Consider the following 220831-nt stretch of genomic DNA (forward strand, 5'->3'; position numbering starts at 1 on the left):
GGCCGCGACGAGTTCGGCCTCGCCCCCGGCCGGGCGGCTCGCCGCCGCCCCCGTCTCGAGCCGCACCACCGCGACCGCGGGCGGCGCGGCCGGCGTCGCCGCGGGCGTCGGCACGCCATGGTCGAGGAACCAGCGCCATTTGCCGTCCGCGCCGCGCAGCCAGATCGTCAGGAAGCGGCCATGATGCGCCTCCTCCCCGCGCGTCATCCGATAGGGGCCGGTGGTGAAGCCGAGGTCGTTCGAGCGCGCCACGGCGGCGACCGCGGGCTCCCATTCGAGCCGGATGCCCGGCTCGTCGGTCTCGCTGGCGAGCTGCGCCAGCGCCGGGCGCGGATCGGGGCGCAGCAATATCCCCTCGGGGGCGACGTGGGCGCGAAAGCCGGGGCTGAGCCCCAGCCGCGCGACATCGGCGGCAAAGCCGCGCTCGGCGGCGACGAGGCTGGCCAGCGGGTCGTCGGCGGGGCCGGCCTGCCCGGCGGCGGCCGGAAGCGCGAGCCCGATCAACGGTGCGAGCCAGAGAGTCCGGACGATCCGGCGGCGGGCGGAAAAAGCGTGGGTCATCCGCCTATTGGGGGCCGACCCGCCACCGGCCCAATCGCGCTGCGACCGGTGAGGCGGACGCTGCGACCAAGCAACGAAGCGACGAAGCTAGAGCCGCAGCGCGCGGACGACCTGGTCCTGATAATTGGGCCCGACCTGCAGATTGGCGCCGTCGCTCAGCACCAGCCGCAGGCTGCCCTTGCCCGGCCGCTCGATCCCGGTCACCGCGCCGAGCCGGACCATGTGCGAGCGGTGGATGCGCACCATCACCTTGGGGTCGAGCCGGCGCTCGAGCTCGGTCATCTTGGCGCGCAATATGTAGCTCTTGATCGGCGTGTTGAGCAGCACATAGTCGCGCGCCGCCTCGATCCGGTCTATCGTCTCGACCGGCACGCGCACCGATCCCTGCCGGCACGGCACCCAGATGCCGTTGTCGAAGGCCTGGCCGGGCTCCGGCTCGCCTTCCTCGTCCCCGCGCAGCGCGGCGACCACCGCGTCGAGCTCGGCGGCGCGGCCGTCGGCGTCGAGCAGCTCGCGCCGCCGCCGGACGCGCTCGACTGCGATGCGCAGCCGGTCGAAGCTCACCGGCTTGAGCAGATAGTCGACCGCCTCGACCTCGAACGCCTCGATCGCGAAGCGATTGAACGCGGTGATGAACACGATCTCGGGCCGCTCGGGCGTCTGCGCGAGCGACTGCGCCAGCTCGATCCCCGAGAGCCCCGGCATCTGGACGTCGAGGAACACGAGGTCGGGCCGCAGCGCGACGATCTTCTCGCCCGCCTCGATCCCGTCGCTCGCCGTGCCGATCACCTCGATATCGGGGATCGTCGCCAGCGCCACCTGCATCCGCTCGATCGCGAGCGGTTCGTCGTCTACCAGCAATACTCGCATCATTCCGCCGCCTGTTGCATTCGTGCATAGCGCAACGGCAGTGCCAGCTGCACCGCGAAGCCGCGCCCTTTCGCCTGCGCCTCGACGCTCGCCTGCGCGCCGTAGAAGGCGGCGAGACGCTTGCGCACATTGTCCAGCCCCAATCCGGTCCCCGTCGCGGGGGCCAGCCCGACGCCCTGGCGCCCGCTGTCCTCGACGACGAGGCGCAACGTGCCCTGCGCGGCGCTCGCGCGCACCGACAGCAGCACCGGCTTGCGCGACGGCGCGACTGCATATTTGACCGAATTCTCGACCAGCGGCTGGAGCAGGAAGCTCGGCACCCACGCGCCGAGCAGCTCGGCGGGGCATTCGAACTCGGTCTTCAGCCGGTCGCCAAAGCGCACCGCCTCGATCTCGAGATAGGATTGGGTGTTGCCGAGCTCCTCATCGAGCATCACCTCGGCATCGGGGTCGGCCTCGAGCGAGAGCCGCAGGAACTCGGAGAGCTTCATCGTCATCCGCTCCGCCTCCTCGTTGCGGCGCGTGACGATCAGCGACGAGATCGCGTTGAGCGTGTTGAACAGGAAATGCGGATTGAGCTGGAAGCGCAGCGCCGCGAGCTGGGCCTGCTGGGTGGCGTGACGCGCCTCGACCAGCCGCCGCTCGCTCTCGCGCACCGTCATCTCGCTCAGCATCAGCCCCAGCGCGGTGGCGTAGAGCCCATAGATCAGCACGAACGGCATCAGCCCGCGATAGAAGATTTCGATCAGCGGTGTCGGCGGCAGGCGCAGCTCGACATTGATCGCGGCGATCGATTGCGCGTCGATGAAGCCGTGGAGCAGCGCGATGCCGATCGCCGCCACCGCCGCCACCGCGACCATCGCCTGGCGCGGCAGGCGGCGGCAGAGCCCGATCGCCGCTGCCAGCACCGCCGAGAACACCATGCCGAGCACGAAGGTCTCGATGAGCAGCCTCTTGTACGGCCACGGAAACACGGTTCCCGAGACGAGATCGCGCGCGCACCACAGCAGCAGCGCCACCGCCCAGAGCAAGACGGTGAGCAGGGCCGCGATCAGGAATTCGCGGCGCCGGAATTGTTCGGGGACGATGCTGCGCACGCGGTCACCCTAGCATGCGCGCCGATGCGCGCCGACCGTCTTCGTCGCACGCTGGTCGACTTTGGTCGCTGCGACCGTGATGCCGGTCGATTGGTCAGGCCATTTCCGCGCGCGGTTCAGACCGAGCCGATCTTGAGCCGCCGCGCCACGCTGTCGCGCCGCGCGTCGATCTCGCTGCGGGTCCGCTCGAGCGCCTCGAGCTCGGTCGCCTCGAGCAGATCGTCGACCACGCCGCGCAGATGCTTGCGCATCGCGCTGCGCGCCGCATGCGGATCGCGCGCCCTGAGCGCCGCGACGATCGGGCGATGCTCCTCGACGCGCGGGGTGATCCCGCCGCGCTTCGCCCGCGCGAACATGTTCGCGGCGAGCGGCGATCGGGTGCGCAGATCCCACAGATACTCGATCACGCTGCGCACCGCCTCGTTCCCGGTCGCGTCGGCGATGGCGAGGTGGAAGCGCCGGTCGGCGTCCATCACCGAAGGCTCGTTCGAATCGTCGGCGCCCATCTCGATCAGCAATTGGTCGATCTCGGCGAGCTGCTCGTCGCTGATCGATACCGCGGCGAGCGCCACCGCCTCGCCTTCGAACAGGATGCGCGCCTCGGTCAGGTCGAACGCGCCGACGTCGAAATTGAGCGAATCCTCGCGCTGCCCGCTGCCGTGCTCGCGCTTGGTGACGTAGAGCCCCGAGCCGTGCCGCGCCTCGATCCAGCCCTTCATCTCGAGCGCGATCATCGCCTCGCGGATCGTCGGCCGGCTGACCTTATATTCCTCGGCGAGGTCGCGCTCGCCCGGCAGGCGGGTCCCCGGAGACCAGCGCCCCGCCTCGATTGCCGCGGTGATCGACGCCGCCACGCGTTGATAGAGCTTGTTGCCCGTGATCTTCATAGCCGCCTCATTACAACACCGCAGGTTGACAGGATACCCGCCAAAAGCAGATATTGGCCTTACCACTTTGATAGGAATCCGCGCTCTTGTCTCGTATCATTTCCGCCCGCGTGATCGTCACCTGCCCCGGCCGCAACTTCGTCACGCTCAAGATCGAGACCGATGCGGGCGTCTACGGGATCGGCGACGCGACGCTGAACGGCCGCGAGCTGGCGGTGGCGAGCTATCTCGAGGATCATGTCATTCCCTGCCTGATCGGCCGCGATGCGCACGGCATCGAGGACATCTGGCAATATCTCTACAAGGGCGCCTATTGGCGCCGCGGGCCGGTGACGATGTCGGCGATCGCCGCGGTCGACATGGCCTTGTGGGACATCAAGGGCAAGATCGCCGGGCTGCCGGTCTATCAGCTGCTCGGCGGCGCGGCGCGCGAAGGCTGCATGGTCTATGGCCATGCCAATGGTAGCGATATCGCCGAGACGATCGAGCGCGCGCACGAATATCTCGAGCAAGGCTACAAGGCGGTGCGCCTCCAGTCGGGCGTGCCCGGCCTCGCCGCCACCTATGGCGTGTCGGGCGAGCGCTTCTATTACGAGCCCGCCAAGGGCTCGCTCCCCGACGAGACCCTGTGGTCGACTTCCAAATATATGCGCCACGTCCCCGAGCTGTTCGAAAAGGGCCGCGACGCGCTCGGCTGGGACATCCATCTGCTCCACGACGTCCATCACCGCCTCACCCCGATCGAGGCGGGGCGGCTCGGCAAGGATCTCGAGCCCTATCGGCTGTTCTGGCTCGAGGATGCGACGCCCGCGGAGAACCAGGCCGCCTTCCGCCTGATCCGCCAGCACACTACCACTCCGCTCGCGGTCGGCGAGATCTTCAATTCGATCTGGGACGCCAAGCAGCTGATCGAGGAGCAATTGATCGACTATATCCGCGCGACCGTGGTTCATGCCGGCGGGATCACCCATCTGCGCCGGATCGCGGGGCTCGCCGATCTTTATCAGGTCCGCACCGGCTGCCACGGCGCGACCGACCTGTCGCCGGTGAGCATGGCCGCGGCGCTCAACTTCGGGCTGTCGGTGCCCAATTTCGGCATCCAGGAATATATGCGCCACACCGCCGAGACCGACGCAGTCTTCCCGCACGCCTATTCGCTGTCGAACGGGCTGATGCATCCCGGCGACAAGCCCGGCCTCGGCGTCGACATCGACGAGGCGCTGGCGGCCAAATACGAATATAAGCGCGCCTATCTGCCGGTGAACCGGCTCGAAGACGGGACGATGTGGAACTGGTGAACTAGCCTTCACCTCAACCGTCACCCCGGCCTTGTGCCGGGGTCCACAGCGCCGATAGGGAAAGACAGGTGGGTCGAGCCATTCGCCCCGGCGGCACGGTGGATCCCGGAACAAGTCCGGGATGACGACGCGCGTTGACGAACGCTCGGCCTGCACCGTCCCGCGCGAAGACGGCTCCGCCGCGGTTTTCAACAGTAAATTTCCCATAAACCACGTATTTACGTGCTTCGGTATAACCCTGAGTTGCATGAAGGCCGCAGCCGACGCGGATCGGCCTTCACAGGGTTTGGGGGCATAATGCCGTTTGATACCGCACAGATCGCCCGTCTTGGTGGCACCTGGGGAGCGATGGGATCGCTCGTCGCCTCCGACGGCAGTGCGAACCATCCCTGGCTCGCGCGCCTTGCCGACAGTCTCGAGCCGCTGCGCGATCTCGCCGACGCGGCGCACTTCATCTGCGTGCTCCATGGCCGCCATCCCGGCGTGATCGACTATGCGCTCGATCATGCCCGCGTCTCGCTCGAGCGCGACTGGCTCGAAGCCGCCGCCAATGCCTTTTCGACCGAGCGCGCGCATCTCGTGCGCATCGTCGCTGCTGCCGGGCCGCTGCCCAGCACCCCCGGCCACGCCGAATCGGAAGCCGCCGCGCAGGCCCAGCGCCATGCGCTCGACATGCTCGCCCAGTCCGATCGCGCCGGCTGCGCCGCGGGCGCCGCGCTCGCGCTGGCGATCGATTGGGCAACGATCCGCGAAGTGCTCGACGCCGTCGCCATCCGGCTCGGCCTCGCCGTCCCCGCCTCGACCCTCCCGCTCGCCGAGGAGACGGTCAGCGTCGTCGACGCGCTCGCCCGCGAGCCCGCGATGGAGCGTGCGATGCTGTTCGGCGCGCAGCAGGTCTTCGCCCAGCATCGCGGCCTCTGGGATCTGCTCGAAGCCCGCGCCGGCGCCCGCGAACGGGTGTAAAGCCAAGCATTTACTGCTGTGCGTCATCCCCGCGAAAGCGGGGATGACGGAAGTGAGCGCAAGGACCTCCGCCCTCGCGCGAGGGGCCTTGCCTCTCCCCTCCTCCTCCTTCTATCCCCGCGCCATGCGCTTCGAAGGCACCCAAAGCTATGTCGCGACGGAGGACCTCAAGGTCGCCGTCAACGCGGCCGTCACGCTCCGCCGCCCGCTGCTCGTCAAGGGCGAGCCCGGCACCGGCAAGACCGTCCTCGCCTGTGAGATCGCCAAGGCTGTCGGCGCCCCGCTGATCGAGTGGAACGTCAAGTCGACCACCAAGGCGCAGCAAGGCCTGTACGAATATGACGCGGTGGCGCGGCTGCGCGACGGCCAGCTCGGCGACGAACGCGTCCACGACATCGCCAACTATATCCGCAAGGGCAAATTGTGGGAGGCGTTCACTGCCCCGCAGGTCCCGGTGCTGCTGATCGACGAGATCGACAAGGCCGATATCGAGTTCCCCAACGATCTCCTCCAGGAGCTCGATCGTATGGAATTCCATGTTTACGAGACGAAGGAGACGATCCGCGCCGCCGAGCGGCCGATCGTGGTGATCACCTCGAACAACGAGAAGGAGCTGCCCGACGCGTTCCTGCGCCGCTGCTTCTTCCACTATATCAAATTCCCCGATCGCGAGACGATGCAGGCGATCGTCGACGTCCATTTCCCGGGGATCCAGAAGATCCTCGTCTCGAAGGCGATGGACATCTTCTACGACATTCGCGAGGTCCCCGGGCTCAAGAAGAAGCCGTCGACCAGCGAGCTGCTCGACTGGCTCAAGCTGCTCCTCCACGAGGAGATGCCGCTCGACGTGCTCCAGTCGAAGGACCCGAGCAAGGCGATCCCGCCGCTCCACGGTGCGCTGCTCAAGAACGAGCAGGACGTGATGTTGTTCGAACGCCTTGCCTTCATGAGCCGGAGGCAGGGCAAATGAGCCGCTACACCGGACGCTGCGCCTGCGGCGCGGTCACCGCGACGATCATCGGCGAGGCGGCGACGGTGCGCCAATGCTGGTGCCGCCAGTGCCAGCAGGTCGCCGCGGGTTCGCCGACCACCAATGCGATCTTCGCCACCGACGCGGTCGCGTTGCAGGGCGCGCTCGCCAACACGACCTACATTGCGGCGAGCGGCAACACCCTCACCCAGAGCTTCTGCGGCAAATGCGGCACCCAAGTGATGGCGCAATCCTCGGCGCGCCCGCAGTTCCGCACGATCCGCCTCGGCTTTCTCGACGCGCCGCACGACCTCGCTCCCGAAGTCGCGATCTGGACCGAGGACGCGCCCGCCTGGGCGGTGATCGACCCCGCGCTCGAACGCTTCCCGCGGCAGCCGCCGCCGCCGGTTACCAAGGCCTGAGCTTGCACAAGCCGGCGTTCCGCGGCGCCACCCGCTTCGCCCGCGTCCGCGCGCAGCTCGAGGCGTTCTCGCCGCGGCCGGGCTGGCGCGCCTGGACCTATGAGTTCCTGCTGTTCGGCTTCAAACAGGGCTGGGCCTGCCTGTTCGGCGCGCTGCTCCTCGTGCTGCTGCTCGGCACCCATTATCTCTATCCGGCCGACGCGGCGCTCGCGCGCTACGACTTCCTCGTCCTCGGTGCGGTGGCGATCCAGATCGGCATGCTCGCCTTCCGGCTCGAGAATATCGAAGAGGCCAAGGTCATCTTCGCCTTCCACGTCGTCGGCACGGTGATGGAGCTGTTCAAGACCGCGCACGGCTCGTGGCTCTATCCCGAGCCGAGCCTGCTCCGCATCGGCGCGGTGCCGCTGTTCTCGGGCTTCATGTACGCCGCGGTGGGCAGCTATATCGCCCGCGTCTGGCGGATCTTCGCCTTCCGCTTCCCGGGCTATCCGCCGCGCTGGACGACCTGGGCGCTGGCTGCGGCGATCTATGTCAATTTCTTCGCGCACCATTGGCTGCCCGATATCCGGCTCGGGCTGTTCGCCGCGACCGGTCTGCTGTTCTGGCGCACGCGGGTCTGCTTCACCGTGTGGCGCGCGGAGCGCCGGATGCCGCTGCTGCTCGGCTGGTTCCTCGTCGCGCTGTTCATCTGGTTCGCCGAGAATATCGGCACCTTCTCCAAGGCGTGGATGTATCCGGGGCAGGAGGATGGCTGGGAGATGGTGTCCCCCGCCAAGCTCGGCGCCTGGTATCTGCTGATGATCATCTCGTTCGTGCTCGTCGAAGCCGTGCACGGCCGCCGCAAACAGGGTTAACGTTTTTTTAACCAGTGCCGGATACCAGGGCGTGGGGGGGTATCCTGTATCGGTGCCCGTGTATGCGTTTCCTCGCGTTTTTGACTGCGCTCGTTGCCGCCGCGCTCGCGGCCGTTCCCGCGCAGGCCCAGACCCAGGGTCAGGCCCAGGCGGCCGGGTCGCTTCTCGAATATGTCGGCCAATGCGTTCCGTTCGCCCGCGCGGCGTCGGGGATCCAGATCTATGGCGATGCGTGGACGTGGTGGGATCAGGCCGATGGCCGCTACCAGCGCGGATCGAAGCCGCGCGTCGGCGCCGTCCTCGCCTTCGCGAAGAGTGATCGGCTGCGGCTCGGCCATGTCGCGGTGGTCAGCCGCATCGTCGACAAGCGCGTGCTGATGATCACCCACGCCAATTGGTCGCGTCAGAACGGTGTGCGCGGCCATGCCGAGCAGGACGTCACTCTGTTCGACGTCTCGCAACGCGGTGACTGGAGCCTCGTCAAGGTCTGGTACCGCGACACCAACGGGCTCGGCAGCTCGATCTATCCCGCGCACGGCTTCATCTACGGCACGCCCGATCCCGCCGCCGGCAAGGCGGTGCGCCCCGCCCGCCCCGCCGCCGAGCTGACCAGCCGCCAGCCCGATTATGTCGGCTCGCTGATCGATGCCTATGTCCGCTGACTTGTGCGGCGCCCGGCACTGAAGCAATAGTGTCGCCATGCGGGGGGAGCGGGGCGTCGACAGGCGGATATGGTGGCTGCTCGGCGCGATCGTCGCGCTCGGGCTGGCGCTGCGCATCGCCGGGGCGCAGGGCGCGCTGTGGCTCGACGAGGCATGGTCGGCGAAGCAGGCGCACGATGCCGGCACCCCGCTCGGCGTGTTCCTCAACATCAATCACGACAACAACCATCACCTGAATTCGCTGTGGCTGCTCGCCGTCGGGTTCGACGCGCCGCCGATGCTCGCCCGCGCGCTGTCGATCGTCACCGGCACCGCTGCGATCCCCCTGGCCTGGGCGATCGGCGCGCGCCGCGGCGCCGCGCTCGGACTGATCACCGCATTGCTCTTCGCGATCTCGCCGGCGCTGGTGACCTTTGGCTCGGAGGCGCGCGGCTATGCCCCGATGACGCTGGCGCTGCTCGTCGCGATCCTGCTCACCGACCGCTGGCTCGCCGGCGAGGCCGAGCGCAGCCCCGCGCTCGCGCTGGCGATCACCTTCTTCCTCGGCGCCTTCGCCCAGCTCACCATGTTCTTCGCCTTTTGCGCGCTCGCCGGCTGGGTGTTCTTCGCGCTGTGGAAGCGCGACGGCCTGAAGCCGGCGCTGACGGGCAGCTTCCGGCTGTTCCTGCCCTCGGCGGTCGCGCTCGCGCTGGTCGTGGTGATCATCCTCGGCGCCGCCTATCTGCGCACCGGGTTCAAGTTCGGCCGCTACGATCCCTACAACACGCTCGAATTGCTCCACGGCGTCTCCGAGCTGGTCCAGTACGCGCTCGGCGTGCCGGTGGTCAGCATCTGGTGGTTCGCGCTGATCCCGGCGCTCGTCGTGCTCGCGCCCTCGGCCGGGGTCTCGCGCATCGCCTTTCACCGGCTCGCGATCCTCGCCTTCCCGCTCGGCCTCGCGCTGCTCCGTGCCGGCAATGTCGCGCACCCGCGCTACTATCTGCTCGTCGGCATCGCGCTGCTGATCCTGATCGCCGAGCTGATCTGGCTCGGCTGGCGTGCCGGCGGGTGGAAGCGCTGGCTCGCCGCCGCCGCGCTCGCCGGCATCACCCTCGCCGGCCTCGCCTGCGATGTCGATCTCGCGGTCAACCGCCGCGGCGATCCCGGCGCCGCGATCCGCGCGATGCAGGCGCGCGCGCCGCAGGGCACCCATCTGCTGCTCGATCGCGAGACCGGCATCGCCACCTTCGAGGCCGCCGCCGCCTCCGCCCATTATCCGCTCACCGTCCAGCTCGCGGATTGCGCCGCCGCGCGCTTCTTCCTCGCCGATCGCTTCCGCGGCGAGGAGCCCCCCGCGCGCATCGCTTTGTGCGGCGCGGCCTATGCCCCGATCGCCGCCGCCCGCGCGCGCGGCATGTCGGGCACCCACTGGACGCTGTACGAGCGCCAGCCCTAGAAGGGCGCCATGTTCTTCTCCTTCCTCGACGAGCTGCGCGCCGCGGGCATCCCGGCGAGCCTCAAGGAGCATCTCATCCTGCTCGAGGCGCTCGACCGCGACGTGATCGCGCGCACCCCCGAGGCTTTCTATTATCTCGCCCGCGCGACCTTCGTGAAGGACGAGGGCCTGCTCGATCGCTTCGACCAGGTCTTCGCCAAGGTGTTCAGAGGCATCGCGACGACCTACGGCGTCGCCCCCGCCGAGATTCCCGAAGATTGGCTCAAGGCGATCGCCGAGAAATTCCTCACCCCCGAAGAGATGGCCGCGATCGAATCATTGGGCTCGTGGGACGAGATCATGGAGACGCTCAAACAGCGCCTCGCCGAGCAGCACGAGCGCCATCAGGGCGGGAGCAAGTGGATCGGCACCGGCGGCACCTCGCCCTTCGGCAATTCGGGCTATAATCCCGAAGGCGTCCGCATCGGCGGCGAGAGCAAGCACGGCCGCGCGCTCAAGGTGTGGGACCAGCGCGCCTTCAAGAATCTCGACAACACGAAAGAGCTCGGCACCCGCAACATCAAGGTCGCGCTCCGCCGCCTGCGCCGCTTCGCCCGCGAAGGCGCCGCCGACGAGCTCGATATCGACGCGACGATCGACGGTACCGCGCGCCAGGGCTGGCTCGACGTCCGCATGCGCCCCGAGCGCCACAACGCCGTCAAACTGCTCCTCTTCCTCGACGTCGGCGGCTCGATGGATCCCTTCGTCAAGCTCTGCGAGGAGCTGTTCTCGGCGGCGACCGCCGAGTTCAAGAACATGGAGTTCTTCTATTTCCACAACTGCCCGTACGAAGGCGTGTGGAAGGACAATCGCCGCCGCTTCACCGAGCGCACCCCGACTTGGGACGTGCTCCACAAATATGGCCATGACTATAAGCTGATCTTCGTCGGCGATGCCTCGATGAGCGCGTACGAGATCAGCCATCCCGGCGGCTCGGTCGAGCATTTCAACGAGGAGCCGGGCGCGGTGTGGATGCAGCGGCTGGTCGATACCTATCCCGCCGCGGTGTGGCTCAATGTCCTGCCCGAGGCGCATTGGAGCTACACCCAGTCGGTCCAGCTGATCCGCGGCCTGATGCAGGATCGCATGTACCCGCTCACCCTGCCCGGCCTCGATGCCGCGATGCGCGAGCTCAGCCGCAAACGATAGGCGTGCGTTGTGCGCGCATTGCTAGCCCGTGCGCCTGCGAAGGCAGGAGCCCCGGGCTATGAAGGACTGTGCGCGCGACTCTGGGCTCCTGCTCTGGCAGGAGCCCGAAACGTCGAACGCTCAATTCACCCCGGCACGTTCCTTCGCGTCGTTCTGGATCTGCCGCGAGATCCGCCCCTTGGCGACGCGGCCCTTCATCATCGGGCTGGTGTGGTACAGCCCGCGCAGATAGGAGCGATCGACCGCGCTCAGCTGCGGCGGCAGGGTGTCGGTCGCGTCGAACAGCGTCAGGATCGTGTCCGCCGGCACGCCCTTGCGCGGCGGCAGCGCCCCCGCCAGCGCGCGCATCGCGACATAGTCCCCGAGCTGGTTGAGCGTCTTGCCGAGCGTCGCTTCGTGATCGAGCACGATCATCGAGCCGCTGATCGCCTGCTGCGTCGGCAGATAGAGGATCGACGCCGACTTCACCGTCATCGTCCCCCCCGTCGGCCGCTGCCCGTCCTCGTTGAGGATTTCGGTGGTATTCCACGCATGTACCGGCCCCTCGCGGAATGCGCGCTTCAGGTCGACATCGTCGACGCCCTCGAAGATCCGCGGCGTCTTGGCGCGCATCTGCTTGATCAGCGCGTCGCCGTCCTTCGCGAAGATCACCACCAGATTGCCGCGGCAATTCGCGTCGGCGAGCGGCGCGCCGACATCGCGCGCCACCGCGCGGATCCGCTTCGCGATGATGCGGGCATAATCGTCGGCGATGCCGATCACCGTGGGGCACACCGGCACCCGGAAGCGCGTCAGCTGGCCGTCGACGCCCGCGCTGATCTCGGCGACATAGCGCTGCGCCACCTTGGGCGGGATCTCGCGCTGGCCGGTGACGGTCACCTCGTCGTCGGGCGCCTGCTGCGCCGCTGCGCTCCCCGCCGCCAGCACCGAAGCCGCCGCCGCCAGCCAGAAACGCACCAACCCGCTACGCATCACCGTCACTCCCCTTGGGTGAGTGACGCATGTAACACACTCGGCGGTTTCCGCAAGCAGAACCGGGCTTTACAGCCGGTCGATCGCCCGATGCAGCCGGCGCAGCACCGCGCCGTCATGCGCCGGGCCGTTCACTGCCTCGCCGGCCAACGCCATCAGCCGGACCGCGCCGAAGCTCGCCGCGAGTCCTTTGAGCCGCAGCGCCGCGGCGGACCAGGCGTCGGGCGTCTCGGCCGATTTGAGCGCGCCCACCGAACGCTTCACGCTCTCGAGAAACGCCTCGCGCAGCTCGGCGATCAGCTGGGGCTCGTCGCCCACCGCCGCCGCCAGCGTCGCATCGATTGCACCCGGATCATATGCCATGCCTCCGCGCTAGCCGAACGGGGTTAACGGCTGGTTGCGGGCTGTTTGGCGAAATGTCCAAACATGGTACAGCTATGCCATGACTGGGGGAAACACCGCGCACATCGTCTCGGAGCCGTCGAGCGGCCACGAAGACCTCGTCCTCTCCGACACCGCGGCGCTTCCCGCGCCGCTCGAGGAACTCGGCCTCGACGAGGACGACGCGCATCACGGCACCGCCTGGGTCCTGCCCACGCTCGCCTGGCTCGCGGTCGCCGGCTGGTTCGTCGCCACGATCTGGCTCGCGCTTCCCACGCTTCAGCGCGGGATGGAGCCCGTCGCGCTGATCCAGCTGATCGCCGCGATCTGCGTGCCGCCTGCCCTTGTCGGGATCCTCTACCAGCTCGCGCTGCGCACGAGCCGCGCCGAGGCGCGCCGTTTCGGCGCCACCGCGCGCGCGATGCGCGCCGAAGCCGCCGCGCTCGAACGCGTGCTCGCGGCGATCTCGCAAAAGGTCGCCGAGAATCGCGCGACGCTGACCGAGCACACCACTGTGCTGACCACGCTCGGTGAGCGCGCCGCCGAGCGCGTCGAGGGCGCCGCCGGCATGGTCGAGCGTCAGGCGCAGCGCATGGACGGCGGCATCCGCACCTTCGGCGAGGCGATGGATCAGGCCGAGAAGCGCTTCGAGATCATCCTCACCACGCTGCCCAAGGCGCATGACGAGATGCAGGGCCTCGCCCAGCGCATCGACGGCGCCGGGCTGCTCGCCAGCCAACGCGCCGCCTCGCTCGACACCCAGATCACCGCGCTCGCCGAGCGCGGGCGCGAGGCCGATCAGATCGCCGGCGGCGCCGCCGAGCGCCTCGCCGCGCATATCGCGCGGATGGAAGCGACCAGCGAGACCGCGAGCAACCGGCTCGAGCAGGTCACCGAGCAGATGTCGGGCGCCGTCGATGCGGTGCTCGATCGCGCCGCCAATGCCGTCGACGAGGCGCGCAAGGGCATCGCCACCCAGGGCGAGGCGATCCTCGCGATGCTCGGCGCCAATCAGGCAGCGCTCGATCGCGCCGGCCGCGACAGCGCCGAAGCGCTCGGCGCGCGCATGGCGACGATCGAGGAAGCGATCGGCCGTGTCGGCGCCCGCCTCGCCGAGGAGCAGGGCCGCGGCGACGCGCTGTTCTCCGATCTGTCGGCAGGCGTCGATCGGCTCGACCGCGAGCTCCAGATCCTCCACGCCGCCGGCACCGATCGCGCCCAGTCGCTGGCCGCGTCGATCAGCGCGCTGCAGGGCTCGACCGACGCGATGTCCGAAGCGCTGCGCACCGGCGATCAGCTCGCGCGCAAGGTGATCGGCACGTCTGAGGACCTGCTCACCGCGCTCGACGCCTCGGCGCGCGAGATCGACGAGACCTTGCCCGAGGCGATTGCCCGGCTCGACGACCGGATCAATGCGAGCCGCAAGGTCGTCGCCGCGTCCAAGCCCGAGCTGCTCGCGCTGGTCACCGCCGCCGAGAGCACGCACGACGCGATCGAGGCGATCGCCGATGTCGTCTCGCAGCAGCGCGACACGCTCGCCAAGACTCAGGCCTCGCTGCTCGAGACGCTCGCCAGCGGCAGCGATCAGGCGGCTTCGCTCGGCGCGATCGTCGACGATACGATCAACACCACCCGGCGCTTCGCCGAGACCGCGGCGCCGCAGCTCGTCGACGCGCTGGTCAATGTCCGCGAGACCGCCAGCGCCGCCGCCGCGCATGCCCGCGAGGCAATGGCGACGATCGTGCCCGACGCTTCCGCAGCGCTCGAGGAAGCCAGCGGCGAGGCGCTCAAGCGCGCGGTCGACGGCACCGTCCGCCGCCAGATGGCGCAGCTCGTCGACACCACCGAGGCCGCGGTCACCGCCGCCGCGCGCGCGTCCGAGCGCCTCACCCAGCAGATGCTCGCGCTTGCCGATACCAGCTCGCGGCTCGAGGCGCGGATCGAGGAGGAGCGCGCCGATCGCGAACGTGCCGACAGCGACAATTTCGCGCGCCGCACCACCTTGCTGATCGAGGCGCTCAACTCGGCCTCGATCGACATCGCCAAGGCCTTCTCGGCCGAGGTCACCGACAGCGCCTGGGCGGCCTATCTGAAGGGGGATCGCGGCGTCTTCACCCGCCGCGCGGTGCGGCTGCTCGATTCGGGCGAGACCCGCGAGATCGCGCGCGTCTACGATTCCGATCCGGGCTTCCGCGATCTGGTCAATCGCTACATCCACGATTTCGAGGCGATGCTCCGCCACATCCTGTCGCTGCGCGATGGCTCGACACTCGGCGTGACCCTGCTCTCGTCGGACATGGGCAAGCTCTACGTCGCGCTCGCCCAGGCCATCGAGCGCCTGCGGACCTGAGCTCTTCCTGTCCCTCCCGGCTTGCAGGGAGGGGAGTCCAGGCGCTTCCAAAATAGGAAAAGCCCTGCCAGCCTCCCCGCTGCTCTTTGACAGCGTCGATATTGTCCTGCAGCGCGTAGGAAATTTAGTTTCACCGCCGCGCAACGGAAGAGTCGTTCTACTGCGACTCTTGCGACTCTAGACGTCCGAAATCCTACATTTCGGCCCGGGAATCGGCCGAAAAAATCCTACCGGTGCGCCCAGTCGAGCATGTCGGTGGTCACCCAGCCGAACACGTAATTGAGGTAGAACAGCACGAACAGCACGGTCGCGACGATCGTCGTGCGGATCATCACCTTGACCGCGCTGAAGCTGTGCGGCGCGCTCTCGGCCTGGCCGGGGACCAGCTCGACCCCGGCCTCGTGCGCGGTGCGCACCCCGAAGGGCAGCACGAGGAACACCGAAAAGGCCCAGAACAGGAAGTAGATCGCGAGCATCGACTGCCAGCGCATGGCTCAGAGCTCCACGATCAGCACGTCGACCACGGGCTTCTTGCCGGTGAAGCGCACCGCCACGCGGCGCACCGCGAGCCGCAGGCTCTCGCGCAGCGCCTCGAGGTTGCGGCCGTCCTTGCGGACCGCTTCGGCGGCGGCTTCGGCAGCTTCCTCGAGAAACGCGTCGCGATCCTCCTCGACCGGGACGCCCTGCACGCGGATCTGCGGCGCGCCCTTCAGCCGGCTGCCGTGGATCGCCACCGCGACCGAGATCTGGCCATAGAGCGCGAGCCGCCGGCGCTCGGTGATCGTCGCGCCGTCGGCGGGCAGGATCACGTCGCCGTCGAGCACCAGCCGGCCCGCCGGGGCGTGGCCGATCTGCTGCGGCTTGCCCGGCGCGAGCCGCCAGATGTCGCCATTGACCTGGTTGATCGCCTGCGGAACCCCCTGCGCCAGCGCGAAGCGCGCCTGCTCGTGCATGTGGCGGACCTCGCCATGGACGGGCAGGATGATCTCGGGCCGGATCCAGCGATACATCTCGGCGAGCTCGGGGCGGCCGGGGTGGCCCGAGACATGGACGAAGGCCTGGCGGTCGGTGATGATGTCGACGCCCTTGCCCGCCAGCGTGTTCATGATCCGCCCGATCGCGATCTCGTTGCCCGGGATCTGCCGCGACGAGAACACCACGGTGTCGCCGGCATGGAGCTTGAGGACATGGGTATCCTCGGCGATGCGGTTGAGCGCGGCGCGTGGCTCGCCCTGCCCGCCGGTCGCCACGATCATCACCTGGCTGGGCGGCAGGCTCATCGCGGTGTCGAAGTCGACCGTCTCGGGGAAGTCGCGCAGATAGCCGGTGGCCTTGGCGACGCGGATGATCCTGTCGAGCGAGCGTCCGGCGACGCAGAGCTTGCGTCCGGTATCCTCGGCGACCTCGCCCAGCGTCTGGAGCCGCGCCGCGTTCGACGCGAAGGTGGTGACGAGCACCCGCCCCTTGATCGCCGCGACGACTTCGTCGAGCCCCTTGCGGACATCCGCCTCCGAGCCTGAAGCCTCGGGGTTGAACACATTGGTCGAATCGCAGACCAGAGCGAGCACGCCCGCGTCGCCGATCGCGGTCAGCTCGGCGGCGGTCGATGCGCCGCCCAGCGCCGGCGAATCGTCGAGCTTCCAGTCGCCGGTGTGGAAGACCTTGCCGTACGGCGTCTCGATCAGGATCGCGTTGCCCTCGGGGATCGAGTGGGCGAGCGGGGTATAGGTCATCGTGAACGGGCCGACGCTGAACGGGCCGTCCTCCTTGACGACGTTGAGCTCGACCTTGTCGGTGATGCCCTCTTCCTCGAGCTTGCCGTAGATCAGCCCCGCGGTGAACGGCGTGGCATAGAGCGGCACGCCCAGGTCGGCGGCGAGATAGGGCAGCGCCCCGATATGGTCCTCATGGCCATGGGTGAGCACGATGCCGAGCAGGTCGTCGAGCCGCTCCTCGATGAACTGTAGATCGGGCAGGATCACGTCGACGCCGGGGTAATTGGCGTCGCCGAAGGTGATGCCGCAATCGACCATCAGCCATTTGCCCTGCGTGCCGTAGAGATTGACGTTCATGCCGATCTCGCCCGAGCCGCCAAGCGCGAGGAAGAGAAGTTCGTTACCTGGAGTCACTGAAATTCCTTGAATCGAGTCAACGGCTGCGTTCCCACAGCATCGCCAACCCCTGGATCGTCAAATCGGGCTCGACCATGTCGAACACGTCGGTCTGCTTCTCGAACAGGATCGCCAGCCCGCCGGTGGCGATCACCTTGAGCGGGCGGCCGACCTCGGCCTTGATCCGCGCGACCAGCCCTTCGATCATCGCGACATAGCCCCAATAGATGCCGATATGCATCTGGTCGACCGTATTGCGCCCGACCACGCTGTTGCTCTCGGGCGCGCTGATTGCGATCCGCGGCAGCTTGGCCGCCGCGGTCACCAGCGCGTCGAGCGACAGGTTGATTCCCGGCGCGATGATCCCGCCCTTATAGGCCCCCTGATAGTCGACCACCTCGAAGGTGGTCGCGGTGCCGAAGTCGATGATGATCAGATCGCCTTCGTGCCGGGCATGCGCCGCGATCATGTTGAGCGCGCGATCGGCGCCGAGGCTGCCCGGCTCCTCGACGTCGAGCGCGAAGCCCCACTCGGCCTTGCCCTGCCCGGCGATCACCGCCTCGGTCTTGAAATATTTGCTGCTCAGCACCTGCAGATTGTGCAGCGCCCGCGGCACCACGGTGCCGATGATCACCCCGGTCACCGCGGCGCGGTCATAGCCTTCGAGGCTGAGCAGCTGGCTCAGCCACACCGCATATTCGTCGGCGGTGCGACGCGGATCGGTGGCGATCCGCCAGCGCGCCCTGATCTCGCCGCCCTCGACGAGCGCGAAGACGACATTGGTGTTCCCGGCATCGATGGCGAGCAGCATGGGGTCTCTCTAGTCGGGCACGGCGTCGTTGGCGAGAGAGCGCGGTTGAGGAGATGTGAAGGGTTGCGCGGCATATCGGGCGCATGGCCTCGCCGAACGCGCTCTTTGCCACGCTCCGTCCCGGCGACGCGCCGCCGTGGCTGGCCGCGCTGCTGGGCAGCGCCCGCAGGTCGTCTCCCAATGGCGATTATTTCGAATGGGACGACAAGCAACTCTGGCTCGCCGCCAATGGCGACGTCGCCAATGGCGACGTCGCCAAAGCGGTTTGCACCGCCTCCTTCCCGCCCGACATCGCAATCGAAGGCCTGCATATCGGCATGCCGATCGCCGCCGCACGTGGCGCCCTGCCCGAGCTCCATTCGCCTGGAGCGGTCAATGCGAACCTCCTGCATGGCTGGATGCCGGCCGGGAGGCCATGGGGCCTGTTGCTGGAGGAACTCGAAGGCAAAATCCGGTCGATCAGCATGCTGGTGCGAGGCGCGCTCGACCGGCGATTGGAAGAGGTCGTGCGCGAGCGGAGCGATGCCGCACGAATCTGGGACGCGCCGCCTGCGGCAGATCGCTGGACGATGATCGACGACCCGGACGCGCTGCTCGAGGTATGGCTGGGCAGCCAGACGACGCGAGCGCCCTGGTCGAACACCCCCGCCGGCATCTACGCCGCCTATGCCGCGTGGCTGAAAGCCGCGACGCCCGACCAATGGCACAGCGCCGCACGGTTCCACAACTGGAGCTACAGCCTCGGGCCGCTGTTCTTCATCAGCCGCCACCCGGCGTGCGAGCTCGCGACGGCGCTGCACATCCTCTACGCCGCGGACCTTCGCTGGGTCGCCCGCTTCGGTTTCAATCCGGCTGCGGTTCCGACGCATAGCCATGCCACGCTCCGGCTGATCACCGGCATCTGTGATCGCATCAGGCGGGATTGCTACGCTCGATCTCTGGCCTTCGATCCCGCGCGGGATTTCGGGCGCAATGCGCCGCGCATCGATCTGGGGCCCGGCTTTCCGGCGCAGTTGGAGGGGCGCGAACCCCGGCCGGTACCGTTCGACGACGGATATCCGATCGCCGTGTGGGAGGCCGTCGGCGTCGTCTACACGCACTAGAGCAGGAAGACGTCCCCCGCGTGAATGACCCGGGTGGTGCTGTCGGCGAGGCGCAGGATGAGCGCGCCATGGCTGTCCAGCCCCTCGAACAGCCCGTCGATCGCGCTGCCGTCGCTCAGCCGCGCGGTCAGCGCCGTGCCGGCGGGATGCGCCTTGGCGAGCCAGCGCTCGCGCACCGGGGCGACGCCGTCGCGCCAGCGGGACAGCCAGCGGGCAAAGATCTCGGCGAGCGTCTCGGCGAAGACCTGCGGCTCCGGCGCTGGCGCATGCGCGGCGATGCTGGTGGCGGGGCGATCGAGATCAACCGGATGGTGCGAGAGATTGACTCCGAAGCCGATGATCACCGCATCGTCGACGCGTTCGAGCAGGATGCCCGAGAGCTTGGCGCCGTCGACCAGCAGGTCGTTGGGCCATTTGAGCATCGGCTGGACGCCGAACAGCGCCACCGCTTCCTCGAGCGCCACCGCCGCGACCAGCGCCAGCGTCGCCGGCGAAGGCTCGCCGGGGCGGGTGCGGACGAGCGTCGAGAGGTAGAGATTGCCGGCGGGCGAATCCCACGCCCTGCCCTGCCGCCCCTTGCCCGAGGTCTGGCGCTCGGCCCGCAGCCAAAGACCTTCGCTCGCGCCGCTTCGCGCGAGTTCAGCCACATCTGCATTGGTCGAGCCCGTCTCGGCGACGGTCCGGATCGTCGGGATCAGAACAGCGCCTTCGCGGCGGCCGCAGTGGCCAGCTCGAGCTGCCCGAGCAGCGGCCAGCCGAGCGGCGAGATCACCGCGGCGGCAACCACCAGCAGCACGCCCTCGACCGGATCGGTCTTGCCCGCAAGCGCATCCGACGGCTCGTCGAAATACATCGTCTTGACGATCTTCAGATAATAGAAGGCGCCGATCGTCGAGGCGGCGGCGGCCACTGCGGCGAACACCCACAGCCCGGCATGCACCGCCGCGACGAACACCTGCAGCTTGGCGAAGAAGCCGAGCAGCGGCGGGATGCCGGCGAGGCTGAGCATGAAGATCAGCATGGCGAGCGCGAGGCCCGGCCGCGTGCGCGACATGCCGGCCATGCTGGCGATGGTCTCGACCGGCTGGCCATCGGGGCCGCGCATCTGGAGCACGATCAGGAAGCTGCCGAGCGTCATGACGACGTAGATCGCCATGTAGTAGACCACGCTCGACACGCCCGCCTCGCCGCCGGCCGCAAGGCCGACCAGCGCGAAGCCGACATTCGCTATCGAAGAATAGGCGAGCAGCCGCTTGATGTTGGTCTGGCCGATCGCCGCGACCGAACCGAACACGATCGAGGCAAGGGCCGCGAAGATCACGATCTGGCGCCAGTCGTGGATCGCCGGGCCCATCGCCTCGATCGCGACGCGGGTGGCGAGGGCCACCGCCGCGACCTTGGGCGCCGAGGCGAAGAACGCCGTCACCGGGGTCGGCGCGCCTTCATAGACGTCCGGGGTCCACATGTGGAACGGCACCGCGCTCATCTTGAAGGCGAGGCCGGCGAAGACGAACACCAGCCCGAACATCAGCCCGATCGAACGTCCGCCGGCATAGGCCTCGGCGATGCCGTCGAACAGCGTCGTGCCCGAAAAGCCGTACACCAGGCTGATGCCGTAGAGCAGGATGCCGGAGGCGAGCGCGCCGAGGACGAAATACTTCAGGCCCGCTTCGGCCGAGCGCGTGTCGCGGCGCATGAAGCTCGCCAGCACGTACGAGGCGAGGCTCATCAGCTCGAGCCCGACATAGAGCGTCAGCAGATCACCCGCCGAGACCATCATCCCCATGCCCGCCGCCGAGAGCAGGATGAGAACCGGATATTCGGGGCGGAGGTCGTCGCCCGAGCTGGTCTGGAAGAAGCGCGGAGCGATCAGGATCGAGATCCCCGCGGCGAAGAAGATCAGCACCTTGGCGAAGGCGGCGAACATGTCGGGGCGATAGAGCCCGCCGAACGCCTCGCCGCCGGCCGAAGCCGGCCCGGCGAGCGCGATGCCCGCGCCGATCAGCACCGCGATCGAGGTCCAGCTCACCAGCCTGGTCGAAGCCTGGCCGCCCCATGCCGCGACGAGCATCAGCGCGATCGCGCCGACCGCCAGCACCAGCTCGGGCAGGCTCATCAGCAATTGAGTCGAATAATCCATCAGTGCGCACCCCCGTGCGCGGAGGCGGCAGCCGGAGCGCCGCTATGGTTGGTTGCGGAAGCCTCGCCAGCAGCCGCGCCATGGCCTTCGCCATGCGCCGGCGCCGCGGCGGGGTTACCGGGTGTGGGCCTGGAGTCGCCGGCCGGAGCGGCACGCGACACCCGCTCGACGAGGCGCGCGGTGTCGGCGCGCATCGGGGCGAGGAAGCTCTCGGGATAGACGCCCATCCACAGCACCGCCGCCGCGATCGGGCCGAGCAGCCACAGCTCGCGCATCGACAGATCGGGCATCGCGCGGACATCGTCCTTGGTCAGATCGCCCCAGACGACGCGGCGGAACAGCCACAGCATATAGGCGGCGCCGAGGATGATGCCGGTGGTGCCGATGAACGCGGTCAGCGTCGAGGCCTTGTAGGTGCCCGCGAGGCCGAGGAACTCGCCGACGAAGTTGCTCGTCCCCGGCAGGCCGACCGAGGCCATAGTGAAGAGCAGGAACAGCGTGGCATAGCGCGGCATGTTGATCGCGAGGCCGCCATAACGGTCGATCTCGCGAGTGTGGAGCCGGTCGTAGATCACGCCGACGCAAAGGAACAGCGCGCCCGAGACGAGGCCGTGGCCGAGCATCACCATCATCGCGCCGTCGATGCCCTGTTCGTTGAAGGCGAACAGGCCCATCGTCACGATCGCCATGTGCGCCACCGACGAATAGGCGATCAGCTTCTTCATGTCGGTCTGCACCAGCGCGACGAGCGAGGTGTAGACCACCGCGACGCACGACAATGCGAACACCAGCCACATGAACTGGGCCGAAGCCTCGGGGAACATCGGCAGGCTGAAGCGCAGGAAGCCGTATCCGCCGAGCTTGAGCAGCACGCCCGCCAGGATCACCGACCCCGCGGTCGGCGCCTGGACGTGCGCGTCGGGAAGCCAGGTGTGGACCGGCCACATCGGCATCTTGACCGCGAACGACGCGAAGAACGCCAGCCACAGCCAGGTCTGCCACTGCGCCGGGAAGTCGTGCGCCATCAGCGCCGGGATCGACGCGGTGCCGGCGTTGAGCAGCATCGCGATCATCGCGATCAGCATCAGCAGCGAGCCGAGCAGCGTGTAGAGGAAGAATTTGTACGACGCGTAGATGCGGTTCGCGCCGCCCCAGATGCCGATGATCAGGTACATCGGGATCAGCCCGCCTTCGAAGAAGACGTAGAAGAGCAGCAGATCCTGCGCGGCGAAGGTGCCGATCATCAGGATCAGCGTGAGCAGCATCGCCGCCATATATTCGGGGACGCGCTTCTCGATCGCGGTCCAGCTCGCGCCGATGCAGATCGGCATGAGGAAGACCGAGAGCATGATCAGCAGCAGCGCGAAGCCGTCGATGCCCAGCGCCCAGGCGAAGTCGACGCCGCCGATGCCGAACAGCCGGACATGCTCGACATATTGCCACTGGGCGGCGCCGGGGCTCGCGTCGAAATGGGCCCAGAGCCAGATGCCCAGCGCCAGATCGATCAGCGTCGCGCCGAGCGCGATCCAGCGGGCACCCTTCGCGCCTGCGAACAGGCAGGCGACCGCGGCGATCGCGGGTATCGCCAGCATGATGGAGAGGATCGGGAAGCCGCTCATCCTGCGATCACCCAGGTGAGCGCGGCGGTGAGACCGATCAGCATGATGAACGCATAGGTGTAGAGATATCCCGATTGCAGGCGCGCCGTGCCGACGCTGCCGAGCTGGACCAGACGGGCGATGCCGTTGGGGCCGAAGCGGTCGATGGTGCCTTCGTCACCCGCCTTCCAGAGCAGCCGGCCGATCGCGAATGCGGGGCGGACGAACAGGAAGTTGTAGAGCTCGTCGAAGTACCATTTGTTGAGCAGGAAGGTGTGGAGCACGCGGAAGTTGCTCGCGACCGCGGCGGCGAAGCCGGGCTTGCCGATATAGGCGTACCACGCGCTCCCCAGCCCGAGCAGCATCGCGACCGTCGCCGAGAGCTTCACCCAGGTCGGCACCCCGTGCATCGCGTGCATCAGATGCGCGTTGAACGCGATCGATCCGTTCCAGAAATGCGCGCCCTCCTCGGCTTCGATGAAGAAGCCATGGAAGACATAGCCCGCGGCGATCGCGCCCATCGACAGCAGCAGCAGCGGGACCAGCATCACCCACGGGCTCTCGTGCGGATGATAGCCCGCCGTGCCCTCGACGGCATGATCGTCGTGCCCGGCGTGGTGCGCGTCGGGCGCATGCCCGGCATCCTCGGCCGAGGGCTGATCGTCGTGATGCGCATCATGGCCATGGCCGTGCGCGTCGTGGACGGCGTGCTGGATATGCTCCGAGCCCGCCCAGCGCGGCTTGCCGTGGAAAGTGAGGAACACGACGCGCCAGCTGTAGAAGCTGGTGAGTAGCGCGACGAACACACCGACCCAGAAGGCGCTCGGCACGCCCGCGGCCCATGCCGCCTCGATGATCGCGTCCTTCGAGTGGAAGCCGGCGAAGCCGATCGCGGCGACGCCGTCGAACACGCCCGGAATGCCCACGCCGGTGATCGCGAGCGTGCCCGCCATCATCGTCCAATAGGTCAGCGGGATCTTCTTCCACAGGCCGCCATAGAAGCGCATGTCCTGCTCGTGGTGCATCGCATGGATCACCGAGCCGGCACCGAGGAACAGCAAAGCCTTGAAGAAGGCGTGCGTGAACAGGTGGAACATCGCCGCGCCGTAGGCGCCGACGCCCGCGGCGAAGAACATGTAGCCGAGCTGCGAGCAGGTCGAATAGGCGATGACGCGCTTGATGTCGGTCTGGACGAGGCCGACGGTGGCGGCGAACAGGCAGGTCGCAGCGCCGACGAAGGTCACCACGCCCATCGCCGTCGGGCTCATCTCGAACATCGGCGACATGCGGCAGACCATGAACACGCCGGCGGTGACCATCGTCGCGGCGTGGATCAGCGCCGACACCGGGGTCGGACCCTCCATCGCGTCGGGAAGCCAGGTGTGGAGCCCGAGCTGCGCCGACTTGCCCATCGCGCCAACGAACAGCAGCAGGCAGAGCAGGGTCAGCGTGTCGAAGCGATAGCCGAGAAAGCCGATCGTCGAGCCGGCCATGCCCGGCGCCGCGGCGAGGATCGTCGGGATGTCGACGGTGCCGAAGACGAGGAAGGTGCCGAAGATGCCCAGCATGAAGCCGAGATCGCCGACGCGGTTGACCACGAACGCCTTGATCGCCGCGGCGTTGGCGCTCGGCTTGCGGAACCAGAAGCCGATCAGCAGGTACGAGGCGAGACCGACGCCTTCCCAGCCGAAGAACATCTGGACGAGGTTGTTCGCGGTCACCAGCATCAGCATCGCGAAGGTGAACAGCGACAGATAGGCGAAGAAGCGCGGCTGATCCGGGTCCTCGCTCATATAGCCCCAGCTATAGAGGTGGACGAGCGCCGAGACGCTGGTGATCACCACGAGCATCACCGCGGTGAGCGCGTCGACGCGCAGCTCCCAGGTGAAGTGCATCGTGCCCGAGCTCACCCAGTGCAGCACCGGGGTGACCGTCGGCGCGATGCCGCCATGGAGATGTTCGAGGAAGATCGGCCACGACAGCGCGCAGGCGGCGATCAGCGCGCCCGTGGTCAGCAGCTTGGGCAGCACGCTGCCGAACGCCTTGTTCGACAGCCCCGCAATCGCGGCGGCGATCAGCGGCAGGAATACGATGAGGAGAATCGGCGACATCAGCCCTTCATCCGATTGACGTCGTCGACCGAGATCGTGCCCCGGCTACGGAAGTAGATGACGAGAATGGCGAGCCCGATCGCGGCCTCGCCGGCGGCGACGGTGAGCACGAACATCGCGAACACCTGCCCGACGAGATCGCCCAAAGCCGCCGAGAAGGCGACGAGGTTGAGGTTCACCGCGAGCAGGATGAGCTCGATCGCCATCAGGATGACGATCAGGTTCTTGCGGTTCATGAAGATGCCGAGCACGCCCAGCGTGAACAGGATCGCCGAGACGACCAGATAATGGGTGACGCCGATCACAGCTCGACCCCCTGCCCGACCGGCGGGTTCATGTTGCGGGTAGCGTCCTTGGCGCGGCGGTTGATCTGGCGGTTGATGTTCTGCGGGCGGACGTCGCTGCGCTGGCGCCAGGTCAGCACGATCGCGCCGATCATCGCGACGAGCAGCACAAGGCCCGCGCCTTCGAAGATGAACAGATAGCGCGTGTAGAGCAGCCGTCCGATCGCCTCGATATTGGGCACATCGGCCTCGATCGGCGCGATGCGGCGGCCGAGCGCGAGCCCGCCCGCGCTATAGGCGCCGATCGCGATGACGATCTCGGCGACCAGCGCGACGGCGAGCGCGAGGCCCACCGCGGCATAGCGCATTACTCCCGCACGCAGCTCGGCGAAGTCGATGTTGAGCATCATCACGACGAACAGGAAGAGCACCGCGACCGCGCCGACATAGACGATGACGAGCAGCATCGCGATGAACTCGGCGCCCGCGAGCACCATCAGCCCCGCCGCGTTGAAGAAGGCGAGGATCAGCCAGAGCACGCTGTGCACCGGGTTGCGCGAGATGATCGTGAACGCCCCGGAGAGGCACACGATCGTCGCGAACAGATAAAAGGCGATGAGCTGGATCATTATTTGCCCGTCACCCCCGCGAAAGCGGGGGTCCATCTCCCGTGCTGTCCCGCAACCGGCGCGTGCCGGAGTTGGGTCCCCGCTTTCGCGGGGATGACGGTTTGAAAGTGAATCATCGTGCGTCCCACTGTTGGCGCGCGCTTAACGGTACGGTGCATCGGCGGCAAGGTTCGCGGCGATCGCGCGCTCCCAGCGGTCGCCGTTGGCGAGCAGCTTGTCCTTGTCGTAGATCAGCTCCTCGCGGGTCTCGGTCGAGAATTCGAAGTTCGGCCCCTCGACGATCGCATCGACCGGGCACGCCTCCTGGCACAAGCCACAATAAATGCACTTGGTCATGTCGATGTCGTAGCGCGTGGTGCGGCGGCTGCCGTCGTCACGCGGCTCGGCCTCGATCGTGATCGCCAGCGCCGGGCACACCGCCTCGCACAGCTTGCACGCGATGCAACGCTCCTCGCCATTGGGATAGCGGCGCAGCGCATGCTCGCCGCGGAAGCGGGGCGAGATCGGATTCTTCTCGTAGGGGTAGTTGATCGTCGCCTTGGGCTTGAAGAAATACTTCAAGGTCAGCCAGTGCGCCTTGATGAACTCCCACAGCGTGTAGGAACGGACGAGTTGGGCGATGCTCATGCGGGAAATCCAACCCGGGCCCACATCAGGTAGCCCGAAACGAGGAACACGAAGATCAGCGACAGCGGCAGGAAGATCTTCCAGCCCAGCCGCATCAGCTGGTCGTAGCGATAGCGCGGAACCGTCGCCTTCACCCAGCTGAACACGAAGAAGAAGAACAGGATCTTGGCGAAAAGCCAGAGGATGCCGGGCACGAGGTACAAAGGCGCCCAGTCGATCGGGGGCAGATAGCCGCCCCAGAACAAGGTCGCGTTGAGCGCGCACATCAGCAGCACATTGGCATATTCGCCGAGCCAGTAGAGCGCGAAGCTCATCGACGAATATTCGGTCTGGTAGCCGGCGACGAGCTCCGACTCGGCCTCGGTCAAGTCGAACGGCGCGCGCTGGGTCTCGGCGAGCGACGAGATGAAGAACACCACCGCCATCGGGAACAGCAGCGGGTTGAAGCCATAGCCGTTGATCAGCCCGAAGATGTGCGCCTTCTGCCCCTCGACGATGCCGCCGAGATTGAACGTCCCGGCCCACAGCACCACCGCGATCAGCACGAAGCCGATCGAGACTTCGTAGCTCACCATCTGCGCCGCGGCGCGGATCGCCGAGTAGAACGGATATTTCGAGTTGGACGACCAGCCCGCGAGGATGATCCCGTAGACGCCGAGCGACGAGGCCGCGAGGATGTAGAGCAGCCCGACATTGATGTTCGAGAGCACCACGCCCGCCTGCCACGGCACCACCGCCCAGACGATCAGTGCCACCGTGAAGGTGATGATCGGCGCGATCAGGAACAGCGTCTTGTTGGCGCCCGACGGAATGATGGTTTCCTGGAGGAACACCTTCAGGCCGTCGGCGAAGCTCTGCAGCAGCCCGAGCGGGCCGACGACGTTGGGGCCGCGACGCAGCGCCATCGCCGCCCAGATCTTGCGATCGGCATAGATGATCATCGCCACCGCCAGCATCAGCGGCAATGCGATCACGAGAATCCCGACGATCGTGGCGACGAACCACGCCCAGCCGAACGGCAGGCCGATGGTGTTCTGGAAGAAGGCGGTCATGCGAAAATTTCCGTCATTCCATAAAAGCCATGATCAGCACCGCGACAATCAACACGACGATCGCGATCAGAACGCCCCAAGCCACCCGGCGCACGCGTCGCGACCGGCTGTCGGTGGCTACCTCGATCGCCGTGCCCACCGCTTCCACGACCAACTCGCCAATGCCGTCGACCATAGGTCACTCCGCCGCCTCCGCGAATTCCTCGCCGTGGAGCAGTTCGGCCGAGCAGCGCTGCATCGTCGGCGAAGCACGGCAGATCGCGTTGGTCAGATAGAAATCCTTGATCGGATAGGTCACTTCGCCCGAAGCGGCGGCCGACAGCGACGGCGCCTTCCACGCGAAGCTCACCAGACCCTCCTGCCCCAACTCGGGCACTTCCGCCGCCATCGCTGCGCGCAACTCGTCGAAGCTGTCGAACGGCAGCGTGCGGCCGAGCTTGTCGGACAGCGCGCGCAGGATCGACCAGTCCTCGCGCGCGTCGCCCGGTGCGAACACCGCACGCTCGGCGTGCTGGACGCGGCCCTCGAGGTTGACATAGGTGCCCGGCTTCTCGGCCCAGGTGGCGGCCGGCAGGATCACATCGGCATGATGCGCGCCCTTGTCGCCGTGATGGCCGATGAACACCTTGAAGCTGCCGTCGAAGCCCGCGAAATCGACTTCGTCGGCGCCGAGGAAGAAGGTCAGCTTCGGCTTGGCGGCGACGATGTCGGCGATGCCGCCCTTCTGCGCGAAGCCGAGCATCAGCGCGGCCATCCGCGCCGCGGCGATGTGGATCACGCCGAAGCCGTTCCACGCGCTGCCGTCGTCGAGCGTGCGGATCAGCTTCATCGGCTCGACCAGCGCCAGCGCCGCGCCGAAGCCCGCGCCGAGCGCGCCGGGGCCGACGATGACCAGCGGCTTCTTCGCGCCGTCGAACGCCTGCGCCACCTGATCGGGCAGCTTGCCGAGCAGCGACAGATCGTTGCCCAGCCATTCGAGCTTGTAGGTGAGATCGACCTCGGGCCCGATCGCGAAGACCTTGGCGCCCTTCTTGATCGCCTTGCGGACGCGCGTGTTGACCAGCGGCGCTTCCCAGCGGAGGTTCGAGCCGATCAACAGGATCGCATCGGCATCCTCGACGCCGGCGATGGTCGGGTTGAACGCCACCGCGCCGAGGCTCGACACGTCATAGTCCATGCCGGTCTGGCGGCTCTCGATCAGATCCGAGCCGAGGCCCTTGAGCAGCGCCTTGGCGGCGTACATCGTCTCGGCATCGAGCAGGTCGCCGGCAATCGCCGCGACGCTGGAGCCCGCATAGACCGCGGCGATCGCGTCGAACGCCTCGTCCCAGCTCGCCTCGACCAGCTTGCCGCCCTTGCGCACGAACGGACGGTCGAGCCGGCGACGGACGAGACCGTCGACATGGTAGCGGGTCTTGTCGTGCGCCCACTCCTCATTGACGTCTTCGTTGATCCGCGGAAGCACGCGCATCACCTGGCGGCCGCGGCTGTCGGCGCGGATATTGGTGCCGATCGCGTCCATCACGTCGATCGAGAGGTTGCGGCGCAGCTCCCACGGGCGATATTCGAACGCCACCGGCTTGTGGGTCAGCGCGCCGACCGGGCAGAGATCGACGGCATTGCCCGAGAGCTCGCTCTTGAACGCGGACTCGAGATAGGTGGTGATCTGCATGTTCTCGCCGCGATAGATCGCGCCGATATCCTCGACCCCGGCGACTTCCTCGCCGAAGCGGACGCAGCGGGTGCATTGGATGCAGCGGGTCATCACCGTCTTGATGATCGGACCCATATATTTCTCGGTCACCGCCCGCTTGTTCTCGGTGTAGCGGCTATGGCCCTTGCCATAGGCGACCGACTGGTCCTGCAGGTCGCATTCGCCGCCCTGATCGCAGATCGGGCAATCGAGCGGGTGGTTGATCAGCAGGAATTCCATCACGCCTTCGCGCGCGGCCTTCACCATCGGGCTGTCGGTGCGGATTTCCTGATTGTCGGCAGCAGGCAGCGCGCACGAAGCCTGGGGCTTGGGCGGCCCCGGCTTCACCTCGACGAGGCACATGCGGCAATTGCCGGCGATCGACAGCCGCTCGTGATAGCAGAAGCGCGGAATCTCCTTGCCCGCGGCCTCGCAGGCCTGAAGCACCGTGGCGCCCTGCGGCACCTCGACTTCGATTCCGTCTACTTTGACCTTGGGCATTGCGACTCAGCTTCCCGAAGCGGGTGTATGGGTGATGCGATAGGCCGCCAGCGCGATCTGCGCGCGCAGCCCGGGGCGATTGATGCGGACCTGCGTGCCCTTGGCGGTGCACTCGCCGAGGAACGGCGTGACGCTGCGCAGCGCCTCCGTCTCCTGCTCGGTGGTCGGTTCCGTTTTCAGCAGCGCGACGGTCGCTTCGGGCGCCTTGCGCACGATGCACATCCCCATCGCCTCGAGCTCGCCGCGCGCCGCGATCGGCGCAGCGCCTTCGTGCCATGCGAGCTTGCCGGCGAGACCGCGGCCTTCGTCGGCCATTAATGCCCCTTCGGCCAGTGCCCCCGCGAGCAGCACACCGCCTGCCCTGAGCGCACCGCTGGTAAGGCAATAGCCATGCCCGGTCGTCACGCGACGCAGCGCCTCGTTATACGCCGCCGTACGGATATCCAGCCCGAGCACCTTCTCGACGGCCGACGGCGTGCGCTTCGCAACGCACTTGCCGAAATTATGGACGACCTGCACCGCCAGCGGATCGAGCTTCTTCGGCGCCGCGTCCTGCGCGAGGACGGGCGATGCCAGCAGGCCAGCGACTATGGCTGCGCAAGCCTTCATTCCGCGGCCTCCTGCTTCCGGCTCACTGCCCAGCGAATATCCGAAAGCACCTGCACCACGCCACCAAACAGCGCGATCAGAATCGGCTGAAGCATGAGCGTCAGCGCCACCGAGCCGATCGCGCCTCCGGCGGCCAGACCCATCCGACCCAGAAACAACATGGGGCTGATCAAGGCGACAAACGAGATAACGGCCACGACATAAAAACCGATCGCGAGCCGGGAGATGGGAGGCTTCCCGCTCATTCCGCGGCCTCCTGCATCGGCGCGTCGCTGCTGCCGTTGCGCTCGTTGATGCGGCGCTCGAGCTCGGGGCGGAAATGGCGGATCAGGCCCTGGATCGGCCACGCCGCGGCGTCGCCGAGCGCGCAGATCGTGTGGCCTTCGACCTGCTTGGTGACCTGCTGGAGCGTGTCGATCTCGCTGATGTCGGCGTCGCCGGTGCGCAGCCGCTCCATCACCCGCCACATCCAGCCGGTGCCCTCGCGGCACGGGGTGCACTGGCCGCAGCTCTCATGCTTGTAGAAATAGCTGAGCCGGCTGATCGCGCGGACGACGTCGGTCGACTTGTCCATCACGATCACCGCCGCGGTGCCGAGGCCCGAGCCGACTCCGCGCAGCCCGTCGAAATCCATCGGGCAGTCCATGATCTGCGAAGCGGGGACGAGCGGCACCGAGGAGCCGCCCGGGATCACCGCGAGCAGATTGTCCCAGCCGCCGCGGATGCCGCCGCAATGCTTCTCGATCAGCTCGCGGAACGGGATGCTCATCGCCTCCTCGACCACGCAGGGCTTCTCGACATGGCCCGAGATCTGGAAGAGCTTGGTGCCCTTGTTGTTCTCGGCGCCGAAGCTGGCGAACCATTCGGGCGAGCGCCGCAGGATCGTCGGGACGACCGCGATCGACTCGACATTGTTCACCGTCGTCGGGCAGCCATAAAGGCCTGCGCCAGCCGGGAACGGCGGCTTGAGCCGCGGCTGGCCCTTCTTGCCCTCGAGGCTCTCGAGCATCGCGGTCTCTTCGCCGCAGATATAGGCGCCGGCGCCGCGATGGACGAAGACGTCGAAATCATAGCCCGAGCCGCAGGCGTTCTTGCCGAGCAGGCCCTTGTCATAGGCCTCGGCGACCGCCGCGAACAGCGTCTCGGCCTCGCGGATATATTCGCCGCGGATGTAGATGTACGCGGCGCGCGCGCGCATCGCATAGCCGGCGATCAGCGCGCCTTCGATCAGCTTGTGCGGATCGTGGCGGATGATCTCGCGGTCCTTGCACGAGCCGGGCTCGGACTCGTCGGCGTTGATCACGAGGAAGTTGGGCCGGTCGGGCCGCGGCTCCTTGGGCATGAACGACCATTTCGTGCCGGTCGGGAAGCCCGCGCCGCCGCGCCCGCGCAGGCCCGAGGCCTTGATGCGGTCGATGATCGTGTCCTGGCCGAGCGCCATCAGCGCCTTGGTATTGTCCCAGTCGCCGCGCTTGAGCGACGCCGACAGGTTCCACGGCTGGAAGCCGTAGACATTGGTGAAGATGCGATCCTTGTCCTGCAGCATCTCAGCGCCCCTGCCCGACGAGCTTCTGGATCACCATGAAGGCGACCGCGGCGAGCCCGACCAGAATGATGATCCCGAGCAGCTTGAAGGCGATCTTGAGCACCCAGCCGCCGACGACGATCGCGCCGATCACGGCGAGAACGACGAACAGGACGTTCTTGGTGTCCTGGCTCATGCCCATTCCCCGCGATAATCGTGGTTCTCGCCCACCATCGCCGTCAGCGTCGTCGGGCCGCCGACCGGCTCGACCGTGTGACGGCCCGGCTCCTGCGTGCCGGTCTTGGGGCTCTCGCCCCTGGCCAGCGCGTCGAGGATCGCGGTCGTGCGGTCATAGTCGAGGTCTTCGTAATTATCGTCGTTGATCTGCACCATCGGCGCCGACGAGCAATTGCCCATGCACTCGACCTCGGTGAGCGTGAACATGCCGTCCTCGGTGGTGTGGCCCTTCTTCAGCCCGCGCGCCTTGCACGCCGCCATCACGTCGTCCGATCCGCGCAGCATGCACGGCGTCGTGCCGCAGACCTGGACATGATAGCGGCCGACCGGGGCGAGATTGAACATCGTGTAGAAGGTCGCGACCTCGAACACGCGGATATACGGCATCTCGAGCGCGCGCGCGACGAACTCGATCACCGGCACCGGCAGCCAGCCCTGGGTATTGGTGTCGGCGCCGACCTGGCGCTGGGCGAGGTCGAGGAACGGGATCGTGCACGACATCTGCCGGCCCGCCGGATAGCGGCCGAGGATCTCGCGCGCCTTCTCGGCATTCTCGGCCGACCATGCGAACGCGCCCCAGCGCGCGCGGGTCTCGCCCTCGTCGGGGATTTGCGGCGTATCAGCCATCAGCGAATGAACTCCACCCGATCGACCTTGTCGTCGGAGAACGAATAAATGGACATGACCTCGAAGGGCTCGGCCTCGGGCGAGCGCGCGACCTTCTCGTGCAGGACGACGGTATCGCCGAGCGCATAGGAAGTGAGGATTTCCGCGCGATTCCCCGGAAAATCGGCGAACATCGCCTTGAGCCCCGAACGCACGCCTTCGCGCCCCTCGCGCAGCACCGCGCCGCGATAGGTCGCCTCGCAGGCGTCCTCGGTCATCAGCGCGACATAGCCGTCGGCATCCTGCGCATTGTAGCGCTCGATCATCGCATGCGCGGTGGCGATGCGATCCTTGGCGCTGGAGAGGAGGGGCACGTCAGCCATTAGTCGTCTGGGCCTCGGGAACGATAGTGTTGGAGGTATTCATCATCGGCGGCACTTCGGCGACCAGCGTTCGGACATGCGAAACCTTGTCGCCGGCAAAATCCAGGAAAGAGATATAGTAGAGCTGGCCCTTGTAGAGCCACTCGATGCGCACCTGCCCATCCTTCATGAGGAACGGGGTGTTGTGATCGCAATGTTCGCTGAATTGCTTCGCGAACGAGAGCGTTGTCGGATCGCAATCGCCCCCCATGCCCTTCGGGCAAAGTTCGGCACCGGCATCCGCGGTGAACATGGCGGTGAGCGCCGCCTCGTCTTTTGTATCATAGGCCTTAAGCAGCGCCGCTACCGGAGCCGCAAGCGTAGCTGGTAGCGGAGAGGCATCGGCCTTGGACGGCTTGAGACCGAAATGCGTCTTGCCGTCGGAGACGAAAACGACCGGGCCCATCACAATGCCGTCGAGGGGACCGCCATTGAACGTCGTGCCCTTGGTCTTGTCCTGCGCATGCGCCGCCACCGGCGCAGCGACGAGCGCAGCGGCCAGAAGCAACCGCGACATCACCGATCGCACTCCCCGAACACGATATCCATCGCGCCCAGAATGGCGGTGATGTCGGCGAGCATGTGCCCCTTGGACATGAAGTCCATCGCCTGGAGGTGGCTGAACGCGGTCGGGCGGACCTTGCAGCGATACGGCTTGTTGGTGCCGTCGCTCACCAGATAGACGCCGAACTCGCCCTTGGGGCTCTCGGTCGCGACGTAAACCTCGCCTGCGGGCACGTGATAGCCCTCGGTGAACAGCTTGAAGTGATGGATCAGCGCTTCCATCGATTGCTTCATCTCGCCGCGCTTGGGCGGCGCAACCTTGCGGTCGAGCGTCAGCACCGGCCCTTCGGGCATCTCGGCGAGGCACTGCTTCATGATCCGCGCCGACTGATAGACTTCCTCGACGCGCACCATGAAGCGATCATAGCAATCGCCACGCGTGCCGACCGGGATGTCGAACTCCATGCGGTCGTACACGTCATAGGGCTGCTGGCGGCGCAGATCCCATGGGATGCCCGCGGCGCGGATCATCGGGCCGGAGAAGCCCCATTTGATCGCATCGTCGCGGCTCACCACCGCGATGTCGACATTGCGCTGCTTGAAGATGCGGTTCTCGGCGACGAGGCTGATCGCATCGCCGAACAGCCGCGGCAGGCGCGTGTCGAGCCAGTCGGCGATGTCGGTGAGCAGCTTGAGCGGCACGTCCTGGCGGACGCCGCCGACGCGGAAATAGTTCGAGTGCATGCGCGCGCCCGAGGCACGCTCGAAGAAGTTGAGGCAATCCTCGCGCAGCTCGAACATCCACAGGTTCGGCGTCATCGCGCCGACGTCCATCACGTGGCTGCCGAGGTTCAGCATGTGATTGCAGATGCGAGTCAGCTCGGCGAAGAACACGCGCAGATACTGGCCGCGCAGCGGCACCTCGAGATCGAGCAGCTTCTCGACCGCGAGCACGAAGCTGTGCTCCATGCCCAGCGGCGAGCAATAGTCGAAGCGATCGAAATAGGGCAGCGCCTGGGTGTAGGTCTTGTACTCGATCAGCTTCTCGGTGCCGCGGTGGAGCAGCCCGACATGCGGATCGATGCGCTCGATGATCTCGCCGTCCAGCTCGGTGACGAGACGCAGCACGCCGTGCGCCGCAGGGTGCTGCGGGCCGAAATTGATCGTGTAGTTGGCGATCGCGACGTCGCCCACTTCGGGCTTGCCCGCGTCGGTGCGTCCTTCGATCTCGTCGAGATAGTCAGCCATTACGCTTCACCCTCCGGCGTCTTCTTGACGCGCGGTTTCCGCGGTTTCTTGACCACGTCGGGATCGGCCGGCGCCGGACCCGCCTCGGGTCCCGGCTTGCCCGCGCCGCTCTCGGCCGTGCTGTCGGTGGTCTTGGGCTTGCGCACCCGTGCCTTGGTCGCCTTCGCCGCCGGCGCGTCGGCCTTGACGATCGCGTCGGCGGTCAGCGGGGTCGGCGCGCCCTTCGCCTCGGGCTGCGACGCTACGGGAGCGGGCGCAGGCGCCGGAGCGGGTGCCGGAGTCGGAGCGGGCGGCGGAGGCGGCGCAGCCGCCTTCTCGTCGCCCGGCAGCACATAGGCCGCGCCTTCCCACGGGCTCAGGAAGTCGAAATTGCGGAAATCCTGCGCCAGCTTGACCGGCTCGTAGACGACGCGCTTCGACTCTTCCGAATAGCGCAGTTCGACATAGCCGGTCTGCGGGAAGTCTTTCCGAAGCGGGTGCCCGACGAAGCCATAGTCGGTGAGGATGCGGCGCAGGTCCGTATTCCCCTCGAACAGCACGCCGTACATGTCGTAGACTTCGCGCTCGAGCCAGCCGGCGACCGGCCAGATCCCCGTCACCGACGGCACCGGCTTTTCCTCGTCGGTGGTCACGCGGACGCGGATGCGGTGGTTCCGGGTGAACGAGAGCAGCTGGTAGACCACGTCGAACCGCTCGGGGCGCGACGGATAGTCGGCGCCGGCGATCTCGCTCAGCTGCTGATATTCGAGGCCCGGGGTATCGCGCAGCGCGATCATCGCCTCGATCAGCGACTCGCGCGCGACGGTCAGCGAGACCTCGCCGACAGCGTCCTTGCTCTCGACCAGCAGCGCGCCGAGCGCAGCCTGCGCAGCTTCGATCACGCCCTCGTTGGACGTGTAAGCAGGTGCGGGCGCCCTCACCGTTCGAGCGTCCCGATGCGACGGATCTTACGCTGGAGCTGCATCACGCCATAGAGCAGCGCCTCGGCGGTCGGCGGGCAGCCCGGGACATAGATGTCCACCGGCACGATCCGGTCGCAGCCGCGCACGACGCTGTAGCTGTAATGATAATAGCCGCCGCCATTCGCGCAGCTGCCCATCGAAATGACGTATTTCGGCTCGGACATCTGGTCGTAGACCCGGCGCAGCGCCGGCGCCATCTTGTTGCAGAGCGTGCCCGCGACGATCATCACGTCCGACTGGCGCGGAGACGCACGCGGCGCGGCGCCGAAGCGCTCCATGTCGTAGCGCGGCATGTTGACGTGGATCATCTCGACCGCGCAGCAGGCGAGTCCGAAGGTCATCCACCACAGCGAGCCGGTACGCGCCCACTGGAACAGCTCCTCGGTCGAGGTGACGAGGAAACCCTTGTCGCCGAGCTCGGCATTGATGTCGTCGAGGAACGCGACGTTGGGCAGCGTTCCGGGCGGCGGGGGGCTCAACTCTACTCCCACTCCAACGCACCTTTCTTCCAGGCGTAAACGAGGCCGAGCGCGAGCTCGGCGATGAAGATCATCATCGAGATCCAGGCGACCCAGCCGAGGTCGAACACGCTGACCGCCCAGGGATAGAGGAACGCCGCCTCGAGATCGAAGACGATGAACAGGATCGCGACGAGGTAGAAGCGCACGTCGAACTGGCTGCGCGAATCCTCGAACGCGGGGAAGCCGCACTCATATTCGGTGAGCTTCTCGGGCGTGGGCTGATGCGTGCCGGTGAGGCGGCCGACCAGCATCGGCAGAAACACGAAGGTGCCCGAGAGCGCCAGTGCCACGCCGAGGAACAGCAGGATCGGCAGATATTCGACTAGATCGACCAAGGTGCCTTCTCGCGGATGCGGAATTTGAGGGGCTTCTAGGACTGTGAACCGGGTGCGGCAAGGGGGCGAACCCGTGAGAATCACTCGCAATAAACAGGATTTGACGGGCAACGGCGCAAGCGTTTTCAAGGCGATGCGCTTCACACGCATCACACCGTCACCCCGGCTTCGGGCCGGGGTCCACCCCGCCGATAGCGAAGAACTTGAAGTTCAAGGGATTCGTTCGGCCGCACCGTGGACCCCGGCCCAGGGCCGGGGTGACGGAAGAGGACCGAAGGTCAACGCTTCACTTGTTGCGGAGCGCGCCGGCGACCAGCTTGTGCAGCTTCGAATGCAGCACGTCGTTCGCGGCGAGGAACTGGTTGCGCTCGCGCGGCATATCCTGCCCGCGGAAATCGGTGACGAAGCCGCCGGCTTCCTTGACCAGCAGCATCCCCGCCGCGACGTCCCACGGCTTGAGGTGCGATTCCCAATAGCCGTCGAACCGCCCCGCGGCGACCCAGGCGAGATCGAGCGCCGCCGCGCCGAGCCGGCGGATGCCGGCAACCTCGGGCGCCACCGCGCCGAAGATCCGGCTCCATTCGACGAAATCGCCATGGCCGAGGAACGGAATGCCCGTAGCGATCAGCGCGTCGGCGAGGTCACGCCGCGCCGAGACGCGCAGGCGCTGGCCCTGCAGCCACGCGCCCCTGCCCTTTTCGGCCCAGAAGCTCTCGTCGGTGAGCGGCTGATAGATATAGCCATGCGTCACCTCGGGCTTGCCCTGCGCGCCGTTGGGATCCTCGACTGCGATCGACATGCAGAAATGCGGGATGCCGTGGAGGAAGTTGCTGGTGCCGTCGAGCGGATCGATGATCCAGCGCGGCTTGCCCGGATCGCCCGCGATCTCGCCGCGCTCCTCGACGAGGAAGCCCCAATCGGGCCGCGCCTTTTGCAGTTCCTCGATCAGCGTGTCCTCGGCGCGCTTGTCGGCGAGGCTGACGAAGTCGGCCGGGCCCTTGCGGCTCACCTGGAGGTGCTGGACCTCGTTGAAGTCGCGCCGCAGCCGCGGCCCGGCCTTGCGGACGGCGCGCTCGATGACGGTGATGATGCCGGAATGGGAAACCAAGATACTGCTCCAAAACCCCTCTCCCAATGGGAGAGAGTCAGGGGGGCGGTCATGCTCCCGGCATGACCTGAATAACGCGGGGCGTTATTCACCCCGTAACTGGGCCCATCGCGTCAGCGATGGGAGGGTGCGGGTCGAGGGCAGTCCGATACCGCCCTCACCCAACCCTCTCCCACGGGGAGAGGGCTTTTAGTCCGCGCGGCGGACGTAGGTCTGTTCGTAAACATCGACGACGATGCGGGTTCCCGAGGCGATGTGCGGCGGGACCATCACGCGGACGCCGTTCTCGAGCAGCGCGGGCTTGTACGACGACGACGCCGTCTGGCCCTTCACCACTGCATCGGCCTCGACGATCGTGGCTTCGATCGTGTCGGGCAGCTGCACCGAGATCGCCTCTTCGTCGTAGAGCTCCATCACCACGTCCATGCCGTCCTGCAGGAACGCCGCGGCGTCGCCGAGCAGATCGCGCGGCAGCGTGGTCTGGTCATAGGTGTCCTTGTCCATGAACACGAGGTTCTCGCCCTCGGCGAACAGGAATTGGAAGTCCTTGGTGTCGAGGCGCACGCGCTCGACCGTCTCCGCCGAGCGGAAGCGGACATTGTTCTTGCGGCCGTCGCGCAGATTCTTGAGCTCGACCTGCATATAGGCACCACCCTTGCCCGGCTGGGTGTGCTGAATCTTCACGGCGCGCCAGATGCCGCCTTCATATTCGATGATGTTGCCGGGACGGATGTCCACGCCGCTGATCTTCATGGATCGAGACCTGTAAGCTGAGAAAGAGCGAAGGTCGCGCCTTTAGCGGCGCATCACGATTCCGGCAAGCGCTGCGCCGCCGCCACCGCCGCATCGATGCGCGCCGTCGCCTCTTCGTCCCACAAAGGCGGGTCTTCGGGCGTCGGCAGCCCCGGAAAGCTCGGCACGCCGGCGGGCACCTCGACCAGCGGATGCCGCGTCACCGTGAAGAAATGCGCGTCGGGCAGGATGCGCTCGTCGAGCGTGCCGCCACGGACGAAGCGGATCGCGTCGCCGAAATCGGGGTGCGTCCCCCACAGCCCCACGCCACAGCGCGGGCAGCGCGCGCTGCGCGTCGCGGGTTGGCTGCCCAGCTGCGAGACGAAGATCTCGGGCTCGCCATCGGTCAGCATCTCGACCCGGTCAGCCTCGATCATCGCGTTGATCGCAAAGGCCGATCCGGTCTCGCGCTGGCAGACGCGGCAATGGCAGCCGTTCACGAAGATCGGCGCCGACGTCATTCTAAAGCGAATATACCGGCAGTTGCAGCCGCCCTGCATCACGCACCTTTTCTGCACTGCCCCGCAGGCTAGGGAGTGGTCCGGCGGCCCGCAAGCAGCGGATAGGGATTCACCGGCTGGCCCTGCCACCAATTGTCGGCGGGCTGCATGTGCGACACCGCAAAGTGGAGATGATAATTGCCCGCGCCGGCATTGCCGGTGTCGCCGACAAAGCCGAGCAGTTCGCCGGCCTTGATTTCGATCCCCTCGACGATTCCCGGCGCATAGCGCTGGAGGTGCGCGTAATAATAGCTCCATTGCCGGTCCGGCGAGCGGACGTAGAGCGTGATCCCCCCGCCGCCATTGCTGTAGAACAGCTTCTCGATCGTTCCCGGCGCGGCGGCGATCACCGGCGTGCCGCCCGGCGCCATGATATCGGTCGCCTGATGCGCCCGTGCGCCGTTCGCGCGCGATTGTCCCCAGGTGTCGACGATCTGCGCGCGCTGCACGCCCTGCACCGGCACGAGCAGCAACCTATGCGTCCACGCGCCCGCCGGCGCCGCGGGCGCCGACGCGGTCGCCTGGACGGGCGCCGGCGCCACCGGCGCCGCGGGGTCGCCCGGCACGATGCGGATCATCGACGCCATCGCGGCCAACGCCAGAAGCAAGAGCAAGCCCACCCCCATGGTCAGCCGTCTTAGCATGGCATCACTCCTGGAACACGGCTTCGGCGCCCGGCTTGATCATCAGCGCCAGCCGCGCCGCGTCCCAATTGGTCAGCCGGATGCAGCCATGGCTCTGGGTCCGCCCGATCGTCTGCGGCTCGGGCGTGCCGTGGATGCCGTAATGCTCCTTGGAAAGATCGAGCCAGACCACGCCCACCGGCCCGTTGGGGCCCGGCGGCAGCATCGCCTTCTCGTCGTCCTTCTTGGCGTCCCAGAACAGGTCGGGGTTATAATGAAACTTCGGATTGGTATCTACGACGTTGATTTTCCACGTTCCGATCGGCAGCGGATCATGCTGGCTACCCATCGTCGCGCTGAACTGCGCGACCAACGTGTCGTTGGTGTCGAACACCTTGAGCACCTTCTCGGACTTGTCGACGACGATATGGTCGCCCGCCGGCTGGTGCGCGTCGACATTGAGGTCGGTCAGCGTCTGGCGCCATTCGGGTTTGAGATCGCCGGCGTAATCGCGCGAGCTCGGTACCACATTGGGAAAGACGAAGGTCGCGCCCGGCCGGATCGCGCCGCCGCCGGGGTTGAGCTCGACCAGCACCTCGGGCGTGGTGTGGAACATCTCGGCGAGCTTCTCGAGCGGCCGGGTATAGGCGAGCGCCGGCAGCTTCGCCTGATCCTCGGGATCCTTGGGCGTCGGATTGATGAAGGGGCCCTGCAGCATCGCCGGATCGAGCGTGACCCGCGTCACCGGCCGGCGCTCGCGATATTGATGGAGCGCCCCCAGCGTCGCGCGATCGAGCTTGCCACTGGTCGTCAGCCCCTGGCTTTGCTGGAATCCCTTGAGCGCCGCGGTCAGCGATTGCCCCTCGCGGCCATCGACGATCCCGGGCGCGAAGCCGAGCGAGTCGAGGATCACCTGCGCATGCATTATGGTATAGTCGACCGGCGGCTTGCCGCTCGGCGACTTCGCCTCGGGCTGCGCCGCGAGCGGAGCCATGGCGATCGCGGCAAGGCCAGCGGCAACGAGTAATTTTCTACGCAAAGACAGGCTCCTGACCAACATATGTCGGACCGGAGAACGAACGCGCGCCGGCTTGTTTCCGGAGACGCTGCGGCCGGCGCCCCGCCGATTGACCGTCATCCCCGCGAAACCGGGGATGACGAAGCGAGGGCGACGCAAGCCTGTCCTCAGCCCGCCAGCACCGCCTCGAACGCCTTTATCGCAGCGGCCTCGTCGCCGCCCCACACCGCGGCGGACACCGCGAGAAAGTCCGCCCCGGCATCGATCAACGGCCGCGCATTGGCCGGCGTGATTCCGCCGATCGCGACGCAGGGGATCTCGAACACCGTCGTCCACCAGCTCAGGATCGACGGCTCGGGGCGATGGCGCACTTCCTTGGTCGTCGTCGGATAGAAGCTGCCGAACGCGACATAGTCGGCGCCCGCCTCGCCCGCCTCCATCGCGAGGTGGCGGCTGTCATGGCAGGTCACGCCGATCTGCGCCGAGGGGCCGAGCACCGAGCGCGCCTCGCGCGGGTCGCCATCCTCCTGGCCGAGATGCACCCCGTCCGCCCCCAGCCGCTTGGCGAGGCTGATGCTGTCGTTGACGAGGAAGGCGACGTCGCGATCGGCGCAGATGCGCTGCAGCGGCTCGGCCAGCCGCGCCGCCTCGTGCTGGTCGACATCCTTGACGCGGAACTGGAACGCGGCGACCGGGCCGGCATCGAGCGCGCGGGCCAGCCGGTCGGCAAAGCCGCCGGTCACGTCGAGCGGCGAGATCAGATAGAGCTGGCACGCCGGCCGTCGATGGTCGCGCACGAATTGATCCGCAAAGCCCTCCAGCGCGTTGTCGGCGTCGAGGTCGTCTTCGGGATCGTGCATGGTCAACTCCGGGCTCGCGGAAATCCGCATCGGTTGTTCGGGCCGGGTCTAGCCCTATTGGCGTGGCCGCTTCTACCCCGCGAAGCCGGCGGTCAAGAACTGGTTCCGCGCCGCGCCGGACATTTCGATGGTGGCTGGCTCGGGCGCACGCGGCGCCGGACGATATTCGGGCGATCCGCCGCGTTCGGCATCGGCATGCGCTATAACGGAAAGAGATCAGGCGCCTCTTTGAAGGCAGCCGCCCGCGCGCGGCGCGGCAGATGCGGAGTTCGATTGCAAATGGCCAGTGGCAAGCCTCGTTTCGTGCAGCTCAAGTCGATCAACGGCGAGCCGATGCTCGTCAACCTCGCGCTGGTGCGCACGGTGACCACGATCAACCTCGCCGGCGACGATGTCGGCGTGATTTCGTTCGACAAGGAGCATGAAGTGGTGGTCGGCTCGACGGTGTCCGACGTCACCGCCGCGATGGCCGAGCGCGCGCTTCCCGTCGGCGACTGAGCCGGGCCGGCGTCAGCCGGTCACCAGCGCGATCAGGAATCCGTCCCACGGCTTGGCGCCGATGGTCTGCAGCGCCGTTGCCGAAAGCCGCGGCTCGGCGGCGACGGCGTCGTAGAGCGCGCGCGTTCCAATGATCCGCGGATCGTCGCTCGCCGGATCGAGCACCCCGCCCGCGCGCACGACATTGTCGACCACGATCACCGTTCCGGGCCGCGACAGAACGAGCGCGGCGCGCAGATAGGCGACATTGCCTTCCTTGTCGGCGTCGATGAACACGAGGTCGAACGGCGCCTGCGCCTCTTCTTGCAACGCCGCGAGGCTGTCCGCCGCTGGTCCGACGCGGATGGCGCAGCGGTCCGCCACCCCGGCGCGCGCGAGATTGGCCTCGGCCACCGTGGCATGGTGCGGCTCGAGTTCGAGCGTCACCAGCCGGCCCTCGGGCGGCAGCGCGCGGGCCAGCCAGATCGTCGAGTAGCCGCCGAGCGTGCCTATTTCGAGGATCCGCCGCGCCCCCGCGATCCGCGCCAGCAGGTGGAGCAGCTTGCCCTGGACCGGCGCAACGTCGATCGCCGGAAGCCCGCCCGCTTCGTTGGCGGCGAGCGCGGCGTCCAGCGCCGGATCGCTCTCCAGAAGCTTCGCCTCGATCCACGCGTCGACCGCGCCGGGATCGACGCCGTCAGCCATGCGCGACAAAGCTGCCCGCCACCGGGCGCGTCTCGACGCTGAGCTCGAACCCCGCGATCAGCGGGCGCCCCTTCGCGATCGCCGCGCGCACCGCGGGTAGCTGCAGCGACGCCTTGTGGCTCGATGCGTCGTCCCAGATTTCGGTGATCCAGATCGCGTCGGGATCCTTGGCGTCCTCGGCGATCAGATAGGCGCGGCAGCCCGGCATCGCGCCGGTGCCCGAGCTGAGGATCGCGATCAGCTCGGCGCGCTTGCCGGGCAGGGCTTTCATCTTGCCGATCATCCCGAACGGGACCGGATCTTCCATATCCCTGCCTTTCGCCAAGGCGCCGCCGCCCAGCATCGCGAGCGCGAGGCCCGCGAGCACCGGGCGACGCGCCGTCATTCCTCGCCCTTGTAGATGCGCACCAGCCTGTCGAGCATCGCCAGCGCGTCCTCGCGCTTGCGCTGGAAGGTGTTGCGCCCGATGATCGAGCCGTTGCCGCCGCCCGCGCGGATGTCGCGCGCGTCCTGATAGACCGCGTCCTCGCCCTTGGCCGCGCCGCCCGAGAAGACGACGATGCGGCGGCCGTTGAAGCAGCTCTGCACCACATGCTTCACGCGATCGGACTGCGCCGACCAATCGCTGCCCTCATAGGCCTTTTGCGCATCCTTCTGCTCGATATGCGCGCTCGGCAGCTTGACCTTGATGATGTGCGCGCCGAGCAGCCCCGCCATGTGCGCGGCATAGGCGCCGACGTCGAGCGCGAGCTCGCCGTCCTTCGAGAGCTTGCCGCCGCGCGGATAGGACCAGATCACCGTGGCGATGCCGACCGAGGCCGCCTCGGCGCGCATCTCCTTGATTTCCTCCATCATCCCGAACACGTCGTCGGCGCCCGGATAGATGGTGAAGCCGATCGCCGAGCAGCCGAGCCGCAGCGCGTCGTCGACGCCGCCGGTCACCGCCTGGTCGATCGAGGTAGCCCAGCTGTTCGACGAGTTGACCTTGAGGATGGTCGGGATCTGCCCGGCGAAAGTGTCGGCACCCGCCTCGATCATGCCGAGCGGCGCGGCATAGGCCGAGAGCCCGGCGTCGATCGCCAGCTGGAAATGATAATGGGGATCATAGGCGGCGGGATTGACCGCGAAGCTGCGCGCCGGGCCGTGCTCGAAGCCCTGGTCGACCGGCAGGATGATCAGCTTGCCGGTGCCGCCGAGCCGGCCCTGCATCAGGATCCGGGCAAGATTGGCCTTAACCCCGGGGTTGTCGGACTCGTAGTTCGCGAGAATGGCGCGGACTGCGGGCGTGATGCTCATGACTTCCCCTTGATTCGGTTCGCTCTGCCGCGGTCCCTATCGCACCGCATTAGGGGCGGAAACCGCTGACAACGCTGACCAAAGGGTCAAGGGTCGACAAAGAGCCAGAGCGCGACTGTCCGGCGACGAATCGCCGGGCGCGATGGCCTCAATGCACCGTCGCGAGCCGGGCGCGGCCGGGGGTGCCGGCCCGCGCCGTGCGGGCATCCTCGTCGAGCCGGAAGCGCGCCGCCTGCTCGACCAGCGCGGTCACTTCGTTGCTGAGCGTGCGCGACGCCGCCGAGGTCTGCTCGACCATCGCCGCATTCTGCTGGGTGGCCTGGTCCATCGTGCCGATCGCGCCGCTGATCTCGCTGACCGCCGCCGACTGCGCCGCATTGTCTGCCGCCATGCCGCCAACAAGGTCATGCACCTGCCCCACCCCGTCGCTGATCCCGGCCAGCGCACCGTCGACGCGCTCGACCGCGGCGACCGCGGCATGGATGTCGACCTGCGTCGCGGTGAGCTGGTCGCGCGCGCGGCCGGCCTCTTCCTCGGCGCGCATCGCCAGCGCGCTGACCAGATCGGCGACCACGGCGAAGCCGCGCCCCGCCTCGCCGGCACGCCCCGCCTCGACCGCGGCGTTCATCGCGAGCACCCGCGTCTGGAAGGCGATCTTGTCGAGCCCCTCGATCACATCGTCGATGCCGCGCGCGCTCTCGCTGACCCGCGTCATCGCCTGCACCGCCTCGTCGGTGACCGCACGCCCGCCATGCACCGCGCCCGCAGCCTCGCCGGCGCGCGCGACGGTCTGCGACGCCGCATCGGCGCTCGCCCGGATCCGTCCGTCGATCTGCGCGATCGCCGCGGTGGTCTCCTCGAGGCTGGCGGCGTTGCTCTGGGTGCGCCGCGCGAGATTTTCCGACGCCTGCGCGATCTCCGCCGAGCCGGTGCGGATCGTCTCGGCGCTCTCGCGCACCGAGCCGATCAGCCCGCGCAGCGCGCCGAGCGCATCGTTGAAGTTGCGCCGCACGGTCCCGTAGCTCTCGGGGAAGTCTTCGCCGATCGCCGCAGTCAGGTCGCCGGCCGAAAGCTTGCCGAGCCCGTCCGAAAGCGCGTCGACGACGAATTTCTGCTCGGCATCGGCCGCCGCCTTGGCGCGGTCGGCTGCCTCCTTGGCGACCGCCGCGTCGCGGAATATCAGCACCGCGCGTGCCATGTCGCCGAATTCGTCGCCGCGCGTCGTCTCGGGCACGTCGACGCGATTGTCGCCCCCGGCGAGCCGCTTCATCACGCCGGTGAGTGCCAGCACCGGCCGGCCGAGCAGCCCGCGGAGCAAGCCCCACAGCAGCAGCGCCACCGCGAACATCGCGATCGCGCCGACGATCACCGCCGATTCCTCCGATTTGCTCGCCCGGCGCATCTCGCTCAGGCTCGCCTGCACCGCGGCATATTTCTCCTTGCGCAGCGCCTCGGCCCCGTCCGTCATCGCCTCGACCGCGCGCGAGGCGCCGCTGCTGCCGGCGAGCGCGTGCGCGCGCGTCGCGTCGGCCTGCGACATGTGCCCGAGCATCGGATCGACGACGGTGCGACGCCATTCGGCGACCGCGGCCATGGTCTGGTCGAGCAATGCCCGATCCTCCGCCTCGTCGAGCAGCGGCCGCAACCTCGCCGCGGCGGCATCGAAGCGCTGCATGCTGTTCTCGAACGCGGCGACGTCCCCGGGCGCGTTGCTCACCGCATAGCCGCGCAGATCGGCGACCGCGGCGAGCAGCGCATTCTCGACCTCGGCGGACAGCGCCTGCTCGGCATCGACCTGGTCATTGACCTGGCTGAGCTGCACCACTTCCGACGACTGGAGATAGACGAACCCCAGCGTGGCGCCGGCGGCGAGCATGATCGCGCCGAACGCGGCGGCGAGCTTGCGGGAAATCGGGAGAGACTTGAGCATGGGCAGGTTCCGGAAAGTGCGGACGCGCTCCCCAACGCGTCGGCGATATCGGAATCATTATAGGCTGCCGTAGCGGCGCCCGGCATCGCCGGAGCGCAATAGCATCGCTTATCGGTCACGAATCTGCCGCCGGTCTGCCGCCGGCGAAAAAAGGGGAGCCGGTTTCCCGACTCCCCTCCGTTCCTTGCGCGCGCGGCTCGCGGCTGCCGGCTGACTATCGCTGCAGCGCGGCGACGCCCGGCAGCGCCTTGCCTTCCATCCATTCGAGAAACGCGCCGCCGGCGGTCGAGACGAAGCTGAAATCCCCGGCCACGCCTGCCTGGTTGAGCGCTGCGACGGTATCCCCGCCCCCGGCGACCGAAACCAGCGAACCCTCCTTGGTCAGCGCCGCGGCGGTCCGCGCGAGGCTGATCGTCGCGGTGTCGAACGGCGGCGTCTCGAACGCGCCGAGCGGGCCGTTCCACACCAACGTCCGGCAGGTCTTGAGCACATCGGCCAGCGCCTCGGTCGCCGCCGGGCCGACATCGAGGATCATCTCGTCTTCGGCGACTTCATGGACATTGACCGTCCGCACCGGCGGATTGGCCCGGAATTCCTTCGCGACCACCACGTCGTACGGCAGATGCACCGTGCAGTTCGCCTTGTCGGCCGCGTCGAGGATCTCCTCCGCGGTGCCGGTAAGGTCATGCTCGCACAGCGACTTGCCGACATTCACCCCGCGCGCGGCGAGGAAGGTGTTGGCCATACCGCCGCCGATGATCAGATGATCGACCTGCGCGACGAGGTGCTTGAGCACGTCGAGCTTGGTCGAGACCTTCGCGCCACCCACGACCGCCGCAACCGGATGCTCGGGATTGCCGAGCGCCTTGTCGAGCGCGTCGAGCTCGGCTTCCATCTGACGCCCCGCGAACGCCGGCAGCTTGTGCGCGAGGCCCTCGGTCGAGGCATGCGCGCGGTGCGCGGCGGAGAAGGCGTCGTTGACGTAGAGATCGCCGAGCGCGGCGAGCCGGTCGACGGTCTCGGGCGCGTTCTTCTCCTCGCCCGCGTCGAAGCGGGTATTCTCGAGGATGCCGACTTCGCCCTCGGCCATCGTCGCGATCACGCCCGCGGCGTCCTGATCGTCGATGAAACGCACCGGACGGCCGAGCACGGCCTCGAACGGCCGGGTGACCAGCGCGAGGCTCATCTCGGGGTTACGCTGCCCCTTGGGGCGCCCGAAATGCGCGAGGACGATCACCTTGGCACCCTTGTCGGCCAGCTCGGCGACGGTCTGCACCGCGGCGCGCAGCCGGGTGTCGTCGGTCACCGCGCCATCGGCCATCGGCACGTTGAGATCCTCGCGGACGAGCACCCGCTTGCCGGTGACCTCGCCCATATCGTCGAGCGTCCTGAAGTTGCGCGCCATATTCGTCTCCCGCCCGTGCTCCTGCGAAAGCAGGAGCCCAGGGTTACAAAGCACTGTCCCGCCTGGCTCTGGGCTCCCGCTTTCGCAGGAGCACAAAGCGGCAGATCAGCCCAGCTTCGCCATCGCGGTCGCGGTATCGACCATGCGGTTCGAGAAGCCCCATTCATTGTCGTACCAGCTGACCACGCGGACCAGCTTGCCGTCGATCACTGCGGTCTCGAGGCTGTCGACGGTCGACGAAGCCGGGGTGTGGACGATGTCGATCGAGACGAGCGGCTCGTCCGAATAGACCAGCACGCCCTTGAGCGGGCCGCTCTCCGACGCCGCCTTGAGGATCGCATTGATCTCGTCGCGGGTGGTGTCGCGCTTCGGGGTGAAGGTCAGATCGACGAGGCTGCCGTCCGGAACCGGAACGCGGATCGCCGAGCCGTCGAGCTTGCCCTTGAGCTCGGGCAGCACCTCGCCCACCGCGCGGGCAGCACCCGTGGTGGTCGGGATGATGTTCATCGCCGCGGCACGAGCGCGACGCAGGTCCGGGTGGATCTGGTCGAGGATCTTCTGGTCGTTGGTATAGGCGTGGACCGTGGTCATCAGCCCGCGCTCGATGCCGACGCTGTCGTTGAGCACCTTGGCCACCGGCGCGAGGCAGTTGGTGGTGCACGACGCGTTCGATACGATCGTGTGGCCGGCCTCGAGCTTGTCGTGGTTGACGCCATAGACGACGGTCAGATCGACATTCTTGCCCGGCGCCGAGATCAGCACCTTCTTCGCGCCGGCGTCGATGTGCTTCTGCGTATCGTCGCGGGTGGTGAAGAAGCCGGTGCACTCCAGCACCAGCTCGACGCCGTTGGCGGCGTGCGGCAGGTTGGCCGGGTCCTTCTCCTTGGTCACCTTGATGCGCTTGCCGTCGATGACGAGGTCGTCGCCCTCGGCGGTGACGGTGCCCGGATATTTGCCGTGGACGCTGTCACGCGAGAAGAGCCAGGCGTTCGACTTGGCGTCGGCGAGGTCGTTGATCGTCACCAGCTCGAGCCCGCTGTCGGGGCGCTCGAGGATCGCGCGCGCGACCAGGCGTCCGATGCGTCCGAAACCGTTGATCGCAACCTTCGTCATATCGCTACACTCCTGCTTCGATTTTTTTGAGCCGTTCGGCTCGCTATATGGGGGCTCAGCCGAGCGCTGCCACGATCTTCGGCGCGATCGCTGCGGCAGTCAGGCCGAAATATTCGTAGAGCGCCGGCGCGGGCCCGGAGGCACCGAACCGATCGATGCCGAAACGCAGCCCGCCAATCCCGGTATAGCGCTCCCAGCCCATCGTCGTGCCCGCCTCGATCGAGACACGGAGCACGTGATGCGGCAGCACCTCGTCGCGATATTCGGCAGTCTGCGCGTCGAACCGCTCCCAGCTCGGCATCGAGACGACATCGGCGCCGATGCCCTGCGCCTCGAGCGCGGCACGCACGGCGACCGCGATCTCGACTTCGGAGCCGGTGGCGATCAGCACCACCTTGCGCTCCGCCTCGGCAGCGAGCAGCCGGTAGGCGCCCTTGGCCGAGCGGTTCTCGCCGCCATCGGTGCGCAGCTGGGGCAGGTTCTGCCGCGAGAGCGCGAGCAGCGACGGGCCGTCGTTCTTTTCCAGCGCCAGCGCCCAGCATTCGGCGGTCTCGATCGTGTCGCACGGGCGATAGACGTCGAGATTGGGGATGAGGCGCAGGCTCATCACATGCTCGATCGGCTGGTGCGTCGGGCCGTCCTCGCCGAGACCGATCGAATCGTGCGTCATCACATAGGCGACGCGGGTCTGCTGGAGCGCCGAGAGGCGGATCGCGGCGCGGGCATAGTCCGAGAACACGAGGAAGGTGCCGCCATAGGGGATCACGCCCCCGTGCAGCGCCATGCCGTTCATCGCCGCGGCCATGCCGAACTCGCGGATGCCGTAATAGATGTAGCGGCCCTCATAGGTGCCCGCGGTGAGCGCCACGAGATTCCTGGTCAGCGTGTTGTTCGAGCCGGTCAGGTCGGCCGAGCCGCCGATCGTCTGGGGCAAGGCGGTGTTGATCGCCTCGAGCGCCATTTCCGAGGCCTTGCGCGTCGCGACATTTTGCGGGTTGGCGAGCAGCCCGTCGACATAGGGCTTGAGCCAGTCGCTCGAAGCGGTGTCGCGCGCCTCGAAAGCTGCACGATCGGAATGGCTTGCGAGGCGCTCCTGCCACTTGTTATGCGCTTCGGCGCCGCGCTTGCCGGTCTCGAGCCACGCCGCGCGGATGTCCTCGGGAACCTCGAACGGGCCGTGGTGCCAGCCCAAGGTCTCGCGCGCCGCGGCGACTTCGTCCTTGCCCAGCGCCGCGCCGTGGACCTTCGAGGTGCCCTGCTTGTTGGGCGCGCCCTTGCCGATGATCGTGCGGCAGCGGATCAGCGCGGGGCGATCCTCGTCGCGCGCTTCCTCGATCGCCGCGACGATGCTGTCCTCGTCATGCCCGTCGCATTCGGTGACGTACCAGCCGGTCGCCTCGTAGCGCGCGACGATGTCCTCGCTCGACGAAAGCGACACCGATCCGTCGATGGTGATCTTGTTGTCGTCCCACAGCACGATCAGCCGATCGAGCTTGAGGTGCCCCGCGAGGCCGATAGCCTCGTGGTTGATGCCTTCCATCAGGCAGCCGTCGCCGGCGATCACCCAGGTATGGTGGTCGACCAGATCGTTGCCGAACGTCGCGTTGAGGTGGCGCTCGGCGATTGCCATGCCCACCGCCATCGCGAGTCCCTGGCCGAGCGGCCCGGTAGTCGCCTCGACGCCGGCGAGCTCGAAATTCTCGGGATGGCCCGCGCACGGGCTGCCGATCTGGCGGAAGTTGCGGATGTCTTCGAGCGTCGGCCGGGCATAGCCGGTGAGATGCAGCAGCGAATAGATCAGCATCGATCCGTGCCCCGCGGAGAGCACGAAGCGATCGCGATCGGGCCAGCGCGGCGCGGCGGGATCGAACTTCAGATAGCGTTGGAAGAGCACCGTCGCGACGTCGGCCATGCCCATCGGCATGCCGGGATGCCCCGAATTGGCGGCCTCCACGGCGTCCATCGATAGCGCGCGGATCGCATTGGCGCGGTCGCTGAAGGAAACGGTCACCTGGACTCCCCTGCTGGTCGCGGACGCCTTTGGGACGCATGCGCCCGCACGTCAACCGCTGCGCCCGCCTGTTCGGCAAAGCCGTTGGCCGCTCTCGAAAAATCGATGGGCCGTTGGACGCAGGAGTCTTGCCGCGCCCGCCCGCTCTGCCTAATCGGGTGGGTTATGGCCGAAAGCTCCGCAGACCGTATCGAACAGGCGCTGGCCCGGATCGAGCGCGCCGCGGCCGCGCGCGCCTACACCACCGAGCGCCTCGCGCGCCGCCACGCCAAGCTGCGCGCGCGGATCGAGGAAGCGGTCGCGTCGCTCGACGTGCTGATCGCGCGCGAAACGGCGAGTACGGAATCCGAGTAATGGCCGATATCGACCTCAGCATCGCCGGCCGCAGCTATTCGATCGCCGCACGCGACGGCGACGAGCCGCATCTGCGCCATCTCGAAGCGATCCTGCAGCAGCACGCCCAGACCGCGCAGCGCGCCTCGGGCGGGCTCAACGCCGAGCGCACGCTCGTCTATCTCGCGCTGATCCTCGCCGACATGGTCGACGAAGTGCAGCGCAATCCGCCGCAGGGCGTCTCGCCGGTGCTGCTCGATCGCATCGCCGATCGGCTCGAGGCGGTGGCGGCGGCGCTCGAGGAAGACGCCGCGGAAGCCTGACCGAAGCGCGCGGTTGCGTCGGCGCGCCCGCGCCCCTACATGCATCCGCGGCGGGCACTGCCCGGTGCGAGCCTTGGCATTATCCCTGAGGCTATTCATCATCCATGGGGGCTGTCCCTGTGCAGATCCTGGTCTGTCGCATATGGTCCCCACCTGACGTAACGGGCGTCAGAGGATATTCTGGCAAACGGCCATGGCGGTCCCGCCACCGCATTCTTCCCGCATGATCATCGACAAGCCCGCGCTCCGCGCGAAGCTGCGCGCCGATCGCGACCTGTTCGCGGCGCAGTCCTCGACCGCGATCGTCGCGCCCGAAGCCTATGTCGAGCGCCTGAAGCCGGGGATGATCGTCGCGACCTATTGCGCGGTGGGCAGCGAGGCCGATCCGACCCAGCTCGCCGCTGCCGCCGCCGCGGCAGGATGCCGGCTCGCCCTCCCCTTCGTGGTCGACCGCGCCGCGCCGATCCGCTTCCTCGCCTGGGAGCTGGGCGCGCCGCTGGTGGCCGGCCCGTTCAGCCTGCGCCAGCCCGATCCGTCGAGCCCCGAGGTCGTTCCCGACGTGATCCTCACCCCGCTGGTCGGCTTCGATCGCCGCCTCGATCGCCTCGGCCAGGGCGCCGGCCATTACGACCGCGCCTTCGCGCGCTACGAATCGGCGTGGCGCGTCGGGGTGGCGTGGTCGGTGCAGGAGGTTCCTGCTATCCCCGCCGACATCTGGGACGTGCCGCTGCACGCGATCATCACCGAGGAGGGCATGTTGTGGCGCGAGGAGAAGTGAAGCCGAGCTGGCGCAAGCCCGTCGGCATGCTCGCGATCCTGTTGTTGATTCTGGTCTGGGTGGTGCTGGTCGCCAGCTTCTCGGCGCAGATCGGCGCGCTGCCGATCCTCGTCCAGGCGCTGCTCTACGTCACGCTGGGCATCGTCTGGATCACCCCGCTCAAGCCGTTGCTGCGCTGGATGGAGACGGGGCGCTGGCGCGCGCCGCAGCGCTGAGCGCGACGATCGATCACATCTTCCCGGGAACGGCATGGCGCGAGTGACGGGGCTCGAACCCGCGACCTCCGGCGTGACAGGCCGGCGCTCTAACCAACTGAGCTACACCCGCTTGATCCAGGCGGGGCGACGCATGCCGCATCTTGGAAACCGCTTCGGTCGACCACAGGAGACCCCCGAAAGGATCCCGCGTGGCGCGAGTGACGGGGCTCGAACCCGCGACCTCCGGCGTGACAGGCCGGCGCTCTAACCAACTGAGCTACACCCGCTCTCGAAGCGAGGAGGCGGCCACTAACCCCGGCTTTCGGGGGTGTCAACCGGATTGGTCGCGACTTTGTCGACGATGGGTGTGCGTCTCGCCGGGATGGCTCACCAGCGTGCCGTGCTCGAACAGGAATCCGGCGATGTCGGGCTTGCCCGCGGCGTTGAGCACGGTCTGGATGATGATCAGCAGCGGCACCGCGAGCAGCGCGCCCGGCGTGCCCCACACCCAGCCCCAGAAGCTCAGCGAGACGAGGATGAGAATCGGGCTGATCGTCAGCCGGTGCCCGACGACCAGCGGCGTGACGACATTGGCCTCGATCAGATGCGCGCCGATCATCAGCGCCGCGGGCAGCAGCGCCCACCAGATGTCGGCGAAACTCATCAGCCCGCCCACCGCGAGCAGCAACGCCGAGAGGACCGGGCCGATATAGGGGATGTAGTTGAGCAGGGTGACGATGCCGCCCCACATCAGCGGCGTCGGCATGCCGATCGCCCACAGCGCGCCGGCGACGATCGCGCCGAGCGTCACGTTGATCAGCGTGATCGTGCCCAGATAGGCCGAAGTGTCGTCGACCACGTCCTGGATCACCCGCGCGGTCGCCATCGCGCCGCCGAAGCTCGCGCGCCGGGTGATCGCGTTGCGGCGCAGCCGCGTCCAGCCCGAGAGGAAGAAATAGATCACGAGGATCGCGAAGAACATCTCGAGCAGCGCCGAAGGCGCCGAGGTGCTGAACAGGTCGAGCAGCGAGCGCGGCGGCGACACTGCGATCGTCTCGGGCTGGCGCACCGGCGCCGAGGCGAAGTTGTTGAGCGTCTTGTCGACGAAGCGCTCGAGCCGCGAATAGAAGCGGATCAGCGGCTCGAGATTGTGCTGGATCTTGGGAATGCTCTCGGGCAGCCGCTGCATCCATTGCCACGCCGGCACCACGATCGAGGCCAGCGCGATATTGGCGATGCTGAGGAACAGCAGCACGCAGACGAACGCCGCCAGCGGCGCCGGCATGCGGTGGCGCTCGAGCCATTCGAGCATCGGTACCAGCGCGATCGCGATCACCAGCGCCGCGGTGAGCGGCAGGAAGAAGGGTGAGCCTTCGCGCAGCGCGAACGGTATCGCGAAAAGCAGCCCGACGCCGATCATCAGCGCCAGCGCCGCCATCAGCCGGTCGCGCCGCAGCCCGCCGTCCTGCAGCGAGTCCGGCGCGAGGATGGGCTCGCGCGGCGCGGCCGGCGGAATGCCGCCGTCCTCGTCGCTGCCCCCGCCCATGGCCCGCACCTCGTCGTCCACCCTTCGTTCTCCTTCGTACCGCTTCTAGGAGGCGGCGCGGGCGGTAGCAACGCCGGTTGCGCGCGGCGCAATCCGCGGCCAGTCTGCCGCGATGGGCGAATTGCTACTGGTCCTCGACGAAGGCACCACCTCCACCCGCGCGATGCTGTTCGCGCCGTCGGGCGAATGCCTCGGCAGCCGGGCCGCCGAACTCACCCAAAGCTATCCCGGCCCCGGCCTTGTCGAGCACGACGCCGCCCAGATCTGGCAGCGCACGCTCGCCTGCGCCCGCGCGATGGTCGACAAGGCCGGCGGCGCCGATCGGATCGCGGCGATCGGCATCACCAACCAGCGCGAGACCATCGTCTTCTGGGACAAGATCACCGGCGAGCCGCTTGCCCCCGCGATCGTCTGGCAGGACCGGCGCAGCGCCGCCCTGTGCCGCCAATGGCGCGAGGCGGGCGAGGAGCCGGGGGTGCAGGCACGCACCGGCCTGCTGCTCGATCCCTATTTCTCGGGCACCAAGATCGCTTGGGCGATGGCCAACTGGCCGCAGCTCGCCGAGGCCGGCGACCGGCTCGCGATCGGCACGATCGAGAGCTGGCTGGTGTGGAAGCTCACCGCCGGCGAGGATCGGGGTGGCCTCCACATCACCGACGCGACCAACGCCTCGCGCACCCTGCTGATGGGCCTCGGCAGCGGCGGCTGGAGCGATGGGCTGCTCGACATGTTCTCGGCGCCGCGGAGCGCCCTGCCCGAGATCGTCGACTGCGCCGGGCGCTTCGGCACGACCCGCCTGTTCGGCGGCGAGATCCCGATCTGCGGCCTCGCGGGCGATCAACAGGCGGCGACGGTCGGCCAAGCCTGTTTCGCCAAGGGTGACACCAAGGCGACCTATGGCACAGGCGCCTTCGTCCTCACCAATGCCGGCACCGTCCCGCCCTCCTCGAAGCACCGCCTGCTCGCCACGGTGCTCTGGCAATTGGGCGGCCGCCGCACCTATGCGATCGAAGGCTCGGTGTTCGTCGCCGGCAGCCTGATTCAGTGGCTGCGCGATTCGGTCGGGCTGATCGACACCGCTCCCGAGACCGAGGCGCTCGCGCGCTCGGTGCCCGACAATGGCGGCGTCTACCTCGTCCCCGCGCTGTCGGGCCTCGGCGCGCCGTGGTGGGAGCCCGACGCCCGCGCCGCGCTCTCGGGTCTCAGCTTCGCCAGCACCCGCGCGCACATCGTCCGCGCCGCCCTCGAGGCGATGGCGCATCAGAGCCACGACCTCGAGACCGCGTTCGCCGCCGATGGTGCCGATTGGGCGCGGCTGCGCGTCGACGGCGGCATGGTGACCAACGACTGGATGGCGCAGGACCTCGCCGACATGCTCGCCCTCCCCGTCGACCGCCCCGATTTCGCCGAAACCACCGCGCTCGGCGCGGCGATGCTCGCGGGGGTGGGATGCGGGCTGTTCGGCGGGCTCGGGGAAGCCGCGGCGATGCGGGGTCCCGGCACAACCTTCGAGCCCAAACTCTCCGCCGGGGCGCGCCAGACCCGGCTTGCCGGCTGGACTCAAGCCGTCCAGAACATCGTCACCCCCGCGAAAGCGGGGGCCCATCTCCCGGACTAGCCGCAAGCATGGGCGGCTATGTCTATATCGTGACCAACCGCAAAAACGGCGCGCTCTACACTGGAGTCACTGCGGATATCGCACAGCGTACATGGCAACATCGCGAAGGCACCGGCAGCCGCTTCACCGCGAAACACAGGATCCTTCGTCTCGTCTACGTGGAGCGGCACGACGATATCGAGAATGCGATCATCCGCGAGAAGCGGATCAAGAAGTGGAATCGCGCCTGGAAAATCGCGCTCATCGAAAAGTCGAACCCCGAATGGCGCGATCTCTGGTTCGACCTCAACAAATAGTCATCAACCGTCATCCCGGCGAAAGCGGGGACCCATTTCCTGCGCTTTGCTTTCACACCCCCGCGATATTCGCGGCGACTGCAGGCGATGGGCCCCCGCTTTCGCGGGGGTGACGATAGAGCGGGCTAGGCCGCTGCCTCTCCCGCAAAGAGCCCACGCAGCTCGGTCTTCAATATCTTGCCCTGCGCGTTGCGCGGCAGCACGTCCTTGGCGAAGCGCACCTTCACCGGCACCTTGAACGCCGCGAGCCGCGCGCGCACCCAATCCTGCAGCTCGGCCTCGCTCGCGCTGGTTCCCGGTGCGAGATGGACCACCGCGACCGGCTCCTCGCCAAGGATCTTGTGCGGCATGCCGACCAGCGCGCAGTCGGTCACCGCCGGATGCGCGTAGAGCACGTCCTCGACTTCGCTCGAATAGATGTTCTCGCCGCCGCGGATGACGATGTCCTTGGCCCGGTCGACGATGTAGAGGAAGCCGTCCTCGTCGAGCCGCGCGAGATCGCCGGTGCGCACCCAGCCGTCGACAAAGGTCGCCGCGGTCGCCTCGGGCTTGTTCCAATAGCCCTTCACGATCATCGGCCCGCGCGCCCAGAGCTCGCCGACCTCGCCCACCGCCAATTCGCGATCACCTTCGACCGAGCGGATCTGCAGGTCCGCCGTGGCGACAGGGGGGCCCGCGCTGGTCGGCCGGCTCAGATAATCCTCGCCCGAATGCGTCGTCACCGTCGCGGTGGTCTCGGTCATCCCCCAGCCATTGCCCGGCAGCGCGCCGAACTCCTCGTAGATCCGCTTGACCAGCTCGGGCGCCGAGGGCGCGCCGCCATAGGAGATGTTCTCGAGGCTCGACAGGTCGTAGTTCGCCCGGGCCGGATGCTCGAGCAACTGCCACGCGATCGTCGGCACGCCGCCGGTGGCGTTGACCTTCTCGCGCTCGATGATCCCCATCGCCAGCTCGGGGTCCCATTTGCGCATGAAGATCAATGTCGATCCCGCCGCGACCGCGCCCATCATCGCCGCCGAGCAGGCGGTGACGTGGAACAGCGGGATGACGAGCAGCATCACCTTGGGGTCGGGCACCGCCGGCGGCACCTCGCCGCGCCGGAGCATCGTGCGCGCCGCGACATAGCCGCTCGACATGATGTTGGTGACGAAGTTGCGGTGGGTGCCCAGCGCGCCCTTGGGATTGCCGGTGGTGCCGCTGGTGTAGAAGATCGTCGCATCGTCGTCGGGCGCCACTTCGGCCTCGGGGAAACCGACATCGTCGAGCGCGCCCCATTCGTTGGGCGTTCCGATCAGCGATTCGAGCGCCAGCGCCGGCAGCTCGAGCGCACCCTTCGCGCGGCTCACGATCACCTGCGCGAGATCGGGCAGCTGATCATAGCATTGCTTGAGCCGCTCGTGACGCTCGCCGTCGACGATCAGCACCTTCGCGGCCGAATCCTTGAGCGCATATTCGAGCTCGCCGCCGGTCCACCACGCGTTGAGCGGCACCATGATCGCGCCGATGCTCACCCCGGCGAAGAAGATCGCCGGCCATTCGGGCAGGTTGCGCATCGCCAGCGCGACGCGGTCGCCCTTCTGCACCCCCATCTCGGTCAGCTGGCGCGCGATGTGCGCGGTCGCCCGGTAATTGGCCTCGAAGCTGACCCGCTCGTCCTCGTAGATCGTGAACAGCCGCGGCCCATAGGCGCGCACCATCTGCGCGAGCAACCGCAGCGACGGCGGCGCGTTCTTCCACACGCGCGTCGGCACCCCGCGAATGTCGACCGACTCCATCTCAAACTTCGCGCCCGGCGCGGTGAGCAGTGCCTTGGTCTGCTCCAGCGACATCCTGGGCCAGTCGGGGTCGAGCGGAACGATCGGATCGGGGACCAAGCAACACCTCTCGATATGATTTTCTGAACATTGGGTTTGGGCATAACAACCCAACCGAAAGCAACGTTAGTGTTGATTCGTGTCGCGCTCAAGGCAATAGGGGAAGCGCGTCGCGGATATGGCGCGGCCGACCGGATTCGAACGAGAGGTATGTAGCCCGAGATGCACATGACACGGTCCGGACGCTACGGATTCGACGCCTCGCGGCTCGCGCGGATCGATGCGTTCGTCAGCGAACGCTATCTCGACTCGGGCAAGCTTCCGCACGTCCAGCTGCTGATCGCCCGCGACGGCGAGATCGTCCATTTCTCGCATCAGGGCGCGGCCCGCGAGGGCGGCGCCCCGGTCGACGAGGGCACCTTGTTCCGCATCGCCTCGATGACCAAGCCGATCACCAGCCTCGCCTTCATGATGCTGGCCGAGGAGGCCAGGGTCTCGCTCGACACGCCCGTTCATCACGTGCTGCCCGAGCTCAAGGGGCTCGGCGTCTATGCCGGCGGCGGCGAGGGCGCGCCCTTCACGACCACGCCGACCGCCGAGCCGATGCGGATGGTCGACTTGCTCCGCCACACCTCGGGCCTGACCTACAGTTTCCAGAACCGCACCCCGGTCGATGCCGCCTATCGCGATTCGAAGATCGAGAACTGGCACGGCAATCTGACGCTCGACGAATTCATCGCCGCGCTCGGCAAGCTCCCGCTCGAATTCTCGCCGGGCACCGAATGGAATTATTCGGTGTCGACCGACGTGCTCGGCGCCGTGGTCGAGCGTGTCGCGGGCATGCCGCTCGAAAGCTTCTTCGCGACGCGCATCTTCGAGCCGCTCGGCATGGCCGACACCTTCTTTCAGGTGCCCGCCGATAAGCTCCACCGCCTGTCGGATTGCTGGGCGCTCGACGAGAAGACCGGCCAGCGCGTGCTGTACGATCGCGGCGAAGCCTCGGCCTGGTCGCTTTTCCCCAGGCTCGTCTCGGGCGGCGGCGGGCTCGTCTCGACCGCGCTCGACTATCACCGTTTCTGCAGCTTCTGCCTGAACGGCGGTGAGCTCGACGGCGTCCGCCTCGTCAGCCCCAAGACGATCGAATTGATGACGATGAACCACCTCCCCGGCGGTTCGGACCTCGCGACCATGTCGAAAGCGCTGTTCAGCGAGACCACCAATGCCGGCGTCGGCTTCGGGCTCGGCTTCGCGGTCACCACCGATGTCGCGCGCACGCTGATGCCCGGCTCGGTGGGCGAATATTATTGGGGCGGGATGTTCTCGACGGCGTTCTTCGTCGACCCGGTCGAGCGTATCCACATGGTGTTCATGACCCAGCTCACCCCCTCGATGCGCTACCCGATCCGCCGCGAGCTCAAGACGATGATCTATTCGGCTTTGACATGACCCCATCGTGCTCCCGCGAAAGCAGGAGCCCAGGGCCACAAGCGGCCCGGTCCTAAACCCTGGGCTCCTGCTTTCGCAGGAGCACTCGAACGGAGAATGAAATGACTTCCCCCATCACCACCAGCCGCCAGGGCGACGTCCTGATCCTCACCTCGGACAATCCGCCGGTGAATGCGCTCGGCGCCGCGGTCCGTCAGGGGCTGCAGGCCGGGATCGAGGAAGCGAAGAACGACGACAGCATCAAGGCCGTCGTCATCATCGCCGCGGGCAAGACCTTCTTCGCCGGCGCCGACATCACCGAATTCGGCAAGGCGATGCAGGAGCCGTCGCTGCCGGTGCTGGTCGATCAGATCGAGGCGCTCGACAAGCCGGTGATCGCCGCGGTCCACGGCACTGCATTGGGCGGCGGCTGCGAAGTCGCCCTCGCCTCGCACTATCGCATCGCCGTCCCTAGCGCGAAGTTCGGCCTGCCCGAAGTCAAGCTCGGCATCCTGCCCGGTGCCGGCGGCACCCAGCGCATGCCGCGCGTCGCGGGAGTCGAGACCGCGCTCGAGCTCGCCACCAAGGGCGATCCGATCTCGGCCGAGCAGGCCAAGGCGGCCGGCCTCGTCGATCGCCTCGCCAACGAAGGCAACCTTCTCGCCGACGCGGTGGCGTTCGCCAACGAAGTCATCGGCAAGCCCGTCTCGCGCTCCAGCGAGCGTCCCGTCACCGTCGATCCGGCGATCTTCGAGACGTTCCGCAAGGCCAACGCGAAGCGCTTCCGCGGCATGGACGCCCCCACCGCGATCGTCGACCTGATCGAGCAGACCGCCGGCAAGCCCTATGCCGAGGGCGTCCAGGCCGAGCGCATGGGCTTCATGAAGCTGATCATGGGCACCCAGTCCGCCGCGCTCCGCCACATCTTCTTCGCCGAGCGCAAGGCCGCGAAGATCGACGGCATCGCCGAGGACGTGCAGCTCCGCGACATCAAGCGCGTCGGCGTGATCGGCGCCGGCACGATGGGCGGCGGCATCTCGATGAACTTCCTCACCGCCGGCGTGCCGGTGACCATCGTCGAGATGGCGCAGGACGCGCTCGATCGCGGCACCGGCGTGATCCGCAAGAATTACGAGGCGACCGCCGCCAAGGGCCGGATGACCGCCGAGCAGGTCGAAGGCGCGATGGGGCTGCTCAAGGCCAGCCTCAATTTCGATGATCTCGCCGAGTGCGACCTGATCATCGAGGCGGTCTACGAGAATATGGACGTCAAGAAGGACATTTTCGGCAAGCTCGACAAGATCGCCAAGCCGGGCGCGATCCTCGCCTCGAACACCTCGTATCTGAACATCGACGAGATCGCCGCGGTCACCAGCCGCCCGCAGGACGTGCTCGGCCTGCATTTCTTCTCGCCGGCGAACGTGATGAAGCTGCTCGAGATCGTCCGCGGCGCCAAGACCGCCGACGACGTGCTCGCCACCGCGATGGCGGTCTCGAAGAAGATCAGGAAAGTCGCCGTGATCGCGGGCGTCTGCTACGGCTTCATCGGCAATCGCATGCTGATGCCGCGCCAGGTCGAGGCCAACAAGATGCTGCTCGAAGGCGCCACGCCCGAGCAGATCGACAAGGTCCATGTCGGCTTCGGCATGCCGATGGGCCCGTTCCAGATGGCCGACCTCGCCGGCGTCGACATCGGCTGGCACCGCGACCCCAACCGCATCGAGAACATCCGCGACGCGCTCGCCGCCGAAGGCCGCTGGGGCCAGAAGAAGAGCGCCGGCTTCTACGACTATGACGAGAAGCGCACGCCTTCGAACAGCCCGCGCGTCGCCGAGCTGATCGCGGAATGGCGAGGCAAGCTCAACGTTCCGCAGCACGAAGTGACCGAGGAGGAGATCGTCGTCCGCACGCTCTACACCATGGTCAACGAAGGCGCGCTGATCCTCGCCGAGGGCATGGCGCAGCGCGCGAGCGACATCGATGTCGTCTGGGTCTATGGCTATGGCTGGCCCCCGTACCGCGGCGGCCCGATGTTCTGGGCCGACACCGAGGGCCTCGCCAAGATCGTCGCCGGCCTCGAGAAATACGGCTTCGAAGTCGCCCCCTTGCTCCGCGAAAAGGCGGAAAAGGGCGAGAAGTTCAACAAGTGAAGTGACCCAAATCCTCCCCCGGAGGGGGAGGTGGCAGCCGAAGGCTGACGGAGGGGTAGCGCACCACAAGCGGCAAAGCCCGCGGAGACTACCCCTCCACCGCTTCGCGGTCCCCCTCCCCCTCCGGGGGAGGAATGGAGAGAAGAATGGCAGAGGATCTGGAAACCTTCCGCGCCGAGACCCGCGCATGGCTCGAAGCCAATTGCCCGGAGACCATGCGCACCCCGATGCGCGGCGAGAAGGACGCCACCTGGGGCGGCCGCAACCCGCAATTCGCGCATCCCGACCAGAAAATCTGGATGGACCGGATGGGCGCACGCGGCTGGACCGTGCCCGACTGGCCCGCAGCCTATGGCGGCGGTGGCCTCAGCCCGGCCGAGACCAAGATCCTCCGCGAGGAAATGGCGCGGCTCAAATGCCGCAACCCGCTCAACAGCTTCGGCATCTCGATGCTCGGGCCGGCCTTGCTGAAATACGGCACCGAAGCGCAGAAACTCGAGCATCTGCCCAGGATCGCCCGCGGCGAGATCCGCTGGTGCCAAGGCTATAGCGAGCCCAATGCCGGCTCCGACCTCGCCGGGCTCCAGACCAGCGCCGAGGATGCCGGCGACCATTATATCGTCAACGGCCAGAAGGTCTGGACGTCGTACGCCGACCAGGCCGACTGGATCTTCTGCCTCGTCCGCACCGACAAGACCAGCAAGCAGGGCGGGATCAGCTTCTTGCTGTTCGACATGGCCAGCGAGGGCGTCTCGACCAAACCAATCCTGCTGATCAGCGGCTATTCGCCCTTCTGCGAGACCTTTTTCGACAATGTGAAGGTCCCCAAGGCCAATCGCGTCCATGACGAGAACAAGGGCTGGGACGTCGCCAAGTACCTGCTCGGCCATGAGCGCGAGATGATCTCGGGCATGGGTCTCGGCGGCCCCGCTGGCGATCCGATGATCGACGCGGCGCGCAAGGGCGTCGATCCGATCCTCCGCGCCCAGATCGCCCTGTTCCAGGTGCGCTCGCAGGCGTTCAAGGCGATGTCCGAGCGCTTCATCGACGAATTGAAGGCCGGCCGCGCGCACCCCGCCCAGCCCTCAATGATGAAATATTACGGCACCGAACTGAACAAGGCCCGCCACGAGCTGACCATGGCCGCGGGCGGCTCGGACAGCCTCGAATGGGAAAGCGAGGCGTCGAACCACGGCGCCGCACCCCGCGCCTGGCTGCGCACCAAAGCCAATTCGATCGAAGGTGGCACGAGCGAGATCCAGCTTAACATCATCGCCAAGCGGATATTGGATTTGCCGAGCTGACATAAACCCTCTCCCGCTTTCGCGGGAGAGGAGCGAGACTTGGCAGCTTGCTGCCTAGTCGCAGCGGTGAGGGTCTTCTTCTTGCCCGCGCCAAAGAAGAAGGCCCTCACCCGACCTCTCCCGCGAAAGCGGGAGAGGGAGCAGAAGAGAGAAGAAGAAAATGCCCCTCTACCTCACCGACGAACAGCAGATGCTCCGCGACACCGCGAAGGACTTCGTCGCCGAGCACGCGCCCGTAAGCCACATGCGCGCCTTGCGCGATGCGAACGACGCCACCGGCTTCTCGCGCGATCTGTGGAAGCAGTTCGCCGAGCTCGGCCTAACCGGCATTCTGATCCCCGAGTCCGACAACGGCCTCGGCCTCGGCCATGTCGAGGCGGGCGTCGTGCTCGAGGAGATCGGCCGCAACCTCTCGCCCTCGCCCTTCCTCACCACCGCCGTCGCCGCGGTCGAGGCGCTCAAGGGCACGCCCCACGCCGCGCGCTGGTTCCCCGGCATTCTCGCCGGCGAGACCGTCGCCGCGCTCGCGATCGACGAACGCGCCAAGCATGACGGCCGCATCGAAATGAAGGCCGAGCGTTCGGGCAACGGCTTCCGCCTCACCGGCGCCAAGCAGTTCGTCACCCACGGCCATGTCGCCGATCTGCTCCTCGTCGCCGCCGCGACCGGGCACGGCACCACGCTCTTCGCCGTCCCCACCGACACCAAGGGCCTCACCGCCGATCCGCAGCGCCTCGCCGATGCCAGCCTCGCCGCGCGCATCACCTTCGACGGCGTCGAAGTCGATGCCGATGCGGTGGTCGGCGAAGTCGATCAGGCCCCCCTCGCCCGCCTGCTCGCCGCGGGCCGCACCGGCGCCTCGGCCGAATTGCTCGGCGTCGGCGGCGGCGCGATGGACATGACCGTGTCCTATCTCAAGGAGCGCAAGCAGTTCGGCGCGGTTATCGGCAGCTTCCAGGCCCTCCAGCACCGCGCCGCGCATCTCTACAGCGAGATGGAAGTCGCCCGCGCTGCCGTGCTCAAGGCGCAGCAACTGCTCGACGCGGGCGACGAGCGCGCCACCGACGCCGTCTCGGTCGCCAAGGCAATGACCAGCCTCGCCACTACGCTCGCGGTGCAGGAGGGCATCCAGATGCATGGCGGCATCGGGATGACCGACGAATATGATATCGGCTTCTACATGAAGCGCGCCCGAGTCCTCGCCGAGCTGTTCGGCGACAGTAATTTCCACGCCGATGCGCTGGCGCAGGCGGCGGGATATTGATGGCGTCCCTACATCTCGTGCCGTCACCCCCGCGAAAGCGGGGGCCCATCTCGTGCAGAAGCAACGAGATACAACAGCTGTTATGCACGTGGCACATTCCGGAGATGGGTCCCCGCCTTCGCGGGGATGACGGTTTGCGGGAAAATCATGCCTGAACCCACCCCAGCCGAGCTCGTAGCCCAGCTCACCACCCTCCTCGACGTCGAGGAGATCGACACCGACCTGTATCGCGGCCCCCGCCTCCCCGGCGGCGTCGGCCGCGTGTTCGGCGGGCAGGTCATCGCGCAGGCGCTCCAGGCCGCGCAGCGCTCGGTGGAAGGCGACAAGACCGCCCACTCGCTCCACGCCTATTTCATGCGCCCCGGCGACGAGAACCACCCGATCATCTTCCGCGTCGTCCGCGATTTCGAAGGCCGCAGCTTCGCCAATCGCCGCGTCATCGCGATGCAGAAGGGCCAGCCGATCCTCAACATGACGGCGAGCTTCCAGACGCCGTCCGAAGGCCTGCACCATCAGGACGCGATGCCCGACGTCCCCGATCCGGACTCGCTCAGGTCCGAACGCGAGCTGCGCGAGCAGATCCGCGATCAGGTTCCGGACAAGTTCCGCCGCTTCTTCCTGCGCGCCCGCCCGATCGAGATCCGCCCGGTCAATCCGCGCAACTGGTTCGCGCCGGACAAGATCGAGCCGCACCAGCACAGTTGGTTTCGCGTCATCGCGCCCTTGCCCGACGATCTCGCGCTCCACCGCGCGATGCTGGCCTATGCCAGCGACATGACCCTGCTCGGCACCTGCCTGCTCCCCCACGGCGTCAGCTGGATGACCGGCGACGTCCAGACCGCGAGCCTCGATCATGCGATCTGGCTGCACGAGCCGTTCCGCTTCGACGAATGGCTGCTCTACACCACCGACAGTCCATGGTCCGGGCATTCGCGCGGGTTCAATCGCGGCAAGATCTACGCGCGCGACGGCCGCCTCGTCGCCAGCGTAACCCAGGAAGGTCTGATCCGCTTGCGCAACGACCGCGAGTAGCGGCAAAGAGCGTCGCATGACGACGCGCAGCTTCCCCTATGTCACGCTCGACGTGTTCACCGACACCCGCTTCGGCGGCAATCCGCTCGCGGTGTTCACCGCCGCCGAGGGGCTGCGCGACGCCGAGATGCAGTCGCTCGCCGCCGAGATGAACTATAGCGAGACGACCTTCGTGCTGCCGCCCGCCGACCCGGCCAACACCGCGCGCGTCCGCATCTTCCATCGCACCGCCGAGATGCCCTTCGCCGGCCATCCCAATGTCGGCACCGGCTATGTCCTTGCCGGGCTGCGTCCCGAAGCCGGCGACGTGCTGCGCTTCGAGGAGATCGCCGGGCTCGTCGAGATCCGCATCGCGCGCGACGCCACAGGCAATGCCGTCGGCGCCGAGATCGACGCGCCGCAGCCGCTCACCGTCCTCGGCACACTGCCGGTGGCGGCGATCGCGCCATGCATCGGGCTCGTGCCCGCCGACCTCGTCACCACCACGCACATCCCGACCCGCGCCAGCGTCGGCGTCGATTTCACTCTCGTCGAAGTCACGCACGACGCGCTCGCCCGCGCGCTTCCCGATATCGCCACCTATCGCCGCGTCGCCGAGGCGCATCTCGGTGCGGGCGATCGGCTGTCGATCTTCCTCTATGCCCGCGACGGCAACAGCATCCGCGCGCGCATGTTCTCGCCGCTCTCGGGCACTTGGGAAGACCCGGCGACGGGCAGCGCCAACGCCACGCTCGCGGCCTTGCTGCTGTCGATCCTCGGCGGCGACGAAGCGCGTTTCGACGTTACCCAGGGAGTCGAGATGGGCCGGCCCAGCACGCTTCGCCTCCGGGCATGGCGCGCCGCGAACGGCATCCGCGCCAGCGTCGGCGGCAGCTGCGTCCCCGTGCTGCGCGGCGCGGCGACGCTCTAGCCGCCGCCCGCTTCCGCCAAATCGATTGCGCGATCCGCGCCGCGTCTGCATGCTCCGGCAGATATGCCGGCCCGGGCAAATGGAGGTGCGATGAACGTCTTTGTCAGCGTGGCGACCGGCCTCAGTCCCGAGCAGGAAGCGTTCGTCGATGCCGTGGAGAACCGGCTGCGCGCCATCGGTCTCGTGCCCTGCACGATCGGGCGGAACACCTTCAGCACCGAAGCGCCGCTTCAGGCCGTCGTCCATCTGATGAGGCGCTGCGCCGGCACCGTGGTGATCGCGCTCGAGCGCTATCGCTTCGACGCGGGGCTCGAGCGGCCGGGCTCGGCGAAGGAGAAGCCGCTGGGGCCGGTGCGCTTCCCGACCGCGTGGAACCAGATCGAGGCGGCGATGGCCTATAGCCGCCACCTGCCGCTCCTCGTGCTCGTCGACGAGAGCCTGCGTTGCGACGGTCTGCTCGAAAAGGGCAATGACTGGTATGTCCACGAGCTGGCGATCGATCCGGCGGAATTGAACGGCCCCGCGTTCGGCGGTCTGCTCAACGATTGGCGCGCGCGCCTCGTCGCGCAGCCGGAGCCGGCCGCCGCGGAGCCCGCAGCCGCGCTCGATCCCGCGAAGATGTCGGTCGGCCAGTTGATCGCGGCGCTCAAGCCCGCGCAGCTCTGGACCGCGCTCGTCACGCTCGGCGGCGCGCTGGCCGGCGCCTTCGCGCTCGGCATGAAGCTCGCCGGCTGACGCGCGCCGTCGCCGGCTGCGCTAATTGCCCTTGGGCCGCACCACCATGTTGTACGGCACGTAGAGGAACACCTCGGTCAGCCCGGCGCGCGACCATTCGACCGGGCGGTCGAGCCCCTTGATCTCGACGCCGTAATCGGGCCCGAGCCGCCCCGAGACCGCCTTGGCGTCCGCGGCGATGATGTCGAGTATCTCGCCGCGGAACTTGTCGGGGCCGACCAGCGATAGCGTGAGCTCGTCGCTGCCGCTGATCTCGGCGCGTCCCACCACGGGCACCGCCTTGACGAAGCGGCTGATCCGATCGCGGGCGACGGCGCCGTCGACGCCCGCCCCGATGCGCACCTTGGCGAGGAAGCTGGTGCGGTCCGTATCGGGGCGATTATCGGTGGTGAAGCCGAGGTTACGGTAGTTGGCGGCAGTCAGCGGCTCGACCACTTCGTCGCCCATCGCGAGCTCGACTCCGAACCGCGCCGCGACTTCGATCGCGCTCTTCACCATGGCGAGGATCTCGCCGCGCCGCTTTTCCTGATCGCGCGTGTCGCCGGTGACGGTCACGGGCAGGATCGCGAAATCGGCGGCGCGGCGCAGCCCGACCACGGGGCGGCTCTCGTCGAAGCCGTCGGTCTCGCGCCGCGCCCCGGTCACGACGACCTCGGCCTGGCTGAAATCCTGCGCCAGCGCCGGCGTCGGCAGCAGCGTCAGGCAGGCGAACAGGATCCGGCGCGGCATCGACATGGCATTCCCCCCAAGCGTTTCGACGGAAGGCTGTCGCGCAACCGGGCCCAAGTCAATCAGAAGGCGGGCTTGCCGAATTCCTGCCGCGTCACCGGATGGCTCGACGAGAGCCCGCCATCGACCACCCAGGCCTGGCCGTTGACATAGCTCGCCGCATCGCTGGCGAGGAACAGCGCCACCTGCGCGATCTCGTCGGGCACCCCGGCGCGGCGCAGCGGGTTGAGCTGGCCGAGCTTGTGCTCCTTGCCGACCTCGCGGGCATAATCGAACGCGCGCTGGGTCATCCCCGTCTCGATCAGCCCCGGGCAGATCGCGTTGACCCGCACGTTCGAGGTGGCGAGCTGCTGCGCGGCGCTCTGGACGAGATTGATCACTCCCGCCTTGCTCGCCGAATAGGCCGGCCCGCCCGCACCCGAGCGCAGCCCCGCAACGCTCGCGGTGCACAGGATCGCACCACCCCCGGTTTGCTTTGCGCGCTCGACGATCTTCGGCCCGGCATGCTTGATCGCCAGCGCCGGCCCGATCAGGTTGACCCGCAGCACTTCGGTCCACAGTTCGACGCTGCTGTCGAAGATCCCTGCCGCGCCGCCCGAGATTCCGGCATTGGCGAAGAATATGTCCACGCCGCCGAACGCTTCGCACGCCGTGGCAACAAGCGCTTCTACGTCGCTCTCCTTGCCGGCATCCATCGAAACCGCGATCGCATTGTCGAGTCCTTCGACGGTCGCGTAGACCTGCCCTGACATATCCGCCGCGACGACGCGCGCCCCCTCGGCGGCGAATGCCTGCGCCGTCGCGCGCCCGATCCCCGAGCCCGCGCCGGTGACGATGACGACCTTGTCCCTGAACCGCATGCCGCCTTCTCCCTATGCCCCGGCCTTCTCCGCGAACCCCCAGGCGGCGGCCGCCAGCCCCGGCAGCCGCTCCACCGTCTTCGCCGCCTCGGCGCTCGACGCGTTGCCGTCGATGATCCGCTTCTTGATCCCCTGCACGATGCCGGTGAGGCGGAACAGGTTGTACGCGAAATACCAGTTGAGATCGGGCACCCCGTCGCGCCCGGTCGCCGCGCAATAGCGCGCCACGACCGCCTCGATCGTCGGGATCCCGGTCTCGGGCCCGGTCAGCCCCTCCACCCCCGAACGCCCTTCGGGCGCGGTCACCCAGCTCATCAGGAAATAGGAGAAGTCGGCGAGCGGATCGCCGAGCGTCGACAGCTCCCAGTCGAGCACCGCGCGCACTTCCGGCGCCTCGGGCGCGAAGATCATGTTGTCGATGCGGAAATCGCCATGGACGATGCTGGTCCGCGTCTGCGCCGGCACGGTGCGCGGCAGCCATTCGATCAGCCGCTCGACCTCGGGCATGTCGTCGGTCTGGCTCATCCGATATTGCTTCGACCAGCGCGCCACCTGCCGCTCGAAATAATTGCCCGGCTTGCCGTAATCGCCGAGCCCGATCGCCGCGTAATCCACCGAATGCAGCGCCGCGAGCGTGTCGACGATCGCCTCGTACACCGCGGTTCGCCCGGCCGGCGCCATGTCCGGCAGCGCGCCGTCCCAGAAGGTCCGCCCCGCCACCATCTCCATCACGTAGAACGGCGCGCCGAGGACGTCGGGGTCCTCGCACAGCCCGAACGGCCGCGCGACCGGGAAGCCGGTGGGATGCAGCGCCGCGATCAGCCGATATTCGCGCTCGACCGCATGCGCCGAGGGCAGGATCGGGCCGAAGGGCTTGCGCCGCAGCACCCAGGCGCGGCCCCCCGCGTCGATCCGATAGGTCGGATTGCTCTGCCCGCCGGGGAATTTCGCCACCGTGAACGGCCCCGCGAAGCCGGCGACGTTCGCCGCCAGCCATTTCCCCAGCCGCGCTTCGTCGAGGTCGCTCATGCGAACTGGATCACCGAGCGCACGCTGTGCCCGTCGCGCAGCTTCGCCATCGCATCGTTGACGTCCTCGAGCCGGATCCGCTCGGCGACCATCGTGTCGAGATCGAGCAGCCCGTCGAGATACATCCGCACCAGCCGCGGCATGTCGATCGGGAAGCGCGTGCTCCCCAGCAGCGAGCCCTGGATCTTCCTGCCGGTGAGGAAGGTCGGCCCGGGCAGGCTGACATTGCCGCCCGGCGCGATCATCCCGAGGATCGTCGCGGTGCCCCCGCGGCGCAGGATGTTCCAGGCGAGCTCGGCGGTGTTAGGCCGGCCGACCGCCTCGATCGCGTAATGCACCCCGCCCTCGGTGCGCTTGAGCACGTCCTTGACGATCGTCGCCGATCCCGGGTCGAGCGTCTCGGTCGCGCCGAGCTTCATCGCCAGCTCGCGCTTCTCGGGCATCGGATCGATCGCGAGGATCTGCCCCGCGCCGGCGATCTTGGCAGCGTTGATCGCCGCGAGCCCGATCCCGCCCGCGCCGATCACCGCGACGCTCTCGCCGGCACGCACCCGGCTGTCGTTGAAGATCGCCCCCGCGCCGGTGATCACCGCGCAGCCGAGCAGCGCCGCGCGGTCGAGCGGCATCGCCTTGTCGATCGCGACACAGGCATTCTCATGCACCAGCATCAGCTCGGCAAAGGCGGAGAGGTTGAGGAAAGGCGCCAGCGGTGTGCCGTCGGCGAGCCGCAGCCGCGGCTCGGCATCCGCCGGGCGCCGCGTCGACGGATCGATGCACAGGGACGGCCGCCCGGTGACGCACATCTCGCACGATCCGCAGAACACCGTGAAGAAGGTGATGACGTGATCGCCGGGCTTCAAATGCGCGACATCCGAGCCCACCGCCTCGACGACGCCCGCCGCCTCGTGCCCCGGCACCGTCGGCATCGGATGCGGGAAGGCCCCGTCGACGAAATGCAGGTCCGAACGGCACACCCCGCACGCCACGGTGCGGATCAGCACCTCGCGCGGCCCGGGTTTGTCCACCCGCACCTCGGTGATCTCCAGCGGCTTGCCGGCTTCGAAAAGGACTGCTGCTTTCATCTCTGCTCCGTAGTCGCTTTTTTGTCGTCACCCCCGCGAAAGCGGGGGCCCATCTCCCGCAACATCCACAATCGCTCCGGTGCGTTTGCCGCTCATCCGGGAGATGGGTCCCCGCTTTCGCGGGGATGACGATTGTTTTGGTTCAGCGCGAAGCCCCGACATCGCCCGACGACAACCGGTCCACCTTCGCCGCGCCCCATTTCCCGAACTCCGCCCGCGCGATCGCGCGGTTGTGGACTTCGTCGGGACCATCGGCGAGCCGCAGCGTGCGGATCCCGGCCCAGTCGTGCGCCAGCCCGAAATCGCCCGAGACGCCCGCGCCGCCATGTGCCTGAATCGCGTCGTCGATGATCTGCAGCGCCATGGTCGGCGCCTGCACCTTGATCATCGCGATCTCGAGCTGCGCCGCCTTGTTGCCGGCCTTGTCCATCATGTCGGCGGCCTTGAGGCAGAGCAGCCGGGTCATCTCGATGTCGATCCGCGCGCGGGCGATGCGCTGCTCCCACACGCTGTGGTCGGACAGCCGCTTGCCGAACGCGACGCGGCTGACCAGCCGCTTCGCCATCGCCGCGATCGCCTCTTCGGCCACTCCGATCGTGCGCATGCAATGGTGGATCCGCCCCGGCCCCAGCCGGCCCTGCGCGATCTCGAATCCGCGCCCCTCGCCGAGGAGGACATTCTCCACCGGCACCCGGACATTTTCGAGTACCACTTCGCCGTGTCCGTGCGGCGCGTGATCATACCCGAAAACCGAAAGCATCCGTTCGATCGTCACGCCAGGCGCGTCGAGCGGCACCAGAATCTGGCTCTGCTGGGCATGGCGCGCGGCCTCGGGGCTGGTCTTTCCCATCACGATCGCGACCGCGCAGCGCGGATCGCCGACGCCCGACGACCACCATTTCCGCCCGTTGATCACATAATGATCGCCGTCGCGCTCCATCCGCGTCTCGATGTTGGTCGCGTCGGACGAGGCGACCGCCGGCTCGGTCATCAGGAATGCCGATCGGATCTCGCCTTCCATCAGCGGCCTGAGCCACTGGTCCTTCTGCGCGCGCGTGCCGTAGCGATGGAGCACTTCCATGTTGCCGGTGTCGGGCGCCGAGCAATTGAAGCATTCCGACGCCCAGCCGAGCCGCCCCATCTCCTCGGCGCACAGCGCATATTCGAGATTGCTGAGCTGCGTTCCCTCGAATTCGAAGCTGTCGTCGACATGGGCCTGGCCCGAATGCGGCGGCATGAAGAAGTTCCACAGCCCCGCGGCCTTCGCCCTCGCCTTCACCTCCTCGATCACCGGCAGCACCTTCCAGCGATCGCCCTCCTTCTGCTGGGCGCGATAATCGCCGTCGCGCGGGCGAATCTCGCTATCGATGAACGCCTTCACCCGGTCGCGAAACCAGGTCTCCCGCTCGCTCAGCGTGAAGTCCATCGCAGCTCCCTCCAGTCTCGTTGTCCAATCCTGCCTAGAACGTACCGGATATTCGGTAAAGGGGCTGGGCGTAGAGAAAAATCGGGACATGCATCTTCAAAAAACGCTTTGGCTGCGCCACGAATTCGCTAAGCTGAGTTGCAATGAATGCACCGGGGAACATCGAAGGCGGAGGCACCAAGCGCTTCCAGGCAAAGCGCGACGCGATCCTCGCCGCCGCGGCCGACGCGATCAACGAGCAGAGCGCGAAGGGCATGACCTTCGCCGACGTGGCGCGCCGCGTCGGGCTCAACACCACGTCGGTCACTTATTATTTCAAGCGCAAGGAAGATCTCGCCGCCGCCGCGTTCGAGCAGACGCTCGAACGGCTCGATGCGATGCTCGACGCCGCGCTCGAGGAGCCGACGCCCGAGGCGCGGGTGGCGCGCTATCTCAACATCAACATGGAGCGGCTCGCGCGCATCCGCCGCGGCGAGGAGCGCGATTTCGCGATCCTCTCCGATCTCCGCGCGATGGAGGAGCCGACCAAGAGCCAGCTGCTCGCCGGCTGGCGCAACGTGTTCCGCAAGACGCGCAACCTCTGGGGCGCCGGCGCCAACCGCGCCGAGACCGATTTGTTCGGCGCGCGCGCGCACGTGCTGCTCGAGAACACATTCTGGCTCACCGCCTGGCTGCCGCGCTACGAAGTCGACGAATATCCCCGCGTCGAGGCGCGGCTGATGGACGTGTTCCGCCTCGGCATCGCCGCACCGGGACAGGCGTGGACGCCCGAACTGCTCGATCTTGAGCATGAGGAGCCCGAGCCCGGCCGTGAAGCCTTCCTGCTCGCCGCGACGCGGCTGATCAACGAGCTCGGCTATCGCGGCGCCTCGGTCCAGCGCATCGCCTCCGAGCTCAACGTCACCAAGGGCAGCTTCTACCATCATCTCGACGCCAAGGACGAGCTGGTGATCGCCTGCTACAAGCGCAGCTTCGACATCATCGCCGACGCCCAGCGCCTCGCCGAGAGCCATGAGGGCAGCCATTGGGAGCGGCTCGAGAGCACCGTCGCGACCTTGCTCGACTATCAATTCTCCGAGCGCGGGCCGCTGCTGCGCACCACCGCGCTGTCGGGGCTCCCTCCGCGCGTGCGCACGACGATGATCGATCGCTCGAACCGCATCGCGCGGCGCTTCGCCGGCATGTTGTCCGACGGCATCGCCCAGGGCTCGATCCGCGCGATCGATCCGCTGGTCGCGAGCCAGGCGCTGATGGCGCTGCAGAACGCCGCGTTCGACATGCGCAAATGGGCGAGCACGATGCCGCGCGAAAAGGCCGTCGCCTTCTACGCCGCGACGCTCGCGTTCGGGCTGTTCGACGACCGGGTTCTGGCCGCGCAAGTCTCGGCAAGATAAGATAAATAGTCCAAAATGAAATGACTTTATAACCGGTCGGGCGACGCGGGTTCTTCTATATTGGGAGCAGTGCATTTCGCACATGGCTTTCATTTTGTCGGACATCCCATGACCTGGTTCATCAAGGACGCCCCCATCCGCCTCAAGCTGGTGATCGTGTTCAGCGTGATGTGCGGCCTGATCGCACTTCCCACCCTCGCCGCGCTCGTCGCGCCGGGCTACGCGCTCGCCGTCGGCGTCGTGGCGCTGCTTGCCGGCATGTTCTGCGGCGCGTGGTTCCGCAGCGCGATCGCGACGCCTTATGTCACCACCGTCGTCCGCATGGAGGCGCTGGCCGCCTGCGATCTCGAGAGCCCGATCGCGTTCACCGAGTACAAGGACTGCGTCGGCCGCATGACCAAGGCGATGCTCAGCTTCCGCGACGCGGCGCGCAAGGAGCTCGAGCTCAACGCCGAGGCGCGCAAGCATGCCGGTATCGTCCGCGGGATGACCGCCAATCTGCGCCGCCTCGCCGAGGGCGATCTCACCGCCGAGATCACCGAGGACTATCCCGGCGACTATGCCGAGCTGCGCAGCAACTTCAACGCGGCGCTGGTTTCGCTCCGCACGCTGATCGGCACCGTCAACGACAGCGCCGCGACGATCCGCACCGGCTCGGGCGAGATTGCCCAGGCGTCCGAGAATCTCGCGCGGCGCACCGAAGCCAATGCCGCCAGCCTCGAGCAGACCTCCGCCGCCGTCGCCCAGATGGACCAGCGGCTCAAGGTCACCGCAGAGGCTGCGGGGCGCACCGTTGCGCGTGCCGACGGCGCCATCGCCACCGTGTCGGGCGGCCGCACCATCACCGATGAGGCGGTGCAGGCGATGACCCGCGTGTCGGAGAGCGCCAAGGGCATCGACAGCGTGATCGAGGGGCTCGACAAGATCGCCTTCCAGACCCGCGTTCTCGCGATGAACGCCGCGGTCGAGGCCGGCCGCGCCGGCGAGGCGGGGCGCGGCTTCGCGGTCGTCGCCGATCTCGTCAGCGCGCTGGCGATGCGTGCCGAAGAGGAAGCCGGCCGGGCCCGCGATCAGCTCACCACGACGCAGACCGAGGTCGTCGCCGCGGTCGAGATGGTCCAGAAGGTCGATGGCGCGCTCGCCGACATCTCGAACGACGTCGCCGGGGTCCATGCGCTGCTCGGCCAGATGGCGTCGGACAATCAGGCCCAGTCGACTGCGATCTCCGAGATCAGCATCGCGATCGCGACGATGGATCAGTCAACCCAGCAGAACGCCGCGATGGTCGAGGAGACCTCGGCGGCGGCGCGCAATCTGAGCAGCGAAGTCGTGAGCCTCGCCGAGCAGGCCGCGCGCTTCACCGTCTCCGCCGGACGCTCCGCGCCCCGCCCGGCGCGCGCCGCGGCGCACGTCTACCACTAGGCACCACGCCGCCCGCGCTTCAGCGGGGTGGCGCCGAACGCGACGGAGGGGCCCGGCCACGAGCGATATCGCTCGCGGCCGGGCCCCTCCACCGGCTTCGCCGGCCTCCTCCCCCGCCGAGGCGCGGGAGGATTTAGCGCTCAATACCGCGTGCGCAGCGTCACGCCATAAGTGCGCGGCTCGGCGAGATAGGCCGAGAAGATCTGCCGCCCGCCCGGATATTGCGGATCGGTGAAGGGCGCCCCCACCGAGCCTTCCTGGAACGGCGAGTTGAACCCGACCTGGGTGTAGTTCTCGTTGAAGATGTTCTGCCCCCAGAACTCGATCGACCAGCGCTGATCGGGTCCGCGGATGCCGACGCGCGCGTTGAAGATCGCGTAGCTGTCCTGCTCCTTTTGCGGGAACAGATCGGAGCCGGTGTTGTAATCGTCGGTCAGGCGGCTGTCGAAATAGACCAGCCCGCTCATCCCCGAGCTGCCGATGTCCGGCGTCCACGCGAACGACGCGGTCGCGACGATCTCGGGCGCGTTCGACAGATTGTCGCCCGGCAGCTTGCGCAGCGCCTGGTCGAGCGGCGCGCCCGAGGCGTTGCCGACCAGCTGGTCACGATATTTGGTCTCGGCATAGGTCAGGCCCAGCCCGACGCGGATGTCGCGATGCGGCACCAGCGACGCCTCGAGCTCGACGCCCTGCGAGCGCACGCCATAGGTCACGTCCCCCGAACCGCAGGCCCCGGTGGTCGCCGCGGCGGCGTTGTAGTTCGCCGCGGTCGAGAACTTGCTCTGGTCGCGGTCGCCGCCGTTCAGGTTCGCCTTGCAGCCGTTGATGTTCTGCACGAGGAAGACCGTGCCGTTGAACGTGTTCAGCTGGAAATTGTCGAACTCCTGGCGGAACGCCGCGATGTTGAGGCTGAACGGCCCGGTCGAATATTTGAGGCCGAGCTCGAAGGCGTTGACGATCTCGGGATCGAACTGGAGGTTGCCGACCAGCGCCTGCGTCCCCGCCTGGCCGCCGAACGGCAGGATCGGGATCTTGAGCGCCGAACGGTCGAGGTTGAACCCGCCCGCCTTGTAGCCGCGCGAATAGCTGCCATAGAGCAGCAGATCGTCATTGGGCTTGTACGAGATCACCGCGGTGCCAGTGAATTCGTCTTCCTTGCGCTCGTCGTTGATCGAGACGCCGTTGAGCTCGGAGGTAGAATTGCCTTGGCACGAGAGGCCGAGGATGCCGTCGATCACCGCGGTCAGCGACGCGACCGGACGCAGCGGCAACAGGCTCTGCTGGTTGAGCACGCAGGCGGTGTTGTCGTTGCCGAAGGTGGCGTCGAACTTCTTGCGCTCGTTGGTGTAGCGCAGGCCCAGGGTCAGATCGAGGCCCTTGGCGACATGGACGATATTGTGGGTGAACAGCGCCCAGTTGCGGCTGTTCTGGTTGTAGCGGTCGAGCGTCGAGCCGCGATTGTTGATCGCGTCGAGCCCGTCGATCGCCGCATAGATCAGCGGCGTGGCCGCGCCGAACAGCGCCGGACGTGCCGCGAGGCAGCCCGCCGAGGCCGGCGAGTAGAGCGCGGCGAGGCCGCCGCCCGAGATCAGGCGACAGGTCGCGAACCGGCCATATTGGTTGCCGAAGCGGAGATTGTCGGTGACCGCGAGGTCCTCGTTGGCGTAATAGCCGCCGACCAGCCAGTCGAGCTTGTCGCCGAACGCGGTGCCCTGCAGCCGCAGCTCCTGGCTGAACGTCTTGAACCCGCGCGACGAATTGCCGTCGGCGGCGCGGTACAGGATGTCGACATAGCTATAGTCGGTGTCCGAGCCCTGATCGCTCGCATAGTCGCGATAGCCGGTGATCGAGGTGAGCTTGGCGCCGCCGAAGTCCCAGTCGATCTGCATCGACGCGCCCCAATCCTCGGTCGTGCCGAAATAGCTGCGCCCGGGGGTGACGTAGATGTCGCGGCTATAGCCTTCGGTGAAGGCGGCGGCCGGCTGGCCGAGGCCCTGCAGCACGCGGATGATGCTGTTCGAGGCGGAGTTGTTGAGATCGCCGATGAACGGGTTCATCTCGCGGTTGAGATAGGTCGCCGCGCAGCAATTCTCGTTGCGCTTGGTATAGTCGCCGATCAGCCGGATGGTCAGGTCGCTCGACGGCTCGAACAGCAGCTGTCCGCGCACGAAATAGCGGTTGCGGTCGTTGATGTCGCGATCGTTGACGACGTCCTGATAATAGCCGTCGCGGCGCACATAGACGCTGTCCACGCGCGCGGCGAGGCTGTCGCCCAGCGGCACGTTGATGAAGCCCGCGGCGCGGATCTGGTTGTAATTGCCATAAGTGAACTCGGCGCCGGCGCTGTAGTTCGGCCCGGGCGCCTTGCTGACAATGTTGATCATGCCCGCCGAGGCGTTGCGCCCGCCCAGCGTGCCCTGCGGCCCGCGCAGCACCTCGATCCGGTCGATCTCGCCGAGTTCGTTGAGGCCGATGCCCGAGCGCGAGCGATAGACGCCGTCGATGAACACCGCGACCGAGCTCTCGAGCCCGGGATTGTCGCCCACCGTGCCGATGCCGCGGATGCGCGCCGATCCGTTCGCCTCGCTGCCGGTCGACGAGACGAGCAGCGACGGCGCGACCTGGTTGAGCTGGCGGATGTCGTTGGCGCCCGATTGCTGGAGCGCCTCGGCGCTGATCGCCGAGACCGCGAGCGGCACGTCGGCGAGAACCTGCGCGCGGCCCTGCGCGGTGATGACGACTTCGTTGGCGCCGTCGCTCTCGGGCTCGGCGGTCTGGCCGGTGGTTTGCTGGCTGTCCTGCGCATAAGCGGGCGCCGCGAGCGCCATGATCATCGCCGGCGCTGCACAAGCCGACAGAAGGCGTAACCGCATCATCATCTCCTCTCCCACCACGGGCCGGAACACTTGGCGGTTCCATACCCTACCCTCGAATAACAGCCTTTTCCCTAGGGGCCGTCAAGCATAACAAACGTTGCAAAGCGGGACTGGACGCGATGTGTTGCCCGTTTGCACCAGTGCGCGGACGCGCGCGCGGCGGCAAACCGGCTTTCGGAAAGCCGGTGCGCGGGCGCCGCGGGCGCGTCGCTCAATAGCCGCCCAGCCGCGCGAAGCGGTCGCGATGCCACGCGGCATTGCCCCACATCGCCTCGAGCACGCGCGCGCGCTTGAGCGTGAAGCCGGCATCATGCTCGTCGGTCATGCCGATCCCGCCATGGAGCTGGATCATCTCGCGGCTGACGAGGTGGAGCGTCTCGCCGGCCACCGCCTTGGCGAGGCTGACGTCCTGCCGGACATCGGCCTTGCCCGAATCGATCGCCTCGAGCGCGTTTTCCACCACCGAGCGCATCAGCTCGAGCTCGGTGAACAGCTTCGCCATGCGGTGCTGCAGCGCCTGGAACGACGCGAGCACCTGCCCGAACTGGACGCGCGTCTTGAGATAGTCGTTGGTCTGCTCGAACGCCGCCTCGGCCATGCCGAGCATCTCGGCGCACAGCGCCGCCGCGGCACGGTCAGTCAGCTGGGTGAGCAGCTCGGGTCCGCCGCCTTCGAGCTTCGCCGCCGGCGCGCCGTCGAAGACGATCTCGGCATGGCTGCGCGCATCGGTGAGCCGGCGCGGGCTGCGCGTCACGCCTGCGTCGCCCGAGACCAGATAGAGCCCGTCGGTCGCCGCGACGACGAAGAGCTGGGCGCTGTCCCCCTCGGCGACGAATGCCTTGGTACCGCTGAGCCTGCCATTCTCGACGCGCGTCGCGATCCGCTCGGGCGCGAAGCGCGGACCTTCGTCGATCGCCAGCGTCGCGACGACCTCGCCCGCGGCGATCCGCGGCAGCCACGCCGCCTGCTGCGCTTCGGAGCCGCCGAGCAGCAGCGCGCTGGTTGCCGCCGCCGTCGCCGCGAGCGGCGTCGCGGTCAGGGTGCGCCCGAGCTGCTCGAGCACCAGTCCGAGCGAGACATAACCCATCCCCGCGCCGCCCTGCGCCTCGGGTATCAGGATCCCCGCCCAGCCCATCTCGGCCTGTGCCTGCCACGCGCCGGCGTCGTAAAATGCGGCCGGTGCCGCATCGCGCATTTTCCGAAAGGCGCTGACGGGCGATTCATTGTCCGCCCATTCGCGCGCCATGTCGCGCAGCATCGTCTGTTCTTCGCTCAGCACTGCCATTGATTTCCTCTCCGCGCAAATCCCTCTCCCGCCTTCGCGGGAGAGGCAGCGAGACTTGGCAGCTTGCTGCCTAGTCGCAGCGGTGAGGGCCTTCTTCTTCGGCGCGTCGAAAGAAGAAGGCCCTCACCCAACCCTCTCCCGCGAAAGCGGGAGAGAGCTAGATTATTGATGATCGAGCATCCCGAGGATGCGCTTGGCGATCACGTTGTTCTGGATCTCGCTCGATCCGCCATAGATCGACACCGCCTTGCCGAAGAGCCAGCTGCGCACGTCCTTGAGCGCCTCCTCCTCGAACCCCGCGCCTTCCCAGCCGAGCCCGGCCAGCCCGCGGATCTCGATCAACAGCTCGGAGCGCTCCTGCATGATCCGCGCGCCGACATTCTTCATGATCGAGGTCGCCGCCGAGGGCCCCTGGTTCGATTTGGCCTCGAGCGCGGCGCGGCGCAGCGTCAGCAGGAAGGCGCGCAAATCCATGTCGTGCCGCACGATCCGCCCGCGCAGATCGGGATCGGCGATCCGCCCCTCGGCATCCACCCCGACAAAGTGTTTCGCGAGCTGCCCGAGCGGCGCGCCGGCGAACATCCGCCCCGCGGTCGATCCGCCGCCCGACAGGCTCGATCGCTCGTGCTGGAGCAGCCGCTTGCCGATCGTCCAGCCCTGGCCTTCCTCGCCGACGCGATTGGCCTTGGGCACCTTCACATCGGTGAAGAAGGTCTCGCAGAATGGCGACGAGCCCGAGATCAGCCGGATCGGCTTCACCTCGACGCCCGGCGTGTCCATGTCGCAGAGCAGGAAGGTGATGCCTTCGTGCTTCTTCGTCTTGTCGGTGCGGACGAGCATGAAGCATTTGTCCGCCCATTGCCCGCCGCTGGTCCACGTCTTCTGGCCGTTGACCAGATAATGGTCACCCTTGTCCTCGGCGAAGCATTGCAGGCTGGCAAGGTCCGATCCCGCGCCCGGCTCCGAATAGCCCTGGCACCAGCGCACCGTCCCTTTGGCGATCGCCGGGATGTGCTCCTTCTTCTGCGCCTCGCTGCCATATTCGAGCAGGGTCGGCCCGAACATCATCACGCCCATCCCGCCGATCGGGTTCCACGCGCCGATCCGCGCCATCTCTTCCTGCAGCACGCGCGCCTCGGCGCGGCTCAGCCCGCCGCCGCCATATTCGCCCGGCCAGGTCGGCACCCCCCAGCCCTTGTCGCCGATCGCCCGTTGCCAGGCCTCCTCGTCGGGCGAGTTCGTGTGCGGCCCCTCGACCGCCGACATTGCATTGTCCTTGCCCTTCAGCGACGGCGGGAAATGCGCCGCCAGCCAGTCGCGCGCTTCGCTGCGGAACCTCGCCAGCGGGTCGGCCGGGGCATCGATCTCGGGTGCGGTCGCCATCATCCTCTCCATGCCGTGCTCGGCTAGATTCGAAAATGCGGTATGGTGACGCCCACGTCAAGCTCCGTCACTCCCGCCACCTTCGTCACTCCGCGAAAGCGGGGATGACGAAGGTGGAACACGGGGATGACGCGGGCGGGTGAAACCCGCTACAACCCGCCGCGAAAAGGGGCCCGGCATGACATTCCATCACCGCGCGGTACCGATCGTGCTCGCCGCCGTGCTGATCGATTCGATCGGTTTCGGCATCGTCATGCCGGTGCTTCCCCGCCTCGTCGTCGAGTTCGCCCATGTCGGGCTCGAGGACGCCGCGCGGATCGGCGGCTATATGCTCGCCGCCTATGCAGTGACCCAGTTCTTCGCGGGGCCGATCCTCGGCACGCTCGGCGACAGCTTCGGCCGGCGTCCGGTGCTGCTCTTCTCGATGCTCGCCTTTGCCGCCGACTATGCCTTCATGGCCGCCGCGCCGAGCATCGCCTGGCTCTTCGTCGGCCGGATGATCGCCGGAGTCGCCGGCGCTTCCTATGGTCCCGCCAACGCAGTCCTCGCCGATGTGACGCCGCCCGAGAAGCGCGGCGCCACCTTCGGACTGATGGGCGCGGCGTTCGGGATCGGCTTCATCCTTGGACCCGCGATGGGCGGATTGATCGCCGGCCTCGGCACCCGCGCGCCGTTCATCGCCGCCGCGGTGCTCGCCGGGCTCAATGCGCTGTGGATCCTCGCCGCGCTGCCCGAGACGATGCTGCCCGAGCGCCGCCGCGCGTTTCGCTGGGGCAATGCGCACGTCTTCGCCGCGTTCAAGCCGATCTTCCATGCCGGCAATGCCGGCTGGCTGCTGCTCGCCGCCTTTCTCTGGCAGTTCGGCCACATGGTCTATCCGGCGACCTGGGCCTTCTGGAGCGAGATCGCGCTCGGCTGGGACGAACGGGCGATCGGCTGGTCACTCGCCGCCTCGGGGCTGGCGATGGCGCTGGTCCAGACGCTCGTCACCGGCCGCGCGATCAAGCGCTGGGGCGAGGCGCGCACCGTGGTGCTCGGCATGCTCGCCGGCGCCTCGGTCTTCGTCTGCTACGTCTTCGTGCGCCAGGGCTGGATGGTCTATGCGCTGATCCCGATCGGCGCGTTCCAGGCGCTCGCCTGGCCCTCGATCAACGCTTTGCTCTCGCGGATGACCGACGCGCAACACCAGGGCGCGTTGCAGGGCGGCATGGCCAGCCTCAACAGCGTCGCGCTGATCCTCGCGCCGCTGGTGCTCAGCCAGTCGCTGGCCTTCGGCGCCGAGCGCGGCTTCCCCGCGGGTAATTTCGTGCTGGCGGCGGGCCTCGCGCTCACCGCCTTGCTGATCGTCGTTCTGCGCGTCGTTCCCCGGGTCCAGCCCGCGCCCGCCGCGCAACCCGCCACGCAGCCCGCCGCCGGCGATTAGCTCCGTTTCGAAGCCAATAGTCCGGCGCGCGGCTTGACCGCGTGGCGGCGCGCAGGGATCATTGCCCGGACCGGGAGGCGCCATGGCCGAGCATTGCGCGCAACGCAGATTCAACGATCGTCCCGTCTCGCGCGAAGCGGCGCCGCCGCGGACGGGCGTTCACGCCACCGCGCTCAACGCCGCGCCGCGCGTCGCGCAACTGCGCGAAGCCGCGTCGGCGCTCGCGCCGCGCGCCAATCGCACCGGGCTTCCCGATCGGCTCAAGCACGGCGTCGAGCGCCTGTCGGGCATGGCGATGGATCATGTCCGGGTGCATTATAACTCGCCCGAACCGGCCCAGCTGATGGCGCATGCCTATACCCAGGGCGCCGACATCCATGTCGGCCCCGGCCAGGAGGCGCATCTCGGGCACGAGGCGTGGCACGTCGTCCAGCAGGCCGAGGGGCGGGTCCCGCCGACGACGCAGCTCAAGGGCGTTGCGATCAACGATCAGCTCCCGCTCGAGGCCGAGGCGGACCGGATGGGCGCGCGGGCATGGGCGGCGGGCTCGGCGCCGCATGCCGCTGAATGCGGCTGCGCGGGCTGCCATGCCGCGCCGCTGGCCGCGGCGCCGGTCCAGCGCGTGGTGCAGCGCCTCTGCAACGCCGGGCATCCCTATCATCCGGACGGCCCCTGCCCCTTCGAGGCGATCGACACGCGCCCGCGGCGCCAGGGCGGCGGCAATTTCCGCTCGATCTACACCACCCCGCAGAGCGACGACACCGATCAGGCGCTCGCGCAGCATCAGTCGCAATTCCTGCTCGGCAGCAATTATCTGCCGCCGGTCGAGGTGCTCCACGCGCCCGCCACGCCGATGCCGCAACATGTCCCGCGGCGCGATCCGGCGCAGACCGGCACCGCGTTCCAGCTGGGCACCGGGCACGATAGCGCGCGCGAGCACATGGAATCACAGGGCTATGAGAGCGGGCCGCGGCGGCATCACCGCACGCATATCGGCGGATACGGCCAGCACGGTCCGATCGCCGACAATCCCGACAACATCGTCGCCGCGAGCGGCCCGATCAACGGCTTGATGACGACGGTCGATGGTCGCTATCCGCCGGGATATATCAACCTCAACGAAGCCGAGGTGCAGCCGGGGACGCGCGTGGCGCACCGCATCCATCAGGCGGTCGCGCATCCCGATGCCCCCAACACGCCGCTGTTCCGCCTGTCGCACGATGCGCAGCAGCCGCTGGTCACCGGCGGCCAATGGGACGCGCAGCAGCAATGGGCCCAGCAGCGCCTCACCGCCGAGAATCTCGAGAACCTGCATCTGCTCCAGAATCTCTCGCCGGGATCGTGGCCGACGATGGATCAGCTGCGCGACGAGGACGATAGCCGCCGCGTCGCCGAGGCACTCGACGCGATGCGGCGCTACCAGGGGCAGTAGCGCCCGCCTCGTGGATCCGCCTTGCTTTTTCGAAAAATGCGTATGGCATCCGCGCGGCGGGTCGCCTACCAAGCCGGCATGGGGGAACCGGACGCATCTGCGGCGACGATGTTGGCGAGCGATTTCGCGGCGCTGCCCGATCTGATCCGCGCGCACGGCCGCGAGCGCGGCGACAAGCCGGCGATCATCTTCGGCGAGCGGGTCGTGAGCTATGCCGTGCTCGACCGGCTCATGGACGACATCGCCTTTTCGCTGCAGCGCGACGGCGTCGAGCCGGGCGACGCGGTCGCGATCCTCGGGCCCAACATGCTCGAATATCTGCTCGTCTTCCTCGGCACGCTCCGCGCCGGCTGCGTCGCCGCGCCGCTCGCGCCCTCGGCCACACCCGAACAGCTCGCCGCGATGGTCGCCGACTGCGGCGCGCCAATCCTGTTCCACGATGCCGCGCACGCCATCGATGTGCCCGTCCGGAAGGTCTATCTCGAACATCTGCTCGACTGGATCGACGAAGGCGTGCCTGCGCCGGTGCGGATCGCTCCCGGGGACGCGTTCAACATCATCTATTCCTCGGGCACCACCGGCACGCCCAAGGGCATCGTCCAGCCGCACGCGATGCGCTGGGTGCATATCGGTCGCGCCCCCGGCGGGTTCGGCGAGGCGGTGACGATGGTCGCCACCCCGCTCTATTCGAACACCACGCTCGTCAGCGTCCTGCCCACGCTCGGCTGGGGCGGCACGGTGGTGCTGATGGCGAAGTTCGACGCGCGCGACTATCTCACCCTCGCCGAGAAGCATCGCGGCACCCTCACCATGCTGGTGCCTGTCCAATATCGCCGGATCATGGCCGATCCCGAGTTCGACCGCTTCGATCTCTCCAGCTTCACGCTCAAGACCTGCACCAGCGCGCCCTTCCCCGCCGCGCTCAAGGCCGACATCCTCGCGCGCTGGCCGGGGCTGCTCGTCGAATATTACGGCATGACCGAGGGCGGCGGCACCACGGCGCTGGTCTGCAACGCCCATCCCGACAAGCTGCACACCGTCGGCAAGCCGCTCGAGGGGCAGGACATCCGCCTGATCGACGACGACGGCCGCGAAGTGCCGCAGGGCGAGGTCGGCGAGGTCGTCGGCCGCTCGGGCGCGATGATGACCGGCTATCATGGCCGGCCCGATGCGACCGACGCCGCGACCTGGTACGACGAGGCCGGCAACCGCTTCATCCGCCACGGCGATATCGGCCGCTTCGACGAGGACGGTTTCCTCACCCTGCTCGATCGCAAGAAGGATCTGATCATCTCGGGCGGGTTCAACGTCTATCCCTCGGATCTCGAGGCGGTGCTCGTCACCCATCCCGATGTGGTGGAATGCAGCGTCGTCGGCATGCCCTCGGAGCAATGGGGCGAGACCCCGGTCGGCTTCTATGTCGGCGCCGGCGAACCCGCGGAAATCCTCGGCTGGTGCAACGCGAAGCTCGGCAAGACCCAGCGGCTCGCCGATCTCGTCCGCGTCGACGCGCTGCCGCGCAGCGCGATCGGCAAGGTGCTCAAGCGCGAGCTGCGCGACCGCTACTCCGCATGACTCCGATCGCCGACATCCTCGCCGCCGCCGCGCGCCACGAGGGCGGGTTCCGCACCGCGATCCCCGCCGACTGGATGCAGGGGCGCACCGCGTTCGGCGGCCTCTCCGCCGCGCTCGCGCTGCAGGCGGCGCTCGAGCATGAACCCGATCTCCCGCCGCTGCGCTCGGCGCAGATCGCGTTCATCGGCCCGCTCGCCGGCGCGGTCGAGGTGACGGCGACCAAGCTCCGTCGCGGCCGCAACGCCGCCTTCCTCCAGTCCGACCTCGTCTCCGAAGCCGGGCTCGGGCTGCGCGCCACCTTCGTGTTCATGGCCGAATTGCCCTCGACGATCGCGCATGACGAGGCGCCGCGCGCGCCGATCGCGCCGCCCGCGCCCGACGCCCAGCTCTACACCGGTCCCGAGACCTTCTTCACCGGCAACTTCAATTTCTGGGACCCCGGGGCCGCGCCCGGCCCCGCCGAGTGGCTGCGCTGGGCGCGGCTGCGCGCGCGCGACGGGCTCGATCCGATGGTCGAGCTGCTCGCGATCGGCGATGCGCTGCCCCCCGGCGCGTTCAAGCTCGCCGGCGAGCGCCAGACCCCGCTCAGCTCGCTCAACTGGCAGATCAACTTCCTCACCCCCGCGCCCGCGACCCGGGACGGCTGGTGGCTGCTCGCGGCGCAGGCCGACACCGCGCATCACGGCTATTCGAGCCAGCGCATGACGATCTGGAACGCCGCCGGCGATCCCGTGGCCGAAGCGATGCAGGGCGTCGCCATCTTTGGCTGAGCCCGGCCACGCGCACGTCGCCGTCTGCGGCTGACCACTCCTCCCGGGCGAGCGGAGGTTCACAAACCCCGGGCTCCGCGACAATTTGCGACAACTTGCCGCCCGAATGACAAAGCCCTGCGACAGCCGCGCCCCAAAAGGCAGTCCAGTCGCGGCGGAGGCCGCCCGCATGCTGGAGTAGTTTGCCATGAAGAAGACCCTCGCCGCCGCGCTGCTCGGCGCCACCCTGTTCGCCGGCACCGCGTTCGCCGCGCAGACCACGCCCGCCACCGCGCCGCAGGATCGCCCGATGCGCGGCGACCTGTTCGGCAAGGCCGATACCAACAATGACGGCGTCGTCACCAGGGCCGAGTTCCTCGCCGATGTCGACGCCCGCTTCGCCAGGCTCGATGCCAACAAGGACGGCAAGATCGACAAGGCCGAGCGCCCCGGCGGCGGCGAAGGCCGCGGCGGCCGGATGATGGGCCGCGCCGACACCGATGGCGACGGCGCGATCTCGCTCGCCGAGCAGCGTGCCCAGGCCGTCAAGCGCTTCGATCGCATCGACGCCAATAGCGACGGCAAGATCGACAAGGCCGAGAGCGACGCCATGCGCGAGCGCATCCGCGGCATGATGGAGCGTCGCGGCGGCGCCCCCGACGCCAACTAAGCCCCCCTCGCCGGGCGGCCCCCTCCTCTCGCCGCCCGGCACTTCTTTTCACCCGCGGAGTTGTTACGGTCGCATCATGTCCGATCTCCCCCATTTGCTTCTCGTCGACGACGAACGCTCGATCCGCGAGCCGCTCGCGCAGTACCTGACCAAACAGGGTTTCCGCGTGACGCAGGCCGGCGATGCGGAGGGCGCGCGCGCGCGGATGGCGGCCTATGCGATCGATCTCGTCATCCTCGACATCATGATGCCCGGCGAGGACGGGCTCAGCCTGTGCCGCCATATCCGCGAGACCAGCGAGACGCCGGTGATCCTGCTCACCGCGCGCAGCGAGGAGACCGACCGGATCGTCGGGCTCGAGATGGGCGCCGACGATTATGTCGTGAAGCCCTTCTCCCCGCGCGAGCTCGCGGCGCGCATCAAGGTGGTGCTGCGCCGGATGGCCGGCGGCGGCACCAAGCAGCACGCGCCCGAGACGGGCAGCTTCGCCTTTGCCGGCTGGGTGCTCAAGACCGGTGAGCGCGCGCTGGTCGATCGCGAGGGCGTGTCGGTCGCGCTGTCGACCGGCGAGTATAATCTCCTCCACGCGCTGGTCACGCGCCCGCGCCAGGTGCTCACCCGCGATCAGCTGCTCGATCTCACCCAGGGCCGCGAGGCCGCGGCGTTCGATCGCGCGATCGACAACCAGGTCAGCCGGCTGCGCAAGAAGATCGAGCCCGACGCGCGCAACCCCAGCCTGATCAAGACCGTGTGGGGCGGCGGCTACACCCTCGCCGCCGAAGTGACGCGGTTGTGAAGCGCCCCCTTCGTGCTCCCGTCCCTGCACGGAAGGGGAGAAAATGAGACGCTTCCTCCCCCGCTCGCTCGCCGGGCAGATGGCGCTGCTCATCGCCGTCGCGCTGTTCACCGCGCAGGCGATCAACTTCGCGATCGCGGTGCGCGATCGCGCCCAGTTCCGCCTCGCCCAGGCCACCCGCCCGGCGATCACCCGCATCGTCGACGCGCTCGAGCGCGAAAAGGCCGCCGGCCGGCCGCTCGCGCCCGATCGCGGCCGCGTGCGCCGGGTCGCGGCCGATCCGATCCCGCCCGGTCTCGAGCGGCGCGACGAGGTTGCCGAGGAACTGCGCGGCCAGCTCACCGAGCTCGGCATCGAGGTCGGCCGGATCGACACCGGCATCCGCGCGACCGTCGGCGACGAGAACCGCGGTCGCCGCCGCACCGGCACCATGCTCGTCATCGCGGTCGAGCAGCCCGGCAAGGGCTGGCTCACCGTCAACGCGCCCTGGGCGCGCGCCGATCGCCGGCTGATCGCCGCGCTGATCTTCCAGACGATCATCCTCTACGTCATCATCCTGCTGCCGGTGATGTGGATCGTCCGCCGCATCTCCAAGCCGCTGCGCTCGCTCGCCGGTGCCGCGCGCGATTTCCGCCCGGGCAACGGCGCGACTCCGCTCGAGGAGCGCGGCCCGAGCGACGTCCGCGCGGTGATCGCCGCCTACAACGCGCTCAGCCTGCGCGTGAACGCGATGCTCGACGAGAAGGATCGCATGCTCGGCGCGATCGGCCATGATCTGCGCACCCCGCTCGCCGCGCTGCGCGTCCGCATCGAATCGGTCGACGACGACGACGATCGCAACCGCATGGCCGATACGATCGACGAGATGAACCGCACGCTCGACGACATCCTCTCGCTCGCCCGACTCGGCCGCCCGAGCGAGCCGCCGACCGATGTCGATCTCTCGGCGCTGATCGACGCCGTGGTCGAGGATTTCCGCGATCTCGATCATCCGGTCGCGTTCGAGGAGGCCGAACGGCTCAAGATGCATCTGCGCCCCTCGCTGATGCGCCGCGCGGTGCGCAACCTGATCGAGAACGCGGTCAAATATGGCGGCGGCGCCGAGGTGAGCCTGCTCCCCGGCACGCGCCACGTCGCGATCGAGGTCGCCGATCGCGGCCCGGGCATCCCCGCGGACAAGCTTGCCGCCGTCTTCGCGCCGTTCACCCGGCTCGAGACCTCGCGCAATCGCGAGACCGGTGGCATCGGCCTCGGCCTCGCGCTCGCCCGCGCGATCGTCCAGGATGCCGGCGGCGACATCGCGCTCGCCAATCGCGACGGCGGCGGGCTCACCGCGACGATCACGCTGCCGCGCGGCTAGGAAATCTGCCGCGCCACGTCGGCGAGCAGGATGCGCGCCACCGGCCGATGCCGCTCGTCTTCGATGTCGAGGCTGCCGTGCAGTTCGATCGGCGGATGGCGGTGGCGCGTGTGGAGCATCGCCCGTGCGGCGGAGTGCGCCCCCGCGAGCGCCGCGCGGAGATCGGGAAAGTCGCCGCCCTGCTCTGCGTGCGCGACGGCGTTGCGGGTATTCAGTCGAAAGAAGAACTGCGGCATGCAGTGCGGAATGCGCGAGATTTCAGCCGGTTGCGCCGATTGATCCGGATCAGGACGATTCTTCGCCCGCCATCGTCATCCCCGCGAAAACGGGGACCCATCTCCCGGACGAGCCCCATGGTCGCGCCACCGTGCGGCACCGACAGGCAGGCGATGGCCCCGCTTTCACCGGGTGCCGGTCTGCCAAAACGAAAAACGCCGGCAGGGCACGAGCCCCACCGGCGCTGTCGATTTCGCGATCGCCACCCGTACCGGGCGGCGCGAAAATCAGCCGACGATTTCTTCCGGCTGGAAGAAATAGGCGATCTCGATCGCCGCATTCTCGTCCGAGTCCGAACCGTGCACCGAGTTCGCCTCGATCGATTCCGCCAGTTCCTTGCGGATCGTGCCGGCATCGGCATTGGCGGGGTTGGTGGCGCCCATGATGTCGCGGTTGCGCTGCATCGCGTTCTCGCCCTCGAGCACCTGCACGACGACCGGGCCCGAGATCATGAACTCGACCAGATCGTTGAAGAAGGGGCGCTCCTTGTGGACCGCGTAGAAGCCCTCGGCCTGCTCGCGGGTCATCTGGATGCGCTTCGAAGCGACGACGCGCAGGCCGCCATCCTCGAGCATCTTGGTGACCGCACCGGTCAGGTTGCGGCGGGTGGCATCGGGCTTGATGATCGAAAAGGTCCGGGTCGCGGCCATGGCCGTGCGGCTCCTGTAATTGAAGTTGTGGAAAGTCGCGGCTCCCTAGTCCGCGGGCGCGCCGGATGCAAGCGAGCGGGTCGGCGCCGGCATCGCCGCGCCGCGGGCGGCGCGGTTGTCGAGCTAGCGGGCAACCAGAAGCGGCACCGCGCCGCTCAGCGATCGCCGTTGATTCACATCGGTCAGCACGAGCGCGATACCCGGGATGTCGAAGCTGACCGAATAGCCATCCCGATCCTCGAATTTCGGCAGCGGCCGGAAGCGCGGAGGGAGCGTCCCGTCGAAGCGATACAGGCCGTCGATGCCCACCGCCCAGACGGCATCCGCCGCGCGGGCCAGCCCGAAAAAGGCGACCGTGCTCGCCGGCTCGCCATCGTCCAGCCTGCCATAGGGCGGCTGCGGCTCGAACGGCTTGAAATAGAGCCGTTGGACACGCCCGTTGCAGACAGTGACGACGCGACCGTGCGACATCATGTGAACAAGGCCGATCGCGGCCACGATGCACGATGCATCCCATGGCGCCGGGACGATGCCGTTCACCGGATCGCATGCGGCGTTCAGCGGCCCGCCGCATAGATCGCCGGATTGGTTGCTTTCGACCGGATCGACCCGACCATCGGCGCGGGAAATACGCGTCAACCCGCCACCCCACTCGCCCAGATTCTGGCCCAGCCAAACGGCGCCGGGCGTGGCCAGGGCCGTTCCGATCCCGAAAAGGGGCTCGAGTTTCTGCTTGAGCCTGACTGAATGGATTTGTCCGCTTTCCGCGTCGAGCAGGCGCCGGTTGGTGACGATCGTCACCCGGCCGTCGTCCGGCGCGCAGTCCAGCGCTGCGAAGCGGTCCCCCTCGGTGGGCGCGGTCCCCCGGGCAACCCAATTGCCGTGCACGCGATCCTGAAGCGACCATTGCGCCTCCCCGACGGCCACCAGCGCCAATAAACGGCCGCGCGACTTGCAGATCTCCACGATCTTGCCGTCGGCCGCGATCCGCTCGACGCGTTTGGCGCCCGGCCGCATCGCTACCAGCGCGCCGCCATCGTCGAGCAGCCACAGCCGGTCTTCCGCAAACACCGCGCGGCTGACCGGTCGGAATGCGTGTTCCTGATCCGGCGCCGGCGCCGCCGGAGAGAACACCGTATAGGCCGGCCCGAGGATGGCGGTCGCGGCGATCAGGCCGCAGGCGACCAGGGCACGCATCGATGGTTTGGGCGGGCGCATCGCAGGAGGATGCCCGAACGCGGGGCATCGTCAACGTCCGCCATGCCGTGTCGCGGGCCCACACCTTGCAATGTAGGATTTCGCCTGCTGCCCTCCGCGCCGGTCCGGCGCTGCCGGCCGCGCTCTTTGACAGGGTCGATTTTTCCTACAGGTCCGCGCAACAATATTTCCTGCCCGCGCAACGCGAGAGTCGTTCTACCGCGACTCTTGCGACTCTAGGTCGGCGAAACCCTACAAAAGGGCGGTTCGACTTTCCTACCGGCGCGGGCGCTCAGGCCGCCTTCTCCCAGCGCCCCGCGTCGTTCTGCTTCCAATAGTTGCGCGTGACCGAATCGCGGTCGGCGAGCCCCTTCCACGCCGCCCGCGCGTCGGCGATGCGCGTCTCGTCGAAGAAGTGGAAGGCGCGGTCGAAGCCGAGCGCCTCGTCGCGCCAGATGCCGTCGACCAGCGCGACGTTGCGCGCGCCATTGGCGGCGTCGGTGGTCGCCGCGATCAGCACCGGCTGGTCCGAATCGTCCTCGCCTCCCGCCTGGCCGTGCGGCAGGAAGCTTTCGGGGCTATAGCTCCACAGCAGCTGGTCGAGCCTGGCCCGCTGCGCCGCGTCGTCGGCGACGATCACCAGCCGGCCGCCGCTGGCGAGGATCTTCTCGGCGATCTGCGGCAGGGCGCGCTCGAGCGGTACCTGGGTGAGATGATAGAAGTCGACTTGCATGGCTCCTGTTAGCGGTTCCGTGCGTTCGGGCCAACGCACGTGACGTTGCGATGCCGCAACCGCTGGGATAGGGCGGACGGTGCCGCGTGCCCGGGAGTGAAGGAAAAGGTGGGAATCGTCGTTACGCGCAAGGCATTGCTGCTATCCGCCGCGCTCGGCCTGTGCCTCGCGGCGCAGGCGCAGGCGCAGCAGGCCGGCGCTCCGCCCGCGACGCCGCCGCAGCGCGACGCGCCGGCGCCGGTCTCGGTTCCGGCGCAGCAGCTGCAGGACCGCAACGTCGCGCCGCCGCCGCCTTCGAGCGAGGCGACCACCGCCGGCCCCGACGAGGTCCAGTTCAACGCCGATCAGCTCGACTACGATTTTGAAAACGACGTGGTCACCGCGAGCGGCGACGTCCGGCTCTATCGCCGCAGCGATCGCCTGCGCGCCGACAAGATCGTCTGGAACCGCAAGACCGGGCAAGTCGTCGCCGAGGGCAATATCGTCGTGGTCAATCCCGAGGGCGACGCCGCCTATGGCGACCGCATCGAGCTGACCGACACGCTCAAGGACGGCGCGGTCGAGAACATGCTCGTCGTGCTCGAGGCCGGCGGGCGCATCGCCGCGCAGCGCGGCCGCCGCGACAATGGCATCATCACCGTCGAGAACGCCGCCTACACGCCTTGCGCGGTGGTCGATTCGGAGGGCTGCCCCAAGGAGCCGTCGTGGAAGATCACCGCGCGGCGGGTGGTCTATGATCCGAACAAGAAACGTATCCGCTATACCGGCGCGCGGATCTCGGTGTTCGGCTTCGCCTCGATCCCGCTGCCGGTGTTCTCGCACCCCGCCGGCGGAACCAGCGACGACGGCTTCCTGACGCCCGATGTGCGGCTCGATCGCACCAACGGCTTCCAGATCGCGCTGCCCTATTATTTCAGCTTCGCGCCCAATCGCGATCTGACCGTCACCCCGCGCGTGTTCACCAATACGCTGCCGATGCTGCAGGCCGATTATCGCGCGCTCGAGAGCTTCGGCGCCTATCGCGTCTCGGCCTATGGCACCTATAGCCGCCGCGCCGACGACCTGACGGTGCCGATCACCCCGGCGACCTCGCGCAACGATTTCCGCGGCTATCTCGACGCGGTCGGCCGCTTCCAGTTCTCGCCCGAATGGAGCGCGAGCACCTCGCTGCGACTGACCACCGACCGTACCTTCCTGCGCCGCTACGACATCTCGCGCGACGATCGGCTGCGCAACAATGTCCGCGTCGAGCGGATCGACGAGGACAGCTACTTCTCGATCAACGCCTGGGCGGTGCAGACGCTGCGCGTCGGCGAGCGACAGGGTCTCCAGCCCTATGTCCTGCCCGAGCTCGACTATCGCCGGCGGATGGACGACGGGCTGCTCGGCGGGCGCTTCGAGTTCCAGCTCAACACGCTGGCGATCGGGCGGTCGGAAGGGCAGGATTCGCAGCGGGCCTTCGCCAGCGCGCGCTGGGATCTGCGCAAGCTCACGGCGTGGGGGCAGGAAGTCACCTTCACTGCCTATGGCCGCGCCGACGCCTACAATACCGACAACACGCTGCTGACCAGCGTGCCGAGCTATCGCGGCAACGAAGGCTTCCAGTTCCGCGGCATCGCGGCGGCGGCGATCGACGTCAAATGGCCGCTGGTCGGCGCGTTCCTCGGCGGCACCCAGCGGATCACCCCACGCGTCCAAATCGTCGCCGCGCCCAAGCTCGAGAACCTCGCCGTCCCGAACGAGGACGCACGCGCGGTCGATCTCGAGGATTCGAACCTCTTCGCGCTCAATCGCTTCCCCGGCTATGACCGGTTCGAGGATTCGACGCGCTTCACCTGGGGCGTCGATTATGCGCTCTGGCTGCCGGGCTTCAGCATCGACGCCAATGTCGGGCAGAGCTACCGCCTGTCGTCGCGCCCGACGATCTTCCCGGACGGCACCGGGCTTACCGATCGCGTCTCCGACATCGTCGGACGCACCGTGGTCCGCTTCCGCGACTTCCTCAGCTTCACCCACCGCTATCGCATCGACAAGGACAATTTCGCGATCCGGCGGAACGAGATCGATGCCACGATCGGCTCGCGGGCGACCTATCTCCAGCTCGGCTATCTGCGGCTCAACCGCGACATCGGCGCGACGCTGGAGGATCTGCAGGACCGCGAGGAGGCCCGGGTCGGCGCGCGCGTCCAGATCGCGCGCTTCTGGTCGGTCTATGGCGCGCTGCTCGTCGATCTCACCAATCGCGACGAGGATCCGCTGTCGCAGGCCGACGGCTTCGATCCGGTCCGCCACCGGCTCGGCGTCGCCTATGAGGACGATTGCCTTCGCCTCGGACTCACCTGGAAGCGCGATTACGAGACAACCGGCGATGCCCGCCGCGGAAACTCCTATCTTTTGTCGCTGGCTTTCAAGAATCTGGGGCGCTAGCTTGGCCGAAGGCGGGGGCGCGTAACCGAATCCCGTCAAGCCTTGGTTCAGGCACAATTGGCGAGTATGCGCCACGATCTCCCCGAGATGGATGAGGGTACGGCTTCACGTGAACATGGGTGTTGCAAAGGCGGCGCGCTTCGGCCGCAAGACTATTATGGCGCTCGGCCTTGCCGGCATCGCGTCGATCGCGATCGCGCAGACCGTGCCCGACCAGCAGGTGCCCACCACCGGCCTCGATCTCCCGGCGAACTTCCAGTTCTTCGGCAAGTCCGATCCCAACGTCCGCAAGCCGACCGCGATCGTCAACGACACGGTGATCACCGGCACCGATGTCGATCAGCGCATGGCGATGGTCATCGGCATCAGCAAGCTCAACCTCAAGCCCGAGGAACGCGACCAGCTGCGCCTGCAGATGCTGCGCCAGCTGATCGACGAGGCGCTGCAGATCCAGGAGGCCAAGGCCAACGAGATCTCGGTCGATCCCAAGGAGATCGAATCGAGCTTCGGCCGGGTCTCGCGAAATTTCCAGAAGACCCCCGAGCAGATGCGCGGTTGGCTCAAGGAGATCGGCGCGTCCGAGCGCACGCTGCGCCGCCAGATCGAGGCCGACATCGCGTGGAACCGGCTGCTGCGCCGGCGCGTGAACATCAATGTCGGCGAGGCCGAGGTCAACGCGATGCTCGAGCGCATGCGCCAGGCCAAGGGCAGCGACGAGTTCCACGTCTACGAGATCTACCAGAACGCCACCGCCGATCGCGCGCAGGAAGTCCATGCCGGCATGCAGCGCATGATCCAGCAGATGCGCGAGGGTGCGCCGTTCGACTATCTCGCCAAGACCTATTCGGAAGCGTCGACCAAGTCGGTGGGCGGCGATCTCGGCTGGGTCCGCCCGTCGATGCTGCCCGATCAGCTCGCCGCCGCCGCGCAGGAGATGCAGCCCGGCCAGGTCGCGGGCCCGATCCAGCTGCCGACCGGCTTCTCGATCCTGTACCTCGCCGAGAAGCGCAAGGTGCTCACCGCCGATCCGAAGGACGCCAAGCTGAGCCTGCGTCAGGTGGCGATCAACTTCCCCAAGGGCACGACCGAAGCGCAGGCGACGGCGCGCGCGGGCGAGTTCGCCGCCGCGACCAAGACGATCAAGGGCTGCGGCGACGTCGCCACGGTCGCGCAGGCGCAGGGCGCCGAGGTGGTCGACCGCGACGGCATCGCGATCAAGGAGCTCCCGCCCGCGCTGCAGAACATGCTGCTGCCGCTGCAGATCGGCCAGGTCACCCCGCCCTTCGGCTCGGTCGAGGATGGCGTCCGCGTGCTGGTGCTGTGCGGTCGCGACGATCCCAAGGACACCAACGAGCCCACCGTCGAGCAGGTCCAGAATCAGCTCGAGGAGCAGCGCACCAATACCCGCGCCCAGCGCATGCTGCGCGATCTGCGCCGCGACGCGTTGGTCGAGTATCGCTGAGGCGCGCGGCGGGCGGATGACGATCCCGCTCGCCATCGCGATGGGCGATTCCGCCGGTATCGGCCCCGAAATCACCGCCAAGGCGTGGAGCGCGCGCGACCTCCATGCGCTCGCTCCCTTCTTCGCGGTGGGCGATCCCCGCGCCGTTGAGAAGATCTGGGACGGGCCGGTCGCTCGGATCAGCGATCCGGCCGAGGCTGCGGAGGTCTTTGCCGACGCGCTGCCGATCATCTCGACCGGCGACGCCGGCGAAGTGGTCCCGGGTACCCCCGACGTCGACAGCGCGCGCTGTGCGCTCCAGTCGCTGGAGATGGCGACGGGGCTCACCAAGTCGGGTGCTGCGAACGCCTTGGTCACCGGGCCGGTCTCCAAGGCGCAGCTCTACCGGATCGGCTTCACCTATCCGGGCCAGACCGAGTTCGTCGCCGAGCGCTGCGGCGTCGCCAGCGACAATACGGTGATGATGCTCGCCGGCCCGACGCTGCGCGTGGTGCCGATCACCGTGCACGTCCCGCTCGCCGACGTGGCGCAGCTGATCTCGACCGAGCTGATCGTCGCCAAGGCGCGCGTGACGGCACGCGGATTGCACCGCAATTTCGGGATCGAGCGCCCCCGCCTCGCCTTTGCCGGGCTCAACCCGCACGCCGGCGAGAGCGGCGCGATCGGCCGCGAGGAGATCGAGATCCTCGCCCCCGCGCTCGAGCAGCTGCGCGCCGAAGGGATCGACGCGATCGGGCCGTTCGCCGCCGATACGATGTTCCACGCCCGCGCCCGCGCCGGCTATGACGCCGCGCTCTGCCTCTATCACGATCAGGCGCTCATCCCGATCAAGACGCTCCATTTCGACGACGGCGTCAACACGACGCTGGGCCTGCCCATCGTGCGCACCTCGCCCGATCACGGCACCGCGTTCGGCATCGCCGGGCGCGACGAGGCGCATCCGGGCGCGATGATCGCCGCGATCCGCATGGCCGCAGCGCAGGCCGAGCGCCGCGCGGAAGCCGCGGCCGGGGTCGCGTGAGCGAACTTCCGCCGCTCCGGGAAGTCATTCGCAAACACGGTCTCAGCGCCAGCAAGGCGCTGGGGCAGAATTTCCTGTTCGATCAGCAATTGCTCGCCCGCATCGCCAAGGTGCCGGGCGATCTCGCCGATGCCGAGGTGTTCGAGGTCGGGCCCGGCCCGGGCGGATTGACGCGTGCGCTGCTCGCGGCGGGCGCCTCGGTCACCGCGGTCGAGCGCGACCGACGCTGCATCCCCGCGCTTGAGGAGCTGGGCGAATTCCATCCCGGCAAGCTGCGCGTGATCGAAGGCGACGCGCTCCAGATCGACGCGCCGTCGCTGTTCGCGGGCAAGCCGCATGTCGTGGCCAACCTGCCCTATAATGTCGGCACCGCATTGCTCGTCGGCTGGCTTTCGGCGGCGTGGGAACCGTGGTGGGCGAGCCTGACCCTGATGTTCCAGAAGGAAGTCGCCGAGCGCATCGTCGCGGCGCCGGGCACCGAGGCCTATGGCCGGCTGGCGGTGCTGGCGCAGTGGCGCTCGACGCCGCGGATCGCGATGAACGTGCATCGCTCGGCCTTCACGCCGCCGCCCAAGGTGATGTCGGCGGTGGTCCATATCGTGCCCGCCGAAGCCCCAGAAGGCGTGCGGCTGCCGGTGCTGGAAGGCTTGACCGGCGCCGCTTTCGGGCAGCGCCGCAAGATGCTGCGCCAGAGCCTCAAGGGCGTCTCCGGCGCGCTCGACGCGATGGAGCGGCTCGGGATCGAATCGAGCCGCCGCGCCGAGACGGTGTCGGTGGCCGAGTTCGTCGCGCTGGCGCGTGAGCTCAGCTGAGCTAGTTGGCGGTGGTCGGCTTGGCCGGCTCGGCCTGCGCGGTCGCGGTCGGCGGCGGGCCCTTGGCGATCGAGGCAGCCAGCGCGGTCGATTCACCGCAGGTGCCGCTGCACAGCGTGTTGATCTTCGCGAGATTCTCGCGCGCCTTGGCGACCGCGCCCTTGGCGACCAACGCCTCGCCCTGCCCGCGCAGCGCGGCGACGTCGTTGGGCTCGAGCGCCAGCGCCTCGCGATAGAGACGGATGGCCTTGCCGGGCAGCGCGCGCTCACGCGCGATCTCGGCGAGGACGATGAACGCCTGCCGGTTGCGCGGGTCGATCGCGAGCGCGGTCTCCAGCGAGTCCTGCGCGCCATCGAGATTGCCGGCGGCCTTGGCGCTGCGCCCTTCCTCGAGCAGCGCGAGGGACTTGGGATCGATCTGATCGTCGGGGCGCTGCGCCATCAGCGAGGTCGAAACCGAGAGCAGCATCAGCGCCGCGGCGGCCGATATCGCAGTGATCCGCATGAAAATCTCCGAAAACGAGGCGCGTACGGCTATCATGGCCTTGTCATCTTCGCGACAAAAAAGCCATCGGTCGAGTCCCGTAAGGGGGTGAGCCGCAGGCCGGGGCCGCGCGGCGTGCCGGGGCCCATCGCCAGCGGCGCCGCGGTCCAGCCGGGATGGCGGGCGAGAAACGCCTCGGCCTGCCCGGCCCCCTCGGCATCGAGCAGCGAGCAGACGATATGGACCAGCGCGCCGCCCGGGCGGACGAGGCCGGCAGCGATATCGAGCAACGCCGCCTGGGTCGCGACGTAGCGCGCCAGCCGCTCGGGCGTGAGCCGCCAGCGCGCCTCGGGGTTGCGCCGCCAGGTGCCGGTGCCCGAGCAGGGTGCATCGACCAGCACCAGATCGGCGCGATCCAGCTGATCGGCGAGCATCTCGGGCTCGCGACCTGGATTGAGCAATCGCGTCCCGGCGATCGTGACGCCGGCACGCTCGGCACGCGGCATCAGCCGCGAAAGTCGCGGCCGATCGACATCGCAGGCGAGGATCACCCCCTGGTTCGCCATCGCCGCCGCGAGCGCGAGCGTTTTGCCGCCGCCGCCGGCGCAGAGATCGATCACGCGCTGGCCGGGCTCGGCACCGGCGGCAAGGCTGACCAGCTGGCTGCCGGCGTCCTGCACCTCGAACTGGCCGTCCTTATAGGCGGGCAGCTGCTCGACCGGCGTATCCGAAGCCAGACGCAGGCCAGCAGGGAGCCACTCAAGCGGCATCGCGCCCGGAAGCGTGGCAGCGATGGCGTCGGGATCCGCCTTGAGCGGGTTGACGCGGATGTCGAGCGGCGCACGCGCGAGCAACGCCGCCTGCTCGTCCTCGCCGAGATCCGACGCCTCGAACGCCCGGGCGAGCCAGGCGGGAAGCAGGCCGGCTTGCGCGACCGGTTCGTCCGGCGCGATCGGCGCAGGACCATAGGAGGATCCGTCGAATCCTTCGGCAAGCTCGGGACGGCGCTGCGCCAGCGCCAGCATCGCGGCGCGGCCGCTCGCCGGACGCTCGCCGAGCATGCGGATCGCGTCATAGACGAGTTCGCGGATCGCGCGGCGGTCCTTCGATCCGGCGTAGCGCCGCTCGGCGAACCAGCGTGCGACGATCGTGTCGGCCGATGCGCCCTGATCGCGCGCCGCGGCGGTGATCTTGTCGAGCAGGTCGATCGCAGCCTGTAGTCGGGCCGAGGGGTTCATGCCGCGACCAGAAGCAGAACATCGCCGGTTTTGACAGCAAAATCTCGGCCCGATGGACAAGCCCGCGATATGCCGCCACTGACGCGCCATCCCCAATCGCGACAGGGCAAGCACATGGCGTTCACGGCGAAGATCCTGCTCCTCGGCTCGGGTGAGCTCGGGCGCGAGTTCGTGATCTCGGCCAAACGGCTGGGCGCGCACGTGATCGCCTGCGACAGCTATGCCGGAGCGCCGGCGATGCAGGTGGCCGACGGCTTCGAGGTGTTCTCGATGCTCGACGGCGATCTGCTGCGCGCCGCGGTCGAGAAGCATCGGCCCGATTATGTCGTGCCCGAAGTCGAGGCGATCCGCACCGAAGTGCTCGCGGAGCTCGAGCGCGAGGGCGTGGCCATCGCCCCCTCGGCACGCGCGACCCAGATGACGATGAACCGCGACGGCATCCGCGAGGTCGCGGCGGTCGAACTCGGCTTGCGTACCTCGCGCTATCGCTACGCCGAGAGCCTCGATGAGGTGCTGGCGGGCGCCGGGCACACCGGGCTGCCCTGCGTGATCAAGCCGGTCATGTCGTCGTCGGGCAAGGGGCAGAGCACGGTGCGCAGCGCCGACCGGCTCGAGGCCGCGTGGGATTATGCCGTCGCCAATATGCGCGGCGACCGGCGGCGGGTGATCGTCGAGGAGTTCGTCGATTTCGATTACGAGATCACGCTCCTCACGGTGCGCACCCGCGAGGGCGTGCTGTTCTGCCCGCCGATCGGCCACCGCCAGGAGCGCGGCGACTATCAGGAGAGCTGGCAGCCCGCTGCGATGTCGGCAGCCGCGATCGCCGATGCGCAGGCCATGGCGCGCAAGGTCGTCGACGATCTCGGCGGCTATGGCATTTTCGGAGTCGAGTTCTTCGTCAAGGGCGAGGAAGTGATCTTCTCCGAGCTGTCGCCTCGTCCGCACGACACCGGCATGGTGACGCTGCTCTCGCAGAATCTGAGCGAATTCGATCTGCACGCCCGCGCGGTGCTCGGCCTGCCGATCCCCGCGATCACGCTGCGCGGCTCGTCGGCCTCGGCGGTGATCCTCGCCGATCGCGATGCGGAGACGCTCAGCTATACCGGCCTCGCCGAGGCGCTGGCGGTGCCGGGTGGCGAAGTCGATGTGCGCATCTTCGGCAAGCCGACTTCCCGGCCCTATCGGCGGATGGGCGTGGCGCTGGCGATCGCGCGGGACACCGACGCGGCGCGGCGCATCGCCGCCGAGGCGGCGGGCAAGATCGGCATCGGCTACGGCACCTAGCCGCCTCGCGGCCGCGGGCTAGAATTTCGGAGGGCCGGCTTCCGGGTCCTCGGCCTTCTTGCACGCGCCCGTGGTGAGGACATCCGAATGCGGATTCCAGCCGTTCGGCGTGTAGGGTTGCCCGTCATAGGTCCATTGATCGCCGACATAACGCTGCGAGGCGGTGCCGGAGCGGCGGTTCACGTTGAAGCTGTGCTGCGCGTCGGTATAGGCATATTCGCCCTCCGACCGGCTGGTCCACTGCATCTCGATCTTGTCGGCGGTGATGACGCAATCGCGCTCGCGACAGAGATCACCGGACCAGCCATTTCCGGGGTTCCAGAGCTGAACGCTCGCGGTGGTGGCGCGGTAGAGACCCCAGAATTGACCATTATTGGCGGAGCAGGCGAAAAAGGACTGCGCCTGCGCGGCATTCCCCAACCCGACCGTCGCAATCGCGGCGACGACGACAAGACGCGCTTTCATCGGCATTCCCCTTTTCTGCCAAGCCCTTCGGACCGTAACCTCGCTATCGTTCCGATGCTGTCACCACGCTGAATTGTTGCGCATCGCCACGCGCTGACCCTCCCGCAAGGGACGAACGCTTTGTTGCTAGTGACTCGCAAATGCATAAGAGCTATCGGGGCGCCGAACGGGCGGCGGGCGCGATGATGCGTCGAGGCCTTTGCAGGAGGAACCGATGAAGCGACTGATACTGGCAGCGATGATGCTCGGTTTTGCCGGGGCGGCGCAGGCGCACGAGGTGTGGGTCGAGCGCGACGGCAACGGCCCGGTTCGAATCTATCTGGGCGAGCCCGGAGACGCGCTGCCCGAGGGCGGCGATCCCGAATTCGCCAGGCTCAAGGCGCCCAGGCTCGTCTCGCACCCCGCCGCGTCGCTGGTCCGCAAGGCGGGCTATCTCGAGGCGACCGTCGCCGCGGGGGACGTCCGCGTGCTGGACGACAATGTCTTCGAGCCATGGGATGCCGAGGGGAAGAAGGAAGGCGTGGTCTATTATGCCCGCGCCGGACGCAGCGAGCCGCGCGCCGCCCTCCCCTTCGAGATCGTGCCGATCGAGGCCGGTTCGAACCGCTTCACGGTGATGCGCGACGGCAAGGCCGTGCCCGGCGCCAAGGTCGTCGTGATCACGCCCGACAAATGGTCGAAGACCTTCGTCGCCGATGGCCGCGGCGGGCTCGACATCCCGATCCGCGAAAATGGCCGCTATCTGCTCTCGGCGACGATCAAGGACACCACGCCGACCGCGCTTCCCGGCGGCAAGGTCGACGCCGTGCACCACATCACCACGACCACTTTCGTGAAATGAGCGCCCACCGGCGCTGACGGCGACGGCAGGTTTCGCGCGTGACCCGTGTGAAACCTGCCGCGGGCCGGGCGCTCAGCGCGTCGGGTAGTTCGGTGCCTCGCGGGTGATCGTCACGTCGTGGACATGGCTTTCCTTGAGGCCGGCATTGGTGATGCGGACGAACCGCGCCTTCTTCTGGAAATCGGCGATCGTCCCCGCGCCGACATAGCCCATCGACGCCTTCACGCCGCCGACCAGCTGGTGGATCACCTCGCGGGCCGGACCCTTATAGGGGACCTGGCCCTCGATGCCCTCGGGGACGAGCTTGAGCTGATCCTTGACGTCCTGCTGGAAATAACGGTCGGCCGAGCCGCGCGCCATCGCGCCGACGCTGCCCATGCCGCGATAGGATTTGTACGCGCGACCCTGGTAAAGGAAGGTCTCGCCGGGCGCTTCCTCGGTACCGGCGAGCAGCGAGCCGACCATGCAGGTCGAGGCGCCCGCCGCGAGCGCCTTGGCGAGATCGCCCGAGGTGCGCAGGCCGCCATCGGCGACCACGGGCACGCCCGACTTCGCGGCTTCGGCCGCGGCTTCCATCACCGCGGTGAGCTGCGGCACGCCGACGCCGGCGACGACGCGGGTGGTGCAGATCGAGCCCGGGCCGATCCCGACCTTCACACCGTCCGCGCCCGCATCGATCAGCGCGCGCGCCGCCTCGGCGGTGGCGATGTTGCCGGCGATCACCTGGACGCGGTTCGAGAGCTTCTTCACCCGCTCGACCGCGCGGCTGACTTCCTTGTTGTGGCCGTGCGCGGTGTCGATGACGATCAGATCGACTTCGGCGTCGACCAGCGCCTCGGTCCGCGCGAAGCCCTTGTCGCCGACGGTCGAAGCCGCGGCGACGCAGAGGCGGCCGGCAGGATCCTTGGTTGCGTTGGGATAGGTGACCGCCTTCTCGATATCCTTGACGGTGATCAGCCCGACGCAGCGATAGCCCTCGTCCACCACGAGCAGCTTCTCGATGCGGCGCTGGTGGAGCAGGCGGCGCGCCTCTTCCTGGCTGACCCCGGCCTGGACGGTGGCGAGGTTCTGGTGCGTCATCAGCTCGGACACCGGCTGGTTCGGATTGCCGGCGAAGCGGACGTCACGATTGGTGAGGATGCCGACGAGCTTGCCCGAGGCCTCGACGATCGGAATGCCGCTGATCCGGTGGCGCTCCATCAAGGCGGTGGCCTCGCCGAGCGTGCCGTCGGGAGTCATCGTGATCGGATTGACCACCATGCCGCTTTCGAAGCGCTTGACCTGGCGAACCGCCTCGACCTGCTCCTCGATGTCGAGATTGCGGTGGAGCACGCCGATTCCGCCGAGTTGCGCCATGACGATCGCCATGTCGGCCTCGGTGACCGTATCCATCGCCGAGGAGAGGATCGGAATGTTGAGCGCCAGCCCCTTCGTCACGAAGGTCCGGGTATCGGCCATGCTCGGCAGGACCTCGGACTCGCCCGGATAGAGAAGGACGTCGTCGAAGGTGAGGCCGAGGGGGATATCCATGAGGTGCGCCAAAATCCTGAGTCGGGAGTTGGCGGCCCATGTAACCGCGGTCAGCGCAAACCGCTAGTGCCCCGCGCGACGATCGCGCTTGCGGCGTTCTTCACCGGCATATTCGGGGTTCACATTCTGCCGGCGATCGCTCTCGCTGCGACGCTCGCCCGCCTGCTGCTTTTCGTGACGATCCATCAGACACCTCCTCAAAGCCTGCAGCATGATGCGATGATATTCAGATCGCGTGAGAAAACACGGTAAGCGCCGCGTTAACCGGTTGCCCGCCCCGGCAGCTCCGACGATTCATCGGGCGCGATGTGCGGATAGAGAATCGTCCGTTCGGCCTCGATCTGCTCGCGCATCGCGCCGCGCACCTGCTGCGAGGCACGGCAATAGCCCGGCCAGTCCTTGGCGAGCTGCCTAAGGCTCCAGGTGCCGATATGGTCCGAGGACGACGTCATGGCGGCGATGCTCGCCTCGCGCAGCGCGCGCACCGCGGCCGCCTCTTCGGGCGCAAGCGTGAGCTGAAGCTGGACGCAGAGCGAGTCGACCAGCCGACGACGGGCGCCGCTGGTGCGGGTCAGCCGGTAGCGCAGGCTGGCGAGCGCCGCTTCGTCCGGCATCGGCTGTGCCGTCAGGTCCTCCAGCTCTTCGAGCATCCCGAGCAGTTGCCCGTGCAGGGTTTGCAGATCCGACATCGATCACCCGTTGCGACTTGTTCTATCCTTGCATGGCCGGAGGCGCCGCCGCCGACAATCAGGGGAACGCCCGGAGTTCAGCGCGGGTTTCTCGCGATCAGCGCATGCGCCTGCGCGACGTGCATCGCCTCGATCATCCGTCCGCCGAACCGCTCGGCACCGCCGGTGGCCGCTTCGATCAGCGCTCGCGCTTCCGCCAGCTCGGCTTCGCTGGCGCCGAACAGCGCGCTCGCGACCGCGATCTGGCTGGGATGGATCAGCGATTTCCCGTCGAAGCCGAAGCCGCGCCCCTGCCGGCATTCGGCCGCGAGCCCCTCGGGATCGTCGAGCGCGTTGAACACCCCGTCGATCGCCCAGACGCGGTGCGCGCGCGCGGCGAGGACGATCGTCTGGCGCGCGAGGATCAGCCCGTCATCGCCGACCCCGGCGGGAATGCCGAGCTCGGCGCGCAGATCATTCACCCCTGCGATCAGCCCGCCGATCCCGGGGGCCGCGGCGATATCGGCGGCGGCGAGCACCCCGCGCGGCGTCTCGATCATCACGAGCAGCGGCTTGCCCAGCGCGGCGGCGAGCGAAGCCGCAGCTTGCGCGCTCTCGACCTTGGGCAGCACCGCGAAATCGCAGCCCGAACGCGCGACCGCGGCGCGATCCGCGGCATGCTCGATCGAGTCGAGGCCGTTGAGGCGGATCGCGCTCAGCCGATCGCCGAACCCCTCGGCCACCGCGGCGACCGCTGCGTCGCGCGCGCTCGCCTTGGCATCGTCGCGTACCGCGTCCTCGAGATCGAGGATCACCATGTCGGCGGCGAGCCCCCGCGCCTTCTCGATCGCGCGCGGATTGGACGCGGGCAGGAACAGGGCGGTGCGCGGGGCCAGACGGGCTGTGGTCATGGCCCGACTCTATGCTAGCAAGGCGCAGGAATTGCGAGGGGAGTCGGGGGGAATGGACGTGCTGAACGTTTTTCTGATCGTGCTGGTCGCGGCGGTGCTGCTCTACCTGTTTTCCAGCGTGAAGATCGTCACCCAGGGCTATCAATATACGATCGAATATTTCGGACGCTTCACCGCGGTGGCGGCGCCGGGCCTCAATTTCTACCCCGCCTTCTTCTATCGCGTCGGCCGCAAGGTGAACATGATGGAGCAGGTGATCGACATCCCCGGGCAGGAGATCATCACCAAGGACAATGCGATGATCTCGACCGACGGCGTCGTGTTCTTCCAGGTCCTCGACGCCGCCAAGGCCGCCTATGAGGTGTCGGACCTCTATGTCGCGCTGCTCCAGCTCACCACGACCAATTTGCGCACCGTGATGGGTTCGATGGATCTCGACGAGACACTGTCGAAGCGCGACGAGATCAACGCCCGATTGCTCAACGTCGTCGACCACGCCACCACGCCGTGGGGGGTCAAGATCACCCGCGTCGAGATCAAGGACATCCGCCCGCCCGCCGACATCGTCAATGCGATGGGCCGCCAGATGAAGGCCGAACGCGAGAAGCGCGCCAACATCCTCGAGGCCGAGGGCACGCGCGCCTCCGAGATCCTGCGCGCCGAGGGGCAGAAACAGTCCAAGATCCTCGAAGCCGAGGGCCGGCGCGAGGCCGCATTCCGCGACGCCGAAGCCCGCGAACGCTCGGCCGAGGCCGAGGCCAAGGCGACCGAACTCGTCTCGGACGCGATCGCCAAGGGATCGAGCCAGGCGATCAACTATTTCGTCGCGCAAAAATATGTCGAGGCGGTGAGCAAGTTCGCGACCTCGCCCAACGCCAAGACGATCCTCTTCCCCGTCGAGGCGACGCAGCTGATCGGCACGCTCGGCGGGATCGGCGAGTTGGCCAAGGACGCGCTGGGTCGCACTCCGCCCGCCGCGCCGCCGGCCCCGCCTGCGCCGCGCGGCAGGCCGACGCCGTTCGGCGCGCAGGAAGGCTGAGCCATGGAAGCGCTGCTCGCCACCCCCGGGCTCGCTTGGCTGATCTTCGCGGCGGTGCTCGCGCTCGCCGAGTTGATGATGCCGGGGATCTTCCTCGTGTTCGTCGCCGCCGGCGCGGCGGTGACCGGCATCGTCACGCTGATCATCCCCGGCTTCGTTCCCACCTTTCAGGTCGCGGTGTTCATCGTCGCCACCTCGACCGCGGTTGGTCTCGGCCGGAGCTGGTACCTGCGCAATCCGGTCCCAAGCGCCGACCCGCTGCTCAACGACCGCGTCGCGCGGCTCGTCGGCGAGATCGTGACCGTGGTCGAGCCGATCGCGGCGGGCAAGGGCAAGGTCCGCGTCGGCGACAGCGAATGGCTCGCCAGCGGGCCGGATCTCCCCGTCGGCGCGCGCGTGCGGATCGTCGGCGCCGTCGGCACCGCGCTCACCGTCGAGCCCCTTGCCGGCTGATCACCCATTCGAGGAATGACCATGCGTAGCTCCCGCCGCCAGCTCCTGCTCGGCACCGCCGGCACTCTCGCGGCGGCCGCGCTGCCCCGCTCGGCACATGCCCTGTTCCAGAACGCCGACGCACGCGCCGACGCGCTGCTCACGCGCACCGCGGAAAGCTTCCTCAAGCTCTATCCCGAGAACGCGACCTCGCTCGGCATCGACAAGGAGCAGCGCGCCCCGCTCAAGCATCAGCTCACCGATCGCTCGCCGGCCGGGCAGCGCAAGATCGTCGCGCATCTGCGCGAGACGCTCGGCGCGATCGGCAAGCTCGACATGAATGCGCTGAGCCCGGTGATGCGCACCAATGTCGAAGTGGTGCAGGCCTCGTACGGCAGCGGCCTCGAAGGTTTCGGGTTCGGCTATGGCGACGTCGCGGTCGGCAGCTGGCGCAACACGCCCTATGCGGTCGTCCAGAATGTCGGCGCGTGGATCGACGTGCCGCGGATGCTCGACACCGATCATCAGGTGAACACGCGCGAGGACGCCGAGGCCTATGTCGACCGCGTAGAATCCTATGCCGAGCAGCTCGACGGCGAGACCCAGCGGCTCAAGACCGCCGCGGCCAAGGGCGTGATCGCGCCCGACTTCCTGCTCGACAAGGCGCTCAGGCAGCTCAAGATCGCGCGGAGCGGCAACACCGCGGGATGGGGCCTCGTCACGTCGATCGCCAATCGCACCGCGGGAATGGAAGGCGATTTCGGCAACGCCGCGTGGATGCTGGCGAACGACAAGGTCGCCCCCGCGCTCGACCGCCAGATCGCCGAGCTCGAGCGTCACCGCAAGCGCGCGACTTCGGATGCCGGGGTGTGGAAGTTCGCGGACGGCGAGGCCTATTACGCTTGGGCGCTGCGCGCGGGCACGACCACCACGATGACTCCCGACGAGGTCCATCAGATGGGTCTCGACCAGCTCCGCGCAATCCAGGCCGAGATGGACGCGATCCTCAGGAAAGAGGGCTATAGCCAAGGCAGCGTCGGGGCGCGGATGGAAGCGCTGGCCAAGGATCCGCGCTTCGCCTTCGCCGAGGGCGATCCCGGCCGCGCCGAGATCCTGCAGTTCCTCAACACGCGCATCGCCGACATTCGCGGGCGCATGCCGCAGGCGTTCAACACGCTGGTCAAGGGCAATGTCGAAGTGCGCCGCTTGCCGCCCGAAGAGGAGCCCGGCGCGCCCGGCGCCTATGGCGGGCCCGGCTCGATCGACGGAACGATCCCCGGCAAGTTCTGGATCAACCTGCGCACGACGAGCCTGCACACGCGCTTCAGCCTGCCCGATCTCGCCTATCACGAGGCGATCCCCGGCCATGTCTGGCAGGGCGAATATGCATTCAAGCTGCCGCTGATGCGCTCGCTGCTGCAATTCAACGCCTATTCGGAAGGCTGGGCGCTCTATGCCGAGCAGCTTGCCGACGAGCTCGGCGTCTATGCCGACAATCCGGCGGAGAAGCTCGGCTATCTCCAGTCGCTCGGCTTCCGCGCCTGCCGGCTGGTGGTCGATACCGGGCTCCACGCCAAGCGCTGGACGCGCCAGCAGGCGATCGACTGGTTCGTCACCGCCAACGGCTCGTCGGTCGAGGAAGTCTCGGGCGAGGTCGACCGCTATTGCGCATGGCCGGGACAGGCCTGCGGCTACAAGGTCGGGCACAGCGAGATCAACCGGCTGCGCGACCGCGCCAAGACGGCGCTGGGGCCAGCCTATGATTTCAAGGCGTTCAACGATGCCGTCGTGCTCGGCGGCAATGTGCCGATGACCGTGCTCGGGCACGTCGTCGATCGCCATATCGCGGCGCGAAAGGCATGATCCTCCGGCGCTGGCGCGGCAAGATCCGCACCCGCGATCGCGATGCCTATCGCGACTATATCGCCGCGACCGGAGGCACCGACTATACGTCGACGCCGGGCAATCTGGGCTTCCAGATGCTGTTCCGCGACCTCGACGACGGCACGACCGAAGTGACGACGCTGAGCTGGTGGCGCGGCATCGACGACATCAGGGGCTTTGCCGGCGACGATATCGCCCTCGCCCGCTACTATCCCGAGGACGATCGGTACCTGCTCGAACGCCCGCGCGACGTCGAGCATCACGACGTGGTGGCGAGCAGCCTGCCGATCGGGGACTAGCGCCGGGGCTTCCCCCGGCCCTGGTCAGGACTTCTTGCCGAACAGTCCCGAGATCATGTTGCCGACATCGTCGAGCGGATTGCCGTCGCCATCCTTGTCGAGCGCGGCGAGCAGCCCGCCCTTTTCCTTCAGCAGCTCGGCGAAGCGGCCCAGCGATCCCTCGCCGCCGATATGGCCGATAATGTCCTGAATCTTGCCGAGCGGCAGCCCGGTCGCCGAGGCGGCGCCCTGCGCGGTATCGCCGGGCTCGACATGCGCCTTGGCGAGCGCGCCCACCGCCGACTCGGCCTGTTCGGGCGAGAGCCCGACCTTGGCGGCGAGGTTCTTGATATCGACGTTCTGGGTGACCTGACCGAGAATCCCGTCCAAAATGCTCATCGCGGACCTCCTGGCGTGAACGCTCTCCGCGCCGGTCCTAGCACATCGTCGGCAAGGGCGCACGGTCGGGTTCGACGAATCCGCGCCGCGCCGCCACCGAGAACAGCCGATCGCGACTGTAGAAGCCGAGCGGCCAGTCGCGGCGCCCCATCGGCGAGCACAGCAGCGCGTTGACCCGCTCGGCGAGGCCTCCGGCGGGGCGCTCGCGCAGGAATAGCCGAACCCCCGCGACATAGGCGCGGGTGATCGTGTCGTGATAGCCATTGGCGTCGTCGTTCACGCCACCGACGCTCTCGTTGAAGCGCGAGATGATCCCGGCGATCTCGGCGTCGACATCCACATCGGGGCGCGCGGTGAGCAGATAGAGGCAGGCGGCGAGATGCGCCTCGTGCGTCCAGTCCTCGCGGGCGAGGCTGCATGCGAGCAGTCCTTCGCCGAGATGGACGATCTCGGCGTCGGAGGCGAACAGGCGGGGAGAAAAGTCGGTCATCGATCGGCTCCTAAAGACCCGATCGATGACCGGGCAAGCTCAGACGGGTTGGGGCGAGCGCGGCGCCGATTGTCGGACGCCCTCGTCGACATGGTCGGCGAACTGGGCGAAATTCTCGTTGAACAGGTCGACGAGCTTCGCCGCGGTGGCGTCGTATTGGGCCTTGTTCGCCCAGCTCTCGCGCGGATCGAGCACCGCCGGATCCACGCCGGCGACGGCGATCGGCACCTTGAACCCGAAATTCGGATCGACGCGGAACTCGGCGTCGTTCAGGCTGCCGTCGAGCGCGGCGTTGAGCAGCGCGCGGGTCAGCTTAATCGGCATGCGCGCGATCCCGGGATCGGTGGCCATGCCCCCGGCCCAGCCGGTGTTGACCAGCCAGCAATTCACCCCGCCTCTGGCGATCCGCGCCTTGAGCAGATTGCCGTATTCGGAGGGGTGGCGCGGCATGAACGCGGCGCCGAAGCAGGTCGAGAAGGTCGCCTCGGGCTCGGTCACGCCGATCTCGGTGCCGGCGACCTTGGCGGTGTAGCCCGAGAGGAAATGATACATCGCCTGCTCGGGGGTGAGCTTCGCGATCGGCGGCATGATCCCGAAGGCGTCGGCGGTGAGGAAGATGATGTTCCTGGGCACCGGGCCGAGATTGTGCTCGGACGTGTTCGGGATGAAGTCGATCGGATAGGCACCGCGGCTGTTCTCGGCGAGGCTCGCGTCGTCGAGGTCGAGCGTGCGGCGCTCGGCATCCATCACGACATTCTCGAGCACCGTGCCGAAGCGCTTCGTGGTCGCGAAGATCTCAGGCTCGGCTTCCGGCGACAGGCGGATCATCTTCGCATAGCAGCCGCCCTCGAAGTTGAAGACCGCGGTATCGGACCAGCCATGCTCGTCGTCGCCGATCAGCGTGCGGCTGGCATCGGCCGAGAGCGTGGTCTTGCCGGTGCCCGACAGGCCGAAGAACACCGCTGTGTCGCCCGCGGGGCCGATATTGGCCGAGCAGTGCATCGGCATCACGCCCCTGGGCGGCAGCAGATAGTTGAGCAACCCGAACACGCTCTTCTTCATCTCGCCGGCATAGGCAGTGCCGCCGATCAGGATCAGCTTCTCGCTGAGGCTGACCGCGATCACCGTCTCGCTGCGCGTGCCATGGCGCGCAGGATCGGCGCGGAAGCTCGGCAAATCGATGATCGTATAGTCGGGCGCGAACCCGTCGAGCGCGTCCGCCTCGGGACGCACGAGCATCGTGCGGATGAACAGGCTGTGCCAGGCGAGTTCGTTGATCACGCGCACGTTGACGCGGTGCTCGGGCTGCGAGCCGCCATAGAGGTCCTGGACGAACAGCGTCTCGCGCTGCGCAACCTCGGCGAGGAAGTCGGCCTTGAGCGCGGCGAAATGATCGGGCGTCATCGGTTTGTTGACCTTGCCCCACCAGACCGTGGCCTCGGTCTCGGCGTCGCGGACGATGAACTTGTCGTTGGCCGAACGGCCGGTGTGCTTGCCGGTGGTGACCACCAGCGGCCCGTCCCTGCCGAGCTTTGCTTCGCCGCGGCGAAGGGCGTGCTCGACAAGCGGAGCGGTCTCGAGATTCCAGAATAGCTGAGCGCCGGTCGCGATGCCCTGAGCATCGAGACCGTGGCGCGGGGTGCGCGTGGTCGACATCCAACCTCCAAGGTCGCTAGCCCCTTCCCGAGGGCGGGGCCGCGTTATCAATGCCCTGGCCATAGGCAGTCGACGCGAAACGGGTCAATCCGGGTAAGCGTTGTCAATAGATTGAGCCGCCGCCGACTTTGCTTTAACCCGTCACTGATGCTTCAAAGCCACGCACGCTGCCCGGCATGACCGCGACGATCGCGCTGGTCGATGACGACCGCAACATCCTCACCTCGGTTTCGATCGCGCTCCAGACCGAAGGTTTCCTGACCCGCGTCTATTCGGACGGCGAGAGCGCGCTGAAGGCGCTGATCGAGAACCCGCCCGATCTCGCGGTGCTCGACATCAAGATGCCGAAGATGGACGGGCTCGAGCTGCTCCGCCGGCTGCGCGAGAAGAGCGCGATCCCGGTGATCTTCCTGACCAGCAAGGACGACGAGCTCGACGAGGCGCTGGGCCTCGCGATGGGCGCCGACGACTATATCGCCAAGCCGTTCAGCCAGCGGCTGCTGATCGCGCGGATCCGCGCGATCCTGCGGCGCACCGAGGCTTCGCAGCCGAGCAGCGAGGGCGATCCGCAGGAGCCCGCCGAGATCCTCGAGCGCGGACGGCTGACGATGGATCCGGCGCGCCACCGCGTCACCTGGGGCGGCACCAATGTGACGCTGACCGTCACCGAGTTTCTGATCCTCGAGACGCTGGCGCAACGCCCGGGGATCGTGAAGACGCGCAACCAGCTGATGGACGCCGCCTATCAGGACGACATCTATGTCGACGATCGGACGATAGACAGCCACATCAAGCGTGTGCGCCGCAAATTCCGGCAGGTCGATTCCGACTTCGATGCTATCGAGACGCTGTATGGCGCCGGCTACCGCTTCTCGGACGAATAGCGAGAACGACCTCGCGCTGAAATGGTCGAACCGCGTGAGCCTCACGCCGAGGATTCTCGCGGTCAACATCTTCGCGCTCGCGCTGCTCGGCAGCGGGTTCTTCTATCTCGACAGCTATCGCAGCCGGATCGTCGACAGCCGGGTAGCCGAGGCGCGCGGCGAGGTCCGGCTGATCGCGCAGGCGATCGCTTCGGCGACGCCCGAGCGGCGCGACCTGCTGGTGCTCAGTCTCGCCCGCGATACCGGCACCCGCATCCGTCTGTTCGACGAGGACGGCAGGCTGATCACCGACAGCCACGAGCTGGGCCTGCGCAACCTCGTGCTGCGCGACCCCGACAAGGACCCGTTCAACCAGTCGACCGCGCGCTTCCTCGACGCGGTGATCGACACCGTGGCGGGCGCCGATCGCGCCCCGCTCTACCGAGAGCGCGGCCGCGACCGGGGTCTCGATTGGCCCGATGTGAAGATCGCCCGCGAGACGCATGGCACCCCCGCAACCGTGTGGCGCGCGCCCGATCGCACGCCGGTGATCACCGCCGCGGCGCCGATCACCCAGCTCGGCGTGGTGATGACCACGGTCAATGCGCGCGACATCACCCAGACGGTGCGGATGGAGCGGTTCCGGCTGAGCGTGGTGCTGCTGATCGTAGCGCTGCTGTCGATCCTGCTCTCGCTGTTCCTCGCACGGACGATCGTGCGGCCGCTGCGCCGTCTCGCCCGCGCCGCGGTGCGGGTAAGGCTGGGGCGCGCGCGCGAGGTGGTGGTGCCGCGTCTGCCCGAGCGCAGCGACGAGATCGGGCTGCTCGCCCGCGCCCTCTCCGACATGAGCCAGGCGCTGCGCGCGCGGATCGACGCGACCGAGAGCTTCGCCGCCGACGTCACCCATGAGCTCAAGAACCCGCTCGCCTCGCTGCGTTCCGCGGTCGAGGGGCTGACCAAGGTCAAGGATCCGCAGCTGCAGGAACAGTTGCTCGGCATCGTTCGCGACGACGTCCACCGGCTCGATCGCCTGATCACCGACATTTCCGATGCCTCGCGGCTCGACGCCCAGCTCAGCCGCGCCACCTTCGAGCCGGTCGATGTCGGCGCGATGATCGAGGCGCTGCTCGAGCAACGCCGCACGCGCGGGCTGCCGAACGGCGTCCGTATTCTGTTCGACCGGCGCCCGCGCGGACCGCTCACCGTGCTCGGCGAAGGCGCGCGGCTGGAGCGGGTGTTCGAGAATCTGATCGAGAACGCCGTCTCCTTCTCGCCCGCGAACGGGCTGATCGCGATCACGGCGCGCTTCGAGGGCGAAATGCTGGTCGTGAGCGTGGATGACGAGGGACCGGGCGTTCCCGAACAGGCGCGCGAGGCGATTTTCCGCCGATTCCATTCGGTCCGTCCCGAGAGTGAAGCCTTTGGTCAGCATTCGGGGCTAGGACTTGCCATCGCACGTACCATCGTCGAAGGCCATCAGGGGAGCATTTCAGTGGAAACGCGGGAGGAACGATTGCGCGGAGCACGGTTCGTGGTGCGGCTGCCCCTGGTGGAGCGCGACTGATGCCGGAGGTGCGGCTTCCGGAGGTCTCGTCCGAGACGGTGCACGGCGCCTGCGTCGCGATCGGCGGCCAAGCCGTTCTGATCGAGGGACGCTCGGGCGAGGGCAAATCCGATCTCGCGCTGCGGCTGATCGATCGCGGCGCGGTGCTCGTCGCCGACAGCCAGGTGATCTGCCAGCGCCAGGATGGCAAGCTGCTCGCCAGCGCGCCGACGCATCTCGCCGGACGGATCGAAGTCCGGGGGCTGGGCATTATCGAGATGCCGAGCGTGGAGCGTATCCCGGTGGACCTGCTGATCGTCATTCTCGACGCCCCGCCCCGCTTCCCCGAGGATACGCGGACGCGGCGGATCGCCGGCGTCGACGTGCCGGTGCTCGCGCTCGCCGCGCTCGAGCCCTCGGCGCCGATCAAGGTCGAACTCGCGGTCAAACAGGCGACGCGGTGACCCGACGACGCCCCAGACAGATCCTGCTCGTCACCGGAATGTCCGGCGCCGGCAAATCGACCGTGCTGCGCACGCTCGAGGATCTCGGCTGGGAAACCGTCGACAACCTGCCCCTGCTCCTGCTCCACCGGCTGCTCGATACGCCGCCCGGTGAAGGCGCGGACGGCGACGACGATCGGCCGCTCGCGCTCGGCATCGGCACCCAGACCCGCGGTTTCGATGCCGAGACCATCGTCCAGCGGGTCAAGAAACTGGGCGAGCAGGACGGCCACGAGATCGGCACGCTGTTCCTCGAATGCGCCGGTGCCGAGCTCGAACGGCGCTATTCCGAGACCCGGCGGCGCCACCCGCTGGCGCAGGACCGGCCGGCCAGCGACGGCATCGCCCGCGAACGCGAGCTGCTGATGCCGCTCCGGCGCTGGTCCAACCGGCTGATCGACACCACCAACCTCGCCTCGAACGAGCTCCAGCAGCAGATCCGCTCGACCTTTTCGGGCGACGGGCTGGGGCAGACGGTGCTGACGATCAGCTCGTTCGGCTTCGCCCGCGGGCTGCCGCGCGACGCCGATCTCGTCTTCGACATGCGCTTCCTGCGCAACCCGCACTGGGTGGAGGCGCTGCGCCCCGGAACCGGGCGCGATGGCGATGTTTCCGACTATATCGCCGACGACCCCGCCTATCCGGCGGCAATGGCGCAGATCGAGGCGCTGTTGCTGCTCCTGCTCCCGCGCTACCAGGCCGAGGGAAAGGCATATGTCACCGTCGCATTCGGGTGTACCGGGGGGCGCCATCGCTCGGTTCATGTCGCCGAACGGATGGCGCGGCGGTTGCGCGAAGAGGGTTTTTCGCCCACGGTGGCGCACCGCGATTTGCAGACCGCGCCGCAGGACTCGCTGGAGGGGGCCCCGGTGACCATATCAGGGGGCGGAGTTTGAAATGATTGGTTTGGTACTCGTGACGCACGGGCGGCTCGCCGAGGAGTTCGTGGTCGCGATGGAGCATGTGGTGGGCCAGCAGGAGCGGATCGAACCGATCTGCATCGGCCCCGAAGACGATATGGAAAGCCGCCGCGCCGACATCGCCGCGGCGATCGCGCGGGTCGACGAGGGCCGCGGGGTGATCGTGCTGAGCGACCTGTTCGGCGGGACCCCGTCGAACCTCGCCATCTCGCTGATGGAGGCCGGGCGGATCGAAGTGATCGCCGGGATCAACCTGCCGATGCTGATCCGGCTGGGCAGCGCGCGCAAGACGATGAAGGTCACCGAGGCCGTCGCCGCCGCGCGCGACGCCGGGCGCAAGTACATCACCGTTGCCTCCGAGGTGCTCGGCGAGGCCGCCGCGTGAGCCGGACGATGCGGAGCGTGCAGATCGAGAACCGCAGGGGGCTGCACGCGCGGGCGAGCATGGCGTTCGTCACGCTCGCGACCAGCCAGCCGGTCGAGCTGATCGTCGAGAAGGACGGCGCCAGCGCCTCGGGCACCTCGATCCTCGACCTGATGATGCTCGGCGCCGCCAAGGGCGACACGATCACGATCAGCGCCGAAGGCGACGGCGCGCACGAGGCGGTAGAGGCGCTGGTCGCGCTGGTCGAGGCGCGGTTCGGCGAGGAATAGCCCTTCCGCACATGACCGGCTAAGGGCGTCCGATGCCCCGCGAGATAACCGCCTTTTCCAACCCGTTGATCAAGCGGGTCCGCAACCTGCGCGACAAGAAGCATCGCCGCGAGGAAGGGCTGTTCCTCGCCGAGGGGTTGCGCATCCTCACCGAGGCGCGCGAGGCCGGGCGGCTGCCCGACTATCTGTTCTTCGCGAAGGACATGGCCGGACATCCGCTGGTCCGCGCGCTGGTCGCGGCGACCGAGGGCGCCGGCGGCGAGGCGATCGAGACCAACGCCGACATCCTCTCCAAGCTCTCGGGCAAGGACAATCCCGGCGCGGTGGTGGGCGTCTATCCCGAATTCGCGCTCACCCTAGACCAGCTCGACCGCGCGACCGCGCCGATCTGGCTGGTCGCCGAGCGGCTGCGCGATCCGGGCAATCTCGGCACGATCCTGAGGACCGGCGACGCCGTCGGCGCGGGCGGGCTGATCCTGCTCGACGATTGCGTCGACCCCTTCTCGGTCGAGGCGGTGCGCGCGAGCATGGGGGCGTTGTTCACCGTGCCCGTCGCCAGAGCGAGCTGGGCCGAGTTCGTGGCCTGGCTTCGTTCGGGGCCCGGCCAGCTGGTCGGGCTCAGCCTCGACACCGACCAGGACTATAAGGCCGGCCACTATCGCGCGCCGACCTTCCTGCTCACCGGCAACGAGGCGCAGGGCATGCCCGACTTCATGGCCGCGGAATGCGACCTGCTGGTCAAGATTCCGATGCTCGGCAAGGCCGACAGCCTGAACGCCGCGGTGGCGACCGCGGTGATGGCGTATGAAGTGCTGAGTAGGACGCGCGGCTAGCGTTTCTGTAGGATTTGGGCGGCCTAGAGTCGCAAGAGTCGCGATTGAACGACGCTTGCGTTGCGCGGCGGCGCAATATTGTTGCGCAACCCTGTTGGAAATTTCCGACGATTTCAAAGAGCCCGGCCAGCGAGGCTGACACCGCAAATCCTACATTGCCAGCATCCTGAACCGCAGCCGATCGTTACGGCCATGCGCCGTTCAGTCAGGCTGCGGCATTGCGGCCGGCGAAAAGGAGTGAATCGATGCGTTTCCCGACTCTGGTTGCCGCGAGCCTGATCGCGCTCACCGCCCTCCCCGCCGCGGCGCAGGCACAGGCGCAGGCCGATTACAGCGCGCGCGGCACCGAGCCGTTCTGGAGCCTGACGATCGGCGCGCGGACGATGCAGTTCGAAACGCCCGGCCGGCGCGCCGTGGTGGTGCAGACGCCGAAGGTGATCCACGGCTTTGCCGGCGAGATCTGGCAGACCCGGCGGATCGACGTGAACACCGTCCATCGCAGCTGCAGCGACGGGATGAGCGATCGCGTCTATTCGGACACCGTGACGGTCAAGGTCGACGGGCGCACCTACAAGGGCTGCGGCGGCGATGCGAGCACGCCGGCCGGGCGTGGCCGGCTGATCGAGGGCAGCTGGCGGATCGAGGCGCTGTCGGGACGGCCGGTGGCGCGCGGCACGACGCCGGACGTGACCTTCCGCGACGGCCATATCTCGGGCAATGCCAGCTGCAACCGCTTCAACGGCAGCTATGACTTCGCGCGCGGCCGGCTGACCGCGGGGCCGCTGGCGACCACCCGGATGGCGTGCATGGAGCGCGTCAAGAACGTCCAGGAGGCGACGATCCTCCGGCTGTTCGGCGAGAAGCTGAGCGTGAGCCGCAACCGCGCCGGCAAGCTGGTGCTGAGCAGCGCCGATGGCCGGACGATGACGCTGGCGCCCGAACGCGGGCGCTGACCCGGCCTGGCTAGCGGGCGATGTCGCGCACCTTCTTCCACGTCAGCGCCGAGATCTGCTTGCCGTCGTCGATGACGAACCAGTCGACCACCGCATTGCTGTGCTCGACCCGGAACACGCGATAGCTGCCCTGGGTGCCGAGGAAGTCGACCTTCTGCACATAGCCATAGCCGTCGACGATCTTGCTCTCGGCCGCGCGCTTGGGATCGGCGATCCGAAGCAGCGCCGGGCTCATCCACAGCGTCTTGGGATAGTCCTTGCGCAGCCAGTAGAGCAGGATCGTCTCCTCGAGCATCGCCCGCGAGCGCGCGTTCGCATCGGCGACGGGCGCGCTGAAGCGGATCGAATCGAAAATCCGGTTCGAATCCCCCGGCGCGGCACCCGCATCGCCCCACACCCAACCGAAGGTGTAAAGGCGGTTGTTGCGCATAACGATCAGATAGCGATGCGACGCGGGCGTGCCGAAATAGTCGATCGTGAAGGAGAAGGCGACCTCGCGCGCCGGCGAGCCCTGGAAGGTCAGCGCGCGATTGCGGATCAGCCTGAAATTGTTCAACCCGCCCCTTGCGATCTCGTCGGCGCGCATCTTGAGCAGGCCCTGCGCATCGCTGACTTCGTCGGGCGCGAAATCAGTCACGTTGAAATTGAAGCTGCTGCACCGTTCGGCGGTCTTCGCGCCGGGGCGCATGCGTTCGTCCACGGTGACGTTCACATAGCCCTGATCGAACCCATAGCTGACATGCGTATCCGTGCTGACCTCGGCACTGACCCCGAGCTTCGCATCGGTGAGCCGCTGCCATTGCGGAGCATAGCAGTTCATCTCGGCCGCCGCCGGCGTGGCGACGACCAGCACCACCGCGAGCGCAGCGATGCGCCAACCCATTCCCATTGCCATCGATCCCCCTGATTTGCCCGCGACCGCGGAGCGGCCCGTGATGCTGTCTGGAATGCGCGCGCCGCGAGGACGCGCCGAAATTCAGCTCTTCTTCGCGCGCTGCTCGCGAACATACTGGAGCTCGTTCTTGACCTTCTGATCGTCGGGGAAGAGCTCGAGGCACTGGTTGAACATCTTCTCGGCCTCGTCGAGCTTGCCCATCTCGATCAAACCATAGCCCATGCCGAACCAGGCGCGGCGAAGCGACTTCGCGCGCTGCTCCCCCTCCTCGCCTTTCGCCGCTTCGGCGGCGCGGGCATAGGTGTCGTAGGAACGCTGCCACTTCTTCTGCGCCTGATAGGCATAGCCGAGCTCGGACAGATAATGCGCATAGGACGGCGACATCGCGACGGCGCGCTCGAGGAAAGGCACCGCGGCATCGATCTGTTGCTGATCGATCAGCGCGAAGCCGCGCCCCCAAAGCGCCAGGCACCAGCCAGGACCGATCGCGATGGCATTTTCGTTCGCCCCCGCCGCGCGCAACATATAGAGAATCGTCTGCTTTTGATCCTGGGCGCAGTAGATCTTGCGCTTCTCGCCGGCATAGGCCTGCTCATATTCGGCGAGCAGCGGCGTGAGTATCGCCGTCGCCTCGGCCGCCTTGCCGGACTGGATCGCCGCGAGCGCCTCGCCGAGCTTCGCGGTGCGCGCGGCTTCTTCCGGCGTCTCTTGCGCGATCGGCGCATTTTGCGGCGCGGCTGGCGCGGCCTGCTGTAGCGCCGGGAGCGGCCGCGCCGCAGCCGGGGCCACCCCGACCAGTGCCAGCATGGCGAGCCAGTGCATTCGAATCATGGCGAACCTCCCCCTGTTCGTGCCCAAGGCTATCAGCTTGGCGGGGCGCCGTCTCGCATAGCGTGAGGACGAAGCGCGTCCGTCTCATCACGGCACATGTTCTTGCTATGTTCCATCGCCAGGCGTATGTTGCGCGCATGGCAAAGACCCGGGCCATTCGCGGCGCCACGCTCAATCGCGAAAGCACCCGCTTCAACCTGCCCGGGCGCGAGGCCGATGGCGACTGGCTGGACGATCGCGAGGCGGTGGACGGCGAAGCACCGCCGCTGCGCACCACGGTGACGGTCGAGAAGCCGAAGACGATCCTGACGCGCAACAACTCGCCCGACATCGCCTTCGATCGATCGGTGAACCCCTATCGCGGCTGCGAGCATGGCTGCATCTATTGCTTCGCGCGGCCGAGCCATGCGTTCCACGATCTCTCGCCCGGGCTCGATTTCGAGACGAGGCTGTTCGCCAAGCCCGATGCGCCGGCGCTGCTGCGCGCCGAGCTGGCGAAGCGCGGCTATGTGTGCCGGCCGATCGCCTTCGGGACCAACACCGATCCCTATCAGCCGATCGAAGGCAAATGGCGGATCACCCGCGGCTGCATCGAAGTGCTCGCCGCGTGCAACCATCCGATCACGATCACCACCAAATCGGACCGGGTGGTGCGCGACATCGACCTGCTCGCGCCGATGGCGGCGAAGGGGCTGGCGGCGGTGATGCTGTCGATCACTTCGCTCGAGCCGCGGGTGGCGATGACGGTGGAGCCGCGCGCGCCCTCCCCGGCCAAGCGGCTGGCGGCGGTGCGCAAGCTGACCGATGCCGGAATCCCGGTGTTCGTCTCGATGGCGCCGGTGATCCCGGCGATCACCGATCACGAGATCGAGCATATCCTCGAGGCCGCCGCCGAGGCGGGCGCGCGCGGCGCCTTCTTCCTGCCGGTGCGGCTGCCGCACGAAGTTGCGCCCTTGTTCCGCGCGTGGCTCGACACGCATTTCCCCGATCGCGCGGGCAAGGTGATGGCGACGATCCAGTCGATCCGCGGCGGCAAGGACAATGATCCCAACTTCCACACGCGGATGCGCGGGCAAGGGCCGTGGGCCGAGCTGCTGCGCACGCGCTTCCACATCGCGGCGAAGCGGTTCGGGCTCGACGGGGAGCGGCTGCGGCTGCGGACCGATCTGTTCCGCCCGCCGCCGGGGCCGCAGGGCGAGTTGTTCTAGAACGCCGCCGTCAATCCTGCGAAAGCGGGGCCCCATCTCCGGTGCGCTTTCCAAGCTCGACGGGGGTATCCGCGGCGCGTTGGGGAGATGGGCCCCCGCTTTCGCGGGGGTGACGAAGGGAAGATCAGCGCCTTGCTTTGGCAGCGAACAAGCCCAGCGGCACGGCGTCGGCCATCGCCTGATAGCCCGGAATCGAGGGATGCAGCCCGTCGCCCGAATCGAGGTCCTTGCGCAGCCGGGTCGGATCGGCCGGATCGCGCATCGCCGCGTCGAAATCGATCACCGCGTCGAAATTGCCGGGCTTGCGGATCCACGCATTGACCGCGGCGCGATCGGCTTCGTTGGCGGCGTCGGGGTGATAATAGGCGGAGGCGCCGTCGGGCATGATCGTGCCGCCGATCACCTTGATGCCCCGCGCGCGGGCGCGGCCGACGATCTGCGCGAGCACGCCGATCATCTCGCGGACCAGCGCGGCATGCTGCGCCGGCGTGGCCGGCGCATCGCGGGTGAGCGTGCCGAGATCGTTGATGCCTTCGAGCACCAGCAGATGGGTGACGCCCGGCGGCGCGAGCACCTCGCGCTCGAAGCGGGCGAGCGCATTGGGGCCGGTGCCGTCGAGCCGCAGCCGATTGCCGCCGATGCCGGCGTTGAGCACCGCCAGGTCGCGCGTCGCCGGATGCGCGCGCAGCCGGACCGCGAGCCGATCGGGCCAGCGGGCATTGGTGTTGGGCTGGACGCCATAGCCGTCGGTGATCGAATCGCCGAGGATCACCAGCGCCCGCGCGCCGGGAGCGTCGACCTCGACGCCCGAGATCGCGTACCAGCGCGTCGACGTCTTCGCGCCGGTCAGCGCCTCGGCCATCACTTGCTGGCCATGCGCGAAATGGCTGTGCGCGCGCGCGCCGGGATGGCCGGTCTGGCGATCCGGCGGATTGGGCAGATGGAGGCTGATCGCGAGATCGGCGCCCGCGGTAACGGGCAAGTCGACCGGATCGGAGAGATAGTCGGCGCCTGCGGGGATCGTCACCATTGCGGCGCCGCCGAAGGTCAGCGGCCGGAGCGTCGCCGGGACGATGCGCGCGCTGCTATTGTCGGCCGAAAGCGCGACGCTCGCCGCGGAAACCACCAGCGGCGCGGTGCCGAAGGCATTGGACAGCCGCACGCGCAGCCTTTTGCCGCCGAGCGTGATGCGGACGATCTGGCGCAGGGTGGCGTCGGTGAGATCCTCGGCGGGGGCGACATTCTCGTTGGTCGGCACCATCTGCGAGCTCGCCCAGCTCGCCACCCAATGCGGCTTGTCCTGCGCGATCGCCGTGCCGCCGAGGCACAGCATCGCCAGCAGGGCGATCCACCCGCGCACGCTCGTCATCCGCATCCTCCGCCGTTGATATCGCTACCATAGGGGCCGGCTCCGACGAGGCAAGATCGGCACAGGGTGTACTATTGCTCTAGGGCAGTGATCCGCTTAAGCATCGCGCATCTCTCAAGGATAATCGATGCGCTCCACTCTGCTCGCGCTCTGCGCCTTCGTCGTTCCCGCTTCCGCCCTCGCCCAGACCGCACCGCCGCTGCCCACCGGCAAGCTGCCCGACATGGCCAGGCCGATCGCCTATCGCATCGACATGACGATCGTGCCCGAGCAGGAGCGCTTCTCCGGGCATACCGAAATCGATGTCGACCTGAAGCAGGCGGCTTCCGCGATCTTCCTGCACGGCCGCGACCTGACGGTGCGCAAGGCCGTGGTGAAGATCGGCAAGCGCGAGACGCCGGTGACCTTCACCCAGAAATCGCCGACCGGGCTCGCCCAGGTCGATTTCGGGCGGACGCTGCCAGCGGGGCGGGTGACGCTCAAGTTCGACTATGACGCCGCGTTCGGCGACGGCCCCTCGGGACTGTACCGGATCAAGGTGGGCGAGGACTGGTACAGCTGGAGCCAGTTCGAATCGATCGACGCCCGCGCCGCCTTCCCGTCGTTCGACCAGCCGGGGTACAAGACGCCGTTCACGGTGAGCATCACCACGCGGCCGGGCTTCGTCGCAGTGAGCAACGCGCCGGAGCAGGGCAAGCCGGTCGCCGCCGGCAAGCTGGTCAGGCACCGCTTCGCGCCGACCGAGCCACTGCCGACCTATCTGGTCGCGCTGGTCACCGGCCCGTTCGTCACGCTGCAGGGCACCGTGCCTGCCACGGCGCAGCGCGCCAAACCGCTGCCGCTGCGCATCGTCGCGACCAAGCCCTATGCCGGGCAGATGCAATATGCGCTCGACGGTTCGAAGAAGATCGTCGCGCTGCTCGAGAATTACTTCAACCAGCCCTTCCCCTATCCCAAGCTCGACCAGATCGGCTCGCCGGTGATGCCCGGCGCGATGGAGAATGCCGGCGCCGACATCTATGGCGACGGCATATTGTTCATGGACGAGAACGCGCCGACCGAGGACAAGCAGACCTTCGGCATGGTCGTCGCGCACGAGCTGTCGCACCAATGGTTCGGTGACGTCGTCACCCCGGCGTGGTGGGACGATATCTGGCTCAACGAGAGCTTCGCCAACTGGATGGGCTATCGCATCGGCAACGAATGGCGGCCCGATCTCAACATCGGCGTGTCGGCGATCGACGAGGCGTTCGACGCGATGCAGATCGACGCGCTGGCGGCCGGGCGGCCGATCCACGAGACGATCACCAACGACGCCGATATCGACGCGGCGTTCGACCAGATCACCTATGGCAAGGGCGGGCAGGTCGTCGCGATGATCGCCGCCTATCTGGGCGAGGAGAAGTTCCGCGACGGCGTGCGGCTGCACATGCAGCGCTACCATCACGGCAACGCCACCACCGACCAGTTCTTCGACTCGCTCGCCAGCGCCGCGCACGACCCGCGCGTGCTCGCCTCGCTGCGCAGCTTCGTCGACCAGGAGGGCGTGCCGGTGGTGACGCTCAAGCGCGACGGCGGTGCGCTCACCGCCAGCCAGGCGCGCTATGCCTATTTCGGCGCGAATCTGCCCGCGACGCAGTGGATCGTGCCGGTCTGCGTGCGCCGCGCGGCGGTGCGCAGCTGCACGCTGCTCGACAAGCCGAGCGGCGCAATCGAGGCGAAGGGCGACGGCGTGATCGTGCCCAATGCCGGCGGCTGGGGCTATTATCGGTTCGACATGGACCCGGCCGACTGGCAGGCGCTGATCGCCGCCGCGCCGACGCTGCCCGAGGGCGAGGCGCTGGCGGTGACCGACAGCCTGTGGGCGTCGTTCTATGCGGGCAAGGCGCAGTTCCCGCAGCTGCTCGCGCTTTCGCGTTCGATGTCGGCGCATCCGGCCGCGAAGGCGGCGCTCGACAATGGCGAGCGGCTGCGCGGGCTGCTCCGCCGCGGGCTGATCAGCGAGGCGGCGCTGCCCGCCTATCGCAAGCTAATCGCCGACATCTACGGGCCCAAGCTCGCCGCGCTCGGCTTCGATCCGGCGGCCGGCGCGCATGCCGCCGACAGCCCCGACAAGAAGAAGCTGCGCAGCGACATGGTCCAGCTCGTCGCGGGCGCGGGCGGCGACCCGGTGCTGCGCGGCAGGCTGACCGGCGCGGCCGACGCGTATCTTGCCGGCGACGCCAAGGCACTCGACCCACAATTCGCGCTGCTCGCGCTCGCGATCGACATCGAGGACAAGGGCGTGCCGCTGGCCAGGACGGTCGCGGAGAAGAGCCTCGCCGGGCAGGATCCGATGCTCCGCCAGATCGGCTTCCAGGCGATCGGCAATTCGGGCAACCCCGAGGTCGCGCGCTGGTTCCTGGGCGAGTTCAAGGACCCGCGCCTGCCGCAGATCGGCCGGCTCTACGCCACCGCGAGCTTGCTCGGCTCCTCGCGCACGCGCGACATCGCCTCGGACTATATGCTCAGCAACTTCGACACTTTCTCGAAGGCGAGCGGCGGCGGCGGGATCTTCTCGTCGCGCGCGGCGCAGATGTTCAACGTGCTGTGCACCAACGAAGCCGCCGACGCCGTCAACGCCAAGCTGCGCCCGCAGCTGGCGAACGACAGCACGCTCGGGCTCGACCGCGCGGTCGACGCGATCCGCAACTGCGCACGGTTCAAGGACGCCAAAGCGGGTGCGGTGAGCGCGGCGGTGCTGGGGGGTAAGTAACTCCTTCTCCCCTTGTGGGAGAAGGGAGGGGCTCGCTCGCGCAGCGAGTGGGAAGGATGAGGGGGACTGAGACTCACTCCCCCTCACCCTTCCGCCGACTTCGTCGGCTCCCTCCCTCTCCCACAAGGGGAGAGGGAGGTTTAAGCAGCCGCCAGCTTGAAGTCCTTGTACTGGGCGCGGATCGCGGTCTTGAGCAGCTTGCCGGTGGCGGTATGCGGCAGCGAGTCGACGAAATGGATCTCGTCGGGCAGCCACCATTTGGCGACATGCTTCTCGAGATGCGCCTGGATCTGATCGGCGGTCACTTCGCTGTCGGGCTTGCGGACAATGAGCAGGATCGGGCGCTCGTCCCATTTGGGATGGAACACGCCGATCGCCGCGGCCTCGGCGACGCCGGCGCAGCCGACCGCGGCGTTCTCGAGCTCGACCGAGCTGATCCACTCGCCGCCCGATTTGATCACGTCCTTGGCGCGATCGGTGATCTGCATCGTGCCGTCGGGGTGGAGCACCGCGACATCGCCGGTGTCGAACCAATTGTCGGGATCGACCGCGAGCTGCTCCTCGCCGAAATATTGGCGGATGATCCACGGCCCGCGCACCTGCAGCCGGCCCGAGCTCTTGCCGTCGCGGGGCTGATCGACGCCCTCTTCGTCGACGACGCGCAGCTCGACGCCGAACGGCACCTTGCCCTGCTTCGAGACCTGATCGACCTTCGCCTCGAAGCTCAGTTCGTCGAAATCGGGCGACGGCGCGCCCATCGTCCCGATCGGCGACGTCTCGGTCATCCCCCAGGCGTGGTTGACCCGGATGCCCATCTTCATCAGCCGCTCGATCATCGCGCGCGGCGCCGCCGAGCCGCCGATCGTGACGATGCGGAGATGCTCGGGCGCCTTGCCGCTGGCATCCATATACTGGAACATCGCGAACCAGACGGTGGGCACGCCGGCGCTGTGCGTCACCTTCTCGCGGTTCATCAGCTCGCACAGCACGACGGGATCGTTGATCGCCGAGAAGACGAACTTCACGCCCACCGCCGCGCCGGCGAAGGGCAGGCCCCAGCCGACCGCGTGGAACATCGGCACGATCGGCATCGCCACCGATTGGGTGGAGAGATCGAACTCGGCGGGCTGGAGCTCGGTGATCGCGTGGATCACGGTCGAGCGATGGGTGTAGAGCACGCCCTTGGGATTACCGGTGGTGCCGCTGGTGTAGCAGAGCATGCAGGGCTCGCGCTCGTCGCCCTCGACCCAGGCATAGTCGCCGGTCTCGGGCGCGAGCAGCGCTTCGAACGCGCCGTCGTCGAAGCAGATATAATGCTCGATCGTCGTCCATTGCGGCTTGAGCTTGTCGACGATCGGCTGGAAGGCGCGATCGTAGAGCAGCACCCGGTCTTCGGCATGGTTGGCGATGAAGGCGAGCTGATCCTCGAACAGCCGCGGATTGATCGTGTGGATCACCCCGCCCATGCCGATCGCGCCGTACCAGGCGACAAGGTGGCGGCTATGGTTCATCGCGAGCGTGGCGACGCGATCGCCCTTGGCGATGCCGAGCCGTTCGAGCGCCTGGGCGAGCTTGCGGGCGTCGCGCGCGACCCCCGCCCAATCGGTGCGCGTCTCGCTGCCATCGGCCCAGCGCGTGACGATCTCGCGCGGGCCGTGCTCGCGCGCGGCGTGATCGAGCAGGCGCATCACGCGCAGCTCGAAATCCTGCATTCCACCCAGCATCGCTCTCTCCGGCGCTTATGTTTTCGAGGAGAGGGTATGCCTGGAGTGCGGGGGTGTCGAGGGGGACGGCCGGCGGCAATGATTCGTTACGGGGGGCCTGTCCCCAATCCGTCATCCCGGCCTTGTGCCGGGATCCACCAGGAGGCACGCGTGACCCTCAAGCCGCTTGCTTCTCGATCGCGGCGCAGTGGATCCCGGCACAAGGCCGGGATGACGGTGGAAGTGACAATCCTCCTCTCCGGGGGATCTACGCCGCTTCGGCGAGCGTCACTTCGGGGCGGCCGAAGCGCGCCGAGGCGATCCCGGGGAGCCCGCGGATGCGCTCGACCATTTCCTCGTCGATGCGGAAGTTGCGGCCGATCACGACTTCGGCCTGGCCTTCGGCACCGAATGGCGCCCAGACGCGGACCGTGCTGCGGCCGCCGCGCTCGCCGCCGATGAGCTCGGCGAGGCGCGGGAGCACCGCGGCGTCGGTGACGGTGAGGTCGACGATCAGCCGGGCGGTGTTGGCGATGCTCTCGAACGGCTGGACGCGCTTGATCGAGACGCGCGGGGTATCCTCGCCCGGGCGCTTGTCGAGCTCGACGGTGAGCAAGGCGCAGCCGCCCTCGCGCGCGGCGTCTTCCATGTCCTTGGCAGCGAACTCGTCGAAGCAGCTGCACAAGGTCTGCGCGCTGGTGTCCGAGATCGTCGCCATCATGTAGCGATTGCCGCGCGCCGAGGTGCGCCAGCGCGCGTCCTCGATCAGCGCGGCGATCGTCGCGCCGACACGGCCGCCCTCGGGGATCGGCACTTCGTTCAGCGTCGCGATCTCGCGCGCGCCCTGGCTGCGGACGAGATGCGCGTAGCGATCGAGCGGATGCGCCGAGAAATAATAGCCGAACGCATCCTTTTCGGCGGCGATCTTGTCGGCGAGCGACCAGACCGCGCTGCGCGGCAGATTGATCGCGCCGCCGCTCGGCTCGGACTCACCGAACAGGCCGCCCTGCCCGCTGGTGCGGCTTTCATGCGTGCGCTGGGCGACCGCGAGGATCGTCTCGGCGGCGGCATGGACGCCGGCGCGATTGGGCTCGATCACATCGAACGCGCCCGCCGCGGCAAGCGTCTCGAGCTGACGCTTGTTGAGCAGCCGCGGGTCGACCCGCTTGGCGAAATCGTCGAGCGACTGGAAGCTGCCGCGCGTCTCGCGCTCCTCGACGAGCAATTCCATCGCGCGCTCGCCGACGCCCTTGAGCGCGCCGAGCGCATAGCGCACCGCCAGCCCCGCCTCGGTCTTCTCGACATGGAAATCGGCGAGGCTCTTGTTGATGTCGGGCGACAGCGCCTCGATGTCGAGCCGACGCATATCGTCGGCGAAGATCGCGAGCTTGTCGGTCTGGTGGATGTCGTACGCCATCGAGGCGGCGAAGAATTCGTGCGGGTGGTGCGCCTTGAGCCACGCGGTCTGATAGGCGAGCAGCGCATAGGCGGCGGCGTGCGACTTGTTGAAGCCATAGCCGGCGAACTTGTCGATCAAATCGAACAACTCGTTGGCCTTGCTCGCCTTGATGTCGTTCACCTTCGCGCAGCCTTCGACGAAGATCGCGCGCTGCTGATCCATCTCGGCCTTGATCTTCTTGCCCATCGCGCGGCGGAGCATGTCGGCGCCGCCGAGGCTGTAGCCCGCGAGGATCTGCGCGGCCTGCATCACCTGCTCCTGATAGACGAAGATCCCGTAGGTCTCCTTCAGGATCGGCTCGAGCGCCGGGTGGGGATAGACGATCTCCTCGCGCCCGGCCTTGCGGTGGCCGAAGCTCGGGATGTTGTCCATCGGTCCGGGGCGATAGAGCGAGACGAGCGCGATGATGTCGCCGAAATTGGTCGGGCGCACCGCGGTCAGCGTGCGCCGCATGCCTTCGGATTCGAGCTGGAACACGCCGACCGTGTCGCCGCGCTGGAGCAGATCGTAGACTTCGGGATCGTCCCAGCCGAGCGTGTCGAGATCGACCTCGATGCCGCGATCGGCGAGCAGCTCGACCGCTTTCTTGAGCACCGACAGCGTCTTGAGGCCGAGAAAGTCGAACTTCACGAGGCCGGCGCCCTCGACATATTTCATGTCGAACTGGGTGACCGGCATGTCCGAGCGCGGATCGCGATACAGGGGCACGAGCTGGGCGAGCGGGCGATCGCCGATCACCACGCCGGCGGCGTGCGTCGACGAGTGGCGCGGCAGGCCCTCGAGCCGCATCGACAGGTCGACCAGATGGCGGACGTCGCTGTGGTTCTTGTACTCGGCGTGGAACTCGCTGATGCCGTTGAGCGTGCGCTCGAGCGTCCACGGATCGGTCGGCAGATTGGGAATCTGCTTGGCGAGCCGATCGACCTGGCCATAGCTCATCTGGAGCACGCGGCCGACATCCTTGAGCACCGCACGCGCCTTCATCGTCCCGAAGGTGATGATCTGCGCGACGGTGTCGCGGCCATATTTCTCCTGGACGTAACGGATCACCTCGCCGCGGCGGGTTTCGCAAAAGTCGATGTCGAAGTCGGGCATCGACACGCGTTCCGGGTTGAGGAAGCGTTCGAAGAGCAGGCCGAGCTTCAAGGGATCGAGATCGGTGATCGTCAGCACCCAGGCAACCACCGAACCCGCGCCCGAACCACGGCCCGGGCCGACGGGGATGTCGTGCGCCTTGGCCCATTTGATGAAGTCCGCGACGATCAGGAAATAACCGGGGAAGCCCATCTGGATGATGACGTCGAGCTCGAACTCGAGCCGCTCGGCATAAAGCTGGCGCTCGTCGGCGGCGGTGATCCCGGCCTTGGCCAGCCGCATCTCGAGACCTTGGCGGGCCTGTTCGCGCAGCATCGCCGCCTCGCCTTCGCGATCGCCGGCGAGGCTGGGCAGGATCGGCTTGCGCTTGGGCGCGGCATAGGCGCTGCGCTGCGCGACGACGAGCGTGTTGGCGATCGCCTCGGGCAGGTCGGCGAACAGCGACTTCATCTCGGTCGCGGGCTTCATCCAGGCGTCGGGCGAGCTGCGCGGGCGATCGTCGGAGGCGACATAGGAGGAATTGGCGATGCAGAGCATCGCGTCGTGCGCCTCGTGGAAGGTCTCCTCGGCGAAGCAGCACGGATTGGTGCCGACGATCGGGAGATCGCGGGCATAGGCATAGTCGAGCAGCCTGGGCTCGGCGCGGCCCTCGACTTCGTTCAGCCGGCGGACGATCTCGATATAGAGCCGGTCGGGGAACAGCGTCTCGAGCCGCCGGGCATAGGCTTCGGCGGCGGCATCCTGCCCCTCGGCATAGAGCCGGGCGAGCGCGCCCTCGGCGCCGGCGGTGAGGCATAGCAGCCCGTCGGTGCGCCCCGCGAGCGCCTCCATCGTGACGTGCGCATCCTCCTCGATCGGGCGATCGAGATGCGCCGCCGAAACGAGGTGGCAGAGATTGAGATAGCCGGTCTCGTCCTGCGCGTAGAGCGCCAGCCAATCGATCGCCGGCGGGGCGCCCTCGGCGAGCTCGGGGCGCTTGACCGCGAGCAAGGTGCCGACGATCGGCTGGACGCCGGCCTTCTTGCACGCATCCGAGAAGGACATGGCGGCATAGAGCCCGTTGCGATCGACGACCGCGACCGCGGGGAAGCCGAGCTCGCGCGCGCGCTTGGCGATCGCCTTGGGCTCGATCGCGCCTTCGAGCATGGTGTAGGAGGAGAAGACCCGAAGCGGTACGAATCCCGAATGCGCCATCGCGAGACCCTAGCCGCGTGGGCCGGGCTTTGCCAACGCGGCCCGGGAGCTTTCCACAGCTTTCCCAAAAGTAACCATCGGCATCCGTAACAACCCGATGGGTGGAGTCGCTTATGGGGACCGACCTGAATGGCGACTCACCCGCCGGCTGGGCCAAAGCGTGGTTAACGAGATCAACCTCTCGATCGCCGACGCGCCCGTCCTGGGCAGTGCCCGCGATCCGGTAACTGGAGTAGCCGCCGATGACCCTCTTCTGCACGGTGATGAACCATGTCCCTTCGGCGCGGCGTCACCACAATCAGGGGATGGAATTCAGCATCTGCCACCGCTGCGGCTGCGACATGATCCGCACCGATGCGGCGGGCGACTGGACGCAGGTGCCGCAGGGCTTCCGCGTGGTGTGGCGCGAGTTCGGCCGGGCGAGCGACGCCACCGACGTCGCCCAGCGCATGCACCGGCTCGCCCCGCCGGCGCGCCGCCGCGAGGCGCGCAACGCCCGCCCCGCCCCGCGCCGCGACCCGCGCGGCCGCCCGATCGCCGGCGCGACCTCGATGGTCGCGATGCTCGCCAAGCTGGGCAAGCTCGTCGCCGGCGACGATGGCGAGAAGCCGCTGATGGAGAAGAACGGCCAGTATGTGATCTGCCTGCCCGGGCCGTCGGGGCGCTGAGGTTCTGCAATTCTCCTCCCTCCCAGGGAGGGATTAGGGGTGGGTAAGAAATGGTCGGGCTCGATGCCCGGCCTTTTCTTGATTCCATGCAGCTCGATGGGCGCGCCTGCGGCGCGCACCCACCCCCTGCCCCTCCCTTGCAGGGAGGGGCGTTACAGAAGCTTCTCGATATCGCCGGCGATGTCCTTCGGCGACGTGGTCGGCGCATAGCGGTCGACTGCCCTGCCCTCGCGATCGACGAGGAACTTGGTGAAGTTCCACTTGATCGCCTTCGAGCCGAGCAGCCCCGGCGCTTCCTTCTTGAGATGCTCGAACAGGGGCGCGGCATCGGCGCCGTTGACGTCGACCTTGGCGTAGACCGGGAAGGTCACGTCATAGGTCAGCGAGCAGAAATTGGCGATCTCCGCCGCGTCGCCCGGCTCCTGCGCGCCGAACTGATTGCACGGGAAGCCCAGCACCGAAAAGCCGCGGTCCTTGTACTGGCGCTGGAGCGCCTCGAGCTCGGCATATTGCGGGGTGAAGCCGCATTTCGAGGCGGTGTTGACGATCAGCAGCACCTCGCCGGCGTGATCGGCGAGCGTGGTCTCCGCACCATCGGCGGTGCGGACGGGGATCTCGGTGATCGCGGTCATGCGGCCTCTCCATCGTAGCGGGACATCAGCAATTCGAGATTGCGGCGCACCCCCGGCCATTCGTGCGCGAGGATCGAATAGACTGCGCTGTCGCGCAGATGCCCCTTGAGGATCAGATGGCCGCGCAGCACCCCGTCGAGCCGCGCCCCCAGCCGCTCGATCGCGCGGCGCGAGGCGTGGTTGAGGAAATCGGTGCGGATCTGGACGCAGTGCACCCCGAGTGTCTCGAAGGCGTGACCGAGCAGCAGATATTTGGCCTCGGTGTTGAGCCCGGTGCGCTGGACGCGCGGCGCATAGAGCGTGCCGCCGATCTCGACGCGGCGATGCCCCGGGCTCATCCGCAGGAAGCGGGTGACGCCAGAGACGCGGCCCTCGGCATCGAGCACGGTGAAGGGCAGGTTGCGCCCCGCCACGGTGTCGAACGCGACGCGATCATACCAGGCGTCGAACGTCTCGGCATTCGGCACGGTGGTGTGGAACAGCTGGTGGAGGCCCTCGAAGGCGTCGAGCAGCGCCGGACGGTCCTCGCGGACCATCGGGCGCAGCGTGACGTGGCGGCCGGCGAGCGTCGGCGTCTCGCGCCAGACATTCACTCCAGATGGCCCTCGTGCAGCCGCACCACCCGGTCCATCCGTTCGGCGAGGCGTTCGTTGTGCGTCGCGACGAGGGCCGCCGAGCCTTCGTCGCGGACCAGCTTGAGAAATTCGGCGAACACGCGGTCGGCGGTGGCCTCGTCGAGATTGCCGGTGGGCTCGTCGGCGAGCACCAGCGCCGGCCGGTTGGCCAGCGCGCGGGCGACCGCGACGCGCTGCTGCTCGCCGCCCGAGAGCTGGTTGGGACGATGGGTCAGCCGCTGCGCCAGACCGAGCGCGGCGAGAAGCTGCCCGGCGCGGGCATCGGCATCGGCGCGGGTGGCGCCGTGGATCATCTGCGGCAGCACGACATTCTCGATCGCGCTGAAATCGGGGAGCAGATGGTGGAACTGGTAGACGAAGCCGAGGCTGTCGCGGCGGACCTCGGTGCGGCCGCCGGCGGGGAGCTGCGCGGCTTCCCTGCCCGCGATGCGGATCGAGCCCTCGAACCCGCCCTCGAGCAGCCCCACGGCCTGCAGCAAAGTCGACTTGCCCGAGCCCGACGGGCCGAGCAGCGCGACGATCTCGCCGGGCAGGATATCGAGATCGATGCCGCGCAGCACCTCGATCACGACCTCGCCCTGCCTGAAGCTGCGCTTGAGTCCGCGCGTCTGAAGAATGGGTTCAGCCATGAGCGTTCTCGATCCTCCCCCGGAGGGGGAGGGGGACCATGCAAAGCATGGTGGAGGGGTAAGTGTGGCTGGGCGACGCGCAAGAGATAACGGTTTCTCGTTCGCGGAGACTACCCCTCCACCGCTGCGCGGTCCCCCTCCCCCTCCGGGGGAGGATTTGCACGAGACTATTCATAACGCAGCACCTGGACCGGATCGGTGCTCGCCGCCTTCCAGGCCGGATAGAGCGTGGCGAGGAAGGTGAAGATCATCGCCATCACGCAGATCCCGATCGTCTCGATCGGATCGGTCTTGGCGGGCAATTCGGTGAGGAAGCGCATCGACGGGTCCCAGACCTGCTGCCCGGTGACCAGCCCGATGAACTGGACGACCTGCGCGCGGAAAGTGATGAACAGGAAGCCGAGCACCCCGCCCGCGGCGACGCCGAGCGCGCCGATCGTGGTGCCGACGGTCACGAATATCCGCATCAGCCCGCCGCGCGTCGCGCCCATCGTTCGCAAGACCGCGATGTCGCGGGTCTTGGACCGCACCAACATGATCAGCGACGAGACGATATTGAACGAGGCGACCACGAGGATGATCGACAGCACGGTAAACGAGACGATCCGATCAACCTGCAGTGCCTCGAACAGCTCGCGGTTCATCTGGCGCCAGTCGACGATCTGGCCGCTCTTGCCGACCTTGTCGACCAGCGGCGCGACGATCTGCTGGACATTGTCGGGCGCGTTGGTGTCCATCTCGACCATGCTCACCGCGTCGCCGAGCAGCAGCAGGGTCTGCGCGTCCTCGATCGGCATGATCACGAAGATCTTGTCGAAATCATAGACGCCGACCTCGAAGATCGCCTCGACCGTGTAGCTGACCGAGCGGTACATCGTGCCCATCGGCGTCGCGGCCCCCGCGGGATTGATGATCGTGATCTTGCTGCCGACGGTGGCGCCGAGCGATTCCGCCAGCCGCGAGCCGATCGCTACCTGCTCGCCGCCGGGCTTGAGCCGGCTGAGCGAGCCGATCACTTCCTTGCCCTTGAGCGCGGGATTGTTGCGGATGTCCTCGACGCGCATGCCGCGGACCTGGGCGAACTCGACGCGGCCATTATAGTTGGCGAACAAGGGCTGCTCGATCAGGGGCGTCGCGCTGGTGATGCCGGGCGTGGCCTTGGCTGCCTCGACGATCTGGCGCCAGTCGCGCAGCTGCCCGGCATAGCCCTGGACCACGGCATGGCCGTTCAATCCGGTGATCTTGTCGAACAGCTCGGCCCGGAAGCCGTTCATCACGCTCATCACGACGATCAGCGCGGCGACGCCGAGCATCACCGCGACGAGGCTGAACCCGGCGACGACGGCGATGAACGCCTCGCTGCGGCCAGGCAGGAGATAACGGCGGGCGATCATCCGCTCGTAGCGCGAGAGTAGCATGCGGTCGGTTGGGCCCTGACGTGAGTGCTCGTCGCTGCTCTAGGCCAGGCGGGGCGCCGCTGGCAATGGATTGCCCGCCAGAGGCGTGTGTCCGCTATGTTGCCGATTCACCACAGGGTGCGACCAATCTGTTCCTAGCCTTTGTAAATCCGGTGACAAAGGCCGTCCGCCGACGTAGCAAACGCCTGTCGAAACGCAGGCAGCAAATGGCCGTGGTTCGGGGAGGGCTCCGCCCCGCTCGTAGGCAAGTACGAGCGTGCGGGCAGAGCCTGACAAAGGGGGCTGACGAGCAGTCGTCACGCAGGCGCCCGGATCGGAAACGGTCCGGGCGTTTGCCGTTCCGGCTCCCGCTTTTCTTACCTGGATCGGAAAGAGGGAGACGGTGCGGGCGCCGCCTCCCTCCCCTAACCTCCCCCGGCCATGGCGAGAGGCTAGTCTGCGCGACGATCAGAAGCTGCTGCTGACCGTCAAGCCATAGGTCCTCGGATCGGCCGGCTGGCCGACGATCAGGCCGGTGCTGCCCGACTGCGCCGAGAGCAGCTCGAAATAATGCTGATCGAAGGCGTTGCGGACCCAGCCGAAGATGTTGAAATCGCCCTCGCGATAGCCGAGGCGGAAGTTCGACAGTGAATAGCCGTCGATATCCATGTAGCGCGAGCGCGACGGGTTCGACGAGAATTTCGAGCGATAGCTGCCGTCATAGCCGAGATAGACCTGGCCATTGCCGACCGGCACATTGCCCTCACCGCCCCATGCCAGCGACCATTTGGAGATTCCGGGCAGCCACTGTCCCGAAATGTCGCAAAAGGCCGGGCTGAGACCGCCCGGCGTGCCCGGCGCGCCCGGCGTCTGGGCGGCGGTCGCAGTGGTGCCGCCGGCGAGCTCGGGCGGGCACGGCGCGTCCTTGAAGCTGGCATAGGTCGCATCGGTGAACGCGGCGTTGCCGTAAACGTTGAACCGCGCGCTCGGGCGGAAGCTGCTGTCGAGCTCGAAGCCGCGGACGCGGACCTTCTCGGCATTGGCGAGATAGCCGCGGATCACGCCGAGCTGACCGTTGGTCACCGTCGCCTGATAATCGTTCACCTCGGTCCAATAGGCGGCGAGATTGAGCGTCACCTTGCGATCGGCGAACTGGGTCTTGAGGCCGATCTCATAGTGATTGACCTTTTCCGGCTTCACCGTGGCGACGGCGAGGATCGGATTGTTCGCCGCGTCGAGCGGCAGGCCCGACAGGTTGATCCCGCCCGATTTGAAGCTGCGCGCATAAGTGGCGTAGGCGTGGATATCGGGCGAGAAATCGTACGAGACGGTGAAATCGCCCGAGACGTTCCAGTCGCTGAACGCGGGCTCATAGGCCTGCGGCGCGAGCACGCCGCGCTGATCGGAGGTCAGCGTGGTGCTGCCGGCGCCGGTGGTCACCACCGAGACATAGGAGCCGCGCTTCTTATCGTAATTGACGCGCAGGCCCGGCTGGATGTGGAGCCCCTCGGCGACTTCCCAGTTGAGCTTGCCGAACACCGCGAAGCTGGTGTTGTCGAAGCTGATCGTGTTGGTCGAGGTCAGCCCGTTGAGCACGGCGGGGTTGCACGCCGCGGTGGTCGCGGTGGCGCAGCCGCTCGATCCCGGCGGCACCGAGGCGCCGGGATTGAGCAGCCAGCGGCTCGCTGCCGGGCCCTGGACCTGCGAGCCCTGGGTATCGATCGTCTGATGGAAGTAGAAGGCGCCGAGCGTGTACTGGAGCGGGCCGGAGCCGTTCGAGGCGATGCGCAGCTCCTGCGAGAATTGCTTCTGCTGCGAGGGGTTCTGCGACACGGTGGTGATCGGCAGGCCGATGAAATCGCGATCGTTCGCGGGCAGCCAGTCCCAATAGCGCCACGCCGTCACCGAGGTGATCGTCGCGCCGCCGATATTCCAATTGCCGACCAGCGAGGCACCGCCGATTTCCTGCCGCGAGTTCGAATCGGCATCGAGATCGGTGACGCGATCGAAGGGATCCTTGCTCGGCGGGGCATAGCCGAACGCGGCGGCGAGCGCGGCATATTGGCGGTTGAGCGGACGCTGGGTAGCGCCTTCGCGCGCATAATATTGGACGCAGCACAAAGGGTTCTGGCGATTGAAGTCGCCCGAAAGGGTGAAATCGAGATCGGGGGTGGCGCGCCAGAGCAGCTGGCCACGCACCCCGAGATTGCGCAGGCGATGCTGATCGACTCCGGTGCGGACGTTGAGGACGGTGCCCTCGCGCGTGGTGCCCGAGGTCGATAGGCGGAAGGCGACATTATCGGCGAGCGGCGCCGAGACCGACGCCTTGGCCTGGAGGAATTCGTAGTTGCCGATGCTCACCTCGACCCGCGATTCGGGCTCGAAGCTCGGCGCGCGCGTGGTGATGTTGATCGCGCCGGCGGTGGTGTTCTTGCCGTAGAGCGTGCCCTGCGGGCCGCGCAGCACCTCGACGCGCTCGACATCGACGAAATCGAAGGTCGAGGCGCCGATGCGGCCGATATAGACGCCGTCGACATAGAAGCCGACGCCCTGCTCGATCCCGTCATTGGTGAGGCCGAACGGCGCGCCGAGACCGCGGATGTTGATCGCCGAGTTGCGCGGATTGCTCGAATAGAATTGCAGCGTCGGCTGCGATTGCTGGAGCCGATTGACGTTGAACGCGCCGCTTTCGGCGAGATCCTCGCCGCTCAGCACCGAGAGCGCGATCGGCACGTCCTGCACCCGCTCCTCGCGGCGGCGCGCAGTGACGACCACGTCCTGCGAATCGTCGACCGCCGGATCCTCCGCAGCGGTCTCCACCCTGGGTGGATCGTCGCGATCAGGTGCGGTCGCGCCCAGCGGCGAAGCGCTCGCGAGGAGCAGCAGCGTCAGCGAAGAAAGGCTCATCAACATCCCCTTGGTTCCAATACCCATAATGTCGATGGATTTAGTAGGTATTAGCCAGCAAGCGAATCTTTGGGAAGCCGAAGCTGCGTTTCTCGGGCGTCGCGCGGACCGATTCGACGCATCTTGAAATCGCCTTGCCGCAAACCACATTCGGCAATGTCACGGTGCCCGATGGGGCCGGACAAGCAGCGCCGCGAAATTCCGGGCGCCGCGAAGAGACGTTCAACTTGCTCAACAGAGGTTTTGAAATGCGTCAGTTCGACTTTACTCCCTTCCGTCGCTCAACCGTCGGCTTCGACCGGCTGTTCGACTTGCTCGAGGCGAGCGCCCGTCAGGCGGGCAGCGAGAATTATCCCCCCTTCAACCTCGAGCGTCTTGCCGAGGACCGGTATCGAATCACGCTCGCCGTCGCCGGCTTCAAGCCCGACGAGATCGACGTGACCGCGCAGCAGAACCTGCTCCTGGTCCAAGGCAAGAAGGCGAGCGAGAACGAGAACAACCAAGGCGCGTTCCTGCATCTCGGCATTGCCAATCGCAGCTTCGAACGCCGCTTCGAGCTGGCCGACTTCGTGCGGGTCGAGAGCGCGAACCTGGCCGACGGCCTGCTCGTCATCGATCTGGTCCGCGAGATTCCCGAGGCGATGAAGCCGAAGAAGATCGCGGTGAACGGCGGCGGCGAGGCGAAGCCGATCGAGCATCGCGACGCGGCGTAACGACCACCACGGCTAGCGGCGCTTTTCCTCCCTTTGGGCGCCGCAGCAGGGGCGTCCGGGCATTGCCCGGGCGCCCTTTGCGTTTGCGTGACGATTTAATCCTCCCTCGCGCAGCGGGGGAGGTGGCGCCGAAGGCGACGGAGGGGGCATCTCCGCAAACGACATCGCTCGCGGAGATGCCCCCTCCACCATGCTGCGCATGGTCCCCCTCCCCCGCTTCGCGAGGGAGGATTTTAGCGCAGCCTAGTTCGGCTGGATCCAGCGATTGGGGCCGATCAGCCACGGCTTGACCCGGCCGGTCGGCTGCGGCGCGCCGTCGAGGCGGACCGCGCGGAGGATCTGGACCGGGCCGGGCTGGATCATCTGGCCGCGCATCGGGCCCCTGCCCCCGCCGGTCGGCCGCGCGAGGATCTTGCGGACCACGTCCATGCCCGACACGACATGGCCGAAAGCGGCATAGCCGTTGCGGCCGGCGCCGCGCGCGTCGAGCGAGGGATTGTCGCCGACCATGATCGAGAAATTGCCGGTGGCGCCGTCGATGCTCGCGCCGTGCGCCATCGAGACCGTGCCGTCGGTGTGACGGATGCCGGTGAGGTTGGTCGGCTCGAGCGGCGGCGACGGCAGGATCCGCCGCGCGTCGCTGGCGATCCCGCCCTGGACGAAGCCGAACTTCGGGTTCCCCGTGCGGCGCGAGGCGCGATAGAAGCCGGTGCCGTCGAGCCGCCCGTCATCGACATAGGCGAGGAAGTTCGCGACCGTCTTCGGCGCGCGCTTCGCATCGAGCGCGAGGACGATGTTGCCGGCGCTGGTCTCGATCCGGACGCGGACCATGCCGGGTGCAGGACGATCCTGCGCCGACGCAGGCGAAACCAACGGCAGCAACAACGCGGCGACGAGCGCCCATAATCGGATATGCATGGAAATCCCGGTAGGACGAGGAGCGTGCTGGGGGAAGCAGGATGCGCCGCTTCGATCGCACCCGGGCGATCTTCCGGCGCGAGCCGGTTACTCGACCAGACTGACCTGCAGCGAATTGCCGCCGCCGGAGACCACCCGCACGGGCGAGTCGAAGACCTTGGTTGCCTTCACCTTGGCGTTGCCCGGCTGATCGTAGAGCGCCCGGACCATCACCTCGAGACCGCCGCCGGCCAGCGGGACAACGGTGGACGGCAACAGCGAGGCTTCGCGGAACTTGAGCTTGCCGAGGGAGAGCTGCTCCTGCTGCTTGCGGATGGCAGCGATGATCTTCGCGAACCCGGCGTCGTCGATGTCGGCCAGGGCCACTTTGCCGCTTCGCTTGGTGGTATAGGCGCGCATCGCCCTCGCGACGCGCTCCTTGCGCCCGGTGAGTAGCGTCTGGTCCTTCGATTTCTTCCTCATCATCCGCCACCTACGCTACAGGAGACATTCCGATCCGCAATTTGTGCTTCCAATCCAAACTCTTGCATAGGCCGTCGAGGTCGGGGAATATATGGGAATAATCGATCCCCACGGAAAGTAGCTTCTTCTGGAATTCGTCGCGGAGCGCCACCGGGATCTTGAACGTCATCGCATCGCTGACCACGAACGGAGCCTCGGGGTCGCCGTGTAGCGTAAACAGCCCACGCTGGGTAGTGATCCGTTGCGACACCGGCGCCGTCTCGATCACATAGACGTCGCTCTGGATTTCGAACGGGTGGCCGAAGCTGTGATTGCGTTTCACCGAGCGGCAGGTGCTGATGTCGAAACCCTCCACCGCGCCGGCCACGGTGTCGAGCGCGTAGAGAAAACAATCCCGGTCCAGCGGGTAGGACGACACCGCGAACCACGCCGCCACCAGCGGACTGGACGACCAGTCGAGCAGCCGCGTCGGCATGCCGTGGTGCTGGGCCAGCGCCAGCCATTCCCAGTCGGTCGAGACAGGCGCCGCGACATAGCTGCGCGCCAGTCGCTTGAACTGGTCGAAGAGTATTTTCTCGCGAGTCTTGGAGTAGCTGTACTCCGGCCGGCCAATCTTCGGCTTGATCTCGTTCTGCCCGGACTCGCCCCTGAACAAATGATGATCGGCATCGAACTGCTCGATCCACGCCCAGTACTGAGCCCAGAGCTGCGAAATATCTCCCCCCATGCCCCGAGCTTAAGCAAGCGGGCGAGGAAAGCAAGTTGCGCGCCCTAGACCAGCCGGCTCTGCTTGACTGCCGCCTCGATGAAGCTGGCGAACAGCGGGTGCGGATCGAACGGCTTGGACTTGAGTTCGGGATGGAACTGGACGCCGACGAACCACGGATGGTCGGGCCGCTCGACGATCTCGGGGAGCGAGCCATCGGGCGACATGCCCGAGAAGACCAGCCCGCCGGCTTCGAGAACCGGCTTGTAATGGGTGTTGACCTCGTAGCGGTGGCGGTGGCGCTCGCTGATCTCGTCCGATCCGTAGATCGACGCGACCACCGAATTGCCGCCGAGCCTGGCGGTATAGGCGCCGAGCCGCATCGTGCCGCCGAGATCGCCGCCTTCCTCGCGCTTCTGGATGCCCTCGCCGGTCATCCACTCGGTGATCATGCCGACCACCGGCTCCTCGGTCGGGCCGAACTCGGTGGTCGAGGCGTCCTTGACGCCCTGCGTCCGCGCGCCTTCGATGCACGCCATCTGCATGCCGAGGCAGATGCCGAAGAAGGGCACGTTGCGCTCGCGCGCGAAGCGGACGCCGGCGATCTTGCCCTCGCTGCCGCGCTCGCCGAAGCCGCCCGGCACGAGGATGCCGTGCATCGGCTCGAGCACCGCGGTGACTTCCTCTTCGTCGTCGCGCTCGAAAAGCTCGGCGTCGAGCCAGCGGATGTTGACCTTCACCCGATTGGCGATGCCGCCATGGGTGAGCGCCTCGGTGAGCGACTTATAGGCGTCGGGGACGCCCATATATTTGCCGACCACGCCGATCGTGACCTCGCCCTCGGGATTGGTGATCCGCTCGACGATGTCGTCCCAGCGCGCGAGATTGGGCGCTTCGCCCGGCTCGATCCCGAAGGCGCGGAGCACTTCGACGTCGAGCCCCTCGCGATGATACTGGAGCGGCACGGCGTAGATGCTCTTGGCGTCGAGCGCCGGGATCACCGCCTCGGGGCGGACGTTGCAGAACTGCGCGATCTTGGCGCGCTCGCCGGCGGGCAGATCGCGCTCCGAGCGGCAGACCAGCACGTCCGGCTGGACGCCCAATGCCGCGAGCTCGCGCACGCTGTGCTGGGTCGGCTTGGTCTTGAGCTCGCCCGCGGCGGCGATGAACGGCACCAGCGTGACATGGATGCTGACCGTCTGGCCGCGGCCGAGATCGTTGCGGAGCTGGCGAATCGCCTCGATGAACGGCAGCGATTCGATGTCGCCGACGGTGCCGCCGATCTCGCACAGCACGAAATCGAGATCGTCGGTCTCGTCCTGCGCGAACGCCTTGATCGCGTCGGTGACGTGCGGGATCACCTGGACGGTGGCGCCGAGATAGTCGCCGCGGCGCTCGCGCTCGATGATCGTCTTGTAGATCCGCCCCGAAGTGACGTTGTCCGACTGGCGCGAGGCGACTCCGGTGAAGCGCTCGTAATGGCCGAGATCGAGATCGGTCTCGGCGCCGTCGTCGGTGACGTACACCTCACCATGCTGGTGCGGCGACATCGTGCCGGGATCGACGTTGAGATAGGGATCGAACTTGCGGATGCGGACCCGATAGCCCCGGGCCTGGAGCAAAGCCGCAAGGCTCGCCGCCATCAAACCCTTGCCAAGCGAGGAGACCACGCCGCCGGTGATGAAAATATACCGCGCCATGGGAGAAAACGCCTAACGTGTTTGAGCGCGCGCCGACAAGCGCGCGACTCACTTATTTTTTCATGTGCCCGCCGTCGCCGGAGAGCGGCGGAGATTATTGCGCGAGCGGAACCGAGCCGTTGGCCGGCGCGGCGCTGTTCGCGGGAGCGGCACTGCCCCCTGCCGGCGCGGCTGCGTTGCCGATCGCGAGCGGGACAGCCGGGCCGGTCGTCGGCGCGGTCATCGGTGCGGCGGGCGCGCGCTGAAGCGTGGTGTCGATCGTCGTCGAGTGACGAGTCGCGGCGATCACCGCGAGCAGGATGCTCATCGTGATAAACAGAATCGCGAGGATCGCGGTCGAGCGGGTGAGGAAGTCCGCCGCGCCGCGCGCGGACATCAGGCCCGAGGGGCTGCCGCCCGAAGTGAGCCCGCCGCCTTCAGAGCGCTGCATGAGAATCACGGTCACGAGCAGTGCCGCGATGATGGCGTGGACGACGAGCAGAAAGGTGAACATTGAGACCGGACCTGTTGCGAAAGCGGCGACATAGGGGAGCCGGTGCCAGGGATCAACCTGCCTCGATTCCGGCCCGTCGCGGAGCGCGTGCGCCGCAGATGGACCCAAAGCGGTAACATTTCGCCAACGCACTGAAACCACTGGGCCCAAGCTGCGTTGTGTGAGAGCCCGGACAGAACCGGGAACGTAACGGATGAGGATGCCGTGAACGCGATGCCGGACCAGTCGCTGTCATCCTGGAAGAACACGCTGATCGATTATGTGCGCTCGGGCGAGCCCGATCTCACCAATCGCCAGATGGCGCTTCTGATGCTTGTGTATCTCGACCCGGGGCCCCATACGGTCCGCGGATTGGCGCGGGCGCTCAACGTGTCGAAGCCTGTAGTAACCCGTGCCTTGAATCGCCTGGGGACGCTCGGCTATCTGCGCCGCCAACGCGACGATACCGACAAACGCAACATCTTTGTTGCGCGTACCGCTGAAGGGGCAGATTTTCTTGCAGAGTTCGGGCATTTCCTCGCTGGCGACAACATCAGCCAGCCAGCCGCCCGCAGGGCCAACGCGTAAGCGCTTTTCGCTGAAGGGACGCTCCGCGACCTTCGATTCGCGGGTCGACGCGGTGCGCCGCGACCTCGCCGATGTGCGGCTCGCCGATCGGGTTTTCGCTCCGCATTATGCCGCGCCGATGCCGCGCACCCTCGCCGTCGCCACCGACCTTCGCCTGAGCGGCGCGGCCGATTCCGAAGTTCTCGCCACGCTCGCCGCCGGCGACCTGTTCGAAGTGCTCGAATTCGCCGGCGATCATGCCTGGGGCGTCGCGCCCGGCTCGGGGCTGGTCGGCTATATCGCCGCATCGGCGCTGGCGGACATGCAATGAGCATCCGCGTCTTCATCGACGGTGCCGTGGGCACCACCGGGCTCGAGATCCGCGAGCGGCTCGACGGCCGCGAAGGGATCGAGCAGATCATCCTCGCCGAGGCCGATCGCAAGGACCCGAAGAAGCGCGAGGACGCGCTCAATTCGGCCGATTTCGTCATCCTCTGCCTGCCCGACGACGCCGCGCGCGAGGCGGTGGAGATGATCCGCGCCAAGAAGGTGCGCGTGATCGACGCGTCGACTGCGCACCGCGTCGCGCCCGACTGGGTCTATGGCTTTGCCGAGCTCGAGCCGGGCCAGCTCAATGCGATCGCGGAGGCGCCGCGGGTGAGCAATCCGGGCTGCTATCCCACCGGCTTCCTCGCGCTGGTGCGTCCGCTGGTGCGCGCCGGGCTGGTGCCGCTCGACCATGTCTTCTCGGTCAATGCGGTCTCGGGCTATTCGGGCGGCGGCAAATCGATGATCGCCGAGTTCGAGGACCAGGATTCGGACGCCTTCACCGCGACTGCGTTCCGCAACTACGGCCTCGGCCTCGAGCACAAGCATGTGCCCGAGATGCAGAAGCACGCACGGATAGAGCATCCGCCGATCTTCCAGCCCGCGGTGGTGCGCACCTATCGCGGCATGGTGGTCGAGGTGCCCCTGCCGCTCCATACCTTCACGCGCCGCCCGTCGCTCGAGGCGATCGAGAACGCGCTGCGCGATGCCTATAAGGATTGCCCGCTGCTGCGCGTGCTTCCCGCCGATGCCGCGACGGTGTCGATCGAGGAGGACGCCGGGACCGACCGGCTGAGCGTGCGCGTGTTCGGCAATGCCGAGCGCGGCCAGGCGCGGCTGGTGGCGACGCTCGACAACCTCGGCAAGGGCGCGGCCGGCGCCGCGGTGCAGAACCTCAACATCATGGCCGGGTTCGATCCGATCGCGGGGCTGGTGCTCTAGCCGTCGGGAGGCTTGTTCGCGCAGAGGACGCAGAGAGGGTGTCCGATGCGCCGATCGCGGCGTTTGCATTCCGGGCGCCTCGAGCGACGCCGCTGACGCGGCGACGTCCTTTCTCCGCGCTCTCTGCGCCTCTGCGCGAACAGCCCTTGTCCGGAGCCTCTTCTCTTCTCCGGGCGATCGAAATGCCCGCTGCCGCTTGATCTTTGCCGCCCGTTGGTGTCTCGCGTTCGAAACCAGTCGACGAGAGGCAAAAGATGCATCAGCCCGTGGGCAAATTGCTGCTGTTCGGAGCAACCGGCGATCTCGCCCAGCGGATGCTGCTCCCCTCGCTCTATGCCCTGCACGCCGACGGGTTGCTGCCCGAGGGGCTGACGATCACCGGCACCGCGCGCTCCGACAAGGACGATCAATCCTATCGCGATTTCGCCCGTGCCGCGCTCGACGAATTCCTGCCGGCAGACCGCAAGGATGACAACGCTGTCGGAAGCTTTCTCGAGCGGCTCAACTACCAGTCGCTCGACGCCTCGCAGATCGACGGCTTCGCGGCGCTCAAGGACAAGCTCGGCGACATTTCGGGCGGCCTCGCCATCTTCCTGTCGACCGCGCCCTGGCTGTTCGGACCGACCATCGAGGGTCTCAAGAGCGCTGGCCTGACCGGCGACAATGTCCGGATCAGCCTCGAAAAGCCGCTGGGCAAGGACCTTCAGTCGAGCTGCGAGATCAACGATCTCGTCGCCGGCGCCTTTCCCGAGGACCGCACCTTCCGGATCGATCACTATCTCGGCAAGGAGACGGTGCAGAACATCCTCGCGCTGCGCTTCGGCAATTCGCTGTTCGAGCCGGTGTGGAACGCGCAGGGGATCGATCACGTCCAGATCACCGTCTCCGAGACGGTCGGGCTCGAGGGCCGCGCGGGCTTTTACGACGAGACCGGGGCGCTGCGCGACATGGTGCAGAACCACATGCTCCAGCTACTCGCGCTGATCGCGATGGAGCCCCCTGCCCGCTTCGACGGCACCGCGATCCGCGACGAGAAGGTCAAGGTGTTCCGCTCGTTGCGCAAGATCAGCGCGCAGGAGGCGCCCCAGCTGACCGTGACCGGCCAATATGGCGGCGGCGCGGTGAAGGGCGAGATCGTCCGCGACTATGCCAGCGACCTCGAAAAGCCGTCGAACACCGAGACCTTCGTCGCGATCAAGGCGCATGTCGACAATTGGCGCTGGCAGGGCGTGCCCTTCTATCTGCGCACCGGCAAAAGGCTGGGCGAGCGGCGCAGCGAGATCGTGATCCAGTTCAAGCCGGTGCCGCATTCGATCTTCGCCGATCGCGGGGGCATGCTCCAGCCCAACACGCTGGTGATCCGGCTGCAGCCGGAGGAATATGTCCGCCTGCTGGTGATGGCCAAGCAGCCCGGACTCGACCGCGAGGGCGTGCGCCTGCGCGAAGTGCCGCTCAACCTCAGCCTCGACACCGAATTCGCCGGCACCCGCCGCCGCATCGCCTATGAGCGGCTGCTGCTCGACCTGATCGAGGGCGATCCGACGCTGTTCGTCCGCCGCGACGAGGTCGAGGCGCAATGGACGTGGATCGACGCCATCCGCGCCGGCTGGGAGGCCAATGACCTGAAGCCCAAGCCCTATGCCTCGGGCAGCTGGGGCCCGTCCGCCGCGATCGCGCTCACCGAGCGCGACGGCGTGACGTGGAACGAGTGAATCCGATCCTCCCCCCGGTGGGGGAGGTGGCAGCGAAGCTGACGACGGGGTAGCGCGCCGCGGCCGCCTTGCCTGTGGAGAGCTACCCCTCCACCAGCTCCGCTGGTCCCCCTCCCCCTCCGGGGGAGGATTTGACTACCGCGACTTTCCAAGCGTTGCTTGCATACCCACCTAGGACATGAGGAAATTTACATGACGACCGAAATCGAATGGTGGGACTATGACGATGCCGACGAGATGGCCGCGGCCGTCGCCGGCGACGTCCAGTTCATCATCGAGAGCGCGATCGACGCGCGCGGCGCCGCAGTGATCGCGCTCGCCGGCGGCAAGACGCCGCTGCCGATCTACGAGAAGCTGGCCGCGGCCAAGCTCGACTGGAAGCGCGTGACGATCGTCCCCGGCGACGACCGGCTGGTGCCGCTCGGCGATCCGCTGTCGAACGTCACCGCGATTGGCAAGACCTTCATCCCGCGGGGCGCGCGGGTGATCCCGCTGATCAGCGCCACCGTCGCCGACTACAAGGCCGCGGGCCGCGCCGCGGACGCGATCCTGCAGGATCTGCATTGGCCGCTCGACCTGTGCCTGCTCGGCGTGGGCGGCGACGGGCATTGCGCGTCGATCTTCCCCGGCCCCGATTTCGACGAGGCGCTGAACGGCCCGAAGGAGCGCCGCGCGCTGGGCGTGATGCCCGATCCGCTGCCGCCCGAGGCGCCGGTCGCGCGGGTGACGCTGAGCCGCGCCGCGATCGTCTCGGCGCGCGCGCTGATGATCGCGGTCACCGGCCAGGCCAAGCGCGACGTGCTCGAGGCGGCGATCGAACAGGGCGCGTCGTCCGCTTACCCGGTCGGCCGCGTCCTCGCCGATGTCGAGCTGCCGGTGGATATCCACTGGGCGGCGTGAGGCCGCCGGTCACTGCGTTAGAGTTGCAAGGCTGAGAAGATGACCCTCCACTCCGAAATCGCCGCGGTCACCGATCGCGTGATCGCGCGCTCGAAAGCCGGGCGCGCCGCTTATCTCGACCTGATCCGCCGCGAGCGCGAATCGGGCGCCGATCGCCCCAGGCTCGGCTGCGCCAATCTCGCGCACGCCTATGCCGGCACCGACGAGCAGCGCGATCTGCTGACCCCGGCGAACCGGATGAACATCGGCATCGTCACTTCGTACAACGACATGCTCTCGGCGCATGCGGTCTATTATCGCTATCCCGAGCAGATGAAGGTCTGGGCGCTCGAGGCGGGTGCTACCGCGCAGGTGGCGGGCGGCGTGCCGGCGATGTGCGACGGCGTGACGCAGGGCTATCAGGGCATGGAGCTGTCGCTGTTCAGCCGCGACACGATCGCGCTGTCTACCGGCATCGCGCTGTCGCACCGGGTGTTCGAGGGCGCGGCGTTGCTCGGCATCTGCGACAAGATCGTCCCCGGGCTGCTGATCGGGGCGCTGCGCTTCGGCCATCTGCCGATGGTGATGATTCCGGGCGGGCCGATGCGCTCTGGGCTGCCCAACAAGGAGAAGGCCGCGGTCCGCGAGCGCTATGCCGAGGGCAAGGTCGGCCGCGACGAGCTGCTCGCCGCCGAGATCGCCGCCTATCATTCGAAGGGCACCTGCACCTTCTACGGCACCGCCAATTCGAACCAGATGATGATGGAGGCGATGGGACTCCACATGCCCGGCGCGGCCTTCGCCAATCCGGGCACGAAGCTGCGCCAGGAGCTGACCCGCGCGGCGGTCCACCGGCTCGCCGAGATCGGCTGGAACGGCAATGACTACAGGCCCATCGGCCATGTCGTCGACGAGAAGGCGATCGTGAACGCAGCGATCGTGCTGCTCGCCACTGGCGGCTCGACCAACCATCTTATCCACGTCCCCGCCTTTGCCCGCGCGGCGGGGATCCTGATCGACTGGGACGATTTCGACCGGCTGTCGCGCACCGTGCCGCTGCTCACCCGCGTCTATCCCAATGGCTCGGCCGATGTGAACGGCTTCGAGGACGCCGGCGGACCGAGCTTCGTGATCCGCGAGCTGCTGCGCGGCGGACTGATGCACGGCGACACGGTGACGGTCGCGAAGGACGGCATGGCCGCCTATGGCCGCAAGCCCGATATCGCGGACGAGGCGCTGGTCTGGCACGACCACCCCGAGAAGAGCGGCGACGAGACCATCGTTCGCACGATCGACGCGCCCTTCTCGCCCGAGGGCGGCTTCCGCATCCTCAAGGGCAATCTCGGCCGCGCCTGCATCAAGGTCTCGGCGGTCGAGCGCGACCGCTGGACGATCGAGGCGCCGTGCCGCGTCTTCGCCGACCAGGCCGAGGTGCAGGAAGCGTTCAAGGCGGGCGAGCTCGACCGCGACATCGTCGTCGTCGTCCGTTTCCAAGGCCCCAAGGCGAACGGCATGCCCGAGCTGCACAAGCTGACCCCGCCGCTGGGCGTGCTGCAGAATCGCGGCTTCCGGGTGGCGCTGGTCACCGACGGGCGCATGTCCGGCGCGTCGGGCAAGGTCCCCTGCGCGATCCATTTGTCGCCCGAGGCGCTCGGCGGCGGACCGATCGGCAAACTGCGCGACGGCGATATCGTGCGCGTCTGCGCGGAGGAAGGCGTTCTTCAGGCACTGGTCGATCCGGCAGAATGGGCGGAACGCGAGCAGTGCGAAGCGCCGCCGCCGGCGATCGGCACCGGTCGCGAGCTGTTCGCGATGATGCGCCACCACGCGAGCGAGGCCGAAATGGGCGGCTCGGCAATGCTGGCCGAGGCCGGACTCTAAGCCCGGCTTTACATCCGCGCCGCCAGCGCAGAGAAGGGCGGCGCACCGTCTGCCAACGTTGACAGGCCGATGGGCACGGGAGGCTCAGGGAGAAGGCATGGAAGTCGTCGCGGTCGATATCGGAGGCACGCACGCCCGCTTTGCGATTGCGGAAGTGGCGGAGGGACGCGTCGTCTCCATGGCCGAGCCGGTGACGCAGAAGGTCGCCGAGCATCCCAGCCTCCAGCTCGCCTGGCAGGCATTCGGCGAGACGCTCGGGCGCCCGCTCCCCAAGGCGGCAGCGATCGCGGTCGCTTCGCCGGTGGGCGGCGAGATCATCAAGCTCACCAACAATCCGTGGATCATCCGCCCCGCGCTGATCCCCGAGCGGCTCGGCGCCGGCACCTGGACCGTGGTCAATGACTTCGCCGCGATCGGCCACGCGGTCGCGCAGCTCGACGATGGCGATTTCCTCCACCTTTGCGGCCCCGAGACGCCGCTGCCGGCGCGTGGATCGATCACCGTCTGCGGCCCCGGCACCGGGCTCGGCGTGGCGCAGGTGTTCCGCCACAAGGGCGGCTACGACATCATCGCGACCGAGGGCGGGCATGTCGATTTCGCGCCGCTCGATCCGATCGAGGACGCCTTCGTCAAAAGGCTGCGCCGCGAGTATAACCGCGTCTCGACCGAGCGGATCGTCGCCGGCCCCGCGATCGTGGCGATCTACGAGACGCTTGCCGAGCTCGAGAAGCGTCCCGTCTCGCGCCTCGACGACAAGAAGATCTGGGCTATGGCGTTCGAAGGGACCGACAGCCTCGCCGTGGCAGCGCTCGATCGCTTCTGCCTGAGCCTCGGCGCGGTCGCCGGCGACCTCGCGCTGACCCATGGCCCGACCGGCGTGGTGATCGCCGGCGGTCTGGGGTTGCGACTCAAGGACCATTTGCTGCAATCGGGCTTCGGCGAGCGTTTCGTCGCCAAGGGCCGGTTCCGGAACCTGATGGCGTTGATCCCCGTCAAGCTGATCACGCACCCGCAGCCCGGCCTCTACGGCGCTGCGGCCGCCTTCGCCCAGGAGCACGCACTTTGACGACGACGATTGCCGATATCATGCGCACCAGCCCGGTGATCCCGGTGCTAGTGATCGACGATGCCGCCCACGCCCGCCCGCTCGCCGAGGCGCTGGTGAAAGGCGGGCTGCGCGTGCTCGAAGTGACGCTGCGCACCCCCGCGGCGATCGAGGCGATCGCCGAGATGAAGAAAGTCGCGGGCGCGATCGTCGGCGCGGGCACCGTGGTCAACACCGACCAGTTCGAGCAGGTGATGAAGGCCGATGCCGAATTCATCGTCTCGCCCGGCCTGACCGAACGGCTCGGCGACGCGATCGTGCGCAGCGGCGTGCCCTATCTGCCCGGCGTCGCCAATGCCGGCGACATCATGCGCGGGCTCGACCTCGGGCTGACCCATTTCAAATTCTTCCCCGCCGAGACTTCGGGCGGGCTGAAGGCGCTCAAGGCGCTCGCCGCGCCCTTCTATCAGGCGCGCTTCTGCCCGACCGGCGGCGTCAGCCTCGCGACCGCGCCCGACTGGCTCGGCTTCGATCCGGTGCTCTGCGTCGGCGGCAGCTGGATCACGCCCAAGGGCGCGAGCCTCGATCAGGTCGAGACGCTGGCGCGCGAGGCGGCGGGGCTGAAGGGTTAGCTCCTTCTCCCCTTGTGGGAGAAGGAAGGGGCCCGCTCGCGAAGCGAGTGGGAAGGATGAGGGGGACTGAGACTCACTCCCCCTCACCCTTCCGCCGACTTCGTCGGCTCCCTCCCTCTCCCACAGGGGGAGAGGGATTAGAGATTTACATCTCCCCCCGTGCCCGCCGCAGCGCATACCATTTCTGGACATTGGCATTGTGCTGCTCGAGCGTGTCGGCGAACACGTGGCCGCCGCTGCCATCGGCGACGAAGTAGAGCGCCGAGGACTGCGCCGGATCGAGCACCGCATCGATCGATTCGCGGCCCGGATTGGCGATCGGTCCCACCGGCAGCCCGACCATCGCATAAGTGTTGTACTGGTTCACCGCGCGCACTTCCGACTGAAGGATGCGCCGGCCGAGCGGTTTGCCCCTGGTGATCGGGTAGATGATCGTCGGATCGGCCTGCAGCATCATGCTCTGGCGAAGCCGATTCGAATAGACCGCGGCGACCATTCGCCGCTCCTCGGGCTTGCCGGTCTCCTTCTCGACGATCGAGGCGAGCGTCAGCGCCTGCGCCGGAGTCGAAACGGCGATGCCGGGCTTGCGCCGCGCCCAGGCGCCGGCGAGATAATCGGCCATCGCCTGCTGCATCCGCGCGAGCACCGCCGCGCGGGTCTCGCCGCGATTATAGGCATAGGTGTCGGGCAGCACGCTGCCTTCGGCCGGCACTGCGATCTCGCCGCCCAGCCCATCGGCCTTCAGCAGCGCCTCGTAGACGAGGATCGAGGGCACGCCCTCGGCGACGGTGATCTTGCGCTGGAGCGTCTTGCCACCCTGCAGATCCTTGAGAATGTCCGACTGGCTCTGGCGCGCGAGCAGGCGATATTCGCCGGCCTTGATCGGCGCGCCGCCGCCAAAGACCTTCGACAGCAGCACGAATTGACGCGCCGAGCGGATCGCGCCGGCTTTCTGCAATTCGGTCGCCGCGCCGCTGAGCGTGGCGCCCTGCGGGACCAGCACGGTGGCGTTGACGCGCGCCGGGCCGCTGCCTGCCCAGAGCTGGAGCACCGCCAGCCCCGCCGCCGCTACCACGAGCAGGGCGACGAGGATGGCGCAGCCGCCGGCCCGGCGGCGCGGCTTCGGTCTGTCAGACAGCCTTCATCACCAGGCTGGCATTGGTGCCGCCGAAGCCGAAGCTGTTGTTGAGCACCGCCTTGATCTTGCGCTGCTTCGCCTGGTGCGGGACCAGATCGACGCCCGCGCAATTATCGCTCGGATTGTCGAGGTTGAGCGTCGGCGGGGCGACCTGATCGCGCATCGCGAGGATGCAGAAGATCGATTCGACCGCACCGGCGCCGCCGAGCAGATGCCCGATCGCCGACTTGGTCGAGCTCATCGACAGCGTGCCGATCGCGTTGCCGAACAGACGGCGGACGCCGCCGAGCTCGAGCTCGTCGCCGAGCGGAGTCGAGGTGCCGTGCGCGTTGATGTAATCGATGTCGCCGAAGTCGAGGCCCGACTTCTTCATCGCCATCTGCATCGAGCGATAGGCGCCCGAGCCTTCGGGATGCGGCGCGGTGACGTGATAGGCGTCGCCCGACAGGCCATAGCCGACGACTTCGGCGTAGATCTTGGCGCCGCGCTTCTTCGCGCGCTCATATTCCTCGAGCACGACAACGCCGGCGCCCTCGCCCATCACGAAGCCGTCGCGGTCCTGGTCCCAGGGGCGGCTCGCCCTGGTGGGATCGTCGCGGAAATTGGTCGACAGCGCGCGCGCCTGACCGAAGCCGGCAATGCCGATCGGGCAGATCGCGCCCTCGGCGCCGCCCGCGAGCATGATGTCGGCATCGTCCATCGCGATCATCCGCGCGGCGTCGCCGATCGAATGCGCGCCGGTCGAGCAGGCGGTGACCACGGCGTGGTTGGGGCCCATCAGGCCGTATTTGATCGAGACCTGACCCGAGATCAGATTGATCAGCCGGCCATGGACGAAATGCGGCGAGACGCGCTTGGGGCCCTTTTCGGCGAGCACCAGCGATTCGCTCTCGATGCCCGGAAGCCCGCCGATGCCGGCGCCGATCGAGCAGCCGGCGCGGAAACGCTCTTCCTCGGTCATGTCGAGCAGGCCGGCATCCTCGATCGCCTGGCCGGCGGCATCGATGCCGTAGACGATGAACGGATCGACCTGACGCTGGATCTTGTGATCGACGCGCTTGCCCGGATCGAAGCCATATTCGTGATCGGCCGGCTTCACCTCGCACGCATAGTTGCTGTGAAAATCGGTCGCGTCGAAGCGCGTGATCGTGGCCGCGCCGGACTTTGCGGCGACGATGTTCTTCCAGGCGGTCTCGACATCGGCACCCAGCGGGGTGACGAGCCCAAGGCCGGTTACGACTACGCGGCGCATGGCGTTCTCTCCGTCAATCTTCTCTCATCGGGACCAAATCCCCGAAAACGAAACGGCTCCCCGCCCTCTCTTGCGAGCCCGGACGGGAAGCCGCTATATGGCAGTGCCGGCCCATCCGGGCAGGGTCGCCGGAAGGGCGATCAGCCTTCCTGATGCTCGCTGATGTACGCCACGGCGTCACCGACCGTGGTGATCTTCTCGGCTGCGTCGTCGGGGATCTCGACGCCGAATTCTTCCTCGAAAGCCATGACCAGCTCGACGATGTCGAGGCTGTCCGCACCCAGATCGTCGATGAAGCTCGCTTCGGGCTTCACTTCGCCGGCATCGACGCCGAGATGGTCGACGACGAGCGCGGCAACGCGCTGGGTGATCTCTTCCTGGTTGGCCATAGTCCCTGTTTTCCTTTGTCTGGGGCTCTGAATTCCGTGTGAACGCACCTAGAATGCCGGGGGTGCGGTTGCAAGGGGGCACTCTCCCGGGCCGTACGGTTCACGCCTGCGAAAAGTCGAAGCTCGCATATTGGATCGTGCTGAGGAATGCGAAATATTCGGCGAGCAGTTCGGCATTTGCGCGGGTCTGCTTCGCCTCGTCGCTCACCGACGCCTTGATCAGTTCGCCGGTTTCGGCCGCGGTGAGCGCACGGTTGCGCGCCTCTTCGGGCAAGGCGAGGAAGCGATCCTCGAGCTCGGCGGCATCGAAGCCGCGCTCGCCGATCACGCGCTGGGCGACCGGCATGCCGACCTTGGCCAGTGTGTAGACCCGCGCCGCCTTGATCGCCGCCTCGGACCAGTTGTGCTCGAGCCCGCACGCCACCGCGGCGCTGGCAATGCTCCCGCCGACGGCGGGATCGTAGCTCGGCCGCTTGCCGCTCTCGGTCATGTTGCGCGAGACGTCGGCGTGCAGCTGCGCGACGGCGCCCTTGGCCATTTTTCCCGCGACGCAATCGATCGTCGCGAGATCGGCGGCATGCGCGGGTGCCGCGCAGACGAGCAGCGCGGCAGTTGCGAGGGTCCGCATATAGATACTCCAGCCCCGGGGCTCAGAGCATCGCCATCCCGCCGTTGACATGCAAGGTCTGGCCGGTGACATAGCCCGCTTCCTTGCTGGCGAGATACACCACAGCGGCGGCGATATCCTCGCCATTGCCGAGATCGCCCGCGGGAATGCGGCCGAGCAGCGCGGTCTTCTGCGCCTCGGGCAGCACATCGGTCATGGCGGAGCGGATGAAGCCCGGGGCGACGCAATTGACCGTGATGTTGCGGCTGGCGAGCTCCTGCGCCAGCGCCTTGGACATGCCGACCAGGCCGGCCTTCGACGCGGCGTAATTGGCCTGGCCCGGATTGCCGGTCGCGCCGACCACCGAGGTGATCGAGATCATCCGGCCGTAGCGCGCCTTCATCATCGGCTTGGCGGCGGCGCGCATCAGGCGGAACGCGGCCTCGAGATTGACGCGGATCACCTGATCCCATTCCTCGTCCTTCATCCGCATCGCCAGATTGTCGCGGGTGACGCCGGCATTGTTGACGAGGATGTCGAGCTTGCCGAGCGCCTCGACCGCCTGCGGCACCAGCGCGTCGACCGCGGCGGCATCGGACAGGTTGCAGGGCAACGCGACGTGATCGCCGCCGAGCCCGGCGCGGAAGGCCTCGAGCTTGTCGGCGTTCGAACCGGAAACCGCCAGCCGCGCCCCCTGCGCGGCGAGGCCCTTGGCGATCGCCGAACCGATCCCGCCCGAAGCGCCGGTGACGAGAGCGGTCATGCCAGTGAGGTCGAACATTCTAGAGCTCCGATAGATAAGAATTATTGGTTCACGCGGAGGCGCGGAGACGCGGAGGGGGAATAGTCGTTGACGATCCGCCTGAGCCCCTCCTTCAGCGTTGCGCCGCCGAAGTTGATCAGCAGCCCTACGGGCTGTTTGGTGAGACGCAAATAGGTCAGAAGTTGCTTACCGTGCGCCGGACTCAAGCGCTCGACCGATTTGATTTCCACCAGCAGGGACTCCTCGACGAGCAGGTCGATGCGGAAGGCGGCCTCGAAGCGCAGATCCTCGAACATGATATCGATGGGGAGCTGGCGCGCGACACGATAGCCCAAGGCCGCCAGCTTGCTGGCCAGAATAGCCTCATACACGCTTTCGAGCAGACCCGGCCCAAGATCGCGATGGAGCCGTAGCGCCACATCGACAACGTCGCCGCTGATCTGCTCGATATCCCGCAAGCTATTCTCCGCGTCTCCGCGCCTCCGCGTGAATCACTCTACTTCTTCAAAGTGTTTTCGCCAGCGCCTCGATGTCGTCCATGGTGACGAGGCTGGTGGGGGTGGCGTCGGGGGCGATGCGCTTGACCATGCCGGCGAGGACCTTGCCGCCGAATTCGACGAACTCGGTCACGCCCGCCGCCTGCATCGCCAGCACCGATTCCCGCCAGCGCACCATGCCGGTGACCTGCTCGACGAGCAGGGTGCGGATCGTCGCCGGGTCGCTCACCGGCGCGGCGGTGACATTGGCATAGACCGGGACCAGCGGCGCCTGGACGGCGACCGCGGCGAGCGCCGCTTCCATCGCATCCGCGGCGGGCTGCATCAGCGGGCAGTGGAACGGTGCCGAGACCGGCAGCAGCAGCGCGCGCTTGGCGCCCATTTCCTTGGCGAGCGGCAATGCGCGCTCGACGGCCTCGCGGTGGCCCGAGATCACCACCTGCGACGGATCATTGTCGTTGGCGACGGTGCACACCTGCCCTTGCGCCGCCGCGTCGGCGATCGCCTGCGCCTTGTCGAGATCGGCGCCGAGCAAAGCCGCCATCGCGCCGATCCCGACCGGCACCGCCGCCTGCATCGCGTCGCCGCGCGCGCGCAGCAGCCTGGCCGTGGTGGCGAGATCGCACGCGCCCGCGGCGCACAGCGCGGTATATTCGCCAAGGCTGTGGCCGGCGACGAAATCGGCCTTGTCGGCGAGGCGGATGCCGCCGTCCTTCTCGAGCACGCGGAGCACCGCGATGGCATTGGCCATGATCGCCGGCTGGGCATTGGAAGTGAGGGTGAGCTGGTCCTCGGGGCCCTCCGCCATCAGCTTCGACAGCTTCTGGCCGAGCGCCTCGTCGACCTCCTCGAACACTTCGCGCGCGTGCGGGCTGGCAGCGGCGAGCGCGGCGCCCATGCCGACGGCCTGGCTGCCCTGACCGGGGAAGATGAATGCGCGCATATGCCTCTCCTGCGAGTTCAGGCGGCGCGGATTAGAACCGTTGGGACATGCGGGCAAGCCCGTGCGGCCGCCGAAGCTAAACGAAGCGCGCGCGGTTGCGACAATTGGTGACCATTTCGCGCATCCGCCGGGACAGGGCTGCGACAACCACGCCCTAGATAGGTCTCAACGCCGGAGACGGCGCGAACCTGAGGAGTAGAGACATGAAGAAGTTGATCCTTGGCCTGGTCGCCGCCTCGATCGCCGCCACCCCGGCCATGGCCGCCGCGCCGCAGCAGTATCGCGGCCATGACGCGCCGCACTATCAGTCGGAGCGCGACCACGGCCCGCAGCGCGGCCACGGCTATCAGAACGGCTATGGCTATCAGCGCCACGATTGGCAGCGCGGCCAGCGCTTCGACCGCCGCTACGCCCGCAACTACCGGCAGATCGATTACCGCCAGTATCGCGGCCTTCGCGCCCCGCCCCGCGGCTATCGCTACGTCCAGTCGGGCAACGACGCGGTGCTGGTCGGCATCACCAGCGGGATCATCGCCGCGGTGTTCGCCAACATGATCCGCTAAACCGCCGGCCTGTCACCGGCACACAGAGACGGCGGGGCTTCGGCTCCGCCGTTTTCGCGTCTCTTTTCGGGACCGGCATGGAAATATCGGGGGCTCGTGCGTTGACGGTCGTTAACCGTAACGAGCCGCGCGTGACCGATACCGATTCTGCCTTTCCGATCGCACTCATCAAGCGCCGGCGCGGCCGTGCCTGGCTGTGCGCCGCGCTTGCCAGCCTGCCGCTGGTCGGTGCGGCACCGATCCTCGGCATCGCGCAGGCGTCGCGACAGGCCCCCGCCCTCGCGCCTGCCGCGCCCGTCGGCGCGCCCGCGTCGGCCATCGACAGACCGGCGACGATCACGCTCGGCGCGTTGATCGAGGAGCAACGCCGCGAACGCGCCCGGCGCCGGGCGACGGGCGAAGCAGAACAGAAGGTTGCGGATCTGCCGCCGGACGAAGGCTGGCAGGCGCAGCTCGGCGCGTTCAGCTCCCCCGAGGCCGCCGAACGCCAGCGCGCGCGACTGATCGAGGCGGGCGTACCGGTGGTGGTCGAGCAGACGGGGGCGCTACATCGGCTACAGAGTCGGCCTGCCCCGCGCGGCGACACCGAAGGCATTTGCGCGCGCGCGCAAGCGAGCGGGATCGACTGCTTCGTGCGGCAGGCCGAAGACAGCATCTAGCGTTCGGTGCTCCTGCGAAAGCAGGAGCCCAGGGCCAAAAGCGATTCCCTCCGCTGCTCTAGGCTCCTGCTTTGCAGGAGCACCGGCCTGGCGCGATCTACCAGACGGCGCTTGCTTTTCCGGCGCTTTGCCCGCATAGGCCGCGCAGCCGGGGTGGAGACGCGTTCTCCGCCCCTGCCTGCTTTGAGACGACAGCCGGAGGGGCGACCGCATGGGGCGGCGCCAGCGATCGGCCAACAGGAAGAGAATATATGGCTCTTTACGAGCATGTGTTCCTTGCGCGCCAGGATCTGGCACAGGCGCAAGTGGACGCTCTGGCGGAAGCCGCCACCAAGATCGTCGAGGATAATCAGGGCAAGGTCGTCAAGACCGAGACCTGGGGTCTTCGTTCGCTCGCCTATCGCATCGCCAAGAACCGCAAGGCGCATTATGTGATGCTCGAGATCGACGCCCCCGCCGGTGTCGTCGCCGAGCTCGAGCGCCAGACGCAGATCAACGAGGACGTGATCCGCTACATGACCGTCAAGGTCGACGAGCTGGAGCAGGGCCCGACCGTGATGATGCGCAAGGGTCAGGACCGCGAGCGCGGCCGTGGTCGTCGCGATCGCGACGAGGCCGGCAGCACCGGTTTCGGCGGCGAATAAGGGAGAAATAGACCATGGCACGCCCGTTTTTCCGCCGCCGCAAGAGCTGCCCCTTCTCCGCGAAGGACGCTCCCCGGATCGATTACAAGGACGTTCGTCTGCTGCAGGGCTTCGTGTCCGAGCGCGGCAAGATCGTCCCGTCGCGCATCACCTCGGTGAGCGCCAAGAAGCAGCGCGAGCTGGCCCAGGCCATCAAGCGCGCCCGTCACCTGGGCCTGCTGCCCTACATCGTTAAGTAAGGAGCGCCAGAATGGACGTCATTCTGCTGGAACGCGTCGAGAAGCTCGGCGCCATCGGCGACGTGGTGAAGGTCAAGGACGGCTTCGCCCGCAACTATCTGCTGCCGCGCAAGAAGGCGCTGCGCGCCAATGAGGCCAACAAGAAGGTCTTCGAGGCGAACCGCGCCCGCATCGAGTCGGAGAACGCGTCGCGTCGTTCCGACGCCGAGAAGGAAGCCGGCAGCTTCAACGACGTGTCGGTCACGCTGATCCGTCAGGCCTCGAACACCGGCCAGCTCTACGGCTCGGTCGCGGTGCGCGATCTGGTCGAGGCGCTCGTCGCCGATGGCCACAAGGTCACCAAGAGCCAGGTCGTTCTCGACCGTCCGATCAAGGCGATCGGTGTGTACGAGATCCGCGTCGCGCTGCACCCCGAGGTGTCGGTGGCCGTCAAGGTCAACGTCGCCCGCTCGCCGGAAGAGGCCGAGATGCAGTCGCAGGGCGTCGACGTGATGGCGGCGATGTTCGAGAAGGACGAGACCGGCTTCGTCGAGGACTATGATCCCAACGCCGAGCCGGGCGCGACCGCCGAAGCCCGCGAAGAGCAGGCCGAGGGCGAGAACGCCGAGGGTTGAGGCCTTCGCTTCGACAGAAAAATGGGCCGCCCCGGATCATCCGGGGCGGCCTTTTTCTTGGCGGGACGACAAGCGGGCAAGAAAAGGCTCGCCAGGCAGAGCAAGGCGAGCCGAAGTGGGGATCAGGGGGACTTGCTACGCGATCGTCGTTACGGACACGAAACACAGGCGCCGATCACCGCTGCGAGCGGTATCAGCGCGAGTACGAGGGGCATCAACTTCGTCATGGGCGAAATAGCCTTGTCGACTGGTTCAAGCAGCAAAACGAGCCGCAATCGACTTGGTTGCAGCCGAATAAACGATCCGTTCGGCCAGCGTTCATCGAAAGGCGGTGCATGACGGCGCGCGCATGCTGACCGCCGCCCTGCCCTTCGCGCTTCTGCTCGCCGCCCCGCCCGTCGCGCTCGAGCGCGACATCGTCGCCGAGCTCAATTTCGCACGCACCAGCCCCGCCCGTTACGCCGCGCGCCTGCGCGACTATCGCCGCTATTTCCGCGGCAAGATCGTGCGCTATCCGGGGCGACCCGACGGATTGCGCACCACCGAGGGCGTGGCGGCGGTCGACGAGGCGATCGGCTTTCTCGAGCGTCAGACCCCGACCGGCGCGCTGACCCCGGCCCCATTGCTCGCGCGCGCCGCGGGCGATCACGTCGCCGAGCAGGGCCCGATCGGCGCGACGGGACATTATTCGCGCAACGGCGACGACCCGCGCGATCGCGTCCGGCGGCGCGGCGGCGGCGGCTATGTCGCGGAGACGATCACCTATGGGCCGCCCTCGGCCGCCGAGGTCGTGCGCCAGCTGATCGTCGACGACGCGGTTCCCGGCCGCGGGCATCGCCGCACGGTCTTCGCTGCCGAGATGCGCTTCGTCGGCGTGCGCTGCGGGCCGCACAAGACCTATCGGATGATGTGCGTGGCCGAGTTCGCGCGCAATCCCGATGGCCGCCATTGAGCCCGCCTCACGGTTAATTCCGGAGTATCCGGCTGCATTATCACAGGGTTAGGGTCACCGCAGTCACCATCGACGACCGCCGGGCAAAGGGCGCGTCGGCGTTCCGGGGGGAACCAGTTCCATGCGTATCGGACGTGGCGTCGCCGTCCTTCTCGCCGCCTGCTCCTCGCTGCCGATCGCCGCGGCCGACAGCGGCCCGCGCGGACGCCCGCTCGAGGCGCAGGTGCTCGACCGGATCAACGAGGCGCGCCAGCATCCGCGCGCCTATGCCGATGCGCTGCGCGAATATCGCCGCTATTTCGAAGGCGACATCCTCTATCTGCCGGGCGACGCCAATGGCGTCTACACCCGCGAAGGCGTGGCGGCGGTCGACGAGGCGATCGACTTTCTCGAGCGCCAGGCCCCGCTGCCGCCGCTCGACCGCGGCGACCTTCTCGCGCTCGCCGCGCAGGATCACGCCGACGATCAGGGCGCAATGGGCGCTACCGGGCATCGCTCGGGCGACGGCGCCGGCCCCGGCGAGCGGGTGCGCCGCCGCGGCGGCGACATCTTCGTCGGCGAGAGCATCTCCTACGGCATGGCCGATGCCGATGCCGTGGTGCGTCAATTGATCGTCGACGACGGTGTGCCCGGCCGCGGCCATCGCGCCCTGTTGTTCAAGGGCGACTTCCGCTTCGCCGGCGTGGGTTGCGGCGGGCATCGCCGCTATGGCGCGATGTGCGTGGTCGATCTCGCCGCGACCGCCGACGGCAAGCCCGCGCTGACTCGCTGGGCAGGCAGCGCGGCACCAGCGAACGCGCCGGTTCGGGCCCGCGCGCGCTGATCGCGCGCGCGGCCGCAGCTCACTGGGCGGAACTCATCCCACCGCCGTTGCTCTGACGGTCACGGAAATTCTCCGCCTGCTTCTGATTCTCGGCATTGAACCGCGCCCATTCGGCCTTGGTCATGCACTTGCGCTTCGCCATGATGCTGCCGGTCGGCGTCAGCGCCCGGCAGATCTTCTTTTCCTTGACCGGTTCGGCAGCGGCAGGCTGCGCTTCCTGCGCGAGGCTGGCGGTTCCGGTAACGAGCAAGGCGACAGCAGAAAGCATAGGCAACAACATCGACGCATCCCATTTGTTTAAAGGTTACAAGCCGACGTCCCAACGTCGGCGATCGGCAGTCTAGAATCCAAGCGCGCGCGTATCGACCGCGCGATTGCGGCTATCCTTGAGCATGTCGGCATGGCGCTCATTCTGATCGTTGAAGCGCGCCCATTCGGTCTTGGTCAGGCAGATCCGCTTGGACATGATCGTTCCGGTTGGCACTACCGAACGACAGATCTTCTTCTCCTTGGCCGGCGGCGGAGTCTGCGGCTGCCCGGCGTCCTGGGCGAACGCGCTGCCCGAAAGACAAACGAAAACCATCATCGCCAAGCCGCGGCTCAACATCACGCCCATCCCCCGATTATGAAGCAAGCTTCATAACATGTTGTATTGGCCGCGCATAGCACACGGCCCCTCGCTATTCACGGCCAAGCTATGCCGGGACGTTATGTCTGTACTGTGTCTATTTGCGCCCGAACAACTTCTCGATGTCGCCGTGCGCGAGCTTCACCCAGGTGGGGCGGCCATGGTTGCATTGCCCCGAATGCGGCGTGACTTCCATCTCGCGGAGCAGCGCGTTCATCTCGGTCACCGACAGGATACGCCCCGCGCGCACCGAGCCGTGACAGGCCATGGTGGCGGCTACGTGATCGAGCCGCTCCTTGAGCGACAGCGCCTCGTCGAAGCTGGCCAGCTCATCGGCGAGATCGGTAACGAGGCCATGGACGTCGCCCTGCCCCAGCGCCGCGGGCGTGGCGCGGACCAGCATCGCGCGCGGGCCGAAGCGCTCGAGCTCGAGCCCGAACTGGGCGAGCTCGGCGATGCGCGCCTCGAGCCGGTCGCAACCCGGCTCGTCGAGCTCGACGACTTCGGGGAGCAGCAGCGCCTGGCTGGCGACGCCGCCATTGGACATCGCCCGGCGCATCCGCTCGAGCACGAGCCGCTCGTGCGCGGCATGCTGGTCGACGAGGACGAGGCCGTCCTCGGCCTCGGCGACGATATAGGTCTTGGCGACCTGGCCGCGGGCGACCCCGAGAGGATGGCTGACCGTTTCGGGGACGGGCGCATAAGCGGGCTCCGCACGGGCCTGCGGCGGCGGCGAGAAGAAGCCGGCACGGCGATCGTGGAGCGCCACACCCGAATAGTGCCGCAGCGCTTCCCCTTCGGCGGTGGCGCCGTGGTGCGGCTGCGCCCCGAACCATGCGTTCGGCGCGGGATCCTGCGCGCCGAAAGAAGCAGACGGGCTTCCAGAGGTCCACATCCCCAGCGCCGCCTCGCTCGGCCGCTGGACGCTGCGATGGCCGGCCTCGTCGAGCGCGCGGCGCAACCCGCTGACGATCATCCCGCGGACCAGCGCGGGATCGCGGAAGCGCACTTCGGTCTTGGCCGGGTGGACGTTGACGTCGACCTGATCGGGCGGGATCTCGAGGAACAGCGCGACCACCGGGTGGCGATCGCGCGCGAGCATCTCGGCATAGGCGCCGCGCACCGCGCCGACGAGCAGCCGGTCCTTCACCGGGCGGCCGTTGACGAACAAATACTGGTGATCGGCGACGCCGCGATTGAAGGTCGGCAGCCCGGCGACCCCGCCCAGCACCAGGCTCTCGCGCTGGAAGTCGATCGCCACACTGTTGTCGGCGAGATCGCGATCGGTGAGCCCGGCGACGCGCTCGGGCCGGCTCTCGCCGCCCTGCACCGAGAGCACGCGCCGCCCGTCATGCTCGACCGAGAAGGCGATGTCGGGCCGCGCCATCGCCAGCCGCTTCACCACGTCGAGGCTGGCGCCATATTCGGCGCGCGCCGAGCGCAGGAACTTGCGCCGCGCCGGCACCCGCGCGAACAATTGCTCGACGCGGACGCGCGTTCCGGGCGGCAGCGCGGCGGGCCCTTCGGCGACCACCGCGCCATTGTCGACGGTGCGCGACCAGCCATCGGCGCCGCGCACCCGGCTCTCGATCGTCAGCCGCGCGACGCTGGCGATCGACGGCAACGCTTCGCCGCGAAAACCGAGCGTCTCGACTGCCTCGATCGCGTCGTCCGGAAGCTTGGAGGTGGCGTGGCGCTCGAGCGCGAGCGCCATTTCGGCCGGCGCCATGCCGCAGCCGTCATCGCTCACTTCGATGAGATCGGTGCCCCCGGCGGCGAGACGGACGGCGATCCGGGCGGCGCCGGCGTCGATGGCGTTTTCGACCAGTTCCTTCAGCGCGCTGGCGGGGCGTTCGACCACTTCGCCGGCTGCAATTCGGTTGACAAGATGCTCAGGGAGACGGCGTATTGACATGGCAGTCTGTCTAGCCCAACGGGCGGCATCCCGCGACCCGCAAGCGCATGCACCGAGACGGATTTTTCAGTCCGCCCCGGAAGGGTCCGGACTAAAATCTGGTGCGAACAGCCGACGGCGGGCGCCCGTGCGGCAGGACGGAACAACGAATGGCTTTTTCCCGCTTTTTCAAATTCATGTCCCACGACATGGCGATCGACCTGGGCACTGCGAACACTGTCGTCTATCTCCGCGGACGCGGCGTCGTCCTCAATGAGCCGTCGGTGGTGGCGGTCGAGACCCTGAACGGGGTCAAGCGAGTCAAGGCCGTCGGCGACGACGCCAAGCTGATGATGGGCAAGACCCCGGGCTCGATCGAGGCGATTCGACCGCTGCGCGACGGCGTGATCGCCGACATCGACGTCGCCGAGCAGATGATCAAGCACTTCATCCAGAAGGTCCATGGCCAGCGCCGCTTCATGCGCTGGCCGCAGATCGTGATCTGCGTGCCTTCGGGCTCGACTTCGGTCGAGCGCCGCGCGATCCGCGATGCCGCGTCGAACGCCGGCGCCTCGCAGGTCTGGCTGATCGAGGAGCCGATGGCCGCCGCGATCGGCGCCGACATGCCGGTGACCGAGCCGATCGGCTCGATGGTCGTCGACATCGGCGGCGGCACCACCGAAGTCGCGGTGCTCTCGCTGCGCGGCCTCGCCTACTCCACCTCGGTCCGCGTCGGCGGCGACAAGATGGACGAGGCGATCGTCTCGTACGTCCGCCGCAACCACAATCTGCTGATCGGCGAAGCCACTGCCGAGCGGATCAAGCAGGAAGTCGGCGTCGCCAAGCCGCCGGTCGACGGCATCGGCACGACGATCCACATCAAGGGCCGCGACCTCGTCAACGGCGTGCCCAAGGAGATCCAGATCAACCAGGGCCAGATCGCCGAGGCGCTCTCGGAACCGGTCGGCACGATCGTCGAGGGCGTGCGCATCGCGCTCGAGAACACCGCGCCCGAGCTGGCCGCCGACATCGTCGATCAGGGCATCGTCCTCACCGGCGGCGGCGCGTTGCTCCAGGGGCTCGACGAAGTGCTCCGCGACGAGACCGGCTTGCCCGTGACGGTGGCCGAGGATCCGCTGACCTGCGTGGCGCTCGGAACCGGGCGCGCGCTCGAGGATCCCGTGTTCCGCGGCGTGCTCATCCAGGTCTAAAGGGGCACGCGGGACATGGCGCCGCCACGCAACCGGCGCCCGGGATTTTCGCGGCGGGCGCAGTACGGGCTCTTCATCGGCTATGTCGGAGCAGCCGCAGGCGCGCTGATCGGCGCGGTGCTGCTGCTGCTCTCGACCTTCAACCCGCCGGCGTTCGCCGCGGTGCGCAGCGTGTTCGCCGAAGTCACCACCCCGGTCGCCTCGGGGCTGGACTGGGTCCGCCGCAGCCTCGGCAGCATCCCGGCCGGCATCGGCAGCTATTTCGCCGTCCATGGCGAGAATGCCCGGCTGAAGAAGCAGATCGCCGACGACGCCATCGCAGTGTCGCGCGCGCAGACGCTCGACCAAGAGAATCGCCGGCTGCGCGCGCTGGTCAAGCTGCGCGACGTGACCACCGACGCGATCGTCGCGGCGCGGTTGGTCAACAGCTCGTCGTCGAGCACGCGGCGCTTCGCCACGCTCAACGCCGGATCGTGGCAGGGGGTCAAGCGCGGCCAGCCGGTGCGCGATCCGACCGGGCTGATCGGCCAGGTGATCGAGACCAGCCCCAACAGCGCGCGCGTGCTGCTGCTCGTCGATCCCGAGAGCATCGTGCCGGTGCGCCGCTCGCGCGACGGCCTGCCCGCGATCGCCTCGGGCCGCGGCGACGGATTGATCGACATCCGCTCGGCGAGCGTCGCGTCGATGGGCTTTAGGGTCGGCGACGCGTTCGTCACCTCGGGGACCGGCGGCGTCTTCTCGCCCAACATCCCGGTCGCGCGGGTGATCCGCACCCAGGGCGACATCGCCATCGCGCAGCCAGTCGCCAACCCCGACGCGCTCGATTTCGCGCTGGTCCAGCAGACCTTCCTGCCCGAGCCGACACCGACGCCTTCGCCGAGCGCCACGGCATCGCCGCAGCCCGCGCCATGAGCGGCATCGAATTCATCCCGATGGGGCATTCGGAGAAGCCCCCGCGCGCAGTGTGGCTCGCGCCGCTGACGGTGGTGCTCGGCTCGCTGATGACCCTGCTGCCGGTGGTCGCGGTGGTGCCCTTCCTGCCGCCATTCGGGCTGATGGTGCTGCTCGGCTGGCGGATGGTGCGCGGCGATTCGATGCGCGTCTGGGTGCCGGTGCTGCTCGGCTTCTTCGACGACATGGTCAGTGGCCAGCCGCTGGGCTCGGCGATGCTGCTGTGGACCTTGTGCGTGCTGGCGATCGACGTGCTAGACACGCGGCTGGTATGGCGCGATTTCTGGCAGGACTGGCTGATCGCTTCGGGCGCCATCGGCTTCTGCCTGATCGCGGGCCGGCTGATCGCCTCGCCCTTCGGCTCGCATGTCGATACCGCGCTGCTGCTCCAGCTCGTCACCTCCGCGGCGCTGTTCCCGCTGATCTACCGGCTCTGCGCATGGTTCGACAGCGACGTGCGGAAGCATTGAGGCCATGAAGGTCACCGAGGCCTCGCAAGCCTATAGCTTCTCGCGCCGCGCGCTGCTGATGGGCGGCGGCCAGGCGGCGATCGCGCTCGTGCTGGCGGGGCGCATGACATGGCTCTCGGTGTTCGAGAACGAGCGCTACAAGCTGCTCGCCGAGAGCAACCGGGTCAATCTGACGCTGAGCCCGCCGCGACGCGGCTGGATCGTCGATCGCAGCGGCCAGCCGCTCGCCAACAACCGCACCGATTTCCGAGTCGACCTGATCCCCGATCGGCTCGAGAAGCGCGAGGAGACGCTCGCCGCGCTCCAGCAGATCCTCGCGCTGACGCCCGAGGACATGGCGCGGATCAACACCGATCTCAAACGCGCCGCGGGTTTCCAGCCGGTGCAGGTCAAGGAAAGCCTCGACTGGGAGCGCTACGCCACGGTGCTCGTCCGGCTTCCCGAGTTCCCCGGGGTGCAGGCGACGCAGGGCTTCACGCGCAACTATCCGCTCGGCGCCGGGGTCGGCCACCTGATCGGCTATGTCGGCGCCGCCTCGGCCGAACAGTATAAGGAGACCAAGGACCCGCTGATGGTCACCCCCGGCTTCAAGCTGGGCAAGGACGGGCTCGAGAAGACGCTCGAGGAGCGGCTGCGCGGCAAGCCCGGCGCCAAGCGCGTCGAGGTCACCGCGCGCGGCAAGCTCGTGCGCGAGCTGGCACGGCGCGAGGACGTGCCCGGCCACAATGTCCGGCTGACCATCGATGCGGGGCTGCAGGAATATTGCGCGCGCCGGCTCGCCGACAATTCGGGCTCGATCGTGGTGCTCGATTGCCTGACCGGCGACGTGCTCTCGATGGTCTCGATGCCGGCCTATGATCCCAACAGCTTCTCGGACGGGATCACCCAGAGCGAGTGGAAGATGCTCGCCGAGAACGATCACGTCCCGTTGATGAACAAGGTGCTGCAGGGGCTCTATCCGCCAGGCTCTACGGTCAAGCCGATGCACGCGCTCGCGGTGCTGCGCGCCGGCATCTCGCCCAATGCGACGGTGCATTGCGGCGGGGCGCTGCAGGTCGGCAACCGCGCCTTCCACTGCCACAGCCGGCGCGGGCACGGCGCGGTCAACATGGAGCGCGCGGTCGCCCAGAGCTGCGACATCTATTTCTACGTGATGGCGCGCGAGCTCGGCTACGACCATTTCGCCAAGACGGTGCGCGAGATGGGCCTCGGCGCGCGCTACGACCTGCCCTATCCGAGCCAGCGCTACGGCACCGTGCCCGACAGCGCGTGGAAGCTGAAGAAGTACAAACAGCCCTGGACGATCGCGGACTCGGTCAACGCGTCGATCGGACAGGGCTATGTGCTGGCCAATCCGCTCCAGCTCGCGGTGATGGCGGCGCGGCTGGCGCAGGGCCGCGCGATCGTGCCGCGGCTGCTGCTCGATCAGCCGCACGAGCCGGCGCCGTCGCTGGGAATCGATCCGCAGCACATCCAGACCGTTCGCCAGTGCATGTGGGCGGTGATCAACGGCGGCGGCACCGGCGGCAGAGCGCGGCTACCGATCCCGGGAGTCGAGATCGCCGGTAAGACCGGCACCGCGCAGGTCCGCGCGATCACCGCGGCGGAGCGCCGGTCGGGCGTGCTCGGCAACGCCTCGTTGCCGTTCAAGCTGCGCGACCACGCGCTGTTCGTGTGCTTCGCGCCGTGGGACAATCCGCGCTACGCCGCGTCGATCGTTCTCGAGCACCACGGCCACGTCAATCCGCTGACCGACGTCGCGCCGACCGCGCGCGACGTGATGACCTTCCTGTTCGATCGGCAAAAGGCGATCACCACGCTCCACGAGCTCGAAAAGGGCTGGGGCGGCACCTATGCCGAGCGCATGGCGCGCGACGCGCGGGCATTCGAAGCGGCGCGTGCCGCGGCACGCGCCGCCCCGCCCCCGCCGGTTCCCGAAGATGCCGCGGAGGCGGCGAGCGACGTCGTCTCCGAAGCCGCCAATGCCAGCGTGCCCGTGGGCGACGTCGCCACGCGCAACGAGGAGCGCGCCGAATGAGCAAGCTCGGTCCGGGCCTCGTCCCCGCCCCGCTCGCGCAGCTGCCGTGGAAGGTCATGCTGCTCGTCCTCGCGATCGGCAGCTTCGGGCTGGTCGTCCTCTATTCCGCCGCAGGCGGCAGCCTCTATCCCTGGGCATTCTCGCAGGGCATCCGCTTCTTCGTCTTCTTCGGCATGGCGATCGCGCTGTCGCGCATCCCCGAAGGCTGGTGGGCGCTGGGGACCTTCCCCGCCTATGCGCTGGTGCTGCTGATGCTACTCGGGGTGGAGGCGCTCGGCGCGGTCGCCGGGGGCAGCCAGCGATGGCTCGATCTCGGGATCATCCGGCTCCAGCCGTCCGAGCTGATGAAGCCGATCATCGTGCTCACCATGGCGCGTTTCTACGAGATCCTGCCGGCGAGCGAGATCCGCAAATTCGGCGCGCTCTGGCCCGCGGCGGTGCTGATCGGGCTTCCCGCGGCGCTGGTGATGCTCCAGCCCGATCTCGGCACCGCGCTGATGATCACCGGCAGCGGCGTCGCGGTGATGTTCCTCGCGGGGATCCCCTTGCGGCTGTTCATCGGCGGCGGGCTGCTGCTCGGCGCGGCGATTCCGATCGTCGTCAACTTCGTGCTCCACGATTATCAGCGCAACCGCGTGCTCGTCTTCCTTGATCCCGAGAGCGATCCGCTCGGCACCGGCTATCATATCAGCCAGTCGAAGATCGCGATCGGCTCGGGCGGGATCTTCGGCAAGGGGTTCCTCAACGGCACCCAGAGCCATCTCGACTATCTGCCCGAAGGCCACACTGATTTCGCGCTGGCGACGATGATGGAGGAATGGGGGCTGATGGGCGGCTTCTTCGTGATCCTCGCCTTCTCGCTGCTGATCGGCTGGGCGATCGGGGTGAGCATGCGCGCCAAGAGCCGCTTCGGCCGGCTGACCGCGGCGGGCCTTTCGGCGACGATCTTCTTCTATGCGGCGATCAACATGCTGATGGTGGTCGGCCTCGCCCCGGTGGTCGGCATCCCGCTGCCGCTGATCAGCTTCGGCGGGACCGCGCAGATGACCTTCATGATCTGCTTCGGCATCCTGATGTCGATCGATCGCGAGAGCCGCCGCAAGCAGCGCTGGTAAGGGATTTTACGCGCGGTGCATTTTAGGGTTTGCAATGCGCGAAAGCTTTGCTAACCGCGCCCCTCCAAACGCGGCGGCGCACTCACCAAGAGCGCCGGAAACGCCCGGAATGGACGCATAGCTCAGTTGGTAGAGCAGCTGACTCTTAATCAGCGGGTCCTAGGTTCGAGCCCTAGTGCGTCCACCATCCTTTTTCCTTACATCTCAACTATTTAGGTCAGTCCCGGCTACGAGTTTGAGCCTGAATGGGCTCTCACTGTGACCTGATTTGTGACCTTGACAGACCACTTCCCCTGAGGGGCCGGTGTGACCTGATCTGCCCTCAAAAATCAGCTGGTCTGCGTAAGGCTGCAAATGCTTCACCGACATGTGCGCGTAACGACGCACCATCGTCTCCGATTTCCAGCCTCCCAGCTCTTGCAGCACCCATGTGGGTACATCGTTCTGCCGGAGCCAGCTCGCCCAGGTGTGCCGCAGGTCGTGCCAGCGAAAATCGGTGATCCCCGCTCGCTTGAGCGCAGCTCGCCAATGTCTGGTGTTCACCTGCCCGATCGGTCGTCCGGCATAAGTGAACACATGCTCGCACTGCTTGCCCATCTGCCGCTCGAGTACAGAGACCGCGAGATCGTTGAGCGGGACACCCAGCGCCTCGTTGTTCTTGGTATCGCCGTGCTCGATCGTGACGATGCGGCGGGAGAGATCGACCTGGTCCCAGGTCAGCCTCTTGATATTGCCCTGCCGCAAGCCCGTAGCGAGCGCGAACAGCATCAGGTCCTGCTGGTGAGGAGGAAGCTCCGTCAGGAGCCGCTCGGCCTGCGCGTGGGTTAGCCAGCGCACGCGCACCTTGCTCTCCCTCGTATAGGTCCGAAACGCCGGGATGTGCTCAATCCACTCCCACTCGCGCTGCGCCATCCGGAAAATGGCGCGGATCAGCGCCACGTACAGATCCTTGGTGCGACTGCTCGAGCGAGCATGATGCCGAGAGATGATCCCGTCGATCAGGTCCCTGCTCACCTGGTCCAATGTCTTGCCACGCAGGTGCCTGGTGAACCACCGGATCCGCGACACGTCATCCCTGTAGGATTTCTTGTGCCTCTTTTCCTGCAGCCACCGCAGCGCCGCCTCGTCCCAAGTCCGTTTGGGCTTGATCTTGAGCCTGGCAAGATCCCACAGCTCGGCCTTCAGCTTGTCGTGATATTCCTCGGCCTTCTTCCGGTCGGTCGTTCCAGTAGAACGTCTAAGGCGCGTTCCGTCCGGTGCTGTGAGCTTGACGTAATAGATTCCTGCACGGTTCCAGAGTGCCATATTGCCTCCTCGTGAAAGGCACTCGGCTGCATTCGTGCAGGCGCAGAATACCCCTCGCGAGTCACCGCCACAAGGTCCGCTTCGATGAAGCGCCAGCCGCGGCCGATCTTGGCCCCCGGGATTCGGCCCGAGCGAACCCATGCGCGCACGGTGTTGGCATGCACCTTGAGAAAGGCGGCCGCGTCCTCGACGGAGAGCAGCCGCTCGCCCATCTCAGCGCGCCGCCGAGACGCCGCTCCGCCGTGCCTTGGCGAACTCGCGATCGCTGTCGAGAAACGCTGCCAGCATGGCAGGAACCAGCTCGGCCACGGGTTCCTGGCGACCGTAGGTGCTGGCATAAAGCGCCGCATATTCCTCAAGCGCCTGATGCAGGTCCGGCAGGACCGCGAGGGTCAACTTGACAGGTGCGCGATCGGGAAGCCTCGCGAGCTTGAGATCCGCCATCACAGCTTCTCCTTCCACGGGGCGAGGATCAGATCCTTGTTTACGATCAGGCGCACCGGCGCTCCGGGGCGGATAGTGATCGTGGGCTGAATGTTAAGATTGCGCTGGGTGATCTGGTCTCCGGCGCGCGCGACATTGTCCTGGGTCGACCGGCGCATGGCCTCGACGAGGTCGCTGTCGCTGGTGAAAGCCAGCTCGGAGCCGACGCCGAGCAAAGTCGACAGCACCACGCCCTTGATCAGCCGCCACGTATGGAAGTCGACCTTGTCTTCGAGACCTGCATAGCCCGAGGGGTCGGTCGCCGGTACCTTGTCCAGGCTGAGCGAACCACCGTCCGGAAGGAGGATGCGCTGCCAGACGATCAGCGCCCGCTTCTGCCCGAATGCGACCACGCTATCATAGGTGCCGATCAGGCGCGCGCCCTGCGGGATCAACAGCGTGCGGCCCGTCGGGCTATCGTAAACGCGTTCGGTGACCTGCGCGACGACCATTCCGGGCAGATCCGAGCGCACCCCGGTGATGAGACTGGCTGCGATGACGCTCCCTGCGGACAATATGTGAGGCGAGGCTGCGACGGCCATGCTGTGCGGGTTGATGACTCCCTGCCCGTCCGGTCCGACGAGGCCCGTCTCGGACGGTCGGGCAGTCAAACCGATCCGGTCGATGGGCTCCCGAGGTGGCGCCGCGTCCTCGGAGCTTGCAGTTGCTGCCGCCGTGGCTGGAGCAGGGCGATCGCCTTGGGCTCTCGACACGAGCAACCCCGACTCGCGCGCGGCCTTTCGCTCCGCGAGTTGCTGTTCGTGCTCCGCCTCAGCCGCCTGCGCCGCTATATCCGCGGGCGCAGAGACGCCTTCGGCCGCAAGTTGTCTCTGTCGCTCAAGAATGGGGCGGCCGAGGTCTCCGGGCAAAGGCGGCCCCAGCTTCGGGACGTCGCCATAGCTTGCGGGCAGACCGTTCAGCCCGTCGGGCGCGCGCTTCCCGCTCGGCTGCGAAAGCTGACTTTCCTGCGCGACCTGGCGGAAAGCCGACGGGCCAAGCGCCTTCCACGCCACTGCGATCAGGCTGACCGAACCTGCCGCTGAGATCGCGACGATCAACCCTCGGCGGAAGCGGATCGCCCGCGGCGGACGCGAGCGGATCGCCAGCGATTCCGGATCCAGCTTCGGAGCCGGACGAGCATCTCCCGCTCCCGTTGCCGAGGGTGCAGATCGCGACGGTGTTGGTTCAGAACCGGCAGCTTCCGGCGCCGGCGTCAAAGCGCGCGGATGCGCGGCAGGAGATTGCCGAGTGCCAGCACGCGCCGGACCATGAGGTCCGGCAATCCGAAGGTCAGGCCGATATCCTCGACCGACCGCCCCTCGCGCACCAGCCGCGTGAAACTCTGCCACTGCGTGACTTCGTCGGCGTCGAGCCGGGCGATATTCTCGATCAACGACGCCTCGACCGCATCGGCGTCGTCGCCCTCGTCCAGGATCGCGCAGGGCAGCAGGGTATCGGGCGGATCGGCGTCCCCCGCATCCGTCGCCGCCCCGGCGGCGGCCGCACGGCGTTCCTCGGCGACGATCTTCGCCGCATGATAGCGCCGCCGCCCGGCGACGATCGCGAAGCTGCCCGGCTCCCGGCCCGGTCGCACGAGGAGGCTCTGCAGGATGCCGCGCGCCCTGATGGTGGGCAGTATGTCCGACACATCGGGCATCTTCGGACCGTGGCGCATGTTCGTCGCGGCGATTTCCAGCTTGTCGAGCGCAATGAATTCCAGTTTCATGTCCCTGCTCCTCGTGAGCGCCGGCTCCGCAACCTTCCCAAAGTGGCACGCGGGGCCGGCTTACCGGCGGCGAACGGCCGCCTCGCCCCCGCCCGTCAGTCGGCGGAAAGGTCGTTCGCGGCACGGTCGGGCGCCGCTCGATCTAGGTGCTGCTGCGCCATCGGGATCGACCCGGCGCGGCGCGCGGTGTCGGCCCAGACGGACAGCGCAACGGTCGTCGAGAAGGCGAGGTCGCGCTCGATCCCGAGCCCGAACGGCAAACGCACCGCCGCAATCTCGGCCAGGCTGAACGTGCCCAGTTCGGGGCAGCCGAAACCGAGATCGGCGAGCCCGAACAGGGTGTCGCCGTCGTCGTACAATTCGGTGGCGAGCCATGTCGCCGCGCCGATCGGGTTGAACAGCTTGAGGACCGGCACGGGGTCGTAGCGCGCCTCCCTCGCCTCGGCGGCGAGCGACGCGGCGGCGTTGGCGACGAGTGCGGCGCGGAGCGCTTCGGTGAGCAGTTTCATGCCCCGCCCTCCCCAGCGCTGCCCCGGGCGGGGCGGAAATGGATCAGATGCATCGCAAGCCTCCATCACCGCTCAAACCAGCATGGCCCCCGGACGCGGGGGTGGGCGGCATCAGCGAACGGAGAGGCCCGCCATCGAGCGGTCCCGGCACCGAAGGCCGCAGCGAAGCGAAGGAGCCGGGCGCAGCCCGGCTTGCCGGGGCCGCGGGCGGGCCTAGCAGCGAGCGCCGCCCGCACCCGCGCTCCGGGAGGCCACAGACAACGCCGCCGCGCCCGCGGCGTCCGCATCGAACCTGCGGCGAAGCCGCCAGCAAGGCTTGGCCCACCGGCAGAGCGCGCGGATCAGCGGCGTCGAACCGGGCTTCGAGCGTCGGGCGGCAATTGTCGTCCGCGCCGAAACCGGGCGCGCAGCCCGCTCGCGCCGCCGGAGTGCCGCGGGGCCGCAATCAGGCGCCGCACCCTGTCCGGCGCTCGCCGCCGGCAGTGTGCGTCCTCAGCCCCGCTCCATTTCAGGGGCGTTGCGGGGAGCCTTCCCCGCTGATGCGAACCAGCGCCCTGGCCCCCGACGGGGCGACGCGATAGCATCGTGCGTTGTCCTCTCCACCCCCATCGACACCTCCGCCCGCGCGATCCGGATGTCCGCACGGATGGCGTCCGCCGGATCTTCTTTCAGTATCCCGAGGGCTATTGGATCGAACTAGACGACACGCTCATGAGGCCGTAGCCGGTCTCGGTGCGCTCGCCCCCTATCTCCGGGTCGAGGTGGAGGGCGACGGCCACTAAAGATCTTCCGGCTGCGCGACGGCGAGAGCGGCGCGACGGGTGCATGACCTGGTCATTCGTGGCGCCGTTGCCCGACCGGGACGCGCGCGCCACGCGGTGAAACGCGGCGCGTCATGGTCGAGCCGTGGCGGCCCTCGATCCTTGATGCCAGGTTCGTCCGCTTCAGGGCATGAGCCGCAAATCCGCGCGCAAAAAAAGTTCGGGAAAAGGTCTTGAAGCCATTCTTCCAAAAACCATCTTCGCGCCGCCGGATGCGCAAACCGCGGTCCGGCAGGATCTGAGGGCACCGGCTCTCTCCCGGTGCGCCTCGTGCTCAAATTGCTCATATGGAGGATTTGGATATGAGGACCGCTTTCGACTTTTCGCCCTATCGCCGCTCGACCGTGGGCTTCGACCGGCTTTTCGACCTGCTCGAGGCCGGAACGCGCGCCGATACCGATGGCTATCCGCCGTTCGACATCGAACAGGCCGGCGAGGATCAATACCGCATTACGATTGCGGTTGCCGGCTTCGGTCCCGACGAGATCGAGATCGTCGCGCAGAGCAACCAGCTCACCGTAATCGGCCGCAAGGAAGACGAAGAAGCCGAAACCGGCCGCTTCCTGCATCGGGGCATTGCCACCCGCGCCTTTGAGCGCCGCTTCCAGCTCGCCGACTTTATCGTCGTCGAGCACGCGCAGTTCGACAATGGCCTGTTGCGGATCGCTCTCAAGCGCGAGGTGCCCGAGGCGATGAAGCCCCGGCGCATCGCGATCGGCGGCGCGACGTCGACCCCGGTCAATGATCGTCTCGAAGCGCCGGCGGAGCGCGACGCCGAGACGGCGCGCGATGCGGCATAACCGTCATGCCCGCCCGTCGCGGCGGGCATGCACTGTCATGAAGTCTTGCAAAGGAGGAAAGACGATGACCGTCCACTTCCTGGGTGCGCTCAGCCATCCGCAGGAACTGGTCGACCACCCGCAGCTGGAACCGGAGGTGAAGCGGGCTATCCTGGCGTCCTGGGCCTCGGACGCTCATGCCGTCCGCTCGACGCCAACGCTTCGCAAGCCGCCCGAACTGCAGTCGCCCGTCCCGGTATGCGACCTGCTCGCGGCGTTGAAGCGTCTCGACGCGAAGCCTCCACGGGCCGTCTGATGGTTCCGGCGACGATCGCGCCGGAGATCATCGACTGTATCGCGTGCGGACGCGCGCCCAGCTACACGGAACTTCGCCGGACCGCGGCACGCATAGGACGCGAACTGCAAGCCAGGACTCCATCAAAGTCGGACGGGGTAACCGGGAATGACCGTATTGCGCGGCAAGCGGCACTGCGCATCGCGCGCGCTGCGCTTGCCGGCGGCTCCTGAGGCGCCATGTCGGCCGCTCCGGCAGGCCGGCATGGCGGCGCCCTTCAGGCGCGACATGCCTCCTTGCAGACCTCGAGGCGGTCGCTGCAAAGGCATGCGCCATCTGGGGATGAAGGTGCAAAATATCACAGGTGGACGATCTCCGCCCTTGCCGCAGGTTGTTGCGGCGTGCCGCGCGTAGCCATAGCTGACGATCGGCGAATCGCGGGAGAATGGGCGTGCGAACTGGCCAGGAACCGGTAGCCGAGGGCGCCAGTCGTTCGGGCTCGGACTTCTACCTCGACAGGGCGCGCGACAGTCTTCAGCTTGCCGACCGCGAACCGCTCCTGGCGCGGCGACAGATGCACCTCCGCGCCGCCGAGCGCTGGATCCAGTTCGCCGAGCGCGCAAAGCGAAGCGAAGCGCGCACGGCTGCGCGGCGCCCCGACAATGAATCGTCGAGGTCATAATGGGGGAACCATGCGGCATCCGGCCTCTTGTCTCGCCGTGGCTGGAATAGAGAATGCGTGACGCGGAGACCCCCATCGCGCCGCAGCATGATCGATCGAGGGGCGGAACCGCGTTGCTCATCATCGACATGATCAACTGTCTCGATTTCCCAGGCGCGGATCTGCTTGCGCCCGGGGCCTGTGCCGCTGCTCGCGTCATCAAGCGCCTTCGTGACGAAGCGGACGCGGCCGGCATTCCAGTGATCTACGTCAATGACAATTTTGGCGAATGGCATTCGGAGCGGTCACGTCTTCTGGAGCGGGTGTCCGAATCGCACTCCCCCCTCACCGGGGTGATCGATCCGCGTCCGGATGACTATTTCATCATCAAACCCAAAGTTTCCGGGTTCTACGCGACCAACCTGCCGGTCCTGCTCCCCAAGCTGGGGGTGTCTCGCCTTGTCCTGACCGGAATAGCCGCAGACATGTGCGTTCTCTTCACGGCTGCCGACGCGCATATGCGCGATTATGACCTATGGGTACCCTGCGATGCCGTCGCGGCGGAGGACAAAGCGCGCGCCAGTTGGGCGCTGGGCCTGATCGAACATGGCATGGCCGCCTGCGTCGCGCCGGCGAGCGCACTTCGGCTCGCGGCATGGGCAGGCGGAAGCCTCAACGATCTACGCTGTCCTTCGGATAGTCCTCCGGGCTGACGATGCCGACATTCGGCCGATCCTCGACTTCCTCAGGCGGCTGCCCCCCTTCCGGCTGCTGATCCCGATCGAGCGTATCGGCTGGCAGCTGCGCATCGCCCTCGCGCTGATGCTGCGTCGACAGGTTTTCCTTCTCTACCTCGGTCATTGCGCTACTCCTTCAACTCGTTCGGCTCCGCCATACCGCGATGCATCTCGGCGAGTGTCGCCTGCGGCACCACCCCCGCGCCGAGCACCTGAAGCTTGTTGGCAAGGCCGGAGACGACGTGGCCCTTGCCGGCCATCAGGGCATCCCAGCCGTCTTTTGCGACCTTGGCGGGATCTGCCTTGCTCTCGCTCTGGCCCACCTTCGTGTCGAGCATGTCGGCGCGCGCGAAGAATTCGGTATCGGTCGCACCCGGCATCAACGTGGTCAGCGTGACGCCCTCCACGTCCTTCAGCTCGTTGCGCAGCGCCTCGGTGAAATTGTCCACGAACGCCTTGGTCGCGTTGTAGACCGCATTGAAGCTGCCCGGGATGTAGCCCGCGATCGATCCGGTCACGAGCACCTTGCCGGACCCGCGCGCGACCATGTCCGCAAGCACCTTCTGCAGCAGATAGACCGTGCCGGTGACGTTGGTGTCGATCGAATGCCGCCAGCTCGCCACTTCCTGTTCGAGGAACGGGCCGCCGGTACCGATCCCGGCATTGGCGGCGAGGAGATCGCTCGTGCGCCCACCCGCCGCGGCGAGCAGCGTATCGACTCCGTCGATCGTCGCGAGATCCGCCTGGACCGACTGCACGTTGGTGCCGAACTGGCGAAAGTCCTCCGCCGACGCATCGATCAGCGGCTCGTCGGCGACGACGATGAGGTCATAGCCGTCCTTCGCCGCGAGCGTGGCGAGTTCGAACCCGATGCCGGTCGAGGCGCCGGTGATGATCGCAAGTCTGTTCGCCATGTGCCCTACTCCGCTGCGAGCGCCAGGCCGGGCTTGAGCACGACCTTGGTCACTTCGTTCTGGTTGTCGTGGAACATCTGATAGCCTTTGGGCGCCTCCTCGAGCGGAAGCGTGTGGCTGATCAGGAAGGTCGTATCGATCTTGCCCTCGACGATCGCATTGAGCAGCCCGGGCATGTAGTGCTGGACGTGGGTCTGGCCGGTCCTGAGCGTCAGCCCCTTCTCCATGAAGGCGCCCAGCGGGAACTTGTCGACGAAGCCGCCATAGACCGCCGGCATCGACACGCGCCCGCCCTTGCGGCAGGCGAGGATCGCCTGGCGGATCGAATGGATCCGGTCCGTGCCGAGAAAGGTCGACGCCTTGATCTGATCGATCACGTTGTCGACGAAGAAGCCGTGCGCCTCGAGGCCGACCGCATCGATCACCGCGTCGGGACCGATCCCGCCGGTCATCAACATCAGCGCCTCATAGGTCGCGCTTTCCTCGAAATTGATCGTTTCCGCCCCGAACCTCTTCGCCAGCTCGAGCCGGTGCGGGAAATGGTCGATCGCGATCACGCGGTCGGCGCCCATCAGGAAAGCCGACTGCACCGCGAACAGCCCGACCGGACCGCAGCCCCACACCGCGACGATGTCGCCAGGCTCGATCCCGGCATTTTCCGCCGCCATCCAGCCGGTCGGCAGGATGTCCGAGAGGAACAGCACCTTCTCGTCCTCGATCCCATCCGGGATCACGATAGGCCCGACGTCGCTGAACGGCACGCGGACATATTCGGCCTGGCCGCCGGCATAGCCGCCGGTCATGTGGCTATAGCCGAACAGCCCCGACATCGGCTGGCCGTAGAGCTCCTGCGCGATGTCCTGATTGTCCGCCGGCAGCGCATTGTCGCAGGCGGAATATTGGTGCTTGCCGCAATGATAGCAGCTGCCGCACGCCATGGTGAACGGCACCACGACGCGCTGGCCCTTCTTCAAGGTCGATTTGGGGCCGGTCTCCACCACTTCGCCCATGAACTCATGGCCGAGAATGTCGCCCGCCATCATCGTCGGGATATAGCCGTCGTAGAGGTGAAGATCGGAGCCGCAGATCGCCGTCGAGGTGACCTTGATGATCGCGTCGCGCGGATTGAGGATTTCGGGATCGTCGACGGTGTCTACCCGGACATCGTGTTTGCCGTGCCATGCCAGCGCGCGCATCAGTCCTGCTCCTCGAGCTGTTTCAGGGTGCGTGCGGAGGTGGCGATCTCGCCCGTCTCCATCAGTTGCTTGAAGCGTCGCAGATCGCGTCGCGCCTGGATCGCCGGCTCGCGCTGGAACATCTTCGCGACCACCTTGCCGATAAAGCCCGCCGGCGGATCGTAAGCGATCGTCGCGGTAACCACGGTGCCGCGGGCACCGGCGTCGCGGAACTCGACCCGGCCGCTGTTCGGCACCTCGGCATCTGCTTCGGCTTCCCACGCGATCAGCCGGTCCGCGGCCTCCTCGGTGACCCGCGAGACCCATTCTACCGTCTTGCCGGCGGGGGCCTTGACCACCCAGCGCGATCGCGTGTCGTCGAGCGCGTCGACCCGTTCGACATTCTCCATGAAGGTCGCGAGATTGGCGAAGTCGCGCCAGAACGCATAGAGCTCGGCGGCCGGTCGATTGATCGTCACGGCACTGGCGACGACTGTGTCACTCTGTCCAGCGGCAGTGCCGTGTTTCGCCGTCACCAGCGGCGCGTCGTCGCTGGCCAGCGCCTCTCGCGTGCCCATGTCGTTCACCATGTTGTTAATGTCGGTCGCTGAACGATGCGCGCCGTCCCGCCGTTCCGTCGCCTGCGAAAATTCTCCTGCGATTAACGCAGATTAGCTGTCGGATTTGTCGGGAACCCGCAGATGAATCGACAGTTCAAATGAGCGACGCAGTCCGACCGGGAGGCAGACGATGCCGCGTGGAGACAAAGGCAGTCATACCGACAAGCAGAAGCGCAAGGCCGAGCATATCGAGGAAGGCTATGAGGATCGCGGCGTCGGCAAGAGGGAAGCCGAACGACGCGCCTGGGCGACGGTGAACAAGGAGTCCGGCGGCGGCAAAAAGTCGGGCTCGGGTCGCGGCAAGAAGGAGAACCACGATTCTGCGCGCAAGGGCGGCCGCAAGAGCGGTTCGAGCCAAAGCGCGGCGGACCGCTCGGCGGCCGCGAAAAAGGGTTGGGAAACCCGGCGACGGCGCGGGAACAGCTGATGTCGATCCGGGAAATGCTGTCGCTTCATCCGGAACGCGACGGCGAGGTCAACGACCTGCTGGCGACCGCCGCACGGCACGCGATGTTCTGCGCAACGATGTGCACTGCGTGCGCGGACGCGTGCCTCGCCGAGGCGATGGACATGCGCCAGTGCGTGCGCGCCTGCCTCGACTGTGCCGATATCTGCCAGGCGACCACGCGGCTGGCGACCCGGCAGACCGGCGACAATGCACGCATCCTGCGTGCCTTGCTCGAGCTTTGCGCCCATGCCTGCGAGGCCTGCGCGGAGGAGTGCGAGCGGCATGCGCACGAACACTGCCGGCTCTGCGCGAAAATGTGCCGCGAATGCGCGCAGGACTGCCGCTCCGCGCTGGGGTCGATGCTGTGAGCAGACGGCGTTTCCGCGCGATGCCGGCCAGACGATCCCCTTCGCTACGGGAGTAAGTGGCATGCGCAAATATGCCTATGCCTGGATCACCATCGCCTTCTTTCTTCTGTCGATCGTCGGCCATTGGCTGTTCGGCTGGTACGCCTTCGTCAACGAGGCAGCCGAACATCACCAGCGACCCGAGGTCGATGCCTGGCTCGTCGAGATGGGACGCGACACGTTCGAGAACTGGCAGTCGGAATTTCTCCAGCTGCTCTGGCAGGTCGTCGGCCTCGCCTATTTTCTCTATGTCGGCTCGCCGGCGTCGAGGGAAAATGACGACCGCAGCGAGGCCAAGCTCGACGCACTGATCCGGCTCCACGCCGGCGAGAATGCGGACGCGATCATCGCCGATATCGACAGGCGCTTCCTGCGTACCGGCGGCCATGCCCAGCCGCACGCCCATGAAAGCGAAGCGGCGGCGCAACGGCTGGCGCCGGGCCATGAATAGCCGTCGAATTGCGAGGTTTCGAACAACGCATCGGGAGAATTGATATGCCGGATCAGACGTACAGCGATGCCATTGCGCTGCTGAAGGCGGACCATCGCTGATGGCACAGGAGAAAGCGCCAGCCTGCCAGCAGCCGAGCCGCACGCCATCGGGCTGCAGTCTGCCTGAGTAAGATGCAGAAGGTTCGCACCAAAAGGGCCGCGACGCGCCCGACCGACGCCGGAGTGACCCCGGGCACTGTGCTGCTGCGCGAGGAATTGCGCAGCGGTGCGATGCGCACGCTCGACACGCTGAAGCTCGGCGAGCGGCAGATCGTGTTATGCGCCGGCCATGACGCGATCTGGGTGATCGTGCGGCGCAAATGCCGTGGCGGCATCGCGATGCGTGCGGCCTTCGTCCCGGTCGGTTACCGGGAAGCCAGGATGGTGCAGCCCCGCGCCGGCGAGGCGGCGCGCATCGAAGTGGTCAGCGCGATGGGTACGCACCGCGTCGCGTTGTGCCTCCACGAAGAGGCTATCCCGATCGTTCGCGTCGCGACGAGCCTCGAGCCGGCCGTGCCGCTGCTGACGTCGTTCGTGCCGCGCGATCTCTATCCGCTCGACGCCGACGACGATCCGCTCGGCGCCGTCGGCACCGTCGAGGCGGCACAGCGCGGCTTCAACAGCGGCGCAATCTATTTCCGGCTGGAGGAACCCGCTTTCGGGAGTGTACTCTATTTTCAGGACCTTACCCGGCTGAACCCCTATTTCAGCGCGACCGACACCAAACCCGATGGCGCGGTCGGCGGGATATGGCCCGAGCTCGGTTACCTGCTGCCGACACCGCCACAGCGCGGCGTTCCGCCGGTGGCGCCCCTGCCCGCCGGCGCGGAAACCTTGATTTCGGACGCGCTGATCGCATTCCACGACGAAGTCGACGGCGACGAGCGCGACATGGCGCGGCGCTATCTCGCGCTGCTCGGCGCGGTGCTGCCGCATCTCGTCATGCCGGAGACCGATTATCGCGACTGGGTCGGCCGCGCGGAGCGTTCGCTCAAGGATCTGGCCCGGTCGCCCAAGGCGACGATCCGCCACTACGGCCATCGCTACGTCCATCCCTATAGCGCGGCCGAATATCCCGATTCGATGGTGCAGCTGAGCGTGCTCGCGTCGATCCGCGACTATGAGATGTGGACCGGCGAGAAAGTCCCGATCGGCGCCGACCTGGCCGCAGGCCTGGGCAAATTCTATGATCCGAAGCTGAAAACGCTGCGGCGCTATCTGCCCAATGTCGGCAGGGACAAGGACCGCAACGCAGTCGACAGCTGGTATCTCTATCATCCGCTGTCCATGCTCGGGCGGCTGGCGATCGACGGCGACCGGCAGGCCATGCGGCTGTTCGAGAAGTCGCTCGACTACGGGATCAGGGCCGCGCACCACTTCAAGTATAAATGGCCCATCCAGTACGACGTGCGCGATTTCCGGGTGCTCACCGAGGCGCGCGACGACCAGGGACTGGGCCAGACCGATGTCGGCGGGATCTACGCCTATGTGATGTTGCAGGCGTTCGAGCTGACCGACGACAAGCGCTATCTCGACGAGGCCCGCGCTGCGATCGATGCCGCCAAGGGCATGCGCTTCGAGCTCAACTACCAGGCCAATCTCACTGCCTGGGGCGCCGCAGCCTGCATGCGCCTGTGGCGTATCACCGACGACGAGAAATATCTGCGCCAGAGCTATGTCTATCTGGCCAGCTTCTTCCACAACGCGGCGATCTGGGAATCCGGGATCGGTCATGCCCGTCACTATCGCAATTTTCTCGGCGTCACCGCGCTGCACGACGCGCCGTACATGGCGCTCTACGAATGCTTCGACAGCTTCGCCGCGTTCGAGCGCTATCTCAAGGACAGTGGCCCCGATCTGGACGCCCCGGTGCGGCTGCTGCTCAGCCAATATTGCCGCTATGCGCTGGATCGCGCCTGGTTCTATTACCCCGACGCCCTGCCCGACGACGCGATCGCGCCCGAGCAGCGCGAGAATAACGGGCATGTCGACCGCAAGCTCTCTTTCCCTGTTGAGGACCTCTATGTCGACGGCCAGCAGGCCGGACAGGTCGGGCAGGAAATCTACGGAGCGGGCGCGGCGTTCGTCTTCGCCAGCCGCGCCTTCCACAATGTCCGCGACGCGCCGTTCCGGATGTTCTGCGATCATTTCGTACTGGCGAGCCAGCGCCCTTCCGGGCGCGCGCTCAGCTTCCAGCTCGGCGGAGCCGAAGGCTGCGAAGCGAGCCTCAGCCTGATCCGCATCGGTCGCGCGAAGCTGCCGGAATTCACCGTGACCACTGCCGGCGGCGACCGCATCCGCCCTCGTCACAGCGCTGCCGATCGCGTCGAATACCGGATTCCCGCCGACAGCCGCATCACGCTTGCGTGGTGAGGGAACGCGCGCCGCGCAGCGGCGTACCGATTGCAAAGGAGAGCCCATGACCGATCTTGCCGAACCGCCCGTCCGCAATCTGTCCGACGCGCACACCGAGATGCCCGGCCTGAACGGGCGCAAGGCGATCATCACCGGCGGCACCACCGGGATCGGCCGTGCGATCGCGGTGCTTCTCGCCTCCGAAGGCGTCGACGTGTTTGTCTGCGGCCGTGACCCGCAGCATCTTGAGGACGGGCTCTCGCGGATCCGCGAAGTCGGCAAGGGCGACGGCATCAATGTTGACCTCGCCGAGCCGGACGGCGTCGACCGCTTCGTCGCTGCGGCAAGGGACTATTTCGGCGATTTCGACATTGCCATCGTCAATGCGGCGATCCCCGCCAAGGGCCTGACCACGATGAGCGCGGAGGAATTGCGGTACGCGATCGCCATCGATTTCACGGCCTATCTGACCACCGCCTATGCGGCCGCCGAGGTGATGAAGGACCATGGTGACATCGTCTTCATCGGCTCGGTCTCGGCGCATCTGCTCGGCGCCGAGGGCAGCGTCTATGCCGGCATGAAGGCAGGTGTCGCCGGCTTCGCCGAGGCTGTGCGCAAGGAGCTGGGCCCGAAGGGCATCAAGGTGTGCAACATCGAGCCCGCCAAGACCGGTGCGGACTTCCAGTATCAGAGCTTCACCGCCGAGGAGCAGGCCGAGGAGAACCGCAAAGAAACGATGCTGCGCGCCGAGGACATCGCCGTCGGCGTGCATTATGTACTGACCCAGCCGCGCCGGTCGGTGGTTCAGCAGATATCGATCGCCCCGCGCGCGCGGGGCGAGGAATGACCGGCTTTGCGGTCGACTGCCTCGTCTTCGGACCAGACGACGTCGACCTCTCGCGCTCGCCCCTGGCCGGGCATCTGGGCGCCGAGACCTATGTGCTGGGCGCCTTCAACCCGGCATTGACGCGGCTGCCCAACGGCAATCTCGCGATCTTCGTCCGGGTCGCCGAGGCGCTGCGCCAGCCGGTCTTCGATGGGCATATCCACGCGATCCGCTGGGCCGACGGGAGATATGTCCTCGACGCCTGGCCGCTCGACCAGGTCGACACATCGGATCCGCGGAAATTCCTGATCCGCGGCGGGCGCTGGAAAGTCATGGCGCTGACCTCGCTGTCGTGGATCCTGCCGGTGGAACTCACGCCCGACGGGCTCGACGTAGTCGCGGTGCACTACGACAAGGCGATCGCGCCGCAGGGCAGCTTTCAATGTTACGGCGTCGAGGATGCGCGCGTGTCGAAGGTGGGCGACCGCTGGTTGATGACGACGTGTTCGGTGAGCCCGGAGCGCCATTCGACCACGCTTTACAGCTCTCTCAACGGGCTCGACTTCGTGTTCGAGGACATTGTCCTCGATCATCAGAACAAGGACATGCTGATCTTCGAGGGGAAGATCGGCGGCAAGTTCTGGGCCCAGACGCGTCCGCTCGGGGACCTGTATTTTGCCTATCCGCCCGGCTCCGAATGGCGCGGCGGGCCTTCGATCAATCTCGCCACCTCGCCCGATGCAATTCACTGGAAACCCCATCGTGAGCCAGGGATTCGTCCGCACGCCGCGACATTGCACACGGCGCGGATGGGCGGTGGCACACCGCCAATCCTGACCGACCAGGGCTGGCTCACCTTGTGGCACGGGGTCGAGCCCAAGGAGATCGTCGGGATCTACCGGACATACTGGTCCATCCTCGACCCCGCAGACCCCGCGCGCGTGCTGCGAACCGGGCACGCTCCCTTGCTCGAGGCAGCGCCCGACCTCACTCGCCCGCTCGAGGACAAGATGTATGTCCGCGACGTCGTATTCACGACCGGCATCGTCGATGCGGACGATCATTTCGTCGTTGCGTCGGGTGAAGCGGATCTTGCCTGCCGCATGACGCATATTCCGCAGGACGTGTTCCGCTGAACGACGCCGGGCATCGCGAAAGGTCCGACGTTGGGCCCAGCCGCAGTCAAACGCGCTCGAGCGATGCGGCGACGAGCGCGATCCGCTCGACGGCGCGATAGGCTTCGCCTTCAAGCTCCTCACCAAACACATCCGGATCGAGCTCCCGGTAGCGCAGGCGGCAGCGATTCGCGCGAGCCAGACGCTCGAGGCTGTTACGAAGTCCGTCGACGCCGGCGACGATCGCGCTGCCGGTGTAGAGGATGATGCGACCGTCCGGGGACAATCGATCGAGGCACTGGCCGACGAGTGAAAGCGCGACTTCCGCACCAAGTTGTCCGCCCCCGTCGCGATACGCACGCACATCTGCGTCCATGAGATAAGGAGGGTTGATGAGCCCGAGATCGACGGGGACTGCGATGTCGCGAAGGCCGTCGAGGTGAACCGCAAGCGCGTGCCGACCTGCCACTGCGAGGTTGATCGACGCGAAATGCAGAGCTCGTGCATTGACATCCGTCATGAAAATCGAAGCCCCAGGCGACAGGCTGCTTGCCACACTCGCGCCTACGCCCGCTCCCGTACCAATATCGAAGATGCAGGCGCCAGGCCGCACAGGCCGCGCAGACAATTCGGCGCCAATCAGGTCGGCGAAACGATAGCTGTCCGGGCCGAAGAAAACCGAATCGGCGGTGTCGGTCGGATAGGCCGAATGCAGGAACAGATCCTCCCCGAGGCTCGACACGCGAAGACGCGCCCGGGCCAGGCCCGTCGGCAAGTCCTCGACCATGTCCGCCTCTCGGAGCAGCCGCAGCAAATCCTCCCCGATCACATCCTGCGCGAAGGGAAGGCTCCAGCCGAACACATCCCGGAGATCAGCTGCGATACGGCCGGGCTCGCGCGCGAGAATACGTGCGTGCGTCGCGGGTGTCGGTGTGACGAACCGATACGCCTTGCGCTTGAGCAAGGTAAGCAGCGCGCCTAGCGGGCCAAGGCTTCCCGGATCGATTGCGCCGGTTGTTGCGCTGATGGACGCCCCGGGCCGGCGCGGCGTCGAAGAATCGCTCGTAGCGAAAGGGTGAACCCGGATCATCCAGCCCGCCTCCCCCGACTCATGCGACGATCTTGTCCATGCCGTCGGCGCGGGACGGCGCAAGTCGGGCGGGCGAAAAAAGGCGCGCCAGCGGCATGGTGAGGCAATGAATCCCGCCTCCGCACGCGGTAAACTCCGAGATGTCGACCGGCACGGGTTCGAAACCGGAATCTGCGAGCAGCCGGGCGATACGATCCTGTCCGGCCACGGTCACAATCGTACGGCCGTCGATCGAGAGGATATTGCATCCAAGGTGACGCGCTTCCTTGTAGGTGACCGGGAGGAGCCGAACGCCGCGCGCTTCCATCGCGTCCGCAAAACCATCATCGAGGACGTCGACACATGCGAGTGCGGTGTGCTCGTCGACCATGCAGAAAATCGTGTCGAGGTGGAGAAAGTGCGGATCGAACGGCACGAGAAGCGCTTCCCATCCGAAACCTGTGAACAATCCGGCAAGCGCGGATGCGCCTTTGGCGTCGGTACGTTCGCCCGAGACCCCGATCACCACCAGGCCGGGGCGAATGATCGCGACATCGCCGCCCTCGATGGTGCCTTCGACGACGCGCAGGACCGGTTTCGCGTCTAGGGCCCGGGCAGTGGCGAGAAGATATTCCAGCTCGACGCGGCGATGCGGCAGGGCGGGTTTGAGCGCGACCAGACCCCAGGGCGTGCTTACCGCCGCGTCCCGTGTGAACACAAGATCGGGTGCCTCCGCGACGCCCGGCATCACATGGCAACGCACGCCCCGCGTCTCGAGCGTCCGCTGGAGTGCCCGATGTTGTGCAAGCGCGCGGCCACGATCGGATTCAAAGCCGCCCCGGATGCTCTCGCGCGTGACGGAGCAACAGGGTACCGGTGCCAGGAAATCGGGACGCGCCAGGATGACGTCGGTGAGCGCGTGGGACTCGCTGAAGACGCCACGGAAGTCGGACCTGACGATGGCGCGGGCGTCGCCGGGATTTTCGCTGAATGCGAGCTTCATGAACTCTCCAGATCGTGCCGGTTCCCCGGCGCAGCGGCGTTGGTATGGACTTAGAAGGGTCGCGCGGGACGCCGGTTACGACTGCAGCATGAACCTGCCGTTCGAGGCGTCACCGGGCGGTGACTGGATCGTATCCAGATCCGCCAGGGCCCGTGCATATTGGGCGGCGAAGTTGCGGTAGACGCAGGCGATGCCCGGCTCTTCCGTCTGCGCGGCCTTCGCGCGACAGAGCTCCAGACGCCGCTCGAGATATTCCCGATCCGGTTCGGTCATGACGATTTCAAACCCCTCCCTGCTTCGGCCAGGCCTCTCCCGTCGTCGACAACGTCCCGAAGGGCGTCGCGGGGGACGCCCAGGGCGCGGCTCCGGTCGCGCCCCTCATGGTCGCCGTGCGACCGCATTCGATCAGGGTGTCCGAAGACCCGAAGCTCGTGGTCCGCCACGCATCGCCTCCTGCAAGTTGTTGGCGAGTAACGATCGATCCCGGCCCCGGTGTCCGGAAAATCGTTCTAATCCAGATCAATAGGAAGGGTTTTCTCGAAACTTGCACAATTTCTGTCGGTTGGACGGTCAGTGCGTCGGGCAAGGAGAGCGGCAATGACGAACGGTACCAACAACGAGCACAGCGCGCAGCCGGAGGCAGGCTTCGAGGTCCGGATCGGTGACGGGGGCGAGCTCCATCAGCTGGCGACCGGGGACGCGGATACACTCACCACGCAACAGGGCGTCGCAGTCGCCGATGATCAGAACAGCTTGCGTCTGGGCGCGCGGGGACCCGCACTGCTCGAGGATTTTCACCTTCGCGAAAAGCTCTTCCATTTCGACCATGAGCGCATCCCCGAACGCGTGGTCCACGCGCGGGGCTATGGCGTCCATGGCACCTTCACGCTCACCGAGTCGCTCGCCGAATTCACCATGGCGCGCATTTTGACCGAGGTCGGCGAGAAGACGCCAATGTTCACGCGCTTCTCGACGGTGGCGGGAAGCAAGGGGTCATTCGACCTTGCGCGCGACGTGCGCGGCTTTGCCTGCAAATTCTACACGAAGCAGGGCAACTGGGACATCGTCGCGAACAATATCCCCGTCTTCTTCATCCAGGATGCGATCAAGTTTCCGGACCTTGTCCATGCCGCGAAGCCGGCACCCGACCGCAATTTTCCGCAGGCGCAGACTGCCCACGACAATTTCTGGGATTTCATCAGCCTCACGCCCGAGTCGATGCACATGATCATGTGGACCATGTCGGACCGCGCGATTCCGCGTTCGTTTCGCTTCATGGAAGGCTTCGGCGTGCACAGCTTCCGGCTGATCAATGCCGAGGGCAAATCAACCTTCGTCAAGTTTCACTTCAAGCCGAAGCTGGGCCTGCAGTCGGTCCTGTGGAACGAGGCGGTCAAGATCAATGGCGCCGATCCAGACTTCCACCGGCGCGACCTGTGGGACGCGATCGACATGGGCAATCCGCCCGAATGGGACTTTGGCGTACAGCTGTTCGACGACGCGTTCGCCGAGCGCTTCGCGTTCGACGTGCTGGACCCAACCAAGATCATCCCCGAGGAAGAGGTGCCCGTGAAGATCATCGGCAGCTTCGTTCTTGACGGGCTGGTCGACAATTTCTTCGCCGAGACCGAGCAGGTTGCCTTCTGCACGCAGAACGTAGTGCCCGGCATCGGCTTCTCGAACGACCCGCTGCTCCAGGGGCGCAACTTCTCCTACCTGGACACCCAGCTCAAGCGGCTGGGTTCGCCGAATTTCACGCATATTCCAATCAATCAGCCGAGGGGCTGTCCGGTGCATAATTTTCAGCAGGACGGCCATATGGCCATGCGCAACCCCAAGGGGCGCGCCAACTATGAGCCCAATAGCTGGGGCGGGCCGCGCGAAAATCCCGATACTGGCTATAGTCATTTCCCCGCCGAGGAGGCCGGCACCCGGATCCAGCGGCGGCCCGAAAGCTTTGCCGACCACTACAGCCAGGCCCGGCAGTTTTTCGTCAGCCAGACGCCGATCGAGCAAAAGCACATTGGGGATGCACTCGTATTCGAGTTGTCGAAGTGCCAGCGGCTGGACATCCGCGAACGAATGGTTGGGCACCTGCGAAACATCGACGAAAGACTTGCACAAATAGTCGCAACCGGGCTGGGTCTTGCCGGGCTGCCACCTGCTCCAAGGCCAGCGGCGCCACCCGTCGCCGATCTGCCGCCCTCGGATGCGCTAAGCATCGTCAAGCGTGGCCCCGGAAGTTTCGCCGGGCGCAAGCTCGGTATCCTGCTTAGCGATGGTGCATCCACGGCTGTCGTCAATGCGTTGGTCGCGGCGGTCGAGTCACTTCCGGCGACCTGTGAATTCATCACGCCGAAAATCGGTGGCGTCACGCTCGACGACGGTACGCTAGCGGCAGGCAAGCAGAAGATCGATGGTGGCCCCTCGGTGCTCTATGATGCCGTGGCGCTGGTGGTCTCGGTGCAGGGCGCTTCGCTCCTCGCCCGCGACGCAGCGACCCGGGACTTTGTCGCCGACGCTTTCGGGCATTGCAAATTCATCGGCTTTTCGCCGGAGGCGGTGCCGCTGCTTCGCAAGGCCGGCATCGAGGAAGCTGACATGGACAGCGGGATGATGTCGCTGAAGATCGCGGCGGACGGATCCGCTTTCGTCGAGCGCTGCGGCGAACTGCGCTACCGGGACCGGGAGCTGACCCTGGATCTCGACGCCGCGGCGTTTCTCGACTCTTCGCGCGGGAAATAGGCTGGAGGAGCGTGGGCCGCACGACCGTCTCGGCAGCGCGACGCAATCTGACGGAAATCCGCAATCTCCATCGAGAGTGGTATTGATGAGCCGCTACTTCATTCATCTCTACAATGGCACTGGCGAAACGCGCGACGAGCAGGGCAGCGAGGTCGCTGATCTTGCAGCTGCCGAGATGCTGGCAGTAGATGGCGTGCGTTCGATCCTCAGTGAGGAGGTGCGACGCGGCACGCTGGACCTTCGGGGACGAGCCGAGATTGCGGACCAGGATGGCCGCGTGGTCCAGACAGTACGATTTTCGGAGACTGTCCGGATCTGTGAAGAGAAGAAGGAATGATCGAGCGGCATCTGGCACGGCTTCGGCTACGTCATGAGATCAGTGAAAGCGATGTAGCGCTGATTCGGGGCGCCATCGCGGAGGTCCGTGAAATCCCGGCCGGACGAACGCTTGTCGAAGCGGGCGAGCGCCTGCGAGTCAGCACGCTCGTGCTGGACGGACTCCTGTGCCGCTACAAGGACATGAAGGACGGGCAGCGCCAGATTGCCGAGCTGCATGTCCCGGGCGACTTCGCCGACTTGCACAGCTACACGCTCAAGCGCCTCGACCATAGCATCCTGACGCTGACGCCGTGTCGGGTCGCAGTCGTTCCGCACGTCGAACTGGCGCGCATCACCAAGGCCTCGGAACGCCTTGCCTATGTGTACTGGTTTTCAACGAATCTCGATGCAGCAATCCATCGCGAATGGGTTTTGTCGCTGGGACGACGCAATGCGCTCGCGCGTATGGCGGCATTGTTTTGTGAGCTTCAGGCGCGGTTGCAAGTCGTTGCACTTGCCGATCAGACGGGATTCGCGCTTCCCCTGAACCAGACTCAGCTTGCCGAATGCCTCGGCCTGACATCTGTCCACGTGAACCGCGTGCTCAAGGAGTTGCGTACGCGCGACCTGGTGACGTTTCGCGGCGGGCATGTGTCGATCCGCGATCTTGCCGGTCTGCAACGTGTAGCCGAGTTTGATCCGGGCTATCTCTATCTCGAAAGACAGCCGGCCGACTAGGTCGTGAACTCGTAAAAGACCGCTTTCGGCGCGAGGAGTGAACGTCCGAGATCGGGTGGTGCGTTCAACCGGTCATTGCAACACCTTTAATCCGTAGGGATCAGGAGGTGTGAGATGGTGATATCGAGGATCTGGTTCACCGCTGCGCAAAAGGTCGAGATGTGGGAGCGGTGGAAGCGAGGCGAAAGCATATCGTCGATCTCGCGATCACTGGACCGTCGCAACAAGAGCGGGGTTCAGCAGATCATCGGCGTGCGGGGTGGCATTGCTCCACCTGTGCGCCGCCGAGCAGCCCGAGCTCTGCGTCTGGAGGAGCGCGAGGAGATCTCTCGGGGGCTGGCCTCAGGTCTGCCGATGCGCGCCATTGCGCGAAGCCTCGGGCGAAGCCCATCGACGATCTGTCGCGAGATTTCGCACAATGGTGGTGCGCGAAGCTACCGCGCAGCTCGGGCTGACAAGCAAGCTTGGGATCGAGCATTGCGACCAAAGCCCTGTCGCCTGGCGTGTCTTGGACGGCTGCGACGACGGGTAGCGCAAAAGCTGGCGCTGCAGTGGTCGCCGGAGCAGATAGCAGGCTGGTTGAAGCGAGAGCATCCGAGCGATCCTGACATGCAGATATCTCATGAGGCGATCTATCGCAGTCTCTTCATCCAGTCGCGCGGGGTGCTCAAGAAGGAGCTGACGGCGCATTTGCGCACCAGGCGGCAGATACGTCATGCCAAAGGCGCCCAAACCCCAACCGGACAGGGACAAATCCTCGATATGGTCTCGATCCGCGAGCGCCCCGCCGAAGCCGAGGATCGCGCCGTCCCCGGCCACTGGGAGGGCGATCTGCTTATCGGCGCCGGCGACACACGCATCGCAACGCTCGTTGAGCGGCACAGCCGGTTCACGATGCTGGTGAAGCTGACGAAGCGGGACTCGGCGACGGCCGTGACGGCTCTGGCTCGCAAGATCGGCAAGCTACCCGAGGAGCTGCGGCGATCGCTGACCTGGGACCAGGGAAAGGAAATGGCGCGTCATCGAAGCTTCACCGTCGCCACGAACGTGCAGGTCTACTTCTGCGATCCTCGCAGTCCATGGCAACGCGGCACCAACGAGAATACGAACGGCCTCCTCAGGCAATATCTGCCTCGAACAACCAACCTGTCTCGCCTGTCGCAAGCGCAACTCGATGCAATCGCGCTCCGCCTCAATCAACGGCCCCGGAAAACATTGGACTTCGAGACCCCGGCCGATAGGCTCGACAAGGTGTTGCAATGACCGGTTGAACCCACCGGTGGTTAGCTGCCGTTCGCTATTCGCCATCACCGAGTAATCGAAATGTTTCTCCGGTTCGCTCGAAGCGGCTGCCAATGGCTGCATCGAGAAACGAAAAAATGTCGGGATCGTAGTTCACGAGTGTATTTACGTCGTAGACGCCGTGCCGTTGGCTATTCGACATATAGCCCGCGTCCTCGTCACCGGCGAAAAATCGCCAACCGCTATCCAGTTCGTTGTGCGGTTCCTCGCGATACATATATCCGACCCGCTTGCCCTCAACGACGATGCGATCGGTTGAGAGACACCCTCCGCGTCCCAGTGCGATGGGAGCGATCTGCTCGGGCTTCAACTTGAATATCTTCGCGAGCAAGTTCGCCTCCATGGATTCTTTGCGACAGCCTACAGGCGGCGCCTCAATGTCCGCAATCGGGGCGTTAGGCGACAGTCCGCTTTATGAGTCTACTGCCTAGTAGCCAAACGGATTACAGGTTCCGGGGAGCCTGCTCGGGAGCCGTGCCCGGCCGCGGCATCTACGGCGCGCATAAAACCGCGAGGTCTGTCCAAAGCTGAAGTGACGACTTGACTAATCTCGATGGCGCGATACAGAAGCGATCACTTCAGTATTGCCAGGAGCCTGGAATGTTCGATCCCGCCGTCACGCATGCCACTTTCAGGTTGGAACGCAGCTTCAAAGGGCAGCCCGACGTTGTCTTCGCTGCGCTGACCGATCCCGCCGTCAAGCGTGGCTGGTATGCCGAAGACGATACGCATGAAGTGGTCCGGTTCGAAAGCGACTGCCGCATTGGTGGCGCGGATCGGCTGCACTACCGCTTCGGTGAAGGGTCGCCGTTCCCGGGCGCGCTTCTCGTCAACGAGGGCGTGTATCAGGACATCGTGCAGGATCACCGCATCGTCACAACCAGCACGATGTCGATTGAAGGTCACCCGATCTCCGTATCCTTGACGACCTTCGAATTACTCCCGACCGAGTTGGGAACGGATCTCATCTGCACGAACCAGGTGGCGTTTTTTGAGGGATCAGATGGACCTGTGATGCGCGAGCAAGGCTGGCGTATCCAGCTGGACAAGCTCGCCGGGGCAATCGATAGCCAGGCATGACCGCTTCAATCGACCGGCTGTTTCATGCACTTGGCGATCCGACGAGGCGGGCGATTGTCGATCAGCTCACGGCCGGGCCGCAATCGGTCTCAGGCCTGTCGGAGCCGCTCGGAATTACGCTTACCGCCGTCTCGCAACATCTGCAGATTCTCGAGCAATGCGATGTAGTTGTGACGGAGAAGAGCGGCCGGGTTCGTATTGCCAGCCTCGTGCCGGACGGGCTCCGCCCGCTCGAAACCTGGGCGCGACAACGCAGATCCAGGCTCGAGCGCCAGCTCGACCGCCTCGGTGAATGGCTCGAGCAGCCGGAGCGATAGGGCCGGCCGGAAACCTGCGCGCCTGTATTGTGCTGACAGGCGAAATTCCGGCCTAGTTGCGGGGCGGCCGCACGCAAGACTCAGGTCGTTCCCGAGCGAACGCCGGATATGCGCGCGCTGAATTCACTGGTCGAGACCACCAGTCGTCACCTGGGCCTCGAAATGGCGGGCCCTCCGACCGGACCGCCCCCATGGCCCCCGGGTTGCGATCCTCTCAGTTCGCAGGCTTGCCACCGGCAAGGATCGCGTCGAATTTCGCCTTGGGCATGTTGATCAGCAGCCCCTTGTTGTTTTTCGCGAACGAGGCGAACTCCACTTCGATCTTGCCACTCTCGCCAGCGACCACTGCGAAACCCATGCCGACCCGTTCAACGGTGCCGAGCACGACGCCCTTCGAATCGCGCACTACGCTGCCCATCGTGACATCCTCGGGGCTGACCGGCACCGGGCGTGTCGAACGAGTGGCTGTCGCTGTCCGAGGACTTGCACGCGCGCGGCGACGAAAGCGACCCGCTGCGAGTGGTACAAGGGCTCGCCCAGGCGATCGGATTCATTGCGGGTGGGCTGATCTTCGTGCGCGGTGGCGATGTCAGGAACATGACGACCGCGTCAAGCCTGTGGATGGCAGCCGCCATCGGCATCGCCGCGGGCATCGGCCAGTTCCTGCTGGTGGCCATTGCCGCGCTGCTCGCGCTGGCCTTGCTGGTCGGCGCTGGTGCTGTCGAGCGCAGATTCCGCCCGGAGGGACGGGAAGCCCCCGCCGATCCGCTTCAGGCCCCAAACCGGCGGGGCGCGATCGACGATACCGGAGGTTGAGCAGTCCGCCTGCTGACCTCGGCGGCATGACATCTCGACCAGCCCCGCCTGAAGCGCGCAGCGCGCGAAATCGTCCCCCTCCGCCCGCCTAGCCGCTCGGCCCCGTCGTCGCGCCGGTGCCACCGACGTCAATCCCGCTTGCCTGGCCCGGCATCCGGTCCGGCTCGATACTGTCCTGCCCGCCGGCGCCATGCCGCGCCCCCGCAGATCCGGCCTGAGATCGCGGGGCGACGCCGGCGCCATCGCCTGCGGCCGGGTCGCTGTCATAGTCCTCGCCGGGGTTGCCACCGCCGGCACCCGAACCCGAGCCACCCACCGCACCGGTCGCCGGATCGAAGCGGGCATGTTTTCCCGCTTCCGGCGCCCTGTCGCTCTCGCGCGGACCACCCGCATCTGCCTGATCGTCTCCGCTCGAAACCTCGTCGGGGTGCTCCCCTCGGGCGACAGGGTCCCGCGCGGAATGGCCCGGCCGCCCCTCTGCAGGATTGGCGTTCCGGGATGCGGTCTGTTCGGCGCCACCACCGTGCCTGTCCTCGTCCATTACGCTCTCCTCGCGTCACCTCACGCGACGAACGATCACGTCGAGGACTTGCTCCCCTGCCCCGCCCGACAAGGCGCGGCCGGCAGCGCGTGGCGCCGGGATATCGGGCGCGCAACCGATCAGCCCATCCAGCAAGCGGGGTCTGCGGGCCTGCCCATCGCGCTTCGGCATCGATGGCGGATGCCACCCCATGTGGATCGAGCTGGACCAATAGCGCTCGATCGCAGACGCCCCCCGGGAAGCGGCGCCAGGCGAAAGCGCGCCGGCTCTGTCCTGGTGGCGATGTCTCGCCCGATTGCGTCCAGCAGATCTGCTGTTGCAGACGCAGCAGATCGCCGGGCCATTTGTTGCGTTAGCACCAGCGGATAGGGCGGGATTGCTGACGCGAAAGGCATATATTGCATAATACCAGGCACTTACCGGTGGTGGCACGTCGCTTGCTTTTTCTCCCTCGACCGCGCGACGCCGCGCCGAACCATCGGGGGATCTCCTTTGCCCAGCTTGTCCCATCGCACTGCCCAGTCTCTTCTCACGCGATCGAGCCTGATCGCCCTGGCGTTGGTAAACACCGCCCCCGCCTTCGCCACGCACGCGACGGAGGATGAGACTGCGAAGGCCAGGCCGGCCGAAACCGCCGCGCCTGACCCCGAGGACGATCCTGCGCGCGCGGGCACGACCGATATCGTGGTGACAGCGCAGCGGCGCGAGCAGCGTCTGCAGGAGGTGCCCACTGCCGTCACCGCGCTCAGCGCGGAGCTGTTCGCCGAAGCCGGGATCGGCCGTTCGGCAAACGAAGTGCTCAATCTCGTGCCCAACGCATCGGCGGGCACCCAGCAGCATGGCCGGCCGCGCTGGTGGATCCGCGGAGTCGGGGCCGGACAGCAGCAGCTCGATCTCGCCAACCCGGTCGGCTTCTATCTCGACGACGTCTATATCAGCAACGCGAGCGCCACCGGCCTCCCGCTGTTCGACATCGAGCGCGTCGAGGTACTCCGCGGTCCGCAGGGCACGCTCTGGGGCAAGAACACGACGGGCGGTGCGATCAACGTCATCTCGAAACGCCCCTCGCTGACCGACGGCGCCGACCAGAACTACGTGAAGCTCGAATATGGGAGCTACGACAACAGGATCGCCGAGACCGGCCTCGGCGTGGCAATCGTGCCCGGCCTTCTGGCGACCCGGATCTCGGCGCGCATCGACGATCGCGAGGGCCGCTTCACCAACCTGTTCACCGGCGAAAAGTCGAACGCGATCCGCGACAGCGTCGTGCGCGGACAGCTGCTGCTCGCGCCGGCCCCGGGTTTCGAGGCGCTGCTCAGCCTCCACTATCGCGACTATGCGACCGACGGCACCTACTGGACGACCGCGAGCTATCTCCCCAGCGGCGTGTTCCGGAACGGCTATGTCCCCTCGACCGACAAGGACGAGATCAGCACCAATGCCGGCGAGTTCGGGCGGACCTCGCAATTCGGCGGCTCGCTGCATCTCGACTGGGATCTGGGCGGAGTCTCGCTGACCTCGATCACCGGCTATGAGCGGTTCAAGACCCGCGGCGCCGGCGATGGCGACTATACGCCGCTCGAGATCTCGCGCAGCTATACCCAGGCCCGCAGCCAGCAATGGACGCAGGAGCTCCGCCTCGCCTCCCCCCAGTCGGACCGGCTGAACTGGATCCTCGGCCTTTACTACTTCAACGAGAAGATCGTCTCGAACGCATGGTCGGCGACCCTGCCCGCCGGCGCGGTTCAGGCCCGGCCGGGCAGTACCGCACCCGCCGCCTACAGCCTGACCAGCTACGACCACCGGGCGGAGAGCGGCGCGGCGTTCGGCAGCGCGACCTTCGATTTCACCGAGGCCGCCAAGCTGACCGTCGGCGCGCGCTGGACGCGCGAGACAAAGACGCTCGACTTCGACCGCAGCGCCTCCCCCAACGCCGCCGCCACCTCGTGGAGCAACTACGCCCGGTGGTGGGACAGCTATACCGGCAGCTTCGGCGGCCCGGGCACCTTCTCCGACGATCTGGAGCGGACCTGGGACGCGTTCACTTATGACGTGACACCGTCCTGGACCGTCGCCCCCGACAATCTGCTCTATTTCAAATATTCGCACGGCGTGAAATCGGGTGGATTCAATACGGCGGCGACCTTGCCGGTCGCACTGGTCGCGGTGGAGCCGGAGAATCTCGACGCCTTCGAGCTGGGCTACAAGTCGCAATGGTTCGACCGGCGTCTCACGTTCAACGCCACCCTTTTCCACTATGATTACCGCAATGTGCAGATCAACGTCGTCGGCCCAAATCCCGGCGCGGTAGGCGGCGCGACCGTCTCGTACCTGCAGAACGCCGCCAGGGCGCACGTCAATGGCGGCGAGATCGAGCTCGAGGCGGCGCCGGTCGAGGGCCTGCGCCTGACCGGGGCGGTCGGCATCCTCGACACCAAATATGACGAACTGCAGGTCGTGAACGGCGGCGCGGACCTGTCGGGGGCCCGCTTCGTGCGCGCGCCGCGGCTCACTCTCAACGGCAGCGCGAGCTACACCATCGCGCTGGGTGGCGAGAGTGGCAGCGTCGATCTCTCGGCCGACGCGCGCTACACCTCGCTGCAATTCTACTACATTACTCCGCAAGACACGGTGAACCGCTATCTGCTGACCCAGCCGGGCTACACCATCGCCAATGCGCGGATCAGCTATACTTCGGCCAACCGGCGCTACACGCTCACCGCCTTCGTCAACAATCTGCTCGATACCGACTATCTCAACCACTCGCTGCCCGCCGCCAACGCGGCGCAAGGGATCACCGGCGACACCGTCGCCTGGGCCGATCCGCGCACCTATGGCGTATCGTTCATCGCCCGCTTCTAGCGCGCAGATGAACGCAGAAAAGGGGCGCCGGTGGAATGCCACGGGCGCCCCATTGTCGTTCCGCCGATCTACTCCGCTGCCTGAAGCAGCACGCGCGCCTTGTGGCCGAGCAAGGGCAGTACCTCCTCGCCGATGCGGTAGGCTTCCTCGAGGTGCGGCGTGCCCGCGAGAATGAAGGCGTCGGTGCCGCGCGCGATCAGCTCGTCGAGCCGCGCGGCGCATTGCGCGTAGCTGCCGACGATCCCGAGCGCCGGCCCGCCCCGCAAAAGGCTGAACCCGCCCCACAGATTGGGGGCGACGATCAAATCCTCATAGCGCGTTGCCTCGCTGGGCCTGAGCGCCTGTTGCCGGGCCGCACCCACCGAATCCGTGGGACCGCCGCGCGCCTGCTGGCGGCGCTCCGGGCCAAGGCTCTCGAAGCCGGCGCGGACTTCCGCCCAGGCCTCCTCCTCGGTCGGCCGCGCGACGAGATCGACGCGCACCGCGCATTTCTGTTCACCGCCGAGCGCCGCGGTGCGCTCCTTCACCCGCCTGAACTTGTCGGCGAGCTGGTCGAACGGCTCGAGCCACGAAAGATAATAATCCGCGTGCCGCGCAGCGGATTCCAGCGCCGCATCCGAGGAGCCCGAGAACCAGATCTCCGGTATCTCCTCGCGCGCCAGCAAGGATGACAGGCCACCGTCGCGTACCTGGTAGAAGCGGCCGTCATAGGAGAAACGATCGCCACCCCACACGCCCTTGAACACATCGAGGAACTCGGTGGTGCGCCCATAGCGGTCGTCATGGCTGAAGCCGTCGCCCCACCAGAGCTGCGAAGGCCCGCCGCCACCGGTGATGATGTTGAACACGGTGCGGCCACCCGTCGCGCGCTGCAGGCTGGCCGACATGCGTGCAGCGTGGACCGGATTGAGGAATCCCGGCTGGAACGCAATCATGAAGCGAAACGCCCTGGTCTCTCGCGCGAGCAACGGCGAGATCACCCAGGGGTCGTCGGTATTGGGGAAGGACGGGATCAGGCCGCCGAGGAAGCCGACGCTCTCGGCCGCCTTCGCGATCGCAGCCAGGTGATCGATATAGCGAAAGCCGTCATCCTCGCCGTTGCGGTCGAGCCCCGGTGCGACGTTGCGTGGGCCGATCGGCGACCAGTCGCCGCGGTCATAGGCGGTATCGCGCAGGCTGCCGTGACAGCCATGGCTGGGCAGGCGCCAATAGAAATCGATGGTCATGCGAGCACCTCAGGCGGTCGCCGCCACGCGCTCGGTCAGCGCGCGGAAGCGGGGAAGCACATGCTGGCCGATGCGATACGCCTCTTCGAGCGAGGACGGCGCAGCCAGGACGAAATGGCGGAAGCCCGATGCAGCGCTCTCCGCCAGCCGTTCCGCGACCTCGGCATAGCTGCCGGCGATCGCCGTGTCGGGGAGGCCGGCACGCGCGGCGTCGCGGCGTGCGTCCCCGGCGTCCTCGCGCGCCAATACCGGCTGGACAAGCCCGAGCTCGATCGAACGCCCCTCCCGCAACGCGAGCCCGTCGAGCGTCCCGGCGAGGCCACCAAGCCTGGACAGGGGCGCGGCGGCGAACAAATGCACATCCGCCGCGCGCGCCGACAGCGCCAGCGCCTCCTCACTCTCGCCCTGCAGGAACACCTTGGGGAAGGCGACGCGATTGAGCGGCTCGTGGAAGCCGCCGCCCTCCACCTCGAAATGCGCGCCGGCGAAGCTGAACGGCCGCTCGGCATGAACGCCGCGCGCAACCGTCAGGAATTCCTCGACCCGCGCGTGCACTTGCTCTTCGGGGACATGGTCGCCGTCGCGGGCGCGCTCCGCCGCCTCGCCGGCGTCCGCAATCGCCCAGCCCAGCCGCTCGTGCGTCTGGCGCTGGAAGCTCACCGCCTGCTTGGCGGCATAGACCGCCGAGCCCGCCGAAGCCGGGAACTCGGGGATCAGCGAGAGCCGCGGCGCCTCGCGCGCGATCGCCGCGACGACGATATTGCTGTCATCCGATTGCGGGCGGTGCGGCACGAACAGGCCGTCAAACGCAGTCTGCGCCGCGGCCTGCGCGACCTGCGCATAATAATCGTAGCGGTTGAGGGTGGAGGGACGGACATCGCGGAACAGCCCCGATTGCCGCGCGCCGGGCTCCGAGCGCGCCGCATCCTCCGCGACGTCGAGCTGCCAATAAACCCGGATCGTCATGCCGCATTCCTTTCGCCGGCAAAGGCGGGTTCGCCGAGCCGCCCCGCGAACACCGTCTCCGCGATCGGTCGTCGCGCGCTGGGGCTCTCGCCCGCATGGAAATCCGCGTGCAGCGTGTCGAGCGCCCCTTGCCGGCCCAGGGCCACGATCGTCTCGATCGCGAACGTGTCGGGGATCTCCAGCCGCTCGCGTGCTGCGTCACGATCGAAGCCGCCGATGCCGTGCGTATGCCAGCCGAGCAGCAGTGCCTGATGCGCGAAATTGGTCCATGCCGCGCCGGCATCGAAGCTGTGCGAGACATTCTCGACGATCGCGCCGCGCCGCTCGAGCGTCAGCTCGGACAGCACGACAATCAGTGCGGAGGCGTGCGACGCCCACAACGCATTGCGTGGCGCGAGCAGCGACACGTAGCTCTCCCAATGCGCATCGCCCTGCCGCGCGATCAGGAAACGCCATGGCTGCGCGTTCGAGGCGGAGGGCGCCCAGCGCGCCGCCTCGAAAGCGCTCGCCAGCACGGCATCGGGAACCGGCTCGCCGGTAAAGCTGCGTGGCGACCAGCGATCGACGAACAAAGGCTCGACGGGATGATCGGGGGTCCGGGCCATCAGCGCGCCTCCCGGCCGGGAAGATGGACGAGATTCGAGGGCCCGCCCGGCGCCGCGGTCAGCTCGGCGAGGATCTCGTCCTTCAACCGATGCAGCAGCGCGGCGCGGTCGCGCGGGTGCGGCAGATCGACTTCGACGATTCGGCGAATACGGCCCGGCTCTGGCGCCATCACCACTACCCGGTCGCCAAGATACAGCGCCTCCTCGACGTCGTGCGTAACCATCAGCATGGTCGAGCGCTGCGCCATCCAGATGCGCTGGAGCTCGGTCTGGACGCGCACCCGCGTCAGCGCATCGAGTGCGCCGAGCGGCTCGTCGAGCAGCAGCAGCTTGGGCTCCGTGACCAGCGCGCGGGCGATCGCGGCGCGCTGGGCCATGCCGCCCGAAAGCTGGTGCGGATAGGCCTGCTCGAACCCGGTGAGATTCACCAGCGCGATATGCTCGGCGACGATCTGCGCGCGGCGCGCGGCAGGGACATCGGTGTTGCGCAAGGCGAGTTCGATGTTCTGCGCGAGTGTCATCCAGGGAAAGAGCCGATGATCCTGGAAGACGATGCCGCGATCGAGGCTGGTGGTCGACACCCGCTCGCCGTCGAGACGGATCTCGCCGCGATAATCGTCGTCCAGCCCGACGATCAGCCGCAACAGGGTGGACTTGCCGCAGCCCGATGCGCCGACGATGCTGACGAACTCGCCGGGGCGGATATCGAGGTTGATGCCTTCGAGCACGGTGCGTGGCGCTCCGCCGATGGTGAAGCTCTTGTGCAGGTCGCGGATCGCGAGCGCCCCGCCGGCCGCGGCAGCACCGCCCGGCACCGGTCTCGCAAGCACTTCGTGGATCATGATACTCTCCTTCAGCGAAGCGGCGCCTGCCAGCGCAGCAGATGCTGGCGGAGGCGCAGGAACAACTGGTTGATGGTGAACCCGAGCGCGGCGGTGACGAGGATCGCGACGAGGATGATGTCGAGCCGCTGCTGCATCTGGGCGAGCTGCATCGTCACCCCCAGCCCGCCGCCGACGCCGAGCAGGATCTCGCTGGCGATCGAGGCAATCCACGCGAAGGCGAGCCCCTGGGTCAGTCCGGTGAGGATCAACGGCATCGCCCCGGGCAGCAGGATCAGCCGGAAGCGCTGCCACGGCGTGAAGCCATAGACCTGCCCGACCTCGAGGAAGCGCCGCTCGACGCCGGCGACGCCTTCGTAACTGTTGAGGAGGGTCGGAAAGAAGGCGGAAAGGCTGACGACGATCAGCTCCGTCCCCTGCCCCGTGCCGACCCACAGCCCGAGCAGCGGCAGCCAGCCCATCAGCGGCACTTGCCGGATCGCCTGGAGCAGCGGGTTGAGCAGGCGATCGAGCGGGCGCCAGATCGCCATCGCAACGCCGAGCGCGATACCCAGCGCTCCGCCGATCGCGAGCCCGGAGAGGCTGCGGGACAGCGTGGCCGCCATGTCGGAGAACAGGCTGCCCTGCACCGCCAGCTCGACAAAGGCGGCGCCGACCGACTCGAGCGGCGCGAAGGCGAGCGCATGCGCGCCGCCCGACAGCGCCTGCACTTGCCACCAGATCAGGAACAGCGCCGGCGCGACCAGCCCGATGACTGCGCGGACCCAGCCGCGTGCGAGCAGCGCCTTCACGCCGTCCTCCAGCGCGACGCCCTGCGCTCGACCGCCTTGGCGCCGCGATCGAGCAGGAAGCCGATCACGCCGCTCACCACCACGCCGGCAAGCACCACGTCGATGCGGAACATCTGACGGCCCATCTCCATCATCTGGCCGATGCCACTGTCCGCCGCGAGCAGCTCCGCTGCGATCAGCACCACCCAGGCGCGGGTCAGCGCGACGCGCAGGCCAGTGACGACCGCGGGCAGGGTCGCGGGAACAAGGATCCGCAAGACCAGATCAGGAAGCCGGGTACGATAGACCCGCGCCACTTCGAGCCACGCCCCGGGTACGCCGCGGACGCCGTCGAATGCGGCAAGTGCCACCGGGAAGAAGGCCGCGAGGACGACGATCGCGACCTTGAACTGCTCGTCGATGCCGAGAAAGATGACCAGCATCGGCACAAATGCGATGACCGGCACTTGCCACACCGCAAAGAAGAACGGCGCAAGCGCCGCTTCGGCCAGCCGGGACAGCGCGATCGCCGCGCCGAAAGCGAGCCCGGCAAGCGCGCCGATCGTGAAGCCCAGCGCCAGCCGCGCCATGCTCTCGCCGACATGGCGTTGAAGCTCGCCGGTTTCCGCCAGCTGCGACAAGGTCCGTCCGACTTCGCTTGGGGGGACCAGCACTTGCGGCGGAAACACGCCGCTCAGGCAGAGGAGCTGCCACAAGGCGAGCAGGACGACCGGCGCGAGGAGCGACGCCAGCGGCGACTGCCGTCGCGGCGCCGGTGCGGCCGGGGCGCGAAGCGCGGTACTCGCCATCAGGACGCCCCGGGCACGGCAAGCTGTGCCTGCGTCTGCGGCGGTGCGACCGGGCTCCAGAAGCCCTCGAGCTTCGCGTCCCGCAGGGCCGGGCCGACGAAGCGCCGGTCGATCAGCTTGTCGACATCGACCTTGTTGCGCACCAGCCCGCGCGCGAAGGCATAGTCGGCAACCGAACGGTAATGGTCGATCAACTCCCTGGTGTAGGTCGGCGAGAAGCGCTCACGCCAGGGAATGCCGTCATTCGCGTAATCGCGCGCGATGATCTCGACCGGCATCGATCCACGCGCCGAATCGCGGATCACCCGGTCTCGATTGGCATCCTGCGCCGACCACGCGGCGGCGCGGACATAGGCATTTACCACCAGCTGGGTGAGTTCGGGATGGTCGTCGACGAAATCGCCGCGCCCGAACAATTCGGCGCGCATCCGCCAGTCGGCCGGGCCCTGCTTGGTCGACCAGATCACCCGGCCCGCGCCCTTCTGTTCGAGCAGCAACCCGTCGGAGAGCAGAAAGGCGGCGTCGATGTTGCCCGAAGCGAGCGCCGCCGGAGTCGCCGCCGGATTGATGTTGACGATCTTGAAGTCGCTTTGCCTGAGCCCGTTGGCGTCGAGCAGCTTGGAGAAAGGCAATTCCCACGGACGCCCGCGATGGAGCGCGATGCGCTTTCCCTTCAGATCGGCGATGTTGTTGGCGGCGAGGCCGTTGCGGACGACCAGATAGCTGTGCAGCCCCTGCCCCATCGGTGCGACGAGCCTGAGCGGGACGCCACCCGAGACAGCGATGATCGCCGGAAAGTCGCCATAGGCCGCGAAGTCGACCCGCTTGCCCGAAAAACCTTCGTTGATCAGCGGCGCGCCGACGGCCGTGGGTACCGGGGTCAGCGCCAGCGCGATTCCGCGCTTCGCCAGCTCCTGTTTGAGCCACCCATCGCGGATGACCACGCCGGTCAGGCCGTTATACACCTGCCTGCCCTCGAACGGGTAGGCGATGCCGGCGATCGTGAGGGTCTTCGGCGTCGCACCGCTGTCTCCGCGGAACTGGAAAGCCGCCAGCGCGACCGCGGCAACCAGCACCACCGCGCCGATTGCCCAGGACTTGATCGATTTGGGTTTCTGGATCGCCACGCTACGATACTCCTTTTCCCGGGGATCGATGCACTTCACGTGCCAAGCGGCGCGCCGCAGAGGCGCTGGCGTGGCGCACCGGTTTCAGGCAGCGCGACTGCGCAATTCGGAGCAATCCCGCGCCCGCCGCTGCGCGAAATGCAGCGGTTCGCGCGCCATCCCGGCGCCTGCGGCTTGCCGAAGATATTGGCATGCGGTTTGCTGCGCCCGCGCTTCAGGATTGCCGGATATCGGAGAAGGAAGAGAATGTCGGCAGGCGAGGCTGCGCCGGACCAGCGCAGGCCGGAATCGATCTGGATCACCCGGTGTCCGGTGCCCGCGGCATCGGGCGTGGCATGGTCGCTCGGCTGGATGACCGAGGCGTTCGCGCGCGACGGCATCGAGGTGAAGCGCGTGCGCGAGGCAGGGCTGAATCTCGTGTCGCCAGACCCGGAGCGCCAGGCCCGTTACCTCTTCCGCGAAGGCGGCAACATCCAGGCGCTCGCCGCCCGCGCCGATGGCGCCCCGACCCGCGTGATCGGACTGACATGGATCGACGAGCGGCAGGCGATCATGGTTCGTCCCGACACCCCGATCATGGACCCCGCGGATCTCAAGGGGCTGCGCTTCGCCCTCCCCGGCTTCGCGCGCAGCCGCGGCGAAAGCATCGCCCGCGGCATGGCGCTGCACGGGATCAAGGGCGCGCTCACGCTGGGCGGGCTCGATCTCGACGACATAAGGCTGGTCGATCTGCCCGCGCCGCCCGTCGAGCAGCCGACCGCCGCAGGCATGCGCCGCCTGTGGCTCGGCCTCGAATGGCTGGCCGACGGCCGCGTCGACGCGGTCTACGTGAAGGGTGCCGCCGCGGCCGAGAGCGCCGCGCGTCTCGGCCTTGCCGTCGGCGTCGATCTCGACGCCTATCCCAGCCGCCTCGCGCGCGTGAACAACGGCACGCCGCGCCCGATCACCGTCCACGCGCACATGATCGAGCAGCATTTCGACCTCGTCGTCCGTTTCCTCGAACAGACGCTGCGCGCCGCCGACTGGGCCTCGACCAACCTGCCCCGGCTCCAGCACATCCTGGCGCAGGAAACGCTCGCCGGCATCGCCGCAGTCGACGCCGCCTATCGCAACGATTTTCACCGCTCGCTCCATCCCGACCTTTCCAGCGATCGCGTCGACATGCTGCGCAATCAGGCCAACTTCCTCTGGCATCACGGTTTTTTGGAAGAGGCCGTCGACGTCGACCGCTGGATCGACCCCCGCCCGCTGGAGGCCGCGCGGCGTCGCCGGGCCGCCGCGGATGCCGGTTCGCTGGAGCCCGTGTAAAGCTCAGCTACGCATCGCAACGCATTTCCTACTTATTCAGTGGGAGTTTTGCTGATAGCTTGTGCGCGAACTGATCGGGAGGGATCCGGTGGTCGCAGTCCCGCACGAGAAAATGGCTGAAAACCTCGAGATCGGCCTGTCGGAACGCAAGCAGCCGGGCGGCCGTTCGCTGCTGGCATTCGATTCGGACAAGCATCATTCGGTGGGGCCCCGCGCCCGTGCCTTCGTCTTCTCCGATCCGCAATCGCGCGCGCTGATGCCACTCATCGAGAAGACCGCACCGAGCGAAGCCAATATCCTCGTCATCGGCGAGACCGGCACCGGCAAGGAGCTGGTCGCGCGCTACGTCCACTCGCTCAGCGATCGCGCGAACGGCCCGTTCATCGCCGTCAATTGCGGCGCCTTTTCCGAATCGCTGATCGAAGGCGAGCTCTTCGGCTATGAGAAGGGCGCCTATACCGGCGCGCATCTCGCCCGTCCCGGCTGGTTCGAGGCGGCCAATGGCGGCACCTTGTTCCTCGACGAAATCGGCGAGATGCCGCTCTCCCTGCAAGTCAAGTTGCTCCGCGTGTTGCAGGAACGCGAGGTGGTCCGGCTCGGCTCGCGCACCCCGATCCCGCTCGACGTCCGCGTCGTCGCCGCCACCAATGTCGAACTGCACCGATCGGTCGCGGACGGGACCTTTCGCCCCGATCTCTATTATCGACTACAAGTGGTGACGCTGCCGCTGCTGCCACTGCGCGAGCGCCGCGCCGACATCCTGCCGCTCGCCCGGCACTTCCTGCAGGTCTATGGCGACAAGATCCAGCCGCGCCGGCTCGATCTCGGCCCGGCTGCCGAGGAGGCACTCTACCGCCACGACTGGCCGGGCAATATCCGCGAGCTTGAGAATGCGATCTACCGTGCCACGCTGGTCTGCCAGGACGGCGTGATCCAGGTCGCCGATCTCGGCCTGTCCGCACTGGTCCCTGCCGATCCGGTCGCGTCCCTCGCGATGATCGATCCGGCGCTGGCCGAGCTCGAGGATATCGTCCGCCCGCTGGTCGATACCCTGCTCAAGGGCGGGCATGACGCATTGCTCGACCGGCTGGTCAGCATCGTGGTCACCGAGACTTTCGAGCGCTGCGCTTCGAACCAGATCAAGACCGCCGCCGCGCTCGGCGTCACCCGCAACGTGGTGCGCACGCACCTCAAGAATTTCGGGCTGATCTGACCCGGCGGTGAAAACGCAGCACGCCGCCTGATCAATATCACGCAATCCATCGCCGTCGGGGAGCGCGGCCGCTCCTGCCTCCCTCCTGCACCCACTCTGGCACGCTCTTTGCTCCTTGTTCCGGCTACACAGCCGTACCGGAGCCAGGCCATGGCGACACCCGATCCGACCCCGCTCGACGCACTCTGGTTCACCCGCTGCCCGGTCCCGACCGCGACCGGCATCGCCTGGAAGCTCGGCTGGCTGAGCGACGAATTCGCCGCCGACGGCATCACGCTGCGCACGCTGCAGGAATCGCGCTCCGAGCTCGGCCGGCACCATTACGACCACCGGCTGCCGACGCTGATCCGCGAAGGGGGCAACATGCTCTCGATCGCGGCGCGCGCGCAGGGCGAACCGACCAGGCTGGTCGGGCTGACATGGATCGAGGAGAGCCAGCGCATCCTCACCCGCACCGATACCGGCATCGCCGCTGCCGCGGATCTCAAGGGCCGTCGCCTGGCGCTGCCCGGCTGGGCGCGCAACGACATCCCCAGCCATGTCCGCGGCACCAGCATCGCGCGGGGCATGTCGCTTGCCGGCTACAGGGGCGCGCTAGCCTCCGCCGGGCTCACCCTCGACGATGTCGAGCTGGTCGAGATCCCTGACAGGCTGGGCGACATCGGCGGCAGCGGGCGCGATAGCGGGCCCCGTCGAGCCGGGCTGAACAAGCGGCTCTGGCCGATCGAGGCGTTGGTCTCGGGCCAGGTCGACGCCATCTACGTCAAGGGCGCTTCGGCGCTCGACGGTGCCCGCGAGGCTGGTCTCTGCGTCGCAATCGATCTCGATGCGCTGCCCGATCGCCGCTTCCGCGTGAACAACGGCACGCCCCGCCCGATCACTGTCCACCAGCATATGCTCGACAAGCATTTCGACGTGCTGGTCCGCTTCCTCGCGGTGACGCTGCGCGCCGCCGAATGGATCAGGGCCGAGCCCGACAAGCTGCGCGCCATCCTCGAATTCGAGACCGAAGGCAGCGCCGGGGCGGTCGACCAGGCCTATCGTCACCTCCACGAAGGGCTGCAACCGACCCTCGATCCGGAACGCCTCTCCCTGCTCGAGCAGCAGAAGAAGTTCCTGTTCACCCACGGCTTTCTCGACAGCGATTTCGCGCTCGCCGACTGGATCGACCCGCGCCCGCTCGAAGCCGCCCGCGCGCTCGCCGCGCAACACACCCGGATTTCCGAAGCCGCCTGAGAGGAGACACGATCATGTCCGAGCATCCCGGTCTTTCGCCCGAAACCATTGCCTTCATCGCCGGGCAGGAAAAGGACGCGCGCCGCGCCTTCCGGCTGTTGCGCGAGACGCGCACCATCTCGGCGAGCGGCACCCTGTTCATTGCCGTGCGCATCCCCGGCGAGGACAAGATCATCACCTTCAACTATCAGGGGCTGTGGGCCGACGATCCCGACGCGCCGCAGACCGCGGTGGTCGATTTCGACGGCAACAGCTATTGGCACAACAAGCCCGGCGGCGCCGCGCGCTACGCCAAACTGTTCCGCACGCATGAGGGCGTCCAGGCGGTCAGCCACGTCCACACGCCGCATCTCGGCGCCTATTCGCAGGCGCATTCGGTGCTGCCCCTGCTCTACGTTCCCAACCGTCGCTTCCGCTTCACCAGCGAGCTGCCGGTCTACATCAACCGCCGCCAGCCCGAGGTCGATTTCATCCTCGATTCGATCGCGGCGGACCGTGAGGTCCCCGGCATCGTCGAAGCCAATGGCGGTGCGACGGTGTGGAGCTGGAAGGGGCTGCGCGACCTCGTGAACAACATCGTGCTTCTCGAGGAGGGTGCGCAATTCCAGATCCTCGCCGCCGCGCTCGGCGGTTCGCAACCCTTCGGCCCGGGCGTGCTCGAGCAACAATGGAAAATGGGCAATCTGGTACCGCCGGACGCCCGCGTCGAGGACGACGGCACCATCCATTACGCCCCCGCCGTCGCGGCCGAGTGAAGCGGAGGATCGATCGTGACCAGCACACGCCAGCTTGCCCTCGGGGTCTTTCTCACACGCCACGGCCACCATCCCGGCGCATGGCGCCAGCCCGGCGCAGCCGATAGTGGCAAGCCCGATTTCCGTTACTGGGCCGAGCTCGCCAGGACCGCGGAACGCGGCAAGTTCGATGTCGCCTTCTTCGCCGATTTCGTCGGCCAGGCGGGCGACAGCACCAAGGGCATCGAGCGGCGTCACGCGTTTCTCGATTTCGAGCCACTGACCCTCTCGGCGGCGCTCGCCGCCGTCACCGAGCGGATCGGGATCGTCGCGACGGTAAACACCAATTTCGACCATCCCTATTCGCTCGCCCGCCGCTTCGCTTCGCTCGACCATATCAGCGGCGGGCGGATCGGGTGGAACATCGTGTCCTCGCTCGCCGATGGCGCGGCGAGCAGCTTCGGGATCGAGCAGCCGCCGAGCCATGGCGAGCGCTATGCGCGCGCTGCCGAGTTCGTGGATGTCGCGCGGGCGTTGTGGGACAGCTGGGAGGACGATGCCTTCGACCACGCCGATCGCGAGACCGGTCTCTACCTCGATCCGGCCGACGTCCATCCCGTGCACCATGACGGGCAATATTTCCACCTGCACAGCCTGCTCGATGTGGCCCGGCCGATCCAGGGGCATCCCGTCTTCGCCCAGGCAGGGAATTCGGAGGTCGGGCGCGAGTTCGCCGCCAAATATGCCGAGATGATCTATGCCGCCGCGCAATTCATCGAGGATGCGCAGGGCTTCTATGCCGATGTGAAGCGCCGGACGGCGCGCTATGGCCGCGATCCAGACACGCTCAAGGTGATGCCCGGCCTGTCCTTCGCGATCGGCACCAGCCGGCAGGAGGCGCAGGACAAATTCGCGGCGCTCGAGGCAGCAGTCGACTTCTCCGGCGAGCTCAATCTGATGGGGCATGACGTCAGCGCCTGGCCGCTCGATGGCCCGCTGCCCGATCTGCCCGAGCCCGAGAACGGCAAGGGCCGCTGGCGCCAGCTCACCGCGCTCGCGCGCCGGGAGAATCTGACCATCCGGCAGCTGTTCCTGCGCTTCAATGCCGTGCGCGGGCACCGGGTGGTCATCGGGACGCCGATCGACATCGCGGACCAGATCCAGGACTGGTTCGAACGCGATGCCGCCGACGGGTTCAACCTGATCCCGCCGCTGCTGCCGAGCTCGCTCGACGAGTTCGTCGACCTCGTCGTTCCCGAGCTCCAGCGCCGTGGACTGTTCCGGACCGAATATGCCGGCGCCACGCTGCGCGAGCACCTCTCCCTGCCGCGCCCGGCGATCGGTGCCGGCGCCCCCGGCGGCCTCCTTTCCGCCGCCTGACCAAGGAAATCCGCATGGCAAATTTGCTCGACACGCTCTGGTACACCCGCTGCCCGGTTCCGACCGGGCTCGGCATCGCCATCCAGCAGGGGTGGCTGGAGGATGCGTTCCGCGCCCAGGGCACCAAGGTCGAATCGATCCTCGAATCGAACGATTTCGCGACGCGGGAATCGCATTTCAGTCACAAGGTGCGCAATTCGGTACGCCACGGCGGCAACATCCCCGCGATCAGCGCCCGCGCGCTGGGTCGCGACACGCGGCTGCTCGGCCTGTCCTGGGCCGACGAGACCCAGTTGATCCTCGCCAGTCCGGAATCGGGCATCGAAAGCGTGCGCGACCTCAAGGGCCGTCGCTTCGGCCTGCCCAACTGGAAGCATGTCGAAATCGACTTCACGCGCGCGCAGGCGCTGCGTGGGCTCGAGAATGCGCTGAGCCTCGAGGGGCTCAGCGTCAGCGATGTCGAATTGGTCGATCAGGACATCGAGAGCCATTACAGCGATCAGGCGGTCGAGAACGTCAACGGTACCCTCGCCGCGCGCGGCCGCCGCGGGCGCAACAACAATCAGGAAGTCGTCGCGCTGCTGCGCGGCGAGGTCGATGCGATCTTCCTCAAGGGCGCGCACGGCGCGCAGGTCGCGCACCAGTTCGGGCTGACCACGGTGATCGACACCGGCGCGCATCCCGAGCCGCTGATCCGCTCGAACAACGGCACGCCCCGCACGCTCGCTGTCGACGGAAATCTCCTCGACCTGCATTTCGACGCGGCGGTGACGATCGTCGAGCAGGTGCTGCGCGCCGAGGCCTGGGCCCAGGACCATCCGGACGAGGTGCGCCGCTACCTGGCGCGCGAGACCAATGCCAGCGAATATTGGGTGTCGGTCGCCTATGGCAACGAGGCCCAGACCCGGCTGCGCACCGACCTCGCCGAGCCGTCGCTCGCCGCGTTGCAGGACTTCGCCGACTTCCTCCATCGCTGCAAGTTCATCCCGACCAGCTTCGACGTGCGGCAATGGGCCGATGCCCGCCCGCTCGAAGCCGCGCGGAACGCCCGCATCGCGGTCTGACGCAAGGGCAGCGCGACCCGATGCTGATGACCACCACCGCGCCGGAGACGGTCGCCTCCGGCGCGCCCTTGCTGCGTTGCCTGGCGATCTATCGCCGAATGCCGGTCCGCTTCGTGCTGACCGCGGCGATGCTGTTCACGGTCAACCTCGCGCTGATCGCGCAGCAGGGGCTGGTCGGGCGCGCGGTGCACGAAGCCGGGACGGGCAAGCTGGTCGCCGCCGGCCCTGCCGGGCTCGACTATGGCCGGGCCTGGTTCTGGGTCGCGCTGCTGCTCGGCCTCTCGGCGCTGCGCGCGGCGGTCCAGTATGGCGCCGGACTGCTGTCGCTGGCGATCGGGCAGGAATTGCTGACGCATCTGCGCGAGCGGATCCTTGTCCAGGTCCAGCGGCTCGACCTGACCTATCACTGGCGCCACGGCGTCGGCGAGATGGTCACCCGCATGACCCGCGACGCCGACAAGGTCCGCGACGCGCTGATCAACTTCTGGCGCCAGATGTTCGAGACCGGCGTGATCGTGCTGATCTCGGTCGCATTTCTCGTCTGCTATTCTCCCTTGCTCGGCATCGTCCCGCTGGTGCTGATGGCGTCCGGCATCGCGCTGCTCGCGGCCCAGGCCGATGCGCTGGTGCTGCTAGATCGCAGGATCGGCGCCGCCTATGACGCGGTCACCCAGGACCTGTCGGAGGGCGTGCACGGCGTGCGCGTGATCAAGGCCTTCGGACTGCAAGGCGCGCGCATCGCCCGCTTCGATACCCATATCGCCGCCTTCCGCCGCGAGACCCGCAGGGCCATCGCGCATGCCGCACGCAGCGTGCCGCTGCCCCAGACGGTGATCGCGCTCGGCCATGCCTGGGTACTTGGCTATGGCGCCTGGCTGGTCGGGCATGGCCAGCTCGATCTCGGCGCGCTCGTCGCGGCGCTGCTCGTGGTCAACACGCTGGTGCTGCGGATCGAGGGGATCGCCGGCTTGCTCCAGATCGTCGCCGACGCGCGTGCCTCGGCCGCGCGGATCTGGGAAGTGCTCGACGCCGAGCCCGATATCGTGTCGGGCGCCCGGCATCTCCCCGACGGCCCCCTCGGCTGCCGGCTCAACGGGGTTTCGGTCGCGCCGCTCGGTGACGGCGCCGCGGTGCTGCACGACCTCTCGCTCCAGATCGAGCCCGGATCGATTGTCGCGCTGGTCGGTGCGACCGGCTCGGGCAAGAGCATCCTCACCGCGCTGCTCCCAAGGCTGATCGAGGCGGCCGGCGGCACCGTCCAGATCGGGTCGGACAGTGCCGGCTGGCATGAGGTGCGCGACCTCGACCTCGCGGAACTGCGCCGACGGGTGCACGTGCTCCCGCAGGAATCCTTCCTCTTCTCGGACACGATCGCCGCCAATCTGCGCGTCACCGCACCCAACGCCAGCGACGCCCAGCTCGAGGCCGCGCTCGACCAGGCGGCGGCGGGCGAGCTGCTCGAGCGCTTGCCCGAGGGCCTCGCAACCAGAGTCGGCGATCGCGGCGTGACGCTTTCCGGCGGCCAGCGCCAGCGGCTCTGCCTCGCCCGCGCGCTGCTCGCCGATGCCGATCTGCTCGTGCTCGACGACGCCACCAGTGCGCTCGACGCCGCCACCGAACGCCGCGCGATCGACAATATCCGCGCACGCCGCGCCACTGCCGCCCGCCCCGTGACGATGCTGATCGTTTCGAGCCGTCTGCCGACCATCCTTGCCGCCGACCGGGTCGTGATGCTGGCGGAGGGCGGGATCGCGGCGGAAGGAACCCACGCCGGGCTGGTCACCGCCAGCCCGGCCTATCGCGCGCTGATGGGCTTGTGAACGCGCTTGCGGGCGATCGCCCGCTTTCCGACCTCGAGCTCGAGGAAAAGGGCGCCAGGAAGCCGCTGGACCGCGGCATGGTCCGTCGCCTGCTGCCCCTGCTCTATCCGGTGCGCCGGGCAGTCGCCGCGGTCATCGCCATCGAACTGGTGCAGGTGCTCGCGATTTTCGCCCGCCCGTTGCTGATCGGTCTGGTGGTCGACCACGCGCTGCAGCCTTTCGATGCCGGCCTCGTCGCGCTTGCCTGTGCCGGGCTGGCCGGCACCTGGGCGCTGCGCTTCGGACTCGGCAGTCTCTCGCAATATTTCGCCGGCAGCGCCGCGACCGAGCTGCTGGCCGCGATCCGCAGCCGCGTCTTCGCGCATGTGCAGTCGCTCAGCGTCGGCTATTTCGATCGTACCAAGGCAGGGCGGATCATCTCGCGCGCTGACCGCGATGTCGACGCGATCGAGCCGATGCTCATCCAGTGCCCGCCCCAGTTTCTCTCGGCGGTGCTCCGGCTCGCGCTGGCGGCGCTACTGCTCTGGGCGATCGCCCCGGCGCTGCTGCTCGGCCTTGCCGCCGTCGTGCCGATCCTCCTGCTCGCGGCAGTCGCGTTCAAGCGACTGGCGCAGCGCAGCTGGGGCCGGGTCGCCGAGAACCGCAGCCGGTTCACGGCGCATCTCGTCGAGACGGTCGCGGGCGTACGGCTCATCAAGCAGGTCGGGCGCGAGGCGGAGAATCTGGCGCGCTACCGCGGCCTGCTGCGCGACTTCAACACCGCATTGATTGCCGGCAGCGCCCGGTCGGGCTGGTTCGCGCCGTTCACCGGCCTGCTTACCACCGCGGGCCTCGCGCTCACGCTCGTCATCGGCGGCCGCGGCATCGCCCTTGGCACGCACACGCTCGGCGAGCTCACCCAGAGCCTGTTCTACGTCTTCCTGTTTCTGGCCCCGCTCCAGGAATTCAGCGATCTGTTCGAGCGCTTCGCCAACGGCTCGGCCTGTGCCCAGCGGATCTTCCTGCTGCTCGACACCGAGCCCGGGATCCGCGATCTGCCCGCCGCGATCTTACTCCCGCGCCTGCGCGGCGAGATCGCCTTTCGCAATGTCGGCTTCGGCTACCATCCCGCCCGCCCGGTGATCCGGAACCTCGATCTCGACATCGCCGCCGGCGAGGTGCTTGCGATCGTCGGCCCCACCGGACACGGCAAGAGCACGCTCGTCCAGCTACTGACGCGCTTCTACGATGTCGACACCGGCGCGGTGCTGCTCGACGGGCACGATATCCGCACGGTCTCCGAAGCCAGCCTGCGCAACCAGGTTGGTGTTGTCCTCCAGGACAATGTGCTGTTCGGCGGCACCGTGCTCGACAATCTTCGGCTCGCAAGGCCCGAGGCGAGCGACGCCGAGCTGGTCGCGGCGGCGCGCGAGCTCGGCGCGGACGACATCCTTCGCGCGCTGCCGCACGGCTATCGCACGACGGTCGGTCCGCTCGGGGCAAATCTCAGCCAGGGCCAGCGCCAGCTCGTCTGCCTGGTTCGCGCCTATCTGGCCGACCCCGTCATCCTCGTACTCGACGAGGCCACTTCGGCCGTCGACATCAGCACCGAGCGTCGCATCCAGGCCGCGCTGCGCCGGCTCTGCCACGGCCGGACCGCGCTGATCATCGCCCATCGCCTCGCGACGATCCGCGACGCAGATCGCATCGCTGTCATCCGGGAAGGCGTGATCGTCGAGCTCGGCACCCATAGCCGACTGCTCCGCCAGGGCGGCCTGTATGCCAATCTCTATCGCACCTACGACGACGGCGTGGAACGCCCCAAGCCCGCCGACCAGACAGAGGCGTCGGCGCATGGGACGAAGCAATAGGACCACGGTGCCTGCCCGACCAAACCTCGTAGAGGACCTGGCAAGGCCAAGTCGAAACGCCAGACTCAGCCGCCGGCACGTCACGAGGCGCCTCCCCGACGGGTCCGAATGGCACACCATCGCGGTTGGTCCGAAAAACGGGCCGCTAGCGCCTGTCGGGATATAGGTGCCTATATCGAGGAAGCAGACATTCAGCTCCCCGAGCCTCTCGGTGTAAACGAGATGCTCTGCGACCGGCTGAAATCGGGCCGACAGCCGTCGGTCCCCTTTCGGCGTGCGAACGGCGAGAGCAGACGTGCTTGGCCAAACACGTCAGTTGCAGCACGGCGCGTGAGGAGAGCTGTCGATCGGCAGATTTACCCATCGCGAACCGCCGGCTGGCCCCCGAAAAGTGGCGTTTGCCGACCATGAGAGCGGCCCATCTACAGTCCCGATGGGCCGCTCGGAGATCAGATTTCCGTTCGCTCGGCGAGGAGCAAGGCATCCTCGATGTCAACGCCGAGATATCGAACCGTGTTCTCGATTTTGGTGTGTCCCAGCAGGATCTGGATCGCACGGAGGTTCCCGGTCGCCTTGTATATCATGGACGCCTTGGTCCGGCGAAGAGAGTGTGTACCGTACTCGGCTCGTCGAAGGCCAATCGCATCGACCCATTCATCTACCAACCGGGCGTACTGCCTCGTGCTGAGATGCCCCGCGCGATCAACGCGGCTTGGAAAAACGTAGTCGCTCTTGGTGCCGCCCCGGCATCCGAGCCATGCATGGAGGCTCGCGCGGACATCTGCAGTGAGTTCGAATTGAACAGGTCGGCCCGTCTTCTGCTGAATTACGATCGCCCTGGTTCTTATTTCGGCTCCGGACACCAAGTCATCGATCTTGATCTTGACCAGATCGCAGCCACGCAATTTGCTGTCGATCGCCAAGTCGAAGAGCGCTCTGTCGCGAAGGCGCCCCTCGCGGTCCAGGAAGAAGCGGACGGCCCATATTTGCTTCTGCGTCAACGGGCGCTTCGTCCCCACCGCCTTACCTGCGTTCCATGCAGGTCGCGATTGAATGCCGGGATCAAAACGTGAGTAACCCATGGTCATTCTCCACGGCCTTGATTGGCCGTGGGTTGAACAGCTTTTTGTTGCAGTAAGAGCGGACGGGCGGGGAGTCAGTATCTCTGTCTGCGCTTTGCAATTGATTGACGCCCAGCGAAGTTGTCCTCCCCGAAGCGCCTGCGCGGCTGAGAAGGGGGCCTGGCGCTCATCGATGTCAGACGCGGGCAATTCGCATAAGATTCTGTGACGTCTCTATCAACCGCTCCCTACCCGCCCCATATCATGCGTATCGCGGCCCCTGCCACGAGCGCCGCCGCGACTGAGAGATGCTTCGTGCTCCCGCTCGACCGAGGAGAGACGCTATGAATATTCACCAGATGATTGCGCCGGCTGATAGCGAGCAACCCGCATCGGTCATAGCGTCGGGTGGGTCTGGATCTGAGGCGGACGCGCTGGAGGCGGCGCTTTCGGACATGACCGCCGCATTTTCCAGCGATTTCGTCAACGGGAGGGTCGGCGAGCACCATAACACCTTCCAGCACCGTTCGCGCGTGTTGCGCCAGATGACGGAAAGCCTCGCTGCGATGCGTGCGCAAGACGCGGTGACGGTGTCGTGAGCCCGCGCGAAGAGGCTCGCGAGGGGCTGATGTCCACGCCAGAGGACGTAGGTGCCGAGATGGCGCGGTACGCGATCACTCGGGTGCCCGCAGACATGTTCCACTATCGGGAATATCGCTATACCAGGCTTAGCGACGCGCTCGCCCAGGTCAAGCGCGACGGGAACGCAGCTTCTGGCGAGCCTGGATAGACGGATACGGGCTGCCGCCCGTAAGCTCACAGGCCCGGCGGCGCCCGACGATCCTCGTAGATGCGATTTTCCTTGCGCACTCGACGACGGTATGAGCGATCGCGCGCATGATAGGTTCGGTACGCCACGAAGCTTGCCAACAGCAGCGTCAAGACCAGCATCATGCTGTAGGCGATGATCAATCGAGGTTCCATGCTGCATCCTTTGCGTAGAATTCGAGGTTCTGGCTGGCCGCGGAGACGGTGACCTCGACCGTCATGCCGAGAAAGGCATCAGCCGCGCCAATATACCGGCCGTCCACCGGGCTCAGCTGACCGGTGCTGCGGCCGACGGCGACGGGCACCAGATGCGCCTCGCCCATGCGCCCGTTGGTGGGATCGAACGCAATCCACCCCGCGCAGGGCAAATAGACCTCGGCCCACGCGTGCGTCGCGCCATGCTGGTTGTCTCGATCGGCGGGATCGCCCGAAATCGGCGGATCGAAGAGATAACCCGACACTGCGCGCGCGGCGAAGCCGAGGTGCCGGACCGCCTCGATGAACAGCGTGGCGAGATCGCGGCACGAGCCCGAAGCGAGATCGAGTGTCAGGTGCGGAGGCTGCGTCCCGACTTCGTCGCGCGTGACATAGGTCATGCCGATCCGCGCGGCCGCGTTCACGTCCTGCAGCAGTGACAGCGTGTCGGTATCGCCACCAAGCACCAGCGCGCGCGCCCAGTCGGCAAGGCATTGCAGCCGACCTGCGCGAAGATCGGAAGCTGTGCACCCGCGCATTCGCCGAGGCGCAGGTTGCGCGGAGCGAACCGCCCGCGGCCGACCTTCGCGAGCTGAGCGAAAATCCCGACAGGGGACACGCCGACCGCGGGTGATGCCACGCTCGGGGCTTCGAGTCCTTAATTCAGGAGGTGACGGAATGAGGCTGCAAATCCTGCATGTCACCACCTATGCCTACCGGGCTCCCGTCGCGCTTCTCGCACATCGTATGATGCTGAGCCCGCGCGGCTCGCATGCACTCCGTCCGATCTCCGCCGACCTCAGCTGCGAGCCCCCGGCGGAGTTCGAGTGGGCGCAGGATGTCTTCGGCAACCTTATCGCCACGGCATCCTTCCCAGACCCCACGGCGCGGCTGGTGATCACCAACCGGGTGACAGTTGAACAGACCGCTGCCGCATGGCCCATCCTCAAGATTGCGCCGCATGCGCACTACTATCCGTTCGACTATTCGCACGAGGAACGCACCGATCTGGGTGCATTGCTGGTTCCCGAACATCCCGACCCGGAGGGCCGGCTTCCTTCGCCCAGGCGGCAGCGGCAGCGTTCGCGACCAGCCGGACATTGTCGAGCGTGGCGGCGCGGGCAAGCGCATGGTGATGCGCTTCCTGGGCGCGGCAAAGGATCGAGGACGGCTGCATGGAGCGGGCCTTTCGGTTTGGGGGAAGAGGTCAGCCCTTCTTGAGCGGCTGAGCCTGTGGCGTGCCCTTGAGCGAGGGATTGGAAGCGTTCTGCTTCGGCGGCTCCGGCTTCTTCGGCTTCCGCGCCTCGCGGTTGCCGCGTTGTTGGCCCTTGGCCATGTCGTGATCTCCTTGATACGGGCCCGGCGGGCCGGGGATGACGCTCAGCGGCCGAACAGCGACAGAATCGGACGAACTGCAGCTACTTGGCGACCGCTGCGAACCTGCGCGGCAGCCTTCGCGTCGATGCTCGGGCTGCGAACATGGCTGATGCGTGGTGCGGGCCGGGCGAAACGGGCATCGGGGATGGAGGGCATGAGAAGGCTCCGCGTCAGAGCGGGAGCATGAAGCACTCTCAGTCGCGGCCAAGCTCGAGAAGACGGCCTGCGATAACTGTAATGTGGGGACGGACACACTGCAGCGCTACCCCCTTTGTCGAATCTGCGAATAGTTTGAGCCGTGTCCTTGTGACTCAATCGACCGGACACAACATTGTCGGGGCGATCCTGAAGCTGAGTGCGTCGGCCTTTGAACCGCGCTGCACGGCGACCAAGGTGACAAGCTGATGTTCCTCGACGACCGCGACGCACAGGCCGGCGAGGAACTGCGGTTGCCCTGGACCACGCCACCATCAAATCAAGGGTCGGCCGAATGCCGCTGGTGCTGGCGGTTCGTATACAGGCCGGCGCTCCCTTGCTCGATCAAGGTGGTTGCCGGGCTCGCCGAAATGCGGACGTCGTCAGGGCTGGGTGATCGATGCAAATGGGAGCTTGCTACCAGAGCGTCGCCTGACGCGGCCTCCGCGGAAAAGCCCCTGTGACCGACAAGCACCAGCGCTGGACACAAACGGACATCAACGATCTGCGGAGTGGTGTCGCTGGCGGCGTGGAAATCGAGGGCATAGCCGAGGCGCTCGGGCGCACCGTCGAGGACACCCGTGCGATGGTCCTGCGCCTTCGTCTACGCATCGAAGGCCGCAGCTAGCGTTTTACAATCGCGGCGCGTCGGCGTTGATCGAGAAATAGTTCGCTTGCCGCCTTGTCGGTAGCACGCCTGGCCACGACATTGTGCAGTGCAGCAATTCACTCCAGGATTGTACGCACGTCAGGGCTTCCGCCGTGGCCAGGAGACCACCGCGTGCGAAATCTGAACGATACCCTGAACCGCCTTTCCGCATTGCGAAGCAAGATCGCACCCGGTGCGACTGGGTGCGCCGGCGCAGATCGGCTCTCCGACCTCCCCGCGTTCAGCTCCAATCCGGGCGCGCTTCGAGGTCGCTTCTATGTTCCTCAGTCGCTAGGTTCGTCCGCGGCCCTCGTGGTCGTGCTCCACGGCTGCACCCAGAACGCCGCCGGCTACGACCACGGATCGGGCTGGTCCCAGCTCGCCGACGAACAGGGGTTCGCCCTGCTCTACCCGGAGCAACAGCGCTGCAATAATCCCAATCTCTGCTTCAACTGGTTCAATACGGGCGACACGCAGCGCGATTGCGGTGAGGCGCTGTCGATCCGTCAAATGGTCGCGGCGATGGTCGCGGAGCACGCAATCGATCCCGCCCGCATTTTCGTCACCGGACTTTCGGCAGGCGGCGCGATGACGTCGGTCATGCTCGCCACCTATCCCGACGTGTTTGCCGGTGGCGCGATCATCGCTGGCCTTCCCTATGGCACGGCCGCGTCGATTCCCGAGGCCTTCGATCGCATGCGAGCGCATGGCGGGCCTCCGGCGGCAGCGCTTGGCGGGCTTGTAACCGGTGCATCACCACACAAGGGCCCATGGCCGAGGATCTCGGTGTGGCATGGCGACAGCGACGCGACCGTGAGCCATGCGAATTCGGCGCTGATCGTCGAGCAATGGCGAGCCATTCACGGCATCGCGTGCGAGCGGACCGCCGTCGAGCACGTCGACGGCCATCTTCGCAATGTCTGGCGCGATGCCCATGGGCGCGACGTGATCGAGGAATATTGCATCGGCGGCCTCGGCCACGGCACTCCGCTCAGCACCTCGGGCGCCAATGCCTGCGGGGTCCCTGGGCCGTACATGCTCGAGGCCGGAATTTCCTCGACCCGGCGCATCGCAAGTTTCTGGGGTCTGGTCACGGCGCAAGCGGAAAGGCGACCGGAGCCGGCGCTGCTGCCAAGCCCGGGCATGGCCGTGCCCGCCAATCATCGCGAAGCGCAGTCTCGGCCCCAGAGGGCCTCCCGCCACGTTGAACGCATAATCGAAGATGCATTGCGCGCCGCGGGCCTGATGCGCTGAGCGCCGCGGCGGAAGGAAATTCGTTGGAGCTTTCGCACCACTTGTACGTGCTGCTGCTCGCAGGGGGCGGCGTGCTGGTGCTGTTGACGGCGTGGTTGCCGATGCTGCTGCGCAGGGCACCGCTGTCGCTGCCTATCCTGTGCGTGGGCGCGGGTGCTGCGCTGTTCGCGCTGCCCCCACTTCGACCCTTCGCGGTTCACCCGCTGCAATTCCCGGTCCTGGTTGAGCGACTGAGCGAACTCGTCGTCATCGTCTCGCTGATGGGTGCAGGTCTGAAGATCGATCGGATGATCGGACTGCGCAGCTGGATGCTGACCTGGCGGTTGCTGGGGATCGCGATGCCGGTCACCATGGTGATCGTCGCGGGGCTGGCCTTGGGGCTGCTGGGACTTAGCCTGGCGGCGGCATTGCTGATCGCGGCGGTGCTCGCGCCGACCGACCCGGTGCTTGCGAGCGACGTCCAGGTGGGCGGTCCCGGCGAAGGGAAAGAGGACGAAGCGCGGTTCGCCCTGACGTCGGAAGCCGGTCTCAACGACGGCTTCGCATTCCCCTTCGTCCATCTTGCGATCGCTCTCAGTGCTGCATCGTTCGGGAGCGGCGATCTGCTCGCGTGGTTCGGGCACGACCTTCTGTGGAAGACACTCCTCGGGGCGGTCGGGGGCTACGCCATTGGACGCGGGCTCGGCTATCTGACTTTCCACCTGCCGATGCGGGCGAGCCTGTCTCGCACCGGCGACGGCTTCGTGGCGCTGGCCGTGACGCTGCTTGCCTATGGCGTGGTCGAGATATTGGGCGGGTTCGGCTTCCTGGCGGTCTTCGTGTCGGCGCTGGCGCTCCGCAACGCCAGTCGCGAGAATGACTATCACGACCGGCTGCATGACTTCGCCGAAGAGGCGGAGCGGCTGCTGATGATGTTGCTGCTGGTCCTGTTCGGCGGGATCGTCGCCTTCGGCGGCCTGCTCGCTCCGTTCGACGCGTCGATGCTCGTGTTCGTCGCCGGCGTCCTGCTGGTGGCGCGCCCCGCCGCGGGCCTGCTCAGCCTGGTCGGATCGAAGCTGCCCTGGCGCGAGCAGCTGGTGATTTCCTTCTTCGGCATCCGCGGGATGGGCTCGATCTACTATCTCGCCTTCGCGCTGAATCACGCCTCCTTTGCGGAGCCTCAGCGGCTCTGGGCGATGGTGGGTGGCGTCGTGCTCGCCTCGATCCTGTTGCACGGCATCACCGTGACACCGGCGCTGCGGCTGCTCGATCGCTGGCAGCGACGCCGCGGCGAAATCTCTTCGTGAAGCCGAACCCGTTTGTGCGTAGAAGTGCAGCGGGGCTGAACGGCTTGCTTGCTCCAGATAGGACATGGATGGATATCGAGGCCCAACAGGCGCACCACTGGCGTACGGACCAGCTGCGGCTGGCGGTGGAGGCTGCGGGCATTGCGCTGTGGGCGTGGAACGTCGACGACGACCGATTCCAGATGGACCCGCGCGGCTTCGACCTGTGGGGCCTTCCCTGGCGGGGTTCAGTCACCTTCGAGGAATTGTCGGCGCGCATCCATCCCGCCGATAGGGATCGTGTTCGCGCTGCGTTTGCCGCGACGCGTGCCGTGCTCGGGTCCTATGAGACGGATTTCCGCATCCTGATCGGGGATGATGTCCGCTGGATCGCCGCCCGCGGCCAAGGGGAGGATGCCGGAATTCAGGAGCGAACGATGTTCGGCATCTTCCTCGATGTCACCGGGCGCAAGCAGGCCGAGGAAGGGCACGAACTGCTGGCCGGGGAAATGAGCCACCGGGTCAAGAACCTTCTGGCGATCGCCACCGCCCTCACTTCTATCAGCTCACGATCGAGCGCCACCGCCGAGCAGATGGGACAGGAATTGGCCGGGCGCCTGGCGGCCTTGGACCGCGCCCACGATTTGGTTCGGCCGCTCCCGTCCGATCACGGCAAGGCGGCGCTGCTCGGCGATCTGATCTCGATCATTCTCGCTCCCTACGACGACAAGGGCCTCTTCAGCGGGCGCATCCGCGTCGCCGTCGGCCGGATAGGCGTCGGCGAAGGCGCCGCGACCAGTCTGGCCCTGATCCTGCACGAGCTTGCGACCAATTCGCTGAAATACGGGGCGCTGTCGGTTGCGAGCGGTACCCTCGACGTCACCGCGACCGCGGCGGGGGATGAGCTGGTGCTGGTCTGGCTGGAGCGTGGCGGGCCCGCGGTCAAGGAGCCGTCGCAATCCGACGGCTTCGGCAGCAAGCTGATCGAGCGCTCCGTATCGCGCCAGCTCCGCGGCTCTATCGAATATGATTGGTCCGAAGGCGGTCTGATCGTCACGCTGCGAGCGGATCGCGCCCGGCTGAGCATCTAGGCGTGAGGCCCTGTCCGGCACGACTCACGGCTGGATCGTAAGGGCCTCTGCGAAGGGTACCGCCGCCAGCGTGGTCCCGTAGCTGTCCACAATCTCGATATGGCAATCAAGGCACAGGTAACCGCTGGCGACCTCGTTGCCCATGATAGCGCGAGCGGCAATCACTGCCTCCTTGAAAGCGGCCTCGAACGAGGGAAGCTCCCGGCCCTCCTCGTCGATGAGGCTCACGCCGCACTCGTGGAGGTGGAAGTAGAAGCGGTGCATTGGTGCCAAGCGTCCGACACCGAGAAAATCTCCGCCTTTTGACGTAGGTTAGGCAAGTTTCGTGGCTCCGGGCACGGGCCATACATCGCAATCGAAGCGCAACTTTGTGCACTGCACAATGGTTCTCTACCAATGAAGCATAAAACCAAGCACTCCACGCGCCCGCCGACAGGCAAGCGCCCGATCTCTCCTCGTGCCAGCTTCGTCTCACGCCAAGCACAGGGGCTGGGCATAGGCGCGGCCGGGCTGCTGACGAGCGCGCTGGTCAATCAGGTCAACCGGCGCCGGGCCGAGACGAAGACGCCCCCTGCGGGCGCCTTTATCGAAGTCGACGGCATCCGACTCCATTATGTGGACCTTGGGGAAGGGCCGGCTGTCGTGCTACTGCATGGCAACGGCGTGACGCTGCAGGATTTCGAGGCGAGCGGCGTCCTTGGCCTCGCTGCCGCCAAGCATCGCGTCATCGCTTTCGACCGGCCTG

The 220831-nt window shown here is 67.3% G+C and carries 226 protein-coding genes, 3 tRNA genes and 3 pseudogenes (1 of these 232 cut by a window edge); 109 read left to right on the forward strand and 123 right to left on the reverse strand.

Going from position 1 to position 220831, the window contains the following annotated elements:
• From E5A74_RS05170 to E5A74_RS05185, 4 genes are all read right to left on the reverse strand, one after another.
• The coding region (locus tag E5A74_RS05170) for a Cif family virulence factor (RefSeq protein ID WP_206365779.1) at nt 1-561 on the reverse strand (561 nt) is incomplete at its 3' end.
• A gap of 87 nt (nt 562-648) precedes the next feature.
• Nucleotides 649-1434, reverse strand: coding sequence for a LytR/AlgR family response regulator transcription factor (locus tag E5A74_RS05175; RefSeq protein ID WP_240699667.1), 786 nt, complete (start codon nt 1432-1434; stop codon nt 649-651).
• Nucleotides 1431-2528 (reverse strand): sensor histidine kinase, encoded by a 1098-nt coding sequence (locus tag E5A74_RS05180; RefSeq protein WP_135983218.1) that lies wholly within the window; start codon nt 2526-2528, stop codon nt 1431-1433. The genes E5A74_RS05175 and E5A74_RS05180 overlap by 4 nt, the downstream gene beginning before the upstream one ends.
• A gap of 116 nt (nt 2529-2644) precedes the next feature.
• Nucleotides 2645-3415: a FadR/GntR family transcriptional regulator gene (locus E5A74_RS05185; RefSeq protein ID WP_135983219.1), complete on the reverse strand. Its 771-nt coding sequence runs from the start codon at nt 3413-3415 to the stop codon at nt 2645-2647.
• Between the two features lie 86 nt (nt 3416-3501).
• Here E5A74_RS05185 and manD point away from each other — a divergent pair, with 86 nt between their 5' ends.
• From manD to E5A74_RS05225, 8 genes are all read left to right on the forward strand, one after another.
• Nucleotides 3502-4713, forward strand: coding sequence for a D-mannonate dehydratase ManD (gene manD / locus E5A74_RS05190; RefSeq protein ID WP_135983220.1), 1212 nt, complete (start codon nt 3502-3504; stop codon nt 4711-4713).
• A gap of 348 nt (nt 4714-5061) precedes the next feature.
• Complete coding sequence (locus tag E5A74_RS05195) at nt 5062-5676, forward strand: DUF6975 family protein (RefSeq protein WP_240699668.1); 615 nt, start codon at nt 5062-5064, stop codon at nt 5674-5676.
• Between the two features lie 124 nt (nt 5677-5800).
• Nucleotides 5801-6646: an AAA family ATPase gene (locus E5A74_RS05200; RefSeq protein WP_135983222.1), complete on the forward strand. Its 846-nt coding sequence runs from the start codon at nt 5801-5803 to the stop codon at nt 6644-6646.
• On the forward strand, nt 6643-7068 hold the full coding sequence (locus tag E5A74_RS05205; protein WP_135983223.1) for a GFA family protein: 426 nt from the start codon (nt 6643-6645) through the stop codon (nt 7066-7068). The genes E5A74_RS05200 and E5A74_RS05205 overlap by 4 nt, the downstream gene beginning before the upstream one ends.
• Nucleotides 7069-7070: 2 nt before the next feature.
• Entirely contained in the window at nt 7071-7922 is an 852-nt protein-coding gene (locus E5A74_RS05210; RefSeq protein WP_135983224.1) for a DUF817 domain-containing protein, read from the forward strand.
• Nucleotides 7923-7984: 62 nt separating this feature from the next.
• Entirely contained in the window at nt 7985-8584 is a 600-nt protein-coding gene (locus tag E5A74_RS05215; protein WP_135983225.1) for a CHAP domain-containing protein, read from the forward strand.
• Between the two features lie 37 nt (nt 8585-8621).
• Nucleotides 8622-10019, forward strand: coding sequence for a hypothetical protein (locus E5A74_RS05220; protein ID WP_135983226.1), 1398 nt, complete (start codon nt 8622-8624; stop codon nt 10017-10019).
• Between the two features lie 9 nt (nt 10020-10028).
• Nucleotides 10029-11207 carry a vWA domain-containing protein gene (locus tag E5A74_RS05225; protein WP_135983227.1) on the forward strand — a complete coding sequence of 393 codons (1179 nt, stop codon included), beginning with the start codon at nt 10029-10031 and terminating at the stop codon, nt 11205-11207.
• A 120-nt stretch (nt 11208-11327) separates the two neighbouring features.
• On the opposite strand, the gene E5A74_RS05230 is transcribed toward E5A74_RS05225, so the two are convergent.
• Entirely contained in the window at nt 11328-12179 is an 852-nt protein-coding gene (locus E5A74_RS05230; protein ID WP_135983228.1) for a hypothetical protein, read from the reverse strand.
• 69 nt (nt 12180-12248) lie between these two features.
• On the reverse strand, nt 12249-12542 hold the full coding sequence (locus E5A74_RS05235) for an Hpt domain-containing protein (protein WP_135983229.1): 294 nt from the start codon (nt 12540-12542) through the stop codon (nt 12249-12251).
• 79 nt (nt 12543-12621) lie between these two features.
• On the opposite strand from E5A74_RS05235, the gene E5A74_RS05240 reads away from it, so the two are divergent.
• Nucleotides 12622-14910 carry a coiled-coil domain-containing protein gene (locus tag E5A74_RS05240; protein WP_135983230.1) on the forward strand — a complete coding sequence of 763 codons (2289 nt, stop codon included), beginning with the start codon at nt 12622-12624 and terminating at the stop codon, nt 14908-14910.
• A gap of 227 nt (nt 14911-15137) precedes the next feature.
• Here the strand turns inward: E5A74_RS05240 and E5A74_RS05245 are convergent, their stop codons facing one another.
• The 3 genes from E5A74_RS05245 to E5A74_RS05255 are packed head-to-tail and all read right to left on the reverse strand — an operon-like array spanning nt 15138 to nt 17832.
• Nucleotides 15138-15401, reverse strand: a complete 264-nt coding sequence (locus tag E5A74_RS05245; protein WP_135983231.1) for a DUF1467 family protein — start codon at nt 15399-15401, stop codon at nt 15138-15140.
• A gap of 3 nt (nt 15402-15404) precedes the next feature.
• The gene (locus E5A74_RS05250; protein WP_135983232.1) at nt 15405-17039 is read right to left on the reverse strand and encodes a ribonuclease J; all 1635 of its coding nucleotides are present in this window, start codon (nt 17037-17039) and stop codon (nt 15405-15407) included.
• A gap of 19 nt (nt 17040-17058) precedes the next feature.
• Nucleotides 17059-17832: a type III pantothenate kinase gene (locus E5A74_RS05255; protein WP_135983233.1), complete on the reverse strand. Its 774-nt coding sequence runs from the start codon at nt 17830-17832 to the stop codon at nt 17059-17061.
• 83 nt (nt 17833-17915) lie between these two features.
• On the opposite strand from E5A74_RS05255, the gene E5A74_RS05260 reads away from it, so the two are divergent.
• Nucleotides 17916-18935 (forward strand): DUF7256 domain-containing protein, encoded by a 1020-nt coding sequence (locus tag E5A74_RS05260; RefSeq protein WP_135983234.1) that lies wholly within the window; start codon nt 17916-17918, stop codon nt 18933-18935.
• On the opposite strand, the gene E5A74_RS05265 is transcribed toward E5A74_RS05260, so the two are convergent.
• From E5A74_RS05265 to thiE, 27 genes are all read right to left on the reverse strand, one after another.
• The gene (locus tag E5A74_RS05265; RefSeq protein WP_135983716.1) at nt 18932-19621 is read right to left on the reverse strand and encodes a biotin--[acetyl-CoA-carboxylase] ligase; all 690 of its coding nucleotides are present in this window, start codon (nt 19619-19621) and stop codon (nt 18932-18934) included. The genes E5A74_RS05260 and E5A74_RS05265 overlap by 4 nt on opposite strands.
• A gap of 8 nt (nt 19622-19629) precedes the next feature.
• Nucleotides 19630-21075 (reverse strand): NADH-quinone oxidoreductase subunit NuoN, encoded by a 1446-nt coding sequence (gene nuoN / locus E5A74_RS05270; protein WP_135983235.1) that lies wholly within the window; start codon nt 21073-21075, stop codon nt 19630-19632.
• Entirely contained in the window at nt 21075-22694 is a 1620-nt protein-coding gene (locus E5A74_RS05275; RefSeq protein WP_135983236.1) for an NADH-quinone oxidoreductase subunit M, read from the reverse strand. The genes nuoN and E5A74_RS05275 overlap by 1 nt, the downstream gene beginning before the upstream one ends.
• Entirely contained in the window at nt 22691-24784 is a 2094-nt protein-coding gene (gene nuoL / locus E5A74_RS05280) for an NADH-quinone oxidoreductase subunit L (protein ID WP_135983237.1), read from the reverse strand. Before nuoL ends, E5A74_RS05275 begins: the two co-directional genes overlap by 4 nt.
• Nucleotides 24784-25089 carry an NADH-quinone oxidoreductase subunit NuoK gene (gene nuoK, locus E5A74_RS05285; RefSeq protein ID WP_029724228.1) on the reverse strand — a complete coding sequence of 102 codons (306 nt, stop codon included), beginning with the start codon at nt 25087-25089 and terminating at the stop codon, nt 24784-24786. Before nuoK ends, nuoL begins: the two co-directional genes overlap by 1 nt.
• On the reverse strand, nt 25086-25697 hold the full coding sequence (locus E5A74_RS05290; protein WP_135983238.1) for an NADH-quinone oxidoreductase subunit J: 612 nt from the start codon (nt 25695-25697) through the stop codon (nt 25086-25088). The genes nuoK and E5A74_RS05290 overlap by 4 nt, the downstream gene beginning before the upstream one ends.
• 141 nt (nt 25698-25838) lie before the next feature.
• On the reverse strand, nt 25839-26324 hold the full coding sequence (nuoI, locus tag E5A74_RS05295) for an NADH-quinone oxidoreductase subunit NuoI (RefSeq protein WP_135983239.1): 486 nt from the start codon (nt 26322-26324) through the stop codon (nt 25839-25841).
• Nucleotides 26321-27376 (reverse strand): NADH-quinone oxidoreductase subunit NuoH, encoded by a 1056-nt coding sequence (gene nuoH / locus E5A74_RS05300; RefSeq protein ID WP_135983240.1) that lies wholly within the window; start codon nt 27374-27376, stop codon nt 26321-26323. Before nuoH ends, nuoI begins: the two co-directional genes overlap by 4 nt.
• Nucleotides 27377-27389: 13 nt before the next feature.
• Nucleotides 27390-27551: a hypothetical protein gene (locus E5A74_RS20805; RefSeq protein ID WP_166745656.1), complete on the reverse strand. Its 162-nt coding sequence runs from the start codon at nt 27549-27551 to the stop codon at nt 27390-27392.
• A gap of 3 nt (nt 27552-27554) precedes the next feature.
• Entirely contained in the window at nt 27555-29570 is a 2016-nt protein-coding gene (gene nuoG / locus E5A74_RS05305; protein ID WP_135983241.1) for an NADH-quinone oxidoreductase subunit NuoG, read from the reverse strand.
• Nucleotides 29571-29576: 6 nt separating this feature from the next.
• Nucleotides 29577-30179, reverse strand: coding sequence for a hypothetical protein (locus E5A74_RS05310; protein ID WP_135983242.1), 603 nt, complete (start codon nt 30177-30179; stop codon nt 29577-29579).
• Nucleotides 30176-30424, reverse strand: a complete 249-nt coding sequence (locus E5A74_RS05315; RefSeq protein ID WP_135983243.1) for a hypothetical protein — start codon at nt 30422-30424, stop codon at nt 30176-30178. The genes E5A74_RS05310 and E5A74_RS05315 overlap by 4 nt, the downstream gene beginning before the upstream one ends.
• On the reverse strand, nt 30421-31725 hold the full coding sequence (gene nuoF / locus E5A74_RS05320) for an NADH-quinone oxidoreductase subunit NuoF (protein ID WP_135983244.1): 1305 nt from the start codon (nt 31723-31725) through the stop codon (nt 30421-30423). The genes E5A74_RS05315 and nuoF overlap by 4 nt, the downstream gene beginning before the upstream one ends.
• 1 nt (nt 31726) lies before the next feature.
• Nucleotides 31727-31900, reverse strand: a complete 174-nt coding sequence (locus E5A74_RS20810; protein ID WP_166745657.1) for a hypothetical protein — start codon at nt 31898-31900, stop codon at nt 31727-31729.
• Entirely contained in the window at nt 31897-32568 is a 672-nt protein-coding gene (locus tag E5A74_RS05325; protein ID WP_135983245.1) for a complex I 24 kDa subunit family protein, read from the reverse strand. Before E5A74_RS05325 ends, E5A74_RS20810 begins: the two co-directional genes overlap by 4 nt.
• A complete protein-coding gene (locus E5A74_RS05330) occupies nt 32568-32930 on the reverse strand; it encodes a nuclear transport factor 2 family protein (protein ID WP_135983246.1) in 363 nt (120 codons plus the stop codon). Before E5A74_RS05330 ends, E5A74_RS05325 begins: the two co-directional genes overlap by 1 nt.
• Nucleotides 32923-33486, reverse strand: a complete 564-nt coding sequence (locus E5A74_RS05335; protein ID WP_135983247.1) for a hypothetical protein — start codon at nt 33484-33486, stop codon at nt 32923-32925. Before E5A74_RS05335 ends, E5A74_RS05330 begins: the two co-directional genes overlap by 8 nt.
• Nucleotides 33486-34721 (reverse strand): NADH-quinone oxidoreductase subunit D, encoded by a 1236-nt coding sequence (locus E5A74_RS05340; RefSeq protein ID WP_135983248.1) that lies wholly within the window; start codon nt 34719-34721, stop codon nt 33486-33488. Before E5A74_RS05340 ends, E5A74_RS05335 begins: the two co-directional genes overlap by 1 nt.
• Nucleotides 34721-35641: an NADH-quinone oxidoreductase subunit C gene (locus E5A74_RS05345; RefSeq protein ID WP_135983249.1), complete on the reverse strand. Its 921-nt coding sequence runs from the start codon at nt 35639-35641 to the stop codon at nt 34721-34723. Before E5A74_RS05345 ends, E5A74_RS05340 begins: the two co-directional genes overlap by 1 nt.
• Nucleotides 35638-36174, reverse strand: a complete 537-nt coding sequence (locus tag E5A74_RS05350; RefSeq protein ID WP_135983250.1) for a NuoB/complex I 20 kDa subunit family protein — start codon at nt 36172-36174, stop codon at nt 35638-35640. Before E5A74_RS05350 ends, E5A74_RS05345 begins: the two co-directional genes overlap by 4 nt.
• On the reverse strand, nt 36165-36539 hold the full coding sequence (locus E5A74_RS05355) for an NADH-quinone oxidoreductase subunit A (RefSeq protein ID WP_135983251.1): 375 nt from the start codon (nt 36537-36539) through the stop codon (nt 36165-36167). The genes E5A74_RS05350 and E5A74_RS05355 overlap by 10 nt, the downstream gene beginning before the upstream one ends.
• Before the next feature lie 286 nt (nt 36540-36825).
• Nucleotides 36826-37647 carry an inositol monophosphatase family protein gene (locus E5A74_RS05360; protein ID WP_135983252.1) on the reverse strand — a complete coding sequence of 274 codons (822 nt, stop codon included), beginning with the start codon at nt 37645-37647 and terminating at the stop codon, nt 36826-36828.
• A 189-nt stretch (nt 37648-37836) separates the two neighbouring features.
• Nucleotides 37837-38400, reverse strand: coding sequence for an elongation factor P (gene efp, locus E5A74_RS05365; protein ID WP_135983253.1), 564 nt, complete (start codon nt 38398-38400; stop codon nt 37837-37839).
• 53 nt (nt 38401-38453) lie between these two features.
• Nucleotides 38454-38939, reverse strand: coding sequence for a GFA family protein (locus E5A74_RS05370; protein ID WP_208411791.1), 486 nt, complete (start codon nt 38937-38939; stop codon nt 38454-38456).
• Nucleotides 38940-38968: 29 nt separating this feature from the next.
• Nucleotides 38969-39583, reverse strand: coding sequence for a M23 family metallopeptidase (locus tag E5A74_RS05375; RefSeq protein ID WP_135983254.1), 615 nt, complete (start codon nt 39581-39583; stop codon nt 38969-38971).
• 4 nt (nt 39584-39587) lie between these two features.
• Nucleotides 39588-40556 carry a L,D-transpeptidase family protein gene (locus tag E5A74_RS05380; RefSeq protein ID WP_206365780.1) on the reverse strand — a complete coding sequence of 323 codons (969 nt, stop codon included), beginning with the start codon at nt 40554-40556 and terminating at the stop codon, nt 39588-39590.
• A 191-nt stretch (nt 40557-40747) separates the two neighbouring features.
• Complete coding sequence (gene thiE, locus E5A74_RS05385) at nt 40748-41440, reverse strand: thiamine phosphate synthase (protein ID WP_135983256.1); 693 nt, start codon at nt 41438-41440, stop codon at nt 40748-40750.
• 279 nt (nt 41441-41719) lie between these two features.
• Here thiE and E5A74_RS05390 point away from each other — a divergent pair, with 279 nt between their 5' ends.
• A complete protein-coding gene (locus E5A74_RS05390) occupies nt 41720-41938 on the forward strand; it encodes a hypothetical protein (RefSeq protein WP_135983257.1) in 219 nt (72 codons plus the stop codon).
• A gap of 12 nt (nt 41939-41950) precedes the next feature.
• Here the strand turns inward: E5A74_RS05390 and E5A74_RS05395 are convergent, their stop codons facing one another.
• The 7 genes from E5A74_RS05395 to tkt all read right to left on the reverse strand — a co-directional run bounded on the left by E5A74_RS05395 (nt 41951) and on the right by tkt (nt 50377).
• Nucleotides 41951-42622 carry an O-methyltransferase gene (locus E5A74_RS05395; protein ID WP_135983258.1) on the reverse strand — a complete coding sequence of 224 codons (672 nt, stop codon included), beginning with the start codon at nt 42620-42622 and terminating at the stop codon, nt 41951-41953.
• A complete protein-coding gene (locus E5A74_RS05400; RefSeq protein ID WP_135983259.1) occupies nt 42615-43007 on the reverse strand; it encodes a putative quinol monooxygenase in 393 nt (130 codons plus the stop codon). The genes E5A74_RS05395 and E5A74_RS05400 overlap by 8 nt, the downstream gene beginning before the upstream one ends.
• A complete protein-coding gene (locus tag E5A74_RS05405) occupies nt 43004-43918 on the reverse strand; it encodes a class I fructose-bisphosphate aldolase (RefSeq protein WP_135983260.1) in 915 nt (304 codons plus the stop codon). Before E5A74_RS05405 ends, E5A74_RS05400 begins: the two co-directional genes overlap by 4 nt.
• Nucleotides 43919-44066: 148 nt before the next feature.
• The gene (locus E5A74_RS05410; RefSeq protein ID WP_240699673.1) at nt 44067-45848 is read right to left on the reverse strand and encodes a methyl-accepting chemotaxis protein; all 1782 of its coding nucleotides are present in this window, start codon (nt 45846-45848) and stop codon (nt 44067-44069) included.
• Between the two features lie 214 nt (nt 45849-46062).
• Complete coding sequence (locus E5A74_RS05415; protein WP_135983261.1) at nt 46063-47253, reverse strand: phosphoglycerate kinase; 1191 nt, start codon at nt 47251-47253, stop codon at nt 46063-46065.
• A gap of 105 nt (nt 47254-47358) precedes the next feature.
• Entirely contained in the window at nt 47359-48366 is a 1008-nt protein-coding gene (gene gap / locus E5A74_RS05420) for a type I glyceraldehyde-3-phosphate dehydrogenase (RefSeq protein WP_135983262.1), read from the reverse strand.
• A 55-nt stretch (nt 48367-48421) separates the two neighbouring features.
• Entirely contained in the window at nt 48422-50377 is a 1956-nt protein-coding gene (tkt, locus tag E5A74_RS05425) for a transketolase (RefSeq protein ID WP_135983263.1), read from the reverse strand.
• Nucleotides 50378-50542: 165 nt separating this feature from the next.
• On the opposite strand from tkt, the gene E5A74_RS05430 reads away from it, so the two are divergent.
• From E5A74_RS05430 to E5A74_RS05445, 4 genes are all read left to right on the forward strand, one after another.
• A complete protein-coding gene (locus E5A74_RS05430; protein ID WP_135983264.1) occupies nt 50543-50731 on the forward strand; it encodes a hypothetical protein in 189 nt (62 codons plus the stop codon).
• Nucleotides 50731-51033, forward strand: coding sequence for a cell division protein ZapA (locus tag E5A74_RS05435; protein WP_135983265.1), 303 nt, complete (start codon nt 50731-50733; stop codon nt 51031-51033). Before E5A74_RS05430 ends, E5A74_RS05435 begins: the two co-directional genes overlap by 1 nt.
• A 223-nt stretch (nt 51034-51256) precedes the next feature.
• Nucleotides 51257-51811, forward strand: a complete 555-nt coding sequence (locus tag E5A74_RS05440) for a 5-formyltetrahydrofolate cyclo-ligase (RefSeq protein WP_166745658.1) — start codon at nt 51257-51259, stop codon at nt 51809-51811.
• Complete coding sequence (locus E5A74_RS05445; RefSeq protein WP_240699674.1) at nt 51808-52026, forward strand: DUF2842 domain-containing protein; 219 nt, start codon at nt 51808-51810, stop codon at nt 52024-52026. The genes E5A74_RS05440 and E5A74_RS05445 overlap by 4 nt, the downstream gene beginning before the upstream one ends.
• 35 nt (nt 52027-52061) lie before the next feature.
• On the opposite strand, the gene E5A74_RS05450 is transcribed toward E5A74_RS05445, so the two are convergent.
• From E5A74_RS05450 to E5A74_RS05460, 3 genes are all read right to left on the reverse strand, one after another.
• Nucleotides 52062-52138 (reverse strand) — tRNA-Asp (locus E5A74_RS05450).
• 80 nt (nt 52139-52218) lie between these two features.
• Nucleotides 52219-52295, reverse strand: a tRNA-Asp gene (locus tag E5A74_RS05455).
• A gap of 44 nt (nt 52296-52339) precedes the next feature.
• Nucleotides 52340-53446, reverse strand: a complete 1107-nt coding sequence (locus tag E5A74_RS05460; protein ID WP_240699722.1) for an AI-2E family transporter — start codon at nt 53444-53446, stop codon at nt 52340-52342.
• 220 nt (nt 53447-53666) lie between these two features.
• Between E5A74_RS05460 and E5A74_RS05465 the strand changes: the two genes are divergently transcribed.
• A complete protein-coding gene (locus tag E5A74_RS05465) occupies nt 53667-55172 on the forward strand; it encodes an FGGY family carbohydrate kinase (protein WP_135983266.1) in 1506 nt (501 codons plus the stop codon).
• Nucleotides 55173-55180: 8 nt separating this feature from the next.
• Complete coding sequence (locus E5A74_RS05470) at nt 55181-55468, forward strand: GIY-YIG nuclease family protein (protein WP_135983267.1); 288 nt, start codon at nt 55181-55183, stop codon at nt 55466-55468.
• Between the two features lie 125 nt (nt 55469-55593).
• On the opposite strand, the gene E5A74_RS05475 is transcribed toward E5A74_RS05470, so the two are convergent.
• Complete coding sequence (locus E5A74_RS05475; protein ID WP_135983722.1) at nt 55594-57297, reverse strand: class I adenylate-forming enzyme family protein; 1704 nt, start codon at nt 57295-57297, stop codon at nt 55594-55596.
• A 213-nt stretch (nt 57298-57510) separates the two neighbouring features.
• Between E5A74_RS05475 and E5A74_RS05480 the strand changes: the two genes are divergently transcribed.
• From E5A74_RS05480 to E5A74_RS05510, 7 genes are all read left to right on the forward strand, one after another.
• Nucleotides 57511-58728, forward strand: a complete 1218-nt coding sequence (locus E5A74_RS05480; protein ID WP_240699675.1) for a serine hydrolase domain-containing protein — start codon at nt 57511-57513, stop codon at nt 58726-58728.
• A 101-nt stretch (nt 58729-58829) separates the two neighbouring features.
• Nucleotides 58830-60857, forward strand: a complete 2028-nt coding sequence (locus E5A74_RS05485; RefSeq protein WP_135983269.1) for a 3-hydroxyacyl-CoA dehydrogenase NAD-binding domain-containing protein — start codon at nt 58830-58832, stop codon at nt 60855-60857.
• Nucleotides 60858-61003: 146 nt separating this feature from the next.
• On the forward strand, nt 61004-62161 hold the full coding sequence (locus E5A74_RS05490) for an acyl-CoA dehydrogenase family protein (RefSeq protein ID WP_135983270.1): 1158 nt from the start codon (nt 61004-61006) through the stop codon (nt 62159-62161).
• Nucleotides 62162-62321: 160 nt separating this feature from the next.
• Nucleotides 62322-63425 carry an acyl-CoA dehydrogenase family protein gene (locus tag E5A74_RS05495; RefSeq protein WP_135983271.1) on the forward strand — a complete coding sequence of 368 codons (1104 nt, stop codon included), beginning with the start codon at nt 62322-62324 and terminating at the stop codon, nt 63423-63425.
• 147 nt (nt 63426-63572) lie between these two features.
• On the forward strand, nt 63573-64457 hold the full coding sequence (locus E5A74_RS05500) for an acyl-CoA thioesterase (protein WP_135983272.1): 885 nt from the start codon (nt 63573-63575) through the stop codon (nt 64455-64457).
• A 16-nt stretch (nt 64458-64473) separates the two neighbouring features.
• Nucleotides 64474-65367 carry a PhzF family phenazine biosynthesis protein gene (locus tag E5A74_RS05505; RefSeq protein WP_135983273.1) on the forward strand — a complete coding sequence of 298 codons (894 nt, stop codon included), beginning with the start codon at nt 64474-64476 and terminating at the stop codon, nt 65365-65367.
• A 90-nt stretch (nt 65368-65457) separates the two neighbouring features.
• Nucleotides 65458-66102: a hypothetical protein gene (locus tag E5A74_RS05510; protein ID WP_135983274.1), complete on the forward strand. Its 645-nt coding sequence runs from the start codon at nt 65458-65460 to the stop codon at nt 66100-66102.
• A gap of 21 nt (nt 66103-66123) precedes the next feature.
• On the opposite strand, the gene E5A74_RS05515 is transcribed toward E5A74_RS05510, so the two are convergent.
• The 5 genes from E5A74_RS05515 to E5A74_RS05535 all read right to left on the reverse strand — a co-directional run bounded on the left by E5A74_RS05515 (nt 66124) and on the right by E5A74_RS05535 (nt 71228).
• Complete coding sequence (locus E5A74_RS05515; RefSeq protein WP_135983275.1) at nt 66124-66837, reverse strand: TonB-dependent receptor; 714 nt, start codon at nt 66835-66837, stop codon at nt 66124-66126.
• A gap of 56 nt (nt 66838-66893) precedes the next feature.
• A complete protein-coding gene (locus E5A74_RS05520) occupies nt 66894-67691 on the reverse strand; it encodes an SDR family NAD(P)-dependent oxidoreductase (RefSeq protein ID WP_135983276.1) in 798 nt (265 codons plus the stop codon).
• Between the two features lie 12 nt (nt 67692-67703).
• Entirely contained in the window at nt 67704-68720 is a 1017-nt protein-coding gene (locus tag E5A74_RS05525; protein WP_135983277.1) for a phosphotransferase family protein, read from the reverse strand.
• Nucleotides 68717-69802, reverse strand: a complete 1086-nt coding sequence (locus E5A74_RS05530) for a Zn-dependent alcohol dehydrogenase (RefSeq protein ID WP_135983278.1) — start codon at nt 69800-69802, stop codon at nt 68717-68719. Before E5A74_RS05530 ends, E5A74_RS05525 begins: the two co-directional genes overlap by 4 nt.
• A 142-nt stretch (nt 69803-69944) precedes the next feature.
• The gene (locus E5A74_RS05535; protein WP_135983279.1) at nt 69945-71228 is read right to left on the reverse strand and encodes an acyl-CoA dehydrogenase family protein; all 1284 of its coding nucleotides are present in this window, start codon (nt 71226-71228) and stop codon (nt 69945-69947) included.
• Between the two features lie 143 nt (nt 71229-71371).
• On the opposite strand from E5A74_RS05535, the gene E5A74_RS05540 reads away from it, so the two are divergent.
• Nucleotides 71372-72622: a TetR/AcrR family transcriptional regulator gene (locus E5A74_RS05540; protein ID WP_135983280.1), complete on the forward strand. Its 1251-nt coding sequence runs from the start codon at nt 71372-71374 to the stop codon at nt 72620-72622.
• Between the two features lie 108 nt (nt 72623-72730).
• Nucleotides 72731-74044 (forward strand): methyl-accepting chemotaxis protein, encoded by a 1314-nt coding sequence (locus E5A74_RS05545; RefSeq protein WP_135983281.1) that lies wholly within the window; start codon nt 72731-72733, stop codon nt 74042-74044.
• A 140-nt stretch (nt 74045-74184) separates the two neighbouring features.
• Here the strand turns inward: E5A74_RS05545 and E5A74_RS05550 are convergent, their stop codons facing one another.
• The 3 genes from E5A74_RS05550 to E5A74_RS05560 form a co-directional block, all read right to left on the reverse strand.
• Nucleotides 74185-76920 carry a TonB-dependent receptor gene (locus tag E5A74_RS05550; RefSeq protein ID WP_420822483.1) on the reverse strand — a complete coding sequence of 912 codons (2736 nt, stop codon included), beginning with the start codon at nt 76918-76920 and terminating at the stop codon, nt 74185-74187.
• 211 nt (nt 76921-77131) lie between these two features.
• A complete protein-coding gene (locus E5A74_RS05555; protein ID WP_135983283.1) occupies nt 77132-78205 on the reverse strand; it encodes an acyl-CoA dehydrogenase family protein in 1074 nt (357 codons plus the stop codon).
• Between the two features lie 162 nt (nt 78206-78367).
• On the reverse strand, nt 78368-79588 hold the full coding sequence (locus tag E5A74_RS05560) for an acyl-CoA dehydrogenase family protein (protein ID WP_135983284.1): 1221 nt from the start codon (nt 79586-79588) through the stop codon (nt 78368-78370).
• Between the two features lie 178 nt (nt 79589-79766).
• Here E5A74_RS05560 and E5A74_RS05565 point away from each other — a divergent pair, with 178 nt between their 5' ends.
• From E5A74_RS05565 to E5A74_RS05595, 7 genes are all read left to right on the forward strand, one after another.
• Nucleotides 79767-81011 (forward strand): MFS transporter, encoded by a 1245-nt coding sequence (locus tag E5A74_RS05565; RefSeq protein ID WP_135983285.1) that lies wholly within the window; start codon nt 79767-79769, stop codon nt 81009-81011.
• Between the two features lie 82 nt (nt 81012-81093).
• On the forward strand, nt 81094-82443 hold the full coding sequence (locus E5A74_RS05570; protein ID WP_135983286.1) for an eCIS core domain-containing protein: 1350 nt from the start codon (nt 81094-81096) through the stop codon (nt 82441-82443).
• A gap of 78 nt (nt 82444-82521) precedes the next feature.
• Nucleotides 82522-84018: a class I adenylate-forming enzyme family protein gene (locus tag E5A74_RS05575; RefSeq protein WP_135983287.1), complete on the forward strand. Its 1497-nt coding sequence runs from the start codon at nt 82522-82524 to the stop codon at nt 84016-84018.
• The gene (locus E5A74_RS05580) at nt 84015-84788 is read left to right on the forward strand and encodes a thioesterase family protein (protein WP_135983288.1); all 774 of its coding nucleotides are present in this window, start codon (nt 84015-84017) and stop codon (nt 84786-84788) included. The genes E5A74_RS05575 and E5A74_RS05580 overlap by 4 nt, the downstream gene beginning before the upstream one ends.
• 187 nt (nt 84789-84975) lie before the next feature.
• Entirely contained in the window at nt 84976-85437 is a 462-nt protein-coding gene (locus E5A74_RS05585) for an EF-hand domain-containing protein (protein WP_135983289.1), read from the forward strand.
• 76 nt (nt 85438-85513) lie between these two features.
• On the forward strand, nt 85514-86233 hold the full coding sequence (locus E5A74_RS05590) for a response regulator (RefSeq protein ID WP_135983290.1): 720 nt from the start codon (nt 85514-85516) through the stop codon (nt 86231-86233).
• A gap of 43 nt (nt 86234-86276) precedes the next feature.
• The gene (locus E5A74_RS05595; RefSeq protein ID WP_240699676.1) at nt 86277-87593 is read left to right on the forward strand and encodes an ATP-binding protein; all 1317 of its coding nucleotides are present in this window, start codon (nt 86277-86279) and stop codon (nt 87591-87593) included.
• Here E5A74_RS05595 and E5A74_RS05600 read toward each other — a convergent pair.
• The 4 genes from E5A74_RS05600 to E5A74_RS05620 all read right to left on the reverse strand — a co-directional run bounded on the left by E5A74_RS05600 (nt 87590) and on the right by E5A74_RS05620 (nt 90449).
• On the reverse strand, nt 87590-87829 hold the full coding sequence (locus tag E5A74_RS05600) for a DUF6894 family protein (protein ID WP_135983291.1): 240 nt from the start codon (nt 87827-87829) through the stop codon (nt 87590-87592). The genes E5A74_RS05595 and E5A74_RS05600 overlap by 4 nt on opposite strands.
• Before the next feature lie 267 nt (nt 87830-88096).
• Nucleotides 88097-88519 carry a nucleoside-diphosphate kinase gene (ndk, locus tag E5A74_RS05605; RefSeq protein WP_135983292.1) on the reverse strand — a complete coding sequence of 141 codons (423 nt, stop codon included), beginning with the start codon at nt 88517-88519 and terminating at the stop codon, nt 88097-88099.
• Between the two features lie 123 nt (nt 88520-88642).
• Entirely contained in the window at nt 88643-89716 is a 1074-nt protein-coding gene (locus E5A74_RS20815; protein ID WP_166745659.1) for a hypothetical protein, read from the reverse strand.
• Nucleotides 89717-90008: 292 nt separating this feature from the next.
• A complete protein-coding gene (locus E5A74_RS05620) occupies nt 90009-90449 on the reverse strand; it encodes a DNA polymerase III subunit chi (protein WP_135983295.1) in 441 nt (146 codons plus the stop codon).
• Nucleotides 90450-90557: 108 nt separating this feature from the next.
• Here E5A74_RS05620 and E5A74_RS05625 point away from each other — a divergent pair, with 108 nt between their 5' ends.
• The 4 genes from E5A74_RS05625 (at nt 90558) to rsmA (ending at nt 96171) form a co-directional block, all read left to right on the forward strand.
• Nucleotides 90558-92876, forward strand: coding sequence for an LPS-assembly protein LptD (locus tag E5A74_RS05625; protein WP_240699677.1), 2319 nt, complete (start codon nt 90558-90560; stop codon nt 92874-92876).
• Nucleotides 92877-92991: 115 nt separating this feature from the next.
• Entirely contained in the window at nt 92992-94338 is a 1347-nt protein-coding gene (locus E5A74_RS05630; protein WP_240699678.1) for a peptidylprolyl isomerase, read from the forward strand.
• Nucleotides 94339-94354: 16 nt separating this feature from the next.
• Nucleotides 94355-95359, forward strand: coding sequence for a 4-hydroxythreonine-4-phosphate dehydrogenase PdxA (pdxA, locus tag E5A74_RS05635; protein ID WP_135983297.1), 1005 nt, complete (start codon nt 94355-94357; stop codon nt 95357-95359).
• Entirely contained in the window at nt 95356-96171 is an 816-nt protein-coding gene (rsmA, locus tag E5A74_RS05640; RefSeq protein WP_135983298.1) for a 16S rRNA (adenine(1518)-N(6)/adenine(1519)-N(6))-dimethyltransferase RsmA, read from the forward strand. The genes pdxA and rsmA overlap by 4 nt, the downstream gene beginning before the upstream one ends.
• Nucleotide 96172: 1 nt before the next feature.
• Here the strand turns inward: rsmA and E5A74_RS05645 are convergent, their stop codons facing one another.
• A complete protein-coding gene (locus E5A74_RS05645) occupies nt 96173-96676 on the reverse strand; it encodes a tetratricopeptide repeat protein (RefSeq protein ID WP_135983299.1) in 504 nt (167 codons plus the stop codon).
• Between the two features lie 32 nt (nt 96677-96708).
• The gene (locus E5A74_RS05650) at nt 96709-97893 is read right to left on the reverse strand and encodes an RsmB/NOP family class I SAM-dependent RNA methyltransferase (protein WP_135983300.1); all 1185 of its coding nucleotides are present in this window, start codon (nt 97891-97893) and stop codon (nt 96709-96711) included.
• A 114-nt stretch (nt 97894-98007) separates the two neighbouring features.
• Between E5A74_RS05650 and purT the strand changes: the two genes are divergently transcribed.
• Nucleotides 98008-99177, forward strand: coding sequence for a formate-dependent phosphoribosylglycinamide formyltransferase (purT, locus tag E5A74_RS05655; protein ID WP_135983301.1), 1170 nt, complete (start codon nt 98008-98010; stop codon nt 99175-99177).
• 18 nt (nt 99178-99195) lie between these two features.
• Here the strand turns inward: purT and E5A74_RS05660 are convergent, their stop codons facing one another.
• Nucleotides 99196-99642, reverse strand: a complete 447-nt coding sequence (locus tag E5A74_RS05660) for a hypothetical protein (protein WP_135983302.1) — start codon at nt 99640-99642, stop codon at nt 99196-99198.
• A gap of 214 nt (nt 99643-99856) precedes the next feature.
• On the opposite strand from E5A74_RS05660, the gene E5A74_RS05665 reads away from it, so the two are divergent.
• Nucleotides 99857-100483, forward strand: a complete 627-nt coding sequence (locus tag E5A74_RS05665) for a DUF4198 domain-containing protein (RefSeq protein WP_135983303.1) — start codon at nt 99857-99859, stop codon at nt 100481-100483.
• A 72-nt stretch (nt 100484-100555) separates the two neighbouring features.
• Here E5A74_RS05665 and guaB read toward each other — a convergent pair whose 3' ends face one another.
• The 4 genes from guaB to E5A74_RS05680 all read right to left on the reverse strand — a co-directional run bounded on the left by guaB (nt 100556) and on the right by E5A74_RS05680 (nt 103592).
• Nucleotides 100556-102013: an IMP dehydrogenase gene (guaB, locus tag E5A74_RS05670; RefSeq protein ID WP_135983304.1), complete on the reverse strand. Its 1458-nt coding sequence runs from the start codon at nt 102011-102013 to the stop codon at nt 100556-100558.
• Nucleotides 102014-102076: 63 nt separating this feature from the next.
• Nucleotides 102077-102199: a hypothetical protein gene (locus E5A74_RS21350; RefSeq protein WP_276469515.1), complete on the reverse strand. Its 123-nt coding sequence runs from the start codon at nt 102197-102199 to the stop codon at nt 102077-102079.
• Nucleotides 102200-102273: 74 nt separating this feature from the next.
• Nucleotides 102274-102702 (reverse strand): hypothetical protein, encoded by a 429-nt coding sequence (locus tag E5A74_RS05675; RefSeq protein WP_135983305.1) that lies wholly within the window; start codon nt 102700-102702, stop codon nt 102274-102276.
• 77 nt (nt 102703-102779) lie between these two features.
• On the reverse strand, nt 102780-103592 hold the full coding sequence (locus E5A74_RS05680; RefSeq protein WP_135983306.1) for an HpcH/HpaI aldolase/citrate lyase family protein: 813 nt from the start codon (nt 103590-103592) through the stop codon (nt 102780-102782).
• Nucleotides 103593-103644: 52 nt separating this feature from the next.
• Here E5A74_RS05680 and E5A74_RS05685 point away from each other — a divergent pair, with 52 nt between their 5' ends.
• From E5A74_RS05685 to E5A74_RS05700, 4 genes are read left to right on the forward strand one after another with little or no spacing between them, the layout of a single operon-like run.
• A complete protein-coding gene (locus E5A74_RS05685; protein WP_135983307.1) occupies nt 103645-104631 on the forward strand; it encodes an SPFH domain-containing protein in 987 nt (328 codons plus the stop codon).
• 3 nt (nt 104632-104634) lie between these two features.
• Entirely contained in the window at nt 104635-105084 is a 450-nt protein-coding gene (locus tag E5A74_RS05690) for an NfeD family protein (RefSeq protein ID WP_135983308.1), read from the forward strand.
• A 21-nt stretch (nt 105085-105105) separates the two neighbouring features.
• Nucleotides 105106-106926, forward strand: coding sequence for a DUF885 domain-containing protein (locus tag E5A74_RS05695; protein WP_135983309.1), 1821 nt, complete (start codon nt 105106-105108; stop codon nt 106924-106926).
• On the forward strand, nt 106923-107246 hold the full coding sequence (locus tag E5A74_RS05700; RefSeq protein WP_135983310.1) for a hypothetical protein: 324 nt from the start codon (nt 106923-106925) through the stop codon (nt 107244-107246). Before E5A74_RS05695 ends, E5A74_RS05700 begins: the two co-directional genes overlap by 4 nt.
• Nucleotides 107247-107270: 24 nt before the next feature.
• On the opposite strand, the gene E5A74_RS05705 is transcribed toward E5A74_RS05700, so the two are convergent.
• The 3 genes from E5A74_RS05705 to E5A74_RS05715 are packed head-to-tail and all read right to left on the reverse strand — an operon-like array spanning nt 107271 to nt 109770.
• Nucleotides 107271-107624: a hypothetical protein gene (locus E5A74_RS05705; protein WP_135983311.1), complete on the reverse strand. Its 354-nt coding sequence runs from the start codon at nt 107622-107624 to the stop codon at nt 107271-107273.
• A gap of 37 nt (nt 107625-107661) precedes the next feature.
• Nucleotides 107662-108114: a hypothetical protein gene (locus E5A74_RS05710; RefSeq protein WP_135983312.1), complete on the reverse strand. Its 453-nt coding sequence runs from the start codon at nt 108112-108114 to the stop codon at nt 107662-107664.
• A 39-nt stretch (nt 108115-108153) separates the two neighbouring features.
• Nucleotides 108154-109770, reverse strand: coding sequence for a phosphoenolpyruvate carboxykinase (locus E5A74_RS05715; RefSeq protein ID WP_135983313.1), 1617 nt, complete (start codon nt 109768-109770; stop codon nt 108154-108156).
• Between the two features lie 176 nt (nt 109771-109946).
• Between E5A74_RS05715 and E5A74_RS05720 the strand changes: the two genes are divergently transcribed.
• From E5A74_RS05720 to E5A74_RS05755, 8 genes are all read left to right on the forward strand, one after another.
• The gene (locus E5A74_RS05720; protein WP_135983314.1) at nt 109947-110654 is read left to right on the forward strand and encodes a response regulator transcription factor; all 708 of its coding nucleotides are present in this window, start codon (nt 109947-109949) and stop codon (nt 110652-110654) included.
• Nucleotides 110623-112197, forward strand: a complete 1575-nt coding sequence (locus E5A74_RS05725; protein WP_135983315.1) for a sensor histidine kinase — start codon at nt 110623-110625, stop codon at nt 112195-112197. Before E5A74_RS05720 ends, E5A74_RS05725 begins: the two co-directional genes overlap by 32 nt.
• A complete protein-coding gene (locus E5A74_RS05730; RefSeq protein ID WP_135983316.1) occupies nt 112197-112640 on the forward strand; it encodes an HPr kinase/phosphorylase in 444 nt (147 codons plus the stop codon). The genes E5A74_RS05725 and E5A74_RS05730 overlap by 1 nt, the downstream gene beginning before the upstream one ends.
• Nucleotides 112637-113575, forward strand: coding sequence for an RNase adapter RapZ (gene rapZ / locus E5A74_RS05735; protein ID WP_135983317.1), 939 nt, complete (start codon nt 112637-112639; stop codon nt 113573-113575). Before E5A74_RS05730 ends, rapZ begins: the two co-directional genes overlap by 4 nt.
• Nucleotide 113576: 1 nt before the next feature.
• A complete protein-coding gene (locus tag E5A74_RS05740) occupies nt 113577-113984 on the forward strand; it encodes a PTS sugar transporter subunit IIA (protein WP_135983318.1) in 408 nt (135 codons plus the stop codon).
• A gap of 8 nt (nt 113985-113992) precedes the next feature.
• Nucleotides 113993-114253, forward strand: a complete 261-nt coding sequence (locus tag E5A74_RS05745; protein WP_208411768.1) for an HPr family phosphocarrier protein — start codon at nt 113993-113995, stop codon at nt 114251-114253.
• Between the two features lie 32 nt (nt 114254-114285).
• Nucleotides 114286-115086 carry a TrmH family RNA methyltransferase gene (locus E5A74_RS05750; protein ID WP_135983320.1) on the forward strand — a complete coding sequence of 267 codons (801 nt, stop codon included), beginning with the start codon at nt 114286-114288 and terminating at the stop codon, nt 115084-115086.
• A gap of 245 nt (nt 115087-115331) precedes the next feature.
• A complete protein-coding gene (locus tag E5A74_RS05755) occupies nt 115332-116039 on the forward strand; it encodes an META domain-containing protein (RefSeq protein ID WP_135983321.1) in 708 nt (235 codons plus the stop codon).
• A gap of 10 nt (nt 116040-116049) precedes the next feature.
• Here E5A74_RS05755 and E5A74_RS05760 read toward each other — a convergent pair whose 3' ends face one another.
• Both E5A74_RS05760 and E5A74_RS05765 read right to left on the reverse strand, forming a co-directional pair.
• The gene (locus E5A74_RS05760; protein ID WP_135983322.1) at nt 116050-116922 is read right to left on the reverse strand and encodes a hypothetical protein; all 873 of its coding nucleotides are present in this window, start codon (nt 116920-116922) and stop codon (nt 116050-116052) included.
• Nucleotides 116923-117015: 93 nt separating this feature from the next.
• Nucleotides 117016-117765 carry a tetratricopeptide repeat protein gene (locus E5A74_RS05765; RefSeq protein WP_135983323.1) on the reverse strand — a complete coding sequence of 250 codons (750 nt, stop codon included), beginning with the start codon at nt 117763-117765 and terminating at the stop codon, nt 117016-117018.
• Between the two features lie 137 nt (nt 117766-117902).
• On the opposite strand from E5A74_RS05765, the gene E5A74_RS05770 reads away from it, so the two are divergent.
• Entirely contained in the window at nt 117903-118973 is a 1071-nt protein-coding gene (locus tag E5A74_RS05770) for a PA0069 family radical SAM protein (RefSeq protein ID WP_135983324.1), read from the forward strand.
• Between the two features lie 124 nt (nt 118974-119097).
• On the opposite strand, the gene E5A74_RS05775 is transcribed toward E5A74_RS05770, so the two are convergent.
• Nucleotides 119098-120348 (reverse strand): SGNH/GDSL hydrolase family protein, encoded by a 1251-nt coding sequence (locus E5A74_RS05775; RefSeq protein WP_420822484.1) that lies wholly within the window; start codon nt 120346-120348, stop codon nt 119098-119100.
• Between the two features lie 121 nt (nt 120349-120469).
• On the opposite strand from E5A74_RS05775, the gene E5A74_RS05780 reads away from it, so the two are divergent.
• Nucleotides 120470-123097, forward strand: a complete 2628-nt coding sequence (locus E5A74_RS05780) for a M1 family metallopeptidase (protein WP_135983326.1) — start codon at nt 120470-120472, stop codon at nt 123095-123097.
• Nucleotides 123098-123237: 140 nt separating this feature from the next.
• On the opposite strand, the gene E5A74_RS05785 is transcribed toward E5A74_RS05780, so the two are convergent.
• Nucleotides 123238-124821, reverse strand: coding sequence for a long-chain fatty acid--CoA ligase (locus E5A74_RS05785; RefSeq protein ID WP_135983327.1), 1584 nt, complete (start codon nt 124819-124821; stop codon nt 123238-123240).
• A 247-nt stretch (nt 124822-125068) separates the two neighbouring features.
• Nucleotides 125069-128548 (reverse strand): DNA polymerase III subunit alpha, encoded by a 3480-nt coding sequence (gene dnaE, locus E5A74_RS05790; protein ID WP_135983328.1) that lies wholly within the window; start codon nt 128546-128548, stop codon nt 125069-125071.
• 242 nt (nt 128549-128790) lie between these two features.
• Between dnaE and E5A74_RS05795 the strand changes: the two genes are divergently transcribed.
• On the forward strand, nt 128791-129216 hold the full coding sequence (locus E5A74_RS05795) for a hypothetical protein (protein WP_135983329.1): 426 nt from the start codon (nt 128791-128793) through the stop codon (nt 129214-129216).
• Nucleotides 129217-129368: 152 nt separating this feature from the next.
• On the opposite strand, the gene E5A74_RS05800 is transcribed toward E5A74_RS05795, so the two are convergent.
• From E5A74_RS05800 to E5A74_RS05820, 5 genes are all read right to left on the reverse strand, one after another.
• On the reverse strand, nt 129369-129848 hold the full coding sequence (locus E5A74_RS05800; protein WP_135983330.1) for a glutathione peroxidase: 480 nt from the start codon (nt 129846-129848) through the stop codon (nt 129369-129371).
• Nucleotides 129845-130441: a GNAT family N-acetyltransferase gene (locus E5A74_RS05805; protein WP_240699679.1), complete on the reverse strand. Its 597-nt coding sequence runs from the start codon at nt 130439-130441 to the stop codon at nt 129845-129847. Before E5A74_RS05805 ends, E5A74_RS05800 begins: the two co-directional genes overlap by 4 nt.
• On the reverse strand, nt 130438-131112 hold the full coding sequence (locus E5A74_RS05810; RefSeq protein ID WP_135983331.1) for an ABC transporter ATP-binding protein: 675 nt from the start codon (nt 131110-131112) through the stop codon (nt 130438-130440). Before E5A74_RS05810 ends, E5A74_RS05805 begins: the two co-directional genes overlap by 4 nt.
• Nucleotides 131113-131279: 167 nt before the next feature.
• Nucleotides 131280-132530: a lipoprotein-releasing ABC transporter permease subunit gene (locus E5A74_RS05815; RefSeq protein ID WP_135983332.1), complete on the reverse strand. Its 1251-nt coding sequence runs from the start codon at nt 132528-132530 to the stop codon at nt 131280-131282.
• 447 nt (nt 132531-132977) lie between these two features.
• Nucleotides 132978-135416: a TonB-dependent receptor gene (locus tag E5A74_RS05820; RefSeq protein WP_135983333.1), complete on the reverse strand. Its 2439-nt coding sequence runs from the start codon at nt 135414-135416 to the stop codon at nt 132978-132980.
• Nucleotides 135417-135664: 248 nt separating this feature from the next.
• Between E5A74_RS05820 and E5A74_RS05825 the strand changes: the two genes are divergently transcribed.
• Nucleotides 135665-136129 (forward strand): Hsp20 family protein, encoded by a 465-nt coding sequence (locus E5A74_RS05825; protein WP_135983334.1) that lies wholly within the window; start codon nt 135665-135667, stop codon nt 136127-136129.
• Between the two features lie 243 nt (nt 136130-136372).
• On the opposite strand, the gene E5A74_RS05830 is transcribed toward E5A74_RS05825, so the two are convergent.
• The 5 genes from E5A74_RS05830 to secG all read right to left on the reverse strand — a co-directional run bounded on the left by E5A74_RS05830 (nt 136373) and on the right by secG (nt 140408).
• On the reverse strand, nt 136373-137047 hold the full coding sequence (locus tag E5A74_RS05830; protein WP_206365781.1) for a peptidylprolyl isomerase: 675 nt from the start codon (nt 137045-137047) through the stop codon (nt 136373-136375).
• Nucleotides 137048-137134: 87 nt separating this feature from the next.
• Nucleotides 137135-137509, reverse strand: a complete 375-nt coding sequence (locus E5A74_RS05835) for a hypothetical protein (RefSeq protein ID WP_135983335.1) — start codon at nt 137507-137509, stop codon at nt 137135-137137.
• Nucleotides 137510-137519: 10 nt separating this feature from the next.
• Nucleotides 137520-138236: an FRG domain-containing protein gene (locus E5A74_RS05840; RefSeq protein ID WP_135983336.1), complete on the reverse strand. Its 717-nt coding sequence runs from the start codon at nt 138234-138236 to the stop codon at nt 137520-137522.
• 44 nt (nt 138237-138280) lie between these two features.
• On the reverse strand, nt 138281-139915 hold the full coding sequence (locus tag E5A74_RS05845) for a CTP synthase (protein WP_135983337.1): 1635 nt from the start codon (nt 139913-139915) through the stop codon (nt 138281-138283).
• 94 nt (nt 139916-140009) lie between these two features.
• A complete protein-coding gene (gene secG, locus E5A74_RS05850) occupies nt 140010-140408 on the reverse strand; it encodes a preprotein translocase subunit SecG (protein WP_135983338.1) in 399 nt (132 codons plus the stop codon).
• A 213-nt stretch (nt 140409-140621) separates the two neighbouring features.
• Between secG and E5A74_RS05855 the strand changes: the two genes are divergently transcribed.
• From E5A74_RS05855 to eda, 8 genes are all read left to right on the forward strand, one after another.
• Entirely contained in the window at nt 140622-140975 is a 354-nt protein-coding gene (locus E5A74_RS05855) for a MarR family transcriptional regulator (protein ID WP_029934098.1), read from the forward strand.
• Nucleotides 140976-141027: 52 nt separating this feature from the next.
• Complete coding sequence (locus E5A74_RS05860) at nt 141028-141285, forward strand: SH3 domain-containing protein (protein ID WP_135983339.1); 258 nt, start codon at nt 141028-141030, stop codon at nt 141283-141285.
• Nucleotides 141282-142223 carry an N-acetyl-gamma-glutamyl-phosphate reductase gene (gene argC / locus E5A74_RS05865; protein ID WP_135983340.1) on the forward strand — a complete coding sequence of 314 codons (942 nt, stop codon included), beginning with the start codon at nt 141282-141284 and terminating at the stop codon, nt 142221-142223. Before E5A74_RS05860 ends, argC begins: the two co-directional genes overlap by 4 nt.
• 254 nt (nt 142224-142477) lie before the next feature.
• Nucleotides 142478-143935, forward strand: a complete 1458-nt coding sequence (gene zwf, locus E5A74_RS05870; RefSeq protein WP_135983341.1) for a glucose-6-phosphate dehydrogenase — start codon at nt 142478-142480, stop codon at nt 143933-143935.
• Nucleotides 143936-144127: 192 nt separating this feature from the next.
• Nucleotides 144128-144835, forward strand: a complete 708-nt coding sequence (pgl, locus tag E5A74_RS05875) for a 6-phosphogluconolactonase (RefSeq protein WP_135983342.1) — start codon at nt 144128-144130, stop codon at nt 144833-144835.
• Nucleotides 144836-144874: 39 nt separating this feature from the next.
• The gene (gene edd, locus E5A74_RS05880) at nt 144875-146695 is read left to right on the forward strand and encodes a phosphogluconate dehydratase (RefSeq protein WP_135983343.1); all 1821 of its coding nucleotides are present in this window, start codon (nt 144875-144877) and stop codon (nt 146693-146695) included.
• Between the two features lie 97 nt (nt 146696-146792).
• Nucleotides 146793-147761 (forward strand): glucokinase, encoded by a 969-nt coding sequence (glk, locus tag E5A74_RS05885; protein WP_135983344.1) that lies wholly within the window; start codon nt 146793-146795, stop codon nt 147759-147761.
• Between the two features lie 20 nt (nt 147762-147781).
• Nucleotides 147782-148372, forward strand: coding sequence for a bifunctional 4-hydroxy-2-oxoglutarate aldolase/2-dehydro-3-deoxy-phosphogluconate aldolase (gene eda, locus E5A74_RS05890; RefSeq protein WP_206365803.1), 591 nt, complete (start codon nt 147782-147784; stop codon nt 148370-148372).
• A gap of 145 nt (nt 148373-148517) precedes the next feature.
• Here eda and mltG read toward each other — a convergent pair whose 3' ends face one another.
• From mltG to fabD, 7 genes are all read right to left on the reverse strand, one after another.
• Nucleotides 148518-149453, reverse strand: coding sequence for an endolytic transglycosylase MltG (gene mltG, locus E5A74_RS05895; RefSeq protein WP_208411796.1), 936 nt, complete (start codon nt 149451-149453; stop codon nt 148518-148520).
• Nucleotides 149454-149502: 49 nt separating this feature from the next.
• A complete protein-coding gene (gene fabF / locus E5A74_RS05900; RefSeq protein WP_135983347.1) occupies nt 149503-150762 on the reverse strand; it encodes a beta-ketoacyl-ACP synthase II in 1260 nt (419 codons plus the stop codon).
• A gap of 140 nt (nt 150763-150902) precedes the next feature.
• Nucleotides 150903-151151 (reverse strand): acyl carrier protein, encoded by a 249-nt coding sequence (locus E5A74_RS05905; protein WP_135983348.1) that lies wholly within the window; start codon nt 151149-151151, stop codon nt 150903-150905.
• A 100-nt stretch (nt 151152-151251) separates the two neighbouring features.
• Nucleotides 151252-151779 (reverse strand): hypothetical protein, encoded by a 528-nt coding sequence (locus E5A74_RS05910; protein ID WP_135983349.1) that lies wholly within the window; start codon nt 151777-151779, stop codon nt 151252-151254.
• A gap of 22 nt (nt 151780-151801) precedes the next feature.
• Complete coding sequence (fabG, locus tag E5A74_RS05915) at nt 151802-152539, reverse strand: 3-oxoacyl-[acyl-carrier-protein] reductase (RefSeq protein WP_135983350.1); 738 nt, start codon at nt 152537-152539, stop codon at nt 151802-151804.
• Between the two features lie 23 nt (nt 152540-152562).
• On the reverse strand, nt 152563-152979 hold the full coding sequence (locus E5A74_RS05920; RefSeq protein ID WP_135983351.1) for a GxxExxY protein: 417 nt from the start codon (nt 152977-152979) through the stop codon (nt 152563-152565).
• A 46-nt stretch (nt 152980-153025) separates the two neighbouring features.
• Nucleotides 153026-153961 carry an ACP S-malonyltransferase gene (fabD, locus tag E5A74_RS05925; protein WP_135983352.1) on the reverse strand — a complete coding sequence of 312 codons (936 nt, stop codon included), beginning with the start codon at nt 153959-153961 and terminating at the stop codon, nt 153026-153028.
• Nucleotides 153962-154164: 203 nt separating this feature from the next.
• On the opposite strand from fabD, the gene E5A74_RS05930 reads away from it, so the two are divergent.
• From E5A74_RS05930 to E5A74_RS05960, 7 genes are all read left to right on the forward strand, one after another.
• Nucleotides 154165-154524, forward strand: a complete 360-nt coding sequence (locus tag E5A74_RS05930; protein ID WP_135983353.1) for an RcnB family protein — start codon at nt 154165-154167, stop codon at nt 154522-154524.
• A gap of 131 nt (nt 154525-154655) precedes the next feature.
• Nucleotides 154656-155183, forward strand: a complete 528-nt coding sequence (locus E5A74_RS05935; RefSeq protein ID WP_166745661.1) for an SPOR domain-containing protein — start codon at nt 154656-154658, stop codon at nt 155181-155183.
• Between the two features lie 251 nt (nt 155184-155434).
• Nucleotides 155435-155827: a 30S ribosomal protein S6 gene (gene rpsF / locus E5A74_RS05940; RefSeq protein WP_135983355.1), complete on the forward strand. Its 393-nt coding sequence runs from the start codon at nt 155435-155437 to the stop codon at nt 155825-155827.
• Between the two features lie 14 nt (nt 155828-155841).
• Nucleotides 155842-156066 (forward strand): 30S ribosomal protein S18, encoded by a 225-nt coding sequence (gene rpsR / locus E5A74_RS05945; protein ID WP_010543816.1) that lies wholly within the window; start codon nt 155842-155844, stop codon nt 156064-156066.
• An 11-nt stretch (nt 156067-156077) separates the two neighbouring features.
• The gene (gene rplI, locus E5A74_RS05950) at nt 156078-156680 is read left to right on the forward strand and encodes a 50S ribosomal protein L9 (RefSeq protein ID WP_135983356.1); all 603 of its coding nucleotides are present in this window, start codon (nt 156078-156080) and stop codon (nt 156678-156680) included.
• Between the two features lie 349 nt (nt 156681-157029).
• On the forward strand, nt 157030-157632 hold the full coding sequence (locus E5A74_RS05955; RefSeq protein WP_135983357.1) for a CAP domain-containing protein: 603 nt from the start codon (nt 157030-157032) through the stop codon (nt 157630-157632).
• A gap of 121 nt (nt 157633-157753) precedes the next feature.
• The gene (locus E5A74_RS05960; RefSeq protein ID WP_206365782.1) at nt 157754-158455 is read left to right on the forward strand and encodes a CAP domain-containing protein; all 702 of its coding nucleotides are present in this window, start codon (nt 157754-157756) and stop codon (nt 158453-158455) included.
• 19 nt (nt 158456-158474) lie between these two features.
• On the opposite strand, the gene E5A74_RS05965 is transcribed toward E5A74_RS05960, so the two are convergent.
• Complete coding sequence (locus E5A74_RS05965; protein ID WP_166745662.1) at nt 158475-158705, reverse strand: hypothetical protein; 231 nt, start codon at nt 158703-158705, stop codon at nt 158475-158477.
• Between the two features lie 90 nt (nt 158706-158795).
• A complete protein-coding gene (locus E5A74_RS21355) occupies nt 158796-158921 on the reverse strand; it encodes a hypothetical protein (protein ID WP_276469516.1) in 126 nt (41 codons plus the stop codon).
• Between E5A74_RS21355 and E5A74_RS20820 the strand changes: the two genes are divergently transcribed.
• Entirely contained in the window at nt 158920-159084 is a 165-nt protein-coding gene (locus tag E5A74_RS20820; RefSeq protein WP_166745663.1) for a hypothetical protein, read from the forward strand. The genes E5A74_RS21355 and E5A74_RS20820 overlap by 2 nt on opposite strands.
• Before the next feature lie 96 nt (nt 159085-159180).
• On the opposite strand, the gene mutL is transcribed toward E5A74_RS20820, so the two are convergent.
• The gene (gene mutL / locus E5A74_RS05970; protein ID WP_135983359.1) at nt 159181-160998 is read right to left on the reverse strand and encodes a DNA mismatch repair endonuclease MutL; all 1818 of its coding nucleotides are present in this window, start codon (nt 160996-160998) and stop codon (nt 159181-159183) included.
• A 149-nt stretch (nt 160999-161147) separates the two neighbouring features.
• On the opposite strand from mutL, the gene E5A74_RS05975 reads away from it, so the two are divergent.
• From E5A74_RS05975 to E5A74_RS06000, 6 genes are all read left to right on the forward strand, one after another.
• Nucleotides 161148-162188, forward strand: a complete 1041-nt coding sequence (locus tag E5A74_RS05975; protein WP_135983360.1) for a rod shape-determining protein — start codon at nt 161148-161150, stop codon at nt 162186-162188.
• A gap of 15 nt (nt 162189-162203) precedes the next feature.
• The gene (locus tag E5A74_RS05980) at nt 162204-163100 is read left to right on the forward strand and encodes a rod shape-determining protein MreC (RefSeq protein WP_135983361.1); all 897 of its coding nucleotides are present in this window, start codon (nt 162204-162206) and stop codon (nt 163098-163100) included.
• Entirely contained in the window at nt 163097-163609 is a 513-nt protein-coding gene (locus E5A74_RS05985) for a rod shape-determining protein MreD (RefSeq protein ID WP_240699681.1), read from the forward strand. Before E5A74_RS05980 ends, E5A74_RS05985 begins: the two co-directional genes overlap by 4 nt.
• Nucleotides 163610-163613: 4 nt before the next feature.
• Nucleotides 163614-165647, forward strand: coding sequence for a penicillin-binding protein 2 (mrdA, locus tag E5A74_RS05990; protein ID WP_135983362.1), 2034 nt, complete (start codon nt 163614-163616; stop codon nt 165645-165647).
• On the forward strand, nt 165644-166762 hold the full coding sequence (rodA, locus tag E5A74_RS05995) for a rod shape-determining protein RodA (RefSeq protein ID WP_135983363.1): 1119 nt from the start codon (nt 165644-165646) through the stop codon (nt 166760-166762). The genes mrdA and rodA overlap by 4 nt, the downstream gene beginning before the upstream one ends.
• A 111-nt stretch (nt 166763-166873) precedes the next feature.
• Nucleotides 166874-166949, forward strand: a tRNA-Lys gene (locus tag E5A74_RS06000).
• A gap of 17 nt (nt 166950-166966) precedes the next feature.
• Here E5A74_RS06000 and E5A74_RS06005 read toward each other — a convergent pair.
• The 6 genes and pseudogenes from E5A74_RS06005 to E5A74_RS06030 all read right to left on the reverse strand — a co-directional run bounded on the left by E5A74_RS06005 (nt 166967) and on the right by E5A74_RS06030 (nt 170785).
• Complete coding sequence (locus tag E5A74_RS06005; RefSeq protein ID WP_166745664.1) at nt 166967-168067, reverse strand: tyrosine-type recombinase/integrase; 1101 nt, start codon at nt 168065-168067, stop codon at nt 166967-166969.
• A 71-nt stretch (nt 168068-168138) separates the two neighbouring features.
• Nucleotides 168139-168279: pseudogene (locus E5A74_RS21420) on the reverse strand (helix-turn-helix domain-containing protein); the annotation flags it as partial.
• A gap of 1 nt (nt 168280) precedes the next feature.
• Nucleotides 168281-168511 carry a DUF2274 domain-containing protein gene (locus E5A74_RS06015; RefSeq protein WP_135983365.1) on the reverse strand — a complete coding sequence of 77 codons (231 nt, stop codon included), beginning with the start codon at nt 168509-168511 and terminating at the stop codon, nt 168281-168283.
• Nucleotides 168511-169608, reverse strand: coding sequence for a TraB/TrbI/VirB10 family type IV secretion system protein (locus E5A74_RS06020; protein WP_338111797.1), 1098 nt, complete (start codon nt 169606-169608; stop codon nt 168511-168513). The genes E5A74_RS06015 and E5A74_RS06020 overlap by 1 nt, the downstream gene beginning before the upstream one ends.
• 158 nt (nt 169609-169766) lie before the next feature.
• A pseudogene (locus E5A74_RS06025) lies at nt 169767-170276 on the reverse strand (ParB/RepB/Spo0J family partition protein); the annotation flags it as partial.
• A 95-nt stretch (nt 170277-170371) separates the two neighbouring features.
• A complete protein-coding gene (locus E5A74_RS06030) occupies nt 170372-170785 on the reverse strand; it encodes a DUF2958 domain-containing protein (RefSeq protein WP_135983368.1) in 414 nt (137 codons plus the stop codon).
• A gap of 1123 nt (nt 170786-171908) precedes the next feature.
• Between E5A74_RS06030 and E5A74_RS06035 the strand changes: the two genes are divergently transcribed.
• From E5A74_RS06035 to E5A74_RS06045, 3 genes are all read left to right on the forward strand, one after another.
• Entirely contained in the window at nt 171909-172406 is a 498-nt protein-coding gene (locus tag E5A74_RS06035; RefSeq protein ID WP_135983369.1) for an Hsp20 family protein, read from the forward strand.
• A 64-nt stretch (nt 172407-172470) separates the two neighbouring features.
• Nucleotides 172471-172701 (forward strand): hypothetical protein, encoded by a 231-nt coding sequence (locus E5A74_RS06040; RefSeq protein WP_135983370.1) that lies wholly within the window; start codon nt 172471-172473, stop codon nt 172699-172701.
• Nucleotides 172702-173415: 714 nt separating this feature from the next.
• On the forward strand, nt 173416-174054 hold the full coding sequence (locus E5A74_RS06045; RefSeq protein ID WP_135983371.1) for a cysteine hydrolase family protein: 639 nt from the start codon (nt 173416-173418) through the stop codon (nt 174052-174054).
• Here the strand turns inward: E5A74_RS06045 and E5A74_RS06050 are convergent.
• From E5A74_RS06050 to E5A74_RS06065, 4 genes are read right to left on the reverse strand one after another with little or no spacing between them, the layout of a single operon-like run.
• A complete protein-coding gene (locus E5A74_RS06050; protein ID WP_135983372.1) occupies nt 174014-174202 on the reverse strand; it encodes a hypothetical protein in 189 nt (62 codons plus the stop codon). The genes E5A74_RS06045 and E5A74_RS06050 overlap by 41 nt on opposite strands.
• Nucleotides 174203-174206: 4 nt before the next feature.
• Complete coding sequence (locus E5A74_RS06055) at nt 174207-174992, reverse strand: SDR family NAD(P)-dependent oxidoreductase (protein ID WP_135983373.1); 786 nt, start codon at nt 174990-174992, stop codon at nt 174207-174209.
• 5 nt (nt 174993-174997) lie between these two features.
• Nucleotides 174998-176188, reverse strand: coding sequence for a zinc-dependent alcohol dehydrogenase (locus E5A74_RS06060; RefSeq protein WP_135983374.1), 1191 nt, complete (start codon nt 176186-176188; stop codon nt 174998-175000).
• A complete protein-coding gene (locus E5A74_RS06065) occupies nt 176188-176757 on the reverse strand; it encodes an SRPBCC family protein (protein WP_240699682.1) in 570 nt (189 codons plus the stop codon). The genes E5A74_RS06060 and E5A74_RS06065 overlap by 1 nt, the downstream gene beginning before the upstream one ends.
• Before the next feature lie 160 nt (nt 176758-176917).
• On the opposite strand from E5A74_RS06065, the gene E5A74_RS06070 reads away from it, so the two are divergent.
• The 6 genes from E5A74_RS06070 (at nt 176918) to E5A74_RS06095 (ending at nt 182451) form a co-directional block, all read left to right on the forward strand.
• A complete protein-coding gene (locus tag E5A74_RS06070) occupies nt 176918-177214 on the forward strand; it encodes a plasmid stabilization protein (protein WP_135983375.1) in 297 nt (98 codons plus the stop codon).
• Complete coding sequence (locus tag E5A74_RS06075) at nt 177214-177603, forward strand: four-helix bundle copper-binding protein (protein WP_135983376.1); 390 nt, start codon at nt 177214-177216, stop codon at nt 177601-177603. The genes E5A74_RS06070 and E5A74_RS06075 overlap by 1 nt, the downstream gene beginning before the upstream one ends.
• A 61-nt stretch (nt 177604-177664) precedes the next feature.
• Entirely contained in the window at nt 177665-178093 is a 429-nt protein-coding gene (locus E5A74_RS06080) for a DUF6766 family protein (protein ID WP_135983377.1), read from the forward strand.
• Nucleotides 178094-178266: 173 nt separating this feature from the next.
• Entirely contained in the window at nt 178267-180507 is a 2241-nt protein-coding gene (locus E5A74_RS06085; RefSeq protein ID WP_135983378.1) for a hypothetical protein, read from the forward strand.
• 46 nt (nt 180508-180553) lie between these two features.
• A complete protein-coding gene (locus tag E5A74_RS06090; RefSeq protein WP_135983379.1) occupies nt 180554-181336 on the forward strand; it encodes an SDR family oxidoreductase in 783 nt (260 codons plus the stop codon).
• Nucleotides 181333-182451, forward strand: coding sequence for a glycoside hydrolase family 130 protein (locus E5A74_RS06095; protein WP_135983380.1), 1119 nt, complete (start codon nt 181333-181335; stop codon nt 182449-182451). The genes E5A74_RS06090 and E5A74_RS06095 overlap by 4 nt, the downstream gene beginning before the upstream one ends.
• 46 nt (nt 182452-182497) lie before the next feature.
• On the opposite strand, the gene E5A74_RS06100 is transcribed toward E5A74_RS06095, so the two are convergent.
• The 3 genes from E5A74_RS06100 to E5A74_RS06110 all read right to left on the reverse strand — a co-directional run bounded on the left by E5A74_RS06100 (nt 182498) and on the right by E5A74_RS06110 (nt 184775).
• On the reverse strand, nt 182498-183520 hold the full coding sequence (locus tag E5A74_RS06100) for a methyltransferase (protein ID WP_135983381.1): 1023 nt from the start codon (nt 183518-183520) through the stop codon (nt 182498-182500).
• A gap of 19 nt (nt 183521-183539) precedes the next feature.
• Nucleotides 183540-184502: a dimethylarginine dimethylaminohydrolase family protein gene (locus E5A74_RS06105; protein WP_135983382.1), complete on the reverse strand. Its 963-nt coding sequence runs from the start codon at nt 184500-184502 to the stop codon at nt 183540-183542.
• A 75-nt stretch (nt 184503-184577) separates the two neighbouring features.
• Nucleotides 184578-184775 (reverse strand): hypothetical protein, encoded by a 198-nt coding sequence (locus tag E5A74_RS06110; RefSeq protein WP_135983383.1) that lies wholly within the window; start codon nt 184773-184775, stop codon nt 184578-184580.
• A 324-nt stretch (nt 184776-185099) separates the two neighbouring features.
• On the opposite strand from E5A74_RS06110, the gene E5A74_RS06115 reads away from it, so the two are divergent.
• The 4 genes and pseudogenes from E5A74_RS06115 to E5A74_RS06130 all read left to right on the forward strand — a co-directional run bounded on the left by E5A74_RS06115 (nt 185100) and on the right by E5A74_RS06130 (nt 189574).
• On the forward strand, nt 185100-187247 hold the full coding sequence (locus tag E5A74_RS06115) for a catalase (protein WP_135983384.1): 2148 nt from the start codon (nt 185100-185102) through the stop codon (nt 187245-187247).
• A gap of 85 nt (nt 187248-187332) precedes the next feature.
• Complete coding sequence (locus E5A74_RS06120) at nt 187333-187584, forward strand: DUF6894 family protein (RefSeq protein WP_135983385.1); 252 nt, start codon at nt 187333-187335, stop codon at nt 187582-187584.
• Nucleotides 187581-188303, forward strand: a complete 723-nt coding sequence (locus E5A74_RS06125) for a Crp/Fnr family transcriptional regulator (protein WP_135983386.1) — start codon at nt 187581-187583, stop codon at nt 188301-188303. Before E5A74_RS06120 ends, E5A74_RS06125 begins: the two co-directional genes overlap by 4 nt.
• A gap of 114 nt (nt 188304-188417) precedes the next feature.
• Nucleotides 188418-189574, forward strand: a pseudogene (locus tag E5A74_RS06130) (IS30 family transposase).
• A gap of 26 nt (nt 189575-189600) precedes the next feature.
• Here E5A74_RS06130 and E5A74_RS06135 read toward each other — a convergent pair.
• Nucleotides 189601-189936, reverse strand: a complete 336-nt coding sequence (locus E5A74_RS06135) for a DUF2185 domain-containing protein (protein WP_206365783.1) — start codon at nt 189934-189936, stop codon at nt 189601-189603.
• A gap of 269 nt (nt 189937-190205) precedes the next feature.
• Between E5A74_RS06135 and E5A74_RS06140 the strand changes: the two genes are divergently transcribed.
• A complete protein-coding gene (locus tag E5A74_RS06140; protein WP_135983389.1) occupies nt 190206-190685 on the forward strand; it encodes an SRPBCC domain-containing protein in 480 nt (159 codons plus the stop codon).
• Complete coding sequence (locus tag E5A74_RS06145; RefSeq protein ID WP_135983390.1) at nt 190682-191002, forward strand: ArsR/SmtB family transcription factor; 321 nt, start codon at nt 190682-190684, stop codon at nt 191000-191002. Before E5A74_RS06140 ends, E5A74_RS06145 begins: the two co-directional genes overlap by 4 nt.
• A 214-nt stretch (nt 191003-191216) precedes the next feature.
• Here E5A74_RS06145 and E5A74_RS06150 read toward each other — a convergent pair whose 3' ends face one another.
• Nucleotides 191217-191420 (reverse strand): hypothetical protein, encoded by a 204-nt coding sequence (locus E5A74_RS06150; protein ID WP_135983391.1) that lies wholly within the window; start codon nt 191418-191420, stop codon nt 191217-191219.
• Between the two features lie 32 nt (nt 191421-191452).
• Here E5A74_RS06150 and E5A74_RS06155 point away from each other — a divergent pair, with 32 nt between their 5' ends.
• A complete protein-coding gene (locus E5A74_RS06155) occupies nt 191453-191818 on the forward strand; it encodes an MgtC/SapB family protein (protein WP_135983392.1) in 366 nt (121 codons plus the stop codon).
• Nucleotides 191819-191906: 88 nt separating this feature from the next.
• On the opposite strand, the gene E5A74_RS06160 is transcribed toward E5A74_RS06155, so the two are convergent.
• Nucleotides 191907-192359 (reverse strand): hypothetical protein, encoded by a 453-nt coding sequence (locus E5A74_RS06160; RefSeq protein ID WP_135983393.1) that lies wholly within the window; start codon nt 192357-192359, stop codon nt 191907-191909.
• A 492-nt stretch (nt 192360-192851) separates the two neighbouring features.
• On the opposite strand from E5A74_RS06160, the gene E5A74_RS06165 reads away from it, so the two are divergent.
• Complete coding sequence (locus tag E5A74_RS06165) at nt 192852-195221, forward strand: TonB-dependent receptor (RefSeq protein WP_240699683.1); 2370 nt, start codon at nt 192852-192854, stop codon at nt 195219-195221.
• Nucleotides 195222-195289: 68 nt separating this feature from the next.
• Here E5A74_RS06165 and E5A74_RS06170 read toward each other — a convergent pair whose 3' ends face one another.
• The 8 genes from E5A74_RS06170 to E5A74_RS20825 are packed head-to-tail and all read right to left on the reverse strand — an operon-like array spanning nt 195290 to nt 201868.
• A complete protein-coding gene (locus E5A74_RS06170; RefSeq protein WP_135983394.1) occupies nt 195290-196447 on the reverse strand; it encodes an LLM class flavin-dependent oxidoreductase in 1158 nt (385 codons plus the stop codon).
• 9 nt (nt 196448-196456) lie between these two features.
• Nucleotides 196457-197413, reverse strand: coding sequence for an LLM class flavin-dependent oxidoreductase (locus E5A74_RS06175; RefSeq protein ID WP_135983395.1), 957 nt, complete (start codon nt 197411-197413; stop codon nt 196457-196459).
• Nucleotides 197410-198018, reverse strand: coding sequence for a nitroreductase family protein (locus E5A74_RS06180; protein ID WP_135983396.1), 609 nt, complete (start codon nt 198016-198018; stop codon nt 197410-197412). Before E5A74_RS06180 ends, E5A74_RS06175 begins: the two co-directional genes overlap by 4 nt.
• Nucleotides 198018-198860, reverse strand: coding sequence for an ABC transporter ATP-binding protein (locus E5A74_RS06185; protein WP_135983397.1), 843 nt, complete (start codon nt 198858-198860; stop codon nt 198018-198020). The genes E5A74_RS06180 and E5A74_RS06185 overlap by 1 nt, the downstream gene beginning before the upstream one ends.
• Before the next feature lie 11 nt (nt 198861-198871).
• Complete coding sequence (locus tag E5A74_RS06190; protein WP_240699684.1) at nt 198872-199651, reverse strand: ABC transporter permease; 780 nt, start codon at nt 199649-199651, stop codon at nt 198872-198874.
• Entirely contained in the window at nt 199648-200439 is a 792-nt protein-coding gene (locus tag E5A74_RS06195; RefSeq protein WP_135983399.1) for an ABC transporter permease, read from the reverse strand. The genes E5A74_RS06190 and E5A74_RS06195 overlap by 4 nt, the downstream gene beginning before the upstream one ends.
• Entirely contained in the window at nt 200439-201566 is a 1128-nt protein-coding gene (locus E5A74_RS06200; RefSeq protein ID WP_135983400.1) for an ABC transporter substrate-binding protein, read from the reverse strand. Before E5A74_RS06200 ends, E5A74_RS06195 begins: the two co-directional genes overlap by 1 nt.
• Nucleotides 201567-201601: 35 nt before the next feature.
• Entirely contained in the window at nt 201602-201868 is a 267-nt protein-coding gene (locus E5A74_RS20825) for a hypothetical protein (protein ID WP_166745652.1), read from the reverse strand.
• 10 nt (nt 201869-201878) lie between these two features.
• Between E5A74_RS20825 and E5A74_RS06205 the strand changes: the two genes are divergently transcribed.
• From E5A74_RS06205 to E5A74_RS06240, 8 genes are all read left to right on the forward strand, one after another.
• Nucleotides 201879-202874, forward strand: a complete 996-nt coding sequence (locus tag E5A74_RS06205) for an ABC transporter substrate-binding protein (protein ID WP_240699685.1) — start codon at nt 201879-201881, stop codon at nt 202872-202874.
• Between the two features lie 112 nt (nt 202875-202986).
• On the forward strand, nt 202987-204087 hold the full coding sequence (locus tag E5A74_RS06210; protein WP_135983402.1) for a sigma-54 interaction domain-containing protein: 1101 nt from the start codon (nt 202987-202989) through the stop codon (nt 204085-204087).
• Nucleotides 204088-204237: 150 nt separating this feature from the next.
• Nucleotides 204238-205323, forward strand: coding sequence for an ABC transporter substrate-binding protein (locus tag E5A74_RS06215; RefSeq protein WP_135983403.1), 1086 nt, complete (start codon nt 204238-204240; stop codon nt 205321-205323).
• Between the two features lie 14 nt (nt 205324-205337).
• Nucleotides 205338-206078, forward strand: a complete 741-nt coding sequence (locus E5A74_RS06220; protein WP_135983404.1) for a class II aldolase/adducin family protein — start codon at nt 205338-205340, stop codon at nt 206076-206078.
• Between the two features lie 15 nt (nt 206079-206093).
• Entirely contained in the window at nt 206094-207437 is a 1344-nt protein-coding gene (locus E5A74_RS06225) for an LLM class flavin-dependent oxidoreductase (protein WP_240699686.1), read from the forward strand.
• A gap of 14 nt (nt 207438-207451) precedes the next feature.
• Nucleotides 207452-208501 (forward strand): ABC transporter substrate-binding protein, encoded by a 1050-nt coding sequence (locus tag E5A74_RS06230; RefSeq protein ID WP_135983406.1) that lies wholly within the window; start codon nt 207452-207454, stop codon nt 208499-208501.
• 26 nt (nt 208502-208527) lie between these two features.
• Nucleotides 208528-210321: an ABC transporter ATP-binding protein gene (locus tag E5A74_RS06235; protein ID WP_135983407.1), complete on the forward strand. Its 1794-nt coding sequence runs from the start codon at nt 208528-208530 to the stop codon at nt 210319-210321.
• A complete protein-coding gene (locus E5A74_RS06240) occupies nt 210318-212171 on the forward strand; it encodes an ABC transporter ATP-binding protein (RefSeq protein ID WP_206365784.1) in 1854 nt (617 codons plus the stop codon). Before E5A74_RS06235 ends, E5A74_RS06240 begins: the two co-directional genes overlap by 4 nt.
• A 449-nt stretch (nt 212172-212620) precedes the next feature.
• Here E5A74_RS06240 and E5A74_RS06245 read toward each other — a convergent pair whose 3' ends face one another.
• Nucleotides 212621-213253 carry a tyrosine-type recombinase/integrase gene (locus E5A74_RS06245; RefSeq protein WP_135983732.1) on the reverse strand — a complete coding sequence of 211 codons (633 nt, stop codon included), beginning with the start codon at nt 213251-213253 and terminating at the stop codon, nt 212621-212623.
• A gap of 323 nt (nt 213254-213576) precedes the next feature.
• On the opposite strand from E5A74_RS06245, the gene E5A74_RS06250 reads away from it, so the two are divergent.
• Entirely contained in the window at nt 213577-213831 is a 255-nt protein-coding gene (locus tag E5A74_RS06250; RefSeq protein WP_135983408.1) for a hypothetical protein, read from the forward strand.
• A gap of 217 nt (nt 213832-214048) precedes the next feature.
• Here the strand turns inward: E5A74_RS06250 and E5A74_RS20830 are convergent, their stop codons facing one another.
• Together E5A74_RS20830 and E5A74_RS06255 are read right to left on the reverse strand one after the other, a co-directional pair.
• Complete coding sequence (locus tag E5A74_RS20830; RefSeq protein ID WP_166745665.1) at nt 214049-214204, reverse strand: hypothetical protein; 156 nt, start codon at nt 214202-214204, stop codon at nt 214049-214051.
• On the reverse strand, nt 214201-214794 hold the full coding sequence (locus E5A74_RS06255) for a transglutaminase-like domain-containing protein (RefSeq protein ID WP_240699687.1): 594 nt from the start codon (nt 214792-214794) through the stop codon (nt 214201-214203). The genes E5A74_RS20830 and E5A74_RS06255 overlap by 4 nt, the downstream gene beginning before the upstream one ends.
• Before the next feature lie 139 nt (nt 214795-214933).
• Between E5A74_RS06255 and E5A74_RS06260 the strand changes: the two genes are divergently transcribed.
• Complete coding sequence (locus tag E5A74_RS06260; protein ID WP_135983409.1) at nt 214934-215476, forward strand: transglutaminase N-terminal domain-containing protein; 543 nt, start codon at nt 214934-214936, stop codon at nt 215474-215476.
• Here the strand turns inward: E5A74_RS06260 and E5A74_RS21360 are convergent.
• On the reverse strand, nt 215463-215591 hold the full coding sequence (locus E5A74_RS21360) for a hypothetical protein (protein ID WP_276469517.1): 129 nt from the start codon (nt 215589-215591) through the stop codon (nt 215463-215465). The genes E5A74_RS06260 and E5A74_RS21360 overlap by 14 nt on opposite strands.
• 696 nt (nt 215592-216287) lie before the next feature.
• On the opposite strand from E5A74_RS21360, the gene E5A74_RS20835 reads away from it, so the two are divergent.
• From E5A74_RS20835 to E5A74_RS06275, 4 genes are all read left to right on the forward strand, one after another.
• Nucleotides 216288-216455 (forward strand): hypothetical protein, encoded by a 168-nt coding sequence (locus E5A74_RS20835; protein WP_166745666.1) that lies wholly within the window; start codon nt 216288-216290, stop codon nt 216453-216455.
• A 153-nt stretch (nt 216456-216608) separates the two neighbouring features.
• The gene (locus E5A74_RS06265; protein WP_135983410.1) at nt 216609-217730 is read left to right on the forward strand and encodes an extracellular catalytic domain type 1 short-chain-length polyhydroxyalkanoate depolymerase; all 1122 of its coding nucleotides are present in this window, start codon (nt 216609-216611) and stop codon (nt 217728-217730) included.
• A gap of 47 nt (nt 217731-217777) precedes the next feature.
• A complete protein-coding gene (locus E5A74_RS06270) occupies nt 217778-219016 on the forward strand; it encodes a cation:proton antiporter (RefSeq protein ID WP_338111813.1) in 1239 nt (412 codons plus the stop codon).
• Nucleotides 219017-219084: 68 nt separating this feature from the next.
• Nucleotides 219085-220086 carry a sensor histidine kinase gene (locus E5A74_RS06275; protein WP_135983412.1) on the forward strand — a complete coding sequence of 334 codons (1002 nt, stop codon included), beginning with the start codon at nt 219085-219087 and terminating at the stop codon, nt 220084-220086.
• Between the two features lie 24 nt (nt 220087-220110).
• Here the strand turns inward: E5A74_RS06275 and E5A74_RS06280 are convergent, their stop codons facing one another.
• Nucleotides 220111-220350, reverse strand: a complete 240-nt coding sequence (locus tag E5A74_RS06280; RefSeq protein ID WP_420822485.1) for a DUF6894 family protein — start codon at nt 220348-220350, stop codon at nt 220111-220113.
• Between the two features lie 132 nt (nt 220351-220482).
• Here E5A74_RS06280 and E5A74_RS06285 point away from each other — a divergent pair, with 132 nt between their 5' ends.
• Nucleotides 220483-220831: the start of an alpha/beta fold hydrolase gene (locus E5A74_RS06285; RefSeq protein WP_135983414.1), read on the forward strand. It continues 692 nt past the right edge of the window; 349 of the gene's 1041 nt are visible here — the first part of the coding sequence; the start codon lies at nt 220483-220485; the stop codon falls past the right edge of the window.

The sequence above is a fragment of the Sphingomonas naasensis genome (genome assembly GCF_004792695.1).
Classification (GTDB): Bacteria; Pseudomonadota; Alphaproteobacteria; order Sphingomonadales; family Sphingomonadaceae; genus Sphingomonas; species Sphingomonas naasensis.

Bases quoted from the DNA above. Each gene is read 5' to 3' on its own strand.
- E5A74_RS05750 (WP_135983320.1), top strand. From the start codon at position 114,286: ATGCCCCGCGAGATAACCGCCTTTTCCAACCCGTTGATCAAGCGGGTC.
- E5A74_RS20805 (WP_166745656.1), bottom strand. From the start codon at position 27,551: ATGGTCGACGGCATTGGCGAGTTGGTCGTGGAAGCGGTGGGCACGGCG.
- E5A74_RS05645 (WP_135983299.1), bottom strand. From the start codon at position 96,676: ATGCGGATCACTGCGATATCGGCCGCCGCGGCGCTGATGCTGCTCTCG.
- efp (WP_135983253.1), bottom strand. From the start codon at position 38,400: ATGAAGATCAGCGGCGTGGACATCCGTCCCGGCAACATCATCGAATAT.
- edd (WP_135983343.1), top strand. From the start codon at position 144,875: ATGACCCTCCACTCCGAAATCGCCGCGGTCACCGATCGCGTGATCGCG.
- E5A74_RS05545 (WP_135983281.1), top strand. From the start codon at position 72,731: ATGACCTGGTTCATCAAGGACGCCCCCATCCGCCTCAAGCTGGTGATC.
- gap (WP_135983262.1), bottom strand. From the start codon at position 48,366: ATGACGAAGGTTGCGATCAACGGTTTCGGACGCATCGGACGCCTGGTC.
- E5A74_RS05720 (WP_135983314.1), top strand. From the start codon at position 109,947: ATGACCGCGACGATCGCGCTGGTCGATGACGACCGCAACATCCTCACC.
- E5A74_RS05650 (WP_135983300.1), bottom strand. From the start codon at position 97,893: ATGAACCCCTCGGCCCGACTACAGGCTGCGATCGACCTGCTCGACAAG.
- E5A74_RS05835 (WP_135983335.1), bottom strand. From the start codon at position 137,509: ATGAGGAAGAAATCGAAGGACCAGACGCTACTCACCGGGCGCAAGGAG.
- E5A74_RS05335 (WP_135983247.1), bottom strand. From the start codon at position 33,486: ATGTCGCGGTTGCTTCTGGCCGCTGCGCTCGTCGCTGCGCCGGTGGCG.
- E5A74_RS05575 (WP_135983287.1), top strand. From the start codon at position 82,522: ATGGGGGAACCGGACGCATCTGCGGCGACGATGTTGGCGAGCGATTTC.
- E5A74_RS05820 (WP_135983333.1), bottom strand. From the start codon at position 135,416: ATGAGCCTTTCTTCGCTGACGCTGCTGCTCCTCGCGAGCGCTTCGCCG.
- E5A74_RS05785 (WP_135983327.1), bottom strand. From the start codon at position 124,821: ATGCTGGGTGGAATGCAGGATTTCGAGCTGCGCGTGATGCGCCTGCTC.
- E5A74_RS05770 (WP_135983324.1), top strand. From the start codon at position 117,903: ATGGCAAAGACCCGGGCCATTCGCGGCGCCACGCTCAATCGCGAAAGC.
- E5A74_RS05905 (WP_135983348.1), bottom strand. From the start codon at position 151,151: ATGGCCAACCAGGAAGAGATCACCCAGCGCGTTGCCGCGCTCGTCGTC.
- E5A74_RS05955 (WP_135983357.1), top strand. From the start codon at position 157,030: ATGCTGACCGCCGCCCTGCCCTTCGCGCTTCTGCTCGCCGCCCCGCCC.
- E5A74_RS05490 (WP_135983270.1), top strand. From the start codon at position 61,004: ATGGCAGAGGATCTGGAAACCTTCCGCGCCGAGACCCGCGCATGGCTC.
- E5A74_RS05800 (WP_135983330.1), bottom strand. From the start codon at position 129,848: ATGACCGCGATCACCGAGATCCCCGTCCGCACCGCCGATGGTGCGGAG.
- argC (WP_135983340.1), top strand. From the start codon at position 141,282: ATGAGCATCCGCGTCTTCATCGACGGTGCCGTGGGCACCACCGGGCTC.
- E5A74_RS05235 (WP_135983229.1), bottom strand. From the start codon at position 12,542: ATGGCATATGATCCGGGTGCAATCGATGCGACGCTGGCGGCGGCGGTG.
- E5A74_RS05370 (WP_208411791.1), bottom strand. From the start codon at position 38,939: ATGCAGGGCGGCTGCAACTGCCGGTATATTCGCTTTAGAATGACGTCG.
- E5A74_RS06195 (WP_135983399.1), bottom strand. From the start codon at position 200,439: ATGGCGAGTACCGCGCTTCGCGCCCCGGCCGCACCGGCGCCGCGACGG.
- E5A74_RS05560 (WP_135983284.1), bottom strand. From the start codon at position 79,588: ATGGCGACCGCACCCGAGATCGATGCCCCGGCCGACCCGCTGGCGAGG.
- E5A74_RS05290 (WP_135983238.1), bottom strand. From the start codon at position 25,697: ATGATCCAGCTCATCGCCTTTTATCTGTTCGCGACGATCGTGTGCCTC.
- E5A74_RS06185 (WP_135983397.1), bottom strand. From the start codon at position 198,860: ATGATCCACGAAGTGCTTGCGAGACCGGTGCCGGGCGGTGCTGCCGCG.
- E5A74_RS05740 (WP_135983318.1), top strand. From the start codon at position 113,577: ATGATTGGTTTGGTACTCGTGACGCACGGGCGGCTCGCCGAGGAGTTC.
- E5A74_RS05175 (WP_240699667.1), bottom strand. From the start codon at position 1,434: ATGATGCGAGTATTGCTGGTAGACGACGAACCGCTCGCGATCGAGCGG.
- E5A74_RS05825 (WP_135983334.1), top strand. From the start codon at position 135,665: ATGCGTCAGTTCGACTTTACTCCCTTCCGTCGCTCAACCGTCGGCTTC.
- E5A74_RS05475 (WP_135983722.1), bottom strand. From the start codon at position 57,297: ATGTCGCTGGAGCAGACCAAGGCACTGCTCACCGCGCCGGGCGCGAAG.
- nuoH (WP_135983240.1), bottom strand. From the start codon at position 27,376: ATGACCGCCTTCTTCCAGAACACCATCGGCCTGCCGTTCGGCTGGGCG.
- glk (WP_135983344.1), top strand. From the start codon at position 146,793: ATGGAAGTCGTCGCGGTCGATATCGGAGGCACGCACGCCCGCTTTGCG.
- E5A74_RS05230 (WP_135983228.1), bottom strand. From the start codon at position 12,179: ATGCGTAGCGGGTTGGTGCGTTTCTGGCTGGCGGCGGCGGCTTCGGTG.
- E5A74_RS05500 (WP_135983272.1), top strand. From the start codon at position 63,573: ATGCCTGAACCCACCCCAGCCGAGCTCGTAGCCCAGCTCACCACCCTC.
- E5A74_RS06140 (WP_135983389.1), top strand. From the start codon at position 190,206: ATGTTCGATCCCGCCGTCACGCATGCCACTTTCAGGTTGGAACGCAGC.
- E5A74_RS06275 (WP_135983412.1), top strand. From the start codon at position 219,085: ATGGATATCGAGGCCCAACAGGCGCACCACTGGCGTACGGACCAGCTG.
- E5A74_RS06085 (WP_135983378.1), top strand. From the start codon at position 178,267: ATGCAGAAGGTTCGCACCAAAAGGGCCGCGACGCGCCCGACCGACGCC.
- E5A74_RS06055 (WP_135983373.1), bottom strand. From the start codon at position 174,992: ATGGCGAACAGACTTGCGATCATCACCGGCGCCTCGACCGGCATCGGG.
- dnaE (WP_135983328.1), bottom strand. From the start codon at position 128,548: ATGGCGCATTCGGGATTCGTACCGCTTCGGGTCTTCTCCTCCTACACC.
- E5A74_RS05930 (WP_135983353.1), top strand. From the start codon at position 154,165: ATGAAGAAGTTGATCCTTGGCCTGGTCGCCGCCTCGATCGCCGCCACC.
- E5A74_RS05765 (WP_135983323.1), bottom strand. From the start codon at position 117,765: ATGATTCGAATGCACTGGCTCGCCATGCTGGCACTGGTCGGGGTGGCC.
- E5A74_RS05780 (WP_135983326.1), top strand. From the start codon at position 120,470: ATGCGCTCCACTCTGCTCGCGCTCTGCGCCTTCGTCGTTCCCGCTTCC.
- pgl (WP_135983342.1), top strand. From the start codon at position 144,128: ATGACGACCGAAATCGAATGGTGGGACTATGACGATGCCGACGAGATG.
- E5A74_RS06100 (WP_135983381.1), bottom strand. From the start codon at position 183,520: ATGATCCGGGTTCACCCTTTCGCTACGAGCGATTCTTCGACGCCGCGC.
- E5A74_RS06095 (WP_135983380.1), top strand. From the start codon at position 181,333: ATGACCGGCTTTGCGGTCGACTGCCTCGTCTTCGGACCAGACGACGTC.
- E5A74_RS05415 (WP_135983261.1), bottom strand. From the start codon at position 47,253: ATGGCGCGCAACTTCAGGACGCTCGACGATATGGGCGAGGTCACCGGC.
- E5A74_RS05620 (WP_135983295.1), bottom strand. From the start codon at position 90,449: ATGCAAGTCGACTTCTATCATCTCACCCAGGTACCGCTCGAGCGCGCC.
- E5A74_RS05675 (WP_135983305.1), bottom strand. From the start codon at position 102,702: ATGTCGGATCTGCAAACCCTGCACGGGCAACTGCTCGGGATGCTCGAA.
- E5A74_RS05195 (WP_240699668.1), top strand. From the start codon at position 5,062: ATGGGATCGCTCGTCGCCTCCGACGGCAGTGCGAACCATCCCTGGCTC.
- E5A74_RS05690 (WP_135983308.1), top strand. From the start codon at position 104,635: ATGGAAGCGCTGCTCGCCACCCCCGGGCTCGCTTGGCTGATCTTCGCG.
- E5A74_RS05260 (WP_135983234.1), top strand. From the start codon at position 17,916: ATGGCCTCGCCGAACGCGCTCTTTGCCACGCTCCGTCCCGGCGACGCG.
- E5A74_RS05700 (WP_135983310.1), top strand. From the start codon at position 106,923: ATGATCCTCCGGCGCTGGCGCGGCAAGATCCGCACCCGCGATCGCGAT.
- E5A74_RS06090 (WP_135983379.1), top strand. From the start codon at position 180,554: ATGACCGATCTTGCCGAACCGCCCGTCCGCAATCTGTCCGACGCGCAC.
- E5A74_RS05630 (WP_240699678.1), top strand. From the start codon at position 92,992: ATGGGTGTTGCAAAGGCGGCGCGCTTCGGCCGCAAGACTATTATGGCG.
- E5A74_RS06080 (WP_135983377.1), top strand. From the start codon at position 177,665: ATGCGCAAATATGCCTATGCCTGGATCACCATCGCCTTCTTTCTTCTG.
- E5A74_RS06120 (WP_135983385.1), top strand. From the start codon at position 187,333: ATGAGCCGCTACTTCATTCATCTCTACAATGGCACTGGCGAAACGCGC.
- rplI (WP_135983356.1), top strand. From the start codon at position 156,078: ATGGACGTCATTCTGCTGGAACGCGTCGAGAAGCTCGGCGCCATCGGC.
- E5A74_RS05760 (WP_135983322.1), bottom strand. From the start codon at position 116,922: ATGGGTTGGCGCATCGCTGCGCTCGCGGTGGTGCTGGTCGTCGCCACG.
- E5A74_RS05325 (WP_135983245.1), bottom strand. From the start codon at position 32,568: ATGGCTGATACGCCGCAAATCCCCGACGAGGGCGAGACCCGCGCGCGC.
- nuoI (WP_135983239.1), bottom strand. From the start codon at position 26,324: ATGAGCATCGCCCAACTCGTCCGTTCCTACACGCTGTGGGAGTTCATC.
- E5A74_RS05715 (WP_135983313.1), bottom strand. From the start codon at position 109,770: ATGTCGACCACGCGCACCCCGCGCCACGGTCTCGATGCTCAGGGCATC.
- E5A74_RS06030 (WP_135983368.1), bottom strand. From the start codon at position 170,785: ATGAAACTGCTCACCGAAGCGCTCCGCGCCGCACTCGTCGCCAACGCC.
- E5A74_RS06075 (WP_135983376.1), top strand. From the start codon at position 177,214: ATGTCGATCCGGGAAATGCTGTCGCTTCATCCGGAACGCGACGGCGAG.
- E5A74_RS05255 (WP_135983233.1), bottom strand. From the start codon at position 17,832: ATGCTGCTCGCCATCGATGCCGGGAACACCAATGTCGTCTTCGCGCTC.
- E5A74_RS05460 (WP_240699722.1), bottom strand. From the start codon at position 53,446: ATGGCGGCGCTGGCGCTGATGATCGGCGTCGGGCTGCTTTTCGCGATA.
- E5A74_RS05725 (WP_135983315.1), top strand. From the start codon at position 110,623: ATGGCGCCGGCTACCGCTTCTCGGACGAATAGCGAGAACGACCTCGCG.
- zwf (WP_135983341.1), top strand. From the start codon at position 142,478: ATGCATCAGCCCGTGGGCAAATTGCTGCTGTTCGGAGCAACCGGCGAT.
- nuoN (WP_135983235.1), bottom strand. From the start codon at position 21,075: ATGGATTATTCGACTCAATTGCTGATGAGCCTGCCCGAGCTGGTGCTG.
- E5A74_RS06145 (WP_135983390.1), top strand. From the start codon at position 190,682: ATGACCGCTTCAATCGACCGGCTGTTTCATGCACTTGGCGATCCGACG.
- E5A74_RS05505 (WP_135983273.1), top strand. From the start codon at position 64,474: ATGACGACGCGCAGCTTCCCCTATGTCACGCTCGACGTGTTCACCGAC.
- fabF (WP_135983347.1), bottom strand. From the start codon at position 150,762: ATGCGCCGCGTAGTCGTAACCGGCCTTGGGCTCGTCACCCCGCTGGGT.
- E5A74_RS05520 (WP_135983276.1), bottom strand. From the start codon at position 67,691: ATGCGGTTCAGGGACAAGGTCGTCATCGTCACCGGCGCGGGCTCGGGG.
- E5A74_RS05565 (WP_135983285.1), top strand. From the start codon at position 79,767: ATGACATTCCATCACCGCGCGGTACCGATCGTGCTCGCCGCCGTGCTG.
- E5A74_RS05375 (WP_135983254.1), bottom strand. From the start codon at position 39,583: ATGCTAAGACGGCTGACCATGGGGGTGGGCTTGCTCTTGCTTCTGGCG.
- E5A74_RS05430 (WP_135983264.1), top strand. From the start codon at position 50,543: ATGGCCGAAAGCTCCGCAGACCGTATCGAACAGGCGCTGGCCCGGATC.
- nuoL (WP_135983237.1), bottom strand. From the start codon at position 24,784: ATGTCGCCGATTCTCCTCATCGTATTCCTGCCGCTGATCGCCGCCGCG.
- E5A74_RS05405 (WP_135983260.1), bottom strand. From the start codon at position 43,918: ATGAGCATCACGCCCGCAGTCCGCGCCATTCTCGCGAACTACGAGTCC.
- thiE (WP_135983256.1), bottom strand. From the start codon at position 41,440: ATGCACGATCCCGAAGACGACCTCGACGCCGACAACGCGCTGGAGGGC.
- rodA (WP_135983363.1), top strand. From the start codon at position 165,644: ATGAGCAAGCTCGGTCCGGGCCTCGTCCCCGCCCCGCTCGCGCAGCTG.
- E5A74_RS06065 (WP_240699682.1), bottom strand. From the start codon at position 176,757: ATGGTGAACGACATGGGCACGCGAGAGGCGCTGGCCAGCGACGACGCG.
- ndk (WP_135983292.1), bottom strand. From the start codon at position 88,519: ATGGCCGCGACCCGGACCTTTTCGATCATCAAGCCCGATGCCACCCGC.
- E5A74_RS05525 (WP_135983277.1), bottom strand. From the start codon at position 68,720: ATGAGCGACCTCGACGAAGCGCGGCTGGGGAAATGGCTGGCGGCGAAC.
- E5A74_RS06175 (WP_135983395.1), bottom strand. From the start codon at position 197,413: ATGACGATCCGGGTTTATTGGCAGCTCGACGTCGCGGAGGATGCGGCG.
- E5A74_RS21350 (WP_276469515.1), bottom strand. From the start codon at position 102,199: ATGGATCGTCACGAAAAGCAGCAGGCGGGCGAGCGTCGCAGCGAGAGC.
- guaB (WP_135983304.1), bottom strand. From the start codon at position 102,013: ATGGATATCCCCCTCGGCCTCACCTTCGACGACGTCCTTCTCTATCCG.
- E5A74_RS05315 (WP_135983243.1), bottom strand. From the start codon at position 30,424: ATGAGCGGGAAGCCTCCCATCTCCCGGCTCGCGATCGGTTTTTATGTC.
- E5A74_RS05240 (WP_135983230.1), top strand. From the start codon at position 12,622: ATGACTGGGGGAAACACCGCGCACATCGTCTCGGAGCCGTCGAGCGGC.
- E5A74_RS05470 (WP_135983267.1), top strand. From the start codon at position 55,181: ATGGGCGGCTATGTCTATATCGTGACCAACCGCAAAAACGGCGCGCTC.
- E5A74_RS05200 (WP_135983222.1), top strand. From the start codon at position 5,801: ATGCGCTTCGAAGGCACCCAAAGCTATGTCGCGACGGAGGACCTCAAG.
- E5A74_RS06040 (WP_135983370.1), top strand. From the start codon at position 172,471: ATGACCGTCCACTTCCTGGGTGCGCTCAGCCATCCGCAGGAACTGGTC.
- E5A74_RS05550 (WP_420822483.1), bottom strand. From the start codon at position 76,920: ATGATGCGGTTACGCCTTCTGTCGGCTTGTGCAGCGCCGGCGATGATC.
- E5A74_RS05495 (WP_135983271.1), top strand. From the start codon at position 62,322: ATGCCCCTCTACCTCACCGACGAACAGCAGATGCTCCGCGACACCGCG.
- E5A74_RS05665 (WP_135983303.1), top strand. From the start codon at position 99,857: ATGAAGCGACTGATACTGGCAGCGATGATGCTCGGTTTTGCCGGGGCG.
- E5A74_RS05465 (WP_135983266.1), top strand. From the start codon at position 53,667: ATGGGCGAATTGCTACTGGTCCTCGACGAAGGCACCACCTCCACCCGC.
- E5A74_RS05795 (WP_135983329.1), top strand. From the start codon at position 128,791: ATGACCCTCTTCTGCACGGTGATGAACCATGTCCCTTCGGCGCGGCGT.
- E5A74_RS06260 (WP_135983409.1), top strand. From the start codon at position 214,934: ATGAGGCTGCAAATCCTGCATGTCACCACCTATGCCTACCGGGCTCCC.
- E5A74_RS05680 (WP_135983306.1), bottom strand. From the start codon at position 103,592: ATGACCACAGCCCGTCTGGCCCCGCGCACCGCCCTGTTCCTGCCCGCG.
- E5A74_RS05910 (WP_135983349.1), bottom strand. From the start codon at position 151,779: ATGCGGACCCTCGCAACTGCCGCGCTGCTCGTCTGCGCGGCACCCGCG.
- E5A74_RS05440 (WP_166745658.1), top strand. From the start codon at position 51,257: ATGATCATCGACAAGCCCGCGCTCCGCGCGAAGCTGCGCGCCGATCGC.
- E5A74_RS21355 (WP_276469516.1), bottom strand. From the start codon at position 158,921: ATGTCCAAGCGGATCTGCCTGACCAAGACCGAATGGGCGCGCTTCAAC.
- E5A74_RS05810 (WP_135983331.1), bottom strand. From the start codon at position 131,112: ATGGCTGAACCCATTCTTCAGACGCGCGGACTCAAGCGCAGCTTCAGG.
- E5A74_RS20810 (WP_166745657.1), bottom strand. From the start codon at position 31,900: ATGAGCCAGGACACCAAGAACGTCCTGTTCGTCGTTCTCGCCGTGATC.
- E5A74_RS06180 (WP_135983396.1), bottom strand. From the start codon at position 198,018: ATGGCCCGGACCCCCGATCATCCCGTCGAGCCTTTGTTCGTCGATCGC.
- mrdA (WP_135983362.1), top strand. From the start codon at position 163,614: ATGAAGGTCACCGAGGCCTCGCAAGCCTATAGCTTCTCGCGCCGCGCG.
- E5A74_RS05330 (WP_135983246.1), bottom strand. From the start codon at position 32,930: ATGGCTGACGTGCCCCTCCTCTCCAGCGCCAAGGATCGCATCGCCACC.
- E5A74_RS05590 (WP_135983290.1), top strand. From the start codon at position 85,514: ATGTCCGATCTCCCCCATTTGCTTCTCGTCGACGACGAACGCTCGATC.
- E5A74_RS05755 (WP_135983321.1), top strand. From the start codon at position 115,332: ATGCGTTTCCCGACTCTGGTTGCCGCGAGCCTGATCGCGCTCACCGCC.
- rpsF (WP_135983355.1), top strand. From the start codon at position 155,435: ATGGCTCTTTACGAGCATGTGTTCCTTGCGCGCCAGGATCTGGCACAG.
- E5A74_RS05340 (WP_135983248.1), bottom strand. From the start codon at position 34,721: ATGGCTGACTATCTCGACGAGATCGAAGGACGCACCGACGCGGGCAAG.
- E5A74_RS05395 (WP_135983258.1), bottom strand. From the start codon at position 42,622: ATGGCTGACGGCGTCGATCCCGGCGCGGTCGACGCGTGGATCGAGGCG.
- E5A74_RS05435 (WP_135983265.1), top strand. From the start codon at position 50,731: ATGGCCGATATCGACCTCAGCATCGCCGGCCGCAGCTATTCGATCGCC.
- E5A74_RS05535 (WP_135983279.1), bottom strand. From the start codon at position 71,228: ATGGACTTCACGCTGAGCGAGCGGGAGACCTGGTTTCGCGACCGGGTG.
- E5A74_RS20815 (WP_166745659.1), bottom strand. From the start codon at position 89,716: ATGCGTGCCCTGGTCGCCTGCGGCCTGATCGCCGCGACCGCCATCCTC.
- E5A74_RS06070 (WP_135983375.1), top strand. From the start codon at position 176,918: ATGCCGCGTGGAGACAAAGGCAGTCATACCGACAAGCAGAAGCGCAAG.
- E5A74_RS05710 (WP_135983312.1), bottom strand. From the start codon at position 108,114: ATGACCGACTTTTCTCCCCGCCTGTTCGCCTCCGACGCCGAGATCGTC.
- E5A74_RS05310 (WP_135983242.1), bottom strand. From the start codon at position 30,179: ATGAAGGCTTGCGCAGCCATAGTCGCTGGCCTGCTGGCATCGCCCGTC.
- E5A74_RS06105 (WP_135983382.1), bottom strand. From the start codon at position 184,502: ATGAAGCTCGCATTCAGCGAAAATCCCGGCGACGCCCGCGCCATCGTC.
- nuoG (WP_135983241.1), bottom strand. From the start codon at position 29,570: ATGCCCAAGGTCAAAGTAGACGGAATCGAAGTCGAGGTGCCGCAGGGC.
- fabG (WP_135983350.1), bottom strand. From the start codon at position 152,539: ATGTTCGACCTCACTGGCATGACCGCTCTCGTCACCGGCGCTTCGGGC.
- E5A74_RS06060 (WP_135983374.1), bottom strand. From the start codon at position 176,188: ATGCGCGCGCTGGCATGGCACGGCAAACACGATGTCCGGGTAGACACC.
- nuoF (WP_135983244.1), bottom strand. From the start codon at position 31,725: ATGCTGCAGGACAAGGATCGCATCTTCACCAATGTCTACGGCTTCCAG.
- E5A74_RS05390 (WP_135983257.1), top strand. From the start codon at position 41,720: ATGGCCAGTGGCAAGCCTCGTTTCGTGCAGCTCAAGTCGATCAACGGC.
- E5A74_RS05705 (WP_135983311.1), bottom strand. From the start codon at position 107,624: ATGAGCATTTTGGACGGGATTCTCGGTCAGGTCACCCAGAACGTCGAT.
- E5A74_RS06115 (WP_135983384.1), top strand. From the start codon at position 185,100: ATGACGAACGGTACCAACAACGAGCACAGCGCGCAGCCGGAGGCAGGC.
- E5A74_RS06255 (WP_240699687.1), bottom strand. From the start codon at position 214,794: ATGCGCGGGTGCACAGCTTCCGATCTTCGCGCAGGTCGGCTGCAATGC.
- E5A74_RS05660 (WP_135983302.1), bottom strand. From the start codon at position 99,642: ATGAAAGCGCGTCTTGTCGTCGTCGCCGCGATTGCGACGGTCGGGTTG.
- E5A74_RS05685 (WP_135983307.1), top strand. From the start codon at position 103,645: ATGGACGTGCTGAACGTTTTTCTGATCGTGCTGGTCGCGGCGGTGCTG.
- E5A74_RS05570 (WP_135983286.1), top strand. From the start codon at position 81,094: ATGGCCGAGCATTGCGCGCAACGCAGATTCAACGATCGTCCCGTCTCG.
- E5A74_RS05975 (WP_135983360.1), top strand. From the start codon at position 161,148: ATGGCTTTTTCCCGCTTTTTCAAATTCATGTCCCACGACATGGCGATC.
- E5A74_RS20820 (WP_166745663.1), top strand. From the start codon at position 158,920: ATGATCGTTCCGGTTGGCACTACCGAACGACAGATCTTCTTCTCCTTG.
- E5A74_RS05595 (WP_240699676.1), top strand. From the start codon at position 86,277: ATGAGACGCTTCCTCCCCCGCTCGCTCGCCGGGCAGATGGCGCTGCTC.
- E5A74_RS05185 (WP_135983219.1), bottom strand. From the start codon at position 3,415: ATGAAGATCACGGGCAACAAGCTCTATCAACGCGTGGCGGCGTCGATC.
- E5A74_RS06150 (WP_135983391.1), bottom strand. From the start codon at position 191,420: ATGGGCAGCGTAGTGCGCGATTCGAAGGGCGTCGTGCTCGGCACCGTT.
- E5A74_RS05580 (WP_135983288.1), top strand. From the start codon at position 84,015: ATGACTCCGATCGCCGACATCCTCGCCGCCGCCGCGCGCCACGAGGGC.
- E5A74_RS05220 (WP_135983226.1), top strand. From the start codon at position 8,622: ATGCGGGGGGAGCGGGGCGTCGACAGGCGGATATGGTGGCTGCTCGGC.
- E5A74_RS05380 (WP_206365780.1), bottom strand. From the start codon at position 40,556: ATGGCTCCGCTCGCGGCGCAGCCCGAGGCGAAGTCGCCGAGCGGCAAG.
- E5A74_RS06005 (WP_166745664.1), bottom strand. From the start codon at position 168,067: ATGGCACTCTGGAACCGTGCAGGAATCTATTACGTCAAGCTCACAGCA.
- E5A74_RS05275 (WP_135983236.1), bottom strand. From the start codon at position 22,694: ATGAGCGGCTTCCCGATCCTCTCCATCATGCTGGCGATACCCGCGATC.
- E5A74_RS05205 (WP_135983223.1), top strand. From the start codon at position 6,643: ATGAGCCGCTACACCGGACGCTGCGCCTGCGGCGCGGTCACCGCGACG.
- E5A74_RS05540 (WP_135983280.1), top strand. From the start codon at position 71,372: ATGAATGCACCGGGGAACATCGAAGGCGGAGGCACCAAGCGCTTCCAG.
- E5A74_RS05985 (WP_240699681.1), top strand. From the start codon at position 163,097: ATGAGCGGCATCGAATTCATCCCGATGGGGCATTCGGAGAAGCCCCCG.
- E5A74_RS05585 (WP_135983289.1), top strand. From the start codon at position 84,976: ATGAAGAAGACCCTCGCCGCCGCGCTGCTCGGCGCCACCCTGTTCGCC.
- E5A74_RS05960 (WP_206365782.1), top strand. From the start codon at position 157,754: ATGCGTATCGGACGTGGCGTCGCCGTCCTTCTCGCCGCCTGCTCCTCG.
- E5A74_RS06160 (WP_135983393.1), bottom strand. From the start codon at position 192,359: ATGGACGAGGACAGGCACGGTGGTGGCGCCGAACAGACCGCATCCCGG.
- E5A74_RS05830 (WP_206365781.1), bottom strand. From the start codon at position 137,047: ATGCATATCCGATTATGGGCGCTCGTCGCCGCGTTGTTGCTGCCGTTG.
- E5A74_RS06235 (WP_135983407.1), top strand. From the start codon at position 208,528: ATGACCACCACCGCGCCGGAGACGGTCGCCTCCGGCGCGCCCTTGCTG.
- E5A74_RS06280 (WP_420822485.1), bottom strand. From the start codon at position 220,350: ATGCACCGCTTCTACTTCCACCTCCACGAGTGCGGCGTGAGCCTCATC.
- E5A74_RS06045 (WP_135983371.1), top strand. From the start codon at position 173,416: ATGCGTGACGCGGAGACCCCCATCGCGCCGCAGCATGATCGATCGAGG.
- E5A74_RS05695 (WP_135983309.1), top strand. From the start codon at position 105,106: ATGCGTAGCTCCCGCCGCCAGCTCCTGCTCGGCACCGCCGGCACTCTC.
- E5A74_RS05480 (WP_240699675.1), top strand. From the start codon at position 57,511: ATGACACGGTCCGGACGCTACGGATTCGACGCCTCGCGGCTCGCGCGG.
- E5A74_RS05410 (WP_240699673.1), bottom strand. From the start codon at position 45,848: ATGCTCAAGTCTCTCCCGATTTCCCGCAAGCTCGCCGCCGCGTTCGGC.
- E5A74_RS05245 (WP_135983231.1), bottom strand. From the start codon at position 15,401: ATGCGCTGGCAGTCGATGCTCGCGATCTACTTCCTGTTCTGGGCCTTT.
- E5A74_RS06215 (WP_135983403.1), top strand. From the start codon at position 204,238: ATGGCGACACCCGATCCGACCCCGCTCGACGCACTCTGGTTCACCCGC.
- E5A74_RS05815 (WP_135983332.1), bottom strand. From the start codon at position 132,530: ATGCTACTCTCGCGCTACGAGCGGATGATCGCCCGCCGTTATCTCCTG.
- E5A74_RS05555 (WP_135983283.1), bottom strand. From the start codon at position 78,205: ATGGCAGTGCTGAGCGAAGAACAGACGATGCTGCGCGACATGGCGCGC.
- E5A74_RS06110 (WP_135983383.1), bottom strand. From the start codon at position 184,775: ATGACCGAACCGGATCGGGAATATCTCGAGCGGCGTCTGGAGCTCTGT.
- rpsR (WP_010543816.1), top strand. From the start codon at position 155,842: ATGGCACGCCCGTTTTTCCGCCGCCGCAAGAGCTGCCCCTTCTCCGCG.
- E5A74_RS06250 (WP_135983408.1), top strand. From the start codon at position 213,577: ATGAATATTCACCAGATGATTGCGCCGGCTGATAGCGAGCAACCCGCA.
- E5A74_RS06230 (WP_135983406.1), top strand. From the start codon at position 207,452: ATGGCAAATTTGCTCGACACGCTCTGGTACACCCGCTGCCCGGTTCCG.
- E5A74_RS06245 (WP_135983732.1), bottom strand. From the start codon at position 213,253: ATGGGTTACTCACGTTTTGATCCCGGCATTCAATCGCGACCTGCATGG.
- mutL (WP_135983359.1), bottom strand. From the start codon at position 160,998: ATGTCAATACGCCGTCTCCCTGAGCATCTTGTCAACCGAATTGCAGCC.
- E5A74_RS05225 (WP_135983227.1), top strand. From the start codon at position 10,029: ATGTTCTTCTCCTTCCTCGACGAGCTGCGCGCCGCGGGCATCCCGGCG.
- secG (WP_135983338.1), bottom strand. From the start codon at position 140,408: ATGTTCACCTTTCTGCTCGTCGTCCACGCCATCATCGCGGCACTGCTC.
- E5A74_RS05855 (WP_029934098.1), top strand. From the start codon at position 140,622: ATGCCGGACCAGTCGCTGTCATCCTGGAAGAACACGCTGATCGATTAT.
- E5A74_RS05400 (WP_135983259.1), bottom strand. From the start codon at position 43,007: ATGACGGCGCGTCGCCCGGTGCTCGCGGGCCTCGCGCTCGCGATGCTG.
- E5A74_RS05510 (WP_135983274.1), top strand. From the start codon at position 65,458: ATGAACGTCTTTGTCAGCGTGGCGACCGGCCTCAGTCCCGAGCAGGAA.
- purT (WP_135983301.1), top strand. From the start codon at position 98,008: ATGGCGTTCACGGCGAAGATCCTGCTCCTCGGCTCGGGTGAGCTCGGG.
- fabD (WP_135983352.1), bottom strand. From the start codon at position 153,961: ATGCGCGCATTCATCTTCCCCGGTCAGGGCAGCCAGGCCGTCGGCATG.
- E5A74_RS06015 (WP_135983365.1), bottom strand. From the start codon at position 168,511: ATGGCGGATCTCAAGCTCGCGAGGCTTCCCGATCGCGCACCTGTCAAG.
- E5A74_RS05730 (WP_135983316.1), top strand. From the start codon at position 112,197: ATGCCGGAGGTGCGGCTTCCGGAGGTCTCGTCCGAGACGGTGCACGGC.
- E5A74_RS05600 (WP_135983291.1), bottom strand. From the start codon at position 87,829: ATGCCGCAGTTCTTCTTTCGACTGAATACCCGCAACGCCGTCGCGCAC.
- E5A74_RS05775 (WP_420822484.1), bottom strand. From the start codon at position 120,348: ATGCGGATGACGAGCGTGCGCGGGTGGATCGCCCTGCTGGCGATGCTG.
- E5A74_RS05515 (WP_135983275.1), bottom strand. From the start codon at position 66,837: ATGTCGATGCCGCGCCGGATCCTGTTCGCCTGCCTGACGCTGCTGCCG.
- E5A74_RS05215 (WP_135983225.1), top strand. From the start codon at position 7,985: ATGCGTTTCCTCGCGTTTTTGACTGCGCTCGTTGCCGCCGCGCTCGCG.
- E5A74_RS05980 (WP_135983361.1), top strand. From the start codon at position 162,204: ATGGCGCCGCCACGCAACCGGCGCCCGGGATTTTCGCGGCGGGCGCAG.
- E5A74_RS06220 (WP_135983404.1), top strand. From the start codon at position 205,338: ATGTCCGAGCATCCCGGTCTTTCGCCCGAAACCATTGCCTTCATCGCC.
- E5A74_RS05845 (WP_135983337.1), bottom strand. From the start codon at position 139,915: ATGGCGCGGTATATTTTCATCACCGGCGGCGTGGTCTCCTCGCTTGGC.
- E5A74_RS06050 (WP_135983372.1), bottom strand. From the start codon at position 174,202: ATGACCGAGGTAGAGAAGGAAAACCTGTCGACGCAGCATCAGCGCGAG.
- E5A74_RS06125 (WP_135983386.1), top strand. From the start codon at position 187,581: ATGATCGAGCGGCATCTGGCACGGCTTCGGCTACGTCATGAGATCAGT.
- E5A74_RS06035 (WP_135983369.1), top strand. From the start codon at position 171,909: ATGAGGACCGCTTTCGACTTTTCGCCCTATCGCCGCTCGACCGTGGGC.
- E5A74_RS06170 (WP_135983394.1), bottom strand. From the start codon at position 196,447: ATGACCATCGATTTCTATTGGCGCCTGCCCAGCCATGGCTGTCACGGC.
- E5A74_RS06210 (WP_135983402.1), top strand. From the start codon at position 202,987: ATGGCTGAAAACCTCGAGATCGGCCTGTCGGAACGCAAGCAGCCGGGC.
- pdxA (WP_135983297.1), top strand. From the start codon at position 94,355: ATGACGATCCCGCTCGCCATCGCGATGGGCGATTCCGCCGGTATCGGC.
- E5A74_RS05745 (WP_208411768.1), top strand. From the start codon at position 113,993: ATGCGGAGCGTGCAGATCGAGAACCGCAGGGGGCTGCACGCGCGGGCG.
- E5A74_RS05485 (WP_135983269.1), top strand. From the start codon at position 58,830: ATGACTTCCCCCATCACCACCAGCCGCCAGGGCGACGTCCTGATCCTC.
- E5A74_RS05840 (WP_135983336.1), bottom strand. From the start codon at position 138,236: ATGGGGGGAGATATTTCGCAGCTCTGGGCTCAGTACTGGGCGTGGATC.
- E5A74_RS21360 (WP_276469517.1), bottom strand. From the start codon at position 215,591: ATGGCCAAGGGCCAACAACGCGGCAACCGCGAGGCGCGGAAGCCGAAG.
- E5A74_RS05530 (WP_135983278.1), bottom strand. From the start codon at position 69,802: ATGAAAGCAGCAGTCCTTTTCGAAGCCGGCAAGCCGCTGGAGATCACC.
- eda (WP_206365803.1), top strand. From the start codon at position 147,782: ATGCGCACCAGCCCGGTGATCCCGGTGCTAGTGATCGACGATGCCGCC.